Here is a 226479-nt window from a genome sequence, read left to right as displayed (position 1 = left end):
CGGTAAGGCTGCCTCGGGAAAGGACCCGGGCCAGGGCTTCCACCACCTCGGGAGCGTAGTCGCCCGCGGTGGCCAGGCGCAGCTCCTCCAGCGCCGTCAAGGCGCCGCCGGGACCCGCGTCCCGCGCCTTCTCCTCGTAGGCGTTCACGACGCGTACGATCCGCGCGGCGACCGGCTGCTCCCGGCAGGGGTCGGCCTGCCGCTCCACCACCACCGCGACCGCCGCGTCGACGCCGGTCTGGCGGACGACGGCTCCGCCGAGCAGCGCGATCCGCCGCTGTTCGGTGACGGGCAGGCCGGCGGTGGCACCCGACGGGACCGGGTCGACCAGGCTCAGCTGGCCGATGTCGTGCATGAGGGCCGCGTACTCCAGCACGGTCAGCTCGGCCCCCGACAGCCCCAGGTCCCGGCCGACGGCCACCCCGAGTCCGGCGACGCGGCGGGCGTGCCCGGCCGGGGTGTACCCGGCGATCTCCGTGGCACGGGCCAGGGAGGCGATGGTCTGCCGGTAGGTGGCCCGGACGGCCGCGTACCGACGGTAGGACAGCTGGGCGAGCAGCAGGGGAACCGAGAAGACGGGCAGCGCCCACAGCCCCGCGACGCTGACCGCGAGCGCCATCACCGCGCCGGTCGCGCACACCGCGGAAGTGATCCCGACCATGCCGCGCAGCTCTTCGCGCAGCAGTGGCCCGAAGGGCCAGCCGGTGCGCGCGTGCGCGGGTGCCGCGGCGAGCACCGCGTCGCACAGCGTGGTCAGGGCGAGCAGCCCGAGCAGCAGCAGCGCGTAGGCGGGGCCGCTCCAGTCGTCGAGGACGCCCTGGTTGGACAGCGGCCGGAAGCACACGGCGGCGAACCCGACGGTGAGCACGCGCCGCGCCAGGTGGTCGAGGACGGGCCCGCTGCCGCGCGCGACGTAGGGCACGCTGCCGAGCAGCGAGGCGGCGAGCACGACGGTGACGGTCTGGGCCACACCGTGGTGCGCGGGCTGCCCGGCGACGTCTCCGAGCAGCGCGTACGCCAGCGCGCCCGCGGCCCCGAGCGGAGCGGCCTCCCGGGCCTCGGCACCGGTCCGCCGGGTCAGCTCGCCGAGGACGACCAGCCCACCGAAGGCCAGGGCGACGGGCCGCTGTGCGGTCCCCGACCCCAGCACGGAGGCGAGACATCCGAGCGCGAGGAGCCCGGCACAGCCGGGTACGAGGAGAACGGCCGCCGGCGGCGGGGACTGGACCGACGGCTGCGAGGGCGTCATGGCGTTCCCCTGCCGACGCTGTCCCGCGCGTCCTCGCCCCGGCCCGGTGCCGGTCCGGCTCCGGCGGGGAGGGCGAGCGGGCCGTCCGCCGTCACGGACGGGCGCCAGCCGTGGCGGCCGAGGGCCTGGACCAGTGCCCGCACCATCCGCGGGTCGAACTGTCCACCGGCACACCGCTGGAGCTCCGCCAGCGCCGTCGCGACGGGCCGGGCCCTGCTGTAGGAGCGCGTGGACGTCATCGCGTCGAAGGCGTCGGCGACGGCCACCACCCGGGCGGACTCGGGGATCCGGTCGCCGGCCAGTCCGTAGGGGTAGCCGCTGCCGTCCAGCCGTTCGTGGTGGTGGAGGACGGCCGCGCGGGCCTCTCCCAGGAAGCGGATGCCGCGCACCATCTCGTGCCCGTACTCGGGGTGCAGTTCGATCACCCGCCGCTCCTCGGGCGTCAGCGGACCGTCCTTGCGCAGCAGCCGGGTGGGCACGCCGAGCTTGCCCACGTCGTGCAGGATCCCGGCGAAGCGGAGGGTCTCGACGCGCTCGTCGTCCATGCCCAGCTCGCGGGCGATCATCATGGAGGCCTGGCCGACGCGTTCGCTGTGGCCGCGCGTGTAGCCGTCCTTGATGTCGACGGCCTGCACCAGGGCGCGGATGGTCGCCTGGTGCGCGGCCCGCTCACGGTGGTACTGGGCGAAGGCCCACCACGCCACGCACATCGGCAGCAGCACGAGCAGCGCGGCCACCGGACCGTACGGGCTGCGCCACAGGACGGCCATCATCAGCCCGGCGAGCCCGTGCACGGCGATCGGCGCGAGCGACCGGGAGAGCAGTCCCCGCCAGGCCCGGCTCGGCGGCACGTGGTCGGCGAGGGTGAGGATCCCGCCGTCCAGCACGGTGAGGACCAGGCAGAAGGCGAGTACGGCCGCCCCGGCCGGCACGAGGGCGTACGGGAAGGCGGGCTCGACGACCGCGTCCCGGCCCCCGAGCCGCCAGTGCACACAGGCCGCGGCCCACACGGCGAGGGTCAGCTGCGCGGCCCGCCACACGCGCCGCAGACCGAAGGGGCGTCGCGGCACCGGGGACAGCAGGGCTCCCGGCAGTGCCACGAGCGCGGCGGCGGGTGGCGGCAGCAGGAAGGCGCCGGCGAGCAGGACCGGGTAGCAGGTCCCGACGAAGCGGGACCGCGCGACCAGTTCGGACCCCGCGTACAGCCCCGCCAGCAGCAGCACCGCCCACCAGGGCGCGTGCACTGCGGGCAGCGGCCGCAGGCAGAGCAGCGCGGCGAGGGCGACGACGGCCACGTACACGCGTGCCCGCGCCGGTACCGCGTCCATGAGCCCCTCCCCCGGCCACGTCTGTCAGGCTCAGGAGCCTAGGACGGCGGCGGGGAGGCCGCGGGCAGATAACCCGCGGATTAGCACGTACGAGTGACTTCTGAACGCGTCGGGACGCTCGGGCCGGCTCAGGACTCCTGCGGAGCCGACGACGGTGCGGCCGTGACGTCGTGCTCGGGCACGGACTGCCCGGACCGGATCAGGTCCAGCCGCCCCATGACCTTGGCCCGCAGGTCACCCGGCACGTCGTCCTGTCCGCAGCACCGCTTGACCAGCTTCTTCACGGCCTGCTCCAGCCCGTACTTCTCCAGGCAGGGCGAGCACTCCTCGAAGTGGTGCTCGAACTTCACGCAGTCCGAGTCCGGCATCTCTTTGTCGAGAAACTCGTAGAGATGATCGAGGATTTCGCTGCAATCCGTCTCGTGCGGCTCTCCGCAGCTCATGACCCCGAGCCTTTCGCTTCGTTCGACTCTCCGGCGCCGGCGGGGACCAGACCGCGGTCGCGGGCGTAGTCCTCCAGCATGCCGCGCAGCTGACGGCGTCCACGGTGCAGCCGGGACATCACCGTACCGATGGGTGTCCCCATGATGTCCGCGATCTCCTTGTAGGCAAAGCCCTCGACGTCCGCCAGATACACGGCGATACGGAATTCCTCGGGGATCGCCTGGAGTGCCTGCTTCACGTCCGAGTCGGGCAGGTGGTCGAGCGCCTGCGACTCCGCGGAGCGCAGACCCGTCGACATGTGCGACTCGGCACGGGCGAGCTGCCAGTCCTCGATCTCCTCGGCCGCGCTGCGCTGGGGTTCGCGCTGCTTCTTGCGGTACGAGTTGATGAAGGTGTTGGTGAGGATGCGGTACAGCCACGCCTTGAGGTTGGTGCCCTCGCGGAACTGGTGGAAGGACGCGTACGCCTTGGCGTAGGTCTCCTGCACCAGGTCCTCGGCGTCGGCCGGATTACGTGTCATGCGCAGCGCGGCCGAGTACATCTGGTCGAGGAACTCCAGCGCGTCCCGCTCGAAGCGCGCGCTGCGCTCCGCGGTCGACTCCGCGCTCGTACCCCGGCCCTCGGGCTGCTCCGCCTGGCCGTGTTCGGTCCCTGCGTCGGTCCCAGTGACCGGACCCACCTCCTCCAGTGATGTCGTGAAACCGAGACCGGTCTCACTCGAATCGGAGGATAGACGACCTGCGGTCGGGGACGCGTGCCGATCCGGTCCGCCCGCCGCCCGAATAGGGGCGGTCTTGGCAGCGTGCAGCACGGTCCAGTCCAGGTCGGCGCGGCTGCTGCGACTCGGGCAGAAGGCTGAACCCATGCGGCGGACTTCCTCTCCTACGGCGTCGGTGCTGATTCCCAGCAACGTACGACCGGCACAACAGTCGCCGCCTCCCGGTCATTCCCGGGCGTTCAGCCGAGTGAGCCGGTCCACTTCAGGACACCGTCGGTGATCAGCTCCAGCGCCTCCTCCTGGCTGATCTCCGCCCGTTTGGGCACGGCGAAGCCGTGGTCGCCGTACGGCACCTCGATCAGGTCGTAGGTCCCCTCGGGCGCCTCGGGGAACTCCTGCGGCCTGCCGAAGGGGTCGTTGCCGCCCTGGACCACGAGGGTGGGCACGCCGGCCCCGAGCAGCTCGTCGGCACGGGACTTCTCCGGCTTGCCCGGCGGGTGCAGGGGGAAGCTGAGGGCGAGGACGGCGTGGGCGCCCAGTTCGCCGGCGGTGCGGCAGGCGACGCGGGCGCCGGCGCTGCGGCCGCCCGAGATCACCGGCAGGCCAGGCGCGGCGAGCGCGGGCCACAGACCCCGCCACCCGGTGTCGAGGGTCTTCGGCGCGGGCGCCAGCTTCCTGCCCGCCACCCGCCAGGGCTGCTCGACGAGGGCGACGCTCACCCCGTGGGCGGGCAGCGCGGCCGCCAGCGCCTTCAGGTCGCGGGCCTCGATGCCGCCGCCGGCGCCGTGGCTCACGGCGAGCACCAGCCGGGGCTGTTTCGCCCGGTGCCAGGTGATGCGGGCGGGGCCCGCCTCCGTCTCGACGACCTCTGTCACATCCGTTGTCGCATCCGTCACATCAGAAGAGTGTGCCCTCTTCCGGTGCCTCCAGCTCCTTGAGCAGCTCCGGTCCGTTGTTGCGGACGTTGCTCACGGCCGTGGAGACGGGGAAGGCCCGCATCAGCCCGGCGGGCGGGGGCGCCAGCAGGGAGGTCAGCTCGTCGGGGTCGGTGCGCGCCGGGTCGAGCCAGTCGTCCCAGCGGTCCGGGGTCAGCATCAGGGGCATCCGGGGGTGGATGTCGGCCAGCGCGTGCGGACCGTCGGCCGGGGCGACCGCCAGCGGCTCGGTCTCGGCCTCGGTGGTGATCACCGAGCACGTCACCCACCAGGCCTGCGGGTGGTCGTCGGGGAGCGTCCGGTCCCGCCAGAACTCGTAGAGCCCGGCCATGGCGAACACGGAGCCGTCGGCGGGGGTCACGAAGTACGGCTGCTTGCGGGGCCGCTTCCTGCGCCCCTCGACCTCCAGGTCCCGCTCCTGCGTGCCGGTGACCCACTCGTAGTAGCCGTCGGCGGGCAGGATGCAGCGCCGGGTGCTGAAGGCGCGGCGGTAGGAGGGCTTCTCGTGGACGGTCTCCGCGCGGGCGTTGATCATCCGGGCGCCGCCCTCGGGCGTCTTGGACCAGGAGGGGACCAGGCCCCACTTCAGCTTGCGCAGCTGGCGAACCGGCTTCGGCTCCTCGACGTCTTTCAGGGGACGGTCCAGGACGGCGTAGACCTCCTTGGTGGGGGCCACGTTGTAGTCGGGTTCCAAGCTCTCCTTGGGCTCCCACTTCTCGATCTCGAAGATTCCCGCGAGATCCTCGGGTCGACGACTCGCCGCATACCGTCCGCACATACGTGCCACACTGCCAGACCCCGCGTAACTACGAGGAGCCCTCCCCGAACATGGACCACCTCGCATCGGCCTCACTCACCTCCCTGTGGGACGAGGTCTCCGGCACCCAGCCCGATCCCGACCTGTGGGTGGTGATCGCGACCCTGGTGGCCGCGCTCGCCGTCGTCGCGACGCGCGGGTCGTGGCGGATAGCGCGCAACGCGATCACCATCGCCCACGAGGGCGGGCACGGCCTGGTGGCCCTGCTGACCGGCCGCACCCTCACCGGGATCACCCTGCACTCGGACACCAGCGGTCTGACGGTGAGCCGGGGCAAGCCGCACGGCGTCGGCATGATCCTCACCGCGGTCGCCGGTTACACCGCTCCCCCGCTGCTCGGCCTCGGCGGCGCCGCGCTGCTGGCGGCGGGGCGCATCACGCTGCTGCTGTGGCTGGCGACGGCGCTGCTCGTGGCCCTGCTGGTGATGGTCCGCAACGCGTACGGGGTGCTGACGGTGGTGGTCACCGGCGCCACGTTCGTCCTGGTGTCGTGGCTGGCCGGGCCCCAGGTGCAGGCGGCGTTCGCGTACGCGGCGGTGTGGTTCCTGCTGCTCGGCGGGGTGCGCCCGGCCTTCGAGCTCCAGGCCAAGCGGTCCCGGGGCGGTGCAGGCGACTCGGACGCCGACCAGCTGGCGCGGTTGACGCACGCGCCGGCGGGAGTGTGGTTCTTCCTCTTCCACGCGGTGTCGCTGTGCTCGCTGATCGGCGGGGCGCGCTGGCTGCTGGAGCTGTGAGACGCCGGGTGCCGTCCGGACGCTCCGCATATATGCACGGCATGTGCACTGTTGCGTTTTCGGTCAGGTTTCGGCGCTTTTGATCAAGATCTCCGATCGTCCTCAGCCATTAAAGTGGGCCCCATGACCGTGAACCCCGCGCACACCGCCCTCTGGCCCGCCCCGCACGCGAGCGGGGCCGTCGACGCGACCGTCCACGTGCCCGGGTCCAAGTCGGTCACCAACCGCGCCCTGGTGCTGGCCGCCCTCGCCTCCGAGCCCGGCTGGCTGCGCCGCCCGCTGCGCTCTCGCGACACCCTGCTGATGGCCGAGGCGCTGCGCACGATGGGCGTCGAGATCGAGGAGGGCGTCGGCCCCGAGGGCACCGGCGAGTTCTGGCGGGTCATCCCGGCCGGTCTGCGCGGCCCGGCCACGGTCGACGTCGGCAACGCCGGCACGGTCATGCGCTTCCTGCCGCCGGTCGCCACGCTGGCCGACGGCGCCGTCCGTTTCGACGGCGACCCACGGTCGTACGAGCGTCCGCTGCACGGCGTGATCGACGCGCTGCGCGTCCTGGGCGCCCGGGTCGACGACGACGGGCGCGGCGCGCTGCCGCTGACCGTGCACGGCGGCGGGGCCCTGGAGGGCGGCCCGGTCGAGATCGACGCGTCCTCCTCCTCGCAGTTCGTCAGCGCCCTGCTGCTGTCCGGGCCGCGCTTCAACCAGGGCGTCGAGGTGCGCCACACCGGTTCCGCGCTGCCCTCCATGCCGCACATCCGCATGACGGTCGACATGCTGCGCGCGGTCGGCGCCCAGGTCGACACCCCCGAGTCCGGCGGCGAGCCGAACGTGTGGCGGGTCACGCCGGGTGCGCTGCTCGGCCGGGACCTGACCATCGAGCCGGACCTGTCGAACGCGCAGCCGTTCCTGGCGGCGGCGCTGGTGACCGGCGGCAAGGTGGTGATCCCCGACTGGCCGTCCCGCACCACCCAGCCCGGCGACCGGCTGCGCGAGATCTTCACCGACATGGGCGGTTCCTGCGAACTGACGGACTTCGGGCTCGTGTTCACCGGATCGGGTGCGATCCACGGCATCGACGTCGACCTGAGCGAGGTCGGCGAGCTGACCCCGGGGATCGCGGCCGTCGCCGCCCTCGCGGACTCCCCCTCCACCCTGCGCGGCGTGGCCCATCTGCGGCTGCACGAGACGGACCGGCTGGCCGCGCTCACCAAGGAGATCAACGAACTCGGCGGTGACGTCACCGAGACCGCCGACGGCCTCCACATCCGCCCGCGCCGTCTGCACGGCGGCGTCTTCCACACCTACGAGGACCACCGCATGGCCACCGCCGGCGCCGTCCTCGGCCTCGCGGTCGAGGGCGTGCAGATCGAGAACGTGGCGACGACCGCCAAGACCCTGCCCGACTTCCCCGACCTGTGGACCGGGATGCTCGGGGCGTAGGGACGGATAGCCATGCGCCGCTACGGCAAGCACACCGACGAGGACGACATCCGCTCCCGCCCCAACCGCAAGGGCAACCGGCCACGCACCCACATCCGCCCCAAGCACGAGGACGCCGCCGAGGGCCTGGTCCTCACCGTGGACCGCGGCCGGCTGACCTGCCTCGTCGACGACCGGATCGTCATGGCGATGAAGGCGCGCGAACTGGGCCGCAAGGCGGCGATCGTCGGTGACCGGGTGGCCCTGGTCGGCGACCTCACCGGCAAGAAGGACACGCTCGCACGCATCGTCCGCATCGAGGAGCGCACCTCGGTCCTGCGCCGCACGGCCGACGACGACGACCCCTACGAGCGGGTGGTCGTCGCCAACGCCGACCAACTCGCCATCGTCACCGCCCTCGCCGACCCCGAGCCGCGCCCCCGCCTCATCGACCGCTGCCTGGTGGCGGCGTTCGACGGCGGCCTCGCCCCGCTGCTGGTGATGACCAAGTCGGACCTGGCACCGCCGGACGAACTCCTGGAGCTGTACGGCGCCTTGGACATCCCGTACGTCGTCACCAGCCGGGAGGAGCTGGAGAACGGCGCCGCCGCCGACCTGGTGCGCGAGCACCTGGACGGGAAGATCACGGCCTTCGTCGGCCACTCGGGCGTCGGCAAGACGACCCTGGTCAACACCCTGGTGCCCGAGGACCGCCGCCGGGTGACGGGTCATGTCAACGCGGTGACGGGCCGCGGCCGGCACACCACAACCTCGGCGCTCGCCCTGCCGCTGTCCTCCGCGGAGGGCGGCTGGGTCGTCGACACCCCGGGCGTACGGTCGTTCGGGCTGGCGCACATCGACCCGTCCCGGGTGATCAACGCCTTCCCCGACCTGGTGCCCGGCACCGAGGGCTGTCCGCGCGCGTGCAGTCACGACGAGCCCGACTGCGCGCTGGACGCCTGGGTCGCCGAGGGGCACGCGGACCCGGCCCGGCTGTACTCGCTGCGCCGGCTGCTGTCGACGCGGGAACGCAAGGAAGGCGACTGACCATCGCGTTGTTTGGCGTGCCGTGCAGCCGGTAAGTGCATAATCGCACCAAGCCGGAACCAAGCCTGAGCAAAGCCGGACGAAGTCGTCGTCAAACGAAGTCGTTGTCGGACGAGGCCACTGACCGGCGTCGACACAGCGGTCGCGGTAGGGACCACGGGAGGACAAGACATGGCGTGGCTGCTGGTCATAGTGGCCGGAGTGCTCGAAACCGGCTTCGCCGTCTGTCTGAAGCTGTCGCACGGTTTCACCCGGCTCTGGCCCACCATCGCCTTCTGCGCCTTCGCGCTGGGCAGCTTCGGCCTGCTGACGATGTCTCTGAAGAAGCTCGACGTCGGCCCCGCGTACGCGGTGTGGACCGGCATCGGCGCGGCGGGCACGGCCATCTACGGCATGATCTTCCTCGGCGACCTGGTCTCGACCCTGAAGATCGTCTCGATCAGCTTCGTCATCATCGGCGTGATCGGGCTGCAGCTGTCGGGCTCGGCGCACTAGGGACCTCCCCTGCGCGCGCCTGCGCCTGCGCGGACGGCCGCTATGCCGTCGGGCGGCGCGGCAGGGCGGTGCGTACGAGGTCCGCCACCCCGCCGTCGGCGGGCGGCGCGGCGACGCAGGAGAGGGCGAGGCGCACGGTCAGTTCGCAGGAACGGGCCAGTTCGGCGGCGTCCGGCGGCGGGAGCGGACCGGCGCCGCCCAGGACGGCCACGGCACGGTCGCGGACGAGGCCCACGAAGTCGCCGGGCGAGGGCAGCGGACCGTCGGCCCGTCGCTGGGCCGGCACGGCGGACGAGGAGGGCACCGCCGTCAGGGCCGGTGCGGGCAGCCGCTCGCTCCAGCACCCCGTGAGCATGGCCCGGACCAGCGCGTTGTCGTGGGCCGCCGACATCATCCACTCGGCGGTGGCGGTGAGTCGTTCACGCGGGTCGCTGGGCCCGGAGAGCGCGCGCTCCACTCCGGCGAGATAGCCGTCGGCCTCCCGCCTCACGAGTGCCCGGGCGAGACCTTCCTTGCTGCCGAACTCGTTGTAGAGGGTCTGCCGGGACACCCCGGCGGAAGCCGCCACGTCCACCATCCGCACGGCGGACCACGGCCGGCGCGCCAGCGCCGTGTACGCGGCATCGAGCAGGGACTCCCGGGCTGCAGGCACCCTCGCCTCCCTCGGGCCGAGCGAACGCTGCCGGACGTGCCGAGCGACTTGCTGCCAGATTTGACGGGTATGGGAGCACTGTCAAGGGTCCTCGCACCCGCCGGGCGGAGCCCCCACAGCGCCTGCCCCGCCCCGCCACGCCCGCCAAACCCCTGGTAGCCCCGCCCCGCCCCCGACAGATAGCGTGACGGCATGCCCGATTACCTCGACGACCTCCGCCTCGCCCACGTACTCGCCGACGCCGCCGACGCCGCGACGATGGACCGCTTCAAGGCCCTCGATCTGAAGGTCGAGACGAAGCCGGACATGACCCCGGTGAGCGAGGCGGACAAGGCCGCCGAGGAACTCATCCGCGGCCACCTCTCCCGCGCCCGCCCCCGCGACTCGGTCCACGGCGAGGAGTTCGGCGTGGCGGGCACCGGCCCGCGGCGCTGGGTCATCGACCCGATCGACGGCACCAAGAACTACGTGCGCGGTGTCCCCGTCTGGGCCACCCTCATCTCCCTGATGGAGGCCAGGGAGGGCGGCTACCAGCCCGTCGTCGGCCTCGTCTCGGCGCCCGCCCTCGGGCGCCGCTGGTGGGCGGTGCAGGACCACGGCGCGTTCACGGGCCGCAGCCTGACCTCCGCCCACCGGCTGCACGTCTCCCAGGTCTCCACGCTCTCCGACGCCTCCTTCGCGTACTCCTCGCTGAGCGGCTGGGAGGAGCAGGGCCGCCTCGACGGCTTCCTCGACCTGACCCGCGAGGTGTGGCGCACGCGCGCGTACGGCGACTTCTGGCCGTACATGATGGTCGCCGAGGGCTCGGTGGACATCTGCGCCGAACCGGAGCTCTCCCTCTGGGACATGGCCGCGAACGCGATCATCGTCACGGAGGCCGGCGGCACCTTCACCGGCCTCGACGGCCGCCCCGGCCCGCACAGTGGAAACGCGGCGGCGTCGAACGGCCGGCTCCACGACGAACTGCTCGGATATCTCAACCAGCGCTACTGAGCGCCCGCCGACTCGCCCTCCGCGCCCCCTTGTTGACCCGTGCTTTACCTGCCACCCTGAGAGTTCCCCCACTTGTGAACTTGTGAATCCATGAACTAACTCATGGATCACCGGCAGGAGGTGGCTCCACCCATGCTCGTCCGCGAAGTCATGAGCACGGTCGTCCTCACCATCGGTCCCGCCCACACACTCCGCCAGGCCGCCGCCCTGATGTCCGCACGCCGCGTCGGCGCGGCGGTGGTGTACGACCCCGACGCCGGCGGCATCGGGATCCTCACCGAACGCGACGTACTCGTCTCCGTGGGCCGGGGCCAGGACCCGGACACCGAGCGCGCCCACGGCCACACCACCACCGACGTCGTCTTCGCCGCCCCGACCTGGACCGTGGAGGAGGCGGCCGGCGCGATGGCTCACGGCGGTTTCCGCCACCTCATCGTCCTGGACGGCGGCGAGCCCGTCGGGATCGTCTCGGTGCGCGACATCATCCGCCGCTGGGCACCGGCACGCGCCCCGCACAACGCCCCGGTGGTGACCGCCTGACGGACCTTGCGAGGTGCGGGCCGGCGCACTGCACCGGCCCGCACAGGCCGTGCCTCTTGGCCAATGCCGCCCCGGTTCCTACAATGGACAGTGTCTAAGTCGAGCAGGACTCCAAAGTCACACCCATTCGGGACCTGGTCCCCCTTGCTGTTAGGCTGATGTGTATGAGTGACCTTTTGGAACGGCTGCGCGGGCGCGGCTGGCGCATGACCGCGCAGCGGCGCGTCGTGGCCGAGGTCCTCGACGGCGAACACGTCCACCTGACGGCCGACGAGGTGCACTCCCGGGCCGTGGACAAGCTCCCCGAGATCTCCCGGGCGACGGTCTACAACACCTTGGGCGAGCTGGTCTCGCTCGGCGAGGTGCTGGAGGTCGCGACGGACAAGCGCGCCAAGCGCTACGACCCGAACGCGCACCGGCCGCACCACCACCTGGTCTGCGCGCGGTGCGGCGCGATCCGCGACGTGCACCCGACCGGCAACCCGCTGGCCGACCTCCCCGACTCGGAGCGCTTCGGCTTCACGGTGTCGGACGTCGAGGTGACGTACCGCGGCACCTGCCCGAACTGCGCGGCGGCGTGAGCAGGGATTTGCCTCTCCTCTCCATGGTGACGTAGTGTTCCATTCATCGACGCGGGGTGGAGCAGCTCGGTAGCTCGCTGGGCTCATAACCCAGAGGTCGCAGGTTCAAATCCTGTCCCCGCTACTGAAGACCTAGGGCCGGAATCCAAAGGATTCCGGCCCTAGGTGCATTCCGAGCCGTAGCTGCGGGCAATCGTGCCGCTGGGGCGGCACGGGTGGGCGCAGCGGCACCCGGCAAGCGCCGGTTTGCGTCGCCCCCGCCAGCCGAACCCGGGGCACTTACAAACCGCACCCGAGCTCAGCGCAGCGTCACGCCGACAGCTCCTGCCGCAACGCGTCCCGCAGCCGAGCCGCCCGCTCCCCCACCTCCCGCGGCCCCAGCGACACCGCCAGGTCCGCCCACCGCTGCCCCTCCGCCAGCTCCCCCCGCCGCGCACAGACCAGCGCCAGCCGCAGCGCCGCCCGCCCGTGCCCGGCGTCGGCCGCCCTGCGCCACCACACGACGGCCTCGGGCTCACTCCCCTCGCGCGCCAGCAGCAGCCCCAGGTTGAACGCACCGTTGCGGGACCCGGCCTCGGCCGCCTCGCGGTACCACCGCGCCGCCTCCACCACGTCGCCCCGCGCCGCGGCGAGCATCCCCACCCGCACCTGCGCCCGCCGGTGCCCCTGGGAGGCCGCCCGCTCGTACCACTCCTCGCACTCGGACTTCTCCTGCGCAGGCTCACCCAGCTCGTGCGCGGGCGCCGGCGGCCGACGCGCGTCCAGCACCGTCGCCAGCCGGTAGGCGGCCTCCGCGCTGCCGCCCCCGGCCGCACAGCGCAGGAACCGCTCCGCCTCGCGCTCGTCCCCACCGCGCAGCCGTGCCATGCCGACCTGGAGCGCAGCCTCGGTGTGCCCGGCGGCAGCGGCCCGCTCGTACCAGCGCAGCGCCGCCCGCTCCTCGCTACGCCCGGCGTGCAGGATGCCGAGGTTGAAGGCGGCGTCGACGCTGCCCGCCTCGGCGGCCTTGGAGAACCACGGCTCGGCGCCGCTCTCGTCCCCGGCGCGCAGCAGCAGGATGGCCAGCGCATTGGAGGCCTCCCGGTGCCCGGCGTACGCGGCCCTGCGGTACCACTGCTCGGCCTGCGTGGTGCGCCCCTGCTCGGCGCAGAGCAGCCCGAGGTTGTACGCGCCGTTGTCGTCGCCCGCGTCCATCGCGGCCCGGTACCAGCGCTCCGCGGTCTGGGTCTCGCCCCGCTCGGCGTGCAGCGCGCCCAGGGCGTTGGCGGCGTTGCCGTCGCCGTCCTGGGCGGCGCGCAGCCACCACACGGCGGCGCTCTCGGTGTCCCCGGCGTCCCGCAGCAGGAAGCCGAGCGCGCAGGCGGCGCGGGCCTCGCCGTCCTTGGCGGACGTGAGGTACCACCGGCCCGCCTCCTTGAGCTCGCCGCGCTTCTCCAGGATCGTCCCCAGGTGCAGCGCGCCCCGCCGGTGACCGCGCGCGGCGGCCTGCCGGTACCACTGCTCGGCCTCGTCGGCCGCGCGGGCGGCGGCTTTGTCGTCGCCGTCCTGCCCGGCCGGCCGGTCCAGCGTCCGCGCCAGCCGGTACGCCGCTTCCCGGTGCCCGCGTTCGGCCGCGGCCCGCATCCACCGCTCGGACCCGGTGTCGTCGCCGCGGTGCTCCAGCAGGTCGGCGAGCGCGTAGGCGCCCAGCACGTGCCCCTGTTCCGCGGACTGGCACAGCCAGTACTCGGCGGCGGGCTCGTCCCCGCGTTCACGGAAGTGCCGGCCCAGCGCGTGCGCGGCGGCGGCGGATCCGGCGACGGCGGCGATGCGCCACCAGCCGGCGGCCTCGTCGGCGTATCCGCGCTGGTGCAGCAGGACGCCCAGGTTGTTGGCGGCGGCCCGGTCGCCGGCCGCGGTCGCGGCACGCAGGTGCGACTCGGCTCCGTCGAAGTCGCCACGGCGCAGCAGCATCGCGCCGAGCACGCTCATCGCCTCGACGTCACCGCCGTCGACGGCGAGCCGCAGCCGCACTTCCTCGGCGGCCTCGTCGGCGACTTCCTGAGCCTCGTCCGTGGCCTCCTCCTGACCGGAAAGCTGACCGGACGGCTGCGCAAAACGCCCTGTCCCGAACAGATTTGCCATGTCCCCCATAACGTTCATCGTCGCACCACCCGCAACCTCGGTACATCCGGTATACCGCAGTCAGTGAGGTCACTTCAGCGTTTTGTCGACATGCCCACAGGGAGACAAGTCAAACACAGATCTGCCCAACTCCCCTTGGCGGCGCGGCCGTCACGTTCACCGGTACATGCGTTCGCACATCACGAAGGCCCGGATTCCTTGGAGGAATCCGGGCCTTCGTGGTCGCTCGCACACAGCTTACGACTTCAGTAGCGGGGACAGGATTTGAACCTGCGACCTCTGGGTTATGAGCCCAGCGAGCTACCGAGCTGCTCCACCCCGCGCCGTTGTGTTCACAACCCTAGCACGGCGCGGGATGGGCTTTGACCAGCTGGAACAACCGGTCCGGCGCGACCGGACGGTCAGCCGGTGTCCGCTCCGCCACCGGCATCACCGGTCGGTGTCGCGTCCGGACCGGCCTTGTCGTCGCCGGCCTTGTCCCCGCTGTTCTTGTCACCGGCGTTCTTGTCATCGCCGTTCTTGCCGCCGGCACCCTGGTCGGCCTTGGCCTGTGCGTCCTCGGCCCGCTGGAGTGCCTCCTCGAGGTCCTTCTGCGCCTCGGCGTACGCGGCCAAGTCCTTCTGCTCCAGGGCCTTCTGCCCGGCGTCGAAGGCCTTCTGCGCATCGCTCAGCGCTTCCCGGACCGTGGGGTTGTCGGACGTCGGCGGCGGCTCGGTCGTGTCGTCGCCCTCGTCCGGTGGCTGCTCGGTCTCGGCGGCCTGCGCTCCGAAGACCTTGTTGAGGGCCGCGTCGAGCGTGTTCTCGAAGGCGGTGTTGCCCCCGTAGCTCACCAGGACCTTGCGCAACAACGGGTACTTGAGGTCGCCGCCGCGCACGTAGACGGGCTCGACGTACAGCAGCCCGCCGTCCAGCGGCACCGTCAGCAGGTTGCCGTACTCCACCTCCGAGTCGCCGCCTCTCAGCAGCCTGATGGACTCGGCGATGTCCTGTTCGGAGTTGAACTGGCTCTGTACCTGTTTGGGTCCGTCGACGGTCGTGCTCGTCGGCAGTTTCAGAATTCTGATCTTGCCGTAGTCGCTGGTGCCCGCCTCGGCGTCGACCGCCATGAACGCGCTGAGGTTGTCACGCCCGTTGGGTGTGAACGTCGTCGTCAGCGAGAAGGCCTGCGCCTTCTGGTCGGGCATCTTCATGCTCAGGTAGTACGGCGGCACCGCGTCGCCCGACTTGTTGGTCGGGTCGTCCGGCACCTGCCACACCTCGCTGCCGCTGAGGAAGGTGTTGGCGTCCTTCACGTGGTAGCGCGTGAGCAGCTCGCGCTGGACCTTGAACAGGTCCTGCGGATAGCGCAGATGCGCCATCAGCTCCTTGGAGATCTCGCCCTTGTCCTGCACCGTGCCCGGGAACGCCTTCTTCCAGGTCTTCAGGACCGGGTCCTCGGTGTCCCACTCGTAGAGCTTCACGTCACCGCTGTACGCGTCGACGGTCGCCTTCACGGAGTTGCGGATGTAGTTGACCTGGTTCTGCTGGGCCACCACCGCGCGCGAGTTGTTGTTCGCGGTCAGCGAGTCCGCGGTGGTGTCGCCGAGCGTGGTCCGGGAGGCGTACGGATAGCCGTTCGTCGTCGTGTAGGCGTCGACGATCCACTGGATACGGCCGTCCACCACCGCCGGATAGGCGTCGCCGTCGATGGTCAGCCAGGGGGCGACCGCCTCGACGCGCTCCTTGGGCGTGCGGTTGTAAAGGATCCGGGAACCCTCGCCGATCGCGCCGGAGTAGAGGATCTGCGGCTCGCTGAACGCGGCCGCGTACGCCGCCCGGTTGATCGGGTTGGACAGGTCGACGCCGCCGTCGCCCTTGTAGCTGAACGTCTTCTCCCCGGTGTCGTCGGAGTAGTCGATCTCCTTCTGGGGACCGCCGACGATCGAGTAGGTGGTGGTCTTCTCGCCGTAGTAGACCCGCTGCTCGTACTTTCCGAGGTCGCCCTCGGACGGCAGGTTGGACTCGGTGAAGACCGGGCGCCCCTCGGAGTCGACCTGGGTACCCTTCGCCGCGACCACGCCGTAGCCGTGGGTGTAGCGGAAGTGGTTGTTGATCCAGTTCTTCTTCGGGATGCCCGCCAGGTTCAGCTCGCGCAGACCGATGACCGTGTCCTGGTCCTTGCCGTCCTTGGCGTAGCGGTCGACGTCCAGGTTGGTCGGGAACGCGTAGTAGTTACGCATCTGCTGGAGCTGCTGGAACGTCGGCGAGATGATGTTCGGGTCCATGATCCGGACGGAGGCCGCGGCGTCCGCGTCGTCACGGAGCTTGGTCTTGTCCTTGGTCTCGCTCTTGCCCGGGTACTCGGCGACCTGGGTGCCCTCGATGCCGTACGCGTCGCGCGTGGCCGCGAGGTTCTTCTCGACGTACGGCGCTTCCTTGGCCTGCTCGTTCGGCTGGACCTGGAACTTCTGGACCAGCGCCGGGTACAGGCCGCCGATGAGGATCGCGGAGAGCACCATCAGGCCGAAGCCGATCACGGGCAGCTGCCAGGTGCGCCGCCACAGGGTGGCGAAGAACAGCAGGGCGCAGATGACCGCGATGCAGAACAGGATCGTCTTGGCCGGCAGGTAGGCGTTGGCGTCGACGTACCTCAGGCCCGTCCAGTTGTCGGTCGCCTTGAAGTCGCTGGACTTCACCGCGAGGCCGTACCGGTCGAGCCAGTAGGCGACCGCCTTGAGGGCGACGAAGACTCCGATGAGCACCGAGAGGTGCCCGGTGGCCGCGGCCGTGGCGCGCGCGCCCGGGCTGGTGACGCGGAGTCCGCCGTACAGGTAGTGGGTGAGCGCGGCGGCGATCACGGAGATGATCACGGCTGCGAAGCCGAAGCCGAGCAGGAACCGGTACCAGGGCAGGTCGAAGGCGTAGAAGGAGACGTCCAGCTTGAACTGGGGGTCCTTCTGCCCGAAGGGCACGCCGTTGACCCACATCAGCCAGGTCCGCCACTGGCCGGACGCCGAGGCGCCGGCGATCAGGCCGACCAGGGCGGTGATGCCGAGCAGCAGCCACTTCTTGTACGGGGCGATGCCCATCCGGTACCGGTCGAGGTTCTGCTGCTCCATCGACATGGCGCTCAGCGGCGGGCGCAGGCGGTGGGCCAACCAGATGTTGAACCCGACGGCGAGCGCCATCAGCAGGCCGAAGACGAAGAAGAGCCCGATCTTGGTCCACAGGGTCGTCGTGAACACCGACGAGTAGTGGACCGACCGGTACCAGAGCCAGTCCGTCCAGAATCCCGCGAACATGGTGAACGCCATGGCGAGCACGGCGAGGACACCAAGTGTCAGCAGCAGGGTTCGGACACGCCGGGACGGGCGGCCCACTCTGATCCGCGGCCCCGTCGGGGGGCCTCCGCCGCGGTCCGGCATCTGGAAAGCCAAGGTGCGCACCTCGAAGTTCGCTGTTGATCCGTCAGGCCCTCGGGTTCGCGGGCCCCCCGTGCGCCCCCGTGATCGCGGGCCCACACTTATGCAACTTACTCATCGTTTACTCGGTTCCCGATTCCGGCCATGAACGAGGCAGGATTGTGACCATGTCCAACACCCCCATGGCAGCGAGCCCCCTCACCCGGGCCGTACTCGAGATCGACGAGTACGTCTCCGGCCTCGGCTGGGACCAGCCCGCACGCCTTTTTGCACTTGTCGACACCGCACGGCTGCGGGCCGACCAGCCCTCGCTCGCGGACCGGCTCGGTCTGCAGGAGGAGCCGGAGACCTCCGGCCTCACCCCGATCGAGCAGGACGAAATTCCAACGGACCAGGCGCTCGACGAGTTCCTGGGCACCATCGCCTGGCCCGACGCCGTGGTCGGCTGCGCGCTCGCCGTGGAGCGCCTGATGCTGCCGCCCTCGGCCGAGGCCCAGGTGCCTTCGGGCCTCAATGAGAAGAAGCTCGCGCAGTGGGTGGCGGAGCACCCGGACCGTCAGGAGGTCCGTATGACGGTCGCGGTCCTGCGCGACGGCAGTCGTGACTCGGCCCTGCGGCTGCGGGAGAAGGACGCGGCCACGGAGGTCCTCACGGGTTCCGACCTGGTGCCGGGTCTGGCCGCGGCGCTGACGGCGACCTTCGAGGAGTAGCCCCACCGGACGCAGGACGGCTGTGCGGGGCTGCGGGGCTACCCCTCCGTGCACTTCGGCAGGTCGGCGGTCTTCCCGGAACGGATGTCCTTGAGCGCGCCGAGGGCGTCGTCGATGGTGTCGACCTTCACGAGGGTGAGCCCGTCGGGGGTGTCCTCGGCGGCCGCCGCGCAGTTGTCCGCGGGCGTCAGGAAGTACTGGGCGCCCTTGTCGTGTGCGCCGATGGTCTTCATGCCGATGCCGCCGATCGGGCCGACCTTGCCGTTGTCGTCGATCGTCCCGGTGCCGGCGACGAACTTGCCGCCGGTGAGGTCACCGGGGGTGAGCTTGTCGTAGATGCCGAGGGCGAACATCAGACCGGCGCTCGGGCCGCCGACGTCGGCCAGCTTGATGTCGATCTCGAACGGGAAGGTGTGGTCGGTTCCGGCGGAGATCCCGACGACGGCGCGCTTCGCTCCCGCGTCCTGGGAGGTCTCGGTCCTGATGGTGACCTTCTGGGTCTTCGTCGCCGTCCGGCCCTCCTTCTCCGCGGCGGCCTGCTCCTTGGCGGGCACGATCGTGAAGACGGTGTCCTGTCCCGGCTCGTGCTTGGTCACCAGCTCCGCGACGTCCGCGGGCTTCTTGACGGTCGTGCCGTCCACGGCCTTGATCACGTCACCGGCGTGCAGTCGGCCCTGCGACGGGGAGTCCTTGACGACGGCGGAGACGACCACCCAGGACTTCACCGGGACGTCGAGCGCCTTCAGGGCGGCGACCTTCGCGCTCTCCTGGGACTGGCTGAACTCCTCCGCGTTCTCCTGGGTGGCCTCTTCCTCGGTCTTGCCGTCCGGGTAGAGGGTCTCGTGCGGCACCACGCTGTTGTCGTGTGCGAGCCAGCCGTAGACGGCCTCCACGAGGTTCATCCGGTACTCGGCACTGGTGACCCGGACGGTGGTCATGTTCAGATGACCGCTCGCCTCGTAGGTCTTGTGACCGGAGATCTGGAGCACCGGCTCGCCGTCGTGGTCCCCGAGAGTGTTCACCGTCGGCCCGGGAGACATCTCCGAGTACGGCACGGGGATGAAAACACCCGCGCACAGGAGCGCGATCAGCATCAGGGTGGAGGCGAGCATCGTCGCGGTGCGGCGTGGCATGGCACGACAGTACGGGACGCGGCTGTCGGAACACCGTCAGGGCGGCCGTCGCCGAACGACCGTCGGGCGGCCGTCAGGCACCCGTGCGGGGCTTCTCCATGGCCTCACGGAACCGGGCGTACCCGTCCAGCTCGGGGCCGTCGCTCCGTGCCCTGCGGGTCCGGTTGGCCCAGCTTCCCCACAGGCCCGCACCGACAGCGGCCACCAGTGGAATCAGCAACCAGGCAAGCGCTCCCATGCCGACCTCCCAACCCCATGAGCGTCCGCGACTGACTGATCAGCAGATTAACCATTCGCAGTGACAACGCTCACGCCGGGGGGCGGGTTACGCAACCGGAGCCGCGCAGGTGACACCCCTGATCAACAGGCCCCGACCCATTCCTCGGTGCCGTCCGAGAACGTCTGGTGCTTCCAGATGGGCACCTCGTGCTTCAGGTCGTCGATGAGCTTCCGGCAGGCGTCGAAGGCCTCCCCCCGGTGCGGACAGGACACGGCGACGACCACCGCGAGGTCCCCGACCTCCAGGTCACCCACACGATGCAGTGCCGCAAGCGCCCGTACGGGGTACTCCGCGACGACCTTCTCGGCGATCCGGCGCATCTCCGCCTCGGCGCTCGGGTGGCACGAGTACCCGAGCCGGTCGACGTCGGTGCCGCCGTCGTGGTTGCGCACGGTCCCCACGAACAGCGCGGTGCCGCCCGACGCGTCGTCCCCGACCGCGCCGAAGACCTCGTCCACGGACAGGGGCGTCTCGCGGATGCCGATCAGCTTGACGGGGTCGGCCGCGGCCAGCTCACCGGGGTGATCGTTCGTGGTTGCCATACCTCCATCGTGCCCCACGCCTCGGACGGTGCGGAATAGCGTGATCGCCCGGCACGCGCGCGTACGGCGTTGGAGCCTCCTCCAGAGGCCGCCGGCCGGGGCCCGTCTCAGATGCGGCGCCGGGCCTTGCGCGCGCGCCGCACCACCGCGGCCGCGCCCAGCAGCGCCACCGTCGCGCCCGCGGCGCCCGCCGCCGTCGCGTCCTTGCGCCCGAGCCGCCGGCCGGCGACCGTGTGCCGGCCCGCGACCTCCTCGAGCAGCTCCGCCAGGACCTCCTCGTTCGTGTGCTTGGGGCGCCATCCGGCATCGTGCAGGCGGCTGCCGCTGACGACCCAGGGGTACATCGTGTACGCCAGGTCCCCGGCCGGGGAGGGCGTCAGGCCGATCCGGTGCAGCCGGGCCGCCGCGCCGAGCGCGACCGCGGAGGGCAGCTCCATGCGCCGGATGCCGCTGAGCTCCTCGACCTCCTCCTGCTCCAGCCAGCCGTCGCACCCGACGGCCAGCTCTCCGTCGGCCTTCTCCAGGACGGCGTACTCCAGGGCACTGCACAGGTCGTCTACGTGGCAGAACTGCCAGGCGGGCCGCGAGCCGGCCACGACCAGCAGCCGGGGTGACTCGAAATACCTGGTCAGCGCGGTGTCCATGCCCCCGACCAGCACGGCGGGCCGCACCACGGTGACGTTCAGGCCGGGGTGGGCCCGGGGCGCGCGCCGGGCGAGCCGCTCGATCTCCAGCAGGTCTCCGACGCCCGTGGCCTCGGCCGTGGCGCGCAGCTCGGCGTCCTCGGACAGCGGCAGCTCGTTGTCCGGGAGTGCGCCGTAGACCATCGCGGAGGTGCACAGCACCACCCGGTGCACGCCGGCCGCCGCGGCGGCGGTCAGGACGGTCTGCGTCCCCCGGACGTTGTAAGCCGTCCTGGCGGCTGCGTCGGTCTCCAGGTCGAGGTCGAGCGCAAGGTGCACCACGACGTCCGCACCACGCAGTTTCTCGGCGATGGCCGGGTCCCGTACGTCCAGGATCTGCCACTCGGCCGCTTCGCACCCGCCGCGCCGCTCGTCGATGGCCACGACCTGTCTGACCTCGTCGGACGCGGCGAGCCGCGCGGTGAGCAGCGCCCCCACCCCGGACGCGGCACCGGTGACCGCGACGACGGGTCCGCGCGCGCCGGGGCGGGCGGAACTGGTTGACTGGTTTCGCGCTGCGCGAACCTGCGGATCTGGGGAACTCACCGGGCGTCTCCAGAGGTTGTCTTCAGTACGAGCGCGAGTGACGCGTGCGTACCAGGTGGCATCCATCCTGCCGCAGGCCGTCAGTCGGCGAAGCACCGAGGCCCGATCGGCTTCGGGTGTCTACGCTGGGTGGTGAAGTCGGGCAGCCGTGCCGCCGGAAAGAACCGGCGGCCCTACCAGCCGAGGAACCCCGTGAGTGACACCCCATTCGGATTCGGCCTTCCGCCGGAGGAGCCGGACGACGGCGACGAGGGCAAGAAGAAGGACCAGCAGAGCGGCGGTGGTCAGGGACCGGCCAACCCGTTCGGGTTCGGGATGTCCGGAGCCGGAGGCCTGGGCGGCCCCGGCGCGGACAACCCGTTCGCTGCCATGTTCGGTTCCATGAACCCCAACGACCTGGGCGCCGCGTTCCAGCAGCTGGGCCAGATGCTCTCCTACGAGGGCGGCCCGGTGAACTGGGACATGGCCAAGCAGATCGCCCGCCAGACGGTCTCCCAGGGCACACCGGACGGCCGCAAGGACGCCAGCGTCGGTCCCGCCGAGCGCAATGCCGTCCAGGAGGCCGTGCGCCTGGCCGACCTGTGGCTGGACGACGCGACGGCCCTGCCGTCCGGCGCCGGTACCGCCGTGGCCTGGAGCCGCGCGGAGTGGGTCGAGGCGACCCTGCCCGCCTGGCGCGAGCTGGTCGACCCGGTCGCCGAGCGCGTCGGCAACGCCATGGGCGACGTGCTGCCGGAGGAGATGCAGGCCATGGCCGGCCCGCTGATCGGCATGATGCGGTCCATGGGCGGCGCCATGTTCGGCACGCAGATCGGGCAGGCCGTCGGCGTGCTCGCCGGCGAGGTCGTCGGCTCGACCGACGTGGGCCTGCCCCTCGGCCCGGCGGGCAAGGCCGCGCTGCTGCCGGCGAACATCGAGTCGTTCGGCAAGGATCTCGGCGTGCCCCAGGAGGAGGTGCGGCTGTACCTGGCGCTGCGCGAGGCCGCCCACCAGCGCCTCTTCGCGCACGTGCCGTGGCTGCGCTCGCACCTGTTCGGCGCCGTCGACGGCTACGCCCGTGGGATCAAGGTCGACACGGCCAAGCTGGAGGACGTGGTCGGGCAGTTCGACCCGCAGAATCCCGAGCAGCTGCAGGAGGCTCTCCAGCAGGGCATGTTCCAGCCGGAGGACACGCCGGAGCAGAAGGCGGCGCTGGCCCGGCTGGAGACCGCTCTGGCGCTCGTCGAGGGCTGGGTGGACGCGGTGGTGCACACCGCGGCGAAGCCGCGCCTGTCCTCCGCCGACGCGCTGCGCGAGACGCTGCGCCGCCGGCGCGCCTCGGGCGGTCCCGCCGAGCAGACCTTCGCCACGCTGATCGGCCTGGAGCTGCGCCCGCGCAGGCTGCGCGACGCCTCCCGCCTGTGGGCGTCCCTGACGGACGCGCACGGTGTCGACGGCCGGGACGGCCTGTGGGCCCACCCGGACATGCTGCCGACCGCGACCGACCTGGACGACCCGGACGGCTTCGTCCACCGTGAGCAGCTGGACTTCTCCGAGCTGGACAAGATGCTCGGCGAGGCGGCGGGCAAGCCCGATCTGAAGAAGAAGGACGAGGGCGACCGGGGCGAGAACCGGTCCGACGACCAGGACAAGCCCAAGGGCGACGACGGCGAGTGAGCCTCCACGACGACGCGGTCCTGGTCCTGAAGGCGTACGAGGGCCAGGACGAGCTGCGACAGGTCTATCTGGACCATCTCGCGACGCACCCCGACGGGATGTGGAAGGCCTGCGCGGACGGGCACGTCACGGCGAGCGCCTTGGTGATCGATCCGTCGCGCGGGCGGGTCCTGCTCACGCTGCACAAGAAGTTGCGCATGTGGCTGCAGATGGGCGGTCACTGTGAGCCGGTCGACGAGACACTCGCCCGGGCGGCCCTGCGCGAGGGCACGGAGGAGTCGGGCATCGCCGGACTGACCCTGCTGTCCGGCGGCCCCGTGCGGCTGGACCGGCACCACACGCCCTGTGCCTGGCACCTGGACGTGCAGTACGCGGCAGTGGCCCCAGAGGGGGCCGTGGAGGCGATCAGCGAGGAGTCCCTCGACCTGCGCTGGTTCCCGTACGCCGAGGTCGCGGACGTGGCCGACGACTCGGTCGTACGCCTGCTGGAGGCGACCCGGGCCCGTCTGTGACCGGTAAGGGGTGACCGCCCTGGCGATCACCCCTTACCGAACTGCGGCCGTGTGTGCGCTCAGCTCCAGACGTTGCCCTGGTTCTGACCGCGGGCCCCGTGCTGCCCCATGCCGTACTGCGCGGCGACGCCCTGCCCGACCTGGGCGTTCTGCGGCGGCAGCAGTTCGCTGGGCTGGACGAGCGCGAAGCCGCTGCCCATGAAGCTCAGCTCCCAGCCCTCGCCGGTGTTGCCGCGGCGCCGCCACACCCCGGAGGAGTGCGTCTGGGCCTGCATCTGCACGCGCAGACCGGTGGACCAGGCGACGATCGCGTCGGCGTCGCAGTTGACGTACTTGTCGGGTGTCACCTGCATGAACAGCGGCGAGCCCGAGGTCATCAGGGCGACCTTGCCCCGGCCGGTGATGTTGAGCTGGTACTTCCCCGAGCCGGAGATGCCGTAGAGGCTGTCCACCGCGATGACCTCGTGGTGCAGGTTCGAGTCCATCGCCAGCACGTAGCTGCTGTCGACGGTGAGGCCGTCCTGGTCGACGTCCACCACGTGCACGCACTGGGCGAGGTTGGAGAAGTAGACGGTGCCCTGCCCGTGGCAGCGCATCAGGTCCAGGCCCTCGCCGGTGTGCGCACGCGCGCGCGACTGGTTGTTGCTCTGGTACTCGGCGTCGAACTCGACGAGGCCCTGGTAGGCGACCATCGTGCCCTTGCGGGCGAGCACGTCGTCGTGGCCCGTGAGGGCGACACGGAGCATGTGCTTGTTCTGCAGGCTCCAGGCTTCCTGGCTCTGCTGGTCGTTGTAGGCGAAAATCGGGCTCTGCATGATGTTCTGGCTCCCCCTCAGCCCCGGACCCGGAGGCGGTCGGTGCTGTCCTCGCTGGGCTGGACGACGACGATGCCCTGACCGGAGAAGGCCATCTGGAAGGCCTCGCCGCTGCCGCGGCCGATCAGCGACTGCGCCTTGAAGCTGCGCTTGCCCTTCACCTTGAGGTTCGGGGACCAGGCCACGAGCGCGTCCGGGTCCACGTAGGTCTCGTCCTCGCCGCCGCCGCAGTCGACCACGATCGGCTTGCCCCGGGAGGTGAGCGCGACCCAGCCCTGCCCGGAGATCTTCGTGTTCCACAGGCCCTGCCCGGCGAACTTCGCCAGGCCCTTGACGCGCTCCACGCCCCACGTCAGGTGGGCGTCGAAGGCGAGCAGGTTGGTGGCGTTGACGGAGATCCCGTCGCCGTTGAGGTTGATCACGACGACGTTGGCACCGTAGTCGGCGAGGTAGAGCAGCCCGTCGCCGGAGCACTTCATCAGGGGCGCGCCCTCCCCGGTCATCCAGTCCTTGGCGATCTGGCGGACGGCCGGCGGGTTCGGCTCGTACTGGACGAAGCCCTCGTAGGCGGTCATCGAGCCCACGCGCGCGAGGAGGTCGTTGCCGGTCTGCATGGCGACCTTCAGCATGTGGTTGCCGTGGTTCTCCATGCGGGCGGCGACGGGTGCGGGAGCGTAGCCCGCGAGCGGCTGGTTCATGTCGGGCTCTCCCTCAGATCTCGTACGGCTGGACGATGACGAAGCTGCCGGGCGCGGCCCGGAACTGCAGGTTGACGCTCTCACCCGTGTCGCCCGCATAGGAGTTGCGGCGCATCCGCACCTGGCTGGAGACGACCACCTGGGCGGCGGCGGACCAGGCGACCACGGCGTTGCAGTCGGCGAACGTCGTGGGCGTGACCGGCAGCACCACGGGCACACCGCGCGTCTTCACGACGATCGTGCCGGTGCCCTGGAACTGCATCGTGAACAGCGCGCCGCCCGGGATGCCGTGTCCCTCGATACGGCGGACCTCGTACTGAAGGCTCTCGTCGAAGGCCAGGACGTTCTCCGCGGAGACGCACACGGCGTCGCCCTGGAGCTCGATGGGGTGCAGCATCGCGGAGTTCTCCGCGAGGAACACCTGCCCCTTCCCGGTGCAGCGCATCAGCTGCATCTCCTGGCCGGTCGCGTTGCCCACGACCCGGCCGGCGAATCCGGCGCCCTTGTAGCTGAAGTCGACCTTGCCCTGGTAGAGCACCATGCTGCCCTGCCGGGCGAGGACGGGCTGGCCCTCCGCGCCGAGGTCGACGCGGACCAGCTTCTTGTTCTGCTGGGTCCAGCGCTGGCCGGCCGGGGTCTCCCGGAACTGCTGGAGCGCCGCGGTCACACCGGCGCCCTGCGGCGCACCCTGGGGCATGCCCTGAGGCATGCCCTGGGGAGGCTGCTGGCCGTAGCCGGGCGGGGGCGCCGGCTGGCCGTAGCCCGCGGGCGGGCCGGGCTGCTGCCCGTAACCGGGAGGCGCGGTCGGCTGCCCGTAGCCGGGTGGCGGGGCCGGGGCCTGGGGGGCCTGCGGCTGGCCGTAGCCGGGAGGCGGCGGGGCGGTCTGGCCGGGGACCTGGCCGTAGGGCGGCTGCTGACCGGGCTGGCCCGGCTGGCCGTACGGCGCGGGCGCCGGGGCGGGAGGCGGCACCGGGGCACCGCCGGGCGGCGTGTTCATGGGCGCGACGATGGTCTGCGCGGCGTGCACGTCCGGCCCGGGCGCCGGGGCGGGAGCCGGTGGCGGCGTCGCGGCGGGCGGCGGGGCGAAGCCCTGCGGGGCGGGCTGCGGCACAGGAGCCGGTGCCGGGGCGGGAGCCGGGGCGGCGGGCGCGCCGAAGGCCGGCGGCGCCGCGGCCTGGGCGGGCGCGGCAAAGCCCGGGGCGGCACCGGCCTGCGGCTGCGGAGCCTGCTGCGGTGCGGGAGCCTCCTCCTCGGCCACCTCGCCGCCGAAGTTCCTCAGCAGCGCGTCGAGACCGCCGTCGAAGCCCTGCCCGACGGCGGCGAACCGCCACACGTCCTTCAGGTAGAAGTCGCCCAGCATCACGGCGCGCTCGGTGGAGAACTCCGAACCGCTGAACGGGTACCGGGCCACCTCCTCGCCGCCCGCGACGATCCGGATGTATCCGGGCCCCACCTGCGACATCTGTCCCGCGCCGTCGATCGTCGCGGTGAAGGACAGCTTCTGGATCTGCTGCGGGATCCTGTCGAGGGTGACCCGGAAGGACTCCGTGTCACCCGCCTGCGCACCCAGGAGCTGGATGGACTCCTCGGGGGTCTTCGGTTGGTTGAAGAACACGAAGTACCGGTCGTCCGACAACCGCTCGTCGGCGTCGAGACCGAAGCAGCTGATGTCGAAGCTCAGCCCGGGGCCGGAGATCTGTACGCCTACGTACAGATCCGTGCCCGAGGTGAGGTCACTGATCCTGGCCTTGTGGCCGCGTTGAAATTCCCTGGCCATGCGTTACGACCGTCCCCCATCCGAATGTGAGTGCGTCGCGACAGGCTAACGGCAAACACCGACACCGGAGGAAGTCGGTACAGACCCGGTACGAAACCCGTGCGCGACCGTGTCGGACCCCCGTCGGGTCCTCGTCGGGCTCGCGCGGGCTACTCGCTGCGGGCTCCGGGCACGTGCGGCAGCCGGTCCGCGGCGACCACACCCTCCAGGTAGCCCCTGGCGCGCTCGGTCCGCGGATACGCCTCCAGGAGCCGCCAGAACCGGGGCCCGTGCCCGGGGACCAGCAGGTGCGCCAGCTCGTGCAGGAGGACGTAGTCGACGACGTACTCGGGCATGCCCTGGAGGCGGTGCGACAGCCGGATGCTTCCCTCGGAAGGGGTGCACGAGCCCCAGCGCGTGTTCTGGTTGGTGACCCAGCGGACCGAGCTGGGCCGGGCCCGGCCCTCGAAGTACTGTCCCGACAGGCGCTCGGCGCGCTCGGCCAGCTCGGCGTCGCCCAGGACGCGCTTGCTCTCCTGGGCGGCCAGCTTGTCCAGCATGACGCTCACCCAGCGTTGCTCCTCGGCCTCGGACATCCGGGCGGGGATCAGCACGACGGTGCGATCGCCCTCCCGGTACGCGGAGACCGTCCGGCGTCGCCGGGTGCTTCTGCGCACCTCGATCGCGCTCGTCCCCGGGCCGCTCGGCAGTGGATTCGTCGGTGTGCGCGGGGGTGCCCCGGCGCGGTGCAGTGGGTCGGCGGACACGCCACGACGTTACCCGCTGCACACGGGGAAGTCCCGGCTCCGGGACGCATCGGTGCCGATCCGCCACTCGTCCTGGGAGACGGGCGGCTGATTCGTACGACGAATACCCACCGCCTGTGGACAACTTTCGACGCCTCTTCGCACATCCGGGCATGCTGGCACTCGCCGGCGGATTCGCGACCGAGGGCGGGACCGCACACGGACACTGCGAGACATACGGGGGACCTGGCATGCATCCGATGGTGAAGCCCGCGCTCAGGCGCGGCTGGCGCGATCTGAACACCGTGCAGTTCGGAATGACACCGGCGCACGCGCTGACACTGGCACCGGTGGACACGGCGACGGGCAGCTTCCTCGAACTGCTCAACGGCACCCGTGGGCCGGCACTCCTTCGCGAGGCGGGGCACCGCATGGACCTGCCGGACGGGCACGTCGACCGGGTCGTGCAGCGACTGGCGCAGGCCGGTCTGCTCGACGACTCCCGGGGCGGCGGGCCGGCCGCCGACGAGCTGCGGGCGAAGAAGGAGGTCCTCGACCGACTCCGCCCCGATCTGGCCTCGCTGTCCCTGACGACCTCGGAACCGGGCGACGCGATCAGACACCTGGCCGCCCGACGCGCCCTGCGGGTGGGTGTGAGGGGTGCGGGACGGGTGGGCGCGGTGCTGGCCGGCCTGCTGTCGGGCGCGGGCGTCGGCGATATCGACGTGCGCGACGGGGGACGCGTCGAGCCGTGGGACGTCACTCCGGGCGGCCTGCCCGCCGAGTCGGTCGGCGACCGCCGGGACGAGACGGCCCGCCGCCTCGTGCGCCGGGCCGCCCCCGACCGGCCTCCCCGCCGGGGCCCGACGACGCCGCCCGAGGAAAGCGCCCCGGGCCTCTCCCTGGTGATCGTCGCCCCGCGCGACGACGTCGCGGTGCACACGCCCGACCCCACCGCCGCGGAATCCCTGATGGCCTCCGGCACACCCCACCTCTACGCCGGTGTCGTGGAGGGAACCGGTGTCGTCGGCCCCCTGGTCCTGCCCGGCGAGACGGGGTGCGCCGGCTGCCTGCACGCGGACCGCACGGACCGGGACCCCGCCTGGCCGCGACTGGTGGCTCAGTGGCGCTCCGGCCGGCAGCGCCGGGTACCGCCGCCGTGCGACCTCGCCCTCGCGACGACCGTCGCCGGGTTCGCGGCGGCTCAGGCGCTCGCCTTCCTGGACGGCCGGACGCCCTCCGGCACCGGAGCGCGCTGGGAGGTCTCGCTGCCCGGCCTGCGCTGGCACCTGCGGCCGGTCCGGCCACACCCCGAGTGCGCCTGCGGGGCGGCCCGGAAAGGTAAGCAGGAACACATCCCCAAGGACGGGGGGTGGCGCGCGACAATGGCTGGGCAAGGGCCGTCAGCGGAAGTACGCCACGAGGCGGAACCGGAACGGCCGGCTGGGACTTGGAGGGCGCATGTCTGATCTTCCGCGCAAGGCGGTCACCCGGACCGCCAAGCTCGCCGCGCTCCCGCTCGGCTTCGCCGGGCGGGCCACCTGGGGGCTGGGCAAGCGAATCGTCGGCGAGTCCGCGGAGATCGTCGGCCAGCAGTTGCAGCAGCGCACCGCGGAGCAGATGTTCAAGGTGCTGGGCGAGCTCAAGGGCGGGGCGATGAAGTTCGGGCAGGCCCTGTCCGTCTTCGAGTCGGCACTGCCCGAGGAGGTCGCCGGCCCCTATCGCGCGGCGCTGACCAAGCTGCAGGAGGCGGCGCCGCCGATGCCGACGCGCACCGTGCACTCCGTGCTGGCGGAGCGGCTCGGCGAGGACTGGCAGGACCTGTTCCTGGAGTTCGAGGACAAGCCCGCCGCGGCCGCCTCGATCGGTCAGGTGCACCGGGGGGTGTGGCACGACGGCCGCGAGGTGGCGGTCAAGGTGCAGTACCCGGGCGCAGGCGAGGCACTGCTGTCCGACCTGAACCAGCTCAGCCGCTTCGCCCGCCTGCTCGGCCCGCTGGTCCCCGGCATGGACATCAAGCCGCTGATCACAGAGCTGAAGGACCGGGTCTCTGAGGAGCTGGACTACGACCTGGAGGCGCAGGCCCAGCGGACGCATGCCGAGGTCTTCGACGACGACCCGGACATCGTGGTTCCGGACGTCGTGCACCAGTGCGAGCAGGTGCTGATCACCGAGTGGATCGACGGCATCCCGATGTCGGAGATCATCTCGAACGGCACGCAGGAGCAGCGCGACCGGGCAGGTCAGTTGCTGGCCCACTTCCTGTTCTCCGGTCCCGCGCGCACCGGGCTCCTGCACGCCGACCCGCATCCCGGCAACTTCCGGCTGCTGCCCGGCGGGCCCGAGGGCGAGGACGACTGGCGCCTGGGGGTCCTGGACTTCGGCACGGTCGACCGCCTTCCGGGCGGTCTGCCCGAACCCATCGGCGAGGCCCTGCGCATGACGCTGGACGGCGAGGCGGAGGCCGTCTACGAGATGCTCTGCACGGAGGGCTTCGTCAAGGAGTCGATAGAGCTGGACCCCGACGCCGTTCTCGACTACCTGCTTCCGATCATCGAGCCGGCCAGGGTCGACGCGTTCACCTTCACCCGCGGCTGGATGCGGAGCCAGGCCGCCCGCATCGGTGACCCCCGCTCCCCCGCGTACCAGCTGGCCAAGCAGCTCAACCTGCCGCCGGCGTATCTCCTGATCCACCGCGTGACCCTGAGTACCATCGGCGTGCTCTGCCAGCTGGGGGCCACGGTCCGGCTGCGCGACGAGCTGGAGGAGTGGCTGGTCGGGTTCGTCGCCGAGGACGAGGCCGAGGCGCAAGAGGCCGAAGAGGCCGAAGGAGAGGACGAGGGCGTGTACGAGGTGGAGGGGACGGCCGCGGAGGCCTGATCCACCGATCCACTGATCCACCGGAGCCGAACGCGCCGTGGGGGCCGGTCCGTTCGGACGGACCGGCCCCCACGGGCGGAGCTTCGTCTCCCGTCGGGAGACCACTGCTTCAGGTGTGTCGGTTACTGCATGACCGCCATGGCCAGCGCACGCCGGGCGCGCATCGAGGCGCGCTCCGCCCGGCGCTGCATCCGGCGAGCGGTCGCCAGGCGCAGTGCCCGGCGTTCCTGCTCGGCCTCATGCAGGCGGTCGTGCATATGCGCACGTGCCAGGGCTTCTGGGATGAGTTGCATTTCACGGGTCCTGTTCTGACGCGAGTCCTTCGCGCCACTGGTGGTGAAGTCTTCAGGCGTGGTGCCTGCGATGTCGTGGGTGGACGGCTTCATCGGGGCCTGCTTCTGGGGGTCGTACGTCAGGGGGCGGTCGATCGTTCCTGCGGTGTTCATGCCGAAACCGGGTTCTTGCGCGGGCGACCACGCGGCCGCTTCCGGGCGACGACGACACCCTGGACGAACAGCTCGCCACCCCAGACACCCCAGGGCTCACGCCGCTCCTTGGCACCGGCGAGGCAGGCCTCGATCAGCGGGCAGGTGCGGCAGAGGGACTTGGCGTACTCCACGTCCGCCGGGGACTCGGCGAAGAAGACCTCCGGGTCGTAGGAGCGGCAGGGAACGGGTACGCCGAGGTTCTCGATGGCGTCGTCGAGCGCGGTGAGCGCGGTGAGCGGGGTCAAGGTGGAGTCCTCCGTGGAACAGGGCTTGGGGATCGTGTCGGAAGGCGGTACGGACGGGGCGTGCGCTTCGAGTTGCACGGGTGGTCTTCCTCGTCTGTTCGTTCCGGCCGGTTGACCGGGTGGCGGCTTGGTACCGGGTTCTTTTCTTGTCCCGAGGCTCCTTCGTGCTGTCGCCCCCGTTCGGGGACAAACAGAAGGGCCGCGGATCCCGGGTGGGGTTCCGCGGCCCTGAAGGCGCCGGCCTGATCGGCGATCAGGCTGGATCACTCCAGGGTTCTGGCCCACGGAAGGCCCACATCAGGTGGTGCTGCGTCGTCTGCTTCCGGAATCCGGCACCGGTCGCGGTAAAGGCATAGGCCTGCGCCTGTGCCGCTACTGCTGCTTCCAGTGCCTTGGTCGGTCGCTCATTGCGCTCCCGGACGGGAAGGCCCGCGGGAGCAGCGGCGGCGGCAGCCGGACGCACGGCACGAATGCCGGACAGACCGGTGCCAGAGTGAGAAGCGCCGAGCGTGCACAGGGAGACGGCCGAGCGATCGGTCATTTTGGCGGTGGAGCTGACGATGAAGCTGCTGTTGATGCTGATCACTGGACTCGCCTCCTCTCGGCGTCTCGGGGGACTGGGACGAACCAGTCCGCGGATATGCAAGTACAACACGGATTCAGGGCCTCCGGGAAGGCCGCTGTTCCCGTGACCAAGAACCTATGGGGATTCCCGGGGCATGCGCAAACTATTTTTTCGACGAGTTTGTATCAGTCGTCCTCGTCAAGCCCCACACCTTCCTGGCCTGCGCAGATGGCCAGGACGTCGGTCCCGTAGCGATGGAGCTTGCGCATCCCGACCCCCGGGATCCGGGCCAGCTCCCGCTCGTCCTCCGGGACGGACTCGGCGATCGCCATCAGCGTCTTGTCGGTGAAGACGCAGAACGCGGGCTGTCCGCTGCGTCCCGCCTGCACCGCGCGCCACTCGCGCAACCGCTCGTAGACGCCCTCGTCCATGTCTGACGGGCACCCCTCGCAGCGCATCAGCTTCATCTCACCGGCGTCGGTGAGCGTGCGTCCGCAGACCCGGCAGCGGGCCGGCGTCCGCTGGGTCCGTCTCGGCGCGGCGGCCGCGCCACCACCACCGCCGCCGCCTCGGACCCCGCGCTCCACACCCCCGGCACCCCCGGCGGCCGCCTGCCCGCCCGCCGTGCCCGAACCGGGCCTCAGCCCCTTCAGAAAGCGGCTGGGCCTGCGGCTCGGCCGGCCACCGGGCGACCGGGCCAGTGCCCAGGACAGGTGCAGGCGTTCACGCGCGCGGGTGACACCGACGTAGAGCAGGCGGCGCTCCTCCTCGATCTGCTCGTCGGTCTTTGCGTAGGTGATCGGCATCATGCCCTCGGCGACGCCGACAAGGAACACGACGTCCCACTCCAGGCCCTTGGCCGAGTGCAGGGAGGCGAGGGTGACGCCCTGCACCGTCGGGGCGTGCTGGGCGCCCGCACGCTCGTCGAGCTCCACGACGAGGTCGCTCAGCGTGGCTCCCGCTCTGGCGGCGGCGAAGTCCTGGGCCAGTCCGACCAGGGCGGCCAGCGACTCCCACCGCTCCCGGACGGCGCCCGACCCGGCCGGGGGTTCGGTCGTCCAGCCCTCTCCGGACAGCACCGCGCGCACCTGCGAGGGCAGGTCGACGGCGTCGTCGAGGAGGGAGTCGTTGCCGCCGAAGCGTGCGGCGGCCCGCAGGGCACTGCCGGCCTTGCGCACCTCGGGCCGGTCGAAGAAGCGCTCCGCACCCCGCAACTGGTACGGGACCCCGGCGTCGGCGAGCGCCTGCTCATAGGTCTCCGACTGGGAGTTGGTCCGGAAGAGGACCGCGATCTCGGCGGCCGGAACGCCCGAGTCGATGAGCTCGCGGATGCGTCGGGCGGCGCCCTCGGCCTCGGCCGGTTCGTCGGTGTACTCGGCGTAGACGGGCTCGGAGCCGGCGGGCCGCTGGGAGACCAGCTCCAGGCGGTGATCGGCGGCCCGGCCCCGGGCCTGGGCGAGCAGGCCGTTGGCGAGGTGGACGACCTGGGGGGTGGACCGGTAGTCGCGGACCAGCTTGACGACGGTGGCGCCGGGGTGGCGGCCGCGGAAGTCGAGCAGATGGTCGGGGGTTGCTCCCGTGAACGAATAGATCGTCTGACTGGCGTCGCCGACCACGCACAGGTCGTCGCGGTCCCCGAGCCACAGCTCCAGCAGACGCTGCTGGAGGGGGCTGACGTCCTGGTACTCGTCGACCACGAAGTGCTGGTACTGGGCGCGGACCTGCTCGGCGACATCGTGCCGGTCCTGGAGGACGGCCACCGTCAGCAGCAGCACGTCCTCGAAGTCGATGACGGAGCGCGCGCGCTTGAGGTCCTCGTAGGCGGCGTACAGCTGCGCGATCTCCGCCGGGTCGCGGGGCACCTCACGACCGGCCTTGGCAGCCGCCGGGGCGTAGTCGGCGGGCACCGTCTGGGTCACCTTGGACCACTCGATCTCCCCGGTGACGTCGCGCAGCTCGCCCCGGTCGAGGCGGATGCGGCAGGCGGCGGCCGCGTCGGCGACGAGCTGGATCTTGCGGTCGACGAGCCTGGGCAGGGAGCCGCCGATCGCTTTCGGCCAGAAGTACTGGAGCTGCCGCAACGCCGCCGAGTGGAAGGTGCGGGCCTGCACACCGGAGGCGCCGAGCTGGCGCAGCCGACCGCGCATCTCGCCGGCCGCACGGTTGGTGAAGGTCACGGCGAGCACGCTGGAGGGCTGGAGGATCCCGGCGCGCACCCCGTAGGCGATGCGGTGGGTGATCGCCCGGGTCTTGCCCGTACCGGCTCCCGCCAGCACGCACACCGGGCCGCGCAGGGCGGTCGCCACCTCGCGCTGCTCGGGGTCGAGCCCTTCGAGCACCGCGTCGGCCGATTCCGGTACCTGCGGGAAGAGGGTGGAGTGCGTTGCTGCTGTCACACCGCCATGCTGCCAGGTCTCGCGAGACGGGTGAGTCGGTTGTCCACAGGCACGCACCGACAGTCGTATCAATGCGACAGGCATCACGTAGTGGGAATGTGCGACGGGAATGGCCGTGCCGCCGCGGACGTTCACCTCCTGCGACCTCATCCCCGAGCCGCCGCTTTCCGAGTCGCCGAAGGAGCACGAGAGACATGTCGGGCACTGTGACGATGTACAGCACCACGTGGTGCGGCTACTGCCGTCGGCTGAAGAGCCAGATGGACCGCGAGGGCATCGCGTACACCGAGGTCAACATCGAGCAGAACCCGGAGTCCGCCGCGTTCGTGGAGAAGGCGAATGGCGGAAACCAGACGGTGCCCACCGTGCTCTTCCCCGACGGCTCCACTCTGACGAACCCGTCGCTGGCGCAGGTGAAGCAGAAGATCGGCGCGTAGCCGGTCGGCCGGACGGCACGAGGAGCCGGACGGCACGACGAGAGGGGCGGCCCTCCCCCGACGGGGAGGGCCGCCCCTCTCGTAGCGTCTGTGGCGTCCGGCCTCAGAAGGCGCTGCGCGTCGGCAGCGGCCTGCCGTACCAGAGCTCGATGAGGCGGGCCGCGATCGAGATGCCGTAGGGCGGCAGGACGTCGCCGGACTCGAAGGCGGCGCCCAGCTCCTCGCGGGAGAACCAGCGGGCCTCGTGGATCTCGTCGCCGTCGACGTTGATCTCGGTCGAGGTGGCGTGGGCCATGAAGCCGAGCATGAGGCTGGACGGGAAGGGCCACGGCTGGCTCGCGACGTACTCGACCGGGCCGACGCTGACGCCGACCTCCTCCTGGACCTCGCGGCGCACCGACTGCTCGATGGACTCGCCGGGCTCCACGAAACCGGCGAGGGTCGAGAAGCGGCCCTCGGGCCAGTGCACCTGGCGGCCGAGCAGGATGCGGTCCTCGCCGTCCGTGACCGCCATGATCACCGCGGGGTCGGTGCGCGGGTAGTGCTCGGCGCCGCAGGCGGGGCAACGCCGGATGTGGCCGGCCGCGGCGATGACGGTGCGTTCTCCGCAGCGGGAGCAGAACCGGTGCAGGCGCTGCCAGTTCTCCAGGGCGACCGCGTGGGCCATCAGTCCGGCGTCGCGGGGGGAGAGGAGCAGGCCGGCCTCTCGCAGGCCCGCCGGGCGCGCGGACTGGTCCATGCGTCCGGGCAGGGAGTCCTTCTGGAGGGCGAAGTAGCTGGTCCCGTCCTCGTCGGTGCCCAGGAAGTAGCGGTGTGCCTCGGTGAGCGGGGCCTCGAAGGAGGGGGTCATGACGAGTTCGGTGGCCCCGTCGGGTGTCTCGTCGATGAGGACCTGGCCGCCGGAGACCACGAAGCAGCGCGTCGAGGGGTGACTCCACGCCGCCGCGAGCCAGGCCTCGTCGAGGCGGTGGTGGGCGGCGCGGTCGATGCCGCTGGGGGCGGTGAGCGAGATGGGACGGTCGGCGGTGTGGTCGGTCCAGGTGGTCACGGGTGCTTCCAACTCCCCCGGTGAGCGGTTCGGTTCGGCAGGCGGTTTCAGCGGTTCGTACGGCGGGTGGTGACCGGGTCCGGGAGGGCTCGGCGGTGCGTGGCGGCGTTTCCAGTGTGCCGCGCGCGACGCCGGTCGGGTCCCGGACCGTACACGGCGCTCAGGGCGCGTGACGCCAGTGCTCCCCCAGGTCGCCCCAGAGGTGGGCGGAGGTTTCGACGCCCTTGAGGAGCAGGTCCAGTTCCACCTTCTCGTCGGGGGCGTGCCAGCCGTCGGACGGGACGGAGATGCCCAGGAAGAGCACCGGGGCGCCGAGAACCTCCTGGAGGTCGGCGGCCGGTCCTGAGCCGCCCTCGCGGGTGAAGCGGACCGGTGTGTCGAAGGCCCGTCCCATCGCGCGGACCACGGACTGCAGAGCCGGGTGGTCCAGCGGCGCCAGGCACGGGCGGGTGGCGGAGCCGAAGACGACCTCGCAGCGGATGCCCGCGGGCACCTGCTCGTCGGCCCAGGCGCGGACGGCCTTCTCCACATGGTCCGGATCCTGGCCCGCGACGAGGCGGAAGGAGAGCTTCACCATGGCGGACGACGGGATGATGGTCTTGCTGCCGGGGCCCTGGTAGCCGCCGCCGATGCCGTTGACCTCGGCGGTGGGACGGGCCCAGATGCGCTCCAGGGTGGTGTGTCCGGCTTCGCCGTGGGCGGCGTACGACTTGGCCGTGCGCAGCCACTGCCGCTCGTCGAAGGGCAGCTCGGCGAAGAGCTCGCGCTCCCGGTCGGTGAGGTCGGCCACTCCGTCGTAGAAGCCGGGTATCGCCACGCGCGCGTGCTCGTCGTGCAGGGCGGCCACGAGGCGCGCGACCGCGGTGGCCGGGTTGGGGACCGCGCCGCCGAAGGACCCCGAGTGGATGTCCTGGTCGGGGCCGTGCAGCCGGATCTCGCACTCGGCGAGGCCCCGCATGCCGGTGCAGACGGTGGGGGTGTCCTCGGACCACATGCCCGTGTCGGAGACGACGACCGCGTCGGCGGTGAGCCGCCCGGCGCGCTCCTCGACGAGGGCACGGAAGTGCGGGGAGCCTGATTCCTCCTCGCCCTCGATGAGCAGTTTGAGGTTCACCGCGGGAGCCGTACGGCCGGTGGCGGCGAGATGGGCGCGGACACCGAGTGTGTGGAAGAACACCTGCCCCTTGTCGTCGGCCGCCCCGCGCGCGTAGAGGCGGTTCTCGCGGACGACGGGATCGAAGGGCTCGCTGCTCCAGCCGTCCTCGCGGGCGGCGGGCTGTACGTCGTGGTGGCCGTAGACGAGGACCGTCGGTGCCTGCGGGTCCCCGGAGGGCCACTCGGCGAACACGGCGGGGGCGCCCCGCGTCGGCCAGACCTCCGCGGTCGGGAAGCCGGTCTCCTTCAGCTTGGCGGCGAGCCAGTCGGCGCTGCGGCGCACATCGGTCGCGTGGTCGGGCTGGGCCGACACGGACGGGATGCGCAGCCATTCGACGAGGTCGTCGAGGAAGGCGGCGCGGTGCTGCTCGATGTACGTGCGGACAGCGCTGACAGCATTGTCAACGGGGTGGCTCATACTGACGAGCCTATCGGCCCGCGCGGACACCCCGGTCGTGCGGTTCGTCACCGACCGGCTCGGCCAGCAGCAGCTTCTCGAGCGCCGCGCGGTCCGGCAGCCCCTCGGGCCGTACGACCTCGCCGGTGCGTACGTACAGGAAGGCGGCCGTCACCGAGGCGGGTGGTACGTGCTGCTGTTCGGCCCAGGCGATGCGGTAGAGCGCGAGCTGGAGCGGGTCGGCGGTGGCGGCGCGGTTGGTCTTCCAGTCGACGATCTCGTACGTCGCGGTGTCGCCGTCGCCCTCCTTGTAGACGGCGTCGATGCGGCCGCGTACGACCCGCCCGGCGAGCGAGAGCTGGAACGGCGCCTCGACACGGAACGGTGTGCGGCGGGCGTACTCGGTGCGCTCGAAGGCGTCCTTCAGGAACTCCAGGTCGTGGTCGTCGGCGATCTCGGCGTCGCCGCCGGGCAGCTCCTCCGGTTCGAGCAGGGGCAGGGTCAAGGGTTCGAACCGGGCCTCCACCCAGGCGTGGAATCGGGTGCCGCGGCGGGCGGCGGGCTGGGGCGGGCGGGGCATGGGCCGGGCCAGCTCCTGTGCGAACCCGTCCGGGTCGGCGGCCAGGCTCAGCAGCTGGGAGGCGGTCAGCGACGCCGGAAGGGGCACTTCGGTGACGCTCTCGCGGGCGCGCAGGAGCTCTCCGGTGAGCGCGTCGAGGTCGCGGTCCCAGGAGGCGACGGTGCGGGCCTCTTCCGGGGTGAGGCGAGCGGGAGCGGGGACGGGTGCGGCGCCCCGAGGCTGTTCGGGGGGCGGCGCCTGGTGCGGGACGGTGGGCCTGTCCTGCGGGGCGGCGGGGCTCGCCGGCGCGGTGGGGGCCACCCGCGCGGCGGCGGGGCGGTCCCTGGTCCAGGTGTCCCAGTCGGCGGGGTCCCCGGCCCAGTCGGGCTCCGCTGCCTCCGGGAGTTCCTCGACGTCCTCCGGAGGCGGCGGCCAGTCCGGGTCCTCGTAGGTGGCGGGGACGGAGGGGAGACCGCCTTCCTGGGCGGCGAGCCCGTCCAGGTGGGCCAGGACCGTCTCGGCGGCGGCCCGGCGCCGGGCGAGTGCCGCGTCGTCCAGGGGCAGGGGCCAGACCTCGTCGGCGGTCGCCCGGTGCAGGGCGGGGTTCTCCTCGTCCTGCGCCGGTTCGTCCGCCCAGACCTCGATCTCGCCGTGTCCGGCCGCGCAGTGCTCGTACAGGGCCGCGAGGAAGTCGGACGGTCCGCGGGGCTTCTTCTGGCTGGGCCCCCACCAGTGGCCGGAGCCGAGGAGCAGGGAGCGGGGGCGGGTGAAGGTGACGTAGCCGAGGCGGAGCTCCTCGGTGTGCTGGTGGTCCTTCATGGCCTCGTGGAAGGCCTTCAGGCCTCGGGAGTCCCAGGCTTCGACGTCGGGCAGGGTGTCGGCGTCGCCGCGCAGGCCGTGCGGCAGCACCTTGCCCTGGGCGGTCCACTTCTCCCGGCCCTGACCGCTGGGGAAGGTGCCGGTGACGAGGCCGGGCACGGCGACGACGTCCCACTCGAGGCCCTTGGACTTGTGCGCGGTGAGCACCTTGACGGTGTTCTCCCCGCCGGGCAGGGCGTTGTCCAGGCCCTTCTCGTACTGCGCGGCGGTGCGCAGGAAGCCGAGGAAGGCGAGCAGGGTGGCCTCGTTGTCGCTCGCGGCGAAGGAGGCGGCGACGTCGAGGAAGTTCGACAGGGTCTCGCGGCGGCGGGCCGCCAGGGCGTGCGGGGACGCCGACAGCTCGACCTCCAGGCCGGTGACGGCGAGGACGCGGTACAGGACGTCCATGAGCGGGTCGGACAGGGCTCGGCGCAGCTCGCGCAGTTCGGTGGCGAGCCGGGCGAACCGCACGCGCGCGTCCGCCGAGAAGGGCAGCCCGTCATCGTCCCCGGTGCCGTCCAGGGGCGTCTCCAGGAAGGTGTCGAGGGCGTCCGCGAGCGATATCACCTCGGACGGGTCGACCCCCTCGACGGCCTCGGCAAGCCTCCGGTCGGGGTCGTCGTCGCCCTCTACGCGCGCGTGGCTCACCAGCAGCCGGGCGCGTCGGCCCAGGAGGGCGAGGTCGCGCGGGCCGATGCGCCAGCGCGGGCCGGAGAGCAGCCGGACCAGGGAGGCGTTGGCGCCCGGGTCCTGGAGGACTTCGCAGACGGCGACCAGGTCGGCCACCTCGGGCAGGTGCAGCAGCCCGGAGAGGCCGACGACCTCCACGGGGACGTCACGGGCCACCAGCGCGCCCTGGATCTCGGCGAAGTCCGTCGCCGTGCGGCACAGGACGGCGATCTCACCGGGCGCCTTGCCGGTGCGCACGAGGTGGGCGACGGAGTCGGCGATCCAGTCGATCTCCTCGGCGTGGGTGCGCAGCAGGGCGCAGCGGACCGTGCCGTCGCGTTCGGCGCCCGGGGCGGGTCGCAGGGCCTCCACGCCCGCGTGCATGGCGCGCAGGGGCTCGGCGAGGCCGTTGGCGAGATCGAGGAGGCGGCCGCCGCTGCGGCGGTTCTCGCTGAGCGCCTGACGGACGGCGTGGCGTCCGTCCGCATGGGCGAAGTGTTCGGGGAAGTCGTCGAGGTTGGCGACGGAGGCGCCGCGCCAGCCGTAGATCGCCTGGCAGGGGTCGCCCACGGCGGTCACGGGATGGCCGGTGCCGCCGCCGAACAGGCCCGCCAGGAGGATGCGCTGGGCCACGGAGGTGTCCTGGTACTCGTCCAGCAGCACGACCCGGTAGTCGTCGCGCAGGATGCGGCCCACCTCGGGGAGTCCGGCGAGTTGCGCGGACAGGGCGATCTGGTCACCGAAGTCGAGCAGGTCCTGCCGGCGTTTGGCGGCCCGGTAGCGGATCACCAGGTCGGCCAGTTCGCGGCGGGCGGCGGCGGCCTCCGGGACCTTGCGCAGGTCGGCGTTGCTGAGCCGGACGCCCTCCAGGGTGTCCAGGAGGCCGGCGTCCCAGGTGCGCAGGTCCTCGGGGCGTACGAGGTGCTCGGCGAGTTCGGCGTCGAGGGCGAGGAGGTCGCTGACCAGGTCCGCGAAGGACCGGGTGAGCGCCGGGTAGGGCCCGGGGGCCTCGCGCAGGACCCTCGCGGCGAGCTGGTAGCGGGTGGCGTCGGCGAGCAGGCGGGAGGTCGGCTCAAGGCCGAGGCGCAGACCGTGGTCGGTCAGGAGGCGGCCCGCGAAGGCGTGGTACGTCGAGATCGCGGGCTCGCCCGGCGGGTGGTCCGGGTCGATCACGTCCGGGTCGGTCACGCCCGCTCTGATCAGGGCCGTACGGACGCGTTCGGCGAGTTCGCCGGCCGCCTTGTTGGTGAAGGTGAGCCCGAGGACCTGCTCCGGGGCGACCTGGCCGGTGCCGACCAGCCACACCACGCGTGCCGCCATCACCGTCGTCTTGCCGGACCCGGCTCCGGCCACGATCACCTGCGGCGCGGGCGGCGCGACGATGCAGGCCGTCTGCTCGGGGGTGAAGGGGATGCCGAGGAGCTCCTTGAGCTGCTCGGGATCGGTGATGTGGGCGGGCACGTCAGAGAGGCTAGCGGCGGCCACTGACAGCGGGTGCCGGATGTCCTCCCGGGCCGAGGGGAAGCGCAGGTCAGCCGTGTGGTGCGACGTGTCACACCTACCGCTCGGCCCCGGCACCCGTCGCTCACTCCACGACGTGCCGCCCCTCGGGGCGAGCGCTGCACGACGCGCGGAACGAACAGTGGGTGCAGTGCTGGCCCGCGGTCGGGGTGAACCGTTCGTCGAGGACCTTGCCGGCGGCCGTGGCCAGCAGGTCGCCGACCCACTCGCCCTCCGGCCCCGCCTGCGACTCCTGTGCCTGCACCTTGGGCAGGCTCTCGCCGCCGTCCCGCTTGGGCGCGCCCTGGCGCAGATGGACGAGCTCGGCGCCGCCCGGTTCCGGGCGCACGCCGTCGAAGGCCTCGTCGACGGCGCCCTCGCGGACGGCGAGCTGGTACACGGCGAGCTGGGGGTGGTGGGCCACCTCCGACGAGGTGGGCGCCTGTTTGCCGGTCTTGAAGTCCACGACGTAGGCGCGGCCGTCGCCGTCGGCCTCCACGCGGTCCATCTGGCCGCGGATGCGCACCTCGTAGTCACCCGCCTCCAGGGTCACGTCGAAGTCGTGCTCGCTCGCCACCGGGGTGCGCCCGGCGCGGTCCATGACGTGCCACTTCAGGAAGCGTTCCAGTGCCACGCGCGCGTTGGCCTTCTCCTGGGCCGACTTCCACGGCGCGTCGAAGGCGAGCGCGTTCCACACGGAGTCCAGACGCTCCATGAGGACGGCGAGGTCGGCCGGGGTGTGTCCGGAGGCCACCTCGTCGGCGAGCACGTGCACCACGTTGCCGAATCCCTGGGCGGTCGTCGCGGGCGCGTCGGCCTTCACCTCACGGCCCAGGAACCACTGCAGGGCGCAGGTGTTGGCCAGCTGGTCCAGGGCGCTGCCGGAGAGCGTGACGGGCTGGTCGCGGTCGCGCAGGGGCACCTTGCTCTCGGTCGGGTCCCACATGCCCCACCAGCGGTAGGGGTGGGCGGACGGCACCAGGGGACGGCCGTCCTCGTCGGTCAGGGCGGCGAGGCGGGCCAGACGGCGCGCGGCTGCCTCTCTCAGCGGCTCGGAGACGCGGGGGTCGACGGTGGTGGCGCGCAGTTCCGCGACGAGCGCCGCCACGGCGAGGGGCCGGCGCGGGCGGCCCGTGACATCGGCGGGTTCGACGCCGAGTTCGGTCAGGAAGCGGGACGGCTGGTCCCCGTCGTCGGCCGGTGCGTTCACCGCAGTCACGACGAGCCGTTCGCGCGCGCGCGTGGCGGCCACGTAGAACAGGCGGCGCTCCTCGGCGAGCAGGGCTCCGGGGGTGAGGGGTTCGGCGAGTCCGTCGCGGCCGATCCGGTCCGCCTCCAGGAGGGAACCGCGGCGGCGCAGGTCCGGCCACAGACCCTCCTGGACACCGGCCACGACGACGAGCCGCCACTCCAGGCCCTTGGAGCGGTGCGCGGTCATCAGGCGGACGGCGTCGGGGCGTACCGCACGCCGCGCGAGCGTGTCGGCGGCGATGTCCTCGGCGTCGATCTCCTCCAGGAAGTTCAGGGCGCCCCGGCCACCGGTGCGCTCCTCCGCGCGGGCGGCGGTCGCGAACAGGGCGCACACGGCGTCCAGGTCGCGGTCGGCGTTGCGTCCGGCGGCGCCGCCGCGCCGGGCGGAGCGTTCCAGGCGGCTGGGCCAGGGAGTGCCGTCCCACAGGTCCCACAGCGCCTCCTCGGCGCTGCCGCCTCCCGCCAGGCGCTCGCGTGCCCTGCGGAGCAGCGCGCCGAGCCGCTGGGCGCCGCGCGCGTAGGCGGGGTCGTGCACGGCGAGCCGCTCCGGCTCGGCCAGCGCCCGCGCGAGCAGTTCGTCCGAGGGCGGCGGCAGCGGGTTGCCCGCGGCGCGCTGCTCGTCGCGCAGGGCGCGGCCGAGGCGGCGCAGGTCTGCGGCGTCCATCCCGGCGAGGGGAGAGGTGAGCAGGGTCAGAGCGGTCTCGGTGGACAGCCAGCACGGCTCGTCCGCGTGGTGCGCGCGGTCACCGCGCGGGGGCTTCGTTCCCGCGTCTCCGCCCTCGTCTACGTCCGCGTCGGCGTCTACGTCCGCGTCTACGTCCACGTCGGCGTCGGCGTCGGCGTCGGCGTCGGCGTCGGCGTCGGCGTCGGCGTCGGGATCGTCACCGGCGTCGGCACGCGGGTCGGCGTCGGCCTCGGGCCCGACCGCCCCGGGCTGCTCCCCCGCCCGGGCCCCCGTGTCCGCCTCCGCCTCCGCCACGGCTCGCAGCGCCATCAGCAGGGGCGCCACCGCGGGCTCGTGGCGCAGGGGGAGGTCGTCGCCGTCGATGTCCAGGGGGACGCCGGCCGCGGTGAGGGCACGGCGGAGCGTGGGGATGGTGCGCGAGCCGGCGCGTACCAGGACGGCCATGTCGCGCCACGGGACGCCGTCCTCCAGGTGCGCCCGGCGCAGGATGTCGGCGATGTTGTCCAGTTCGGCGCCGGAGGTCGGATACGTGTACGCCTCGACCCGCCCGCCGTCCCGCACCGGTGTCGGCCCACGGTGGGCGCGCACCTTGTCGGCGGGGAGGCGGGTCAGTGGCATGCGCTGGGTCAGCAGCCGGGTGGCGGCCAGCAGGCCGGCCCCGGACCGGCGTGCGGTCCGCAGTACCCCGACCGGCGCCGGACGGCCGTCCGCTCGCGGGAAGGCGGTCGGGAAGTCCAGGATGCCGTTCACGTCCGCGCCCCGGAAGGCGTAGATCGACTGGTCGGGGTCGCCGAAGGCGACGAGGGTGCGCCCACCGTCGGCCAGCGCGTGCAGCAGCCGTACCTGGGCCGGGTCGGTGTCCTGGTACTCGTCGACGTACACCGCGTCGTACTGGGCGGTCAGGTGTGCGGCGACCTCGGGGCGGCGGGCGAGGAGCACCGCGCGGTGGACCAGTTCGGCGTAGTCGAGCACGCCCTGGAGGTCGAGCACGTCGAGATACTCGGCGAGGAAGACGGCGGCGGCGCGCCAGTCGGGGCGGCCGATACGGCGGGCGAAGGCCGCGAGCGCGTCCGGGCCGAGTCCCAGTTCGCGGCTGCGGGCGAGCACCGCGCGGACCTCGTCTGCGAAGCCGCGGGTGGTCAGGCAGGCCCGCAGCTCGTCGGGCCAGCGCACATGGGCGAGTCCGAGCTGCTCCAGGTCCACCTGCCCGGCGAGCAGCTCGCGCACCGTCACGTCCTGCTCCGGGCCGGACAGCAGGCGCAGCGGCTCCACGAACAGGTCGCTGTCCTGGTGGGCGCGGACCAGGGCGTAGCCGAAGGAGTGAAAGGTCGTCGCCCGGGGCGCACGCGCGGCGCCGATGCGCAGCGCCATCCGGTCGCGCAGCTCGACGGCCGCCTTGCGGCTGAAGGTGAGCACCAGGATGCGCTCGGGGTCGCCGCCCCTGGCGATCCGGTCCGCCACCGACTCGACCAGGGTGGTGGTCTTCCCGGTGCCCGGCCCCGCCAGGACGAGCAGCGGCCCGGACCGGTGGTCAACCACGGCGCGCTGTGCGGCGTCCAGACGAGGGGGGTCCGTGCGAGCCGGCGGGGTACGCACCAGTCGGTAAGCGCCACGGCTCCCCCGTCGCACCTGGGGGTGCGGCGGGTGTCCGGTGGAGGAAGAGGAGCTCACGTGGTTCGCCGGTCCTGGTGGGTGTGCTGGTGGGCCGTCCGCGCCGTGGGCGGGGCGGTGGCCACGGGATGAGGGGCACGCGTGCGGCCGACGCTACGCCGGGGGACGAGGCGGAAGCGGTGCTTCCTCTTCTTCCCTCGGGTCACTCGTGGCACGAGCACCCCCTGCCCCACGAACGTACGTCATGCCACGGACATGCCCGAAGTGCGTGGTTTACCTCATACGGATCACACGTCGCACATCGGCCGGTCCCATGGCGGAAGCTGTCAGGTGTGACCCTGTGCGCGTCCGCCGTGCCCCTGTGGGCGTCCGTCGCCGTCCCACCGCGCCCGCTTCAGGTCGAGGCGCGGCAGGTGGCCCTCTGCGGCCCTGCTCGCCTCCTTCAGGGGCGTGCCCTCCTCCCGGTAGCGGTCGAGCGCCTCCAGCTCGTGCCCCGCGAGCAGGACCCCGTCCGCGCGGACGATCCGCCACCAGGGGACGCCTCCCCCGTAGAGGGACATCACCCGGCCGACCTGACGGGGTCCCCCCTCCTCCAGGTACTCGGCCACGTCTCCGTAGGTCATGACGCGGCCCGGCGGGATCAGTTCGGTCATGTCGAGGACCCGCTCGGCGTACTCGGGCAGCGCGTCCACGTTCTCCGGACGGACGCCGTCCGGGAGGCTCTGCTCGCTCATCCGACCCATCCTGCCGCACCCGGCCGACAACGCGACGCACTCCCGAGGGCCCGCGTCCCTCGCCCACGAGCGGCGCTTCGGGCAGACTGTGCGGCCCGCACGGGCACCCTGATGCCTGCCGAGGCCGACGCGGCATGCCACCATCGTGCGGGCGGTGACCAGTGATACGAGAGCAAGAAGAGGCGATGAAGCAGCAGGGTGTGCACCCCGAGGACGCCGAGGGCACCTCTGACGCTTCGTCGCGCCCGGACACCGCGCACGGGGGCGACGGAGAGGCCGGCGAGCGCGTGACCGAAGGCCCGTCGGCGACGGCCGCCGATCCCGACGACGTGGCGCACATCGACGAGGTCGAGGGCGACGAACCACTGCTCCCCGCGCGCGTGCACCGCCCTTCCGACCTGGTGCGCCTCCTGGTGGGCGTACTCGCCGTCGCCGTACTCCTCGCCATCGCCGCCTTCGCGCACGGCACCACGTCCGGTCTCGAACAGGACATCAACAAGGGCACCGGGCAGGCCCCCGACCTGCTCATCAAGATCGCCGGGCTGGCCTCCAGCATCGCGATCCTCCTGGTGCCCGTCGCGTTCGCGATCGAGCGGCTGATCAAACGGGACGGCCTGCGGATCGCCGACGGCGTGCTGGCGGCGGTCCTCGCGCACGGAGTGACCCTCGCCACCGACCTGTGGGTCGCCAAGGCCGCTCCCGGCTCCATCCAGGAGGCGCTCACCCAGCCGTCCCCGGGTGACATCCACGCGCTGACCGACCCCGTGCACGGCTACCTCGCTCCGGTCATCGCGTACATGACGGCCGTCGGCATGTCCCGCAGACCCCGCTGGCGGGCGGTGCTGTGGATCGTGCTGCTCCTCGACGCCTTCTCGATGCTCGTCACGGGCTACACGACGCCGTTCTCGATCATCCTGACCGTCCTCATCGGCTGGACCGTCGCCTACGGCACCCTTTACGCCGTCGGCTCCCCCAACGTGCGACCCACCGGTCGGACGCTGATGGCGGGCCTGCGGCACGTCGGCTTCCGGCCGGTGACCGCCGCCCGGCAGGAAGCGGCGTCCGACAACGTCGAGACCGGTGACCGCGGACGCCGCTATTTCGTCACGCTGGAGGACGGCCGGCCGCTCGACGTGACGGTGGTGGACCGCGAGCAGCAGGCGCAGGGCTTCTTCTACCGAGCGTGGCGCAATCTGACGCTGCGCGGCTTCGCCACCCGCAGCAGCCTCCCTTCGCTCCGGCAGGCGCTGGAGCAGGAGGCGCTGCTCGCCTACGCGGCCATCGCGGCCGGCGCCAACGCGCCCAAGCTGATCGCGACGTCGGAGCTGGGTCCCGACGCCGTGATGCTCGTCTACGAGCACACCGGCGGGCGCTCCCTGGACTCGCTGGCGGACGAGGAGATCACCGACGACCTGCTGCGCGGGACCTGGGAGCAGGTACGGGCCCTGCAGTCCCGGCGCATCGCGCACCGCAGGCTGGTGGGTGACGCGATCCTGGTGGATCGTTCCGGCACGGTGATCCTCACCGACCTGCGCATCGGCGAGATCGCCGCCGGCGACCTGCTGCTGCGCATGGACATCTCCCAGCTCCTGGTGACGCTCGGGCTGCGGGTCGGTGCCGAACGCGCGGTCGCGTCGGCGGTGGGGGTCCTCGGCCCCGACACGGTGGCGGACTGCCTGCCCATGCTCCAGCCCATCGCGCTCAGCCGTTCCACCCGCGCGACCCTGCGCAGGCTGGCGCGGGAACGGGCCCAGCGCGAGCGCGAGGCGGTGCTGGAGTCGTCCCGGCAGGCCAAGCTGGCCCGCGCGGAGGCAGCCGGTCACGAGGCCACGAGCCACCCGGCGGAGCAGACCGACAAATCCACCCAGACGGACAGAGCGGACAAGAAGGCCGTACGTGCCGAGCAGCGGGCCGAGAAGCGCGCCGTGGACGAGGCCATCGAGGAGGCCCGCGAGGAGGACCTGCTCACCCAGATCCGCCACGCGGTGCTGCGCATCAGGCCGCAGGCCCCCGTCGAGCCGGCCCGGCTGGAGCGGGTGCGGCCGCGCACGCTGATCAGCTTCATCGCCGGCGCGATCGGCGCCTACTTCCTGCTCACCCAGCTCACCCACATCGAGTTCGGCCCGCTGATCTCGAACGCCCAGTGGGGCTGGGTGGCCGCGGCCGTGCTGTTCTCGGCGGCGAGCTATGTCGCGGCGGCGATGGCCCTGCTGGGTTTCGTGCCCGAACGAGTGCCGTTCCTGCGGACCGTGGCCGCGCAGGTCGCCGGGTCGTTCGTGAAGATCGTCGCCCCCGCCGCGGTCGGCGGCGTCGCCCTGAACACCCGCTTTCTGCAACGGGCTGGCGTGCGCCCCGGGCTCGCGGTGGCGAGTGTCGGCGCGTCCCAGCTGTTCGGGCTCGGCTGCCACATCCTGATGCTGCTGTCCTTCGGCTATCTGACCGGCACCGAGAAGACACCGTCGCTGTCGCCGTCCAGGACCGTCATCGCGGGTCTGCTGACCGTGGCGGTGCTGGTGCTCGTGGTGACGTCGGTGCCGTTCCTGCGCAAATTCGTCGTCACGCGCGTGCGGTCGCTTTTCGCCGGGGTCGTGCCGCGCATGCTGGACGTGCTGCAAAGGCCGCAGAAACTGATCACCGGTATCGGCGGCATGCTGCTGCTCACCGCCTGTTTCGTGATGTGCCTGGACGCCTCGATCCGCGCCTTCGGCGACGAGTCCTCGTCGATCAGCCTGGCGAGTGTCGCGGTCGTCTTCCTCGCGGGCAACGCGCTCGGGTCCGCCGCGCCGACGCCCGGCGGTGTGGGCGCGGTGGAGGCGACGCTGACGGTGGGTCTGATCGCCGTCGGCCTCCCCAAGGAGGTCGCCGCGCCCGCGGTGCTGCTCTACCGGCTGCTCACCCTGTGGCTGCCGGTACTGCCGGGCTGGCTGATGTTCAACCACCTCACGCGCAAAGAGGCGCTGTAGCGGGATACGAGAGGGGCGCTCCGTACCTCGTACGGCCCTGGCCCCGCGCGGGTGCTCGCGCGCGACCGCACGATGGACGCATGCCGAATCCCTCCCGGCTGCGCGCCGCCGCCCTGACCGCCACCGCCGCCGCGCTGTCCGTCCTGCTGGCGGGCTGCGGGGGCGGGTCGCAGGAGGACGACGAGGACCTGACGGGCCAGAAGCTGCACTGGAAGGACTGTCCGGCACCGTCCGAGGCCGAGGGCGGCGGCGCCGCCCCCTCCCCGCTGCCGGACGGCGACGAGTGGCAGTGCGCCACCATGAAGGCGCCGCTCGACTGGGACGACCCCGAGGGCGACACGATCGGCCTCGCACTGATCCGGGCCGAGGCCGACGGCGCGGCGGACCGGCGGATCGGATCGCTCGTCTTCAACTTCGGCGGTCCGGGCGGATCGGGCGTCACCACCCTGCCGGCGTTCGGCCAGGACTACGCGAAACTGCGCACCCGCTACGACCTGGTCAGCTTCGATCCGCGCGGCGTCGGCCGCAGCGACCCCGTCGAGTGCCTGGACGACAAACAGCTCGACACCTATTTCCAGCAGGACGCCACGCCCGACGACCGGGCCGAGCGCACCGAGTTCGTGGACAACACGGAGGAGTTCAACGCGGCCTGCGAGAAGCACTCGAAGAAGATCCTTCCGCACGTCCGCACGACCGACGCCGCCCGCGACATGGACCTGATGCGTCAGGTACTCGGCGACCAGAAGCTGCACTACTTCGGCATCTCCTACGGAACCGAACTGGGCGGTGTCTACGCCCACCTCTTCCCCCGGCGCGTGGGCCGCGCCGTCTTCGACGCGGTCGTCGACCCGACGCAGACCGCGGAACAGGGCTCGCTGGGCCAGGCCAAGGGTTTCCAGCTGGCGCTCGACAACTTCGCCGAGGACTGTGTGTCCAAGGTCGAGGACTGCCCCATCGGTGACACGGCCGAGGACGTCGAGGCGCGCATCGCCCGCCTGTTGAAGGACCTCGACCGCAAGCCGATCCCGGGGGTCTTCCCCCGCGAACTCACCGAGACCGCCGCGACCGGCGGCATCGCGCAGGCGCTGTACTCGAAGGACTTCTGGGAGTACCTCACCGAGGGCCTGGAGCAGGCGTACGACGGGGATGGGCGGGTCCTCATGGCGCTGTCGGACGCGCTGAACGGGCGCAACGAGGACGGCGAGTACAGCAACATCACCGCCGCCAACGTCGCCATCAACTGCGCCGACGACAAACCGCGGTACGACCCTGCGTACGTGGAGGACAAGCTCCCCGAGTTCCGGGACGCCTCCCCGCTGTTCGGCGACTACCTCGCCTGGTCCATGCTCAGCTGCACCGACTGGCCGGTCGCCGGAGCCGCCGGCCATCCGGACGTCCACGCGCCGGGCGCGGCTCCGATCCTGGTGATCGGCAACACCGGCGACCCCGCGACGCCCTACGAGGGCGCCGGGAGGATGGCGGACGCGCTCGGCAAGGGCGTCGGCGTCGAACTGACCTACAAGGGCCAGGGGCACGGTGCCTACGACAGCAAGAACAAGTGCGTGCAGGACGCGGTGCACGGCTACCTGCTCGACGGAAAGGTACCGGCGGCCAACACCGTGTGCTCCTGACCGCGGACGCCGCGACAGATTGACCGAAGCGGCAGGTCAGAGCGTTATCCACAGCCATCGGCGGGCGCTGCCCGCGCCACCTACCATGGCAGGAACGCCATCCGCCGCACGGCGCGGACGGCTTGCCAGGGGGGAGAGGACATGGCGCGTCTCGTCCGGTGGACGGCTCTGACGGCCGCCGCCGCACTGCTGACGGCGGGCTGCAGCAGCGGCTCGTCCGACGAGGACAAGGACGACGGGGGCAGGAGCAGCGCGGGACCTTCGGCGGCGGCCCCGTCCGGAGTGCCGGAGGCACTGGCGTCCCAGACGCTGGACTGGGCCCGTTGCGAGGGCACCGACGATGCCCCGGCACCGGACGGCGACTGGCGGTGCGCCACGCTCAAGGCCCCCCTGGACTGGTCCGACCCGGACGGCGACACGATCGATCTCGCGCTGATCCGGTCCCGGGCGAGCGGGGACGACCGCATCGGCTCCCTGCTGTTCAACTTCGGCGGGCCGGGCGGCTCCGGCGTCTCCATGATGCCGTCCTACGCCGACACCGTCTCCTCCCTGCACGAGCGGTACGACCTGGTGAGCTGGGACCCGCGCGGGGTGGCGGCCAGCGAGGGCGTCCGCTGCCGCACCGACGAGGCGATCGAGGCCGCAGAGTCGGTGGACTCCACACCGGACACCCCGGCCGAGGAGCAGGCCTATCTGAAGGACGCCGCCGACTTCGGCAAGGGCTGCGAGAAGACCGCCGGCAAGCTCATGGAACACGTCTCGACCACGGACACCGCCCGCGACATGGACCTGATGCGGCACGTCCTGGGCGACGAGAGGATGCACTACTTCGGCATCTCCTACGGCACCGAACTCGGCGGCGTCTACGCCCACCTGTTCCCCAAGCACGTGGGACGCGTCATCCTCGACGCCGTGGTGGACCCGGGCGCCGACACGATGGGCCACGCCGAGAACCAGGCCAGGGGTTTCCAGCGCGCGCTGGACGACTACCTGAAGTCGACCGGGCAGGAACCGGAGCAGGGGTCGCAAAAGATCGCCGACCTGCTGGAGCGGCTGGACGCCGAGCCGCTGCCCACGTCCTCGCCGGGGCGGGAGCTGACGCAGACCCTCGCGCTCACCGGCATCGTGCTGCCGCTGTACAGCGAGAGCGGCTGGCCGGCCCTGACCAGTGCGCTGAAGGCGGCCGAGGAGGGCGACGGCTCGGAGTTGCTGGCCCTCGCCGACGGCTACAACGAGCGTGATCCTTCGGGGCGCTACGGCACGACGACCCACTCGCAAAGGGTCATATCGTGCCTGGACGACAAGCAGCGGCCGACCGCGGAGGAGACGAAGAAGCTGCTGCCGAGGTTCGAGAAGGTCTCTCCCGTCTTCGGCGCCTTCCTCGGCTGGGACACGGCCGGGTGGTGCCACGACTGGCCGGTGGCCGGTCAGCACGAGACCCCGGAGGTGAGCGCGCCCGGCGCGGCCCCGATCCTGGTGGTCGGCAACACCGGCGACCCGGCCACGCCCTACGAGGGCGCCCGCAGGATGGCGGACGAGCTGGGCAAGGACGTCGGCGTGGTGCTGACCTGGAAGGGCGAGGGGCACGGTGCCTACGGGAGCGGGAGCGACTGTGTCGACTCCGCGGTGGACGCCTACCTGTTGAAGGAGACGGTGCCGAAGGACGGCAAGGTCTGCTCATGACGGCGGCGGGGGCTTCGGGCACCTGCGGTGCGCGAAACCCCCGCCGTCCGGGAAGCGGGTCCGGGAGCCGGTCAGTAGACGGGCTTCTCCGGCTCGATCTGGTTGACCCAGCCGATCACGCCGCCGCCGACGTGGACGGCGTCCGAGAAGCCGGCGGACTTGAGGACCGCGAGGACTTCCGCACTGCGGACACCCGTCTTGCAGTTCAAGACGATCTTCTTGTCCTGCGGGAGGTTCTCGAGGGCCGAGCCCATGAGGAACTCGTTCTTCGGGATCAGCCGGGCGCCCGGGATGGAGACGATCTCGAACTCGTTCGGCTCGCGGACGTCGATGAGCTCGATGTTCTCGCCGTCGTCGATCCACTCCTTGAGCTGCTTGGGAGTGATCGTGGAGTCGGCGGCGGCCGCCTGGGCCTCCTCGGACACGACGCCGCAGAAGGCCTCGTAGTCGATGAGCTCGGTGACGGTCGGGTTCTCGCCGCAGACCGCGCAGTCGGGGTCCTTGCGGACCTTGACCTGACGGTAGGTCATCTCCAGGGCGTCGTAGATCATCAGGCGGCCGACCAGCGGCTCGCCGATGCCCTGGAGGAGCTTGATGGCCTCGTTGGTCTGGATGGAGCCGATGGACGCGCACAGCACGCCCAGGACGCCGCCCTCGGCGCAGGAGGGGACCATGCCGGGGGGCGGGGGCTCCGGGTAGAGGCAGCGGTAGCAGGGTCCGTGCTCGGACCAGAAGACGGAGGCCTGGCCGTCGAAGCGGTAGATCGAACCCCAGACGTAGGGCTTGTTCAGCAGCACGCAGGCGTCGTTGACCAGGTAGCGGGTCGCGAAGTTGTCCGTGCCGTCGACGATCAGGTCGTACTGGCTGAAGATGTCCATCACGTTGTCGGCCTCGAGCCGCTCCTGGTGAAGGACCACGTCCACCAGCGGGTTGATGCCCTTGATGGTGTCACGGGCGGACTCGGCCTTGGGCCGGCCGATGTCGGCCTGGCTGTGGATGACCTGCCGCTGCAGGTTCGACTCGTCGACCTCGTCGAACTCGATGATGCCGAGCGTGCCGACACCGGCTGCCGCCAGGTACATCAGGGTCGGCGAACCGAGGCCGCCCGCGCCCACGGCGAGCACCTTGGCGTTCTTCAGCCGCTTCTGCCCGTCCATCCCCACATCGGGGATGATCAGGTGGCGGGAGTACCTGCGGACCTCGTCTACGGTGAGCTCGGCGGCCGGCTCGACCAGGGGTGGCAGCGACACGGGGACTCCGTTGGTCGGTCAGTAATTACGGTTGTTCTCCAAGTAACACTGCCATGGCCTTTTTCATTCCGAGACACCCGTCCCGACCCGCGAGACGATTTCGTCCCAGTAGCCGGGCATCGTCTCCCAGGGGTCGGCCCGGCCGCCGCGATCCGTGCGGTCGGTGAAGCAGATCGTCGCGGCCCCCTGCCAGCGGGCGATGCGCAGCGCTTCCTCCAGGTGCCCGCGCGGCAGGCCGTGTACGAAGTGGCAGAAGCGCTCGGGCGGATAGTCGGCGCTCCACTCGGCCGCCTGGGACCAGCGGTAGTCGGCCCAGGTGCCCGAGAAGGTGACGAGCTGGTCGGCGTTCTCGGCGTAGCCCGGGTACGGGTGGGTGCCGTGGCCGAGGACGATGTGGGCATCGTCGCGGATCGCCCGCAGCGTGGTGACCGTGCGGCGGACCTCGGGGAGGGCGGCCCGGTCGGAGGGGCAGCGGGCGAGGAGGAACCCGTCGACCTGGTACCAGTCGAGGTATCGGTGGCCGTCGGAGATCTGCTCTCCGAGGCTGCGGGCTCCGTACGCGGCGTCGAGATGGCCGAGGACGTGGATGCCCGCGTTGCGCAGGCGGCCGGCGGCCTCCAGGCATCGCGGGTCGGGGTGCGCGCCGGGTCCGTCGGCGATGTTGAGGACGACCCAGTGCAACGGGGTGCCGGGGCGGGTGAGGCCGGCCCACTCGTCGGGGGCGACGAGGGGGTGGGCCAGCCCTGGGACACCGAGGCCGGTGCGGACGCCGGTGCTCGCGACGCCTGTTCTGGTGCTGGTCAGATACGACATGCCGCCTCCATCCAGATGTCGGCCAGGGACTCTTCGAGGGCGATCCGGGGCCGCCAGCCGAGCCGGTCGCGTGCGGTGCGCACATCGGCCTGCTGCCAGCTGCCGCAGCCGTCGGGGTACGGGTGCGGGGCCGGGGCCGTGTGCTCGGGGTCGGTGCGCTCGCCGCGGCTTTGGAGGGGGTCCGGGCGGTGATGGCCGAGGACGTCGCTCCGGTGGTGACCGAGGGCGTCGACACGGTGGCCGAGGGACTCGGTACGGGGGTGGCCGATCGTGGGCCGCAGGGCGCCGGGGGGTCCGTCGAGTTCGTGCAGGGCCCCGCCGTAGCCGGCGACCCGGGCGAGGGTGGCGGCGGCGTCGCGCAGCCGGACGGCGCGGCCGGAGCCGATGTTGATGACGCCCTGCGCGGCGGAGAGCGAGGCGGCGTGCACCGCTCGTGCGACGTCGCGGACGTCGACGAAATCCCGCTGGGCGCCGAGGCCGCCGAGCCGGAGTTCACCGTCGCCGGACTGCATCGCGCGGCGCATGGCCTCGGCGAGCCGGCCCAGCGGGGAGCCGGCGGGCGTACCGGGCCCCGCGGGCGAGAAGACCCGCAGGACGACGGCGTCCAGACCGGAGCCGAGGACGAGTTCGGTCGCGGCGAGTTTGCTGACGCCGTAGGGACCGCCGGGGCGGGGCACGGCGTCCTCCGCGGTCGAGGAACCGGGCTGGCTGGGTCCGTACTCCGCGCTGCAGCCGACCTGCACCAGGCGGGCACCGCAGCCGCTGCGGCGCAGGGCCTCGCAGACGGTCGCGACGGCGACGGTGTTGTGCCGGGTGAGTTCGCGGGCGCCGCCCCGGGTGGCGCCCGCGCAGTTGACGACCACTCCGGGATGGACCGCGTCCAGGAAGCGGGTGAGGGCGCCCGGGCTTCCGGTGGCGAGGTCGAAGCGGACGTCGGCGTCGTCACCGCGGCCGAGGGCGGTGAGCTGGACGGCGGGGTCGGCGAGCAGACGGTCGGCGACGAAGCGGCCGATGTAGCCGTTGGCTCCGATCAGCAGGACTCTCATCGGGCGGCTCCCGGTGCCGAGGCGTCGGGTCGGGAGGTGGTCATCTGGGGGCTCCTTCAAGGGGTGATGCGGGGGTGTTGCGGACGGTTGAGGGGCTGTCCGTGCGCGCGCTCACCGCGTTCCCTCCGTCGAGGCGTGGGCCGAGGCCCTGGTCAGGCGACGGCACGCGTGGACGAGGAGGGTGAGGGCACCGACGCCGCAGGCGGCCGTCGGGACACCGGCCGGGCCGCAGGCGGCGACCAGGGCCTCCACGGGGGCGGAGAGGAAGCCGCAGCCGGGGAGGCGCCCGGCGAAGACCGTGGCCAGGGCGGCCGCCTGCGCGGCTGCCGTGGCGGTGAGGACGAGCGGGCCGGCGTGGGTGTGACCGTGCACGCCGAGCAGCCGGGCGAGCAGCAACAGGGCGCCCAGAGTGAGTCCCTGGAGCCAGTCGGCGGGTTCGCCGAGCACGGCGCCGGTCAGGGTGAGCAGAGCCGCCAGGGTTCCCAGGTACAGGCCGAACGCGCCGAGCAGCAGGGGGCGCACGGAGGCGGAGAAGTCGGTGAGACCCCGGCTGGACGGCAGTTTGCGGCGGGCGCCCGCGGCGAAGAGGTGGGCGCAGCCGGCCGCGGGCGCGCAGGACAGCGTGAGCGCCAGGACGGGGGCGACGGTGACGGGCCACGCCCCGTCGGCGGTGCCCTCCGGGAGACCGTCGGGGCCGCCGCTGACCGCGGTCTGCAGGAGCCCGTCGCCGAGGAGGGCGTAGCCGAGCAGCCAGCAGGTCCAGGTGCTGGTGGTGCGCGTCGCCGCCCTCAGCGGCCCGCGGCGCAGTGCCGCGCCCAGGGCCAGGGTCACCGCGAGGACTCCGACGGCGGCCACGGTCAGGCGCGCCCGGCCGTCGGTCAGGCGCAGTCCGGCCACGGCGGCGGCGCACAGCACGCCGGGCAGCAGGGCGAGGACGAACCCGGCGGCGCGGGGCCCGCCCGGCCGGGGCTTCGGCCCGCCCTCGGGGCGTGCGGGGGTGTCGCCGTCGCGCGGGACACGGGCGTACATCTCTTCCGCGAGGGAGAAGACGTCCCGGTGGCGGAAGCGTGCGGCGGTCCGGTCGGTGACGCCGTGCGCCTCCAGGCCCGCCGCGATCTCCAGCGGGTCCACGGCGCGTTCGCACAGTTCGCGGTGCCGGTGCAGCAGCCCCTTCACGGGGTCCGCGGCGGAGCGGCGGACGGCGGACGCGGGCGGCGACTGCCTGCCGTCGCGGCCCGCCCGGCCGGTGTCTTCAGCACCGGCGTCTTCGCGAGGGCCCGGGCCGCGCGGGGTCCCGGGCCGGTCCAGTTCGCCGAGGCCGCTCATCGGGACGCTCCCTCGGCCGCCGAAACCGGTGCCGTGGCCCGGCCGCCGTCCGTCGCCCAGCCGGGCCCGTTCCGGACCGCGCCGGGACCGCCCCCGGCCGCGACGCGGGCCGTTGCATCGCTCCAGCGACCGGGGAGGTGGGCCTCGGCGGGGACGCCGAAGGGCAGGGGTTCGCCGGTGTCGTCGAGTACGACGCGGCGTACCGGTGTACGCGAGAGGATCTCCAGGTAAATGCCGTGAAATGCCGTGATGTTCTGCTCGACGGTGAACAGCTCCAGTGCGCGGGCGCGCGCGGCGGCGCCCAGGCGTTCACGGCGCTCGGGATCGCGCAACAGCGCGACGCACGCCTCGGCGAGCGCCCGCGGATTGCGCGGGGGCACGACGAGTCCGGTGCCGCCGATCGCCTCCACCACCGCGCCGACGTCCGTGGACACCGTCGCCCGGCCGCAGAACATGGCCTCGACGAGCCCGGTCGGGAACCCTTCGACGACGCTGGAGAGCACCACCAGGGCCCCCGAGGCGTACGCGTCGGCGCGGGAGGGCAGTTCGGGTCCGCCGGTCTCCTCGAAGGAGACCGGGTTGCGGCCGACGGCGTGCGGACCGTCGGCCTCGTCCGGGAAGAGCTGCGCCGCCAGTCCCTTGCAGTGGGCCAGGTAGGCGACGCCCTCGGGACCGCAGGGGGCACCGACGATCCTGAGCCGCGCGCCGGGCTCCGCCCTGCGGACCTCCGCGAAGGCGTGCAGCAGCGAGACCAGATCCTTGACCGGTTCGACGCGGCCGACCCAGACGAGGGTCTGCGGGTCGGCGCACTCCGGGGACTCCCCCGCCTCCGCGAAGGGGGCCGCGTCCATGCCCGGGTGGACCGTGCGCAGCTTGGCCCGGTCGGCGCCACAGCGCTCCTGCCAGCGACGGGCATGGGTGTTGCCCGGGGTGACCACGGCCGCGCGCCGGTAGGTCTCGGCGGCCAGCCGACCGTGGAAGCCGGCGAGCAGCGACCGTATCGCGGGCGAGGAATCGGGTTCCGTGAGGTAGTGCGTCCGCAGCCGCACGCCGTACTCGGTGACGAGCAGCGGCACGTCGCAGAAGTGCCGGGCGAGCAGGCCCGGCAGGGCGCCCGTGCCTCCGGAGGTCGCGTGGCACAGATCCACCGAACCGAGGTCGTCGTCCTCGTACCAGTCCAGGGACAGGGGGCGCAGGGCGCGTTCGAGGCGCGCGGCGACGGCCAGCAGATCGGGAACGCGCGCCTCGCGCGCGGAGCGGTGGGCGCCGGGCGCGCGACAGGCGCGTTCCAGGGCGCGTACGGCGGTCTCCGAGCGGAGCGCGGTGGGCAGTCCGCCCTCGTCGCGGGCGAGTTCGGCGAGGCCGTACAGGGCACTGGCGAAACGGTCCGCCTCAAGGGCCGACTGCCCTTCCGGCTCCTCCTCCGAGCTCCTGGCCGGATCTCCGGGGGCGGCGCTGCACAGGGCCGTGGCCAACTCGCCGTAGCACTCGGCGAAGCGCCGGCGCGCGCGCCGTCCGTGGACGATTCCGTCGTCCACGGTTTCCCACAGCGGGGCGGTGCGCACCCGGCCGACCTGCGGCGGCAGCGGCACCCAGCCCTCGTCCTCCTCGCGCTCGCTGCGGCTGAGCGCGTAGATGTCGAACTCGTGGTGCTCCAGGCCGCGCACGAGCCGGTCGCACCAGAGCCCGGCCTCACCGCTCACATACGGATAGCCACCCTCCGTAAGCAGTCCGATGCGCACGCGCGCACCCCCGATCTCCCGTTTGGGGAGCCGCCGTTGGCCCGGCGGCTCGCAGCGGGACGAACGTATGCGGACAAGGAGGTGGCGCGATGGACGGTTGTCCATCGCGCCACCAAAAGGGGTGAACGGTCGTAACTTTCCCGTGCGAGGCGCGTTCGGTCGCGCTAAGAGATCAAGCAGTCACCACACGTGAGGCGCGGGCCCGAACTGCCCGTCAGCCGTTCGGGTAGGCCCAGGCGTTGGGGCGGCAGTCGATTCCGTCGTGGTCGACGAATTTCGTCTGCTGCTGCATGACCGGGGCGAGTTCGCCGTCCTTGTCGCAGGTGACGTGGTTGTAGCCGATGCGGTGACCGACCTCGTGATTGATCAGCATCTGCCGGTAGGCGTAGATCGCGTCGCCGTACGGTGCGGCGCCCTGGGCCCAGCGGTAGGCGTTGATCATCACGCGCTGGGTGGCGGCCGAGTCGCAGGAGACGTTGTCCTCGGTGGTGTCCAGGCCCGACTTGGCGCACCACTCGGCGGTGGTGCCGGGGCTGGCCAGCGTGATGACGAAGTCCGGCCGGCCCGATTCGACGCGCTCGAAGGTGCGGGCGCCGTTGTGGGCCCAGCTCCGGTCGTCGTTGAGGGTCTTCTGCACGGCCTCGGCGAAGAGTTCGCCGTCGAGGCCGAGCCCCTGCTCCACGTCGATGCGGTAGGTGTACTTCTGCCCCTTCCCGGTCCCCTTGGCGATGCCGGGGATCGCGTCGAACTTCCCCGAGGCCTTGAGGGTGGCGCCGAGCGGGTACCTCTTGCCCATCTTCTGCTCGTACGTCAGCGGTTTCGCGGACGCGGACGCGGAGGGCGTCGGCCGTTCGTCGTCCCGGGACGCCGGGTCGTGGGCACCGCGGGCCTGGTCGGTGGCGGACTGCGCGCGCATGTCGCCCCCGTCCGACCCGTCGGCGACCTGACCGGCCACGACGACGGCCAGCACGGTGGTGACGGCGGCCGCCGCGATACCGGTGAAGGTCCGGCCCTTGGCCCCCTTGACCGGTGCGGGTTCACCCGTGGGCGGCTCGTCGTCGGCGTCCGCCTCGGCACCGACGGGGGTGCCGCCGCCTCCGGAGGCGCCCCCGTCCGCGGCGCTCCAGTCGGTGACGGAGGCGTACGGGTCGGCGGGCCGGGCCGCACCGGGGGTACGACCGCGGGGGCGGACCGCGAAGACGTCCTCGTCCGCGCCGAAGGCGTCCAGGTAGTCCTGCCGCGGCCCCTCCGCCGGCGCCTGCCGCTGCCTCGGGAAGGGCGAGGCCGGTGCGGCCGGCGAGGGCGACGCGAAGGACGCTGAGGACGCGGGGGCCCCGGAGCGCGGTCCCCCCGCCGGTCCGTACCCGGCACCGGGCCGCCCGGCCGGCTCGCCCCAGCCTCCGCCGGGTTCCCGCTGCTCGGGGTGACCGCCCCGGACCCGCGGCACGCCGTGTGCCGGGGTGCCGTCGGGGTACCTGGGGACGCCACGGGCCGGCGTGCCGTCGGGGAACCTCGGGACGCCCTGCGCGGGCGTACCGTCCGCCGTCCGCGGAAAACCGTGGGCCGGCGTCTCGTCCGGGAATCGTGCGCCCGGGCTTCGCCCAGGGCCGGGACCGGGGCCCGCGTACCCCTGGCGGGCACCCGGGACGTCGCCCGGAGCCGCCCCGCGTGGCGCCGCCCCCTCGACCCCCTGTGACTGGTGGGGCCACTGCGGCTGATGGGACCCTTGTGCCCCCTGTGACTGGTACGGCCCCCGTGGTCGGTACGGCCCTTGTGGCTCCTGCGACGGCCCGTTCGTCCGGCGCGGGTCGGGCCGACCGGCCCGGTTCTCACGTGTTGCGGCGGTGTCCGCGGCGTCTGCCTTGGGGGCGGGCCCGCGGCGGCTGTGGCGTCCCACGTCGCGCCTCAGCCTCCTGATGTCTGGTTGGCGGGCTCGCCGTCGACGGCCCCGTCGGTCCTCTCGCCACCCGCCGGCTTCCCGGTGCCCACCGTGTCCGCGGTGCCCACCGTGTCCGAGGGAGCCGCGGTGTCCGCGAGGAGTTCGCGGAACGCCGTGGCCACGGCCTCCGGATACTCCATCATCGCCACGTGTCCCGCGTCCGGCAGGGTCAGCAGCCGGGAGTCACGGAAGGCGCGCGCGGCCCGCTGGGCCATGCGGTGGCCGACGAGTTGGTCCCGTCCACCGTAGACCAGGAGCGTGGGTGCGAGAACCCGCTCGGCCTGTCGCCACAGTCCGTACTGCCCGCCCACCGTGTACGCGTTGACGAGTCCCCGGGTGGAACGCGCCATCGCGTCCCAGAAGTACGGCAGCCGCAGCCGCCGCTCCATCTCGTCCACCGCGTCGCGCAAGCCTTCCGGCGTCACCCGCCCCGGATCTCCGTAGCAGAGCGCCGTCACGCCACGGACCCGCTGCTCCGCGGTCCACTCCCGGGTGAGCCGGTTGAACAGCGGAACCACCCCCGGCAGCGCCAGCAGCCCCGTCGGTACGGCGCTGCGCTGCACGCGGATCTCCGGCAGCGCGGGCGACACGAGGGTCAGCGTCCGCACGAGGTCGGGACGGACTGCGGCGACGCGGGTGACGACGGCGCCGCCGAGCGAGTTCCCGAACAGGTGCACGGGACCGCGCCCGGACGCGTCGAGGTGGCGGACGACCGCGCGCGCGTGGCTCGTGATCGAGTAGCCGCCGTCGTCCGGCGGCGGGGAGTCGCCGAAGCCGGGCAGGTCGAGGGCCTCGCTGTGGACCACGTCGTCCAGCAGCGGCATGAGCGCCGACCAGTTCAGCGAGGAGCCGCCGAGACCGTGGACGTAGAGGGCGGGCGGCAGTCCCTCGCGGGCGGGCCGTCTCGACCGCACCGTCAGGGTGATGCCGGGGAAGTGGACCGACCTGAGCCGCTCCCCGTCCGCGACCCGGACGGCCGCGACCTTCGGCAGCACGTTGGCGGGCGGCACGGACGGCGGCTCGGTCGAAGGCATGCGGCAATATTACGAGATGATCACGCAGTGGCTCATGTGTTCGCCGTCACAAGCGGTGCTGCGGCGGCGCGTCGGCGGGGTACGGATGCCGTCGACCCCGGCACCGGAACCGGGCACGCAAGACCGGGACCGGCGACGCATGGCGTCCGGATCGGGTGTCTCCTAGGCTCGTGAAGTGGGCACCCGCGTGTGACCCCTGCACCCCGGGGACGTCCGTAGGAAGGGAGCCCAGCATGACCGTCGATCCGACCGACCCCGACACCTTCGACGACGAGGCGCAGGCACCGGATCCGGAGGACCGCGACGTCGAGGCGCCCGACGCCGACACCGCCGAGCAGCGGGCGGACGTCGGGCAGGAGCGCGACGAACCGCTGACCGACGTCGAGCCGGACCGCGCCAACGAGGCCGACCTGGCCGAGCAGGCCCGGGTCGTCTCGCACGACGAGGACGACTACCGCTGAATCCCCGGAAGGGAGGCCGATCTTTGCCCGGTCTGACCCCTTTTGAAACCTGTTGTGCGGCTTTCGTCACCGTCCGGTCCGTGAAATTCTGCGCTCGCAGCACACACACCACGGTTACCGAAAAGTACGATGTCGACGCGGCGCACACCGCACGAGGACGACTATGGGAGGCGGCGTGACAGCCATCGAGCAGACAGAGGCGGTACGCCCGCGGGGCACACGCCTTCCCCGCCGAGCCCGACGCAACCAGCTGCTGGGCGCCGCACAGGAAGTGTTCGTGGCCCAGGGCTATCACGCGGCCGCGATGGACGACATCGCCGAGCGCGCCGGTGTCAGCAAGCCGGTGCTCTACCAGCACTTCCCCGGCAAGCTCGACCTCTACCTCGCCCTGCTGGACCAGCACTGCGAGGCGCTGATCCAGTCCGTGCGCAGCGCGCTCGCGTCGACCTCCGACAACAAGCAGCGCGTCCGGGCGACGATGGACGCGTACTTCGCCTACGTCGAGGACGACGGCGGCGCCTTCCGCCTGGTCTTCGAGTCGGACCTGACCAACGAGCCCGCCGTGCGCGAGCGCGTGGACAAGGTGACGAACGAGTGCGCGGAGGCGATCTGCGACGTCATCGCCGAGGACACCGGCCTCTCGCGCGCGGAGTCGATGCTGCTGGCCTCGGGGCTGGGCGGTCTCGCGCAGGTGGTGGCGCGGTCCTGGCTGCACAGTGACCGCAGCGTGCCCCGCGACCAGGCGGTGCAGTTGCTGACCTCGCTGGCCTGGCGGGGCATCGCCGGCTTCCCGCTGCACGGCACCGAGCAGCACTGAGGGCCGCGGCGCCGGTTCTGTTCCCGCCGGCTGTTCGCTCCTGGCGTTCTCCGACGCTGCGTGTACGTCCCCTCACCGGGCTAATGTGTGCTGGTACGGCGCGGAAGATCGCGCACTTACTGACCGTCGGAGGGACATAGCCGTGGAGGTCAAGATCGGCGTGCAGCACGCGCCCCGCGAGATCGTTCTGGAGAGCGGTCAGAGCGCCGACGAGGTCGAGCGCGTGGTGGGCGAGGCACTGGCCGGCAAGTCGCAGCTGCTGAGCCTCGTGGACGAACACGGCCGCAAGGTCCTGGTGCCGGCCGACCGGCTCGCCTACGTCGAGATCGGCGAGTCGGCCCCGCGCAAGGTGGGCTTCGGCACGCTGTAGCCGCCGGACGCGGGACGACGGACGTAGAACGGGCGGGGCCCGGCGGTAACACACCGCCGGGCCCCACCCGTCTTCCCGTTCTCGGACCCGGCCGCCCCCACTCCCGTTCACGGGCGGAGCACAGTTCACCCACAGGGGGAGGATTGCATTCCGCAGGTCAGGGGTAAGTCGGCTGTGACCGTTTGGGGCAGGCCGGCCATGTGGGAGGGACCCAGACATGATCTTGGAAGCGCTCAGCGCCGCACTCCTAGGCCTAGCTCTGGCATGGGCCGCCGCGCACCGTCTGCCCCACCGCCTGCCCGCCCCGCTCCTCGTCCTGCCGACCGGCATCGCCGCGGCCCTCTTCGGAGCGTTCGTCACGCACACCGCGCTGGGCGCCGGAGGGCTCGTGCCGGTGCTGCTGGGTTCGGCGGCGGTCTCCGCGGCCTCGCTGTCGCTGCTGCTGCGCCCCGCGGGCAGACTCCGTCGCAGTTCGGCGACCGCCTGACCGGCAGGCCGCCGTACCGCGTCGGGCCCGGGTGACGCGTCAGGACCGGACAACGGCGCCCGGCCCGGGACGGCGTCAGGCCGCCAGCCCCAGCGCCGCCATCCGCTTGGTGTGCGCCTCGGTGATCCGGGAGAACATCTTGCCGACCTCGGCGAGGTCGAAGCCGTCCGCGACCCCGCCCACGAGCATGGTCGACAGCGCGTCCCGGTCGGCCACCACCCGCTGGGACTGCGAGAGCGCCTCCCCCATCAGCCGCCGCGCCCACAGCGCGAGCCGCCCGCCCACGCGCGGATCGGCGTCGATCGCCGCGCGCACCTTCTCCACGGCGAAACCGGCGTGCCCGGTGTCGTCGAGCACGGCGAGGACCAGTTCGCGGGTGTCCGTGTCGAGGCGGGCGGCGACCTCGCGGTAGAAGTCGCTGGCGATGGAGTCGCCGACGTAGGCCTTGACGAGACCCTCCAGCCAGTCCGAGGGGTCCGTCTGCTTGTGGAAGCCGTCGTAGGCGGCCACGAACGGCTCCATGGCCCCCGTCGGCTCCTCACCGATCTCGGCCAGCCGGTCGCGCAGCCGCTCGAAGTGGTGGAACTCCGCCGACGCCATCTTCGCCAGCTCCGCCTTGTCCGCCAGCGTGGGCGCCAGCTTGGCGTCCTCCGCGAGCCGCTCGAACGCCGCCAGCTCGCCGTACGCGAGCGCGCCGAGCAGGTCCACGACCGCGGCGCGGTACTGCGGGTCGGCCGCGGCCGTCGCCCAGTCGCGGGCGGCGACGGGGGTGGCTGCGGCGGTACCGGCGGTTCCAGCGGTCTCGGCGGGGGCGTCTGCGGCGGTGCCAGGCTTGTCAGAGCTCGTCATGCAGCGCACAATAGCCCGCTCTTCGGCGGTGGTAAGGCCCTGGTCAGTCAGTGTGACGACGACTACGTGAGCAAATCGGCCATCGCATGTGCGCGAATCCGGGGTATGGTGGTAATGCGCCTGCCGAGTATGTGACGTACGGGTACGTGACATCGTCGTCGGGCCGCACGCATGAGGATGCCCGGTCGGTGGCCCGATCGGCTCCGACCCGACAGCCCTCCCTGCCGTCCGCCACACTGCGTACGGAATCCGGAGGGGGACCCTCAGTGGTACGAGCGCTGGAGCGTCGACAGAGGTCCCGTGTCCTACGGCTCGATCCGTAAGGCAGCCGACGTCCCCGACACGGTCCGGCACGACCCGCGCGCTCGCCTCGCACCACGTACACAGAAGAGGCAGCACCCTGACTACGACGTTCCGATCCCTCGGGATCCTCCCCGAGACCGCCGAAGCCCTCGAAGCCGTCGGCATCACCGCTCCCTTTCCGATCCAGGAACTGACGCTCCCCGTGGCCCTCTCGGGCACGGACGTGATCGGCCAGGCCAAGACCGGCACCGGCAAGACGCTGGGCTTCGGCCTTCCGCTCCTCGAGCGCGTCACCGTCCCCGCCGACGTCGAGGCGGGGCGCGCGGCGCCCGAGTCCCTCACCGACGCGCCGCAGGCCCTCGTCGTCGTCCCGACCCGCGAGCTGTGCCAGCAGGTCACCAACGACCTCCTGACCGCCGGCAAGGTCCGCAACGTACGCGTCCTCGCGATCTACGGCGGCCGTGCCTACGAGCCGCAGGTGGAGGCCCTGAAGCAGGGCGTCGACGTGATCGTCGGCACCCCGGGCCGCCTGCTGGATCTGGCGGGCCAGAAGAAGCTGAGCCTGAAGCACGTCAAGTGCCTGGTCCTCGACGAAGCCGACGAGATGCTCGACCTGGGCTTCCTGCCCGACGTCGAGAAGATCATCAACATGCTGCCGGCCCGGCGCCAGACCATGCTGTTCTCGGCCACCATGCCGGGCGCGGTCATCGGGCTGGCCCGGCGCTACATGTCGCAGCCCACGCACATCCGCGCCACCTCGCCGGACGACGAGGGCGCGACGGTCGCGAACACGAAGCAGTTCATCTACCGCGCGCACAACATGGACAAGCCCGAGATGGTGGCGCGCATACTGCAGGCCGAGGGCCGTGGACTGGCCATGGTCTTCTGCCGCACCAAGCGCACGGCGGCCGACCTGGCCGACCAGCTCAAGCAGCGCGGCTTCGCCTCCGGCGCGGTCCACGGCGACCTCGGCCAGGGCGCCCGCGAGCAGGCCCTGCGTGCCTTCCGCAACGGCAAGGTGGACGTGCTCGTCTGCACCGACGTGGCCGCGCGCGGCATCGACGTCGAGGGCGTGACGCACGTCATCAACTACCAGTCGCCGGAAGAGGAGAAGACGTACCTGCACCGCATCGGCCGCACCGGCCGCGCGGGCGCGAAGGGTACGGCGATCACGCTGGTCGACTGGGACGACATCCCGCGCTGGCAGCTGATCAACAAGGCGCTGGACCTGGGCTTCAACGACCCGCCGGAGACGTACTCCACCTCCCCGCACCTGTACACCGACCTCGGCATCGCCGAGGGCACCAAGGGCGTCCTGCCCCGCTCGGAGCGCACCCGCGCCGGGCTGGACGCGGAGGAGCTCGAGGACCTGGGCGAGCCGGGCGGCCGCGGTGGCCGCGGGCGTGGCGACCGGGGTGGCCGGGGTGGGCGCGACGACTCGCGTTCCGGCGACCGCGAGCGCGAGCGCGACCGTTCGTCCCGTACGACGCCGCGTCGCCGCCGTCGGATGCGCGGCGGTGCGCCGGTGGACGCGGAGGCCTCTGTGGCCCCCGCGGCCGAGGCCGTGACCGGTGGTGCGGACAGCGCCGCCGACGCGGGCACCGACAGCGTCACGGGTCCCCGCACGCTGCGCCGCCGGCGCCGTACGCGCAACGGTGAGCCGTCGCGCCGCCCGGAGACCGCCGCGACGCCCGACGCCCCCGTGACACGGGCCGCCGAGGACACCGCGCTCGCGCCTTCCGGGGCGACGGTCGTCGAGACGGTGGAGACCACGGAGGTCGCACCGGCTCCGGAGGCCGCGGAGGCCCCGGCGAAGCCGCGCCGCCGCCGCACCCGCAAGTCGGCCGAGGCCCCGGCCGCCCCGCTGGAGACCGCTCCGACGGCGACGGCCACCGAGGAGTCGATCGTGGCTCCGGCCGTCGTCGAGGCCCCGGCTGTCGAGGCTCCCGCCGAGAAGCCGCGCCGCCGCACCCGCAAGGCCACGGCCGCCGAGGCGACGGTCGACACGGCCGAGGGAGCGGCCGAGCCCGCGTCCGAGCCGGCCGAGGCCAAGCCGCGCCGCCGGACCCGCAAGGCGGCCGAGCCTGTCGTAGAGGCTCCGGACGCCGAGGCCGAGGCCAAGCCCCGCCGCACCCGCAAGACGGCCGCCACCAAGACGGCCGCCGCCAAGGCAGAGGCCGCGGCCGACACCGCCGAGGCCGCGGAGGCGAAGCCCAAGGCCCGCCGCACCCGCAAGGCCGCCGAACCGACCGAGGTCACCGAGGCCGCGGCCGGCATTCCGGCGCAGCCGGAACAGGCTCCGGAAGCGGCCGAGGCCAAGCCCCGCCGCACCCGGAAGACGGCCGCCACCAAGACGGCCACTGCCAAGGCGGAAGCCGCGGCCGACACCGCCGAGGCCGCGGAGGCAAAGCCCAAGGCCCGCCGCACCCGCAAGGCCGCCGAGCCTGTCGTAGAGGCTCCGGACGCCGAGACCGAGGCCAAGCCGCGACGCACCCGCAAGACGGCCGCCGCCAAGGCGGAAGCCGCCGCGGACACCGCCGAGGCCGCGGAGGCGAAGCCCAAGGCCCGCCGCACCCGCAAGACGGCCGCGGCCGTCGAGGCCGCCGCCGAGATTCCGGCTCAGGCCTCGCAGGAGCCGGAGGCTGCGCCGCGGCGCCGGACCCGTAAGGCCGCGGCTGCCGTCGAGGCACCCGCGACGGAAGCCGACACGGCGGAGGCGAAGCCGAAGGCGCGCCGCACCCGCAAGACGGCCGCCGCCGCGCAGCCCGCGGACGCCGGCGAGAGCTGATCCGCGCCGCTCGTCCCACACCGTCGGCCCGGTCCCGCGACCCACGCGGGACCGGGCCGACGGCGTTGGGCGTCGTCACTGCCGTGCGCATCGCCCGATAGCCTCTGCCCGTGAGCAGGAACGCCGCCTTCAGCCCGCCCCCGGACGCCCGCGCGTACCGGCTGCGTACCGCGCGCGGCGAGTTCGCCGTCGTCGACTCGCCCGTGGCCGCCGGGGTCGCGCCGAGGGGTGTGGTGATGATGCTGCCCGGCTTCACGGGGAGCAAGGAGGACTTCACGCTGCTGCACCGGCCGCTCGGGGCGCGCGGCTACCGCACGGTCGCCGTGGACGGACGGGGGCAGTACGAGTCGGACGGTCCCGAGCACGACGAGGCCGGGTACGCGCGGGCCGAACTGGCCCGGGACGTGCTCGCGCAGGCCGCCGCCCTCGGGACGCGCGTGCACCTCGTCGGGCACTCCCTGGGCGGCCAGATCGCCCGGGCCGCCGTCCTGCTCGACCCCGCCCCGTTCCTGTCCCTCACCCTGATGTCCTCGGGCCCGGCGCGGATCTCCGAGTCGCAGCGGCAGCGGGTGAAGCTGCTGCGGGACGCGCTGGACACGATGACGATGGCGGAGGTCTGGAAGGTGATGCAGGCCATGGGACCGCCGGAGGAGGTGGGCGCCCCGGCCCCCGCCCACGGCCCGGAGGATCCGGAACGGCTGCGTGAGCGCTGGCTGGGCACCAGGCCGGCGCAACTGCTCGCCACGGGACGCCAGTTGTGCACCGAGCCGGACCGTGTCGCCGAGCTGGCCGCCGTGCCGCTGCCGTTCCACGTGCTGTCGGGCGCCTACGACGACACCTGGCCGGTGCCCCTCCTGGACGAGATGGCCCTGCGGCTGGACGCGCGCCGGACGGTCGTCGCGGGCGCCGAGCACTCCCCCAACACCGACCAGCCGCTGCCGACCGCCCGCGCCCTCGCCGACTTCTGGGACGACCACCCCGTGCCACCCCGGCCGTACGTGCGCTGAGGCCGCGGTGGCTCTCCTGCGACCCGCCCCGCCGGACAGGCCCTAGTACTGCGCCCGCAGGTGCTCCCAGAAGCCGTCCCGCAGCGCCCGGCGCAGGTCGGCCTGGCCGCGCAGCGAGTACTGCAGCAGTCCCTCGGCCTCCACCAGCAGGTCCTGGTCCACGGAGCCGGGGAGGTAGGGGTGGCCGGGGAGCAGCTCGACCAGGGACTCGCGGCCGCGGGCCGCCAGCCATTTCGCCGCGATCTGCGCGCCCACGAAGCGGACGTCCTCCCGGGCGGGGCGGGTGAGGCCCGTCGCCTCGACGGCGGCGGCCGTGCGCCGGGAGACGTACGGCTTGAAGAAGTCGAGGTCGAGGGTGCGCTGGCTGTCGACCTCCCAGAGCAGCGGCTCGGCCTGGTTGCGGCCCTCGGGGGACTCGATGCCCCACAGGTGGACGCGGGCGCCGTACCCCTGGGCGGCCTCGACCGCCGACACGAGGTCCTCGTCGCCGCCGAGCAGGGCCGCGTCGCTGATGGCGCGGTGCCGGGCGAGGGACTCCAGGTCGGTGCGGATGAGGGAGTCGACGCCCTTCTGCTGGTTGTTGGCGTTGAGGTTGCCCAGGCGCACCTTGACGTCCGGCAGCTCGGCGACGGTCTGCTGCTCGGCGGTGTGGATGCGGCGGCGGGCGCCGTCGTACCAGTACACGCGCAGCAGGCGGCTGTCCGCGAAGATGGTGCGGGCCTTGTCGATGAGGGCCTCGATGAGCCCCTCGGCGTCCAGGTCGAAGGCCCGGCGGTCCTCGGTCCCGGCCACCAGTCGCCCCGCCGCCGCGTACAGGTAGCCGGCGTCGACGAAGATCGCGTGGGTGGAGGGGGTCTTCGCCACCTCGGCGAGCATGCGCTGGAGCAGCTCGTTCGTGCGATCGATACGAGCGTTCAGGGGCGCGAGGTCGTCGTTCATCGCCTCCATTGTCCCGGCGGTCACGCTACGAACACAACCGGTCCCGGTCAGTCTTGTACGAGACACCTATCGCGCGGTAACAAGCGACTTACTTGTCAGTAATTAGTCGTGCGAAAAATTTCCTTAGCGTAGGGAATGTTTGCAGAGGGCATCCCGTTGACCACTACGGAAGCCCGGGCACCGACGACCCAGGAGCCACACCAGTAGTTCTCCTCAGGAGGATGACCAGATCAAGGGAGAGGCCATGCGCTTTGAAGTCATGCGACTCGACGACGTCGACGGGACCCCCGTGGACACGACTGTCGTGGACGCCGCCTCCGTGAACCGCATCGTTCAGCAGGCCGCCGCCATCGGGCAGCGCCTGTGGATCCGCCCCGCCGACACCTCGGCCTTGTAACGCGGACCGTTTGCACATGCTCAGGGCCCCCGTACGGAACACCGTGCGGGGGCCCTGTCGCTGTGCGCTCACGCGCCCTGGATCACCTGGGTGACGCCGTTGATGATCTGCTGCACGGCGATCGCGGAGAGCATCATGCCGGCGAGGCGGGTCACCAGGACCACACCGCCGTCCTTGATGACCCGGATGATCAGCAGCGAGTACCGCATCACCAGCCACAGCACCACGTGGATGGCGAGGATCGCCGCCCACACCGAGACCTGCGTGGTCACGCTGTCCGCCTTCTGCACGGCCAGGATGACCGACACGATCGCGCCGGGCCCGGCGAGCAGCGGCATGCCCAGCGGTACGAGGGCGACGTTGACGTCCTTGGTCTGCTTGGGCTCGTCCGTCTTGCCGGTGAGCAGGTCGAGGGCGATCAGCAGGAGCAGCAGCCCGCCCGCGATCATCAGGGCGGGCACGGAGACGTGCAGGTAGTCGAGGATCTGGTGCCCGAGCAGACCGAACACCGTGATCACACCACCGGCGACGCAGACCGCCTGGAGGGCCATCCGCTTCTGCACCTTGCCGGGGCGACCGGAGGTGAGCGCGAGGAAGATCGGGGTGATCCCGGGGGGATCCATGATGACAAAAAGGGTCAGGAAGAGGGAGCCGAAGACGGCGACGTCGAACATGGGTGAGCTACTGGCCTTGCGGAGGAGTGGGAAGGGTGGAAGGGGGTCGTGCGGGAGGTGAGGCTCAGGCCCCGCCGGCCCCCGGCACGGGAAACGCCCCGAACGCACGTCGCGTGATCTCCCCGTACACCTCGGGGTCGGTCGTGTACTCGCCGAGCACGCAGGTCTTCCGGCTGCCGTGGTAGTCGCTGGAGCCGGTCACCAGGAGCCCCAGCTCCTTCGCCGTCCCGCGCAGCCGTGCCCGCGTCGGCGCGTCGTGGTCCATGTGGTCGACCTCGATGCCGTCGAGTCCGGCGGCCGCCAGGTCGGCGATCGCGGCCTCGGACACCGTGCGGCCGCGCTTGGCGGCGGCCGGGTGGGCGAACACGGCGACCCCGCCCGCCCCCTTGATCAGCCGGAGCGCCTCGAAGGGGTCGGTCTCGTGCTTCTCCACGTGGGCCCGGCCGCCGTCGGCCAGCCAGTCCTGGGTGAAGGCGTCGTTCACGGTCGGGACGACGCCCAGTTCCACGAGGGCGGTGGCCACGTGCGGCCGGCCGACCGAGCCGCCACCGGCGATCTTGGCGACCTGCTCCCAGGTGACGGGCACGCCCAGTTCGCTCAGCTTGGCGACCATGGCCCGGGCCCGCGGCACCCGGTCGTCCCGGACCAGCTCGCGCTCGGCGAGCAGGGCGGGCTCCTCGGGGTCGAAGAGGTAGGCCAGCATGTGCATGCTGACGCCGTCGAGGCGGCAGGAGAGCTCGGCGCCGGTGACGAGGGTGAGCCCGTCGGGCAGCGCGGCGACGGCCTCGGCGTGGCCGCGGGTGGTGTCGTGGTCGGTCAGCGCGACGACGTCGAGTCCGGTCGCGGCGGCCTTGCGCACCAGCTGGGCCGGGGTGTCCGTGCCGTCGGACGCGGTGGAGTGGGTGTGCAGATCGATGCGCACGACGCTGACTCCAAGCGGTGACGGGACGGAAGGGGACGCTCAAGGATAACCGGAACTCGGCCCCCGGCCGTCACACCCGCAGCGCCCCTGCGCCCCCTACGCTCCCCCAGCTCCTACGCGCGCTCCACGCCCCCTCTACCCGCCCTGCGCGCCCACGAGTACGGCCCGCCGCCCCGCCCGCCCCCCGGCGGCGCTACGGCGCCGTCGGCTCGATCAGCCGCGGCGACAGCGCCCCGCACGGCACCAGGTCCACCTCGGCACCGGCGTCCCGCAGGTCGGTCAGCACCAGCTCCTCGTACATCAGCAGCCCGGACCGCTCGGGCCACACCACGGCCCACAGCCACATGCCGAGGGCCTCCCCGGCGAAGACGGCGCGGTCGACGGGACCCCCGGAGACGTGCCAGAGGGGGGTGGGGCGGCCCGCGGCCAGGACCTTGACCTGGGGCGGCTTCTCGACGTCCAGGTACGGTCCGGGGTCCGGGCCGTCGAGGCCCGCGTACCGCGCGCCGAGGCCGACGCCGAGTTCCTCGGCGACCAGGATCAGCTCACCGATGCCCCCGAGCGGGCCCGGCCCGGAACAGGCGACGGCGGTCGCGCGGCCCCCGGTGCGGTCGTCGCCCGCGCAGGCCACGCCGGTGAAGAGCCAGCCGACCGGCAGCGGCCAGGGCATCCACAACGGCACCTGCGTGCGGTGCACCACGACGCCGAGCGCCTCGACGCTGGGCGGTATCACGGGCTGGACCGGGTGCACGGTGCCGTGCAGGTCGCACTGCCAGGAATCGGCGAAGAGGCCGGGAGCCCTGACCCGGCCACCACACTTCGGGCAACTGGGTTCGCCCCTCATAGAGCCCCACGGTCCTACCCTCGCTCCCCCACGTCAAGGACGATCACCCATCCGCAGAACTAGGTGCATGTTGCATTAATTAGCAGAGCTAACTTACTATGTGTATACACCAACCATTCGGCATCGTCTCGTCGGCATTGGAGAGCAAGCATGGATCCCTTCGACGCGGGTGCGGGCGGCATCCTGCGGCAGCCCAAGGCCGTGTGGGCGACCGCGGGCGCGTCCGTCGTGGCCTTCATGGGCATCGGGCTCGTGGACCCGATCCTCCCGTCCATCGCCAAGGGCCTGGACGCGAGCGCCGGGCAGGTCTCGCTCCTGTTCACCTCGTACTTCCTCATCACCGCCCTGGCCATGCTGGTCACCGGCTTCGTCTCCAGCCGCATCGGCGGCCGCAAGACCCTGCTGCTCGGCCTGGCCTTCGTCGTGGTCTTCGCGGGCCTCGCCGGCACCTCCGACACCGTCGGCCAGCTCGTCGGCTACCGGGCCGGCTGGGGCCTGGGCAACGCGCTCTTCGTCTCGACGGCCCTCGCGGTGATCGTCGGCGCGGCGGCCGGCGGCAGCGCCGCCGCGATCCTGCTCTACGAGTCCGCCCTCGGCCTGGGCATGGCCTGCGGCCCGCTGCTGGGCGCACTGCTCGGCGACGCCAGCTGGCGCTACCCGTTCTTCGGCACGGCCTTCCTGATGGCGATCGGCTTCCTGTGCATCACGGTGTTCCTGAAGGAGCAGCCGAAGCCGGCCCGCAAGACCTCGCTGCTCGACCCGATCAGGGCGCTGGGCCACGGCGGCCTCGCCTCCGCCGCGGTCTCGGCGTTCTTCTACAACTACACGTTCTTCACCGTGCTGGCCTTCACGCCCTTCGTGCTGAACATGACGCCGTACAAGTCCGGCGCCGTGTTCTTCGCGTGGGGCGTGCTGCTCGCCGTCTTCTCGGTCCTGGTGGCGCCGGGCATGCAGCGGCGCTTCGGCTCGCTCAAGGTGCTCGGCGGCTCGCTGGTCCTGCTCGCGGTTGACGTCCTGGTCCTGGGGTACGGCAACCACACCGCGGCGATCGTCTGCACGATCCTGTCCGGCGCGTTCATCGGCGTGAACAACACCGTCTACACCGAGCTGGCCCTCGGGGTCTCGGACGCGCCGCGTCCGGTGGCGAGCGCGGGCTACAACTTCGTGCGCTGGTTCGCCGCGGCGGCCGCGCCCTTCTTCGCGCCGAAGATCGAGGAGTGGACCGACGTCCACATCCCGTTCGTGGTGGCGGCGGTGACCGCCCTGCTCGGCGCGGTCGTGGTCTTCGTACGGCGCCGGGCGCTCACGCACGAGGCCGAGGAGCTGGAGCCGAAGCACGCGGCCGAGGACTCGGTCGCGGTGTTCGCCGACTGACCGGCCTCGCCAACGGGCGGGACGCTCCGGTGAGTTACGTCACCCGGTCGGGTCAGTCCAGGGGAACGGACCTGCGCGAAGGATCACGCAGGTCCGTTCCGTGGTTCAGCCAGCGCTCCTGGAGGGCGGGCGCTCCGTGCACGCGCTTCCAGGCGGCCTCGTTCGGCGTCATCGGCAGCAGCGGCAGGAACCGCACGGGGTCCAGCGGGGCGTCCAGCTCCAGGTCCTCGACCAGGCCCCCCGGCTCGGCGACCAGGACCGAGGTGAACGGGGCCCCGGGCCACAGCGGCTCACCGACGTCCAGCGATGCGCCGGGCGCCACGATCACGCCCTCGACCTGCGGGGACGCGGCCAGTACGGCGAGCGGGCGCAGCACCTTGTCGGTGTCGGCCGGCCCGGAGCGCACGGAGAGCACCAGCTCGGCCCGGGGGCCCTTGACCGGGTCGGCGAGCGCGGCCGTGGGGTCCGCCATGGGCTGGGCCGACATGCCGAGGGTGGCGTAGCGGACGACGTCGCCCTCCTGGCCGGCGGCGGGGAAACGCAGCACCTCGATGCGGTCGGTGCCGAGGAAGGTGACCGCCGCGCGCGCGTCCGGCTCACCCAGCGCGCTGTGCAACCGGGCCTCGACCAGAGGAAGAACATCAGCCATGCGGCGAGCATAGAACTCGTCGTGAAGAGGCAAAGCGGCGCCTTGACACGTCGGGTGACTGGTACTCTGGCCCAGCGGTTCGGGGCAGCACGCAGAGCGTCGCGATCAAGTCCCCGACTCTGTGAACACTCCCCTACGGGGAACCCCTCCAAACAAGGGGAATGGATCGTCCCTCACGAGGGACCGGCCGGAGGAGGTGGGGCTGGCATGGACCGAAGTCGACCGTGCAGTACCACCCGCTCTTCCGGCCGCTGACGCAGCCGCACCGGCTTTCTTCCCGTCGCCGCTGTCCGTACGCGCGCCCTCGCAAGGAAGAGCACTTCGTCTCGTTTTGCCTGACCCGGCCGTCGGTCCGGATCAGCAGCTGAATCTGCAGCGAAGTCGGCCACCGCGACGGTGCGGTGCCCCCCGCTTTGTGGACGCGCCGAGCACGCGTGGTCTGGACGTCCTCATTCCGGGTGGTTCCACCCGTCTCCGGCCTCGTTCGCTGCCCGCCGCGAAGGAGCCTGCCATGTCGATGATCCGTGACCTGCGCGCCGCGGTCCGCCCGTCCCGCGTCTCTCTGCGCAAGGACGGCGGCGCCTACGACACCACCCGTGACCCGGCGACGGCCTCCGCCGTCGTCGACTGCGCCGTCTACCGCAACGGCACCCGCGTCGAGACGGACGTGCCGCTGACCCCGCACACGGCGATGCGCCAGGTGCGCCGCGACGGCGGGTTCGTGTGGATCGGCCTGCACGAGCCCACCGAGGACGAGTTCGCCGGTATCGCCCGGGAGTTCGGGCTGCACCCGCTGGCCGTGGAGGACGCGGTCCAGGCCCACCAGCGGCCCAAGCTGGAGCGCTACGACGACTCCCTGTTCACGGTCTTCAAGACCGTCCACTACGTCGACCACGACCAGCTCACCGCCAACAGCGAGGTCGTCGAGACCGGCGAGGTCATGTGCTTCACCGGGCGGGACTTCTTCATCACCGTCCGGCACGGCGGGCAGGGCTCGCTGCGTGCGCTGCGCCGCCGCCTCCAGGAGGACCCGGAGCTGCTGCTCAAGGGCCCCTCGGCGGTGCTGCACGCCATCGCCGACCACGTCGTCGACGGCTACATCGCGGTCGCCGACGCGGTGCAGGACGACATCGACGAGGTCGAGACGGAGGTGTTCTCGCCGGGCCGCAAGGGCTCCCCGCGCGGTACGGACGCCGGACGGATCTACCAGCTCAAGCGCGAGGTGCTGGAGTTCAAGCGGGCGGTGGCGCCGCTGCTGCGTCCCATGCAGCTGCTCAGCGAGCGGCCGATGCGGCTGATCGACCCGGAGATCCAGAAGTACTTCCGGGACGTCGCCGACCACGTGGCCCGGGTGCAGGAGCAGGTGATCGGCTTCGACGAACTGCTGAACTCCATCCTCCAGGCCAACCTGGCCCAGGCGTCCGTCGCGCAGAACGAGGACATGCGCAAGATCACCTCGTGGGCCGCGATCATCGCCGTACCGACGATGGTGTGCGGCGTGTACGGCATGAACTTCGACTACATGCCGGAGACGCACTGGAAGTTCGGCTACCCGCTGGTCCTGTCCGTCACGGTCGCGCTCTGTCTGGGCATCCACCGCACCCTCAAGCGCAACGGCTGGCTCTGAACCCGCCCGGGGCCCCTGGATAGGCTGACCGCATGACAAGCGAGCTGCTCGACCAGGCCCTCGTCGAGGAGGCCACCAAGAAGTCCGGCCTCGTCTGGGTCAAGGGCCCCGGGGTGCCCGCCCGGGCGCTGTGGCACGTCTGGCACGAGGGCGCGGCCTGCGTCGTCGGCGACGGGCCGGGCGAGCAGCCGCTGCCGGGTCTTGCCGACGGGGTCGCGGCCGAGGTGACGGTGCGCAGCAAGGACAAGGGCGGCCGGCTGGTCTCCTGGGCCGCGCGTGTCGTCGAGTTGCCGTCCGGTTCCGAGGCGTGGCAGGCGGCGGTCGGCGACCTCAAGGGCAAGCGGCTGAACGCCCCGGACGGCGAGGCCATGACCGACCGCTGGGCCCGTGAGTGCCGGGTGCTGCGCCTGGAGCCGACGGGGAGCACGGCGCCGCTGCCCGACGCCTCGCTGGCCGAGGCACCGCTGCCGAGCCCGGCGACGACCCGGCAGCCGGTGCCGGCGGGGCTGCCGCGTCTGCTGCTGAAGCGCCGCAAACGGCGCTGACGTGCGCTGACGGCCCCGGGACGCCTCCCTCAGGAGGACGGCAGCTGTTTGCCGTAGTCCAGGGTGTCGTCCTTCGCCGGCTGCTCCAGCGCGAAGTCCTTGTTCCAGTCCGAGAAGCCGATCGTGCCCGCGCTGCCCGCCCGCACCAGGCGCAGCGGGTACGGGGTGCCCTCCAGGGAGACGTCCAGCGAGCCGCCCGCGCCGTCGTCGCCGGTGATCCGGATGGTGCGCACGCCGGCCTGCTCGTGGCGGCCGTCCGTCTTCACCGTGCCGTGCAGGGTCAGCAGACCGCCGAGGAGGACGTCCTTGTCCGTGAAGCCGCTGAACTTCTTGTACACGGGGTCGCTCTGCGGCACCTTCACGTACTTGCCGGCGAGCTTGTCGGCCGCCTTGGCGTCACCGTCGTCGTGGCTCCAGAACCCGGCGTCCGCCTTGAGGAAGAGCTGCTCGCCGACGCGCAGCAGTCCGAACGTGGTCCCCTCGGCGGCGACCGACCCGGTCCCTCCGTCGGCCTTCAGCCGCATGTCGAGGGTGTACGTGTTACCACCGGCGTCCACCGTGCCGTGCAGACGCACCGTGTCGGCGGTCTTGGCGGCCGTACCGGCCTTCGCCTGGATCTTGTCGGCCGGGAGCTTCCCGAGGCCGTTGGTGCCCGCGTCGGGGTCCTCGCTGCTGCATCCCGTCAGCCCGGCTCCCGTCACTGCCAGGGCGCACACCGCGCCCAGCCAGGCGGCCCTGCGGATTCGGCGCCGGGGAGTCACAGACACAGGTGGGACTGCCTTTCTGACAGGGCTGACACGGGGCCGACGGACGTCGGCATCGCGCCGACCGGGCCAGGCCGCAGCGTACCGGGGCCGTGCGGACCGAACGGAGCCAGTCCGTCCGGACCGGCCGCCAGGGCGAGGCCGATCGGGACGGGCTAGCCTGAAGCGCGTGCGAGCGGGCAATTCGGAAAAGAGACACCGTACGAATCAGCTTTCACGCACTCTCACTCGACCTTCACGCACACTCGCCCGGCTCTGCGAAGCGTGAGGAAAGGAGCCGCGGCCATGGCAGCGGGCGCCCCCCGGATCTTCGTCTCCCACCTCTCCGGCATCGCCGTCTTCGACCCGGCCGGTGACCAGGTGGGGCGCGTCCGCGATCTGGTCGTCATGCTCCGTGTCGGCCGCAAACCTCCGCGCGTCCTCGGACTGGTCGTCGAACTCACCACCCGCCGCCGGATCTTCCTGCCCATGACCCGGGTCACCGGCATCGAGTCCGGCCAGGTGATCACCACCGGCGTCCTCAACGTCCGGCGGTTCGAGCAGCGGCCCACCGAACGCCTCGTCTTCGGCGAGCTGCTCGACCGGCGGGTCACGCTCACCGAGACGGGCGAGGAGGTCACGGTCCTCGACCTGTCGGTGCAGCAGTTGCCCGCCCGCCGGGACTGGGAGATCGACAAGGTCTTCGTCCGCAAGGGCCGGAAGGGCGGCGCCTTCCGCCGCAACAAGGGCGAGACGCTGACCGTGGAGTGGTCCGGCGTCTCCGGCTTCTCCGTCGAGGAGCAGGGGCAGGGCGCCGAGAACCTGCTGGCCACCTTCGAGCAGCTGCGCCCCGCCGACCTCGCCAACGTCCTGCACCACCTGTCCGCCAAGCGCCGCGCCGAGGTCGCCGCCGCCCTCGACGACGACCGCCTGGCCGACGTGCTGGAGGAGCTGCCGGAGGACGACCAGATCGAGATCCTCGGCAAGCTCAAGGAGGAGCGCGCCGCGGACGTCCTGGAGGCGATGGACCCCGACGACGCCGCCGACCTGCTCGGCGAGCTGCCCGAGGCGGACAAGGAACGGCTGCTGAGCCTGATGCAGCCCGACGACGCGGCCGACATGCGGCGCCTGATGGCGTACGAGGAGCACACGGCCGGCGGTCTGATGACGACCGAGCCGATCGTGCTGCGGCCGGACGCGACCGTCGCCGACGCCCTGGCCCGCATCCGCAACCCCGACCTGTCCCCGGCGCACGCCGCCCAGGTCTACGTCTGCCGCCCGCCGGAGGAGACCCCGACCGGCAAGTACCTGGGCACCGTGCACTTCCAGCGCCTGCTGCGCGACCCCCCGTACACGCTGGTCGGCTCGATCCTCGACGACGACCTGCAACCGCTGGAGCCGGACGCCGCGCTGCCCGTGGTCGCCGGGTTCTTCGCCGCGTACGACATGGTCGCGGCGCCCGTCGTCGACGACTCGGGGGCGCTGCTCGGCGCGGTCACCGTGGACGACGTACTGGACCACATGCTGCCCGACGACTGGCGGGAGACCGAGTACCACCTGGAGGAGACGACGGGGACGACGGCGGGGGAGGTGGGCGCCGATGGTGCCTGAGCGCGAGACGACGACCCGGGAGCGCGCGGCGTCGGGGGCCACCGCGTCCTCCCGGGCCCGGGCCCGTCTCGACCAGCCGCGTCCGCCGCGCCGCAGGCTGCTGCCCGAGTGGGACCCGGAGTCCTTCGGCCGGCTGTCGGAGCGCGTCGCGCGCTTCCTGGGCACCGGGCGGTTCATCGTCTGGATGACGGTCGTCATCATCCTGTGGGTGGTGTGGAACGTGTCCGCGCCGAGCGGCCTGCGCTTCGACGAGTACCCCTTCATCTTCCTGACGCTGATGCTGTCGCTCCAGGCTTCCTACGCCGCCCCGCTGATCCTGCTCGCGCAGAACCGGCAGGACGACCGGGACCGGGTCAACCTGGAGCAGGACCGCAAGCAGAACGAGCGGTCGATCGCCGACACCGAGTACCTGACCCGGGAGATCGCCGCCCTGCGCATCGGCCTCGGCGAGGTCGCCACGCGGGACTGGATCCGCTCCGAGCTCCAGGACCTCGTCAGGGACCTGGAGGAGCGGCAGAACGGCCACCACCCCGACCGTGGGGTATTCCCGGCGGATCGGTCGCCGGGGCGTGACGTACACGACCGCTGACGGGGCTTTCCGTGCCCCGTGGGCGGCGCCGTACCATCGACCCTATGGCTACGGAAGACGCGGTGCGCGAAGCACTGGCGACGGTGAACGACCCCGAGATCAACCGGCCCATCACCGAGCTGGGGATGGTCAAGTCGGTGGACATCGGCGCGGACGGAGCGGTCGCGGTCGCCGTGTACCTGACGGTCTCCGGCTGCCCCATGCGGGACACCATCACGCAGCGCGTGACGGACGCGGTGGCGGCGGTCGAGGGTGTCACGCGCGTCGACGTCGAGCTGGACGTGATGAGCGACGAGCAGCGCAAGGAGCTGGCCACCGCCCTGCGCGGCGGGCAGACCGAGCGCGAGGTGCCCTTCGCCAAGCCCGGCAGCCTGACCCGGGTGTACGCGGTCGCGTCCGGCAAGGGCGGCGTCGGCAAGTCCTCGGTGACGGTGAACCTGGCGGCCTCGATGGCGGCCGACGGTCTGAAGGTCGGTGTCGTCGACGCCGACATCTACGGCCACTCGGTGCCGCGCATGCTGGGCGCCGACGGGCGTCCCACCCAGGTCGAGAACATGATCATGCCGCCTTCGGCCAACGGCGTGAAGGTCATCTCGATCGGCATGTTCACCCCGGGCAACGCGCCGGTGGTCTGGCGCGGCCCGATGCTGCACCGCGCGCTCCAGCAGTTCCTGGCGGACGTGTACTGGGGCGACCTGGACGTCCTGCTGCTCGACCTGCCGCCCGGCACCGGCGACATCGCGATCTCGGTGGCGCAGCTGGTGCCGAACGCCGAGATCCTGGTCGTGACGACCCCTCAGCAGGCCGCCGCCGAGGTGGCGGAGCGGGCCGGCGCCATCGCCGTGCAGACCCACCAGAAGATCGTCGGCGTGGTGGAGAACATGTCCGGGCTGCCCTGCCCGCACTGCGGCGAGATGGTCGACGTCTTCGGCACCGGCGGCGGGCAGTCGGTCGCCGACGGCCTGACCCGTACGACCGGTGCGTCGGTGCCGGTCCTCGGCGCCATCCCGATCGACGTCCGGCTGCGCGAGGGCGGCGACGAGGGCAAGCCCGTCGTCCTGTCCGACCCGGACTCCCCGGCCGGCGCGGCCCTGCGCTCGATCGCGGGCAAGCTCGGAGGGCGGCAGCGGGGCCTTTCCGGGCTGTCGCTGGGGATCACGCCGAAGAACAAGTTCTGACGTTCCGTACGGGATACGCGTACGGAAGCAGGGGCGCTGTCCGTCGGACGGCGCCCCTCGTCGTACGCACGGCTGCGGGAGGGCCCCCGGCTAGGCGTACGCGGCGATGTCCTTGACCACGGCGAAGGCCAGCCCGTAGGCGCTCATGCCCCGCCCGTACGCGCCGAGGTGCACGCCCTGCTCGGTCGAACCGGCCAGCACCCAGCCGAACTCGGACTCCCGGTAGTGGAAGGGCGTCGGTACGCCGTCCACCGGCAGGGACAGCGTCGTCCAGTCCTCGCCGTCGAGGTCGTCCGCGAGGACCCACGCGGTCTCCGTCTGCTGTTCCAGCCAGTCGTCGCGCAGCGAGTGGTCCATCTGGCCGGGCCAGGTGAAGGACAGCAGCCCCACTCCGGCCAGCCAGGCCGCCGAGGACACCGAGGTGGCCTCCAGCAGGCCGGTGCCGTCGGCGCTGCGCCGGTCGGGGTTGGCCGCGACGGTCACGACGACCGCGAACTTCTCCTTGGCGTCCTGCTCGTCGCCCGCCACATGCTCGTTGCGCACCGACGGTTCGTCGCCGTGCCCGATCGAGCCGTGTTCCACGGCCCCGTCGGCCGCCGTACCGATCTGCATCAGTCGGCGCCGCCCCGTGAAGGCCTCGTCGAGGCCGTACCACGGGAAGGGCGCACGCAGGTAGCCGTCGACCGTACGCCGGCCGGAGGGGGACTGTGGTCCGCCCTCCGCGGCCGGCGTCTGCGCGACTGCCCGACTCGTCGTCTCCATGTGCCCGGACGCCTCCTCGCTCTCGTCGGACCGGAACGGCCCGCCCCCCTTCGGGCGCACTCGTCCGGTCCGCACAACAACTCGGGCAGCATAGCCACCCCACTGGCGGCAGCCGGGAAATCGCCCGGCGCGTGAGCCGCGCGGGCGTCGCCTTCGGGGCCTGTGCGCCCCGTCCGGAGTATGAGACACGTCACGTTCCCGGCCCGCGGGCCGGGCGCGTGGTGGGCCAGGGTCAGGTGGCGTCCATGTCGAACGGCGGGCGGTCGTCGGCGGCGGGCTTGTCGGTCTTCCCGGGCTGCTCGGGCTTCTTCGACATGTCGACGCGGCCGCTGCCGGACGCGGCGGACGACGACCCCGAGGACGACGATCCGGAGGACGACGGCTCCGGGTCGCGGCCGTGGACCGCGTCGGTGACCTCGGCCATCTCCTTCTTCAGGTCGAAGCCGTTGCGGAGCTCCTTGAGCCCCAGCTCGTCGTTGTCCAACTGCTTGCGGATGAACGTCTTGGGGTTGAGGTCCTCGAACTCGAAGTCCTTGAACTCGGGGCCCAGCTCCTGACGGATGTCCTGCTTGGCGCTGTCCGAGAACTCCCGGATCTTCCGGATGGTGCGCGTCACGTCCTGGATGACCTTGGGGAGCTTGTCCGGACCGAAGACGAGCACGGCGAGGACGACGAGCGTCACCAGCTCTAGTGCGCCTATGTCATTGAACACCTGAAGCTCCTTGGGATGTCCGGGCCGCCACCACGGTACCCGCCGACCCCGTCCGACCGGTACCGTCCCGTGAGCCCCGAGTGGGTGTACGTGAGCGCTTTCCGAATTGTTTGCCTTCCTGGCGCCTTGTCGGGACCTTCCGGCGGTCAGTCGCCGCCGGAGGAGCCGAGCACCAGTGAGACCTTCGTCTCCTTGCCGTCGCGTTCCAGGGTCAGTTCCAGGCGGTCGCCGGGGCGGTGGGCGCGGGTCTTGACGATGAGTTCCTCGCCGGAGTGCACGCGCTGTCCGTCGACCGCGGTGATCACGTCCCCGGGCTTGATGCCCGCCTTCGCGCCGGGGCCGCCGGTGGTGACCGCGGGTCCGCCGTCGCTGCCCTTGGCACTCACGCGGGCGCCGTCACCCGTGTAGTTCATGTCGAGGGTGATGCCGATGACCGGGTGGGCGGCCTTGCCGGTGTTGATCAGTTCCTCGGCGACGCGCTTGCCCTGGTTGATGGGGATGGCGAAACCGAGGCCTATCGAACCGGACTGCGCGTCGTCCGACTCGGCGCTGCCGCTGTCGGCGGAGCGGATGGCGGAGTTGATGCCGATGGCCCGGCCTCGCGCGTCCAGGAGGGGGCCGCCGGAGTTGCCGGGGTTGATGGGCGCGTCGGTCTGCAGGGCGTCGACGTACGAGATGTCGCTGCCGTCGCCCTCCTCGCCGCCCGCGGTGATGGGCCGTTCCTTGGCGCTGATGATGCCGGAGGTGACCGTGCCGGCCAGGTCGAAGGGGGCGCCGATGGCGACGACGGGGTCGCCGACGCGGACGTTGTCGGAGTTGCCGAGGGGCAGGGGGGTGAGGCCGCTGACGCCCTTGACCTTCACCACGGCGAGGTCGTACCCGCTGTCCCGGCCGACGACCTCGGCCTCGGCGGTGTCGCCGCTGTTGAAGGTCACGGTGATCTCGCCGCCGGAGCCGGCGGGCTCCACGACGTGGTTGTTGGTCAGGATGTGGCCGCGGTCGTCGAGTACGAACCCGGTGCCGGTGCCCGCCGCCTCGCTGCCGCTCACGTGCAGGGTCACCACGCTGGGCAGGGCACGCGCGGCGATGCCCGCGACGCTGTCCGGGTCCCGCTCGGCCGCCTCGGGTCCGGCCTGGGGCAGCTCGACGGTCCCCACGCCGCCGTTCCGTTCCAGGTACGCGCCCACGCCGCCGCCGATGCCGCCGGAGACCAGGGCGATGAGCAGCGCCCCGCCGACGAGTGCCTTCGTGCGCGGCCCGCGTCGCCGCTTCGGCGCTCGGTCGGCCGCGTCGTGGTGCTGGGCGGAGGCGGCCCAGGGGTCGTAACGCCCCCACGGATCGGCGGCCGCTTCGGCGCCGGGCGGCGGGGCCGTCGGGCCCGCCCAGGGGTCGGGCGCCGTCGTCGGCGACGGGGCGGAGGGCGGGGCGGGCGCGGCCGCGGGCGGGGCCGCGTCGTGGGGCGCCGTGTCGTACGCCGGGGCGGCCGCCGCCGGATGCTGCTCCTGTGCCGTCCGCGGCACCGGAGGCGGGGCATCCGCGAACGCGGGGTCGGGCACCGCGCCCGGAGGCGGAGACACCGACGACGCGCTCGGGTGCGGCACCTGGGCGTGCGGGCCCTCCGTCGCGGGCGGGACGGGGGCGTGCGGCGCCGTCGCCGTCACCGTGCCGTGCGCCGGGGTGGCCGCGGGGTGCTGGACCGGCGGTGCGGGGGCCCAGGGGCCGGGCTCACCGTACGGCGGGGTGCTGTACGGGTCGGGTTCGTGCAGCGGCTTGGGCCGCTCGGCGTCGGGCGTGCCGTCGCCGGCCGGAGCGGAACCGGTCCCCGCGTGGGACCGCGACCCCGCGTCCACCACCGGGGCGCCCTGCCGGTCCTCCTGCCGGGGCAGACCGGCATCCGTCGGCGGACCGGCAGGAAGCCCGTCCTGCCGTGGTCCGCCGGCCTCCGCCGGCTCGGAGGCGTCGGCGCCCGGCTGCCGGTGTGCGCCCGGAGGCAGGTCCAGCTCGTAGTCGCCCGCGTCGGTCGCGCGGGGGGTCGCCGCCGCCGGGCGGGCCAGCTCGAAGTCGCCCCCGTCGGTCGCCCGGTCGTCGGTGGCCGTGCCCGTGCCCGTGGTGGGGGCCGGGCGAGGGCGTTCCAGTTCGAAGTCGCCGTCGGGTGCGTCCTCGGACGAGCGGGGACGACTCCACCACTTGGCCTTCGTGGGCTTCCCCTCGTTCATGTTCTCCCCTGCAGCTGGCCGCAGATCGTCGGCTCCCAGGTCCTGTCGTCCCCTTCCCGTCGTCCCCCCGAAGGGCGGGCCCGGCGGAGTCAGGTGCGTGGCTCTCGGTGCAGCGAGAGTACGTGCATGGCGTCGCCGGGCAGGCGGGAACGTGACGACAGGGCCTGGGGCTCTGGCGCCACTCCGGATTCAATCAGGTTCCCGGACCGGCGCGCAGATCCCGTCAGCGAACCGGAGGGTAGGAGGCGGCCGGGGAAGCCGCCGGGTAGGGGGACGGGGCGGGGTCGGGGGCGGCGAGCAGGCCGGGCGGCCTGACCTCGGGCGCCGCCGACCAGGAGCTCAGGGAGAGCGGCGGAACGGCTTCCAGCGGACGTATCAGCGGGGACATGGCGGCGGCACCGGCCGTCACCGGAGTGGTCAGCGCCCGGACCGCCTGCTGCCGTGCGTCACCCCCGGCGGGGGACGGCATCCCGGGCAGCAGTGGCGCCGAGGCCGTGGTGGAGGCGACGGGGAGGTCACCGAGCCCGCGCTGCCCCTGCCCGAGCAGCGGACCGCCGGTGCGGCGGCGCTGGCTCTCGGAACCGGTGGCCGCGGCCGAGCCCGGGGTGCGCAGCGGCGTCACATTGCTGCCGCTGCCCGAGCCGCGTGCCTCGGTGGTGGTGTCCGGGGTGCCGAGGGTGACGCCGCCCAGCGCGATCGCGGCCAGCGACACCGCTCCGGCGGCGGCGAAGGCGAACCGCAGGCTGCGCGAGGCCGAACGGTCGGACTCCGGCCTGCCCACCTCGTGGATGCGGAAGCCGCGCCCCGACGTGGCGGACGGCAGCACCGGGGCGTGCGACCCGGCGGGGACGTAGTCGAACTCGAACCGCTCGCCCCGCCCCGGGCCGAGGACACCGGAGGCCGCGGACGCGCCGAAGCCTCCGGGCAGCCCGCTGAACGGCGAACCGCCACCGTCGGAGTCACCGCCGCCGGGAAGCCCCTGGAGGCGGGCCAGGAAGCTCTCGGACGGCGCCGGGGGGGCCGCTTCCGCGAAGACGTTCTTCAACCGGCGCTGGGCGTCGACCTCCGCCTTGCACTTCGGGCAGGTCGCCACATGCGCCAGCACGCGCTCACGCGCGTCATGACCGAGCTCTCCGTCCACCAGGGCGGAGAGTCGGTCTCCCAGGTGCTGCTCTGCGAGGTGTCCCTCGGACTCAGGCCGTGACCCACTCACGCGCTCGTGCCCCCTCCTCCCAGTGCGGGCACACCGGCCGCGAACGAGCGACGGTCGGCCCGCGCCTTCGGGGACCGGTGCGCGAGGGCCTTGCGCAGCTGCGAACGGCCGCGGTGGATGCGGGAGCGCACGGTGCCCAGCTTGACGCCGAGGGTCGCGGCGATCTCCTCGTACGACAGCCCTTCGATGTCGCACAGGACGACGGCGGCGCGGAACTCGGGCGCGAGAGTGTCCAACGCCTGCTGGACGTCCGCGTCGAAGTGGGCGTCGTGGAAGAGCTGCTGCGGGGTGGGCTCCCTGCTGGGCAGCCGCTCGGCCGCGTCGTCGCCCAGCGCGTCGAACCGGATGCGCTGCTTGCGGCGGACCATGTCCAGGAAGAGATTGGTCGTGATGCGGTGCAGCCAGCCCTCGAAGGTGCCCGGCGTGTAGGTCGACAGGGAGCGGAAGACACGGACGAAGACCTCTTGGGTGAGGTCCTCGGCATCGTGCTGGTTGCCCGTGAGGCGGTAGGCGAGGCGGTAGACCCGGCCGCTGTGGGTGCTGACGATCTCCTCCCAGGTGGGCGGAGTCCACGCCTGCCCGTCCGCGTCGCTGGAGAAGGTCGCGGTCTGGGCGTGTCCCGTGGTGGGACCGTCGGCGTGGCTGTGGTCAGCAGCGGTGTCGTTCACGGATTTCGGCCTGCCTGCCGATCCGAGGAAGCGCCTCAGCACTCCACCCCGATCCGCGGGTGCGGCCGCACCTCCCCTGTCGGCTCTGGTGGTGTCCAGTGGAGCCCCTACCATAGCCACCTCGCCCGTTAGCTCCGGATAAGCGGTTTTACGAGAATTTGATCTGCGCCGGTACGGCTCGTCCCCGGCCCGCTCGATCGCCTCTTCGGCACCGCCTCTTTGCTTCCCCCTTTAAACGACTGGTCCCATCTGCGGGTTCCCGACGCCAACGGATACAGTCACGCCGAGGCAACGACGGGGACAGGAGAGGGCCATTACCGGCAACCGGCAGACGAGCTGGGCGTTCGCCGACGCCTATGTCGCCGAGGACGACGCGCTGCTCTGGGCACGCGACCGGGCCCGCGAGGCGGGCCTGCGCTCGGTGACCCCGGGCACGGGATCCGCCCTGGGGTTGCTCGCCGCCGCCGTGGACGCCAAGGCCGTCGCGGAGATCGGCACCGGCTGCGGCGTCTCCGGTATCCATCTGCTGCACGGCATGCGGCCGGACGGGGTACTGACCACCGTCGACCCGGAGCCGGAGCACCAGCAGTTCGCCCGCCAGGCCTTCCGGGCCGCGGGCTTCGCCAGCAACCGGGCCCGGTTCATTCCCGGGCGCGCCCTGGACGTGCTGCCCCGGCTCGCGGACGCCGGATACGACCTGGTCTTCTGCGACGGCGACCGTCTGGAGTACCTGGACTACCTCGCTGAATCGTTGCGCCTGCTGCGCCCCGGGGGTCTCGTCGCCTTCGAGGGCGTCTTCGGCGCCGGGCGCACGATCGACTCGGGACCGCAGCCCACCGAGGTGCTGCGGGTGCGGGAACTGCTGCGCGCGGTGCGGGAGAGCCAGGAACTGGTGCCGTCACTGCTCCCGGTGGGCGACGGACTGCTGTGCGCCGTGAAGCGCTGACCCCGGGAGAACAATCACCCCGGCACCGCGAACGGTACCGGGGCGACTGAACGGGTATGGTCGCTCGCGCGTCAGCCGACGACCTTCTTGAGTGCGTCGCCGAGCGCGTCGGCCTCATCGGGGGTCAGCTCGACGACGAGCCGCCCGCCGCCTTCGAGCGGAACGCGCATGACGATGCCCCGCCCCTCCTTGGTCACCTCGAGCGGGCCATCGCCCGTCCGCGGCTTCATGGCCGCCATGCTCGTTCCCCTTCCTGATACCAGCTCACCGTCACCGCCGACGGCCCGTGAGGGCACGCGCAGTCCGGCATGGACGCGCGACACCGGCATCGAACACATTGCTTCCCAGCCATTATCCCGCATCCCAGGACCCGATGACCAACATCGGTCGGCATCGCTTGGGCAACGCGCGCGATCAAAACCACTCAATTCGGCGATGTGACTGCGATACTGCGCGCCCTCACCCACTTCCACCGAATGGATACGGACCGGATTTCTTTGACGCAGGTCACACCTCACGAGCGATCCGTTCCCGGTGATCTCCGTCATGCTGTCTCCCGGACACATGCCACTGCATGCCACGACGCGGAGGGGATCTCCATGGCCGACACCGTGCTCTACGAAGTGAGCGACGGGCTCGCGACGATCACGCTGAACCGCCCCGAGGCGATGAACGCGCTGAACATCGAGACCAAGGTCGCCCTCCGGGACGCGGTGCGCTCCGCGGCGGCGGACGACGCCGTACGGGCGGTGCTGCTGACCGCGGCCGGGGACCGGGCGTTCTGTGTCGGCCAGGACCTCAAGGAGCACATCGGGCTGCTGGCCGCCGACCGGGAGACCGGCTCGGGGCAGACGATGAGCACGGTGCGCGAGCACTACAACCCGATCGTCCGGGCGCTCGCCGGCGCCGAGAAGCCGGTGGTCGCCGCGGTGAACGGCGTGGCGGCCGGAGCGGGGCTCGGTTTCGCGCTCGCCGCGGACTACCGGATCGTCGCGGACACGGCGGCGTTCAACACGTCCTTCGCGGGCGTGGCGCTCACCGCGGACTCCGGCATCTCCTGGACGCTGCCGCGCGTCGTCGGCCCCGGCCGCGCCGCCGACCTGCTGCTCTTCCCGCGCAGCATCCGCGCGCAGGAGGCGTACGAGCTGGGCATCGCGACCCGGGTCGTCCCCGCCGCCGATCTGCGCGCCGAGGCCGAGAAGACGGCGCGGGCGCTCGCCGAGGGGCCGACGGTGGCGTACGCGGCGATGAAGGAGGCGATGGCGTACGGGCTGACGCACTCGCTGTCCGAGACGCTGGACAAGGAGGACGAGCTGCAGTCGCGGGCGGGCGCCTCCGAGGACCACGCGATCGCGGTGCGGGCGTTCGTCGAGAAGGAGAAGCCGAAGTACCTGGGCCGGTAGACGAACACCGGCAGGCATGCGCCGCCGTCCGCCGCCTGGCGACCGGTGACAGGCCGCGGGCGGCCGGTGACGTCGACAAGCGTCCCGCCGGCACACGGCTGACGGCCGAGGACGGGCGGCAAGCAGCCCGGCAGCTGACAGCGGGCCGCCGGTGAGGCCGCCCGTGACCGGTGACGACGACAGACGGTCCGGTGACAGGCCACCCACGGCGGCTGGCAGGCGGGCGGGTGACAGGGCGTCGGTGGCAGGCGGCTGGGCGGCGGGTGGTCGGTGCGAGGGGGTCGGCGGCTCAGGGTCTGCGGGCCACGCACGCTGCCAGGTGGTCGTCGACCAGTCCGCACGCCTGCATCATCGCGTACGCCGTCGTCGGGCCGACGAAGCGCAGGCCCCGCTTCTTCAGGGCCTTGGACAGCGCCGTGGACTCCGGGGTCACGGCCGGGACCTCGGTGAGGGTCTTCGGAGCCGGTCGTCCGGCCGGGTCCGGGGCGTGCGACCAGATCAGCTCGTCCAGGTCGCCGGGGGTCCACTCGGCCAGCACGCGCGCGTTGGCGAGGGTCGCGTCGATCTTGGCGCGGTTGCGGATGATGCCGGTGTCGGCGAGCAGGCGCTCGCGGTCGGTGTCGGTGAAGGCCGCGACCTTGGCGATCTCGAAGCCGGCGAAGGCGCCGCGGAAGCCGGTGCGGCGGCGCAGGATGGTGATCCAGGACAGGCCGGACTGGAAGGCCTCCAGGCTGAGCCGCTCGTACAGCGCGTCGTCGCCGTGGACCGGGCGGCCCCACTCGTCGTCGTGGTACGTGACGTAGTCCGCGGTGGACAGCGCCCAGGGGCAGCGCAGCGCGCCGTCCGGGCCCGCGACGGCCTCCCCGGCGCTCACTGCTGCTCCCCCTGGGCCGGCTTGTCCATGACGACGTGGCGGTGGGCCGCCGCGGCCCGGGCGCCCGCCAGCGCGGACTCCAGGTCGGCGATCCGGGCCTCGCGCTCGGCCAGCTCGGCGCCGAGGCGGCTGAGGGCGTCGTCGACGTCGGCCATGCGGTAGCCGCGGACCACGAGCGGGAAGCGCAGCCGCTCCACGTCCCCGCGGCCCACTGGACGGTCCGGAGGCAGCGCGTCCCTCACCCGTTCGGGTGCGGCGTCGGGCAGCGGCCCGCTCTCGCCGCCGCCCACCACGGCGAGCGTCACCGCGGCCACGACGACGGCCAGCGCGATGACGAGGAACAGGAACATGACCATCGCTGGGCCCCCATGGTCGGGTCGGCGTCGGTTGTGCCGGAGTCGGTTGTGTCGGGTCCGATCGTGCCATGCGAGTCTGACAGCCGGGGCCGCGGTGGTCGAAGGGCCGCCCGCCCGGGGTCGAGAGCGGCACGAGAGAACGGTGTGGACGAGGAGATGTCACAGGGGATGCTCAGGCTGGGCAGGCGCGAATTCGCGGCGCACGAGCCGGTGATCATGGCGATCGTGAACCGGACCCCGGACTCCTTCTACGACCGGGGGGCGACCTTCGGCGACGAGCCCGCCCTCGCGCGCGTGGAGCAGGCCGTGGCCGAGGGCGCCGCGATCATCGACGTCGGCGGGGTGAAGGCCGGTCCGGGGGACGAGGTGTCGGCCGCGGAGGAGGCACGGCGGACGGTGGGGTTCGTCGCGGAGGTACGGCGGCGGTTCCCGGACGTCGTGATCAGCGTGGACACCTGGCGGCACGAGGTCGGCGAGGCCGTGTGCGAGGCCGGGGCGGACCTGCTGAACGACGCGTGGGGCGGCGTCGACCCGAAGCTCGCGGAGGTCGCGGCCCGGTACGGGGTGGGGCTGGTGTGCACGCACGCGGGCGGCGCCGAGCCGCGGACGCGGCCGCACCGGGTGACGTACGAGGACGTCATGGCGGACATCCTCCAGGTGACCCTGGGGCTGGCCGAGCGGGCGGTGGGGCTGGGGGTGCCGCGGGAGTCGGTGCTGATCGACCCCGGGCACGACTTCGGGAAGAACACCCGGCACAGCCTGGAGGCGACGCGGCGGCTCGGGGAGATGGTGGAGACGGGATGGCCGGTGCTGGTGTCCCTGTCCAACAAGGACTTCGTCGGGGAGACGCTGGACCGGCCGGTGAAGGAACGGCTGATCGGCACGCTGGCGACGACCGCGGTCTCGGCGTGGCTGGGGGCCCAGGTCTACCGGGTGCACGAGGTGGCGGAGACCCGGCAGGTGCTGGACATGGTGGCGGCGATCGCCGGGCACCGGGAGCCGGCGGTGGCCCGGCGGGGGCTGGCCTAGGGCTTCGGCGGGGGTCGGCCCGGGGCTCGCCCCCCGCTCGTGACCGGCCGCGTTACCGGCCCGCCTCCTTGGAGACCAGGGCGACCGCCTCGTCCACGTCGTCGGTGACGTGGAAGAGCATGAGGTCCTTCTCCGCGGCCTTGCCCTGGGCCACCAGGGTGCCGCGGAGCCAGTCCACCAGGCCGCCCCAGTACTCCGAGCCGAACAGGACGATGGGGAAGCGGGTCACCTTCTGGGTCTGCACCAGGGTGAGGGCCTCGAAGAGTTCGTCCAGGGTGCCGAGGCCGCCGGGCAGCACGACGAAGCCCTGCGCGTACTTCACGAACATCATCTTGCGGACGAAGAAGTAGCGGAAGTTCAGGCCGATGTCGACGTAGGGGTTGAGCCCCTGCTCGAAGGGCAGCTCGATGCCCAGGCCGACCGACGTGCCCTTCGCCTCCAGGGCGCCCTTGTTGGCCGCCTCCATGGCGCCGGGGCCACCGCCGGTGATGACGGCGAAGCCCGCCTCCACCAGGCCGCGGCCCAGCCGCACGCCCGCCTCGTACTCCGGTGAGTCCACGGCCGTCCGGGCGGAGCCGAAGACGCTGATGGCAGGCGGCAGTTCGGCCAGCGTGCCGAAGCCCTCGATGAACTCCGACTGGATGCGCAGGACGCGCCAGGGGTCGGTGTGGACCCAGTCCGTCGGAGCACGCTCGTCCAGCAGGCGCTGGTCCGTGGTGCTCTCCTGGACCTGGTCCCGTCGCCGGAGGACGGGGCCCAGGCGCTGCTCCTCCGGTGGCCGCTTCTTGCCCTCGGGGTTGCCGGTAGCCATGCGCGCTCCCTCCAATTGCGGGTTCTTCCACCTCAGCGTAGATCTACGCGGGTTACGTACGAGGGACCTCAGCATGTCCGCCACGCAGCGGCACAAACCCGCCGCGGCCGCCGTGGATCACGCCGTCAGCCAGGAGCGCAGGCGCTCCTCCCCCGCGAGGATCTTCGCCACCTCGACCCGCTCGTCGCGCTTGTGCGCCAAGTGCGGGTTGCCGGGGCCGTAGTTGACCGCCGGGACGCCGAGCGCCGAGAAGCGGGACACGTCCGTCCAGCCGTACTTCGGCTGCGGGGTGCCGCCCACCGCCTCGATGAAGGCCGCCGCGGCCGGGTGGGACAGGCCGGGCAGGGCCGCGCCGCTGTGGTCGTCGACCACGAAGTCCGTCACCCCGCAGCCGTCGAAGACCTCGCGCACGTGGGCGAGGGCCTCCTCGGGACTGCGGTCCGGGGCGTAGCGGAAGTTGACGGTGACCACGCACTCGTCGGGGATGACGTTGCCGGCCACCCCGCCCGTGATGCCGACCGCGTTGAGGCCCTCGCGGTACTCCAGGCCGTCGATGACCGGGTAGCGGGGCTCGTACGCCGCGAGGCGCGCGAGGATCGGGGCGGCGGCGTGGATGGCGTTGGAGCCCATCCAGGAACGCGCCGAGTGCGCCCGCTCCCCCGCCGTCTTCAGCAGCACCCGCAGGGTGCCCTGGCAGCCGCCCTCCACCTGGCCGTCGGACGGTTCGAGGAGCACCGCGAAGTCGCCCTCCAGCCACTCGGGGTGGGCCTCGGCGACGTGCTTCAGGCCGTTCAGCTCGGCGGCGACCTCCTCGTTGTCGTAGAAGACGAAGGTCAGGTCGCGGTTGGGGGCGGGGACGGTGGCCGCGATGCGCAGCTGGACCGCGACGCCCGCCTTCATGTCGCAGGTGCCGCAGCCCCACAGGACGCCGTCCTCGTCCAGGCGGGAGGGGACGTTGTCCGCGATCGGCACGGTGTCGATGTGGCCGGCCAGGATCACGCGCTCCGGCCGGCCCAGGTCCGTGCGGGCCACGACGTTGTTGCCGTACCGCTCGACCGACAGGTGGGGCAGGGACCGCAGGGCGCCCTCGACCGCGTCCGCCAGGGGCTTCTCGGTGCCGCTCTCGGACGGGAAGTCGACGAGCCGCGCGGTAAGCTCCGCGGCGTCCAGCGTGAGGTCAAGCGGGGTATCGGCCATGGCCCCGACCCTAGCGCCCTGCCCTTTCGGGCAAGGTTCGTACCCGGCGGACACCGGACCCTACCCTCCAGTACCTTGTACGCGTGCTCCAGCCGTCCCCACCTCGCAAACGCCGTGGCCGCCTCGCCCGTTCGGGCGCCGCCTCCATGGTCCTGCTCGCGGTCGCCGGTTATCTGGCCGTGCAGTACGTCACCGGAGGTGCGGGCGCTCCGGGCTGCAAGGTGGCCTCCGGCAAGGACGGCCGGACGACCTACGAGTTCACCCCGGAGCAGGCGGTGAACGCGGCCACGATCACCGCCGTGGGCACCGCGCGCAAGCTGCCCGAGCGGGCCGTGACGATCGCGCTGGCGACCGCGCTGCAGGAGTCGGCGCTGCGCAACCTGGACCACGGCGACAAGGACTCGCTCGGCCTGTTCCAGCAGCGGCCCTCGCAGGGCTGGGGCAAGCCCGCGGAGATCATGGACCCGGCGTACTCGGCGGGCCTGTTCTACGACCACTTGGTCGAGGTGCCCGGCTACCTCGACCTTCCACTGACCGACGCCGCCCAGCGGGTGCAGCGCAGCGCCTTCCCGTACGCCTACGCCAAGCACGAACCGGACGCCGAGCTGCTCGCCGCCGCGCTCACCGGACGGTCGGCGGCCACGCTGACCTGCGACGGGCGCCCCGGGGCGACCCCGGAGAAGGGGCCGGACGCGGTCCGCGCGGCGCTGGTGCGGGACTTCGGGCACGACGTGCTGCGACCGGCCGGCGCGGAGGTGGGCGGCGACGCCGCGTCCCCGCGGCCCGCGACCGGTTCCGACGAGCGGACCGTGACGCTGCCGGTGACCGGCGGCACCGGTTCCGGCTCGGCCCGGGAGCACGGGCGGCGCGGCTGGCAGTTGGCGCACTGGGCGGTGGCCAACGCCTCCTCGCTGCACATCCAACGGGTCACCTACGCGGGCCGGGAGTGGACGGCGGGCAACACCGACAGCAAGTGGTACCCGACGGGCACCGAGGGCGCGGGGGGCGCGGAGCGGACGGCGGGAGCGGTGCGGATCACGTCCGCCCGGTAGCGCGCCCGTACGAAGTGTCATCTCTGCGAGTGACCCGCGTCGGCACGAAGTCGACGCGGAGCACGGGTTTTCGCACCCTCACCCGCGAAGGCGTCGGAACCCGGGAAATTCAAGGGCCGTAAGGATTCAGCAGACTTTCCGACCGGCGTCCTTTTGCCCGTTTTTCTGTGCACCTGATAATGCGACGCATTACCAACTCTTTACGTTGGGCCGCCGCAACCTTCGTGGCTCTCGAGCGGTAGTCACTGCGTCCGAGCCCGGTCGATCGCTCTCCGGTCGCCCTCCGGGCCCGGTCGGATTTCCCACCGTTGTTGTCGACTTACGCCCAAGGAGCATCATGTCCCTCCCCCTGACCCGCCGGATCGCCCGTGCCGCGCTGCTCGTCGCTGCGGGAGCGGCTGCCGGGGTCGGTGCGGCCGGCTCCGCCAGCGCGGCTCCCGAACTGCCGGCCACCCCGAACCTCGGGGGACTGACCGCCCTGGACGGGGCGAACGTCGGCAACACCGCCGCCTCCGCGGCCCAGAACGTCACCGAGACCGCGGGCGACACCGGCGGCAAGGCCGTCAAGAAGGCCGTGCCGACGGCCGGCAAGACCGGTGGTTCGGTCGTCAAGAAGGCCACGCCGGCCGCGCAGAACGCGGCCGGGGACGCGGCGGGCTCCGCCGGGGACATCGTGGGTGACACGGCGGCGACCGCCACGAAGGGTGGGCTGCCGACGGACGCGCTGGGCAAGGGTGGGCTGCCGGTTCAGGGGCTTCCGATCGGCTAGCGCCGGGCTCGTACGGCGCCGGGTCCTGGGGTTCCCAGGGCCCGGCGTTTTGCTTGCCTACGTGGGTGTCGTGGGCGTGGGTTGAGCCGTGCCCGGCGTTGGGGGCTGTGCCTACCCTCCCCCATTGCCTGAAGGGCATGGGAGGTACCCCCTTCGCCCTGCGGAACGATTGCCCACAGCCGGGCCAAGGCCCTCAGCCCCTCAAGCGCTCCACCGCTGTCTGGACGCGGTCGTCTGTCGCTGTCAGGGCTACGCGGACGAAGGTTTCGCCCGCTGGGCCGTAGAAGTCGCCCGGGGCCACCAGGATGCCGCGTTCGGCCAGGTGGGCGACCGTGGTCCAGCAGGACTCGTCGCGGGTGGCCCAGAGGTACAGGCTGGCCTCGCTGTGTTCGATGCGGAAGCCGGCGCCCAGTAGCGCCTCGCGCAGGACGGAGCGGCGGGCGGCGTAGCGCTCACGCTGGACGCGGACGTGTTCGTCGTCGCCGAGGGCCGCCACCACGGCCGCCTGGGTCGGCGCCGAGGTCATCATGCCGCCGTGCTTGCGGATCTCCAGGAGCGGGCCCAGGACCGCCGGGTCACCGGCCAGGAAGGCCGCGCGGTAGCCCGCGAGGTTGGAGCGCTTGGAGAGGGAGTGGACGGCGACCAGGCCGTCGTAGGAGCCGCCGTTCACGTCCGGGTGCAGGACCGAGACCGGGTCGGCCTCCCAGCCCAGCTCCAGGTAGCACTCGTCAGAGACGACGAGGACACCGTGCTCGCGGGCCCAGGCGACGATCCGGGTCAGGTCGGCCTTGGACAGGACCTTCCCGGTCGGGTTGGACGGGGAGTTGAGCCACAGGAGCTTCAGGCCCGCCGGGTCCAGCTCGGTGGGGTCCTCGTACGCCTCGTACTCCGCGCGGGCCAGGCGGGCGCCGACCTCGTACGTCGGGTAGGCCAGGCGCGGGAAGGCCACCTTGTCGCCGGGGCCGAGGCCCAGCTGGGTCGGGAGCCAGGCGACGAGTTCCTTGGAGCCGACGATGGGGAGCACGTGGCGGTGGGTGACGTCGCGGGCGCCGAGGCGGCGTTCCACCCAGCCGGTGATCGCGTCGCGCAGCGCCGGCGTGCCCCAGACGGTCGGGTAGCCCGGGGAGTCCGCCGCGTCGACCAGGGCCTTCTGGATCAGCTCGGGGACCGGGTCGACCGGGGTGCCGACCGAGAGGTCGACGATGCCGCCGGGGTGCGCTGCGGCCGTCTTCTTGTACGGCTCCAGCTTGTCCCAGGGGAAGGTGGGAAGTCGGTCGGAGACTGCGGACACGGTGGGTGGCTCCCTTTCCTCGTCGGCGCCGGTACGGCAAACGCCTCGGTCCCGTGCGGCGCCGATCGGGGTGATCAGGCCGTACGGGACCGAGGCGGCGCGTGTGCGGGCCGCTCTTACTGGTTCTGCGGCGGCAGCGCGGCGACGAAGGGGTGGTCGCGCTCGATCAGCCCCAGCTTGCTGGCGCCGCCGGGCGAGCCGAGCTCGTCGAAGAACTCGACGTTCGCCTTGTAGTAGTCCTTCCACTCCTCGGGAGTGTCGTCTTCGTAGAAGATCGCCTCGACCGGGCAGACCGGCTCACAGGCACCACAGTCGACGCATTCGTCCGGGTGGATGTACAAGGACCGCTGGCCCTCGTAGATGCAGTCGACCGGGCACTCCTCGATGCACGCCTTGTCCTTCACGTCGACACAAGGCTGCGCGATGACGTAGGTCACGCTGTCGTTCCTCCTCGATAGGGCGCTGGCGGGCCTCCGTAGGCTCCGCCGCCTGGCGCGCGGGAGCGCGGCGTCGTCGATGCCCGCCCCTAGTATCTCCGTTCTTGGGCATGATCCGAACAGGAGGGGTGGACAGACCCGTGGAATTCTCTGCCGCCGGGCGTCTTGAGGTCCGTATCACCACTGCTGACGTGGGCAAACGAGTCTCCGTACGGCGCTTGAGCGAAGCTGGTGTCGCAGGTGAGAAGTTCACCGACACGGTCGGCGTTCTCACATCATGGACCGATGGTGTGCTGCTGATCACACGAAAGAGTGGCGAGTCCGTCCGTTTCGCGGAGTCGGCTCTGGTCGCCGGAAAGGTCGTGCCGCCCGCGCCCGCCCGCCGTCGCGGTCCCGTTGCTTCCTACGAGGAGCTGGCGCGCGTAGCCGCGCGGTCCTGGCGTCCGGTGGAGAGCGAGCGGCTCGGCGAGTGGGAGCTGCGGGCCGCCGGGGGCTTCACCCGGCGGGCCAACTCCGTGCTGCCGCTCGGCGATCCGGGGCTGCCGCTGGACGAGGCGCTGACGGCCGTACGCCGCTGGTACGGCGGGCGCGGGCTGCCCGCGTACGTCCAGACCGCCACCGGCGCCGCCGGCACGCAGGAGTCGCTGTGCGCGGAGCTGGAGCGGCGGGGCTGGGTCCGGGAGGTGACGGCCGAGGTGTGGACCGGGCCACTGGCGCCGGTCGCCGACCTGGCCGAAGGCACCGGTGTGGTCCTGTCCCGGGAGGCGGACGAAGCCTGGCTGGCCCGGTACCAGCGCAAGGGGGTGAGCGAAGTGGCGCTGCGGGTCCTGGAGTCGGGGCCGTCGGTGTGGTTCGCCACGGTGCCCGGCGCGGACGGCGCGAACGGCCCGGGGGACGTGGCGGCGATCGGACGGTGTGTCGTGGACGGGCGCTGGGCCTCCTTCGCGGCCGTCGAGGTCGATCCCGCGCAGCGGCGCCGGGGCCTCGCGACCGCCGTGCTGGCAGCGCTCGCCCGGCGGGCGCTGGACGAGGGGGCGTCGGCGGCGTGGCTCCAGGTGGAGACCGACAACGCCGGGGCCCGGGCGCTGTACGCCGGGATGGGCTTCGCGCCGCACCACGCCTACCACCACTACCGGGAGCCCGAGGCCGCCGGGGCCGACCGGTAGACCGCCGCCGAGACATCGCTCCGAAAGGGCACGAGCCTGCCATGCGTCCTCCTCATCCTCCTCTCCCCCCGTCGCCGGAGCGGTCGGCCGAACTGCGGCGGCGGTTCGCGGCAGAGGCGCGGTCCGAGCGCCCCGACCTGGCCACGCTGTGCCTGCTGGTGGGCGCGGAGGCGGACGGCGCGCTGGACGAGGCGGGGCTGGACGCCGTGCAGGTGGAACTGGACCGGCTGGCCGGAGAGCTGCCGTTCCGGCCGGGTACGCCGCGGGCCTGGGCGGTGGCGCTGCGGGACCTGCTCGGCGAGCGGTACGGGTTCCACGGGGTCGCCGCGGACTACCAGCGGCTGGAGTCGTCGTTGCTGCACGAGGTGGTGCGGCGGCGGCGCGGGCTGCCGATCCTGCTGTCGGTGGTGTGGCTGGAGGTGGCCCGGCGGGCGGGGGCGCCGGTGTACGGGGTCGCGTTGCCGGGGCACTTCGTGGTCGGGTTCGGTGCGGAGTCGGGAGCGGCGTCCGGCCCCGGGTCCGCGGCGCTGGGGGAACGGGTGCTCGTCGATCCGTACGACGGGGGGCGGCTGCTGAGCGGTACGGACGCGGAGGTGCTGGTCGCCGGGGCGACGGGGGCGGAGCTGCGGGCGTCGATGCTGGAGCCGGCGGCGCCGTTGGACGTGGTGGCACGGGTGCTGAACAACATCCGGGCGTGGGCGGCGGCGCGGCCGGAGCAGTCGGCGGTGGGGCTGTGGGCGATCGAGCTGGCGCTGCTGCTGCCGGCGCATGCGGCGCGGTTGCGCTACGAGCGGGCGGTGTTGTTGGTGCAGCGGGGGGAGTTCGCGGCGGGGGCCGGGGAGTTGGAGGCGTACGCGGAAGTGGTGGGGGCGGTGGACGAGGCGGTCGCCGAGGAGGTGCGGGGGGAGGCGCGGACGGCTCGGGCGATGTTGAACTGAGCGTCGGTGGGTGCAGGCCGGGGGTGGGTGCAGGCCGGGGGTGGGGTCGCTTGCCCGCGCTGACGGGGTGCCGCCTGCGCCCACCCGTGCCGCCCCAGCGGCACGACTGCCCGCAGCTGCGGGGGGGGGGAAGGCAGGGCGGCGGTGCGCCGCTGCTTCGGTTCCTCTACAGCCAGCCCTTGTTTCTTGCCACCTGGACTGCCTCCGCGCGGTTTCTCACCGCCAGTTTCTGGATGGCCGTGGAGAGGTAGTTGCGGACCGTGCCCTGGGAGAGGTGGAGGGTGGTGGCGAGTTCCGCGTTGGTGGAGCCGTCGGCGGCGGCGCGGAGGATCTCGCGTTCGCGGTCGGTGAGGGGGTTGGCACCCTCGGCGAGGGCCGCTGCCGCCAGGGTCGGGTCGATGACCCGCTCGCCCGCCAGCACCTTGCGGACCGCTTCGGCGAGTTGGGCGGCCGGGGCGTCCTTGACCAGGAAGGCGTCGGCGCCGGACTCCATGGCGCTGCGCAGGTAGCCGGGGCGGCCGAAGGTGGTGAGGACGACCAGCTTCACGGCCGGCAGTTCCCGGTGGACCAGGGCCGCCGCCTCGATGCCGGTCGCGCCGGGCATCTCGATGTCCAGCAGTGCCACGTCCACGGCGTGGGCGCGGACGGCGTCCAGCACCTCGTCGCCGCGGGCCACCTGGGCGACGACCTCGATGTCCTCCTCCAGGCCGAGCAGGGCGGCCAGTGCCTCGCGGACCATCGCCTGGTCCTCGGCCAGCAGGACCTTGATCGTGCGGCTCATGCCCCGGATCCTACGTCGGTGGCCGCGCCCGCCGGGACGCGGGCGACCAGCCGGAATCCCCGGCGGGACCCGCTCGCCTCCAGTGTGCCGCCCGCCTTCTCCAGACGTTCGGTGAGGCCGGTGAGGCCGTTGCCCGGGGCGTTCTCGGGGGCCGGGCCGCCGGAGCCGTTGTCCTCCACCGACAGCTCCAGCACCGCTCCGTCCAGCGTCTGGCGCTCCAGCAGCTCCACCACGCAGCGCCGGGCGCCGCTGTGCCGTACGACGTTGGTGACCGCCTCGCGCAGCGCCCAGGCGAGGGCCGCCTCGGACTCCTCGGACAGACCGGCGGGGCCGGGTTCGCCGGGGAGTTCGGCGGCCACGCCGGCCGCCGTCAACGCTACTTTCGCGCCTGCCAGTTCGGCCGCCAGGCGGGCCCGGCGGTAGCCGGTGACGGCCTCGCGGACGTCGACGAGCGCCTGGCGGCTGACCTGTTCGATGTCGGCGACCTGCTGGGCGGCCTTGTCGGGGTGGGCGGGGAGCATGCGGCCCGCCAGCTCGCTCTTCAGGGTGATCAGGGAGAGCGAGTGGCCGAGCAGGTCGTGCAGGTCGCGGGCGAGGCGCAGTCGTTCCTCGTTGGCGGCGAGCTGGGCGACGGTGGCGCGGGCCTCGCGCAGCGCGATGGTGGTCCGGACCAGTTCACGCACGCCGGTCATGGCGAAGCCGCCCAGCAGTGCCGGGAGCAGCAGCCCGGCGATGAAGGAGGTCCCGCCGGGCACCGCGAGGGCGATCGCGGTGAGCAGCGCCGAGGCGCCCGGGATGGTCCAGCGGGCCAGGCGCAGCGGCAGGGCGGCACCGGAGGCGATCGCGACGTAGACGAAGAGGACCAGCCACTCGCGGCCCAGGGTGAGGGCGAGGAGCGTGGACTGGGCCGCGAGGACGGCGAGGGAGCCGAGGACCAGCCCGGTCCGCTCGCCGCGGCCGGTGCGGAAGAGCAGCAGCATGTACCAGACCACGAAGGCGACGAGGCCGATCCAGCCGAGGACCTGGACGCCGACGGCGTGACCGCCGTGCAGCAGGTCGCTGACGGGGGCGCCCAGGTAGGCCAGCCAGATGGCCGTCCACATGACCTTGACGGTCTTCTGCCTGCGGTTCTCCGGGCGTTGCCCGATGCCGACGCCGCTCACGCCTTCAGGGTGTCCTTCCGGTACAGCCAGGCCGCGCCGCCCGTGAAGAGCACGAAGTAGACGGCGAGGACGGCGAGGTCCTGTGCGTGTGGGGCGTGACTCTGTTCGATCGACTGCCCGAGGGCAGCGTACGCGTGTGTGGGGAGCCACTCGGCGATGTCCCGCAGCCACTGCGGGAAGGTGGTGGTGGGCATCCACAGGCCGCCGAGCATGGAGAGCCCGAAGTACACGATCATCGTGATCGGGCGGACCGCGTCACCGGTGGCCAGGTACCCGATGGCGACGCCGAGCGCGGCGAAGACCAGGCTGCCGGCCCAGATGACGCCGGTGAGGGCGAGCCACTGCCAGGTGTCCAGGCGTACGTCCTTCACGGCCGCGGCGACGACGAAGACGACGACGATGGAGGGCAGGCTGACGACGGCGGCGCTCGCGGTCTTGGCGAGGACGTAGCCGCGGCCCGGGAGGGTGGTCAGCCGCAGCTGCCGGACCCAGCCGCTCTCGCGCTCCTTGGCGATGCGTTCGCTGTTGCCCATGAGTACGGCGGTCAGGGCGCCGAAGGAGGCCATGGAGACCATGAAGAAGGTGGGCAGGGTCAGTCCGGTGCCGTCGACCTCGCTGGTGGCGTCGGCGCTGCCCGCGATCAGCAGGAACAGGGCCGAGGGGTAGATCACCGAGAAGAACAGGAATTTGCGGTTGCGCAGCGCACGGGTCAGTTCGAGCTTGATCAGGCTGTTCACGGCTGCTTGGCCTCCTCGGCGGCGGTGAGGGCGACGAAGGCCTGCTCCAGTCCGAGGCCGGCGACTTCGAGGTTGCGGGGGCGGAGGCCGAGGCCGTACAGGGCGTACACGGTGGCGTCGGCGTCGGCGGACTGGATGCGCACGGTCCGGCCGGACACGTCGAGGGAGGTCAGGTGGGGCAGCGTGCGCAGCGTCGCCTCGTCGATGGTGCCGTTCCGGCTGCCGTCCGGGCCTCCGTCCAGGTCGCCGTCCAGGTCGCCGTCCAGGTCGAAGGAGATGCGGCGGGTTCCGGCCCTGGCCTTGATCTCGGCGGCCGTGCCGTCGGCCAGCAGCCTGCCCCGGTGCAGGACGAGCACCCGGTCGGCGATGGCGTCGGCCTCCTCCAGGTAGTGCGTGGCGAACAGCACGGTGCGGCCCTGGTCTGCCTGTTCGCGCATGGTGGCCCAGAAGGCCTGGCGGGCGGTGACGTCCATGCCGGTGGTGGGCTCGTCCAGGACGATCAGGTCACTGTCACCGGCGGTCGCGAGTGCGAAGCGAACCCTCTGGGCCTGGCCGCCGGAGAGCTTGTCGACCCTGCGGTCGGCGATCTTCGTGAGTCCGGCGCGGGCCAGCACGTCGGCGGCCGGGTAGGCCCTGGGGTGCAGCGCGCAGGCCAGCCGGACGAGTTCGGCGACCGTGACCTCGTCCATCAGGCCGCCGCTCTGCAGCATGGCACCCACCCGTCCGGCGACGACGGCCTCGCGCGGTTCACCGCCGAAGACGTGAACGGTCCCGGCGTCGGGGCGCCTGAGGCCGAGCAGCAGGTCCAGCGTGGTCGACTTGCCCGCCCCGTTCGGGCCCAGCAGGGCCACGGTCTCGCCGGGGTGCAGGGCCAGCGTCAGCCCGTCGACGGCCCGGACGTCGCCGTACCCCTTGGTCACCCGGTCGAAGCCGACCGCCGTTGTCCTCGTCATGCCCCCATCGTGGCCGCGGGGGGAGGGCGCAAGGCAGTGTCGGCGGTCCCGGGTACCGGATGACAGATGTCATACGGTGCGCGGCGCCCGGTGCGACGTGAGGGGCGCCCGGCGAGTGCCCGCGCGCCCCTCACGTCTGTGCCTGCGTCAGCTGGGATTGGTGTCGATGACGGCCACCCGGTCGGTCTTGCTCTTCAGGGCCTGGCGCATGGCGCCGTAGACGTCCTGGGGGGTGACGGCCGTCTTCTCACCGTTGGCGCGGGTGATGAGCACACCGTCGAACGTCTGGCCGTAGAGCTCCTTGAGGGCGTTCAGGTCGGGCTGGTCGACGAGCTTGCCGTCGACGGCCGTGACCCTGAGGAACTTCCACAGCGACTTCTCGGGACTCAGCGGAATGGAGTGGGCCGGGTCCGTCTGCACGGTCACGCGGTCCGACATCGCCGGCTCCGCGAACTCCTTCAGCATCCGGTCGACCTCGGCCTTGGAGACCGTGGGCTGCTTGGTGGTCGTCGGCACGTTCACCGCGGTGGCGGTGCCGGTCTCCACCTGGGCGCGGTACGCGGCCTGCACGGCCTCGGTCGACTTGGCGACGTCTATGCCCTGGCCGGTCTTGCCGTACACGGGGACGGCCTTGCCGGACTCGAACTTGATCGTGCCCTCGGTCGCCGACCCGGCCCCGCCCGCGGCGTCCTCCAGGGCGGCGTGCAGCTTCTCCTCGTCGACCGGCATGACCGGTTCGACGACCCGCTTCTGGCCGAAGAGCGAGCCGATCACGGACATCGGGTTGTAGTCGCTGGTCGCCGCGGAGCTGGCCGTGGCCTGGGTGTCGAGCTGGAGGCCCGCCTGGTCCGGCTTGAGGGAGACGGTCTCGCCGCCCACGGTGAGCTTGAGCGGTTTGGCCGCGCGGGCACCGAGGGCCTTGTCCAGCTTCTCGACGGCGTCGTCGCGAGTGCCGCCGCCGATGTCGACGCCGAGCACGGTGGTGCCCTTGGGCACGTCGGAGCGGTTCATGAGCAGGCCGGCGCCGTAGGTGACACCGGCGACGACGACCAGGCCGCCGACGAGCAGCGGGAGCTTCCTGCGCCCCTTCTTCTTGGCGGGCTTGGCGGAGCTCGCCGGCGGGGCGGAGACCGGCTCGGGCAGCTTGGGCGGCGTGTGCGGCAGCGGCCCGTCGCCGGACCCGGCGGGGAACGGCGCGGTGCGCTCGCCCGGTACGACGGGGATGCCGCTGGTGACGGTGTTGCCGGAGATGTTGTCCGGGTTGCCCGCGCCGGGCGGGACCGGCCGCTGCGGGGTGAGGATCGCGGTGTCGTCGCTGAGCCCGCCGCCGGGGCCGAGGCGGGCGGCGTCCGGACCCGCGCCGGGACCGGGGCCTGCCGGCCCGCCGGGGCCACCGGGACCTCCCGGGCCGGCGAGGCTCCCCGGGCCGCGCAGGCCGTTCGGTGCGGGCTCGCGCGGCGTACCGGGCGCCGCCGGGCCGCCGGACATGCCGAGGTCGCCCAGGTCGCCGACGGGGGGCGGCGTCAGCCGGCTGTCGCCGGTGGCCGGGCCGCTCGTCGGTCCTGCGGGGCCCTGGGGCCCGTTGCCGTACGGGGACTGCCCGTTCAGGCCGTTCTGCTGCCCGCCGGGGGCGCCGGGTGCCTGGTCGGTCCGGCCCTCCCCCGCGAAGTACGGCAGGTTGTCACGGCGCGGCTCGCCACCGGCGTCGGCGCCCGGCCGGGCGCCGTTGCCGTTGCCGCCCAGCGGACCGGCCGCCAGCGCCTCGGTCACGTCGAAGGAACCGGTGCCGCCACCGTGGCCGGGCGCCACGGGCCCGCCGGTCGCACCGGCGCGGGCGGCGCCGCCCGCGGAGCCGGACCGGGCGCCGCCGGGTGCGTTCATGGAGCCGACGACGCCACCGGGACGGCCACTCCCGCCGCCCGGCCGCGCACCGGCACCCGAAGCACCCGCCGGGCCCGCGGGACCCGCGCCACGCGCCCCCGTCGCACCCGGGGTTGCGGCGGTGGGCGCCGAACCTGCGGGCAGACCGGCGCCGTTGGTGGCGCCGCCACCCTGAGTGCCTTTGCCCGGGCCCGATTTGCGTGGCGCGAACCAGTCGCTCGTCGGCTTCTCGTCGGCGGGCTGGGCGGGCTCGGCGGGAGCCTCGGGAGCGGCGGCCCCGGGCGCGGCGGCGCTCGGCGCCGGCGCGGGCGCGGGCCGCTCGCCCGTCGTCTCCGTGCCGTCGGCGGCGTCCTCGCCGTCCGCGACGGGCTTGCGCACGACGACCGGCGGGATGGGCCGCGACCCGGGGATGTTGATCCGGATCCGGGTCGTCAGCGTCGTCTCGGTCTTGCGCTCCTCCGGTCGCGTGGCCGAACGGCCCGCGTCCGCACCGGCGTCGGAAGCCGTGGGTGTCCCGTAGGGCGGGGTGCCCGACGGGTATGCGGCTCCGCCGCGCCCGTGGGGCCCGGAGGACGAACTGTCAGTTTCACGACTCAAGGCAGGTTCTCCCGGTTGGCTCCGCCGCCCGTCACGCCTTCAGCGGGCGGCTCGGCGGCGCGCACCACCATACTGGCCACTTCTCGCGCGTATCCCGTGACCGCCGTGGAAACCCACACGGGACTCGCACGCCCACGGCACGGCGAAGCGGTACGTCACTTGCGAAGTCGGGCGGGGCCGCCGTCCGGTTGCCGCACCGGCGCGAGGGTGGCGCAGATCACAGCAACGGCGATCCCGCCGAGCAGAAAGAGATAGGAGCCGGCACCGGCGGCGAAGAGGAAGTCGCCCTCCGGACGGCTGGTGGTGAGCAGCACCACGGCGAGCGCCCAGCCGAGGGCGGGCGCGACCGCCCCTCCCCGGCGCCCCACGGCACGGCCCGCGCCGACGCACAGCCCCGCCTCGGCGGCCAGCGCGAGCAGCAGCCCGCCCGGGAACCAGGCCGGCTGGAGCAGCGCGCCCGCCACCCCGAGGACGGCGCCGAGCACGAAGAGTCCGGCGTACAGGGCGGCCCGTCCGAGCGAGGGCGGGCGCAGCGGCTGGGCGAGTGCGGAGCTCGGGGCTTCGTTGCGGCTGTTCACGAGGTCGCCTCCCCGGTCGCGGAGGCCGAGGCGATGCCCGCGAACAGGTCGCTCTCGCGTCCGTCGCCGCCGCCCCGCTCGCCACGCACCAGTTCGTAGTACTCGGTGGTGAGGATCGGCTGGGCCAGGTCGTTGGAGAGGACGAAATACGGTTCGGCGACCGTGATCTGGGTGGCGTGCGCGCGCATCGCGGCGGCCTTGGCGGCGGCGTACGCGGTGCCCTCGCCGCGGATCTCGGTGGTGATCCGCTCGTCGTCGACGACACCCGGCACGTCCTCGACGGCGGCCGCCTTCTCGAACGGCAGGCCCGGCAGGTCGTCCCGGAGCCGGGCGAAGGCGTCCGCCACCCAGGAACGCGGCACACGGTTCCAGTAGACCTTGGCGACGGGGCACCCGGCCTCGGCCGCCAGCTCCACCGCCCGCATGGCGATGCGGTGGGCCTGGATGTGGTCGGGGTGGCCGTAGCCGCCGTTCGGGTCGTAGGTGACGAGCACCTGGGGGCGCACCTCGCGGATCACGTCGACGAGCGTCCCGGCGGCCCGGTCGACGTCGGCCTGCCACAGGCAGCCGGGATCGTCGTTGTCGGCCAGCCCCATCATCCCGGAGTCGGCGAACCGCCCCGGGCCGCCGAGCAGCCGGAAGTCGTCGACGCCGAGTGCGCGCATCGCGTCCGCCAGCTCGCCCCTGCGGTGCCCGCCCAGAGCGGCTCCGGACAGATGGGCGAGCGCGGGCGGGATGACCTCGCCCCGCTCGCCCAGGGTGCAGGTCACCAGCGTCACCTGCGCGCCCTCGGCCGCATAGCGGGCCATGGTGACGCCGTTGTTGATCGACTCGTCGTCCGGGTGCGCGTGCACCAGCAGCAGACGCCGGCCGGGGAGTTCCGTCATGGACTCCACCCTATGAGTACCCGGGACGCCACGGACCGCCTCCCCTCCGCCAGGGGCCGGTTGCGGAGAGCGTGAACACTTCCGGACGAAGCGACCACGTCTCACTCTCCGGGCCGCCGCCGAGCTAGGTCTCTTTTGGATAATCCGCCTCGGATCGAGTTGCTCTACGCTGACGGACATGACCGCCATGACGCCCGCGCGCACCGAACCGGACCTGTCGTTCCTCCTCGACCACACCAGTCACGTCCTGCGGAGCAAGATGTCCGCCGCTCTCGCCGAGATCGGTCTGACCGCCCGCATGCACTGCGTGCTCGTGCACGCTCTGGAGGAGGAGCGCACCCAGATCCAGCTCGCCGAGATCGGCGACATGGACAAGACCACGATGGTGGTGACGGTGGACGCCCTGGAGAAGGCGGGCCTGGCCGAGCGCCGCCCCTCCAGTACGGACCGGCGGGCCCGGGTCGTCGCCGTCACCGACGAGGGCGCCCGCGTCGCCGGGCGGAGCCAGAAGATCGTCGACCGCGTGCATCGCGAGGCCCTGGCCGCACTTCCGGAGCCGGACCGGCAGGCCCTCCTGCGCACACTCAACCACCTGGTCGGCGACGGCCTGGCGACCCCGGTGGAGGCTCCGCGCTCCGCCCGCCGGGCGCGTCAGCCCAAGTAGCCCCGGGAGCAGGGCCACGGTGGGGCAGGCCACAGGGAGCAGCCTACGGAAAGCGAGACCGAAAGCAAGACCGAAAGAAATAGTCTGCAACAAAACTATCTGTTACGGTCTTTCCTGTCGTCCCAACTGACAGGAGAGACCGCATGCTTGCCGCATCCGACTCCGCGCCGCCGCCCGCTGCTCCCACCACTCCGCGCTCACGCCGGCTCGCTCTCGGAGTGCTCGCCACCGGGACGCTGATGGTCATCCTCGACGGCTCCATCGTGACCGTGGCGATGCCGGCCATCCAGAACGACCTGGGCTTCACCCCCGCCGGCCTCAGCTGGGTCGTCAACGCCTACCTCGTCGCGTTCGGCAGCCTGCTCCTGCTGGCCGGCCGGCTCGGCGACCTGCTCGGCCGCAGGCGCATGTTCCTGGCCGGCACCCTCGTCTTCACCGCCGCCTCGCTGCTGGCCGGCGCGGCCACCTCGTCCGCCCTGCTGATCGCCGCCCGTTTCCTCCAGGGCATCGGCAGCGCGATGGCCTCCGCCGTCAGCCTGGGCATCCTCGTGACGCTGTTCACCGAACCCCGGGAGCGCGCCAGGGCCATCGCCGTCTTCAGCTTCACCGGCGCGGCGGGTGCGTCGATCGGCCAGGTCCTCGGCGGTGTACTCACCGACGCGCTCACCTGGCACTGGATCTTCTTCATCAACCTGCCGATCGGCATCGCCGCCCTCGCGGTCGCCGTACGCGTCCTGCCCGGTGACCGCGGACTCGGCCTCGGGGCGGGCGCGGACGTCCTGGGCGCGGTGCTGGTCACCTCCGGTCTGATGCTCGGCATCTACACCGTCGTCAAGGTCGAGGAGTCCGGCTGGACTTCGGTGCGCACCCTCGGCCTCGGCGCTCTCGCCGCCGTACTGCTCGCCGCGTTCCTCGTCCGTCAGGCCACCGCGAAGAACCCGCTCATGCCGCTGCGGACCTTCCGCTCGCGCAGCGTCTCCGGCGCCAACCTGGTCCAGATCCTGATGGTCGCCGCGCTCTTCTCCTTCCAGGTGCTTGTCGCCCTCTACCTCCAGAAGGTGCTCGGGTACGGTGCCGCCGAGACCGGCCTCGCGATGCTCCCCGCAGCCGCCGTCATCGGTGCGGCCTCCCTGGGAGTCTCGGCCCGCCTCAACGCCCGCTTCGGTGAGCGCAACGTCCTGCTGGCGGGCATCGTGCTCCTCATCGGCGTCCTCGCCCTCCTCGCCCGCGTCCCCGTCCGGGCCGGTTACGCCGTCGACCTGCTGCCGGTCATGCTGCTCGCCGCGGGCTTCGGCCTCGCGCTGCCCGCGCTGACCACGCTCGGCATGTCCGGCGCGAGCGAGGAGGACGCCGGCCTCGCGTCCGGCCTGTTCAACACCACCCAGCAGATCGGCATGGCCCTGGGTGTCGCCGTCCTGTCCACCCTGGCCGCCTCCCGCACCGAGAGTCTCGCGGCGGACGGCCGGACGGCGGCCGAGGCGCTGACCGGCGGCTACCGGCTCGCCTTCGCGACGGGCGCGGGGCTTCTGGTCACCGCCTTCGTCGTCGCCTCGGCGATGCTGCGCCGCCCCGAGCGGCGGGCCGCCCAGGAGCCCGCTGACGACACGCCGGTTCCCGCCCGGACCACGGCCGTCTGACCCGCCTCCCGCCCCGTCCGGCCCTGACGCGACGCGTCCCGAGCCTCCCAGCCGGACCCGACCCGACCCGACCGCCGAAAGGCTGACCCATGAGCGAGAAGACCGTCACCGAGACGCCCGCCGGCACCACCGAGAACGACGGGCCGGCCCCCCGGGTGCTCACCGAACAGGAGCTCTCCCAGCTGTTGCACCGCCAGCAGTTCGGCGTACTCGCGAGCGTCAGGAGCACCGGCCACCCTCACCTGTCGACCGTCGTCTACGACTGGAACGCCGAGGAACGCGTCCTGCGCGTCTCCTCCACCGCCGACCGCCTCAAGGTTCGCCAACTGCGCCGCGACCCGCACACCTCACTGCACGTCAGCGGCCCGGACGTCTGGTCGTTCGCCGTGGCGGAGGGCGAGGCGGAGATAGTGGACCCGGCCGACGGGGCGGCCCCCGGCGAGCAGTCGCTGCCGGACCGGCGTGTGGTGATCCTGATCCGGGTCTCCCGGCTGTACGGGACCGCCCTGGACTTCCCGGCCCAGGACTGAACGGGAGTCGGACGGCCAGGTCCGGCCGAGCCGAGGCCGCGACCTCCCGTGGGCAGCCCGCCCTTCCCAGCCCACTCACAGGCAGCACCGAGCCGGGTCATGGACTCCGGTGCCAGGCTGACCCTCGGGTCGGCAGCGGCGCCCCGCTCCCGGGGCTCGACGCGGACCTCGCGGACCTGTCACACCCAGACGGAAGGCGCTCGATGCGCAAGCCGAAAGCCCACCAGACTCCCGACGGCCTCGCCTACCAGGGGCGGCTGCTTCCCCATCCCGAGGAAGAGGTCGTCGACCAGGGACTGAAGTTCGACCTCGGCACACTCGTCTCCCGCCGCCGGGCCCTGTCCTTCCTCGGCGGGATCGGCGGCATGGCGGCGCTCGCCGCGTGCGGCTCGGACTCCGGCGGCGGCACCTCGGGCAAGGCCACGGCCTCCGCCTCGTCGTCCGGCCTGACCGAGATCCCCGACGAGACCAACGGGCCCTACCCCGCCGACGGCACCAACGGGGTCCAGGTCCTGGACCAGGACGGCATCGTCCGGAAGGACATCCGCTCCAGTTTCGGCGACTCGAAGACGACCGCCCCGGGCATCCCGCTCACCTTCGAGTTCACCCTGCTGGACATCGCCAAGGACGGCGTCCCGCTCGCCGGAGCGGCCGTCTACGCCTGGCAGTGCGATCGCGACGGCAACTACTCCCTGTACTCCAGCGGCGTCGAGGACGAGAACTACCTGCGCGGGGTCCAGGTCGCCGACGACGACGGCCGGGTCGAGTTCGTCAGCATCTTCCCCGCCTGCTACCCGGGACGCTGGCCCCACGTGCACTTCGAGGTCTATCCCGACCTCGGTTCCGTCACCGACTACGACAAGCGGCTGTCGACCTCCCAGCTGGCCATCCCCAAGACCGACTGCGACGCGGTCTTCGCCACCGAGGGCTACGAGTCCTCCGTCGGCAACCTGGCCAAGCTCACCCTCAAGACCGACAACGTCTTCGGCGACGACGGCGGGGTCCACCAGCTCGCGACCGTGACCGGCTCGGTGAAGGCCGGCTACGCGGCCAAGCTGACCGTCCCCATCGACACCGGCACCGAGCCCACCGGGGGCAACGCGCCCGGCGGCGGCGGTGGCGGCCCCGAGGGCGGTCAGCCACCCAGCGGCGCCCCGACCGGCCCGCCGCCGAGCGGGGCGCCCTCGGGAGCGCCGGACAACCCTCAGCCGTCACCCTGAGAGCGCGGCAGGCCGGTCGTGGAGATGGTCCACTCCCCGATGGTGACGTCCTCGCCGTAGACGAAGTCCTTGCGCACGGCGTATCGGGGACCGTCCGGGGTGGAGTGCCCATCGGGCATGAGCGTGGAGCCCGTCCAGTCGACCCGTCCCGGCGGCGAGCACGTCCTCTACTTCGGCCACGGCCGCGGCTGGCTGCGGTACCACTTCACACCGCGCGCCACCGACCCGCAGATCATCATCGACGAGTGCTTCTGGCGGTGACGAGGGCCGGGTTCGATTGGAGTGCTTCCCCCCGGGCATGCGCTCACCGCGTGGTGTCCGTGACCTCGGCACGGATCCTCGTACCGATCACGCAGAGCGTGAGGACGGCTCGATGGTCGGGCGCTCGCAGGCTGTTGCCAACGGCCGACCAGCCACCGAGCCCAGGCCCCTCACACCGCGTGAGACAGCCTCATTCATCGAGAGCAGCTACAGCAGCAGCGAAGGCGACTCCTGCGTCGAGATCGCCGCCGAACCCGTCACCGTGCACGTCCGCGACTCGAAGAACCTCGGCGGCCCACAACTCGCCTCCCCCGCCACGTGGGTCGGCTTCCTGCCGTACGCGGTCAAGAGCTGATCCGTCGGGCCGTCAGGCCGTCAGGCCGTCAGGCCGTCACGGCGATCATCGCGCCGATGCCCAGGAAGACCAGGGCCACGGCCAGCACGAAGTACACCGGGCCGGTCATGTGACGGCGCATGAACACGCGGGCCGCCTGCGGGTCTTGGGGCAGATAGATCACGGTGACCTCGCGGCCGGTCGCGAGCCCCATTCCGGATCCGCGCATGCTCGGCGTGAACTCCACGCGGTAGCCGCGCTGGTCGGCGAAGGCGATGATCGGCGCCCACGAGGGACTGCCCTGAGCGCCGCGCACCCGTACGTTGTCGACCACCATGCCGGAGGCGAGAATCCCGTGCCTGCGCAGTCGGCGTACCCGTGCGGCGTCGTGCAGCCCGGCCCACAGGAGCAGCACCCCGACCAGGCCGCACACCAGGATCCCCATCACGGTGTTCGTCATGCCTCGGCGCCTCCGTCTCCCCGGGCTGCTTCGCGCTTCGGGGGCGGAGACGCCGCCGAAGCGCCGGCCGGTTCCGCCGTCAGAAGTTGATGTCTCCGATCATCCCCGCGATGTTCGTCGTCAGCTCGCTGATCGTAGGAGCCATCGTCGACGAGGCCAGGTAGAAGCCGAGGAGCATGCAGACCACCGCATGCCCGGCTTTCAAGCCTGACTTCTTGACCAGCAGGAAGACGATGATCGCCAGCAGCACGACCGCCGAGATCGAGAGTGCCACGGCGGCTCACCTCCAATGGGCCCAGGGACATGGGGGGTCGGTCGCAGTCGGAGCTCGGGGCAGATAAATCCACGGGACGGGCACCTGGTTGGTACCCACTATGCGCTAGTGATCATAACTATCCGTGCGCGCGCATCTCTCGGCGCACGGCCGCACAAGGGGGCGCATGGCCAATATGGTCAAGGCATGACGACCGAGCCCGATTCCTTCCCCAAACGGCACGCCCGCACCCAGCGGTTCACGCTCGGCGCGCCGCGTTCGTTCACCGTGGCACCCGATGGTTCACGGGTCGCCTTCCTGCGCTCCGGCACCGGTACGGACCGGGCCAATTCGCTGTGGATCCTGGACGTCGAGAAGGGCGGGGAGCGCATCGCAGCCGACCCCCGCGCCCTTCTGGGCGGCGCCGAGGAGCGTCTGTCGCCCGAGGAACGGGCCCGGCGCGAGCGCAGCCGCGAGGGCGGCGCCGGGATCGTCGGCTACGCGACCGACTCGACGGTCGAGCTGGCCTCCTTCGCCCTTTCGGGGCGGCTCTTCGCGGCCGAGCTGCGGGCCGGCACCGCGCGCGAACTCCCCACCCCCGGACCGGTGATCGACCCGCGCCCCTCCCCCGACGGCCTGCACATCGCCTACGTCGCCCACGGCGCCCTGCGGGTGGTGGGCGCCGAGGGGGACGGGGACCGGGCGCTGGCCGAGGAGGACGGCGAAGGCGTCACGTACGGGCTGGCCGAGTTCGTCGCGGCCGAGGAGATGTCGCGCAGCCGGGGCTTCTGGTGGAGCCCGGAGTCGGACCGGCTGCTGGTGGCCCGCGTGGACGACACGCCGGTCCAGCGCTGGTGGATCTCCGACCCGGCCCACCCGGAGCGTGATCCACAACACGTGCCGTATCCGGCGGCGGGCACCCCCAACGCCGACGTACGGCTGTTCGCGATCGGCCTGGACGGGGGGCGCACGGAGGTCCTCTGGGACCGGGCGAGGTATCCGTATCTGGCCCGAGTGCACTGGTCAGCGGCGGGTGCACCACTCCTTCTCGTACAGGCGCGCGACCAGCGCAGCCAGCTGTTCCTGGCCGTGGACACCGAGTCGGGGACGACCCGGATGGTGCACGCCGACGAAGATCCAACTTGGCTGGAACTCTTCCCCGGGGTGCCCTGCTGGAGCCCTTCGGGTCAGCTCGTACGGATCGCCGACGAAGGTGGTGCGCGGGTCCTCGCGGTGGGTGAACGGCCGCTCACCGGCGCCCAGTTGCACCTGAGGGCGGTGCTGGACGTCGGGCCCGACGACGTGCTGGTCTCCGCCTCGGCGGGCGAGGAGGCGGCCGAGGCGGAGATCGGCGAGGTGCACGTCTACCGGGTGAACGAACTGGGCGTCGAACGCCTGTCGCAGGAGCCCGGTGTGCACTCGGCGGTACGCGCGGGCGGCGTGACGGTGCTCGTCTCCGCCACCCTCGACCGGCCGGGGGCCCGGGCACAGGTACTGCGGGACGGGAAGACGTCGGCGATCGTAGCCTCGTACGCGGAAGACCCCGGTTTGTCCCCGCGCGTGACCCTCACCCAAGGGGGCGCACGGCGTGTCCCGTGCGCCGTGCTTATGCCAACGGACTACCACGGTGACACCCCCCTCCCCGTGCTCCTGGACCCCTACGGTGGTCCGCACGGTCAACGCGTCGTCGCCGCCCACAACGCCCACCTCACCTCGCAGTGGTTCGCGGACCAGGGGTTCGCGGTGGTCGTCGCCGACGGGCGGGGCACGCCAGGACGGTCCCCCGCCTGGGAGAAGGCCGTCAAGGACGACGTGGCCGCCGTGGTGCTCCAGGACCAGGTGGACGCGCTGCACGCCCTCGCCGCCGACTTCCCGCTGGACCTGAACCGCGTCGCCGTCCGGGGGTGGTCCTTCGGTGGCTACCTGGCCGCGCTCGCGGCGCTGCGCCGGCCGGACGTCTTCCACGCCGCCGTCGTGGGCGCCCCGGTCACCGACCTCCGGCTCTACGACACCCACTACCAGGAGCGGTATCTCGGCGACCCCGGTGAGCAGCCGGACGTCTACCGCCGTAACTCGGTGATCGACGACGCGGGACTGGTCGACGCTGCCGAGCCGCACCGGCCCATGATGGTCATCCACGGCCTCGCGGACGACAACGTGGTGGTCGCCCACTCGCTGCGCCTGTCCTCGGCCCTGCTGGCGGCCGGCCGCCCGCACGAGGTGCTGCCCCTGTCCGGCGTCACCCACATGACCCCGCAGGAGTCGGTCGCCGAGAACCTGCTGCTGCTCCAGGTGGACTTCCTCAAGCGGTCGCTGCCCGCACCGGAGTAGCACCCGTCCGGCAGCGGGCCGGGGGGGGACCTGTCACCCCGGCCCGCTGCCCTCGCCCTCTCCCTCGGGCGGAACCACCTGCTTCTCCTCCGCGAAGTGGCACGCCGAGTCGTGGGCCGCGGGCCCGGAGACCGAGCGGAACTCCGCGGGGACGGCGAGGGCCGGTACCTCCAGCGCGCACCGCTCCCGTGCCTTCCAGCAGCGGGTGCGGAAGCGGCACCCGGAGGGGATGTTGGTCGGGGACGGGACGTCGCCGGCCAGGATGATCCGCTCGCGGTGTTCCCGGGCCTCCGGGTCGGGCACCGGCACGGCGGACAGCAGCGCCTGGGTGTAGGGGTGCGTGGGGTGGTCGTAGATCTCCTCGTCCCGGCCCGTCTCGACGATGCGGCCCAGGTACATCACGCCGACCCGGTCCGAGATGTGCCGGACGATCGACAGGTCGTGGGCGATGAAGATGTAGGAGAGGTCGAACTCGTCCTGGAGCCGGGCCATCAGGTTGATCACCTGGGCCTGGACCGACACGTCGAGGGCCGAGACCGGCTCGTCGGCGACGATGATCTCCGGGCGCAGTGCCAGGCCCCGCGCGATGCCGATGCGCTGGCGCTGGCCGCCGGAGAACTGGTGGGGGTAGCGGTTGATGTACTCCGGGTTCAGGCCGACCACGTCCAGCAGGTCCTGGACCCGCTTGCGGCGGTCGCCCTTCGGGGCCACCTCCGGGTGGATGTCGTAGGCCTCGCCGATGATGTCGCCGACGGTCATGCGGGGGTTGAGGGAGGTGTAGGGGTCCTGGAAGACCATCTGGATGTTCCGGCGTACGGACTTCAGGGCCCTGCCCGACAGGCGGGTGATGTCCTCGCCCTTGTAGCGGATCTCCCCCGCCGTCGGCCGCTCCAGGTTGACCAGCATCTTGGCGACCGTGGACTTGCCGCAGCCGGACTCGCCGACGATGCCGAGGGTCTCGCCGCGGGCCAGCTCGAAGTCCACGCCGTCGACGGCCTTGACCGCGCCGACCTGCTTCTTGAAGAGGATGCCGGAGGTCAGCGGGTAGTGCTTGACCAGGCCGCGGACTTCGAGGATCGGCTCCGTGGTCTCAGCCATGCAGGCACTCCCTCCAGAAGTGGCAGGCGCTGCCCCGCTCGGCGTCGGACTCCGTGACGTCGTAGAGGGGAGGTACGTCGGTGCGGCAGACGTCCTGGGCCATCGGGCAGCGGGGGTGGAAGGCGCAGCCGGGCGGGATGCGGGTGAGGTTGGGCGGCAGGCCCTTGATGGCGTAGAGCTCCTGGCCCTTCTGGTCCAGACGCGGGATCGACTCCAGCAGGCCGCGGGTGTACGGGTGGGCCGGGGCCTTGTAGATGTCGTGGACCGGCGCCGTCTCCACGATCCGCCCCGCGTACATGACGGCGATCTTGTCGGCGACGTCGGCGACCACGCCGAGGTCGTGGGTGATGAGGATCAGGCCCATGTGCAGCTCGCGCTGGAGTTCCGCGAGCAGGTCCATGACCTGGGCCTGGACGGTGACGTCGAGGGCGGTGGTCGGCTCGTCGGCGATGATCAGCTTGGGCTCCAGGGCCATCGCCATCGCGATCATGATGCGCTGGCGCATGCCGCCGGAGAACTGGTGCGGGTACTGCCGGACCCGCTCCTTGGCGGCCGGGATGCGGACCCGGTCCATCAGCTCGATCGCCTTGGCGTGGGCGTCCTTGCGGGACATGCCGCGGTGCACGGTGAACATCTCGGCGAGCTGGGCGCCGACGGTCAGGACCGGGTTCAGCGAGGACAGCGCGTCCTGGAAGATCATCGCCATCTCGGCGCCGCGGACCTTCCGGCGTTCCTCCTCCTTGAGTTTCAGCAGGTCCCGGCCCTCGAAGAGAATCTCCCCCGAGGTGATCCGGCCGGGCGGGATGTCGAGGATGCCCATGATCGCCTGGGCGGTGACGGACTTGCCGGAGCCGGACTCGCCGAGCACCGCGAGGGTCTCGCCCGCGTCCACGCCGTAGTCGACGCCGTTGACGGCCTTGGCGACGCCGTCGCGGGTGTGGAACTCCACGTGCAGGTCGCGCACTTCGAGCAGCATGCGGTCGCTCACCTCAGCTTCGGGTCGAGGGCGTCGCGCACCGCGTCGCCGAGCATGATGAACGCGAGGACGGTGATGGCGAGCGCCCCTGACGGCCACAGCAGCGCGTGCGGGGCGTTGCGCACGTAGGGGGCGGCGGAGGAGATGTCGATGCCCCAGGAGACGCTGGGCGGCTTCAGGCCGACGCCGAGGAAGGACAGGGTTGCCTCCAGGGAGATGTAGGTGCCGAGCGCGATGGTCGCCACGACGATGACCGGCGCGACGGCGTTGGGCGCGATGTGGCGGAGCAGGAGCCGGGAGTTGGAGGCGCCCAGCGCGCGGGCCGCCTGCACGTAGTCGTTCTGCTTGGCGGTGATGACGGAGCCGCGGGCGATGCGGGAGATCTGCGGCCAGCCGAGCAGCACGATGAAGCCGATGACGGGCCAGATGGTGTTGCTGGTGATGACGGAGAGCAGGACGAGGCCGCCCAGGACGACCGGGATGGCGAAGAAGATGTCGGTGATCCGGGACAGGACCGCGTCCCCGCCGCCGCCGAAGAACCCGGCGAGGCCGCCGAGGACGCTGCCGAGGATCGCGACGCCGAGCGTGGCCAGGATGCCGACCGCGACCGAGGTGCGGGCGCCGTAGACGGTACGGGTGTAGACGTCGCAGCCCTGGCCGTTGAAACCGAAGGGATGGCCGGACTGGGAGCCCTCCTGGGCCTTGGACAGGTCGCACTTGAGGGGGCTGCCGGAGGCGATCAGGGACGGCCACAGGGAGATGACGATCAGGAAGAGGATCACCAGGGCGGAGATGATGAAGACGGGGTTGCGGCGCAGGTCGTGCCACGCGTCGGACCACAGGCTGCGCGGCTTTTCCCGGGGGTCGGCCCCGTCCGGGCCCGGCGGCTGCTCCAGCGTGACCGCCTCGCTCGCGCCCAGGTCCATCGTGCCGCCCATGCCGGTGCCGGCGATGGCGCGTTCGGGCTCGTAGGGCTCCTGTTCAGGCATAGCGGATCCTCGGGTCGAGTACGGCGTACAGGAGGTCGACGACGAGGTTGGCGACGAGGAAGACGAGGACCAGGACGGTGACGAAGCCGACCACGGTCTGCGTGTTCTGGCGCAGGATGCCCTGGTAGAGCTGGTAGCCGACGCCGTGGATGTTGAAGATCCGCTCGGTGACGATGGCGCCGCCCATCAGCGCGCCGATGTCGGTGCCGATGAAGGTGACGACGGGGATGAGGGAGTTGCGCAGCAGGTGCCGGGTGATGACCCGGTGGCGGGGCAGTCCCTTGGCGATGGCGGTGCGGACGTAGTCGGAGCGCCGGTTCTCGGCGATGGAGGTACGGGTCAGCCGGGTGACGTAGGCCAGCGAGACCGAGGCGAGGACCAGGCCGGGGACGATCAGCTCGCCGAAGGCCGCCTCGGAGGAGACGGCCGGGTCGATCCAGCCCCACTTGACGCCGAGCAGCAGCTGGAGCAGCAGGCCGGTGACGAAGGTGGGCACGGAGATGACGACGAGGGTCAGGAGCAGCACCCCGGTGTCGACGGGGCGGCCGCGGCGCAGGCCGGTGACGACACCGAGGATGATCCCCACGATGATCTCGAAGAGGATCGCGACGATGGTGAGCCGGATGGTGACCGGGAACGCCGTCCCCATCAGCTCGGTGACCGGCTGGCCGTTGAAGGCGGTGCCGAAGTCGCCGGTGAAGACGTTGCCCATGTAGGTGACGTACTGCTGCCACACGGGCTGGTCGAGGCCGAACTCGTGCCGCAGCTGCGCGGCCGTCGCCGGGTCGCACTCCCGGTCGCCGCACAGGCCCGCGATGGGGTCGCCCATCACGTTGACCATCAGGAAGATCAGCAGCGTGGCCCCGATGAAGACCGGGATCATCTGGAGCAGCCGCCGGACGACGTAGCGTCCCATGGAGACCGCCTCCTCAGCCGACCTTGATCTCGTTGTAGACCGGGACGCTGAAGGGGTTGAGCTTCACGTTGGAGAGCCGGTCGGAGTATCCGGCGCTGCCGTTCTGGTACCAGAGCGGGATGGCCCCCATGTCGTCCCTGAGAACCTCCTCGGCCTGCTGGAAGAGGCCGACGGCCTTGGCGGTGTCGGTCTCGGCGTTGGCCTGGTCGACGAGGTCGTCGAACTTCTGGTTGGACCACTTGCCGTCGTTGGAGGAGGCGTTGGTGTAGTAGAGCGGCTGGAGGAAGTTCTGGATGAGCGGGTAGTCCATCTGCCAGCCCGCGCGGAAGGGGCCGCTCATCTTCTGGTCGGTGATCTGGTTGCGGAAGTCGGCGAAGGTGCCGACCGGGTTGCCGGCGCAGGCGCGGTCGTTGTCCAGGGCGTTGTTGATGGAGTTGCAGACCGCGTCGACCCACTGCTTGTGGGAGCCGGTGTCCGCGTTGTACGTGATCTTGACCTGGCCACCGGGGAGTCCGCCGCCCTCCTTGACCAGCTTCTTCGCCTCGTCGGCGTTGTACTCGCAGGCGTCGCCGCACAGGCCCGGCTTGTAGCCGCCCTCCTTGCCGAGGACCGGTGAGGTCCAGTCGGTGGCCGGGGTGCGGGTGTTCTGGAAGATCGTGTCGGTGATCTGCTTGCGGTCGATCGCCATGGACAGGCCCTTGCGGACCTTCTCCGAGCCGGGCTTGCTCCAGTCGTTGTCGTAGAACGGGAAGGCGAGGGTCTGGATGATGCCCGCCGGGGTGTTGATGTACCGGTCGCCGAGGTCGTTCTTGACGTTCTTGAGCTGGGAGGCCGGGACGTCGTCGACGAGGTCGAGGTTGCCCGCGATCAGGTCGGTGTAGGCGGTGTTGTTGTCGGTGTAGACCTTGAGGTCCACGCCGCCGTTCTGCGCCTTGTCCGGGCCGGGGTAGTCGTCCCACTTGCGCAGGGACATCTGGGAGCCGCGGGTGTAGTTGTCGACCTGGTAGGGGCCGTTGCCGACGGGCTTCTTCAGCCAGGCGTCGTGGTCGTCGAAGAACGCCTTGGGCAGCGGCGCGAAGGCCGGGTAGCCGAGGGTGTCGGGGAACGTGGAGAACTTCTGGCTGAGCCTGATCGTGAAGGTGAGGGGGCCGGTCACCTTCAGCCCGGAGAGGGTGTCCGCGCTCTGCTTGCCGCCGTCCTCGGGGTGCGCCTTGTCGTAGCCGTCGATGTAGGCGAAGAAGTACGCGTTGCGCTGGTTGTTCTTGAGGCTCGCGCCGTAGTTCCAGGCGTCCACGAAGGACTGCGCGGTGACCTTCTCGCCGTTGCTGAAGGTCCAGCCGTCCTTGACGGTGACGGTGAAGTTCTGCGAGTCGGAGGTGTCGATCTTCTCGGCGAGCATGTTCTGCGCCTCGCCGGTCTCGGGGTCGTACTTCTTCAGCCCCCGGAAGATCATGTCGAGGACCTTGCCGCCCTGCACCTCGTTGGTGTTGGCCGGCTCCAACGGGTTCTGGGGGTCGCCCCAGGAGGAGCTGAGCACGCCGCCGCTGCCCCCGCCGCTGCCTCCGTCCCCGCCCCCGCCGCCGCAGGCCGTCGCCGCGAGGACTACCGCCGCCGCGCAAGCGGCCCATTTGGCGTGCGTGGCTCCGCGCATGGAGTGCCTCCTCGTGCCCTGACTCGTCCGCTGGTCCGTTCCGGTCCAGCTTCGAAGGGCGTACTCGGGGGCGCACACCCGTCCGGTCCATACGGGTTGCCGGTGTCCTCCGGACGGGTGCAGGAGGTCCCGCGGCACGCGGCAGGGCGGCGGCATGCGGAAGGGCGGCGGCGGGAGTCCCGCTCCCGCCGCCGCCCTTTCCCGGCTGCCTTCGTGTGCCGGTCAGCCCTTGGAGACCGCCGCGCCGCCGTCGGCGTCGTCCTCCATCGCCTTCAGGCCCGGGTCCATGACGATGTCCTCGGCCCTGGCCTCCGTCGAGCCCTCCTCCGGGAAGTGGCAGGCCGTCAGGTGGCCCTCCCGGTTCCCGGAGAGCTGCACCAGCGGCGGCTCCTCGGTGGCGCACTTGTCCTGCGCCTTCCAGCACCGGGTGCGGAACCGGCAGCCGGAGGGCGGCGAGATCGGCGAGGGCACGTCGCCCTCCAGCCGGATCCGCTCGCGCTTGTCGGCGTCGAGGTCCGCCTCGGGCACGGCCGACAACAGGGCGTGCGTGTACGGGTGCCGGGGGCGGTTGTAGAGCGAGTCGCGGTCCGCGATCTCCACGATCTTGCCCAGGTACATCACCGCGACGCGCTGCGAGAAGTGCCGCACGATCGCCAGGTCGTGGGCGATGAAGACGAACGCGATGCCCATCTCCCGCTGCACTTCCTGCAGCAGGTTCACCACCTGGGCCTGGATCGACACGTCGAGGGCCGAGACCGGCTCGTCGGCGACGATGAGCTTCGGCTGCAGCGCGACGGCACGCGCCACCCCGATGCGCTGGCGCTGACCGCCGGAGAACTCGTGCGGGAAGCGGTTGTAGTGCTCCGGGTTGAGACCGACGATCTCCAGGAGCTCGCGGACGCGCTTCTCCCGGCCGCCGGGCGGGTTGATCCCGTTGATCTCCATCGGGCCCGAGATGATCGTGCCGACGGTCTGCCGCGGGTTCAGGGAGGCGTACGGGTCCTGGAAGATCATCTGGATCTCGGACCGGACCGGCGCCAGTTGTCGCCGGTTGGCCCGGGTGATGTCCTTGCCCCGGTACTCGATGCTGCCCTGCGTCGGCTCGTACAGCCGGGTCAGCAGCCGGCCGGTGGTCGACTTGCCGCAGCCGGACTCGCCGACGAGGCCGAGGCTCTCGCCCGGGTAGACCTCGAAGTCGACGCCGTCGACGGCCTTGACGTGGCCGACGGTGCGCTTGATCGGGAAGCCGCCCTTGATCGGGAAGTGCTTCGAGAGGCCGCTGACCTTGAGAAGCGGCGCGGTGTCGCCGTCCCGCTGCTGCGGGAAGTCGTCGGCCACCGCTGTGGTCGTCTTGCTGTTGTCGCTCATGGTGATGCCCCAGTCGCCGGTTTCCGCTCAGCCCAGCCGGGGCTGAATCTTCTCGATGAACACCTGCTGCCGCTGGTCGCCCGTCAGGTGACAGGCGGCGGCGCGGCCGTTCGGGAGCGTCGGACGCTCGCCCGAGCAGCGCTCGCCGGAGACCAGGTCGGTGAAGCCGCACCGCGGGTGGAACGCGCACCCGGAGGGCGGGTTCATCAGCGAGGGCGGCGACCCCGGGATGGGCATCAGCGGCTCGTCGACGTCGGAGGTGAGGTTCGGCATCGAGCTCAGCAGACCCCAGGTGTACGGGTGCTGCGGGGACTTGAGCACCTCGCGCACCGTGCCGCGCTCGACGGCCCGGCCCGCGTACATGACCATGATGTCGTCGGCCATGTTGCCGACGACGCCCAGGTCGTGGGTGATCATGATGATCGCGGAGCCGAACTCCTGCTGCAGGTCCTTGAGCAGGTCGAGGATCTGCGCCTGGACGGTCACGTCGAGCGCCGTGGTGGGCTCGTCCGCGATCAGCAGGTCCGGGTTGCAGGACAGGGCCATGGCGATCATGGCGCGCTGGCGCATACCGCCGGAGAACTGGTGCGGGTAGTCGTCGACCCGCTTGTGCGGGTGCGGGATGCCGACCTTCTGCAGCAGGTCGATGGCGCGCACCCGGGCGTCCTTCTTGGACGCGCCGTTGTGCTTCATGAACGGCTCCGCGATCTGCCGGCCGACCGTGTAGTACGGCGACAGCGCGGTCAGCGCGTCCTGGAAGATCATCGCCATCTTCTTGCCGCGCAGCTTCTCCAGCTGCTTCTCACTGGCGTCGGTCAGTTCCTGGCCGTCCAGGGTGATCGAGCCGTCGACCGCGGTCTTGCGGCGGTCGTGCAGTCCGAGGACGGCCAGGTTGGTCACCGACTTGCCGGAGCCGGACTCGCCGACGATGCCGAGCGTCTTGCCCCGCTCCAGGTCGAAGGAGAGACCGTCCACCGCCTTGACGACGCCGCCCTCGGTGGAGAAGTGGACCTTGAGGTCGCGCACCGAGAGAAACGCGTCCCCCGCGGCGGCGGCCGGGGCCGCTTCGGGCTTGGTCTGAGTGGTCACGGTGGTTCTCCTAGGACAGGCGCACGCGCGGGTCGATGACTGCGTACATGGCGTCCACGATCAGGTTGAAGAAGATGATGAGCGCGGCGCTGACCAGCATGACGCCCATCAGCATCGGCAGGTCCTTGTTGGTGACGGAGTCCAGCGCGAGCCGGCCGACACCGGCCAGGCCGAACGTCAGCTCGGTCACCATGCCGCCGCCCATGAGCGAGGACAGGTCGATGCCGAGGATGGTGACGATGGGGACGAGGGAGCCGCGCCAGGCGTAGCGGAAGAAGGTGTAGTTGCCCGACATGCCCTTGGCGCGGGCCGCCTTCACATGCTCTTCCTGGAGTTGCTCGATCATCGACGAGCGGCCCATACGGGTGTACTGGGCGGTGAAGATGGTCGCCATGACCAGCCATGGGATCAGCAGACCCATGAACCAGCCGCCCAGGTCCTCGGAGAACGGCACGTACTTCGGCTTCTCGAGCCAGCCCGTGTTGTACACGAGCAGGAGCAGCACCAGCGGGCCGAGGAAGTAGATCTGCAGGGAGCTGATGACCAGCGAACCCGAGGTGAAGACCTTGTCGACCCAGGAGCCACGGTACTTGGCGGCCAGCAGGCCGGCGCCGAGACCGACGACGAGGAAGACGATCAGGCTGCCGACGGTCAGCGAGACGGTCAGCGGGAAGCGGTCCAGGATCGTGTCCCAGACGTTCTGGTTGTTCGCGAAGGAGACGCCGAAGCAGGGGGCGTCGCAGTGGCCGACCGCGAAGTCGCGCCCCGTGAAGATGCCGGCCAGGAAGTGCCAGTACTGGACGGTGACCGGCTGGTCGAGGCCCAGGTTCTTGTGGATGATCTCCAGCGCGTCCGGAGTGCAGTTCTTGCCACAGGCCAGCAAGGCCGGGTCCTGCGGGATCGCGAAGAACATGAAGAAGGTGAAGGCACTGATCAACACCAGGATCAGCACCGCGCCGAAGGACCGGCGAATGAGGAATTGAAGCATGGCAGACAGCTGCTCTCAGGACTGCGGCAGTCGGATGGGGAGGTGTGGACCGGATCCGGGCCCGGTGGGGGCGCTCCGCCGCGCGCCCACCACCGGATTCCCTACCGTGCGGACTACTTCTTGAGGAAGATCCGGGTCACGTCCACGTAGCTCGAGTCCGAGCTGTAGCGGATGCCGCCGATGTTCGAACCGAAGATCTGGAAGACCTTGGTGTAGTAGATCGGGGCGGCCGGGTTGACCTCCTTGGAGATGTACTCGTTCAGCTCGGCCCACGCCTTGGTGGCCTCGGCCGTGTCCGTGATCTGCTGGATGCGCTGGATCTCCGAGTTGACGTGGTCGTCGTTGATGTGCGAGTAGTTCGACGCGCCGTCCTGGATCTGCTTGCCGTCGTACACCGGCGGGATGACCGTGGAGGCGGACGGCCAGTCCTGGCCCCAGCCGGTCATGTACAGGTCGTAGCCGTTCTTGACCTTGCCGACCTGCTCGTACCAGGTGGCGGAGTCGATCTCCTTCTTCTGGATGTCCAGACCGATCTTCTCCAGGGCGTCGGCGATCAGGACGGCCTGCTGCTGACGGGTCGGCGTGTTGCCGTAGGCGTAGACGAGGCTCTTGCCCTCGAAGCCGCCCTCCTTGATCAGCTTCTTGGCGGCCTCGATGTCGCCGTTCGGCTTCTTGGCACGGTTGAACGGGTCGAACGACTCGTCGTAGCCCGGGGTGGTGGGCGACATCAGCGAGTTGGCGACCTCACCGCCGTAGGCACCGCCGTCGGCCTTGAAGACGGCCTGGGACGGCAGGGCCAGGGTGATCGCGTCACGGAGCTTCTTGTCCTTGACGCGGTCCAGGTTGAAGTTGAGCTGCCACACGTACGGGGCGTAGCCCTGGATCGTGCGGTTCTTCATCGCCTCCTTGTCGCCGACGACCTTCTGCAGCTGCGTCGTGGCGACCTGGCCGGTGAACATCATGGCGTTCTTGGCGCCACCCTGGTCGGCGAGGAGGGTCTTGGTCTGGTCCTCGTCGTCGTGGTTCATCTCGATGTTGAAACCGTCGACGTACTGGTGGCGCACCGAGTCGGACTTGGGGTCCCACTGGGTGTTCTTGACCAGCTTCATGGACTTGCCCGGCTTGAAGTCGGCGATCTTGTACGGACCGACGGCGACGGGCGCGGAGTCGTACTTCTCCTTGGTGTCCGTCTCCTCCGGGACGACGCTGTAACCGGGCATGGTCAGCATCTGCGGGAGGTCGGGCCGCGCGGTCTTGAAGTGGAAGACGATCGTCTTGTCGTCCGGCGTCTCCAGGACGTTGTCGGGCAGGTGCTTGCCCTTGTCCGGACCGGCGTAGGCGTCGCGGTAGGTGGTGCCCTCGCCGGACAGCCACTGCTGCAGGTACGTGGGACCGTCGGTGATGTAGTTCGAGTACAGGCGCTCGACCGTGTTGCGGATGTCCGCCGAGTTGATCGGGTTCCCGTTCGCGTCCTTCAGGTTGTCCTTCAGGGTGTACGTCCAGGTCTTGCCGCCGTCGGACTGCTTGCCCGCGTCGGTGGCGAGGTCGCCCACGACGGTCAGGTTGCCGTTCTCGTCCTCGTCGTACTGGGTCAGACCGCGGAAGATGAGGCGGCCGAGCAGCTTGCCGTCCGAGACGTAGATCTGGCCCGGGTCCAGGTGCGAGAAGTCCGCCTCCTGGTAGACGGTCGCGGTACCGCCGGGCTTGGCGCCGGGGACCTCGGGGGCCGGGCCGGTGGACGCCTGCGCGTCGCCGATCTGGACCGGCTTCGACTGCGACTTGGCGTCTTCCTTCTTCTTGCTGTTGTCCTTGGCGGAGCTGTCGCTGTCGCCACCACCGCAGGCGGTGAGGGTCAGGGCGCCGGCTGCGACCGCGACTATGGCGGCCGTGGCGGTGCGGTTACGGAGAATGCTCATGAGGACGAATCCACCTGCCTGTGAGTAGTGAGCACTGCTGGTACGTGGCCGGAGCCGGGCTGAGCGGCGCCGAACCGGCCGGGCGAGGATGTGGGGGGTCCCCCTTGGCCTCAGCGGTTTCCCTTGGGATCGAAGGCGTCCCGCACCGAGTCACCGAGGAGGTTGAAGGCCACAATGAAGATCACCATGGCCACACCGGGGAAGAGCATGTAGTACGGATCCTGCTCGACGATGTTGGCGCCGATGGAGAACATCCGTCCCCAGTCCGGGGTGGGCTCGACGTACCCCACGCCCACGAAGGACAGGAACGCGATGTTGAGGATGGTGCTCGGCAGCGTGAGCGTCGCCTGTACCAGCGTCGGAGTGACGATGTTGGGCAGCAGTTCCTTGCGGATGATGCGCCAGGGCGAGGCCCCGGAGATGCGCGCCGCCTCGATGAACTCCCGGTCGCGCAGGGACATCGTGGCGCCCCGGACGATCCGGGACATGCTCATCCAGCCCAGGAAGGCCAGCACGATGATGATCGCCGAGGCTCGCACATAGGTCGGCGTCTCCTTGTCCGGAGCGACGAACACCGTGGTGATGACGGGCATCGCGGCGACGAAGAACAGCTGGCTGGGCAGGGCCATGAAGAAGTCGGTGACCCGGCCGAGCCAGTAGTCGATCTTGCCGCCGAAGTAGCCGCCGGCGAGGCCGATCAGGACGCCCAGCACCGTCATGATGATGGTCGCCGCCAGCGCGGTGGCCATCGAGTTGCGCATGCCGTACAGCAGCTGGGTGAACACGTCGCGGCCCAGGCCCGGTTCGATGCCGAACCAGAAGTCGCCGTCGATGCCGCCGAACGGCGCGGCGGGCATGGTGAACATGTCCAGGAGGTCCGGGTTCTCCTGCCCGTACAGCGTGTACGGGTCCTTGCCGTAGACCTTCGAGATCAGCGGCGCCGCGGCCGCGATCACGAAGAAGAACAGGACGACGCAGGCAGAGATCACACCGGCCCGGTCGCGCTTGAAGCGCGCCCACATCAACTGGCCGGGCTTGCGCCCTTCCGGCTCCTTGGGCTTCGGGGCGTCGCCCTGCGGCGCGCTCTCTTTGTCCAAGACGGAAGAGGCTTCAGCACCCTCAATCTCGATTGGACTCGTCATGATTCGTCCATTTCACAGGTAGGAGGTCGTCGGGAGTGCACGCGGCCGACGGCCTTCGCACGGCGTACGTCTTCCGCAGCGCGCGAGGGGAACAACGACGGAGGGGCGACACCGCCCCCGGGAGAACCCTGGCTCGCGGTCGGCGGCTACCGACCGACGGCACACGACGTCAAGGAAGTTCGCGACGCCGGGCCGCTGCCGTATCAACCGTGACGGCACTGAACGCACCCGCGGGGCCTACACCTGCCATCGGGGACGACGCGACCCATATGGCGCTTGTGGCACCTCGCATGGGTTCCTCCTCATGAATCCGCTGGTTCACCGCAAAGAGGAGCACGCGTCACGTTCCAGCCATCGGCCGGTGATGAGATCGCTGTGCACCCTCACGCTCGCGAGCCTGCGCCCCGTCAGCGCGTGACCCGTTTATCCGAGCTCTACGCGCCTAACTATCTGCCATCCTCCGGGGAACGAACCACAGGTTCGAGGTCTCGGTTCGATCACAGATAGGGGCCAGATCTTTCAAAATCCGGACAAAGGGTTTGGTACGAGATCGCTGCGAAACGGACTTGTTACACATCTAACGGTGGTGACCGTCCGTATAACGGACGTCCGCGCGACAGAAATTGATTGCGCGTAACGTGCACGGGGTGCAAGCTGACCCGCAGGTATGTCCCGCGCCCGGCCCGTCCGTCGGCGCCGGCCGCCCGGCTCCCGGACGGGGCTGCCCGCCGGCGCTCCGGGCGGAGTGCTTCCGCGCAGGTTAGTGCGGCTCTGCCCGCCCTGAGCCGCCCCGCCGTGAAATCGAGGGTTTTCCCTACCCCCGCGTCCCGCCCGCGTCGGCATCACGCCAAACGGCACCGGACCCCACGTGAGCCGTGGTGTCCGGTGCCGTCGGTCGTGCGGTGGGGTCAGCCGTGCTTGGCCCGGCTGGCGGCGCGGGCGCGCTCGCGGGCGTCCAGGTTCACCTTGCGGATCCGGACGGCCTCCGGGGTCACCTCGACGCACTCGTCGTCGCGGCAGAACTCCAGGGACTGCTCCAGGGAGAGCTTGCGCGGCGGGACGATCGCCTCGAACGAGTCGGCCGAGGACGACCGCATGTTGGTGAGCTTCTTCTCCTTGGTGATGTTCACGTCCATGTCGTCGGCGCGGGAGTTCTCGCCGACGATCATGCCCTCGTACACCTCGGTGCCGGGGTCCGTGAAGAGCACGCCGCGCTCCTGGAGGTTGGTCATCGCGAACGCGGTGACGGCGCCCGAGCGGTCGGCGACCAGCGAGCCGTTGTTACGGGTCGTGAGGGTGCCGAACCAGGGCTCGTGGCCCTCGTGGATGGAGTGCGCGATGCCGGTGCCGCGGGTCTGGGTGAGGAACTCCGTCCGGAATCCGATCAGGCCGCGGGAGGGGACCACGAACTCCATGCGGACCCAGCCCGAGCCGTGGTTGGACATGTTGTCCATCCGGCCCTTGCGCACGCCCATCAGCTGCGTGACCGCGCCCATGTGCTCCTCGGGCACGTCGATCGTCATCCGCTCGACGGGCTCGTACGTCTTGCCCTCGACGTCCTTGGTGACGACCTGCGGCTTGCCGATGGTCAGCTCGAAGCCCTCCCGGCGCATCTGCTCGACCAGGATGGCCAGCGCCAGCTCGCCGCGGCCCTGCACCTCCCAGGCGTCCGGGCGCTCGGTGTCCAGGACGCGGAGCGAGACGTTGCCGATCAGCTCGCGGTCCAGACGGTCCTTGACCTGGCGGGCGGTGACCTTGCGGTCCTTGACGACGGCCTTGTTGTCGGCGCCCTTGCCGGTGGCGCCGCGGCCGACCAGCGGGGAGGTGTTGGTGCCGATGGTCATGGAGATCGCGGGCTCGTCCACCGTGATCAGCGGCAGCGGGACCGGGTTCTCCACGTCGGCCAGGGTCTCGCCGATCATGATGTCCGGGATGCCGGCGACCGCGCAGATGTCACCGGGGCCGGCCTTCTCGGCGGGCTTGCGGGTGAGCGCCTCGGTCATCATCAGCTCGGAGATCCGCACGTTCTGCACGGACCCGTCGCGCTTCATCCAGGCGACGGTCTGGCCCTTCTTCAGCTCGCCCTGGTGCACGCGCAGCAGCGCGATACGGCCGAGGAAGTTGTCGGCGTCCAGGTTGGTGACGTGGGCCTGGAGCGGGGCGTCCTCGTCGTAGGTCGGCGCCGGGATGTAGTCCAGGATCGTCGAGAAGAACGGCTCCAGGCTGGTGGAGTCGGAGGGGACCGTGCCGTCGTCGGGCTTGGTGAGGGAGGCGATGCCGTCCCGGCCGCAGGCGTAGACGATCGGGAACTCGATCTGCTCCTCGTCGGCGTCCAGGTCGAGGAAGAGGTCGTAGGTCTCGTTGACCACCTCGTCGATGCGGGCGTCCGGACGGTCCGTCTTGTTGATGCACAGGATGATCGGCAGTCGCTGGCTGAGCGCCTTGCGCAGCACGAACCGGGTCTGCGGCAGCGGGCCCTCGGAGGCGTCCACGAGCAGCACCACACCGTCGACCATCGACAGACCGCGCTCGACCTCGCCGCCGAAGTCGGCGTGGCCGGGGGTGTCGATGATGTTGATGGTGATGACGTCGCCGCCATCCTTCGGGTGGTACTTCACCGCCGTGTTCTTGGCGAGGATCGTGATGCCCTTCTCACGCTCCAGGTCGTTCGAGTCCATCATGCGGTCGTCGACGCCTTCGAGCTGGTGCGCGGCGAAGGCACCGGCCTGCTTGAGCATTCCGTCGACGATCGTGGTCTTGCCGTGGTCGACGTGGGCAACGATGGCGACGTTGCGGATGTCGTGACGCGTTGTAGACGCGGTCATGTGAGGCGTACTCCCGGAGCGTGTGAGGACGGCCCTCGCGGACGTCCGTGTCACGCGGGCCTGCCGGGCGGTACATGCCACGGCCTCACCCAATGGTACGGGGCTCCGGAGACTGCGGCTTGCCGGGAGGGTTCAGGACGACGGAGAGGAGGGGGGAGCGGAGGTGGCCGGGGCGGTGGGCCGGGAGCCCTGGGCGCCCTTCTTGAGGAAGCCCATGTCCTCGTAGACCGGTGTCCCGAAACCGAAGGCGCCCGCGTTGGCGAGGTTCTTGCGGGCCGCCAGCAGCTGGGGGCGCTGGTAGAGGGGGACGGAGCCGGCCGCCGCCCAGATCCGCGAGTCGGCCTTGCGCAGCAGCTCCCGGGCCTCCTTCTGGTCCAGGGTGGCCAGGGCCCGGTCGAAGAGCTGGTCGACCTGGTCGGTGCCGACCCGGGTGTAGTTCTGGGCGACGTTCAGGGAACCGTCGGCGGCGGGGACGGGCTTGGCGTAGATGGGGCGGGCGTCGGTGGCGGGGAACGCGGAGGCGGGCCAGGAGTAGAGCGCCAGGTCGTACTCGCCGGCGGCGATGTGGTCCTTGAAGTAGCTCTCGTCCGGCACCTTGGTGATCTTGGTGCCGATGCCGATCTCCTTCAGCATGTCCGTGATCCGGTCGGCCACCGTGCGCAGGGTCCCGGAGCCGGGCCCCGAGGGGAGCACGAAGCGGAGCGTGAGCGCCTTGCCGTCCTTGGCGAGCGGGGCAGCCGCCGCGCCGGCCGGGGCCGCGGTGCCCTTGGGGGCGTAGGCGCCGGGGGCGCCGCCCTGCGCGGTGTTCTTGCCGCTGCTGTGCTTCTCGCCGCTCTCCCGGTCGGCGCCGTCCTTGGCGTCGTCACCGTCGTCGTTCCTGCCGTCGTCGTTCCTGCCGTCGTCGTTCCTGCCGTCGTCGTGCGTGCTGTCCTTGCTCTTGTTGTCCTCGCCGACGATGTACGTGCCGTCGTCGTCGCCCTCGGACTTCTTCTCGTCCTTCTTGTCCTCGTCCTTCTTGTCCTTCTCGGCGCCGGCCGCCTCCTCGCCGTCCTTCTTCTTCACCGGGCCGCCGGGGACCCATCCGGCGTCCGCGAGCAGGGCCCGGGCCTCCTTGGCGTTCTGCTCGCCGAGGGCGCCGCTGCCGTCGGCGTAGGCGGGCTGGCCGGACAGCGCGAGGTGGCTGCCCACGGGGTCGGCGGGCAGGCCGAGCGGCTTGAGCACCGCCTCGGCCAGTTCCTCGCGGTCCAGGGCGCGGGCCACGGCCCTGCGGACGCGTTCGTCGGCGAGAGGGCCCTCGGCGCCGTTGAGGGCGAGCTGGGTGTAGGCGGGCTCCAGGGACTTGCGGAGCTCGAAGCCGCTCAGGGCCTGCTGCCGGCGCCGGGCCTTCGCCTCGGCCTCGCCGCGCTCCTCGCGGGCGAGGACCTCCTCCTCGGCGGCCTCCTCGTCGGAGCCGTTGGCGATGGCCCAGGAGCGCAGCGCCTCGGCGGCGGACCTGCCCTGCGGGCCCGCGGCCGGGGTGCCCCCCGGTCCCATGAGCGGGGTGCCGGTGGCGGGGTCCCGGGGACCGGCGGCCAGGGTGACCTCGTCGGCGGTCTCCGGGTCGATCTCGGCGAGGTCGAGCTTGCCGGCGACCAGTTCGGAGACCCGCTCGTCGCGGGGGACGGCGCGCAGCACGATCTCGTCCAGCTTCGCCGGCTCGCCCCACCAGCGCGGATTGCCGGTGAGGACCACCTGGTCGCCCTTGGTGTCGACCTTCTTGACGGCGAAGGGCCCGGCACTGACCTTGAGGGTCCGCCGCGCGCCGTCGTTGAAGGCGTCCGGGGTACCCGTGACGTCCTTCGGATACAGGGGCGTGAACAGGGCTTTCCAGTCGGCGTAGGGCCGGCTGAAGGTGACCTTGACCTCCAGGTCGTTCGCACCGCGCTCGACCTTCTCGATGCGGTCGTACCCCGCGTTGCGGGCGGTCCAGTAGGCGCTGTCCTTGCCGGACAGGGCGCGCCACTGGGCGGCGAAGTCCGCGGCGCCGATCTCCCGGCCGTCGCTCCAGACGGCCTGCTGGTTCAGCTTGTAGACGACGACCTGCTTGGGCTCGGTGTCGACGACCTCGGCCGACTCCAGGTAGTCGGGGTTGCGCACCGGGCTGCCGGTCTCGTCCATGCGGTACAGGGAGGGCAGCACGGCCTGCGCGACGCGGGTCGTCGTGGCGTCGGCGTCCGACTGGAAGGCGTTCAGCGTGTCCGGTACGGAGTCCACGGCCCAGCGCAGGGTGCCGCCGTCGGAGATCCTGGCACGGGCCGCGGCGGCGACGTCCTGTTCGGCGAGCGGCTTGCCCGCCGGGTCCTCGGAGGTGCAGCCGGCCAGCGCCGGAACCGCGAGGACGCCCGCGGTGAGGAAGGCGACCGAACGCATGACCGCGCGCGGTCCGACGCCTACGTGGGACATCTCTGCTACCTCCGGAAGGCCGCGTTCGCTACGTTGTGCCGCATTTGCCGTATGTGCGGTATTCAAGTTGATCATTTGTATCCGGACGGGGATGCGGCCACTGAAGGGGAAACGGTTCCGCCACGCTCGGAGACACGGCGACGACGGTGCGTAAGGTCACCCGTGCGGCGCAATGGCGCCCGCGGTGCACCGACGCGCCCCGGCCAATCGCTGCACATCCCTTCCCAGCGACTGGTGTGACGCGCGACACTCTCAGGCGCATGAACGTAGCCCCCCAAGGCCGGCGGCCCACTGCCGTGTCCGACGGAAGCGAGGTCACGTCTTGTCCGTGCACGACGATCTGTCATCGGTGCAGCGCAGCCTGGACGAGCTGTCCAGGACGGTGACCCGGCTGGAACAGCAGCTGGGCAGCGGCGACCTGGAAGTCCGCCGGGTCCGTACCGACGCCGACCACCTGCGCGAGAGCGTCGCGCTGCTGCGGGCGGCGGCAGCCGCGCCGGAGGCGCCCAGGCGTCCGGACCTCGTCCCGATCCCCGACACGCCGTACGACGGCTCCCTGTGGACGGACTCGGACGACGAGGGTCTCGGCGCCCGCGACCGCCGCGCCCCCTAGGGCCTGCACCGGGGACTCGAGAAAGGCCCGCAAACCCGACCCGACCGACCGGAGCCGCCCAGTGGCCACTGGTACCGAACCGCCAGCCACCGAAGACCGTCCCCCGGGCGGTGGCGTCCACACCGCGACGCGCGCCGCCATCCGCGCCCCGCACCTGCGCACCGACCGCTGGTGGCTGGCACCGGCCGCCACCGCCGCGGGCCTGCTGGCCTTCGTCGTCTACTCGACCTGGCGGGCTTTCGCGAACGCCGACTACTACGCGGCCCCCTACGTCTCGCCCTTCTACTCCCCCTGTCTGGCGGAGAACTGCGAGCCGATGCGCTCGGGACCCAACTGGGAACTCTTCGGCACCTGGTGGGGCATCTCCCCCGCGATCATCATCCTGATCTTCCCGCTCGGCTTCCGCCTGACCTGCTACTACTACCGCAAGGCCTACTACCGGGGCTTCTGGGCGTCCCCGCCGGCCTGCGCGGTGGCCGAGCCGCACCAGAAGTACACCGGCGAGACCCGCTTCCCGCTGATCCTGCAGAACGTCCACCGGTACTTCTTCTACGCGGCCCTCCTGGTCGCGCTGATCCTCACCTACGACACCGTGCTCGCCTTCCGCGACGAGCACTACGCGTGGGGCCACATGGGCCTCGGCACCCTGGTGCTCCTCGCCAACATCGCGCTGATCTGGGCGTACACCCTGTCCTGCCACTCCTGCCGGCACATCGTCGGCGGCAAGCTCAAGCACTTCTCCCGGCATCCCGTGCGCTACCGGATGTGGCAGTGGGTCGGGAAGCTCAACGCCCGCCACATGCAGCTCGCCTGGGCGTCGCTGGTGAGCGTGGCGCTCGCCGACTTCTACGTGTACCTGGTCGCGTCCGGTGTCTTCGACGATCCGCGCTTCTTCTGATGAGTGAGGCTTTCTGATGTCCGTGGTCGACCGGCAGGAATGGGACGTCGTCGTGGTGGGCGCGGGCGGTGCCGGGCTGCGCGCCGCCGTCGAGGCCCGCGAGCGCGGCGCCCGTACGGCCGTGATCTGCAAGTCGCTGTTCGGCAAGGCGCACACCGTGATGGCGGAGGGCGGGATCGCCGCCTCCATGGGCAACGTCAACTCCGGCGACAACTGGCAGGTCCACTTCCGGGACACCATGCGCGGCGGCAAGTTCCTCAACCAGTGGCGGATGGCCGAGCTGCACGCCCAGGAGGCCCCGCAGCGGGTGTGGGAGCTGGAGACCTGGGGCGCGCTGTTCGACCGGACGAAGGACGGCCGGATCTCGCAGCGCAACTTCGGCGGCCACGAGTACCCGCGGCTCGCCCACGTCGGCGACCGCACGGGCCTGGAGCTGATCCGCACCCTCCAGCAGAAGATCGTCTCGCTCCAGCAGGAGGACTTCCGCGAGACCGGGGACCACGAGTCCCGGCTGAAGGTCTTCCAGGAGTGCACGGTCACCCGCGTGCTCCAGGAGGACCGGAAGGTCTCGGGCGTCTTCGGCTACGAGCGCGAGAGCGGCCGCTTCTTCGTCCTTCAGGCACCCTCGGTGGTGATCGCCACCGGCGGCATCGGCAAGTCGTTCAAGGTGACCTCGAACTCGTGGGAGTACACCGGCGACGGCCACGCCCTGGCGCTGCTGGCCGGGGCACCGCTGCTGAACATGGAGTTCGTGCAGTTCCACCCGACGGGCATGGTCTGGCCGCCGTCGGTGAAGGGCATCCTGGTCACCGAGTCGGTACGCGGCGACGGCGGGGTGCTGCGCAACTCCGAGGGCAAGCGGTTCATGTTCGACTACGTCCCGGACGTCTTCAAGGAGAAGTACGCCGAGTCGGAGGCGGAGGGCGACCGCTGGTACGACGACCCGGACCACAACCGGCGTCCGCCCGAGCTGCTCCCCCGCGACGAGGTCGCCCGCGCGATCAACGCCGAGGTGAAGGAGGGCCGGGGCTCACCGCACGGCGGCGTCTTCCTCGACGTGTCGACCCGGATGTCCGCCGAGGTGATCCGGCGCCGGCTGCCCTCGATGTACCACCAGTTCAAGGAGCTGGCGGACGTCGACATCACGGCGGAGGCGATGGAGGTCGGGCCCACCTGCCACTACGTGATGGGCGGCATCGCCGTCGACTCCGACACCGCCGCCGCCCGCGGGGTGCCCGGGCTGTTCGCGGCCGGTGAGGTGGCCGGCGGCATGCACGGCTCCAACCGGCTGGGCGGCAACTCGCTGTCCGACCTGCTGGTGTTCGGCCGCCGGGCGGGCCGGTACGCGGCCGAGTACGCGGCGGGGCGGACGGACGAAGGCGCCCGCGCCCGGGTCGACGACGCCCAGGTCGACGCGGCCGCCGCGGAGGCCTTGCGGCCGTTCTCCGCCGAGGCGCAGGAGCCCGACGCGGGCCCGCCGGAGAACCCGTACACCCTCCACCAGGAACTCCAGCAGACCATGAACGACCTGGTGGGGATCATCCGCCGGGAGGCGGAGATGAAGCAGGCCCTGGAGAAGCTGGCGGAGCTGCGGGTGCGCGCCCGCCGGGCCGGGGTGGAGGGGCACCGCCAGTTCAACCCGGGCTGGCACCTCGCCCTGGACCTGCGCAACATGCTGCTGGTCAGCGAGTGCGTGGCACGGGCCGCGCTGGAGCGCACCGAGTCGCGCGGCGGGCACACCCGCGAGGACCATCCGTCGATGGACCGGCGCTGGCGCCCGGCCAACCTGATCTGCTCGCTGGCCGACCCGGCGGGCGACCTCGCGGCGACGGACCCGGAGCGCGGCCGGATCGCCCTGGAGCGGCAGACCACCGAGCCCATCCGGCCCGACCTGCTCGCCCTCTTCGACAAGGAGGAGCTGGTGAAGTACCTCGCCGACGAGGAACTGGAGGGCCGGTCCGAATGAGCGGCTACAAGGCCCGCTTCAAGGTGTGGCGCGGTGACGTCGAGGGCGGCGGGCTGGAGGACTTCGAGGTCGAGGTGAACGACGGCGAGGTGGTCCTCGACATCATCCACCGCCTCCAGGCCACCCAGGCCCCCGACCTCGCGGTGCGCTGGAACTGCAAGGCGGGCAAGTGCGGTTCGTGCTCGGCGGAGATCAACGGGCGGCCGCGGCTGCTGTGCATGACCCGCATGTCCGTGTTCACCCGCGAGGAGACGATCACCGTCACGCCGTTGCGCGCCTTCCCGGTGATCCGGGACCTGGTGACGGACGTCGGCTTCAACTACACCAAGGCCCGCGAGGTCCCGGCCTTCGTCCCGCCCGCCGACCTGGGGCCGGGCGAGTACCGGATGATGCAGGAGGACGTGGACCGCTCGCAGGAGTTCCGCAAGTGCATCGAGTGCTTCCTGTGCCAGGACACCTGCCACGTGGTCCGCGACCACGAGGAGAACAAGCCCGCCTTCGCGGGCCCGCGCTTCCTCATGCGCGTCGCCGAGCTGGACATGCACCCGCTGGACGCCGCCGGTGACACCGGCCTGGACCGGTCACGCGCCGCCCAGGACGAGCACGGCCTCGGCTACTGCAACATCACCAAGTGCTGCACGGAGGTCTGCCCGGAGGGCATCAAGATCACGGACAACGCGCTGATCCCGCTGAAGGAACGGGCCGTGGACCGCAAGTATGACCCGCTGGTGTGGCTGGGGTCGAAGATCGGGCGCCGGTCCCGGGACCGGTCCTAGGTCCGACACGGCCTAGCGGACCCAGCCGTCCCGGTATTCCTTCCAGTTCGTGTCCGTCGCCGCGAAGTCGATGTACGGGGCGACGCCGAAGAGCTCGCGGTCGGCGTCCGTCCGGGACAGGCCGAGGCGGACGCCGCGTACGGCGGCGGCGACGGTCTCGGCGTGGCCCCAGTGGTCGAAGTTGCTCTCGTGGTAGAAGGGCAGGCCCATCAGCAGGTGGGTCGTGGGCGGGGTGACCTCGAGGGCGAGGGAGGTCTGCTGGGCCACGTAGCCGCCGTAGGTGCTCTCCAGCGGCTGCGCGGTGTCGTAGGACATCACGGCGATCTGGTCGACGCGGCGGGCGACCTGGCCGAAGAACTCCTGCGACCACCACTTGGGGTGCTGGGTGAAGAGGCCGAAGACAGAGTGCAGGGCGGGCAGCGGGTCGATCTGGTGGGCGGCGACGGAGAGCTGCGCGTCCCGGGCGCGGGTGACGGCGCGTACGTCGTCCAGGAGCGAGAGGTAGTTCCGGTCGTCCGAGTGCAGCGGTTCCAGGTCCAGGTGGACTCCGTCGTAGCCCACGTCCAGGACCTGGCGGGCGGAGTCGACGACGGCGGCGCGGGTGGCGGCCTTCTCCAGGCGCATGCCGTCGGGGCCCTCGGTGGCGAGGACGTCGCCGAGGAAGGCCTGGACGCGGACGCCGGGGAGTTCCCGGTGCACGGCGTCGATCAGCCAGCGGGCCTTGGGGTAGAGGGACTCGGGCAGCGTGCCGTCGTGTTCCATCGGGCCGGTGTGGACGTACAGGTCGCGGATTCCGGTGGTCTTGAGGCTGCGGGCCAGGGCGGTGAGGTCCGCGTCCTTCTTCCGGCCGTCGACCCAGGCGTGGCCGAGCCAGATCGCGTCGCGGTTCCTGGTGTAGGTGCCGTCGGCGGGGTCGCCCATGTAGTTGATGCGGAGGGCAGTCTCGGCGGTGAGGAGGGGGAGGAGCAGGACGAGGAGCACGGCGAGGGTGATGCGGCGGGTGCGGCGGAGCCGCTTCTTCTTTTTTGTGTTCCCACCCGCACCACCCGTGCTGCTTTCGTCGTCGGGTGCGGGTGGCCCCTGTGGGGGCTGATCGCCGTCGGCGGCTGCCGGTCCGGCCGTCGATTCGGCCGTCGATTCGGCCGTCGATTCGACTGTCGGAGCAGCTTTCGGCTCGGTGTTTCTCGGCTCCGTGTCCTCCACGGTGTCCCCTCCCTGTGGCCCGTTTCCGGTCGCGGTGGCCGGATTCCGTGCGTACGCTCCTCGCGTGTTGCCAGCGGGGACGACTCGAACCGGTGTTCCGGTTGCGGTCGGGGGTGCGTGGCGGTGATCTCCGCCGATCTGGTGCCGCCCCTGGTCACGGCCGGGGCAGCCCTGCTGCTGGCCGGGTACGGGCATGTGCGCCGCACCCGGCGGGCCCGGACCCGTACGACACCCGGCCGGGTCAGAACAGGCTCAGCAAGGCCTCCGCGGGGTCCGTGAGCTGGGTGTCGGCGCCCGGCAGGGGCAGTTCGAACCAGACCGTCTTGCCGCGCGGCGTACGGCGTGAGCCCCAGGCCGCGCTGAGCAGGCCGACCAGTTGCAGGCCGCGGCCGCCCTCGTCGGTGTCCCGGGCCCGGCGCCGGCGCGGCTGGACCAGGCCGGAGTCCCAGACCTCGCAGACCAGGGTGCGGTCGAGGAGGAGGCGGAGCCTGATCTCGCCCTCGCCGTACCTGAGCGCGTTGGTGACCAGCTCGCTGACGAGCAGTTCCGTGGTGTCGACCAGCGGCTCCATGTCCCAGGCCAGCAGCTGGGCGCGGGCGTACTCGCGGGCCCGGCCGACGCTGCGCGGCTCGCGCGGCAGGGTCCAGTCGCCGACGCTGTCGCCGGGCAGGCCCTGGACGCGGGCCATCAGCAGCGCGATGTCGTCCTCGCCGTGATGGCTGTCGAGGGTGTTGAGGACCTGGTCGCAGACGTCCTCCAGGGGCTGGGTGGGGTCCGTGAGGGCGCCCACGAAGGCCTGGAGGCCCTCGTCGAGGGGGTGGTCGCGGCTCTCGACCAGACCGTCGGTGTAGAGGGCGAGCAGGGCGCCCTCGGGCAGTTCGACCTCCACCTCCTCGAAGGGCTCCCCGCCGACGCCGAGCGGCAGACCGGGCGGCACGTCCAGCATCAGCGCGGACTCGCCGGGCTCGACCAGGACGGGCGGCAGGTGGCCCGCGTTGGCGAAGGTGCAGCGCCTGGTCACCGAGTCGTAGACGGCGTACACGCAGGTCGCCAGGTAGACCTCGGACAGGTCGGCCTCGCGGGGGCGGCGGGCGGCCCGGGTGGCCTGCTGGACGCCACCGGGAGCGCCGAGGCCGCGCGCGATCTCGTCCAGCTGGGAGAGGACCTCGGCCGGTTCGATGTCGAGCTGGGCCAGGGTGCGTACGGCGGTGCGCAGTTCGCCCATCGCGACGGCGGCGCGCAGACCGCGGCCCATGACGTCGCCGACGACCAGCGCGGTGCGGTGCCCGGGGAGTTCGATCACGTCGAACCAGTCGCCGCCGACCTCGCTGGCCCGGCCGGTGGCCGCCTCGCCGGGCAGGTAGCGGCAGGCGATGTCGAGTCCGGAGGCCTCCGGGTCGCCGGGCGGGAGCAGGGAGCGTTGCAGTATCAGCGCGCGTTCGTGCTCGCGCCGGTAGAGCCGGGCGTTGTCGATGCAGACGGCGGCGCGCGCGGCCAGTTCCACGGCAAGGTCGCGGTCGCGGTCGCCGAACGGTTCGCTGCCCTTGGTGCGGGCGAACTGGACGAGGCCGACGACCGTGTCGTGGGCGACCATCGGCACGGCGAGCGTGGACTGCACGAGCCCCCCGTCCTCGGCGGGGACGCTGCGCGGCCGGGCGGTGCGCAGGGCGTCGGCGCAGGGCGAGTTGAACGGGTAATGGTGGACGGCGCCGAGCTTGACCCGCTCGCCGGTGCCGAGGAAGGGGGCGTCGGAGACGGCGCTGGAGAAGGCGACGCGGCGCAGTTCCGCGCTGCCGTCGGCGAGCCCCGGCGGGGTCTCGTCGCCGACCAGCAGGCCCTGGTAGAGGTCGACGGTGGCCAGGTCGCAGAAGCCGGGGACGACGACGTCGAGGAGTTCGCGGGCGGTGGTCTCCAGGTCGAGGGAGTTGCCGATGCGGGCGCCCGCGTCGTTGAGGAGGGCGAGGTTGCGCCGGGCGTTGGCGGCCTCGCGGGCGGCCTGGCGGCGGGCGGTGATGTCGGTGCCCAGCCAGGCCACACCGATCGGCCGGCCGGAACCGCTGTGCACGCGGTAGAGGTTGACGGACCAGTGGCGGCGCTCCTCCGAGCCCGGCACGAAGCCCGTGACGTGCATGTCCGTGATGGAGTCGCCGGTCTCCAGGACCCGGCGCAGGGTCGCGGAGACCCGGTCGGCCTCGGCGCGCGGCAGGTAGTCGTGGACGCCCTTGCCGCGGTGGTCGTCGGGGGTGCCGCCGAAGATGGAGGCGAACCGCTGATTGGCGCGGCGCACCGTCAGATCGGGGTCGATGAGCAGGAACCCGAACGGAGACTGGCCGAATATGGCCTGCGACGCGGCGAGATCGGTCTCGATGCTGCGCAGGACGCGGACGTCGACGACGATGCAGACGGCGGCCTTCTCCCCGTCCTCCGTGCGCGTCGGCATGACGTACACCTCGGCGAGTCCGCGCCTGTCGTGCCGGCCGCCGGTGTGCCGGCCGCTCGCGTGCCGCGCCGTCCCGTCGGCCTCGTCCGGTGCCCGGAAGGGGACCACTCCGGTCCATTCCCGGCCGTCGAGGATCTCGGTCATCTTGCGCTGGCCGCGCTCCCGCAGGTCGGGGTCGATGAAGGCCTCGATGGGGTCGGTGCCCACGGCGTCCTCGGCCCGGATGCCGAGCAGTTGCTCCGCACGCAGGCTCCACTGGTCGACGAGTCCGTCGGGGCCGATGGAGAAGGAGGCGACCTTGATGTAGTCGTAGATGGAGCCGGGCGGGCTGCTCTGCCACACCGCGTCACCGAGTGGCGCGTCTGCCGACGGGCCCTCGGACTCCGTGGACTCCGTGGGCTCCTTGGCCCTCGCTGGTATCTCGCTCACGCGAACCGTCCCCTCCAGCTCACCGCATCCGGCACCGGTCACCGGAGGCGGCTGCCCGCAGTATCCAGCACTACGGCGCCGCACGACACGGTGTTCACGATCACAGCACGGTCCCGATGGTTTTCGGTCCGGACCGCGACAACACTTCCAGTCTTCTAACCAGCGGACACGGCATCGAATCACGCAGTTCCACAACTGCCACTGGCCTGAACCTGTGGGCGACCCGGACCAGGGACGATACGAGGACATTTCGAGCACCGGCCGTCGCGTTGGCGACGGTGCGTCACGAGGCCGTCGCGCTAGCGCGGCAGGGCGAGTTCGAACCACACGGTCTTTCCCGCCTCCCCGGGACGGGTGCCCCAGCGCCGCGCGGCGGAGGCCACCAACTGCAGACCCCGGCCGTCCTCGTCGTCGGGACGGGCGACGCGCTCGCGGGGCGGGTCCGGCAGCGGGTCGGAGACCTCCACCAGCAGGACCCCGTCGACTCCGGCGGCTCCGGCGGCTCCGGCGGGGCTGCGCACCAGGCGGACGCCGATGGGGCCGGTGGCGTGCCGCAAGGCGTTGGTGACCAGCTCACTGACCAGCAGGGCGGCGATGTCCCCGACGCTGTCGAGCCGCCACTCTCCCAGGGTGCGGCGGACCAGGGAGCGGGCGGTGCGCACGGCGTCCGGCGCCGCGGGAAAGACCCACTCGGCACAGTCGCCCTCACCGTCACTCACGCCGATCACTTCCTCGGCCGACGACCCCACTACTGTCCGGTTTCGTGGGGTTAATGGGCACATACCCTTTATCCGGGCTCGATACCGTTCCTCGCGGTGCCCGCCTCGAGTCCCAGGTGTGCCAGCACCCGCTCGACGGCCGGTACGTCCTGGTCCAGCCAGGGCACGTCCCAGATCTGGCCGGGGGTCAGCCAGCGCAGCTCGTCGTGGTCCTCCAGGGGTGCGGGGGCCGCGGAGCCGGGGCGCAGGCGGGCGGTCCACACCTGGAGGACGAAGGGGGCCCGCAGGGGCCACTGCCCCGGGACGCGCTCACCGGCCTCGGCCGCCACCCCGAGTTCCTCGCGCAGTTCGCGCACGAGCGCCGCCTCGGGCGTCTCGCCCGCCTCGATCTTGCCGCCGGGCAGCTCCCACCGCCCGGCCAGTTCGGCGGGTGCGCTGCGGCGCGCGGCGAGCAGGCGCCCGCCGCCGAGCAGGGCGGCGCCCACCACGATCCGTTCCGTCATGCGCCGGAGCCTACGGCCTGCCCGGCCGGGCCGGTCCGCGGTGGACGGGTCCGCGGTGGGTCAGTCCGCCGCGCCCGCGCCGGGCGCGGCGAGCTTCTCGACCCAGTAGAGCTGCTTGTGTCCGCGACCGTCGAGGGTGTCCGCGATCTGCTGGGCCTCCGCCCGCGTCGCGTACCTGCCCACGCGGTAGCGATTGCCGTTGTCGTCCTGCCGGAAGACCAGCCAGGGAAGAGTGACCGTGCTGTCGTTCATCGCGCCCCTCCACTTCCCGTTCCCGTCGCCCGCGGCACCCGCCGCGCCCCGCCCGCCAAGGAAACCGCAATCCGCATATGCCCGAGCCTACGCCCAACCTTCACGGAGCGAACACGGCTTTGCACAAAGAGGTACGCAACCAGCCAGAACGCAGGGGGCGCACGATGCGGAACGCGCCGTCTCCGCACACCGATGCCTCCGGTCACAGGCATGACGGGACCGGGGGAGGCGACCTGGGGGAACGACCGGATTCCGGCGCCGGGCGAACGGGGCCGCGGGCCCCGGCGGATGCGTGAGCGGGGGAAGGGGACGCGGGAGGCGCACGACAGGCGTGCGCCATCTCACACCGCCATCCCACACCCCGGGCTCGCACCGCCATCTCGCACCGCCGGCTCGCACCGCGGCAGGGCGCGCGAACCCTCCCGGCCACGGCCCTACTTGAGGGGCTGTCTGACGGGCTACCTGACAGGCAGGTGGTACGCCACCCGGTAACGGTCGGCCGGGACGACCACGTCGGCGGTCTCCACGGCGCGCCCCGAGGCGTAGAACGTGCGCTGCACGACCAGCACCACGTGCCCCGGAACGCCGCCCAGGGCGAGCAACTCCTCGGCGAGACCGGGGCGGGCGCCGACCTCCTCGGTGACGTTGTCGACGACGACGTCGATGGCGGCCATCCGCTCGACGACGCCCATGCCGCCCAGAGGCCCCTCCTCGGGCAGCATCACCGGGGTGCGGCCGGTCAGGTCCAGCGGCTCCCAGGAGGTGGAGAGCATGACCGCCTCACCGGCCTCCCGGAAGACGTACCGCGTGCACATCACCCGGTCACCGGGCTTGATCCCGAGCCGCTCGGCCACGGCACCGCTCGCCTCGGCCTGCTCGCTGCGCGACTCCCAGGTGCCGCGCGCGTCCCCGTCGGCCTGCTCCTGGCGGAAGGGTGTGGCCCCGCCGGCCGGCCGGTATCCGGAGCGGGCGACGCGCCGCGGCACGGGCCGCTCGCGCACGTAGGTGCCGGAGCCGGAGCGGCCCTCGACCAGACCCTCGGCCATCAGCACCTTGCGGGCCTCCAGGGCGACGGTGTCCGAGACGCCGTACTCCTCGCGGATCCGCGCCTGGGACGGGAGGCGGGTGTGGGGCGGCAGCAGGCCGTCGGCGATCTTCTTGCGGAGATCACCCGCGACACGCAGATACGCCGGCTGCTCACCGAATGTCACTGGCCGCTCCCATCAGGTTGTACAGACAGCAACAGCGTGGCAACCGTAGGTTGGCCCAGGCAAGCAAAGGCCAAAGAATCACTCGATGTGATGACTTGTGGCGCCCGAGGGCTTTACGCAGGCACTTTCTCCCCGCTATGGCCGCTCTCACACCTCCACGCCGGGGTCGTCTCCCCCGCCGTCGCCGCCCTCGTACTCCGGCGGCGTGGCGGCCAGGCCCAGAGCCTTGCGGGCGGTGACCGTGCTGTCGGCGACGACGAGGTCGTAGCCCTTGCCGTAGTGCTCGTAGTACGCGTCGAGGTCGGCGGCCTTCGCCGCCAGGCCCCACTCCTCCTGCGCCAACCGCAGGTCGTCGGTCAACGCGGCGACCGGGCGCTCGGCGCCGGCGGGCCAGTCGTGCCCGTCCAGCATCGCGACCTCGCCCCTGAGCGCCTCCGAGACCCGCCCGGCCCAGATCCGGTAGCCCGCGAGGTCGTCCTCGACCGCCTCCGCCGCGGGCACCTCGTCCATGGCCCGGTTCAGGTAGCCCTCCGCGAGCAGGTACGTGTGCTGGTCCGGGTCGAGCCGCGCGCCGTCGTTGCGCAGTGAGCCGGTCAGCGTGCCCCGCTCGTCCGTGTTGCCGAACAGGCAGGTGATCTCGCGGTCGCCGGTCCGCCAGCTCGCGGAGGTCGGGGTCAGGTAGTACACGTCGACGTCGGCCGGCAGCGCCCACCGGTCCATCGCGTAGGCGTCCTGGAGGGCGTAGCACCGGTCGTCGGCGGCCCGCGTGATCTCCCCGTCGCCCGGGTAGGAACCGTCCGGCAGGTCGAAGGCGGCGAAGACCTCGCCGTCGTGCTCCCGCGTGCAGGGCACCTCGTCGACGTCGTACGTCACCCCCTGGAGGGAGCCGCTGGGGGTGGTGAAGCACTGGCCCTTCTCCAGGGAGTAGGCGGTTCCCTCGCCGCGCGCGGCGTCCCGGAAGCCGTCCCAGAAGTCGCCGGCGGCGCCCGTGGACAGCGTCAGCACCCACAGGGCCAGCCCCACGGAGGACAGCACGCAGCCGGCCACCGCGAACCCCTTGCCGCGTTGGCCCCGCTTGCGGATCCGGGCCAGCGCGACCAGCCCGAGGACCAGTCCGACCGCCGGCACGAAGCACAGGACGCCGAGGACGAACGCGGCGATGGCGAGCCCGCTCACGGGAGCCTGCCGCGGGTACGGCGCGAGGGGGTGCCCCCACTGCGGAGCGTACGGACCCTGGGGGTACTGCCCTTGGGGCCCCGGCGGTGGCGGTATCGACACGGGTACCGTGCTCCTGTTCGCGAGGGTGGTGCGGCGACGGTGCGGCCTCGCGCATCGTAAGCGCGGTCCGCGCGGGAGGCGGTGCGCGGGTCGCGGGCGCGCCGGGCATCACTGCTTCCACAGCCGTCTGAACGCCGCGTTGACCAGGTAGACGCCGGCGAAGAATGCCGCCCACCAAGGTCTCCCGGCGGCGGCCAGGGCGGCCGCACCCGCGCCGAACCACAGCACCTCCAGGACGACCCGCCCGCCGCCGCGCGCCGGGTGGCGGGCGCGCGGCGATCCGAACAGCGCCCACGCCGTCATCATCACGACCGGCGCGCCCACCCCCAGGGCCACCTCGGCCGGCCACGCGTCGCCGACGGCCACCCCCCAGAGCACGACCGCGGCGTACACCGCGAGTTCCAGCAGGAACATCACCAGCAGGTTGACGGCCTTCAGGGACGAGAGCATGACGGACTCCTGGTTCGGCATGGGCACGGTCGGGCGCGGTCGGGCGCGGTCGGGCGCGGTCGGGTGCGGGAACCAAAGGTGCCGGCAACGACTGTCCGGAGCGCCTCAGTTGTCGAACGCGGTGGCCCTGGTCCGCTTCTCCCAGGCCTCGACCTCCTCGCGGACCTGGTCGAGGTGGCCGAGGACCGCGGTGACGCCGTCGTCGCCCAGCGGCAGATGCAGCGGGGTGTGCTCGGCCGCGAGGGCCGCACGGATGACCGCGGCCGCCTTGGCGGGGTCGCCGGGCTGACTGCCGTCGCCCGCGGCGATCATCCCGCGGGTCTCGCCGACCTTGGCGTAGACGCCGCTGTCCGCGCTGATCCCGGCGTTGCCGGCGCCGAACAGGCCGGTGCGGAAGGAGCCCGGCTCGACGATCAGCACCTTGATGCCGAAGTCCCGGACCTCGTCCGCGAGCCCCTCGGACATGCCCTCCAGGGCGAACTTCGTGCCGCTGTACGCCGAGAAGCCCGCGAAGGACATCTGCCCGCCCATGCTGCTCATCTGCACGATCGCGCCCGAACGCCGCTCCCGCATGGACGGCAGCACCGCGCGCGTCAGCGCGGCCGGGCCGAAGACGTGCACGTCGAACAGCGCGCGCAGTTCGTCCTCGCCGGTCTCCTCGAGGGCGCCGACGTGGGTGCGGCCCGCGTTGTTGACCAGTACGTCCACCCTGCCGTGCCGCGCCAGCACGTCCCGTACGGCGTCCCCGGCGGCGGCCGTGTCGGCGACGTCCAGACGCAGTGCCTCCATCTGGTCCGGGTGCGCGGCCACGAGGTCGTCCAGCGCCTCGGGGCGCCGGGCCGCGCCGACCACGACGTCGCCGTCGGCCAGGGCCGCCTCGGCGATCGCCCGCCCGAAGCCGCTGCTCGCCCCGGTGATCAGCCACACCTTGTTCATCCCGACTCCCTCGGTTCCCTCAGTTTCTTGTTCCGACGCCAACCACCCTCACCCACCGGCCGGTTGCCGGTCCAAGACCCGCGGTGATAACCCATGGGCATGACGACGGACGTACATGTGCGGGAGCTGCGCTACTTCGCGACGGTGGCCGAGGAGCTGCACTTCACGCGGGCGGCCGAGCTTCTGTACGTGTCACAGCCCGCGCTGAGCAAGCAGATCCGGGCCCTGGAACGGCAGCTGGGTACCGAGCTGTTCCACCGCGGTCCGCGGGGCGTGACCCTCACCGATGCGGGCACGGCCCTGCTGCCGCACGCCCGGCGGATGCTGGCCGACTGGACCGAGGGCGCGGCGGCGGTGGAGGCGACCCGTGCGGCCCGGCGCGGCACCCTGGTCGTCGGCATGAGCACCAGCCCCGGCCGCGGCGGTCTGCTCCCGGCGATCCGCTCCCGCTTCACCGCGGCCCACCCGGAGGCGGTCCTGCGGCTGCGGCAGATGAGCTGGGAGGACCCGACCGCGGGCCTGGCCGACGGCACGGCCGACGTCGCGTACGTCTGGCTGCCGCTGCCCGACGCCGACCGCTACGCCTGGACGGTGGTCGCCGAGGAGCCCCGCCTGGTCGCCCTCCCCGACAGCCACCCCCTCGCCGCCCGGGAGGAGATCGACTTCGCCGACCTGGCCGACGAGCCGTTCCTCGCCCTGCCTCCGGAGGCGGGCGTCCTGCGCGACTTCTGGCTGGCGCTGGACGAACGGCGCGCCCTCGACGGCCCCGCCGCCCGCCCGCCGCGCGTCGGCGCCGAGATCTCCGGCACCGAGGAGACGTACGAGGCCCTGGTCGCCGGGCTCGGCATCTGCCTGGTGGCCACGGGCAACGCCCCGCTGATCACCCTGGGCGGCGTCACCACTCGCCCGGTCCGCGGCCTGTCCCCCAGCCGCTACGCCCTGGCCCGGCGCCGCGAGGACGAGGGGCGGGCACTGGTGCGCGGGTACGTGGAGGCCTGCCGCCGGGTGACGGACCGGGCGTGACACCCCCTCAGGGATGCTGCGCGGGCCGTTCGTCGCCCAGTCCGAGCCGGGCCTGTTCCTCCTCGACGACCCGGCGGGCCAGGTCGGGGTCCAGGACGTCCACGGCGTCCGGCGTCGCCTCGGCCACCGCGCTGCGCCGGGCGTAGGCGTCGAAGAGCCGGGCCTTTCTGTCCAGCATCCGCACCAGTCGCTCGTCCACTCCGCCGGTGGTCAGCAGCCGGTGCACCCGGACCGGCCGGACCTGGCCCATGCGGTGGGCCCGGGCGACGGCCTGGTGCTCGACGGTGGGTTTGGTCTGGGGCTCGCACAGGACCACCACGGAGGCGGCCTGGAGGTTGAGGCCGATCCCCGCCGCCTGGATCTGCGCCAGCAGCACCGCCGGTCCGGACACGGCCGTGAAGGCGTCGGCGACCCGCTGGCGCCCCGCGGGCGGCACGCTGCCGGTCAGGGGCCCGAACACCGGGCCGTACGGGGACCGCGGGCCGGGTGCCTCGGCGCGCAGGGCGCCCTCGACCGTGCTCAGCACGTCCCGGAAGGCGGTGAAGACGACGACCTTGAGTCCGTTCTCCCCGGCCTCGCGCACGATCTCGCGCAGGCGGCCGAGCTTGGCGGACGCCGCCGGACGCGCGTACGCGGCCCTGCGCATGGCCATGAAGTTTCCCTCGGCCACGGCCTCGCGGTAGGCCCGCTCGTCCTCGGCGCTCGGCTCCTCCCACTCGTCGGTGTGCTGGAGGCTGGGCAGTTCGGTCAGGACGTCCTTCTGGTTGCGGCGCAGGTAGACGGGGGCGACGGCCTGGCGGAAGGCCACCGAGTCGAGCGGTCCCGCACCGTCCGCCAGCCGGTCGGCCACCTCGGGGTCGAGCATCCGGACCAGGTTGCGGAACTCGGCGACCCGGTTCTCCATCGGCGTACCCGTCATGAACAGGACGTGCTCGCACCGGGCGGCCCACCGGGCGACCGCGTGCGCCCGCAGGGTCTGCGGGTTCTTCACGGCGTGCGCCTCGTCGACCACCAGCATCCCGGGTTGCACCAGCGTTCCGGGTTCCACCAGCGTCCCGGGTTCCACCAGCGTCCCGGCTTCGTCCGCTTCCGGAACGGGGAGGTGGCGCAGGGAGTCGAAGGTGGTCACCGCGACCCCGCCCCGCTCCCGCCAGTCGGCGAAGGCGTCGTGCCGGTCCGGGCCGTGCAGCGCGGAGACCCGCAGGGTGCTGCGGGAGGCGACCTCGCGCGTCCAGTTGACCAGGACGCTCGCCGGGCACACCACCAGGAAGTGGGTGCGGCCGCCGGCGGCCAGGTGGGCCAGCACCGCGATGGCCTGGACGGTCTTGCCGAGACCCATCTCGTCGCCCAGGATCACCCGGCGCCGCGCGAGGGCGAACCGGGCCCCGAACGCCTGGTACCCGCGCAGCGACACCCGGCGGTGGGTGTCGTCCAGGCGCAGGTCCCGCACCCGCTCGGCGATGTCGTCGGGCAGGAAGCCCTCGGCGGCCCCGGTGTCGGGAGCACGCGTGACGATCTCGCCGAGCAGCGCGTAGTACTCGGCGGCGCGCAGTTCGAAGTCGGTCCAGGCCGCGAGGTCGCCCGCCGGTCCGCGCAGCAGGTCCACCGACGCCTGGGCGAACCGTTCGGGGGTGCCGGTCCGCTCCGCCTCGTCGACGAGGGCCCCGATCGCCGCGACCGCCGCCCTCGCCCGCTCCCTCCGCGCCCGTCCGGCCAGCAGCAGTCCGCCCCGCCGGGCGGCCGGGCGGGCGTCGGCCAGCAGCGGTTCGAGCCGGCCCGCCGAGGCGGTGGCCTCGTCGACCGCGCGCCGCCCTTCCGGGCCCGCCTGCGCCAGTACGTGGAGGGCCACCACCAGCGCGGTCGTGCCGGGCTCGGGCCGGTCCACGTCCAGGTGGACGGCGGCCGCCTCCCCGGCCGCCTCGGCCAACTGCCGTGCGGCGGCCAGGATCTGGTCGACGGTGCGCTGACCGACCCCCGGTATCTGCCGCAGCCGGTAGGGACCGGCGTCGAGTACGGCGGTGACCGTGCCGAAGCCGGCGCGCTCGACGGCCCCCAGGCGCAGCCGCCCCTCGGTTGGCTCCTGCAGCCGCGTCACCGGGATGGCGTCGAGGGCCTCCCGGGCCGCGGCCTCGTGCAGCGGCTCCAGCGCGGCCCGGACGGCCTCGACGGCCCGCTCGTGGTCACCGGTCAGGGCACGTGCCGCCTCCTGGAGCCGCTTCGCGCGGGCGACCGTCTCCCGCTCAGCGCGTCCCATCGCGCACCGCGTCTCCTCCCGGCTCCACGTCTCCCGGCCCCGTCGAACGGCCCTCAGCCGCTGTGCACATGGGCCCGCACCCCCTGAAGTCCGAACAGGACGAGGAGTTCGACCGCGCCGCCGTCGGCGCTGCCCAGCCAGTGCGGCAAGGACGTGTCGAACTCTGCCGCCTCACCGGGCGACAGCGTCAGGTCGCGCTCGCCGACCAGCAACCGCAGACGGCCACTGAGCACGTACAGCCACTCGGAGCCCTCGTGGGTCTGCGGGGTCGGTTCGAGCGGCGCCGGGCGGCTCGGGATGATCATCTTGAACGCCTGGGTACCGCCCGGCCGCCGGGACAGCGGCACGAAGACCATCCCGAAGCGCTTGACCGGCTTCAGGTGGATGCGCGGGTCGCCCGTGCGCGGGGCGCCGACGAGGTCGTCCAGGGGGACGTCGTAGATCCGGGCGAGCGGCAGCAGCAGCTCCAGGGTCGCGCGGCGCTGCCCGCTCTCCAGCCGGGACAGGGTGCTCTCCGACACGCCGGTCGCCGCCGAGAGGTGGGCGAGGGTGATGCCGCGCTCGCGGCGCAGCGTGCGCAGGCGGGGGCCCACGGCGTCGAGTACGTCGTCGTCCGTTCCGGCGTCCATCGGGCCACCTTGCCACAACCGCAAGTTTTCGTGCCGCTTCGGGCGAGGGGTGCCGAGACTGGTCGCATCGACGGCTCGCGGTGCGTTGCCCGCGCTTGGCTGCCCGCCGCCGACCGAACCGACTGAAGGAGTTCCGATGAGCGCCACCGACGCGGTCACGTTCTGGGACGGCGTGTACGCCGCCCGCCCGGCGCCCGACGCGCCACGCCCGAACGTCCGCCTGGTCGAGACGGTCACCGGCCTGCCGCCGGGCGACGCGCTGGACCTGGGGTGCGGCAGCGGCGGCGACGCGCTGTGGCTCGCCCGGCGGGGCTGGCGGGTCACGGCCGTGGACATCTCCGGTGTCGCGGCCGAGCGGCTCGCGGGGCACGCCCGGACCCACGGCCTCGGCGACCGGGTCGACGCCGTACGGCACGACCTGCGCGGGTCCTTCCCCGGGGGCCGGTTCGACCTGGTCTGCGCGCACTACCTCCACACGCCCTTCGACCTGGACCGCGCGTCGGTCCTGCGCGGGGCCGCGCACGCGCTGCGCCCGGGCGGGCGGCTGCTGGTCGTCGACCACGGCTCGACCGCGCCGTGGTCGTGGGACCAGGACCCCGACGCGCGCTATCCGGCCCCGCAGGAGGTCGCGGCGGACCTCGCCCTGGACCCGGCGACGTGGCGGGTCGAACGGGCCGAGGCCCCGCGCCGGACCGCGACCGGCCCGGGCGGGCGCACCGCCGAGGTCGTCGACCACGTCCTGCTCGTCCGCCGCGCGGGCTGACGGGCCCCGTGCCCGCGGCCCGCCCGCCCCACACCCTCCGGAGGCAGGTCACCATGCCCACCACCCCCCGCTCCCACCGCCGGGACACCCCGCCGCCCCGAACCGGCAGCGGTGAGGCCGAGACCCTGCGCGGGTTCCTCGACTATCTGCGGACCTCGATCGCCGGCAAGGTCGAGGGCGCCCCCGAACCGCAGGTCCGTACGGCAGCGGTGCCGTCCGGCACCAACCTGCTCGGGCTGCTCAACCACCTCACCCACGTCGAGCGCGCGGTCTTCCTCGGGGAGGAGGTGCGGAACTGGCCGGCGACGTTCCGGGCCGCACCGCAGGACGGCGTCGCGGAGGTCGTCGCCCGTTACCGGGAGGCCGTCGAACGCGCGAACCGTGTGCTCGACACCTGCACCGACCTCGGCGCACCGCTCCCCCGGCCGCGACCGGGCCGCCCCGCGCCCAGTGTCCGCTGGGCCCTCACCCACATGGTCGAGGAGACCGGCCGCCACGCCGGCCACGCGGACATCCTCCGCGAGCTGATCGACGGCGCCACGGGCCGCTGACGGCGTTCCCGACCGACCTCGGCCGACGTGCCGCGGACACGCGCTCGTGGACCGTGCACCCGACGACCGCGTGGTCCTCGCGCAGCACGCTCACCTCAGTTCGCCGCCGCCTCGCATGCACCCTCCCTTTCGCGCCAACCTCGCCACCCCCGGCTCGGCGGGCGGCATCGGACATTGACAGCGGTGATCCGGTGAACGAACGCTGACAGGGGCCACGACGCGCCTCGCCCACCACGGGCGCCACAGGCACGGTCGGAAGGAGACGGTATGGCGAAACGGCGGAGCCAGACCGGACACGCCCGTTGAACCGATACCCCACGGTCGCGGAGGTCACCGAGTCGGCGCGGCGGCTGGTCTCCCGGTTCCCGGGGACGGGCCGCCTGCGCCGTATCGGCACGTCCCGGGCGGGCCGGCCGATCCTGATGCTGTCGGTGGGCCACGGGCCGCGCCACGTCCTGGTGGTGGCCCGGCCGCACCCGGACGAGCCGGTGGGCGGCGCGACGGCACTGGCGCTGGCGGAGCGGGTCGCAGGCGGTGACCGGCGCTCCCCGGCGACCGACCCCGACGCCGTCACCTGGGACATCGTCCTGTGCCTCGACCCGGACGGCGCCGCGCTGAGCGAGGGCATCGAGACGGCGACGGCCGGCCCCGCCCCGACCCTGGCGCCGTACTACCGCGCCGCCTTCCGCCCGGTCGCCGCGGAGCAGCCGGAGTGGGCACCGATCGTCGGCCGGCAACTCCCCGAGAGCCGTGCCCTGTTCGACGTGATCGACGACCTGCGCCCCGTCCTCCAGTGCTCCCTGCACAACGTCGACGCGGGCGGCACCTGGGCCCAGCTGACCCGCGACCTCCCCGACCTCGCCGCCCCCTTCGCGGCGTCCGCGGCCGACCTGGGCGTCCCGGTCCAGCACGGCACGTACGACGCCCTGTACTGGGAGAACCCGGCCCCCGGCATCCATGTCCTGCCGCCGCCGGGCAGCACCGCGCGGCTGGCGGCCGGGTCCGAGAACATCGGCCTGTCCACCTGGTGCGCACCCCAGCGGTACGGCGGTGCCACGGCGATCGTCGAAGTACCGCTGTGGGCCACCGCCCCGGCGGACGACCGGACCCCGCACGCGGCCCCCGCCCGGGCCCTGCGCGAGCTGTCCGGGCTGGTGCGCGAGGGCGGCCGGCAGGTGACCGCCGTGTTCGAGAAGGCCCGCGGCTTCCTGCCGGCACCCGGGGACAGCCCACCCGTACGCGTACTGGAGTGGATGGCCGACGACCTGTACGACCTGGTGGCCGACTCCTGGGAACCCCTGGCCCGGCAGGCGGAGGCGGGGCCGCGCACCGACGGCTCCCCCTCGTTGACGACAGCCGGGATCGGCGCCCTGGAGGTCGTCGCGCGCCGCCAGCCGCTCCGCGCGGCGGGACTCCTGCTGCGGCTCCTGTGCGCGGCCGACGACCCGGCGGCCGCCGCGCTCCACCACGAGCTGGACGCACTCTTCACCACCTGGTGCACGGAGTTCGAGACGTCCCTGCGGCTGAGATGGGTACCCGTGTCCGCCCAGGTGCAGCTCCAGACGCGCACGGTCGTGGCGGCGGCGGAGTGCGCGCTGACGCGCTGACGCCCTGACGCTGTGACTAGGGAAGCCGCAGGTCGATGACGTACTTGCCGCGGACACCGCCGGCTTCGAGCCGGTGATGGACCGCTGCGATGTCCCGCATGGGAAAGACCGTGTCGATCACCGGCCGGACCGTGCCCGCCTCTGCGGCCCGGGTGAGTTCGGCGATCCGGTCGGCCGAGGGGTTGTTGCTGAACATCTTGACGCGCCGGGGAGTGGCGGCCGCGCGCAGGGCGGTGCCGAGCATGGAGGAAACGACGCGCTCCGAGTCGAAGGAGAGGGCGACCAGACGCCCCCCGCGGGCCAGCCGCGCCCGGTAGGCACCGAGGTCGGTGCCGACGACGTCGACGATCACGTCGAACCGGTCGAGGTCTTCGGGCCGGGTCGTGCGGTAGTCCACGGCCTCGTCCGCCCCGAGCCGGGTGATCCAGTCCAGGTTGCGGGCGGCGGCGAGCGCGGTGACGTGCGCGCCCAGCGCCTTGCCCAGCTGCACGGCGACGCTGCCGACGCCGCCGGTGGCGCCGCGGACCAGGAGCCGTTCCCCGGGCTGGAGTCGTGCCTTGCCGGTCAGGGCCGTCGTCGCGGTGGTGCCCACCACCGGCAGGGCGGCGGCTTCGAGCAGGTCCAGGTTCTCCGGAGCACGGGCCAGCCGCTGTTCGGGCACGGCGACGTAGTCGGCGATCGCCCCGAAGGTGAGGTGCGGCATCAGCCCCCACACCGCGTCTCCCACGCTCCAGGCGCGTACGCCGCTGCCGAGGGCCGCGACCCGGCCGGCGAAGTCGCTGCCCAGGCCGCGGGGGAAGCGGACACGGGTCACCCGGCGCATCCTGCCCGCCCGGAAGGCGGTCTCACCGGCGTCCACGCTCGCGGCGTACACCTCGACGAGGACCTCTCCCGGTCCGGGCCTGGGCGTGGGGACGTCGTTGACGCGCAGAACCTCGGGCGGGCCAAAACGGTCGAACTGTACGGCGCGCATGCCTTCGTCTCCTGTGCCGTGAGCCAGAAGTGGGGTTCCCCTCCACTTTTCTCGAATATGGGGCCACCCCCCACTTCCTGTCAAACGGCGCAGACCTACGGCGGTGCAAGAATGGGGTGTCACCCCGCTTTGCCGGCGGGAAAGGAGATCACGAGCGTGACCAGGGAGAACCCGGGCCCGCCCAAGCGCGCGGACGCACGCCGCAACTACGACCGGATCCTCGAGGCCGCCGCGGCCGAAGTCGCCCGGCACGGAGCCGACGCCTCCCTGGAGGAGATCGCACGGCGGGCCGGCGTCGGCTCGGCCACGCTGCACCGCCACTTCCCGTCCCGGTGGGGTCTGCTCCAGGCCGTCTTCCAGGAGCGCGTGGCGCGGCTCTGCGACGAGGCCCGGAGCCTGGCGGGCGAGTACCCGCCCGCGACGGCTCTGACGAGATGGCTGATGTCCCTGGCGGTCTTCGGCGCCGCGACGAGCGGCGCCGCCCGTGCCCTGCTCCGGGCAACGGGCACGACCGCCTCGTCCGCACCGGATTCGGGCTGCGAGCAGCTGCTGGCGGAAGCGGGCGGCGACCTCCTGGCCCGCGCCCAGGACGACGGAACCGTCCGCGACGACGTGACCGTCCTCGAACTGCTCTCCCTCGCCAACGCGGTGTCCCTCGCGGCCGAACACGCCCCCGACGCCGCGCACCACGCCACTCGGCTCATGGGGATCGCCCTCGAGGGCCTGGGCGCGCCCGGACACCGCCCCCAGGGGTGACCCGCGGTCAGCTCCACACCTGTCTCTCCGGGCTGCGGGGGTCGTCGACCTGGCTCCACTCAGTGTCGATGCGCATGGTGGCCCGGCGGTCGGTGTCGTACGGGTCCCAGCCGGGGTCGCCGGTCCGGGCGAACCGGATCCAGGTCGCGTGGACGCGGGCGGCGAGGTCCGCGGGGGCCTTGTCGGGGCCGAGCAGGGCGGCGGGGCCGTTGAGTTCGGGCCGGTCCGCGAGGTCGAAGACGAAGGGCAGTTCGACCGCGTGGGTGGCGCCGAGTTCTCCGTCCAGGGCGCGGGACCGCCAGGCGAACTCGTAGGCGTAGGTGGCGGACCCCGGACGGGCGGCGCGGTCCACGTGAGCGGCATGGGCGGCATGGGCGGCATGGGCCGCATGCGCGCTCGCCAGCGCACGGCTGCCCGCGCCGAACAGGGCGTCGGCCATGACGGCGGAGCGCAGCTGCCCGAAGGACGCCCCGGGGCGTGACACACGGTAGGTCTCGACGAGCCGCGCCGGATCGGGGTGCGAGCGTGCGGCGGCCTCGTCGACGTCGGCGGCGGTCGAGGTGGCGTACTTGCCCACCGGGACCAGGTAGAGGTTGCCCTCCTCGGTGTTGGTGCCGACGAGCAAGTCGACGTCGGCGCCGAGACCGGCGGCCACGGACGCGGCGGGCTGGGTGTCCAGGACCAGGCTGAAGGGGCTGAGGCCGATCAGCGGGTCGCCGTGGGTCTCGGTCCGCAGGTCGATGCCCGCCAGCCCGGATGCCACCTCGACGAGCCGCTCGTCGGGGATGCCGGCGAACGCGTCGACGTGCGGCTCGATGCCCAGGGCCAGGGCCGCGGCCCCGGTGACGCGGGCGGCCTGCTCGGGCGTGAACGCGCCCAGGCCGCTGCCGCTCTGCACGATCGCGCGGCGGAACAGCCCGACGGCCTCGCGGGTGGCGAGGACGCCGCCGACGACGGTCGCCCCGGCCGACTGGCCGAAGAGGGTGACGTTGTGCGGGTCCCCGCCGAAGGCGGAGACGTTCTCCCGCACCCAGCGCAGCGCGGCGACGACGTCGAGCAGGCCGCGGTTGGCGGGCGCCCCGGGGATGTCGAGGAACCCGGCGATCCCGAGCCGGTAGTTGAGGGTGACCAGAACGACGCCGTCGCGGGCGAACGCGGAGCCGTCGTACAGGGTGGCCCGGGTCGATCCGGCGACGAAACCGCCGCCGTGGACGAACACCATGACCGGCAGCTCACCGCCACCGGCGGCGGGCGTGAAGACGTTGAGGGTGAGGTAGTCCTCGCCGCGGCTCCAGCCGGTGCCGAAGTAGGGGGTCATGTCGACGTCGCCGAGACTGCGTTGGGACTGTGGGGCGTTGGGTCCCGGCACGGTGGCGTCCCGTACGCCGTCCCACGGCTCGTGCGGCCGCGGCGGGGCGAACCGGCCTACGCCGCGGGGCGGAGCGGCGTACGGGATGTTCAGGAAGGTGCGGGTGTCGCCCCGGCGCAGGCCGCGGACGGCGCCCTGTGCGGTGGGCACGACGGGTTCGGGGTGGTGGTTCATCTCTCGTGTCCTTCCGCGGGCCTCAGGCCGACTCGGTGTACCTGGCGAAGGGCGCCCAGCCCTTGACGGCGAACTTGCCGCCCTCGCGCACGACTTCGGCGGCGCCGTGGCCACCGAGGTGCGCGGGGAAGACGAGGGCGTTGCTGTCGACCGCCGAGCCCAGGAGCCGGTGGCGGGTGGCACGCGCTTCGGCGGGGTCCTCGCAGAAGCAGCTGTTGGCGTCGGGCTCGTGGATCTGGATCGGGCTGTGCATCAGGTCGCCGACGAACAGCGCCCGGTCGGACCCGGACTCCAGCCGCAGCACCGAGGAGCCGGGGGTGTGGCCGGGTGCGAGGTCGAGACGCAGATTGGCGTCGATCCGGTGGCTGTCCTCCCACAGCAGGGTGAGACCGGCCGCGTGCACGGGGGCGACGCTGTCCTCGAAGACGTTCTGGTTGCCGCGGCCGAGCAGGGTCTTGATCTCGTTGGCCGGGTTCCAGTAGTCGAAGTCCGCCTTGGCCATGAGGTAGGTGGCGTTGGGGAACGTCGGTACCCAGGTCCGGCCGTCGAGGTAGGTGTTCCAGCCGACGTGGTCGACGTGCAGGTGGGTGTTGATCACGATGTCGACGTCCTCGGGCCGGACCCCGGCGCGGGCGAGATTGCCCAGGAAGTCGGTGTCCAGGCGGCTCCACACCGGCGCGTACGGCCGGTCCTTGTGGTTGCCGACGCCGGTGTCGACCAGGATGGTCCGGCCCTCGCTGCGCAGGACCCAGGTCTGGATCGCGGTGTTGACGATGCGGGTCTCGGCGTCCAGGAAGTCCGGAACCAGCCAGGAACGGTGCGTGTCCCACGCCTGGGCCGGGCTGTCCGGGACGAACGCCTCGGGCGTCATGCCGACGGGGCCGTAGTACTCCCGGACCCGGGTCACGGTGACATCGCCCAGGGTGATGGTGTCCACGGTGTGCTCCAGTTCAGAAGGTCTTCACAAGGTCGGGGCGTGAACGCCCCTGTTCCGCAAGACTGCGTCGCGGGGGGCGGGCGGCGGTATGCGTCACGTGACTGCACCTCGGCAGGAATACGGCCGCGGCACTGCCACGTTGCCGTCAGGGCTGTCTCAGTTCCTGGAGCGTCCGTGAAGAATGGTGAACGCGCTCGAGCGGGCCACGGCTCGCCCGTGGGCCCCGGTCCGACCGTGGGCCCCGGTCCGACCGTGGTGGGCCGGGAAACCGAGATCGCGGAGATCAGAGGTCGCATCGCCGCCGGCCGGTCCCACGGCTCGGTACTGATCGTCGAAGGCGACCCCGGCGCCGGCAAGAGCGTCCTGCTCGACCTCGCCGTGCGGCGGACACGCGATGCCGGCCATCGGGTACTGAGGGCGGTGGGCAGCGAGTCCGAGGCGCCCCTCGCGTTCGCCGGTCTGCACCAACTGCTCCGCCCGGTGCTCGGCGACCTGGACGGCCTCCCGGCCCGCCAGCGCTCCGCGCTCCGGACAGCCCTGGGACTGACCGAAGACGCCGAACGCGCTGATACCGCCGACACCCTGCTCGTCGGCCTGGCGGTCCTGACCCTGTTCTCGGACCTGTCAGACCTGTCAGACCTGTCAGACCTGTCGGATTCGTCGGACCCGTCGGAACCGGCACCGCTGCTCGTGGTGGTCGACGACGCCCAGTGGATCGACCGCGCGTCGCTGGACGTCCTCTCCTTCCTGGCCCGGCGCATGGACAGCGAGCCCGTGACACTGCTGATGGGCGTGCGTGCCGCGGCCCTGCTGCCCGGGTTCGACAAGGGCTACGAACGCCTGGAGATCGGGCCGTTGAGCGGTGACGCGGCGAACCGGCTGCTCGACGGTCAGCCGAAGCGGCCCACCGGCCGTACCCGGGTCCGGATCCTGCAGGAGGCGGCGGGCAATCCGCTGGCCCTGGTCGAACTCGCCCGCGCCGCGGCGAACAGACAACCGCAGGGCAGCGCAGTGGAGGGCCCGCTGCCCGTCACCGACCGGCTGGAAGGGATCTTCGCGGGCCACATGCGGCGCCTGCCGGAAGCCACCCGCCGCGCCCTGCTGTCGCTCGCCGCCACCGACGCGGCGGACACCCCGGTGGCCGCACGGGGCCTGCCCGAGGCCGACGACCCGGTGTGGATGCCCGCCGAACAGGCCGGTCTCGTACGGCGGGACGGCGCCGGGGTCTCCTTCCGCCACCCGCTCGTCCGCTCGGCGGTCTACCACGCCGCGCCCTTCGAGCAGCGCAGGCGTGCCCACCTCGCTCTCGCCCAGCTGCTGGGCGAGGAGCCCGACCGCCGCGCCTGGCACCTCGCCGCCGCGGCCGTACGGCCCGACGAGCAGGTGTCGGCGGCCTTGCGGGAAACAGCGGGCCGGGCCGGGCGCCGGGGCGGCCACGCGGCCGCCGCCGCCGCTCTGGAGCGCGCCGCGGAACTCAGCCCGCACCGCGCGGACCAGGCGCGGCTGCTGGCCGACGCCGCGGAGACGGCCGTCTTCACGGGTCAGCTCGGCTGGGTGGAACGCCTGGCCGCCGGGGTCCGGGAGCGCAGTGACGACCCGGCGCTGATCGGCCGGGCCGCGCTGGCGACCGGACAGCTCATGACCATGGGTTCGCACCACACGGCCGCCTTCGCGCTGCTGTCGCGCGTCGCCGACGAGGCGGCGGCCACCCGGTCGCCCCACCTGCTGGACGCGCTCGCCGCGGCGGCGGTGGTCCGCTACTACTCGGGCGAGGAGTCCCAGCGGCAGCGCATCGAGAACCTGCTCTCCGAGGTGCCGGACTCTCCCGCAGGCGGTGCGCTGCGCGCCTGGACGCTGGCCGTCTCCGATCCCGCCGGCGCGGGAGCGTCCCTCGCCCCGGCGCTGCCCCGGCTGATCGCCGCGGCCAGGGACGAGGCCGGATCACTGACGGCGCTCGCCGTCGTGGCCTGGCTCCTCGACCGGACCCCGCTCGCCGCCAGGACCTTCGACGAGGCGTTCGGCCGTTGGCAGGCCCAAGGCCCACTGCCGGCCGGTCTGGCCTGCGCCGCCGGCTGGGCCTATCTGGAGCAGGGCCGCTGGGCCGAGGCCCGCTCGGTGGCCGCCGAGATCGCGGAGGTGGCCTCGCAGGCCGGACTGGATCACGCCGAGGCGTGCGCACGCACCCTCGACGCGACCGTGCTGGCGTTGCTCGGCGAACCGGCCGAGGCACGCGGCAACGCCGAGCGGGCGCTGGCCCTCGTCGATCCCCTGGAGAGCCGTTCCGTCGCGGTCTTCGCCCGCCGTGCCCTGGGGCTGGCGGCGGTGGCCGAGGGCGACTACGACAGCGCGTACGCGCAGTTCCGCGCCGCCTTCACCGAGGACGGAGACCCGGTCCACTACCACGTCTCGCCCACCGTCCTGGCCGAACTCGCCGCGGCGGCCGTCCGCCGAGGACAGCGCCAACACGCCGCGAAACTGCTGGAGCGTTCGGCGGGGCGCCTGGGCACAGGGGTGTCGGCCCGGGTCTTCTCCCTGGTCGAGCGAGGCCGCGCCCTGCTCGCCGAACCGGAGCATGCCGAACGCCACTTCCGGGCGGCGCTGGCGGGTGAGGCGGGCGAGCAGTGGCCCTTCGAGCGGGCACAGACCCGGCTGGACTACGGAGAGTGGCTGCGCCGGCAGCGTCGTGTGGCGGCGGCCCGCCCGCTGCTGACCGGAGCGCTCGACACGTTCCGTCGGCTCGGCGCCCGGCCGTGGATCGACCGCACGAAGGCAGAACTGCGAGCCGCCGGCATCGAGGCGAACACCGCCGCCCCCGGTGCCCTCACCGAACTCAGCCCTCAGCAGCAGCAGATCGTCCAGCTCGCGGCCCACGGCCTGACGAACCGCGAGATCGGGGAGAAGCTGTACCTCTCCCCCCGCACGGTCGGCTCACACCTCTACCGCGTCTTCCCCAAACTGGGCATCACCGCCCGCGCCCAACTGCGCGACCTCCTCGCGGGCACCATGCCGGGCACCGGGTCGACGCAGCGGCAACAGCTCACCGACTAGACGGTATACCGGAACGCCCACCGCAACGCTCCCATCTGCGAAAACGTGTCTTCTGGGGATCCGATCCAGCACAGATCCAGCACGGTAGTGAGGCATCCAGCACGCCCTCGAGCGGCCTGCCGTTGTGTACACATGCGACACCCGGTACCTTTGGGCGCATGACACAGTCGCTGCCCATAGAGTCAATCCGCGATGTCCGGGCACACCTGGCCGAGGTTGTGGAGCGGGCCGACCGCGACGACGTACCCACGGTGATCACGCGCCGAGGCAAGGAGGTGGCTGCCGTGGTGTCCATCGACGTGCTCCGGAAGTACCAGGAGTGGGAAGAACGTGAGATCAACCGGATCATCGACGAGCGCATGGCCAATCCGGCATCCGGCATCCCGATCGAGGACATCATGAGGGAGACGCTGGCACGCGGTGAGTGAGTACCGCACCGTCTTCCGCCCCGAGGCTCAGGCCGAGCTCCGCAAGGTCCCGCGAGACATGGCTCTCCGCATTCTGGCCAAGCTGACGGAGCTGGAGAGCGACCCACTGGGGTTCAACACCACGGCCCTCGTCTCCCAGCCTGACCGGCGCCGCCTACGGGTAGGCGACTACCGCGTGATCTACACGATCGACAACGGCGAGCTGGTGGTCTGGGTCGTACACGTCGGGCATCGCTCCACCGTCTACGACACCTGAGCACTCCTGACATCGGGTCAGAGAATCCAGCACCGATCCAGCACGGGATCGACGAAGGGGCCGGGCTTGTGAGAGCCCGGCCCCTTCTGATCTGCATGTTTGCCGGATCAGCGACGTGGTGTTATTTCATCCACTCACACGTTGAACCGGAACTCCACCACATCCCCGTCCCGCATCACGTACTCCTTGCCCTCCATGCGGGCCTTGCCCTTCGCGCGGGCCTCTGCGACCGAGCCCGTTTCGACCAGGTCGTCGAAGGAGATGACCTCCGCCTTGATGAAGCCCTTCTGGAAGTCGGTGTGGATGACACCGGCGGCCTCGGGGGCGGTGGCGCCCTTCTTGATGGTCCAGGCGCGGGATTCCTTGGGGCCGGCCGTCAGGTAGGTCTGGAGGCCGAGGGTGCGGAAGCCGACGTGGGCGAGGGTGGCGAGGCCGGGCTCGTCCTGGCCGACGGACTGGAGGAGTTCGAGGGCCTCGTCCTCGTCCAGCTCGGCGAGGTCCGCCTCCAGCTTGGCGTTGAGGAAGATCGCCTCGGCGGGGGCGACCAGGTCGCGCTGCTCGTTCTTGAAGTCGTCGTCGGTCAGCTCGTCCTCGTCGACGTTGAAGACGTAGAGGAAGGGCTTCGTGGTGAGGAGGTGGAGGTCGTGGAGGAGCTCCGCGCGCTCGCTGCCCTGGAGGATGCCCTGGGAGAAGAGGGTGTCGCCCTTCTCCAGGATGTCCTTGGCCTCCTCGACCGCCTTGACCTTGGGAGCGACGTCCTTCTTGATGCGCGACTCCTTCTGGAGGCGCGGGAGGACCTTCTCGATGGTCTGGAGGTCGGCGAGGATCAGCTCGGTGTTGATCGTCTCGATGTCGTCCTTCGGCGAGACCTTGCCGTCGACGTGCACGACGTTCTCGTCCTTGAAGGCGCGGATGACCTGGCAGATCGCGTCGGACTCGCGGATGTTGGCCAGGAACTTGTTGCCCAGGCCCTCGCCCTCGCTCGCGCCGCGCACGATGCCCGCGATGTCGACGAAGTCGACCGTGGCCGGGAGGATCTTCTCGGAGGAGAAGATCTCGGCCAGCTTCGTCAGGCGGGGGTCGGGGACGCCCACGACGCCGACGTTGGGCTCGATCGTGGCGAACGGGTAGTTGGCCGCGAGCACGTCGTTCTTGGTCAGGGCGTTGAACAGGGTCGACTTGCCGACATTCGGCAGACCGACGATTCCGATCGTGAGCGACACGTTGCGACTTCCCGTACGTGAGATGCGGAGGGCGGGTGGGATGCGGCGGGCCAGGCAGCGCCGATCCACCAGTCTACGGGGTGTGCCGAGCCGGACCCGCTCGGAGTCGAACGCTTGGCCAAGGCGCGCCCGACGGCGTGTCTGTCGGCCTATTCGGCACATAAACCGACCTAAGTTGGTCCAGTGGAGCAACACAGGACGCGACCTGCCCAGTACGGACCGCGACGAAGCCGGGCGCCGCTGCCCTCGCAGGGGCGGGGTGGCGCCGCCGCGCGGCCGCCTGCGGGACGGGTCGGGCGGCCGGTGGGACAGCGCACGGAACCGGTGCGGCCGGCCGCACAAGCGGGTTCGCCGGTGGCGAGGGCGGTGCGTGCCCTGCGCGGGATGCCCAATCCGCGGTTGACGGGGCTGGGCAGCGGCCTGTTCTGCGCGGCCGTGATGACCCTGCTGGGCTTCCTCGACGAGCTGCTGTTCGGCGCTTCCCTCACCGCGTACGGGGTGCTGTTCGTGCCGGTGAGTCTGCTCACCGCGCTCTGGGTGCGCCGGGGCGACCTGCTGACCGCCCCCGTCGTCGTGCCGATCGCCTTCGCCGTGGGCCTGGTGCCCGTGGCGGAGGGCGGGGACGGCGGTCTCGGCGGACGGCTGATGGGGATCGTGACCGCGTTGGCCACCGAGGCCGGGTGGCTGTACGGCGGGACGCTGGTCGCCGGGTCGACCGTGATCGTCCGCCGGATCCGGCTGATGCGGCGACGGGCCGCCGCCGCCCGGAACCGGCCCCCCGCGTGACCGCTCCCGCTCAGCCCGCCGCGCGCATCGCCGCGCCCACGATCCCCGCGTTGTTCTGCAACTGGGCGGGGACGATCTCCGCCCGGATGCCCTCGATGTGGGGCAGGAACTTCTGGGACTTGCGGCTGACGCCGCCGCCGATGATGAAGAGCTCCGGCGAGAACAGCATCTCGACGTGCGCGAGGTACTTCTGGACGCGGTGGGCCCAGTGCTCCCACGACATGTCGTGGTCGTCCTTGACCTTGCTGGAGGCGCGCTTCTCCGCGTCGTGACCGTCCAGCTCCAGGTGGCCCAGCTCGGTGTTGGGGACCAGGAGGCCGTCGGTGAACACCGCGCTGCCGATGCCGGTGCCGAAGGTGAGCAGGACGACCGTGCCCTTGCGGCCGCGGCCGGCTCCGAAGTGCATCTCCGCGACACCCGCCGCGTCCGCGTCGTTGACGACCGTCACCTCGAGCCCGCCCAGCCGCTCGCCGAACAGCGCCCGCGCGTCGGTGTCCACCCAGCTCTTGTCGACGTTGGCCGCGGTGCGCACCGTCGCGCCGCCCGTCACCACGCCCGGGAAGGTGAGGCCGACCCGTCCGGTCCAGCCGAAGTGCTCGACGACCTGCTTGACCCCGTCGGCCACGCCGTCGGGGGTGGCCGGGTGCGGGGTCAGCACCTTGCAGCGCTCCTGGACCAGGTCACCCCTGTCGAGGTCCACAGGGGCGCCCTTGATCCCGGATCCGCCGATGTCCACGCCGAAGATCTGCATGGCCCTACGTTACGACGGACGACTGACGGTCACCCAGGCGGTCGCCCGGCCGGTCAGGCCCCCGCCGTCCCGGAGCCGCCCCGCTCCGCCACCAGGGACGCCGCCTCCTCGCGCAGATCGCGGCGCAGCTCCTTGGGCAGCGAGAAGATGATCGACTCCTCGGCGGCCTTGACGATCTCCACGTCCTCGAAGCCGCGCTGCGACAGCCATTCCAGGACCTGCTCGACCAGCACGTCGGGGACGGAGGCGCCGGAGGTGACGCCGACCGTGGTGACGCCGTCCAGCCAGGACTCGTCGATCTCGTCGGCGAAGTCCACCAGGTACGCCGCGCGGGAGCCGGCCTGCACGGCGACCTCGACCAGGCGCTTGGAGTTGGAGGAGTTGCGGGAGCCGACGACGATCACCAGCTCGGCCTCGGCACCCATCTGCTTCACCGCGAGCTGACGGTTCTGCGTGGCGTAGCAGATGTCGTCGCTCGGCGGGGAGATGAGCTGCGGGAACTTGTCCTTGAGGGCGTCGACCGTCTCCATGGTCTCGTCGACGGAGAGGGTGGTCTGGGAGAGCCAGACCACCTTCGACGGGTCGCGGACCTCCACCTTCGCGGCGTCTTCGGGCCCGTCGACGAGCTGGATGTGGTCGGGGGCCTCGCCGGAGGTGCCGATGACCTCCTCGTGGCCCTCGTGGCCGATCAGCAGGATGTCGTAGTCGTCGCTCGCGAAGCGGACGGCTTCCTTGTGGACCTTGGTGACGAGCGGGCAGGTGGCGTCGATGGTGGCCAGGCGGCCGCGCTCGGCCTCCTCGTGGACCACGGGCGCCACACCGTGCGCGGAGAACATCACGATGTTCCCCTCGGGGACCTCCTCCGTCCGCTCGACGAAGATCGCGCCCTTCTTCTCCAGGGTCTGGACGACGTACTTGTTGTGGACGATCTCGTGCCGGACGTACACCGGAGCGCCGTACTGCTCCAGGGCTTTCTCGACGGCGATCACGGCGCGGTCCACACCCGCGCAGTAGCCACGGGGGGCGGCGAGCAGGACACGGCGGCCAGGCGAAGCAGTCATGGCACCCATCGTAAGGCCGCGTTCGGCGGGTCAAAGATCGCGTGGGTGCGGCGTTGCCGGGGAGACTGGCGGGAACGTTCCGAGGCGGAGCCCCGAAGCGGAAGCGCGAAGCGGAAACCGGGGCGGAGACCGAGGCACTGGCGGAGGCACCATGGCGCAGAGCGGTACGACGGCCCCGGGGGCCGGTGAGGAACAGCAGCTGAGGCGCAGCCTGGGCTTCAGGGACCTGGTCGTCTACGGGCTGCTGTTCATCGCGCCCATGGCGCCGGTCGGCGTGTTCGGCACGCTGGACGCCAAGTCGCACGGTGCGGTCGCCCTCGTCTACCTCGTCGCCACGGTCGCGATGGCGTTCACCGCATTCAGCTACGCGCAGATGGTGCGGGTGGTCCCGCAGGCGGGGTCGGTGTTCGCCTACGCGCGCGCGGGGCTCGGCAAGGGCGCCGGGTTCATCGCCGGGTGGATGGCGATGCTGGACTACATCCTCATCCCCGCGGTGGCGTACCTGTTCTCCGGCATCGCGATGGAGGCGCTGGTCCCCGAGGTGTCGCGGTGGGTGTGGACGGCGATCGCGGTGGTCGTCACGACGCTGCTGAACCTGTGGGGGGTGCGGACGGCGGCCCGGGTGGGGTTCCTGGTGCTCGTCATGGAGATCGTCGTACTGATCGTCTTCGTGGCGACGGCGATCGTGGTCCTGGCGCAGGACGGGGCCGAGCGCGACTGGCTGTCGCCGCTGTCGGGGGACGGCACGCAGGGGGCGTTCGCACTGTCGGCGGTGGTCGGGGCGGTGTCGGTGGCGGTGCTGTCGTACCTGGGCTTCGACGCGATCGCCACGTTCGCCGAGGAGGTCACGGGCGGGTCGGCGAAGGTCGCGCGGGCGCTGTTGTTCTGCCTGGCGCTGGCGGGTGTGCTGTTCGTGGCGCAGACGTACCTGGTGGCGCTGCTGGAGCCGGTGTCGTCGGCGCAGCTGGCGGCGGAGCCGGAGCGGCAGGGGTCGGCGTTCTACGACGCCGTGGACGCGTCGGTGGGCACGTGGCTGCACGACCTGGTGGCGGTGAGCAAGGCGATCGGTGCGGCGTTCGCGGCGCTGGCCGGGCAGGCGGCCGCCGGGCGGCTGCTGTTCGCGATGGGCCGCGACCGGCGGCTGCCGGGGGCCTTGTCGCGGACGGATGCCGGGGTGCCGCGCGTGGCGCTGCTGGTGTCGGCGGTGATCACGATGGCGGCGGCGGTGTGGGCGGCCCGCCGGGACGACGGTCTCGACCACCTGGTCTCGGTGGTCGACGTCGGCGCGCTGACCGCGTTCACGCTGTTGCACGCGAGCGTGGTGGGCTGGTTCGTGGTGCGGCGCGGCGGGGGCCGGGTGAGCTGGTGGCGGCATCTGCTGGTGCCGGTGCTCGGCGCGGCGATCACGATCGCGGTGATCGTGGAGGCGTCGGGGACGGCCCAGGTGGTCGGGGTGATCTGGCTGGCGGTGGGTCTGGTGGTGCTGGCGGTGCAGTGGAGGGGGCGGCGGGACGCGGAGACGGCGGGAGCGTGAGGCGGGGGCCGCGCGTGCACACCGGCTCGGCGCGACTGAGACGCCGGGCCCGCACGGACACGGGCTCGGCGCGGCGCACGGGCGGGGCCCGAAGGACCGACGGACGCCGGGACACAGGCGCGGCGCGAGCTGAGAGGCCAGGGCCCCAGGCCCCACAGACACGGCGACACGAGCGCGGCGCGAGCTGAAGGGCCAGGGGCCGCAGGAACGGCGGGGCAGGGAGGTCGCGGCGGGCAGGGGTCGCTTGGGCGGTCGGTCGGCGGATGAGGGGGACGGGCTCGCAGGGGCCGGATTGTCGGACCCGGCCGTTACGCTCGGGCGCATGGCTGCCAACTCGACCCCCGAAAGTCCGCTGCCCGTGGGCGAGGTGTCCCGGCTGATCGGGGGCTGGATCGACCGGCTCGGCGCGGTCTGGGTCGAGGGACAGATCACCCAGTTGTCGCGGCGGCCGGGCGCCGGTGTGGTGTTCCTGACGCTGCGCGACCCGTCGTACGACATCTCCGTGAGCGTGACCTGTTACCGGCAGGTGTTCGACGCCGTGGCGGACGTGGTCGGCGAGGGCGCCCGGGTGGTCGTGCACGCCAAGCCGGAGTGGTACGCGCCGCGGGGGCAGCTGTCGCTGCGGGCCGCCGAGATCAAGCCGGTGGGCGTCGGTGAGCTGCTGGCGCGGCTGGAGCAGCTGAAGAAGACGCTCGCGCGCGAGGGGCTGTTCGCGGCCGAGCGGAAGAAGCCGCTGCCGTTTCTGCCGCAGCTGATCGGCCTGGTGTGCGGGCGGGCGTCCGCGGCCGAGCGGGACGTCCTGGAGAACGCCCGGCACCGCTGGCCCGCCGTCCGCTTCGAGGTGCGCAACGTCCCGGTGCAGGGCGTGCACGCGGTGCCGCAGGTGGTGCAGGCGGTGAAGGAGCTGGACGCGCTGGACGACGTGGACGTGATCGTCGTCGCGCGAGGCGGCGGCAGTGTGGAGGACCTGCTGCCGTTCTCCGACGAGCAGCTGGTGCGGGCGGTCGCCGCCTGTCGCACGCCGGTCGTCTCGGCGATCGGCCACGAGCCGGACAGCCCGCTGCTCGACCTGGTGGCCGACCTGCGCGCCTCCACGCCGACCGACGCCGCGAAGAAGGTCGTGCCGGACGTCGGCGAGGAGTACGAGCGGGTACGGCTGCTGCGGGACCGCGCCCGACGGTGTGTGGCGGCGTTCGTCGACCGCGAGGAGCGCGGGCTGGCCCACGCGCTGGCCCGGCCGTCGATACAGGATCCGCACCGGATGATCGAGGAGCGGGCCGAGCAGGTGACGGCGCTGCTGGACCGGGGGCGCCGTTCGCTGCGGCACCACCTCGACCGGGCCGACTCCGAGCTGACGCACACGCACGCGCGCGTGGTGGCCCTCTCCCCCGCCGCGACCCTCAAGCGTGGGTACGCGGTGCTCCAGCGGGCCGACGGCCACGCGGTCCGCGACCCCGGCGAGGTGGAGCCGGGCGAGACGCTGCGCGCCCGGGTCTCCGAGGGCGATTTCTCCGTACGAGTCGACGCATAGGGTGGGTGGATGACCAGCGAGGTGGAGCAGCCGACGGCGATGTCCGAGGCGCTCGGGTACGAGCAGGCGCGGGACGAGCTGATCGAGGTCGTCCGGCGGCTGGAGGCCGGCGGTACGACGCTGGAGGAGTCCCTCGCCCTGTGGGAGCGGGGCGAGGAGCTGGCGAAGGTGTGCCGCCGCCGGCTGGACGGCGCCCGGGCCCGCCTGGACGCGGCACTGGCCGAGGAGACGGACCCGGAGGACGGAACCTCCGGCGAGGGCGGCGGGGCCTCCTAGGGCCTGCTGGCCTGCCCTACCCCTTCGCCGTGTCCTCGGCCAGCGTGTGTGCGACGAGCGCGTTGGCGTGTCCGTGGCCCAGGCCGTGCTCGGTCTTGAGCCAGGCGACGAGTTCCATGTGCTTGGTGAGCGGCGAGGAGCGGATGAGGTCCTTCCACTCCGCGACCGGGCGGCCGTACTTCTTCTCGATGGACGGGAAGTAGCTGGCGGGACCCTTCACGGTGGCGGTCATGTCGATGCGCTCCCTGTGTACGAGGTACGAGTACTAGATACGAGGTACGAGGTACGAGTGGTGATGTGTCTGCAGGACCGCGGTCGGCGAGGGAAATGATCGCCGACCTCCTATGATTCACCTCACTCGACCCTCAGCGAGGTGAAGCGGGGCCACCCCTGTTCCGGCCTCTCGTTGCGCGCGCTGAGCGAGAAGCCTCCCGACCCCTCCGCCGCCCGCCACCGGCCGGCGCGGACCGCGGTGCAGGGCGCGCCGTCGATACTCACCCGCACCTGCCGGGGTGTCACCGACACGGTGATCCGGTGCTTGGCGGCGGGGCCGAGCCGGCAGGTCCGCCGGTCGCCGGTGCCCTTGGGCCCGCTCGTGGTGAGGCTCGCCGTGTGGTGGCCGACGGAGAGCGCCACCGGGTGCTCGCTGCCCACGCGTACGGTGATGCCGACGCCGTTGGAGGTGCCGTGCAGCCCGTCGGCGGTGGCGCGCAGCCGGTAGGTGTTCCAGTCGGCGGTGGCCAGCGGGCGGTAGGCGGCCGAGACGTAGTCCGTGCCGTCCGGGGGGCGGCCGTCGCCGGTGAGCGCCCCCGGCCCGGTCCGCCCGGTGTCGCCGGTCGTCTGCCAGTGCTCCGGGTGGGACAGCGGCCGGTCGGCGTCGGACGGGGCCACCGGCGTCCAGCGGGCCAGTTCGCGCAGGAGTCCGGCCGGGGTGGTGTCCCTGGTGACCTCCAGCCGTTGCACCTGTCCGGCCGCGGCCGCGCGCGGTCCGGCCGGCAAGGGCCGCGCCGAGCTGTTGGTGAGGGTGGCCGTGAAGCGCGCGCGCAGCATGGAACGCAGGGTCTCGGCACCGTGCGCGCCCAGATTGGATGCGGCCAGCCGTTCCGAGAACGGGTAGGCGAACAGCCGGGGCCGGGGCAGGTCGTGTGCCACGAGGTCGCGGACCGACCGGTCCAGGTCCGCCGCGATCCGGCGCCGGTACTCGTCGGGGGTCTCGACGCGCGCTTCGTCCGCCAGCCACAGCCGGTTGGTGAACGCCGAGCGCTCGTGTCCGGCGGCGTCCACCGCGGCGCGTTCGTGGCTGAGGTGGGTGTGGGCCTGGAAGTCCCAGCGCCCGGACCGGGCCATCCGTGCGATCTCGGCCCAGGAGAGGTAGTACGGCCGGTGGGTGCCCACCTGTCCGGTGATCAGGTAGGCCGCCGCCTTCATGCCGTGTCTGGCCAGGACCGGGTCGGCGTGCGTCCACAGTCCGTGCGTGCCGTCGTCGAAGGTGAGGTAGACGGTGCGCGGGCCGGGGAGGCGGTCGCCGTGCAGGAAGCCGGTGAACTCCCGGGTGGACAGGGTGCGGTAGCCGGCCTCGCGCAGGGCACGCAGCTGGGCGTCGAAGCGCTCCGGGGAGACGGTGTAGCGGCTGCGGCCGTCGGGGCCGACGTCGTGGTAGGCGAGGACGACCGGCGCGCCCCCGGCGGGCGTCGCCTCGGCGCCGGCCCAGGCACCGGCGGCACCGGACGCGGGCGGGGCGGCCTGTTCGGCGACCGCGCGCCGGGCGGCGTCGTAGTGCCAGGCCACGGTGAACGGCAGCGCCACGACGGCCGCCGTGAGCAGTCCGAGGGCGGCGCGCAGCAGGGGCCGCCGGAGCCGGTTTCCCGGGGAACCGTCGCGCGTCACGTCCACCGTCCCCGGGTGATGACGAACAGGTAGACCAGGGCGATGACGGCGAACGTGAGGCCGACGGCGAGCGAGCGGCCCAGCCCGCGCAGCAGGATCCTCATGCGGCGCTCCTCGCCCAGACGTTCCGGCGCAGCGTGAGCAGGGCGTACGGCAGCAGCCAGGCCAGTACGCAGCAGGACAGCAGGCTCATCACGGGGCGGCAGCGCCAGGCGCGGTCGCCCGGGTGGTCGAGGCGGTAGGCGAGGCCCCAGACGCACCCCTTGAGGACGACCCCGCCCAGGTAGAGCAGGGTCAGCAGGCCGGCCAGGTGCAGCGGGGCCCACACCAGGTGCCGTACGACCAGGGCCGGTGCCGCGATCACCCACAGGGCGTGCCCGTAGTACAGCGCGGCGGCGGCCGGGCCCCGGCGCCACATGAAGCGCCCGGTGAAGAACAGGTTCCTGATGAAGCTCTTCTTCCACCGGATCTGCTGGCGCAGGAAGGAGGAGGGCCGGGACGGCACCCGGGTCCAGACCCGGGCGGAGCGGGTGTAGCCGACCTCCCAGCGCAGCTCGGGGTAGTCCTGCTCACGGACGAAGGGGGAGTCGGCGTGCCGCTCCTTGAGCGCGCGGCCGTGCCAGGCCTGGCCCAGGACGTAGCCGGTGAGCTGGCGGTCGGTGGCGAAGCGGAAGGGGGCGCCGAGGAAGCGGTCCTCGGCCCAGGCGGGCAGGTAGTTGTAGACCGCCTCGCGGCGGAAGGCGGCGAGCGGTCCGGAGACGCAGGTCACCGAGCCGACGGCGGCCTCGGCGGCCTTGCTGATCCGGAACTGCCCCTCGTACCAGATGTCCTGGATACGGGCCAGCAGTCCGGCGTCGGTGTTGAGCGCCCGGCAGTGTCCGCCGACCGCGCCCAGGTGCGGGTGCCGGACCAGGGCGGTGACGCAGTGCCGTACGGCGTCCGGTGCGACGACGCAGTCGGAGTCGGTGAACAGCAGGACGTCCCCGTCGGCGACGGCGCAGGCGCGGACCAGCGCCCCCTTCTTGCCGAGGTTCTCCTCCAGCCTGATGAGGGTGAGCGGCAGCTCCTGGGCGAGGCGTTCCAGGACGTCCGGCGTGCCGTCGTCGGAGGCGTCGTCGACCACGACGAGTTGCAGGTCCGGGTAGTCGACGGCGGCCATGGAGCGCACGCAGGCCTCGATGTGCGCGCGTTCGTTGCGCACGGCCATCAGGAAGCTCACCCGGGGCCGCGCGGGGAGCGCCGGGAAGGCCTCGGCGTGGCGCGGGCGGCCGCGCAGGGGGCGTAGGGCCGGGTCGTCGTAGCGGCTGTAGGCGAAGTGGAGCAGGCAGACGGTGCCGGCCAGCACGGTCATGCCGTAGAGCGTGAGCGGGTCGAAGGCGTGCGGCAGGCGGACAGCGCTGCGGGCCAGCAGCAGGAGGAGGGGCAGCAGGGCGAGCAGGGTGAGCAGCCGTACGACGTCGCGGCGGACGCCGGCCTCCAGGGCGTCGAGGCGGCCGCCCACCCGGTGGCGGACGCCGGTGCGGACCGGGGTGCCCGGGCCGGGTCCGGGGCGCAGGACGGTCATGCGGTGACCTCGGCGGCGGGAGGGACGCCGGTCCCGGCCCGCTCCGCCGCCCCGGCGAGGCGGCCGCGCTGCCGGGTGTCCAGGACGGGCGGGGCTTCGGCGGCGCACAGCCAGGTCAGGTCGTGCACGGGATGGACGGTGTGCAGGACGACCAGGTCCCAGGGGCGGGTGTGCGGGTCCGGTACGTGGTGCAGCGTGTCCGCGCCGACGCGGAGGGAGGGCACCAGGGGGTCGCAGTAGGCGACGCCCGCGCCGGCTCGGGCGAGCCCGGCGAGGATCTCCAGAGCGGGGCTCTCGCGGACGTCCGCCACGCCCTCCTTGTAGGCGACGCCGATCAGCAGGACACGGGCGTCCCGCGGTGGGACGGCGGCTTTCGCCAGCAGGTCCAGAGCACGCTCGGTGATCCGCGTGGGGCGGCCGCTGTTGGCCGCGAGCGCGGTGGCGACCAACGGCGCCTGCTGCCGGGCCTTGCCCAGCTGCCACAGCAGGTAGTGCGGGTCGCAGGGGATGCAGTGACCGCCGACGCCGGGACCGGGGTAGAAGGGCATGAAGCCGTACGGCTTGGTCGCCGCGGCCTCGATCACGGGGGCCGGTGCCAGGCCGAGCGAGTGGCAGGCGTCCGCGAGTTCGTTGGCCAGGGCGATGTTGACGGCACGGTAGGTGTTCTCCCAGAGCTTGGCCATCTCGGCGGTCTCGGGGTCGGGGACCGTCCGGACGACGGAGGCCGTCGGGGCCAGCAGGGTCGCGGCCGCGCGGCTGCTGTGCGGTCCCGCGCCGCCGACCAGGCGTGGGGTGCGTTCGGGGGTGTGGTCTTCGTTGCCGGGGTCGATGCGCTCGGGGGCGAAGGCCACGTACACGTCCTCGTCGGCGGTGAGCCCCCGGGCCCGCAGCGGTTCGACCAGGAGGTCCCGGGTGGTGCCCACGTAGCTGGTGGAGGTGAGCACGATCAGCTGACCGGCCACGGCGTGCTCCACCACCGAGGCGCAGGCGGCGGACAAGGCGGTCAGGTCGGGCTCGCGCCGGGCGTCGACCGGGGTCGGCACACAGATGACCACGGCGTCCGCGGCGCGCACGGCCGTGGCGTCGGAGGTGAGACGGAAGCCGTCGCCGGCCGAGGCGCAGGCCAGCTGGGCATGGTGCAGCGGGAGCAGGTCCACGGCTCCGCGGGCGATGTCCCGCAGCCGGTCCGGGCTGCTGTCGATGCCGATGACGGTGGCGCCCGCGTCGCGGAGGGCGAGTGCGGTGGGGAGTCCGACGTAGCCGAGTCCCACGACCGCGACGGTTGGTCCGGATACATCATTCTTCGGAAGATCTGGCTCGAATTTCACATCGTCATATAGGCGCACCCCACGGAAGCCCCACTCCCCCGACACACGTGCCGCAGCACACGCCAGGGGCCCTTCACTCGTGCGGCTGTGTGAAGCGGATCACCGCAATCCTCTTTTGGTTGAAGCTTGAACTTCTTTGCCGTAGTGTCGTCGTCGTCAACGGCTCCCGGTCCCCACGGCCGCGCGGAGCCGACGCATCCCCCCGGAGAAAGTTCACGCATGTCTCTCGTTCTTGACCCCGCCGCCCAGGACCTGCTGTTCCGCGAGGCCCGCACCGCGAACACCTTCACCGACGAGCCCGTGACCGACGAGCAGGTGCAGGCCATCTACGACCTGGTCAAGTACGGCCCGACCGCCTTCAACCAGTCGCCGCTGCGCATCACGCTGGTCCGCTCCCCCGAGGCCCGCGAGCGCCTGGTGCAGCACATGGCCGAGGGCAACCAGCCCAAGACCGCCACCGCCCCGCTGGTCGCGATCCTGTCGGCGGACAACGAGTTCCACGAGGAGCTCCCCGAACTCTTCCCGCACTTCCCGGCCGCGAAGGACGCCTTCTTCAGCGAGCGCCCGGTCCGCGAGGGCGCGGCCACGCTGAACGCCGCTCTTCAGGCCGCGTACTTCATCGTCGGCGTCCGCGCCGCGGGTCTGGCCGCCGGGCCGATGACCGGTCTCGACTTCGAGGGCGTGCGCAAGGAGTTCCTGGACGACGACCACACCCCGCTGATGGTCGTCAACATCGGCCGTCCGGGCCCGGACGCCTGGTTCCCGCGCTCCCCGCGGCTGGCCTACGACCAGGTCGTCACCACGGTCTGAGGCGCACGGCACCGCACCACGACGAAGCCCCCGGCGAGCTGCCGGGGGCTTCGTCGTGGTGCGTCGTGGTGCGTCGTGGTGTGCGGGCCGGGCCGCGCGGCCGGTGGTCGGTGGCCGGTCAGGCCAGCTTCAGGGCCGCCGCCATCTTGCCGAGCTGCTCGAACGACCCGGTGCCGGCCACGACCGTCGTCGCGCCCTTCATGTCGCCGGTGCCGTCCAGCACCAGGGCGTCGTACCGGCCGCCCGTGTACCGCGTCCAGGTCCGGCCGCCGATCTCCTCGGTCCGCTCGGTCGCCTGCCCGCCCTCGCTGGCGTCGTGGATGAACGTGGACGGCTTCTTCGTGGACTGCTCGACCGCCACGTACTCGCCGTCCGGGGCCCGGAACCCCAGGTGCCAGGCGTCGGAGTCGTCGCCGCGGAAGCGGACGGAGGTCGGCTTCCAGTCCTCGGACAGCCCCTCGGGCGCCGCCACCGGGTACGACGCGGCGCGCTGCGCGGTCAGCAGCTCGACCCGGTAGTCGACCCGCTTGACGTCCGGTTCACCGTCGTCGTGCGGGATGAAGATCCAGATCACGCCCGCCGCGAGGACGATGACCCCGAGGGACAGAATCATGTCCCGGGCCGACTTCTGCTTGCCTTTCATACCTGCCACGCCCCCTATCGTCGCAGGTGCCCGCTCCGCTCAAACGTGGGGTCCCCTGCTCATTTTGTCGGACTGACGATAGAGTCGTGGCCATACCCTCATCCGGCCGTCGTCGTATCAGAAAGGTGCGTTCCGATGACCGAGCATCATCTCCCGTCCGAGCTGGACGTCCCCTCGGAGGCCCCCGACCGCAACCTCGCCATGGAGCTCGTGCGGGTCACCGAGGCCGCGGCGATGGCCGCGGGCCGCTGGGTCGGGCGCGGTGACAAGAACGGCGCCGACGGTGCCGCGGTGCGCGCCATGCGGACCCTCGTCCACACCGTCTCGATGAACGGCGTCGTCGTCATCGGCGAGGGCGAGAAGGACGAGGCCCCGATGCTCTTCAACGGGGAGCGGGTCGGCGACGGCACCGGGGCCGAGGTCGACATCGCCGTCGACCCGATCGACGGCACCACGCTGACCGCCAACGGCATGACCAACGCGATCGCGGTGCTGGCCGCGGCCGAGCGCGGCTCCATGTTCGACCCGTCCGCGGTCTTCTACATGGACAAGCTGGTCACGGGCCCCGAGGCCGCCGACTTCGTCGACATCAACGCGCCCGTCGCCGTGAACATCCGCCGGATCGCCAAGGCCAAGCGGCGCACGCCGGAAGACGTCACGGTCGTCATCCTCGACCGGCCGCGGCACCAGGGCCTCATCAAGGAGGTCCGGGAGACCGGCGCCCGGATCAAGCTGATCTCCGACGGCGACGTGGCCGGCTCCATCCTCGCCCTGCGCGAGGGCACCGGCATCGACCTGCTGCTCGGCATCGGCGGCACGCCGGAGGGCATCATCTCGGCGTGCGCCGTGAAGTGCCTGGGCGGCACCATCCAGGGCAAGCTGTGGCCCAAGGACGACGAGGAGCGGCAGCGCGCGGTCGACGCCGGGCACGACCTGGAGCGGGTGCTGACCACCGACGACCTGGTCTCCGGGGACAACGTCTTCTTCGTCGCGACCGGCATCACCGACGGCGAGTTGCTGCGCGGGGTGCGGTACCGGTCGGAGACGGCGACGACCGACTCGATCGTGATGCGGTCCAAGTCGGGGACGGTGCGGCGGATCGACTCCGAGCACCGGCTGAGCAAGCTGCGGGCGTACAGCGCGGTGGATTTCGACCGGGCGAAGTGACTCCGTCGGTTTCGCGGGGCGCCCATTGAGTTGGGGGTGCCTGTTGTGTGGCGGCTGCGGCGCCGTCGTGGCTGGTCGCGCAGTTCCCCGCGCCCCTGGGTTGGCTGCGGCTCCCGGCATCGGCAGGCGCCGTCGGTCGCGCCCCCGCGGCGGAGCCGTAGATCGGGCACCCTCTGTGCGGAGAGGGTGCCCTTTCGTGTGTCTGGGTTCTAGCCGGCCGCCGCTATGCGGCCCGTTGTGCGGGCGGCGTTCTTGAGTTCCACGTCGCGGCGGCGGCGTCGGGCGAGGACCACCCGGCGTTCGGCGGCGGTGAGGCCGCCCCAGACGCCGTAGGGCTCGGGCTGGAGGAGGGCGTGCTCGCGGCACTCGACCATGACCGGACAGCGCGCGCAGACGCGCTTGGCGGCCTCTTCGCGGGAGAGCCGGGCGGCGGTCGGTTCCTTGGAGGGGGCGAAGAACAGTCCGGCCTCGTCGCGCCGGCACACCGCCTCGGTGTGCCAGGGAGCGTCTTGGTCCCTGTCCCGCACGGGCACCCGCTGGGCCGGAACGGCAGCTACCTGCAGGGACGAATGCGGCGGTTGCAGCACGGGTCTACTCCTGACGACGGCTTCGCTAGCGAGAGACGATGCGTCAAGGCTTACCCGTTGTACGCGCGCCTATGCACTGGGTTCGCAACCGCTGCCGGTGCCGCGCTACAGGTGCTTGCGCAAACCCTTCTCGACCCGCCGGTGCACCCGGTCGAGGATGTCGGCGACGACCTTGCCGCGCTTGGGTCGGGCCTCCACGCTGCCCAGCACGGCCCAGCCGTCTATGTAGATGACGGGGGCCTCGGCCTCGCTGGAGTCGAGGGTGTGGACCTCGAAGCTGCCGAGCACGCTGCCGCCCGCGCCACGCACCGACACGTTCTCCGGGACGCGCACATCGACGCTGCCGAAGACCGAGAACGCCTTGATGACGACCTGCTGGTACTCGAAGACCGCCTCGCTGAGGTCGATCTCGACGCTGCCGAAAACCGCGTAGGCGTGGATGCGGCGGTTCGCCCGCCAGCGGCCCTTGCGGACGGCGCTGCTGAAGACCGCCACCACGTTCTCGTCGGGTTCCGCCGGGATGGCGCCGGCGGTGGGGTGGTGGGGAGCCGGGGCGGCGGCCTCCCGGGCGCGGTGGGCGGCGGGCAGGTCCCGCACGAAGACGTCCAGCTCGCCCACGGTCTTGGCGGCGAGCACGCCCTCGACGCGCTCGGCGTGCTCGTCGGCGGTGAGCCGCCCCTCGGCCAGGGCCTCGCGCAGCATGTCGGCGACGCGGTCGCGGTCGGCGTCCGAGGCGCGCAGCTCGGAGGTGCGCGGGGCGGCTGGGGCGTGCTTCTGAAGGTCCACGGCAGTAGCGTACCGAAACGCGATAGATCGCGACTACCCCTGTGGACAACCTCGTCGCGAACCCGGAGCGGCCAACTGAGTCTTACCTCACCCGCTCGGCGTCACGGGCAGGTTTTACGCTGGTTGGCGCTGCCAATGGAGGCCAGCCGTCGTTGCTGAGGAATCCAGCCGCGCGTGATGTCGAGTGAGGAATGGGCGAGATGCCTGAGTTCGCGTACACCGATCTGCTCCCCCAGGGCGAGGACACCACTCCGTACCGGCTGGTGACCGCCGAGGGTGTCGCCACCTTCGAGGCCGACGGGCGGACGTTCCTCAAGGTGGAGCCGGAGGCCCTGCGCAAGCTGGCCGAGGAGGCCATCCACGACATCCAGCACTACCTGCGCCCGGCGCACCTGGCGCAGCTGCGCCGCATCATCGACGACCCGGAGGCGTCCGGCAACGACAAGTTCGTCGCCCTGGACCTGCTGAAGAACGCGAACATCGCGGCGGCCGGCGTGCTGCCCATGTGCCAGGACACCGGCACGGCGATCGTCATGGGCAAGCGCGGCCAGAACGTGCTCACCGCGGGCGGCGACGAGGAGGCCCTGAGCCGGGGCATCTACGACGCGTACAAGAACCTGAACCTGCGTTACTCGCAGATGGCTCCGCTCACCATGTGGGAGGAGAAGAACACCGGCTCCAACCTCCCGGCCCAGATCGAGCTGTACGCGACCGACGGCGGCGCCTACAAGTTCCTGTTCATGGCGAAGGGCGGCGGTTCGGCCAACAAGTCCTTCCTCTATCAGGAGACGAAGGCCGTCCTGAACGAGTCCTCCATGATGAAGTTCCTGGAGGAGAAGATCCGCTCGCTGGGCACGGCCGCCTGTCCGCCGTACCACCTGGCGATCGTGGTCGGCGGCACGTCGGCCGAGTACGCGCTGAAGACCGCGAAGTACGCCTCCGCGCACTACCTGGACGAGATCCCGGCCGAGGGCTCGGCGCTCGGGCACGGCTTCCGGGACAAGGAGCTGGAGGAGAAGGTCTTCGAGCTGACCCAGAAGATCGGCATCGGCGCGCAGTTCGGCGGCAAGTACTTCTGCCACGACGTGCGCGTGGTGCGGCTGCCCCGGCACGGGGCGTCCTGCCCGGTCGCCATCGCCGTGTCCTGCTCGGCCGACCGGCAGGCGGTCGCGAAGATCACCGCCGAGGGCGTCTTCCTGGAGCAGCTGGAGACCGACCCGGCGCGGTTCCTGCCGGAGACCACGGACGAGCACCTGGACGAGGCCTCAGACGTCGTCAAGGTCGACCTCAACCAGCCCATGGACGACATCCTGGCCGAGCTGACCAAGCACCCGGTCAAGACCCGGCTGTCGCTGACCGGTCCGCTGGTCGTGGCCCGCGACATCGCGCACGCCAAGATCAAGGAACGGCTGGACGCGGGCGAGGAGATGCCGCAGTACCTGAAGGACCACCCGGTGTACTACGCGGGCCCCGCGAAGACGCCGGAGGGGTACGCGTCCGGGTCCTTCGGTCCGACCACCGCCGGGCGCATGGACTCCTACGTCGAGCAGTTCCAGGCGGCGGGCGGCTCCAGGGTGATGCTGGCCAAGGGCAACCGGAGCAAGCAGGTCACCGACGCGTGCGACGCGCACGGCGGCTTCTACCTGGGCTCGATCGGCGGTCCCGCGGCGCGGCTCGCGCAGGACTGCATCAAGAAGGTCGAGGTCGTCGAGTACGAGGAGCTCGGCATGGAGGCGGTCTGGAAGATCGAGGTCGAGGACTTCCCGGCGTTCATCGTGGTGGACGACAAGGGCAACGACTTCTTCCAGGACCCGGCGCCCGCGCCGACGTTCACGACGATTCCGGTGCGGGGGCCGGGGCTGGCGTAACCCGCCGCGCTCCTCCGCTCAGCAGCAGGCCGGTCCGGCTCCGCCCGGGCCGGCCTTTCGTCTCTTCCTCTCTGCCTTTTCCCCTCTGCCTCTTCGCCTCTGCCTCTTCGCCTCTGCCTCTTCCTCACTGTCCGAATAACGAACACACGGTTCTTCTTTCGGACAACCTGCCGTCCCGGGCGTCCGTTCCATTGACTGCCCCCGCTCCCACTGTGAGTCTTTCGCCGCTCCGACATGTACACGCCATGCGATGCGTGCATGCCCTGCGTGGCCACCCCTCAGCCACTTCTGGAGGACCAAGGTGAAACGAAGATTCGCCCTGGCGAGCCTGTCCCTCGCCGTCGTGCTCGGCCTCGGCACACTCCCCGCCGTCGCCGCGGACACCGCGCCCACCGCCCAGTCGCCCGACGTCGACGTGACGAAGGTGAAGGCGCACCTGACCGAACTGCACTCCATAGCCGGACGCAACGGCGGCACCCGCCGCTCGACCGGCCAGGGATACCGCGACTCCGTCGCCTACGTGAAGGGCAAGCTGCAGGCGGCCGGTTACACCGTCACCGAGCAGCCGTGCACCTCCGGTTGCAGCAGCGGCGCCGGACCCAACCTGATCGCCGAGTGGCCGCACGGCGACGCGGGCAATGTGTACATGTTCGGCGCCCACCTCGACAGCGTCTCGGCGGGCCCCGGAATGAACGACAACGGCTCCGGCTCGGCGGCCCTCCTGGAGAACGCCCTGACCCTGGCGCAGCAGAACCCGACGATGAGGAGCCGGGTCCGCTTCGCCTGGTGGACCGACGAGGAACAGGGCCTCAACGGCTCCGACTTCTACGTCCGTTCGCTCTCCTCGGCGCAGCGGTCCGCGATCACGGCGTACTACAACTTCGACATGGTCGCCTCCACCAACGGCGGCTACTTCGTCAACCACGTCACCTCGGCCGCCGCCGCGCCGATGAAGGCGTACTGGGACTCGCTGGGCCTGGCGCCCGAGGAGAACACCGAGGGCGCCGGGCGCAGCGACGACTACTCCTTCGAGCAGTACGGCATCCCGACCTCCGGCTACGCGATGGGCGCCGGTGCCCGCAAGACCTCCGCGCAGGCCGCCAAGTGGGGCGGCACCGCCGGGTCCTCCTACGACCCGTGCTACCACCGGTCGTGCGACGACCTCGACAACATCAACACCACCGGCCTGAACCGTGCGTCGGACGGCATCGCCTACACCATCTGGCAGCGCGCCGTGGACACCGGCGGCGACGGCGGCGGCTGCGAGACCGACCCCGTCGCCAACGGCGGCTTCGAGAGCGGCAGCTCGCCGTGGACCGGGGACACCGGCACCATCGGCGCCCACTCGGGCCAGTCCGCGCACACCGGGACCCGCTTCGCGTGGCTCGCCGGTTACGGCTCCACGCACACCGAGTCGGTCGGCCAGACGGTGACCGTGCCGGCCGGATGCACCCGGCTGACGTACTGGCTGCACATCGACACCGACGAGTCGGGGACGACGGCGTACGACACCTTCACGGTGAAGGCCGACGGCACCACGCTCGCCACCCTGTCCAACGTGGACGCACAGAGCGGCTATGTGGAGCGCACCGTCGATCTCGGCGCCCACGCCGGCCGCCAGGTGGCCCTGAGCTTCACCGGCAGCGAGGACGGCAGCCTGCAGACCGGCTTCGTCCTGGACGACGTGAGCCTGCGGGAAGGCTGACCCGTCGGGCGGGTGCCGGGCCACGGCGTGACCCGGCACCCGTTCGGCCCGGCCCCGGAACATCCGCGTCGCCCGGCACGCTGTACCCGGTATGAGCGAATACCGCATCGAGCACGACTCCATGGGCGAGGTCCGCGTCCCCGCCGACGCCAAGTGGCGCGCCCAGACGCAGCGCGCCGTCGAGAACTTCCCCGTCTCCGGGCAGCGCATCGAGCGCGCGCACATCGAGGCGCTCGCGCGGATCAAGGGCGCGGCGGCGAAGGTCAACGCCGAGCTGGGGGTGCTCGACGAGGACCTCGCCGGCGCGATCCAGGAGGCGGCCGGTGAGGTGGCCGAGGGGAAGTGGGACGAGCACTTCCCCGTCGACGTGTTCCAGACCGGGTCCGGGACCTCGTCCAACATGAACACCAACGAGGTCCTCGCGACCCTGGCCACCGAGCGGCTCGGCCGGGACGTGCATCCCAACGACCACGTCAACGCCTCCCAGTCGTCCAACGACGTCTTCCCGTCCTCGATCCACATCGCCGCCACCGCCGCCGTCACCCGCGACCTGGTCCCCGCCCTCGACCACCTCGCCGGCGCCCTGGAGCGCAAGGCGGAGGAGTTCGCCGACGTGGTGAAGTCCGGGCGTACGCACCTCATGGACGCCACGCCCGTCACCCTGGGGCAGGAGTTCGGCGGGTACGCGGCCCAGGTGCGGTACGGCATCGAGCGGCTGGAGGCGTCGCTCCCCCGGCTCGCCGAGCTGCCGCTGGGCGGCACCGCGGTCGGCACCGGCATCAACACCCCGCCCGGCTTCTCCGCCGCCGTCATCGAGGAGGTGGCCCGCGCGACGGGGCTGCCGCTGACCGAGGCGCGCGACCACTTCGAGGCGCAGGGCGCCCGGGACGGCATCGTCGAGACCAGCGGGCAGCTGCGGACCATCGGCGTCGGACTGACGAAGATCGCCAACGACCTGCGCTGGATGGCGTCCGGACCGCGCACCGGGCTCGCGGAGATCTCGCTGCCCGACCTCCAGCCCGGGTCGTCCATCATGCCCGGCAAGGTCAACCCGGTGATCCCCGAGGCGGTCCTCATGGTCGCCGCCCAGGTCACGGGCAACGACGCGACGGTCGCCGCGGCGGGCGCGGCCGGCAACTTCGAGCTGAACGTGATGCTGCCGGTCATCGCCAAGAACGTGCTGGAGTCGGTGCGGCTGCTCGCCAACGTCTCCCGGCTGCTCGCCGACCGCACCGTGGACGGGATCGTGGCGCACCCCGAGCGGGCCCGCGAGTACGCCGAGTCCTCGCCCTCCGTGGTCACGCCGCTCAACAAGTACATCGGGTACGAGGAGGCCGCCAAGGTCGCCAAGAAGGCGCTGGCCGAGCGGAAGACGATCCGTCAGGTCGTGCTGGAGGGCGGGTACGTCGAGCGCGGTGACCTCACGAAGGAGCAGCTGGACGAGGCCCTGGACGTGCTGCGGATGACCCGCCCGTGAGGGGTGCGGGCGATCACGGGGGCGTACGCCGGCGCACGCTCTCGCGATCTTCGGCGCGTCGATTGGCCATGGCACCTAATATCTCTCCATGACAGACGGAGAAGCGGTGAGCGCGGCGGCGGGGCCGGGAGCGGAGGGCCCGCCGGGCCCGGTGGAACACTGGGCGCCCGGCAGCCGCATCCTGTGGCGGTACCGGGAGAACGGCGGCCCGCACGTCCACATCGCACGCCCCGTCACCGTCGTACGGGACGACGCCGACCTGCTCGCCGTGTGGCTGGCGCCCGGCACCGAGTGCGTGAAGCCGGTCCTGGCCGACGGCACCCCCGTGCACCTGGAACCGCTGGCCACGCGCTACACCAAGCCGCGCACCGTGCAGCGCGACCGGTGGTTCGGCACGGGCGTGCTGAAGCTGGCGCGGCCCGGCGAGGCCTGGTCGGTGTGGCTGTTCTGGGATCCGGGCTGGCGGTTCAAGAACTGGTACGTGAACCTGGAGCGGCCGCTGACCCGTTGGGAGGGCGGGGTCGACTCCGAGGACCATTTCCTGGACATCTCCGTCCACCCGGACCGCACCTGGCACTGGCGGGACGAGGACGAGTTCGCGCAGGCCCTGCGGGACGGCCTGATGGACCCCGCGTCGGCCGAGCGGGTGCGCAGGGCGGGGCGGTCCGCGGTGGCGGAGATCCGCGCCTGGGGGTCCCCGTTCGCCGACGGCTGGGAGCACTGGCGGCCCGATCCGGCCTGGCCGGTACCGTCGCTGCCGGGGGACTGGGATCGCACGCCCGCGCACGTCTCCTCATGAGACCCTTGATGTGCCCCCCGGCAAGAAACGTAGGATCGTCCTCCGCAATGAGCGCGGCAGCGGCAACCGGCGGAGCGTGCGCTGTGCTTGACCGATCGTCACCGAGGGGCGGCAGGACGTGAGCGAGGGGTACGAGGGCAACACGCGGGCGGGCCGCAGACGGCCCGCCGGTGACACAGGAACAGCCTCTGACCACGCGGGAACCCCGTTCCTTGGGCACGGATTGCGGGTATCGGGATTTCTGCGGGACGAACTGCACGCGCCGCGCGCAGTCCCGGACGGATGGATTCGACACGCGTGACGGAGCACCCGACCTCCTTCGACCGCCCCTCGACGGGCGCCGACCCCACGGATCCCCGCGGGGCGCTCCTGCCTGGCCCCGTGCCGCCGCGCGCCTCCGGGTCCGCGTTACCGGCCCAGGGGCGCACCGGGGAGACGCCGCCCACCGCGGGCGCGGACTCCCCGGGGGCCTTCGAGCACTCCCAGCCGGGCGCCGAGCAGGCGGCGGAGCCCGACACGCACCGTTCCCGGCCCGGGTCCGAGAGCGTCCCCGTACAGCCGGACGGCGGGCAGCCGGACGGCGCGCCCTCGGACGGCGTGTCCGGCGGCGGGCAGGCCGCTCTGGTGCGGCCGGGTTCCGGGGGACAGGGCGGCGCCACGGACCGTCGCGGCGCCCCGGCGGAGCCGGACCGGCGTACCGGGCAGCTCACCGCGCCCGGACAGCCGACGCCGATGCGGCGGGACGGGGACCGGCTGCGCTTCGTCGGCGCCGCGACCCGGCGGATCGCCCGGGGCATGGACCTGGACGAGATCGTGATGGGGCTGTGCCGGGCCACCGTGCCCACGTTCGCGGACGCCATCCTCGTCTATCTGCGCGAGCCGCTGCCGGTCGGCGACGAGCGGCCCACCGGCCCCCTGGTCCTGCGGCTGCGGCGCACCGACCGCATACCGGCCGAGCGGGACACCGAGGGCGGCTTCGCACCCGCGGCCCAGCCGGAGCCCTCCGAGCTGGAGACGGTGGGCGCCGAGCTGTGCGAGGTGCGGCCGGGCAGCGCGCTGGCCGAGGTGCTGCGCGGGGTGCGCCCGGTCTTCACGGACACCCCGGCCGCCCGCGCCGCGCTGCCCGAACTGCTCGGCGACGAACGCGACTTCGCCCTGCCGGACGGCCGCAGGGCGATCCTCGCGCCGCTGCGCGGCCGCCGCCGGGTGATCGGCGCCGCGCTGTTCCTGCGCGGCCCGGAGCGCGTCGCCTTCGAGGCCGACGACCTGCTGGTGGCCGCGCAGCTCGCCACGCACAGCGCGCTGGGCATCGACAAGGCGGTGCTGTACGGGCGGGAGGCGTACATCGCCGACGAGCTCCAGCGCACGATGCTCCCGGAGAACCTGCCGCGCTGCACCGGCGTACGGCTGGCCTCCCGCTACCTCCCGGCCGCCGAGACCGCGCGGGTGGGCGGCGACTGGTACGACGCCATCCCGCTGCCGGGCAGCCGGGTCGCGCTGGTCGTCGGGGACGTGATGGGCCACTCCATGACGTCGGCGGCCATCATGGGCCAGCTGCGGACCACGGCGCAGACCCTGGCCGGGCTCGACCTGCCGCCGCAGGAGGTGCTCCACCACCTGGACGAGCAGGCCCAGCGGCTCGGCAGCGACCGGATGGCGACCTGCCTGTACGCGGTGTACGACCCGGTCTCGCACCGCATCACCGTCGCCAACGCCGGCCATCCGCCGCCCGTGCTGCTGCACCTGGGCGGCCACGCCGAGGTGCTGCGGGTGCCGGCCGGTGCCCCGATCGGTGTGGGCGGCGTGGACTTCGAGGCCGTGGAGCTGGACGCCCCGGCCGGTGCGACCCTGCTCCTCTACACCGACGGGCTGGTCGAGTCCCGGCTGCGGGACGTCTGGACCGGCATAGAGCAGCTGCGGGAGCGCCTGGCGGCGACCGCGCAGCTGACCGGGCCCGACCATCCGCCGCCCCTGGAAGCCCTGTGCGACGAGGTGCTCGACATGCTCGGCCCGGGCGACCGGGACGACGACATCGCGCTGCTCGCCGCCCGCTTCGACGGCATCGCGCCCAGCGACGTGGCGTACTGGTTCCTGGAGCCCGAGGACGCCGCCCCCGGCCGTGCCCGGCGCCTGGCCCGGCGGGCGCTCGCCCGCTGGGGCATGGAGGACCTCACGGACGCCGTGGAGCTGCTCGTCAGCGAGGTCGTGACCAACGCGGTGCGGTACGCCTCCAAGCCGGTCACCCTGCGGCTGCTGCGCACGGACGTGCTGCGCTGCGAGGTCGGCGACGACGTGCCGCAGCTGCCCCGGCTGCGGCAGGCGCGGGCGACCGACGAGGGCGGTCGCGGGCTGTACCTGGTGAACCGGCTGGCCCGGCGCTGGGGCGCGACGCGGCTGAGCACCGGCAAGGTGGTGTGGTTCGAGCTGAACCGCGGCTGAACCGCGGCTGTACCGCGGCCGGCCCGCGGCTGGGAAGCGGTGTCACGCGAAGGGGCGCCCGGTGAGCACCGGGCGCCCCTTCGCGCGTGTCCGCGACCGCGGACGGTCTACTGCCCCCAGTCCACGCCGGGGAACTCCGGGTCCCCCGACTCGGTGGACCCGCCGCCGTCCGGCGGCGGTTCGGTCGACGGGCTGTTCGACGGCGAGTTCGTCGGCGACTCCGGCGGTTCCTCGGTCGTCGGGTCGTTGGACGGCGGCGCCTCGGTCGTCGGGTCGTTGGACGGCGGCGGTGCCTCGGACGTCTCCTCATGGGTCGGCGACCGGGTCGGCGACTCGGGGGCCGTCGGCGACTTGCTCGGCTGCACCGCGGCGCCCTGCTTGGTCTCCAGGTCGAACTCGGTGACCTCGTCCATGACGCCGAAGGTGTACGCGGCCCAGATCTCCGCCGGCGGGCCACCACCGTTGACGCGGTAGTCGACGCCGGCCGCCTTGTACATCGGGACCTGCGCGTGCGGCGGCTTGTCGTCCTCGCCGAACAGGCCGACGGAGGTGACGAGGCCGGGGGTGAAGCCGGTGAACCAGGCGGACTTGTTGTTGTCGGACGTACCGGTCTTGCCGGCCACCTTCTGGCCGTCGCGCAGCGGGTTCTCCCGCACGGAGGTCTTGGCCGTACCGTCGTTGACCACGCCGGTGAGCACCGAGGTCACCGTGTCGGCGGCCTCCCGGCTGATGATCTCGTCGCCGATGGGGTCGGGCATCTCGATCGTGCGGTCCTTGTGCTCGACCGACTTCACGATCGCCGGGGTGACCTTCTTGCCGTGGTTGTCGAAGGTGGCGTAGACGCCGGCCATCTCCAGCGGGCTGGCGCCCATACTGCCCAGGGTCTGCGCGGGCACGGCCTGCTCGCCCTCGGTGTCCATCCCGAGGTCGGCGGCGACCTTCATGACCTCGGGCATGCCGACGTCGATGCCCATCTGCGCGAAGACGGAGTTGACGGACTTGTTCATCGCCTCCTGGACGTCGATCTCGCCGTAGTCGTGGTCGTCCTCGTTGGGCGGTGCGAAGCCGACCTCCTTGTCGCCGTCCATCACGGGGCGCTCGCTGTCGCCGTCGTAGAGGGTGTTGGCCGTGATCGGCACGCCGTCCTGGGTCTCGGCGTCGTGGTCCACGGCGGCGGCGAGGATCACCGGCTTGAAGGTGGAGGCGGGCTGGTAGTCGTCGCGGGTGGCGTTGTTGGTGAAGTGCTTCAGGTAGTTCACGCCGCCGTACATCGCCACGACGGAGCCCGTCTTCGGGTCGACGGAGACGGCTCCGGCCTGGACGTCGGCGTCGACCTTGCGCTCGTCGGGGTCCAGCTTGCTGGTGAGCTGCTTCTTGACCGCCTCCTCCAGCGCGGCCTGCTTCTTCTTGTCGATGTTGAGGGTGACGGTGTAGCCGCCGAGGTCCACCAGGGCCTTGGCCTGCTCCATGTCCTCGGCGGCCCCCTGGGCGACGAGTTGCTTCTTGAGCGCGAAGTCGGCCGCGTCCACCAGGTAGCCGACCTGGCCCTCCTTGCCGGCGGCGGCCTTGGGCTCCTTGGGCTCCGGGAACTTCATGCCCTGGCGGTCGCCCGCGCTCAGCCACTTCTGCTCGACCATGTTGTCCAGGACGTAGTTCCAGCGCTGCTGGACGAGCTTCTTGCCGGTCTCGCTGGCGATCGCCCAGTCGTACTGGTTCGGCGCCTGGAGCAACGCGGAGAGGTACGCGCCCTGTTCGACCGTCAGGTCCTCGGCGTCGACGCGGTAGTAGGCCTGTGCGGCGGCCTGGATGCCGTAGGCGCCCCGGCCGTAGTAGCTGGTGTTGATGTAGCCGGCGAGGATGTAGTCCTTGGACTTCTCCCGGTCCAGCTTGAGGGAGATGACCAGTTCCTTCAGCTTGCGCGAGACCGTCTGTTCCTGGGTCAGGTAGTAGTTCTTGACGTACTGCTGGGTGATCGTCGAACCGCCCTGCGCGCCCTTGCCGGAGAGGGTGTTGAGCACGCCGCGCGCGGTGCCCTTGAGGTCGACGCCGGCGTCGTTGTAGAAGGTCTTGTTCTCGGCGGCGACGAAGGTGCGCTGGACGTCCTTGGGGATCTTGGCGAGGTCGACGATCTCGCGGTTGCGGTCCCCGGTGCGGGCCATGACGCTGCCGTCGCTGTACTTGTAGACGTTGCTCTGCAGTTCGGCCTCGGGGTTGCCCTCGGGGATGTCGATCATCATGTACAGCACGATGAAGGCGCCCATGCCGAGCAGGCAGAGGCCGAAGAACGTGCCGAGGATCTTCTTCCAGGTGAACAGCCGGCGTATCCGGCTCTTCCCGCCCGCGGCGCCGCCCGAGGCCGCGCCCGCGCCCGACGAACGGCGGCGTTTCGGCGCCGCGCGGCGTCCACCGCGCTGTCGCGCTTTTCTCTCTTCCGCTCGTCCCATGGGTCCGATCCGCTCCGCTTCGGTCATCTGTGGTCACGTCTCGCTCACGCGTCACACAGGTTCGTCGCTCAGGTCAGCTCAGAAAGCTAACACCGGGAGATGTGACAAACGGCAACCGATCCAGCCTTGTACGGACGTGAGAATCAGCACCCGTTCCACAGGAACCGACGTACGAGAGGGGTGCAGGGTTGTCATTTGCGGGTAAAGTGATATCACTTAGCAAGCAAAGAGAGAACGGGGGACCACCCATGTCCACGCACGATGCCCCACAGGTCACCGCCGATGTGCCCGAGATGCCGGCGCCGCGGGTGCGCGAGAACCAGGCACACAGCATCGGCGGCGGTTTCGCACTGCTGCTCGGACTGGTCGGGCTGCTCGTCGGCGCCGGTCTGATCGCCGGCGCCACGGCGGTCGACTCGACCGGGGGCAAGGCCGTACTGATCATCGGCGGCATCCTGATCGCCCTGGCCGCCTTCCTCGCGATGTGCGGCCTGAACATGGTGGCGCCGGGCGAGGCCCGCGTGGTGCAGCTCTTCGGGCGGTACCGGGGCACCATCCGCCAGGACGGCCTGCGCTGGGTCAACCCCTTCACCTCCCGCACCAAGATCTCGACGCGGGTGCGCAACCACGAGACGGCCGTCCTGAAGGTCAACGACGCCTACGGCAACCCGATCGAGCTGGCGGCGGTCGTGGTGTGGCGGGTGGAGGACACCGCGCAGGCCACCTTCGAGGTGGACGACTACATCGAGTTCGTCTCCACCCAGACCGAGGCGGCCGTGCGGCACATCGCCATCGAGTACCCCTACGACGCCCACGACGAGGACGGCCTCTCACTGCGCGGCAACGCCGAGGAGATCACCGAGAAGCTCGCCGTCGAGCTGCACGCGCGCGTGGAGGCGGCCGGCGTGCAGATCATCGAGTCTCGCTTCACACACCTCGCGTACGCGCCGGAGATCGCCTCGGCGATGCTCCAGCGGCAGCAGGCCGGTGCGGTGGTCGCCGCGCGGCGGCAGATCGTGGACGGCGCGGTCGGCATGGTCGAGGCCGCGCTCGCCCGGATCAGCGAGCAGGACATCGTGGAACTGGACGACGAGCGCAAGGCGGCGATGGTGTCCAACCTGATGGTCGTGCTCTGCGGGGACCGCGCCGCCCAGCCGGTCCTGAACACGGGGACGCTCTACCAGTGACGAACCCGCCCGAGGATTCCGGGGCTCCCGAGGGCCCGGCTCCGCGGCGCCGGCCGCAGCAGCGCAAGCAGGTGCTGCTGCGGCTCGACCCGCAGGTGTACGAGGCGCTGGCCCGCTGGGCGGGCGACGAACTGCGCTCGGCCAACGCCCAGATCGAGTTCCTGCTCCGCAGGGCACTGGCCGAGGCCGGCCGGCTGCCCGGCGACACCGGGCCGCTGCCACGCCGGGGCCGTCCGCCCGGGGGCGGCCGCCCGGGGGCCGCGCCACCGTCCTGACCGTCCGGGACGGAGGCGGGCCCTCCGCTGTGGCGGAACCGTGACAATCGGCTCCGACCTGCGCTCCCACGGCCGTCCCGTACCCGCCGCCACGATCTCTGCACCGTGCGTATACATGGTGCGTATACACCGTGTGTAGAGTGCTCCGCATGTCCATCGGTCACACCCTCCTGGGGCTCCTGGAGTCCGGGCCGCGCCACGGTTACGACCTCAAGCGCGCCTTCGACGAGAAGTTCGGTCACGACCGGCCGCTGCACTACGGCCAGGTCTACTCGACGATGTCCCGCCTGCTGAAGAACGGCCTCGTCGTGGTCGACGGCATCGAGGCGGGCGGCGGTCCCGAGCGCAAGCGGTACGCGATCACCGACGAGGGGATCACCGACGTACAGCGGTGGCTCGCCACGCCGGAGAAGCCCGAGCCGTACCTCCAGTCGACGCTCTACACCAAGGTCGTCCTCGCGCTGCTCACCCACCGGGACGCCGCCGACATCCTCGACACCCAGCGTTCGGAACACCTGCGCAGCATGCGCATCCTCACCGACCGCAAGCGCAAGGGCGATCTCGCGGACCAGCTGATCTGCGACCACGCCCTCTTCCACCTCGAGGCCGACCTGCGCTGGCTGGAACTGACCGCCGCGCGCCTCGACAAGCTCCGTGAGGCGGTAGCCCGATGACTCCCCCCGCAGGTTCCCTGCTCTCCGCGGACCAGCTCCGCAAGGCCTACGGCCCCACCCTCGCCCTCGACGGCGCCGAGTTCTCCATCCACCCCGGCGAGGTCGTCGCCGTCATGGGCCCCTCCGGGTCCGGCAAGTCGACGCTGCTGCACTGCCTCGCCGGCATCGTGCCGCCCGACTCGGGGACGATCACGTACAACGGGCGGGAGCTGTCGGCGATGTCCGACGCCCAGCGCAGTGCGCTGCGCCGCTCGGACTTCGGCTTCGTGTTCCAGTTCGGTCAGCTGGTGCCGGAGCTGACCTGTGTCGAGAACGTCGCCCTTCCGCTGCGGCTGAACGGCACCTCGCGCAAGGAGGCCGAGCGGGCCGCGCTGAGCTGGATGGAGCGGCTGGAGGTCGACGACCTCAGGAAGAAGCGGCCCGGCGAGGTATCGGGCGGCCAGGGGCAGCGGGTCGCGGTGGCGCGCTCGCTGGTCACCAACCCGCGGGTGCTCTTCGCGGACGAGCCGACCGGCGCGCTGGACTCCCTCAACGGCGAGCGCGTGATGGAACTCCTCACGGACGCCGCCCGCTCCACCAACGCCGCGGTCGTGCTGGTCACGCACGAGGCGCGGGTGGCCGCCTACTCCGACCGCGAGATCGTCGTACGCGACGGCAAGTCCCGGGACATGGAGCGGGTCGTATGAACGTGCGCCAGTGGGCCGCGGACCTGATGCTGGGCGTCCGCTTCGCCTTCACCGGCGGCCGCGAGGGCTGGACCCGGGCCGTGCTGACGGCCGTCGGCGTCGGGCTCGGCGTGGCGCTGCTGCTGCTGACGACGGCCCTGCCGAACGCGCTCACCGTCCGGCACGACCGGGAGGCGGCGCGCTCCGACATCACCTTCGCCATCGACTCGATGCCGAAGGCGAACGACACCCTCGTGATCGCCGACGTCGACGAGGACTTCCGCGACAAGAACGTCCGGGGCCGGGCCCTGGAGCCCGAGGGGCCGCGGGCTCCGCTGCCGCCGGGGGTGGAGAAGTTCCCGGCGGAGGGCGAGATGGTGGTCTCCCCCGCGTTGAAGGAGCTGCTGAACTCGGACTCCGGCGCGCTGCTGCGCGAGCGGCTGCCGGACCGGGTGGTCGGCACGATCGCCGAGGAGGGGCTGATCGGCTCGGCCGAACTCGCCTACTACCGGGGCGCGGAGGGCCTCGCGGAACACATCACCGCGGGCCGGGTCGAGCGTATCGACCGGTTCGGAGACCCGGACCCGGGGGAGGAGCAGTCCGACCCGGTGCTGATCCTGCTGATCCTCGTCGTCTTCGTGGTGCTGCTGATGCCGGTCGCGGTGTTCATCGCCGCCGCCGTGCGGTTCGGCGGCGAGCGGCGGGACCGGCGGCTCGCGGCGCTGCGTCTGGTGGGCTCCGACAGCCGTATGACCCGGCGCATCGCCGCCGGTGAGGCCATGGCCGGCGCGTTCCTCGGGCTGGTCTTCGGCGCCGGGTTCTTCATGGTCGGACGGCAACTGGCCGGCAGCGCCGAGGTGTTCGACATCAGCGTGTTCCCCAGCTATCTCAACCCCTCGCCACTGCTGGCCCTGCTGGTGGCGGTGGCGGTGCCGGCGGCGGCGGTACTGGTGACGCTGTTCGCGCTGCGCGGGGTGGTCATCGAACCGCTCGGCGTGGTGCGCGCGGGCCGGCCGGCCCGGCGCCGGCTGTGGTGGCGGCTGATACTGCCGCTGGCCGGACTGGCGATGCTCTATCCGATGATCGGCAACGGCCGGGAGAACGGCGACTTCAACCAGTACCTGGTGACCGGCGGTGTCGTCCTGCTCCTGGTCGGCGTGACCGCGCTCCTGCCGTGGGTCGTGGAGAGTGTCGTCGCCCGGCTCGGCTCCGGCGGCGTCGCCTGGCAGCTGGCCGTGCGCAGGCTGCAGCTGAGCAGCGGTACGGCGGCCCGGATGGTCAACGGCATCGCGGTGGCCGTCGCCGGGGCGATCGCCCTCCAGATGCTGTTCGCCGGCGTGGACGACGACTACACCAAGTCCACCGGACAGGACGTGTCGCGGGCGCAGATGGAGGCGATCCTCCCGAGCGGGGTCGCCATGGACCGGGCGGCCGAGGAGTTCCGCGACACGAAGGGCGTGCAGGCGGTCTTCGGCTTCTCCGAGGGCTGGCTGGGCGACCGCCCCCAGGACCCGGACCACGGCACGACGCTGACCGTGGGCGACTGCGCCTCGCTGCGGGAGATCGCCGGCCTGCCCTCGTGCGCCGACGGGGACGTGTTCGCCGTCCACGGCGCCGAGTGGGACGCCGAGGAGGACGTGTCGAAGCTGGCCGCGCCGGGTCACAAGCTCTACGTGGACCCGTCCTACGAGGGCGGCCCCAGGAGTCACGAGGTTCCCTGGACGGTGCCGGAGGGCGTCAAGACCGCGAAGCCGCGTACCGGTCTGCTGGCCGGGACCGACCGGGGCGGCTTCCTGATCACTCCGAAGGCGATGCCGGACGCGTTCGCGCCGGCGCTGGACGGGCACGCCTATCTCCAGCTGGACGAGTCGGTGCCGGACGTGCACGACCTGGTACGGAACACCACGGCGGCCGTCGACCCGCTGGCGGACGCCGTGACCTGGGCGGCGACCGAGCGGACCGACCGGTTCGACGCCATCCGCACCGGCCTGTTCGTGGGGGCGGCGTGTGTGCTGGCGCTGATCGGCGCCAGTCTGCTGGTCTCGCAGCTGGAGCAGTTGCGCGAGCGCAAGAAGCTGCTGTCGGCCCTGGTCGCCTTCGGCACCCGGCGCCGCACGCTCAGCCTCTCGGTGCTCTGGCAGACGGCGATTCCCATCGTGCTCGGCCTGCTGCTCGCCTCGGTGGTGGGCCTGACCCTGGGCACGGTGCTGCTGAAGATGACGAACACCCCGGTCGGCGTCGACTGGATCGGCGTCCTGTCCATGACCGGCATCGGCGCCGCGGTCGTCCTGGTGGTGACGCTGTGCAGCCTGCCGCCGCTGTGGCGGCTGATGCGGCCGGAGGGGCTGCGCACGGAGTAGCTCGACCGGCGCGAGACCGACCGGGTCACTGAGCGACCGCCCCGCCGGGCGGTCGCTCAGTCGTGCACCGTCCGCACCGGCAGGTCCGCCATTGCCTCCCGCAGGGCCGCCGCCAGCTCCTCGTACTCCGCCGAGCGGGCCGCGCCCGTGCGCATGGCGAGGGCGACGCGGCGGGTGGGGGCCGGGTCGGTGAAGGAGGCGGTGAGGAGCTGGCTGGAGCGGGAGGTCTCCACGCGGAGCGCGGTGCGCGGCAGCAGCGTCACCCCGAGGCCGCCCGCCACCAGCTGCACCAGCGTGGACAGTCCGGCGGCCGTGGTCGTCGCCGGGACACCCGCGCGGCCCGCCTCCCGGCAGATGTCGAGCGCCTGGTCGCGCAGGCAGTGCCCCTCGTCGAGCAGCAGCAGCTTCAGCTCGCGCAGCACCGAGCGTTCGAGGCCCTCCCGGCCGCCGAGCCGGTGGTCGAGCGGGGTGACCAGGACGAAGTCCTCGTCGAAGAGCGGGAGTTCGGTGACGCCGGGGACGCCGAGGGGGACCGCGAGCAGAAGCAGGTCGAGGCGGCCGGTGGTGAGCCCGTCCAGGAGGCTGGCGGTCTGCTCCTCGTGGACCTGGAGGTCGAGGTCGGGGTAGCGGTCGTGCACCAGCCGCAGCACCGTGGGCAGCAGGTACGGCGCGACGGTGGGGATGACGCCGAGCCGCAGCGCGCCGGTGAAGGGCGCCCGTACCGCTTCCGCCTCCTCGATGAGCGCGCCGACCTCCGCCAGTACCGCCTTGGTCCGCACCGCGAGCCGTTCGCCGGCCGGGGAGAGCAGCACCTTGCGCGTCGTACGCTCCAAAAGGGTGACACCCAGTGCCTCCTCCAGGGCGGAAACGGCGCCCGAGAGTGCCGGCTGGCTCATACCGATCGCGGCGGCGGCGTCGCGGAAATGCAGGTGCTCGGCGACCGCGTCGAAAGCCCGCAGCTGAGCGAGGCTGGGCTGTCTCTTCTTACTGGACACTAATAGCTACCTCCGATCAACTCGACCGAGTGTAGCTATTTCACTAATCAATGCACCCTGTGCCAACATCACTAACGTCCAACCCATGGGAAACACTCGCAAAATGGGTGTTTCTTCGCTGCGCTTTTGGAGAGCACGTGCTCACTGTCGGTGACAAGTTCCCCGAGTTCGACCTGACCGCCTGTGTCTCGCTGGAGAAGGGCAAGGAGTTCCAGCAGATCAACCACAAGACCTACGAGGGTCAGTGGAAGGTCGTCTTCGCCTGGCCCAAGGACTTCACCTTCGTGTGCCCGACCGAGATCGCCGCCTTCGGCAAGCTGAACGACGAGTTCGCCGACCGTGACGCCCAGGTCCTCGGCTTCTCCGGCGACTCCGAGTTCGTGCACCACGCCTGGCGCAAGGACCACCCGGACCTGACCGACCTGCCCTTCCCGATGCTGGCCGACTCGAAGCACGAGCTCATGCGTGACCTCGGCATCGAGGGCGAGGACGGCTTCGCGCAGCGCGCGGTCTTCATCGTGGACCAGAACAACGAGATCCAGTTCACCATGGTCACCGCCGGCTCCGTGGGCCGTAACCCCAAGGAGGTCCTGCGGGTCCTCGACGCCCTGCAGACCGACGAGCTCTGCCCGTGCAACTGGAGCAAGGGCGACGAGACCCTGGACCCGGTCGCGCTGCTCTCGGGAGAGTGATCTGACATGTCCCTCGACTCCCTGAAGTCCGCCGTCCCGGACTACGCCAAGGACCTGAAGCTCAACCTGGGTTCGGTCATCGGCAACTCCGGCCTCCCGGCGCAGCAGCTGTGGGGCACCGTGCTGGCGACCGCCATCGCCTCGCGCTCCCCGATCGTGCTGCGCGAGCTGGAGCCGGAGGCGAAGGCCAACCTCACGCCCGAGGCGTACACGGCCGCCAAGTCGGCCGCCGCCGTGATGGCGATGAACAACGTCTTCTACCGCACCCGGCACCTGCTGTCGGACCACGAGTACGGCACGCTGCGCGCCGGTCTGCGGATGAACGTCATCGGCAACCCGGGCGTCGACAAGGTCGACTTCGAGCTGTGGTCCTTCGCGGTGTCCGCCATCAACGGCTGCGGCATGTGCCTGGACTCGCACGAGCAGGTGCTCCGCAAGGCCGGGGTGGACCGCGAGACGATCCAGGAGGCGTTCAAGATCGCCGCCGTGGTCGAGGCCGTCGGCGTCACACTGGACGCCGAGGCGGTCCTCGCCGCCGAGTAGCTCTCGGCACGCACGGCACGGGCCCCGCTCACCGAGAGGTGGGCGGGGCCCGTTCGCGTGCCGGTGCCCGGGCGGCGGCGCGCCGCTACGCCGGGGACGTGTCCGACGGCGGACCGTCCGCCGGGGGTCCCGGGGTCTTCGGCGGCCCCGGGACCCGGTCGACGGCCGGGGCGGCGTCGGTCGAGGTGGCTCCGTGCGGTCTCGGCGTCTGCCGCAGGGCGGCCTCGCGGGAGTACGCCCGCAGGTAGCCCACGACGGTGTTGGTCACCGCCACCAGCGGCACGGCGACCACGGCGCCGCCGATGCCGGCCACCATGCCGCCGGCGGCCACCGAGAGCACCACCGCGAGCGGATGGACCCGCACCGCGCGTCCGAGGATGAACGGCTGCAGGATGTGCCCCTCGATCTGCTGCACCGCCAGCACCACGACGAGCGTCATGACCGCCGCGAACACGCCCTGCGTCACCAGCGCCACCACGACCGCGAGCGCACCCGACACCACCGCGCCGACCAGCGGGATGAAGGCGAACAGGAAGATGAACACGGCCAGCGGGACGGCCATCGGCACGTCCAGGAAGTAGATGCCGAGGCCGATGAAGATGGCGTCGATCAGCGCGACTATCACCGTGCCGCGCACGTAGGCGGTCAGCGTCCGCCAGGCACGCGGTCCGGCCCCGGCCACGCCCGGCCGGGCTGCGGCGGGCACCAGCTTCAGCGACCACTGCCAGATGCGCTTGCCGTCGTAGAGCAGGAACAGCGTCGAGAAGGCGGCCAGCAGGATGCCGGTGAGCGCCTCGACGACGACGGTGACGCCTTCGAGTCCGGCCGACGTGATCTGGTCGGTGTTGGCGCCCACCGCGTCGCGCAGGTTCTTCGCGATCTCGTTGATCTGCTTGTCGGTGACGTGGAACGGGCTGTTCAGCAGCCAGTTGCGCAGCTCGTCGATGCCGTCCTGGACCTGGTCGGAGAGGTTGTCGATGTTCTCCATGACCTGCCAGGTGACGAACCAGCCGATCAGTCCCATCACCACGAACCCGAGGATCGCGGTCAGGGCGGTGGCCGGCCCCCGCGGCACCCCGTGCCGGCGCAGCCAGGCCACGGCCGGCTGGAGCAGCGCGGTGATCAGCAGCGCGGCCACGAACGCCAGCACCACCAGCTGTACGGCGCTGATGACCCGCATCAGCACCCACACGGTGCCCGCGAGCACCAGCAGCCGCCACCCCGCCTCCGCGGCCACCCGTACTCCCCAGGGCACGGCCTGAGCCGGATCGGGGCGGTGGGCGAGCGCGACCGGGCGGTGGGCGGCGGGGTGTTCGCCGGCGGAGTCCCCGGCCGCGTCCTGCGCCGTGTCGTCAGCCGAGTCGTCAGCCGTGTCGTGCAGGGGGCGCCGCGCGTGGTCGGAGGCCGGCCCGGGTCCGTCGTCGGTGTCGTCCCGCCCCGCTTCCTCGCGGCGCTGCTCCAACCGCTCGCTCGCCCGCGTCAGTCCGGCGCCGAGCCGGCCGAGCCACCCTGGCACTCGTGACATGATCCGTCCTCTTCCCCCGTCCTTCCCCACCACTCCCCCCTGGAGTCGTTCCGGTCCGACCGTACATGGCGGGAGCGCGAAAGCCCCTCACCATAAGACGGTGAGGGGCTGCGCGAGGTTGAGCGTGGACCGCGGCGCCGGGGAAGGCGCTCGGACTGCGGGCTCAGTACCAGTGGTTGGCCTGCCAGAAGGCCCAGGCGTCGCACGGGCTGCCGTAGCGGTTGTCCATGTAGCTGAGGCCCCACTTGATCTGGGTGGCCGGGTTGGTCCGCCAGTCGGCGCCCGCGGAGGCGTACTTGCCCGCCGGGAGGGCCTGGAAGAGGCCGTAGGCGCCGGAGGAGGCGTTGACGGCCTGGTAGTTCCAGCTGGACTCGTGGTTCACGATGTTGCTGAAGCACTGGAACTGGCCGCTGGGCACCATCTGGCGCGCCATCGCCTGGATCTGGCCGGTGCTGTAGGAACTCTGGACGGCGAAGCTGGTGGACTCGCGCTGCGCGTCGCGGCTGGCCGCTTCCTTCTCCGCCTCGCGCTCCTTGGCCTCCGCGGCCGCCTTCTTGGCCTTCTCCTGCTTGGCCACGGCGGTTTCGGCGGCTGCCTTGCGGGCCGCCTCCTCGGCGCCCTTCTTGGCGCTCGCGTCCGCGGCGATGGCCTGCACGTCGGCCTGCTGCGTCAGGGACGCGGTCTGCACCTGCGCCTGCTCACCCATGGGGATGTCGGCAAGCAGGGTCGTGCCTGCTGCCGTCGCCTCCGCGTCGTCGTTGTTCTGCGCGACGCTGCCCGAGGCAACTCCGACGACGCTTCCGACGGCGGTGACCGCCGTGGCCGAGGCCACTGCGAATCCCCGGACCGAGATCCGGCTCACACGGTTTCCTTCCAGCATCGCCCGCTTCGGTGACCCTCGCGGACGCAATCGTGCCCCTGGCGCTGGCCTCCCCAACTACGGGTCACGGGAGGCACGGGCCCGGTGGACAACTCCCTCGGCGGGAGCGCCGCGTGGTGCTCGGGCGGCATACGACTCTGCTATGGAGTTGGATCTGGTGCTTCTGGGGCGCCGTACCGCTGGGGGTACAGCTGTGTCGTATGCGGGGCCTGACAGGAGTGAGACTCTGCCGTAACCCGGCGGGGTGAGGCAATTCTGTGTTGCGTGTGAAAGCTCACATCTCGTTTGGCCCAGGGGATTCACGGAAATCCGCACACGCCGAGGCGCCGCCCGGCTAGGCTCTGGGCCTTTCCGGACGGCGCCGAACTGACGGGTAACCGGCCCGAGTCGGGTCGGAGTTCTCGGACGGGTCAGATGTGACCGTCCTCCAGCATTTCGGTGACAAGTGCCGCGATCTGGGACCTCTCGGAGCGCGTCAGGGTGACGTGCGCGAAGAGTGGATGCCCCTTCAGTTTCTCGATGACGGCGACGACTCCGTCGTATCGGCCCACCCGCAGATTGTCCCGTTGTGCCACGTCATGGGTGAGTACGACCCGTGAGTTGGCCCCGATCCGGGACAGCACGGTCAGCAGGACGTTCCGCTCCAGCGACTGCGCCTCGTCCACGATCACGAACGCGTCGTGCAGCGAGCGCCCCCGGATGTGGGTGAGCGGCAGCACCTCCAGCATCCCGCGCGCGGTCACCTCCTCGATGACCTCGCGGCTGGTGACGGCCGACAGCGTGTCGAAGACCGCCTGCGCCCAGGGGCTCATCTTCTCGGCCTCGGAGCCGGGCAGATAGCCGAGCTCCTGCCCGCCCACCGCGTACAGCGGACGGAAGACCATCACCTTCTGGTGCTGCCGGCGCTCCAGGACCGCTTCGAGGCCCGCGCACAGGGCGAGCGCCGACTTGCCGGTACCGGCCCGGCCGCCCATCGACACGATGCCGACGTCCGGATCGAGGAGCAGGTCGAGCGCGATCCGCTGCTCGGCGCTGCGCCCCTTGATGCCGAACGCCTCCCGGTCGCCGCGCACCAGCCGGACGCTGCCGTCGGGCGTGACCCGGCCGAGGGCCTTGCCGCGCTCCGACTGGATGGTCAGACCGGTGTGCACGGGCAGGTCGGCCGCCTCGGGGACGTAGACCCGGCCCTCCTCGAAGAGCACGTCCACCTGCTCGCCCGGCAGGGTGAGTTCGGACATTCCGGTCCAGCCGGAGGCGTCCGTGATGGCCAGCTCGGCGCGGTACTCCTCGGCCAGGAGTCCGACGGAGGACGCCTTGATCCTGAGCGGGAGGTCCTTCGAGACGACGGTGACGTCGAATCCCTCCGCCTGGAGGTTGCGGGCGACCGCGAGGATGCGGGAGTCGTTGTCTCCCAGGCGGTAGCCGGTGGGCAACACGCTGGGGTCCGAGTGGTTGAGCTCGACGCGGACGGTGCCGCCGAGGTCCCCGATCGGGATGGGGGCGTCGAGGCGACCGTGCCGCACCCGGAACTCGTCGAGCAGGCGCAGGGCCTGCCGGGCGAAGTAGCCGAGTTCGGGATGGTGCCGTTTGGCCTCCAACTCCGTCACCACGACGATGGGGAGCACGACCTCGTGCTCGTCGAAGCGGTTCAGGGCGTTCGGGTCGGCCAGCAGGACGCTGGTGTCGAGAACGTAGGTGCGCCTATCTGGCTTGTGGCGCTTTGTGCTGGTCACCACGGAAGGACGTACCCCCTCGGAAGAGGTCGGGGAGCGACGGAGTGGACGCAGGGCCGGGAGGGCGGGAACGAACCGCGCCGGGAGGGCGGGAACGAGCCGACCAGTCGCTGGGCTGCCGGACGGTCGTCGTCAGGCAGGTCCCTGGGGCCGCCCTGCACTGGCGCGGACCGGGGACCGGTCCGCCGCCGCGTCTTCCGTGCCGTGACCGCACGGTGGGGCTGGTGCAAAGGGCCTCCCGGGCGGACGGCTCCGTGCCGTCCGCTGAGATCCGACACCCGTGGTTCGGGCGTCGACCTGCTTGGCTTATGCCCTCGAACAAGCGCCGCCATGCCACGACACAGGACGGCGCACCGGTGAACTCCTCGTTACGGGCGTACCGCTCGCAGGCGCCGCCCGGACGGGCAGAAAAAACGGGCCGGTCCGTGGGGGGGGGATACGGACCGGCCCGAGGGGGGGTTTCCACCATAACCCTTCGTAAGTGATGCTGCGTGCATCGGCGTGCCACAACTACTCTCCGGAGTTGCCCGGCGACGCCCGGATGGCCACGGAAGCCCTTATTCCGGCCTGAACGGTGGCCAAATCACCGCGTACCTCCGGGCGGGCGGTGATGCGCGTGAGACTGGCGTGGCGCGGCGGGGCGACGACCGCTGCGATGGCGCGGACGTCCGCTTCCCCCCGACCGGGTGACGCGACCGGCGCGGCCGGCTTGACCTGGACCGGTCGGACGGTCGGCCCGGAGACCTGTCCGGCGACCGGTCCGGCGGTTGATCCGGCACCGCGCAGCCCCCTCCACTGCGCGGTGCCACGCGCGCAGCTTTGCTCACGCGAATTACCTGGCTCCGAACTTACGCGACGAGGCGGGTCGTTTTCGACTCGAAGACGACATCGATGAATAACGATGTGGAAACCCTGTGAGGATCGAAGGGTGATTGCGCGCCCTGCCTCCGCGCACGCGGATATTTGCGAAGGTGTGCCCCTTTGGCCCGGAAGATCCGTCCTCGGACCACCGAGGACGACCGAGGGCGACCGCGGGAGGCCGCGGGAGGCCAGGGCGGCACGAGGACGGTATCCGTCCTACTTCTCCCCTAACGTCGCCTCATGACGAAGACGACGGGGATCACTTGGGCCGCGGCGAGCGCACGACGCCTGCAACGGCAGTTCCTGGCCAGGCGCGCCCGAACGGGCACACCCGTCGCCGACGTGGCCGCCGCGATGCTCGGCGTCCACGCCCAGGTACTGTCCGCGGCCGAGCTGTCGGTCGGCCTGCGGGCCGACGGCGTGACCCGCACGGACGTACGCGACGCCCTGTGGCCCACCGCTCCGCTCGCGCCACCCGCGCCGGCGCCCGCGCCGGCGCTGGTGAAGACGCACGGCCCGCGCGGGACGGTGCATCTGCTCCCGGCCCGCGACCTGCCGATGTGGTGCGCCGCGCTCCCCGCCATCCCGGCCGGCACGGCCGCCTTCCCCACCGACGTACGCCTCACCGGGGAGCAGGCCGGGCAGGTCGTGGCCGCGATCGCCGACGCGCTCGACGGCGCCTTCCTGACCATCGACGAACTCGGCGAGGAGGTCGTCGCCCGCACCGGCCCGTGGGCCGGCGACCTGGTCATGCCCGCCTTCCAGACCATGTGGCCCCGCTGGCGCCAGGTCCTGCACCGGGCCGGCCAGTGCGGCGCCCTGTCCTTCGGCCCGAACCGCGGCCGCAGGGTGACGTACACCCGGCCGCCCCACTTCACCCCGCTGTCGCCCGAGGAGGCGTCACGGCTCCTCGTACGCCGATACCTGTACGCGTACGGACCGGCGACGCCCCAGCACTTCGCCCGCTGGCTGGCCGCACCACCCGGCTGGGCGAGGGCCCGCTACGCCGAGCTGGCCGCCGCGGGCGAGATCGAGGAGGTCCGCTTCGAGGGCGCCCCGGCGTGGGTGGCGGCGGGCGACACCGACTTCCCCGACGCCCCGGAACGGGACGGACTGCTGCGCGGGGTGCGGTTACTGCCGTACTTCGACGCGTACGTCGTCGCCGCGCAGCCGCGGGAACTGCTCTTCCCGGGGGCCGCCTACCGGCGGGCGCTGGCGGGCGGCCAGGCGGGCAACTTCCCCGTGCTCCTGGTCGACGGGGTCGCGGCGGGCGTCTGGCACCAGCGCCGCCGGGGCCGCCGTACGACGCTCACGGTCGAACCGCTGGCCCGCCTGACGGCACGGCAGGAACGCGAGCTGGCGGACTGCGCGGAACGGGTGGGGGCCGTACTGGAGGCGGCGGCGGAGCTGGTGATCGGGGAGGTGACGGTCGGGGCGCACGCGTGAGGACGCGGGCCCGGTCCCGGGTCCAGGACCGTCAGGTGGGTGTCAGGGCTGTGTGCCGGGTCGGCTCGTGGCATCCGGCCTGCGCGCGTCGAAGAGATGACGGGAGCTGTGGGCGACGAAGGGCCCGTCGGACTCGATGCGTTCGTGCAGGTCGCGCAGCCGGTCCCGGTACGCCTCGACGGTGAACCCGGGGACCATCCACACCACCTTGCGCAGGAAGTGGACCACGGCACCGATGTCGAGGAACTCCATCCGCAGCCGCTCCGCCCGGAGCCCGACGACCTCCAGCCCGGCCGCCTCGGCGTCGGCGCGCTCACGCTCGGGGTCACGGTGCCGGCGGCTGTCCTCGGGCAACGGCCCGAGGAAGTACTCGATGAGTTCGAAGACGCTGGCAGGCCCGACGTGCTGCGCGAAGTAGGTGCCGCCGGGCATGAGCACGCGGGCCACCTCGTCCCAGTGCGGCTCGACGGGATGCCGGCTCACGACCAGGTCGAAGGCGCCGTCCGCGAAGGGCAGGGGGGCGTCGTCGGCCGAGGCGACCACCGGGACTCCGCGCGGTCGCAGCAGCCGGGTGGCCTTGGCGACGTTGGGCGCCCAGCCCTCGGTGGCAGCCACGAGCGGGGCCCGGCCGGGTCCGGCGGCTTCGAGGGCGAAGTCCAGCACCTCCCCTCCCCCGGTCTGCACGTCCAGTACGGCGGTGGCCCCGGCCAGCCGCCCGGCCATGGACCGCGCGTACCCCCAGGAGGGCCGTGCCTCGGTGGCCCGCCCTTCGAACCAGGAGAAGTCCCACCCTTCGGTGGGGACGGCGGCGCCTTCGGCCACGAGGCGGTCGAAGGTGCTGGGGCGGGGAGGGGACGTCATGAAGAAGGCTCCGCTCAATAGCTCTGGGTAGCGGTGATTTCTTGGTCTGATCGTTCGGCGGACCGTTCCGCGGAACCGTCCGCGGATTGCTCCGCTGCCTGTTCTTCGGCCAGTTCCATACAGCGCAGGCGGGCCGGGGAGAAGTCGTAGGGCATCCTGCCGATGGCTGCGACGACGCTCATGGACTCAGCATCGCCGTCACCGTCGGTGGCAGGGTGCAAGGTGTCCCAGGCGTCGAAGAGGGCATCGTCGTCCGCACCCAGGCCGGACTCCTCGATGGCGGCCTCCAGGGCGCGTTCGAAGTCACGCCGCTCGGCGGCCACTTGAGCCACCCGTGGATCATCGACGGCGACACTGTCGTCGAGTGCCTCCTCGGCGTCGTCGATGCGGTCGGACTCCTCCCGCAGGGTGGGATGCGTGGCCAGGACGATGAAGCGGGTGGCCTGGACGGCCGCGCCGAGCGCGCCGAAGATCCGCTCGGTGACCAGCAGACTGTCGAGGTCCGCCTGCCGTAGCGAGCCGTCGGGGAGGCTCTTGAGGCGTTCGGTGACGAAGTCGGAGAGCAGGCCCATCCGACTGCCCTCGGCACGCATCCGCCGCACGGCGGCCTGCTGCCGCCGCAATTCCGCCTCCCGCTCGGCGAGGGTTTCCTCCAACCGCTCCAGGATGCCCGCGACACCGTCTCCGCTGTCCACACCGTCCGCACCGGTGGAAGCCGTGTCGGTGGCGAAGGCGTCACGGATGTCGTCCAGGGCGATCCCGGCGTCGGCCATCTTGCGGATCCACAGCAGGCGGATCATGTCCTCGTACCCGTAGCGGCGGCGGTCGTCGCCGCCCCGCTCGGGCTCGGGGAGCAGGCCGATCTCGTGGTAGTGGCGAATCGCTCGTGGCGTGCTGCCGACGAAGGCCGCCGCGTCACCGATCTTGACCCGGCGGGGTGGCATGAAAGACGAACGCATGAGCAGGGACCCTTCCTCACGATGTCGGGACGCACGTCCACCGGACCACATGCCGCTACGGAAGGTGCAACCCGTACTCACCGCTCCGGAAACCGGTCGCCCCGGCCCGGTGCCGCGTGAGACGTCTGATCCCCCAGTCGACCGCGTGCCGTGCGGTGCGGTGCGGTGCCGTCCCAGCGGTCGAAGGGCCACCGCTGGTCACGCCGGTCACCGATGACCACCGTTAGTCCACCAACGGCCGGACCCGCTCGGCGGCGAACCGGACGAACCCCTCCGGATCGGGCTCGTCCCCGGTCGGCTGGAGGATCACGGTGTCGGCCCCGGCCTCGGCCAACCGCCGCACGGCGTCGGCAACGGCCTCCGCGTCTCCGGCGGCCCCGAGATCCGGCACCGCCCCGACGCCTTCGGCGACCAGTTCGGCCCGAAGCCGGTCACGGGCGCCGGCTCCGGTGGCGGCGAGGAGATACACGACGACCCGGTGCGCGTCCGTCCGCCCGTTCGCCGACCGCCCTTCGTCGATGAGCCGCCGGGCGCGGCGCACCCCGTCGGGCGGAGTGTTCGCGGTGAGCACGGTGCCGTCGGCGGCCTCACCGGCCAGCCGCAGCGAGCGCGGCCCGGTGGCGCCGGCGAGCACCTCGACGGGCTGCTCCGGCGGCCAGTCCAACGCGACGTCGTCAAGACGGACGTAGCGCCCCGTCGAGGTCACCCGCCCTCCCGCCAACAACGCCCGCAGCGCCACGAGATGCTCCCGCAGCAGCGTCAGGGGCGACTCGACCCGCGCCCCGACCTGCCCCATCCAGTCCTGCACCCCGTGTCCCACGCCGAGGACGGGGCGGCCGGGGAACATCCGGTGCAGCGTGGCGGCCTCCATCGCGGTGACGGCCACGTTCCGCAACGGCACGGGCAACAGCCCGACCCCGACCCGCACCCGCTCGGTCCACGCGAGGGCGGCGGCGGCCGTGGAGATCCCGCCCTCCCGGAAACAGTCCTCCCACAGCCACAACTCTTCGAGCCCCACCTCATCGGCGACGCGAGCCACGGCACGGAGCCGCTCGGGGGCGAGCTGGGGGCGGAACACGGCACCGAGTCCAGTCATGCGGCCTTCCTACCCTCGGCCGAGGCCCCCGTTCAACACCATTACGAGTCCGGCCACCTCACCGCCGCCGGACCGGCCAACCCGGTACCGAGGATGCGGATCTCCGGGTGGGCGAGCTCGGCGAGGACTTTCGGGGTGTCGGCGTTCTCCTTGCCCGCGGGTGGCCACGACAACGCTCACACCCCTCAGTGGCCTACTCATGGCTGGCAGTCTTTACTCCCCCGGTTTGACGCGATGTCGGTCGTCTGCCAAACGCCTTCAGCGTTCTCCGTAAGCTTTGCCTTGTAAAGGACGTAGCTGTCCGCCGTTGTCGGCGTATCCTCGACCTTCCCTGTCTTCTTGTCCTTGATGAACGACTTACTCTCGTCCGAGCAGTAAGTGACGTATGCCTCGTGATCTCCGGAGAGGCTGACCTTGTAGTCAAAGTACCGAGTCTCACCCACCCACGTGTGCTTCTCGTTGATGTACCCCAACGCATACGTGATCGAGTCACTCAAAGCTGACTCGGTGTTGTAGAAGCCGAGAGCCCTGGTGTCGGTGCTCCCCTCGAAAATGGCCTCATCGACGGAGTTGACGCTCAGCGTGCTGTCCGCAAGAGCCGTGTCCTTCGCGGCGTTTCCGGTCTTCTCGTACTCGAAAACGTTCTTCGCGTCGGAAGGGAACGTGATTTCCGGTCGGCCTTCGGTACCCGTCGAGCTCGGGCTCGGGGCGGCTGACGTCTCACTACCCGTGTCGGCACCCGCGATCTTGTCGTTGCCTTTTGCGGGACCGTCGTCGTCGCTTCCGCACGCGGACAGCGTCAGGGCCGCGGCGGCGGTCAGCGTGAGCGCTGCGAGCAGGGTGGGGCGGCGGCGATTCACGGTCAGCTCCGGGGTGGGACGAGGCTTCTGTTGAGCAAAGCAACTCTATCCACCGGGGTCGAGCGGCACCGCCGCCGCGCGTGGCAGGTCATGCACGTGCCCGGTCTGCTGCAGATCGAGGAGTACGCGCGTGCCGCCTTTTACCGCCGAGCTGCCCGCTCTCCTACTTGGCCTGCGTGCATGGGTGTAGTCCGTGAGCTCTGAGCAACTGCCGCCCGCGGAACTGGCGAACCCGCTCAGCGATTGACGGCTTGGATCTCCTGGACGACGACGTCCTGCTCTCCTCCGAAGTCACCGTCGGGCAGCGGCTGCTCCCCTGCCACACCGGTGCCGGTCCAGTGGATCTTCCAGGTGACTGTGGCCCTCAGCTGGTACGAACCGTCGCCTGACGAACGCAGGTACTTGACTCCACAGGGCGGCGTCTCGTCCGCCTTCCCCTTGGCGTAGGGCTCACCGATGCGGCCGTTCACGACCTCGCACACCCCGGATGCAGGGTAGGCCTGAGCGTCCGCCGTACCCGGATCGATCTTCACCGACACCGGCTCAGCCGTGGTCGTCGCCTCGACGTGCAGCAGGGGCACGGAAGCCGTCACCGACACCGGTTTGAAGTCCGTCGCGTCCAGCCATGCCCAGGTCGGAAGGTTCACCTTCGTCGCCCCCGCGGGCCTCAGCTCCACCTCGGTGGTGGGGACGCGGATCTCCGCGTAGGCCAGCTGGGCGAGGACCTCCGGCGTGATCGCCTGCGGGATGTCCGCCGGCGGGTCGTCACCGGTGTCCACCCAGAAGGTCTCCTCCTTGCAGTCGAGCGCCCCTGGGTCACCCTCCCGGCCGGGCGTGACGTAGGAGTCCCACCAGTAGCCCTCGCCGGCCTTCTCCTTGTTGAAGTCCTTGTACGGCTTCCCGTTCACATACCTGTCGCGCTGGTCGGCATCCCACTGATAGCCCGTCGACTCGGCCTCCCAGACGGGCTCCTTTACCTTCTGGAGCTGCTCCGGGGTGTACTTCGGGGCGTAGTAGCAAGCAGGCGGTGTCCAGTTCGTCGCAGCGGCCACCGGCCCCACGGACGCCCCGGAGCCGTTCTTGGAACGCTGGAAGACAACCGCACCGGCGGTCGCCGAGACCGACTGATCCCCTTTGTCCCCGTCCACTTGAGTCTCAGACCCCGTACCCTCCCCACCTGGCACTATGTCGGCCCAAGCTGCAGGGCTCGAGGCCAGCACGGTCGTACCTGCCAGCACCATCGCGCACACCGACACCCTCACTACGGCTGGCACTGGGCCGCCCCCCTCGTAGAAATGATCTGCGACGTCTGCCAGACACCCTCGTCATTCTTGTCGAGCCTGGTGTTGTACTGGACGTAGCTGTTCTTGGTGACGGGCGTCTTGGCGACCTTGCCGGTCTTCTTGTCCTTGCTGAAGCCCTTGCTCTCGTCCGCGCAGAACGTGAGGGCAGCTGAGGTCTTGCCCCTAAGTTCGACCTTCCGATCGAAGTACCGAACCTGACCTGTCACAGTGGCGTTGGCCTTTTCGAACTGTCCGACCCACGACACGGCTGCTTCCAGGGCTTTCCCCGTGTTGTAGAAACCGAGCGCCTTGGCCTCGGGGTCCGTTCCGGCGATCGCGGCGTCGACGGCGCGCATTCGCTCCGCGTTGTCGGCAAGTACCGCGTCCTTTGCCGGGTCTCCGGTCTTTGCGCCCTCGAAGGTCAATTTCAGGTCCGGCGGAAGCTCCACCTCGGGTCGGCCGGCGGCCGCAGTGGACGAGGAGGACGGGCTCGGCGGGGCAGACGGCTTGCCCCCTGTGTCCGCCCCCGCGATCTTGTCCTCCCCCTTGTCCGGACTGTCGTCGTCGCTTCCGCACGCGGACAGCGTCAAGGCCGCTGTGACGGTCAGCGTGAGCGCTGCGAGGAGGGTGGGGCGGCGGCGATTCACTGTCGACTCCTGGGTGGGGCGAGGCTTCTCTTCAGCGAAGCAACGCTATCCATCGGGGACAGGCGGCACCAGAGCAATGGCTCGTGGCAGCACGTCGACAAGCCACTGGCCACACCCCTCCCCCACATCCGGGCGGCAGGAGGCAAGCAGCTGTCCGCCACCACCCGATGTCTCATCAAGCGCGCTTTTGCCGCACCGTCTCACGTTGTAACTTCACCTGTGCGATCGAGGCGCTGGTGCGACGCGTGAGCCGACGGGGGTTGCGGGATGGTGGGCCACAGGCCGAGTGACTGGCATGTGCTGGACCTGGACAAGGACCCGACCCCGGGGGATCCGCAGCGGGTGCGGACGCTCGCGAAGACGTTGCACGATTTCGCCGACGACGTCTCGGAGGCGTTGCGTCTGGTGAAGGGGATGGCGGGGGAGTCGACGCTCGCGGAGTGGGCGGGCAAGTCGGCGACGGTCTTCAAGGAGGAGTTCTCGGGCGTTCCGAAGAACCTCAGGAAGCTGGAGAAGTCGTACGGGATGTGCGGCGATGCGCTCGCGGACTTCTGGCCGAAGCTGGAGCGGGCGCAGGCGCTGGCGGACCGGGCGCTGGTCAAGGCGCGGGAGGCCCGTCAGGACCTGGCGTCGGCGCAGTCGAAGTTGTCCTCGGCGGATTCGTGGGTGACGCGGGCGTCGAAGGAGGCGGACAAGTACAAGGACGACCCGACGGGCAGCAAGTCGGACGCGGACAAGCCGGACGAGGCGAAGGTGCGTGCCGCCACCCGTGACGCGCAGCACGCCAGGACCGCGCAGACCAACGCGCAGTCGGCGGTCGACTCGGCGCAGGGTGCACTGGACGCGGCGAAGAAGATGGCCGAGGACGCGCGCAAGATGCGTGAGGACGCGGCGCGGGAGGCCAAGGGCAAGATCGACGAGGCGTCCGACGCCGGTATCCAGAACCGGTCGTGGTGGGAGGACGTCGGCGACTGGTTCTCCGACAACTGGGACTCGATCGTCGCGGTCTGCAAGGTGGTCGTCGCGGTCGTCGGCATCGTCGCGATGATCATCGGCGGGCCGATCCTCGGCGCGATCGTCCTGGTCGCCGCCCTCGTCGTCCTCGCGGACACGCTCTACAAATACAGCAAGGGCCAGGCATCCCTGTGGGACGTCGGGTTCGCGGCCCTGGACTGCATACCCGGCATGAAGGGGCTCACCACCCTCGGCGGACTCGCCAAGGGCGCGAAGGCACTGGGCAAGGTCGGCCTGAAGGCCATGGCCAAGGGGCTGGGCAAGAAAGGCCTGCGCAGGGAGGCAGACAACGCCCTGGCGGCGGGCAAGCCGGGCAAGAGCCGCTGTCTGAACGGCGACCCCATTGACATGGTCTCCGGCGAGATGTATATGACCGAGACCGACGTCGAACTCCCGGGTCTGCTCCCCCTGGCTCTGAGACGTACCCACCTGTCGTCCTACCGATCGGGGCGCTCCTTCGGGCCGTCCTGGGCCTCCACACTCGACGAACGCCTCGTCCTGGACGACGAGGGCGTTGCCTTCGCCGCCGAAGACGGCATGATCCTTCTGTACCCGGTCCCGTCCCCGGGGACATCCGTTATGCCGGCAGAGGGGCCACGCCTCCCCCTCGACTGGGACGGCACACCCGGAACGCCCCTCCACATCACCGACCCGCTCACCGGGGTCACCCGCTGCTTCGCGCCGCCACGGCAACCAACGCCGGGCGAGGGGGCGTTCACTCTTCTCCTCGTAGCTCTGACAGACCGCAACGGCTATCGGGTCGACATCGACCGCGAAGCCGACGGAACTCCGATTGCGGTACGCGACGCTGGTGGCCGGTACGTCCGCGTGGATACCGATGACGGACGCGTCACCGCCCTGCGCCTGCGCGATGGTGCCGGGGGCACTCTCGGCACCGTCGTCAGAAGGTTCGACTACAGCCCCGACGGCGACCTCGTAGCGGTCCGCGACTCCAGCGGTCTGCCTCTGCGATTCGAGTACGACGACCGCCGGCGCATCACCTCTTGGACTGACCGCAACGGCTACGGATACCGCTTCACGTATGACGACCAGGACCGCTGCGTCGCCGGAGAGGGCAGCGACGGCCTGCTGCGCTGCAGCATCGCGTACGACAGCGATGGTCACGAGACGCATTACACGGACGCTCTCGGCAACACCACGACCTACCAGTGGAACGAGCTGTACCAGGTCATCGCCCTCACTGACCCGCTCGGTCACACCACGCGCTCTACCTGGGACCGGTACGACCGCCTGCTCAGTCGAACGGACGCACGGGGCCGGACAACCCGCTACTCCTACGACCCCCTGGGTGCCCCCACTTGCGTCGTCCGGCCCGACGGCCTGCGGGAAACGGCTGTAAACAACGCGTGGGGACTCCCCGTCACGGTCGTCCAGGCCGATGGCCACACCTGGCGCACGGAGTACGACAGCCGAGGCAATCTGACCGCCGAGACCGACCCCACTGGAGCCCGAGTCGAGTACCGGTACCGGGACGACGGCGCCCTCGTCGCCGTCACCGACGCACTCGGACGCACCGCTCTGCTGGAGCCCGACGCGGCGGGCCTCCCGCTCGTGGCCACCGACGCCGAGGGTGGAGTCACCCGCTACGCGCGGGATGCCGTCGGCAGGATCGTCGCGCACACGAACCCCGAAGGGCAGGTCGCCCGGCTTAGCTGGAGTGCGGAAGGTCGTCGGCTCGGGCTCGATCTGCCGGACGGGACCAGTGAACGGTGGCGGTACGACCCCGAGGGCAATCTCGTCGAGTACGCGGACGCAGAGAACCGGGTGACCCGCTTCGACTACGGTGGCTTCGACCTGCTCGTGTCACGCACCGACCCCGATGGCTCGCGCCTCAGGTTCGCCTACGACAGCCAATTGCGCGTTACCTCGGTGACCAACCAGCGGGGCGCCGCCTGGGAGTACTTCTACGACACGGCCGGCCGCATGGTCCGGGAGCGGGACTTCTCCGGACGCGTACAGAGATACCGCTTCGACGCGATCGGTCACCTCGTCGGCCAGACCAACGGTGCGAACGAGAGTACCGAGTACGTTCGCGACGACTTCGGACGGATCACGGAGCAGCGGGGCCCCGAAGGCGTCACCCACTACGAGTACGACCCCCTCGGCCAGGTCCGCCAGGTGACCGGTCCCGGTGTGAAGTTGGTCTACGAGCGCGACGCTCGCGGCCGTATCCTCGCCGAGACCTGCAACGGAGCCACTGTCCGATCGACCTACGACATCCTGGGCAGGCGCATAGGCCGCCTAACGCCCTCCGCCGCGGAAAGCGTCTGGGAGTACGACGGACACGACCACCCCGTGCTGCTACGGACGGCTGGCAGGACGCTGACTTTCGCCTACGACCAGGCGGGGCGCGAGACCGAACGGCGCGTCGGCGGTGTGGCTCTCACTCAGACGTGGGACACAGCCGGTCGGCTCGGCACACAGACTCTGACCGCGACCGACCCGGGCTCCGGGCCGAACCGCGAGGACACACCGCAACTTCTCCAGCACCGCTCCTACAACTACCGACCGGACGGCACGGTCGCCTCGATCAACGACCTCTTGCGGGGCGACCGCGTCATCAACGTCGACCGCCAGGGACGAGTCACAGGGGTACAGGCATCCACCTGGTCCGAGCGGTACGCGTACGACGCGGCGGGCAATGTCACCGAGGGCGAGTGGCGGCTCACGACGCCCGCTGGTCGTGCACCGAACGACGGACATTCGCCGGTGCGTCGCGCAGCAGAGATCGCATACGAGTACGACGATCAGGGCCGCGTCACAGTGCGGCGCAAGAAACGGCTGTCCCGGAAACCCGACGTATGGCGCTACACCTGGGACAGCCAGGACCGACTGATCGGGGTCACCACCCCGGACGGCACGATGTGGACGTACGCCTACGACCCGTTCGGACGTCGGATCGCCAAACGGCGACTGGGCCCGGACGGAACAACCGTGGTAGAGGAAACCACGTTCGTCTGGGACGGATTCGTCCTGGCCGAACAGATGACCCGTGCTCTCGGGGAGACGCCCAGGTGCACGGTCTGGGAGTGGGAGCGGGATCGCTTCAGCCCCCTCACACAGACCGAACGGGTGGCGTCGCCGGACGTGCCCCAGGAATGGGTCGACGACCGGTTTTACTCCATCGTCACGGACCTGGTCGGGACACCGACAGAACTCGTCACTGAGCCAGGGGTCGTGGCCTGGCAATCCCGAACCGCGGTGTGGGGCGCCCCTCTGCCTGCTCCTGGCCAGGACGACGCCTACTGCCCGCTACGCTTCCCGGGGCAGTACGCGGACCCGGAGACGGCACTCCACTACAACTACCAGCGACACTACGACCCGGAGACTGGCCAATACGCTTCCCTGGACCCGTTGGGCCTCTCTCCTGGGCCGAACCCACGCACGTACGTACCCAACCCCTTCACAGCCGTCGATCCCTTCGGGCTGGCACCCTCGTGCGAGGAGGCAGCCCGCGCCGCTGCAGCCAAGCGGGCCGACGCGGAACAGGCGACGCCGGGGGCAAACAAGAACACCAGACCGACCAGCGCGGCCGGGTTGTCGGTACCGGGGCACCAGCAACCCTTCGACGGCGCCAGCATCAAGGGCGGAGGCAACCACGATCTCCATCCCGATGTGCAGGCTGCCTATGATCGGGTTCCGGACCACATCAAGGAGGAGGTCCGTGGAGCTCACTCGAAGTGCGGTGAGGCCGAAGCTCTGTCGAAGGCCATGAGAGCCGGGGTGGATCCCAGGGGCGGCGTGATGGCGGCGGTGAACGTACGTGCGGCGGGCAATCCCGTACACGGCACACCGAAAGCGGCCTGCTCCTCCTGTCAGGATGTTCTTGAGCAACTGGGTGTGACGTGGGTGATGTGAGTGAGTGAGGACCGGAACCGCGAATGGTCACCGGGGACCGAGGCCGTGCTACGCCGGGCCGGCTGGCAACCGCGTCGCAGGGTACCCACAGAGACCTGGGAGGCAATCCTGCGCGAGCGTGGACCCTACGAGACACACGACGCGGCTCGTAGTTTCCTCGCCGAGTTCGGGGGGCTGACGACCTACGGCTGGCCTGCCGACTCCGTCACCACCTCCTCAGCCATCCGCTTTGACCCCCTGCGGGCCGCCTGGCAGGACGAACGGTTCGCGAGAGCGGGCCTGCAGACGGGAGTGCCCCTGTGTCCCGTGGGCACGGCGGACCAGGGTGCCAGCCTGCTGGGTCTCGGCGAGGACGGGGCCCTGTACCTGATCAGGGACGGTGCGGAGCGGTTGAGTGGGCTGGACGGCCTGGTGCAGGCGCAGCGTACTCGGTCTGATCTGTGGACACCGACGGAAGCGACCCACGAGAACGGCTTCTGGCAGCGACTCCGCGGTCTGGAGGGAGGCTCCGACACCGACCGGGTTCTGCGTGCGGGTGGCTGGCTCCCCGGCCGGTCGGTACCCACCGGGACTTGGGAGGCGGTGCTGATGCAGACTGGCGAGTTCGAGATGCACGAGGCGGCCCGACGCTTCCTGGCCGAGTTCGGCGCACTGGGAGTACCCGCAGTGCCCCACTCCGAGCCGAGTGGCTCGGCGCCGTGGATGGAGTTCTCTCTGGACCCATTGCTCGCGATCTGGGACGCCGAGATCATCGATGCCCTGGCCGAGCGAGCAGGCGTCGACCTCTACCCACTTGGGATGCGTGACCGGGGTAACCAGTACCTGGCCATGGCGGATGACGGCGCGGTGTACGCCGGGATGGACGACGTCTGGCTACTGGCCCCCACTCCGGAAGAGGCTCTGGCCCGTCTCATCACCCGGCTCTGAACGACAGGTCCCTGCGGAATGAGGGCCGCCCCCGTCTGTCCCGGGGGACAGCGACGGGACACTGTCACGACGAGCGTGACTCCCGTGTATGTAAACGGGGGCAGCGTCCCCAGCCACGTGATCATCGCAGCCTGAGAAGAAAGGAACTGATCGCGGTCCGACACGAATTGGGCGACCATGGGTTTCATGCCAATGATCTCGTGCAATGGGGAGTTACCGACAACTCCGACATGCTTGCCCGGATCACTCGCGGGAAGCCGGAGGAGTGGCCGACCGCGATCACCCAGGCGAGGCAGTTGCGCGCCGTTGTCTCCCCTCGCACTTCGACGGCTACGATCCTCGACCTGCTCACCCGGTCAACGGTCGTTCCGTTCAGGAGATCAGCCCGAGTTCGCCACGAACCCCTACGCGTGTGACAGGCCCTCGACTCCCGACCCACTCGGCTTGGCGACCTCCGCCCGGCCCGGAGGCGAGCGCCCCCGTGGGCCATCCCTGCTCAGCGGTTGACGGCCTGGATCTCCTGCACGACGACGTCCTGGGTGGCGCCGAACGTACCGTCGGGAAGGTCTCCGCCCGCCCCACCGCTGCCGGTCCAGTGGATCTCCCACGTGACCGTCGCCTGAAGCGGGAACGTCCCGTCGCCCGAGGAACGCAGGTACTTCACCCCGCACGGCGGTGCGTCGTTCGCCTTGCCCTTCTCGTACGGAGCGCCGATACGCCCGTCCTTGATCGCGCAGACTCCTGACGCCGGGTAGGTCTCGGCGTCCGGGGTGCCCGGCTTGATCTGCAACGAGACCGGCTCGGCCATGGCAGTCGCCTCGATGCCGATCTCCTCCACGGACGCGGTGACCGACACCGGCTTGAATTCGGCGCCGTCCAGCCACGCCCACGTCGGAAGGTTCACCTTCGTCGCCGCGGCGGGCGCCAGCGTCACCTCGGTGCCGGGGACCCGGATCTCCGCGTAGGCGAGCTCGGCGAGGACTTCCGGGGTGACGGCGTTCTCCTTGTCCGCGGGAGGCGGGTCGCCCGTGTCCACCCAGAAGTAGTCCGTGTCGCACTTGTCCCAGCCGGGCGGGAAGCTCTCATTCACATACGAACCCCACCAGAAACCCTTGCCGGTCTTGTCCTTGTTGAAGCCCTTCTTCTCATCCTTGGCGTTGTACTTCTCCCGCTGCTTGGCATCCCACTCGTATCCCGTGGACTCGGCCTCCCAGATGGGTTCCAGGTAATCCTGCAACTCCTCAGGCGTGTACTTCGGGGCATACCAGCACGCCGGCGGGCTCCAGGACGTGGACGACGTCACCGCACCGACCGAATCACCGCTCCCGTTCTTCGAACGATCGAAGACGACTCCGCCTACGGTGACGGAAACGGTCCCGTCGTTGCCGGTGTCGGCGTGCTGCTCCGTCTGCCCATCCGTTGCACCGCCGAATCCCTTCTCCGCATGGGCTGGACCAGCGGTAGCGAGGAGTAGGGCGGCAAGCCCCACAGGCAGTATCAAGGCATTTCGACGATTCAAGGCTGGCACTTCGCACTCCCCCGTTCCGAAACCAGTCGCTCCGTCACCCAGACGCCCTTGCTGTTCTTGCGCAGCGTGCTCGCATACAGGACGTAGCTGTCCTTCGTCACCGACGTGACGTCAGCCTTCCCCGTCTTGAGGAACTTGTTGAACGACTTGCTCTGGTCCTCGCAGTACACCAGGGCGGCGGTACCGTCGTCCTTGGCGTTCACGCTCTCGTTGTAGTAGCGGGTCACGCCCGTCGTACGAGCCTCGTGGTCCACAAAGTCCTGAATGTACTTCTCGCTCCCCGCGGCCGCCTCGCCTTCGGAGTAGAAGCGATACGCCTTGTGCAGTGGGTCCTGCTCGGCAATGGCCATGTCCACGGCCCGGATGCGCTGTTCGGCATCGTGCAGCACGGCGTCCTTAACCGGGTCACCGGTGCTGTCCCACTCGAACTTGTACGTCACGTCGGCGGGCAATGCGATCTCCGGCCGCTCCGGCTGGGCCGCAGCCGTTTCGCTCGGTGACGTCGACGGCTCACTGCTCGTGTCAGCCCCCGCGATCTGGTCCTCCCCCTTGCCGGGGCTGTCGTCGTCGCTTCCGCACGCGGACAGCGTCAAGGCCGCTGTGGCGGTCAGCGTGAGCGCTGCGAGGAGGGTGGGGCGGCGGCGATTCACTGTCGACTCCTGGGTGGGGCGAGGCTTCTCTTCAGCGAAGCAACGCTATCCACCGGGGACGGGCGGCACCAGGGTGACGCCTGTCTCCCCCGGCCACCCGGGAGTTCAAACCCACAGCACTTGCGGCTTCTTGGGCCATAACGGTTCCGCAACGCACCGGAAGCAGCAAAGGGGCCCGGCGGTCATCCACTCCGCGGCGGATACCTTCAGCGGGGGCGACGGGGCCGTAGGGAGGGCATCTGCATGGGACGGCGGCGGTGGCGGGACGGGGTGGGGGTCTTGGCCGTGGCGGGGTCGGACGGCGAGGAGGTTCGGGTTCCGCTGGAGATCGCGAGCTCTTACCGTGCGCGGACCAAGGGGCTGTTGGGGCGCGACTCGGTCGACGGGGCGATGCTCCTGAGCCCGGCCAACAGTGTGCACACGTTCCGGATGCGGATGGCCATCGACGTGGCCTACCTCGACCGGCGGCTCAACGTCATCGCCGTGCGCACGATGCGGCCGGGCAGGCTGGGGCTGCCCCGGTTGCGGGCGCGGCATGTACTGGAGGCGGAGGCCGGGGCGATGGGTGCGTGGGGGGTGCGGATCGGGGCGCGGGTGGAGATCGTGCAGGGCCGGGCAGATTCGGCCGGCGGAACTGGTCGGCGGGGCTAGTCGTCTGTGACATCGACGGCCTGGTCGCCGCATCCCTCGAAGTCCTTCTCCTTCCACTGCACGGCGAGGACCGTCCAGATGACGATGAGGACGACGACCACGATGGATGGCACGCTCCGCGTCGTGTGCCATGAGCTGTCACCGTGCGCCGTGCGGGGGTCGCCGGGTCCGCCCTGCGGTGGTCCGCTTCGGGCCGGTGAACGTTCCCAGGAGCGTCTGCCCTCGGGCGCCCCCGTGCCGTTCGGTGTCATCTCTTGGGCTTCTCCCCCGCTCGGTGCAGTTTCGCCGGCTGTTTGTCGTGGAGTGCAGTTCGGGCTTCGGTCGGGGAGATGCCGTATGCCTCGCGGAAGGTGCGGCTGAAGGCGGCGGGGTGGCGGAAACCCCATCGGGCGGCTGTCTCGCCGATCGTGCGGTGTCGTAGGCGGGGGTCGCCGAGGTCGGTCCGGGTGCGTTCGAGTCTGCGGCGGCGGATCGTGGCGCTGACCGTTTCCGGCTCCTCCTCGAAGAGGGCGTGCAGCAGGCGTATCGAGATGTGGTGGTGGGCGGCCGTCGTCGCCGGGCCCAGGTCCGGATCGTGCAGGTTGTGGTCGATGTAGGCGTTTATACGGGCGAGGAGCACCCGCCTGCGGCTCTCGACCGGTAACGCCGGAGGAGTGTCGAGGCGGGCGGCGAGGAAGGTGACCGCGAGTTCGAGGGCCATGGTTCCCAGGCGGCGCAGCTCCGTCGGACCGCAGTGCGCGGCATTCTCCCGCAGTCCGGCCAGGTAGGCGGTGAGCAGCGCGCCCGAACCGGTGCGGGCGGGCAGCGGCGTGGCCACCAGGCGGTCCGTTCTGTCACCGGGCAACGGCAGGGCGGCTCGGGGCAGCCGCAGCACGCTCACCCGCGAGGGGCGGCCCTGATCCTGGAAATCGCAGGCCAGCGGCTGTGAGGTGTCGAAGAGGGCCACGTCTCCCGCGCGGAGGAGGGCGTTGTTGCGGCGCTGCTCCAGGCCGATCGGGCTGCCGTGGACGAGGAAGAGGTAGTAGTTCTCCGGGTCGGACGCGCGGATGTGGTCCGGGGTCCGGCGCGCCGACATCGGGGAGAAGGAGAAGGCCGAGAAGTCGGTGTCCACCAGTTCCAGCATGGTGACCTCGCCCTTGAAGCGGTCGGCGTGTTCGCTGGCCATCGACACCGGCATCACCGCCCTGCTGACCATGTCGCCCCACCAGCCGAACCCCTCCGGGCCGCTGACGCTGTCCGTGGAGAGGAACACCGACGCCTCCCCCGTTCCGGTCTGCTCCACCGCTGTCCCCCGCCGCAGTCGCTCGTCTCCCGGCATTGTCCGCCGGTTTCCGGCCCCGCGGGAGCGCTCGGCCAGTCAGTTCCGGCGGTCGTGCGCCGATCGTCAAGGAAGTCTGCGCGCTCGGCCGAGGACAGGGGGTGCGGGTGTACCGGACGGTAGTGAGCCCGATCGGTGACAGAGAGGCTCGGTAGGAGATTTGAGCGGTTCGGGTGGCGGCGCCTCGCCAGGGCGGCGGATGGGGGAGGTGGCGGCCGTGGTCTCGGCGATCACGGCCGTCGCGGGGCTCCTCCTGGCGGTCTTCGGGATACCTCTGATCGGGAACTCTTCGCCGATCGGCCGGAGCGTGGCGAACTCCGGCTCGTCGTCCGATGCAGCGCCAGCCGCGGCGCCTTCGGCTTCGGATACGGCATCGGATACGGCTTCCTCTACGGCGCCCTCTTCGACCGCGCCTTCGGCCTCGTCCTGCTCGTCGTCTCTTCCCAAGGGGTGGCGGCGGGTCGAGGTCCCCGCCCTGACCGTCTGCTTCGGTCGACCGGACGGATGGGGCGAGAAGCCCGCCAGCGAGCTGCAGAGCTCTTGGGGCTCCCCGGACGGCGGCTACGACCTGACCGTCAAGCGGGACACGACGTACGGCTCAACCGCTCGGGCGGCCTCCGCCGGGCAGCTGGACTGGTATCGCGACACCTCCGAGTCGTCGATGGCCGACGTGGAGGTCACCACGCACAAGACGCGCCAGAACGGTCGGGACGCCATCTGGCTGGAGATCGACTACCACTGGGAGAAGCAGAGCGAACCGCGCAAGCGTCTGGAGGTCTTCGTCGCCGGGAAGGCCGGCTACGTGTACCAACTGCTGGTCGACACCGAGGCGACCTCGCAGCGGCTGGCCGAGCAGACGCGCCTGTTCGCGACCGCACGGAAGAACCTACTGATCGACGTCACCACGGGGTGACGTACGCGAGGGGGACTTCCTCAGGGCGAGACGATGTGGAGGAGTGCCGTGCCGTCCGTGCCCGTCGTCGCCTGGATCACCACGGCGTCGGGCCGCGGGCTCGGGCCGGCGCTGTCGAGGCTGCCGCAGGAGTTGCCGCTGCCGCGGTCACGGAGGTAGGTGAGGCAGCCTTGGCCCGGGCCGCTCGCGCCGCCCTTGGACCGGGTGTTGCCGGACGTCACCTCGTACTCGATCTCGTTCGGGCCGACGGTCGTCACCGAGAGCGTTGCCCGGCCGTCGTCGCCCGGTCCCCGGAAGTGGATGGTCACGGGCTCGGTCACCGCGATCTCGCAGTTGCCGTCGGTGCAGGCGCTGACGTCGGTGCCGTCCGCCGGCGACGCGGAGGGGGGCTCCGGTGCGGGGCGGGATGTCGTGGGGCTCGCCCGGGGCGTTCGGGGTGGCTCGTCGTCCGCTTCGTGGGTGCTGCCGCACGCGGTCGCCGTGAGGGCCGTCAGCGCCGCGAGGGCCATCAGGGCGGTGCGGGTGGGACGTGGGCGGGGGCGCATTGGGTACCTCATGGTCCGTCAGGGCTCCGTGCGGGGGAAAGAGACCTCGACCCTGCGGTTCTTCTTGCGACCGGCCTCCGACGAGTTGTCGGCGATGGGGTACTGCTCACCGTAGCCGCGGACCTCGTAGGTGATGCCGGCGTCGTTGAGGGACTGGGACAGGACGTCGTGTACGGCGTTGGCTCGGCGTTTGGAGAGTACGTCGCCGTGGGCGGAGGAGCCGAGGTCGTCGGTGAAGCCGAAGACGCGGACTCTTGTGGCGTTCTGGGTCCTGATCTCGTCGGCGATGCCTCTGATGCGGGACTTCGCCTCCGCGCCGAGCTTCGAGCTGTCCTTGCCGAACAGCACCTCGGCCTGGAGCGCGAGTGTCACGCTGGTGTTGGTGTCCTCGCGGCGTTCGTCGCCGCTCTGCTCCTCCACCACCGACTTGATGTCCAGCACCTTCGCCTGCGCGAGCGTGGCGCCGTCCGGGAGCTTCAGGTCGGGGTCGTTGGGGTCCACCTCGACGGGGGCGGTGGCGGAGGGTTCCGTGCCCGGGGGGTCGTCAGCTGCGTAGGACTGGCTCACGCCAACGCTTGCGGCCGTCAGTACGGACGTCGTGAGGAGCACTGTGACACGGCTGTACTGCATCGTTCGCTTCATCCCGAGATCTCAATGGGCGCAGAGGCGAAAGTGGGGAGTTGGAAGGTGACCTTGACCGTGTCGGTCGGGGGCGCCGGAAACTGTATGAAGACGGGGATGGACGCTCCTGGCTTGATCCGAGGCATGTCTGTGGTCGTCAAGGGTCGGCCGTCGGTGTCGCGCAGCACGTAGTAGCGCTTCTTCTTCGCCGGGTCCACAAGAGTTGCGCCGCCGAGTGATACACCGTGGCGCATGATCTCCGTCTCGTCGCCCCTGGTCTGAATCGGGACGCGCGCCGCCTCAGCACCGTCGTTCTTGATCTCGCCGCTCACTGTCACGAAACCCCCCGCGTCGCGTTCGGCGGTATCGATAGTCAGCAGCAGGCCGTCCTCGCCTTTGAGTTCGGCCAGCGGAGAGTCGGTGCCCTCCTGCGCCGTGGGGTCCGACCGCTCCCCTGCTGTGGCGGATGCCGATGCCTCCGCCTTGTTGTCGTCACCGCCCCCACCGCTGCAACCGACCACGCAGAGGGTCAACCCGACCGCGAAAGTCAAGGCGGTCGCTCCGTTGCGGACCTTCACGGCGAACCGGATGCCCATGGCTCCGCTCCCTTCGTCACTCGTCGTCCCGATCAACTGTCGGCCAGATGAACGTCGAACAGGTCCTGGGGCTTCGGCAACTCTGGGAGATCCTCCGGATCCAGTTCCCAGTCCTGATCATTGCAGGTGATCTTGGGAAGTACGTCGTCCTTCCCGTCCCCGCCGGGCAGCTCGAATTCACAATTGGGTTCGATCACGGCGGCGGCAGATGCTTGCGCGTGCTTGTCCTCCGTACCGGGAACAATCGACTCCCCGACCGAATCATCTGCCGTAACCGCGACCCTGTATCGGAGCGGCCCATCCGGCTCACAACTATCGACCTGGGCGTCGTTCTGCGCCGCGAGTTGAGCGGCACGCCAACATGAGTCGCTGGGCCCCGTTCCCAAGCCATCGAAGATGCGCTCCCACGAGGCGGGGTCCGACACGTTGTCCACCCACTCCCCCGCAAGCTGATCGCGGGTTTCCTGCGCTGCGGCGAGGGCGGCCGCATCAGCTGCCGTCTGCGCTCCGTTGCGGTTAGTCGCGGCCTGGCCGACCGCGAAATACGCGAGCGCGAGGAAGAGCAGGCCTGCCACTACCGTGATGTAGACGGGGAAGGCCTGCCCTGAATCCCATTGGCTGCGATGCCGCGTCAGTCGATGACCTCGTCGATCTTGTCCGTGATCGCGTTGTAGATCGTCTCGCCAATGTCCGTCCCCGTGATCGCCAGCACGATCGCCACCACGACCGCGATGATTCCCAGGTACTCCACCGCCGTCTGGCCCTTGTCGTGTCGGGGGGCGGTGCGGGCGTGCAGGTATGCGGCGGCGGTGTGAAGCCAGTTGGTCATGGTGTTCCCCTCCAGGGTGGGCGAAGCCGCGTTCCTCGTGCGGAACGTGCGGGTGGGCGGCGGTGATCTGCTGGCTGGTCGTGCCGGACGTCAGGGCGTCCACGATCTCCACCTCCCTTGCGCTCGGTTGGGACCTCGACCTGTCGGGAGTACCAGGTAACGACTGTCCCACAATGGATTGCAAATGCGAAAGGTATTGCGGCGAAGTGAGGCCAATGGGTCATTGGGTGCCGGTAGTTGTCGTCTCCTGTTCATGTGCAGTCGCACTCCCCTACTCGCCCGTGATCGTTCCGAAGTCCGTCCCCGAACCCAGGATCAGGCCGGCGCCGAGGAGGATCATCGTGGCCGGGACCATGAAGGTCGTGATCATCAGCGTGGCCTTGGGGACCGCGCGGGCGGCCTTGCGGCGGGCGTTCTGGGCGTCCGTGCGGCGCATGTCCTTGGCCAGGGAGACCAGGGTGTCGACGATGGGGGCGCCCAGTTCCTCGCCCTGCTGGAGTGCCGTCACGAACATGGCCACCTGCTCGGAGTCGTTGCGCCGGCGCAGCTCCGTGAAGGCCTCCCGGCGGCTCATGCCGAGGTCCATCTGGCGGAGCGTGATGCGCAGTTCGTCGGCCCAGGGACCCTCGTAGCGCGTGGACACCCGGTCCAGGGCCTGGCGGAAGCCCAGGCCCGCGCTGACCACGACCGCGAGGACGTCCAGGAAGTCGGGGAGCGTGCGCTCGATGACGTCCTTGCGGATGCGGATCGCGGACCAGATGCCCACCTCCGTCCAGAAGGCGCCGAAGGCCAGCAGGAGGAGGGCGACCAGGTACTGGCCGCGGAGGAGGAAGACCAGGAAGCCGAGCGCGCCCAGAAAGCCGTAGACCGCGCGGCGGGCGGCGTAGCGGTCGATGGTGAGGCCGCCGGGGTTGCCGGCCAGGTCGATCCTGCGGCGGTACCTGGCGACCAGGGCCGGGCCCATCAGACGCAGTACGGCGGGGGCGTAGCGCATGCCCATGCGGTCGATGAGGGAGTGCGCCGCGCCGGTGCGGGTGGCGCCGACCTCCAGGGCGAGGGCGAGGTCGTCGGGGAGTTTCGCCTCCGCCCGGTACATGCGGATACCGGCGAAGACGCCCCAGACGGCCAGGGCCATGAGGAGGGCGAGGAGTATGCCGGGCAGTTCCAGACCCATGTCGTTGTCTCCCCCTCTCAGACGTCGATGCGGGACAGGCGGCGGATGAGGACGAAGCCGACGGCGTAGAGCGCGAAGGCGGTGATCACCGCGGCCTGGCCGGCCGGGGAGCCCGTCATGCGTTCCAGGGCGCCGTCCTTGACCCCGTTCATCAGGAGCAACGAGCCGACGCCCAGGACGGGGACGGCGTACGACGTCATCGTGACCTGGGAGAGCTGGGTGCGGACCTCGCGCCGGGTCTCCTTGCGTTCCTCCAGGGTCTCCGTCAGGTTGCGCAGCGCGCCCACCACCTGGCCGCCGGCGCGGTTGGAGAGCACGAGGGTGGTGACCAGGACCACCAGTTCGCGGGAGGGGAGGCGGCCGGCCAGTTCGCCGAGGGCGTCGTCCATCGAGGCGCCGATGGCGAGTTGGTCGGCCACCTTGCCCAGTTCCTCGCCGGCCGGGGCCTCCAGTTCCTCCGCGGCCATGCCGATGGCGGTGCGCAGGGCGAGTCCGGCCTGGGTGGCGTTGGCGAGGATGCGGGCGAGTTCGGGGAGTTGGTTGATGAACTTCTCGATGCGTTTCTGGCGTTGCCAGTTGAGGAACTGGATCGCTACGCCGATGCCGAGGAGGCCCGCCAGAGGGCCGAAGAAGGGGGCCAGGGCCGCCTGGCCGATCAGCCACAGGCCGGCGACCGTCGCCAGCATGTACGCGAAGAACTCGCCGGGGGTCACGTCCAGGCCGGTCGCCGACAGGCGCCGTTCCAGGTTCCGGCCGAGCCCGGTGCGGCGCAGGCGGCGGTCCAGGGTCGGGAAGCGGCGTCGGCGTCCGGCCGCCGGTGCCTGGCCGGTCGCGGTGAGGCGGTCGACCAGGGCCGCGCGCTGGGCCTTCCCGGCGGCGTAGGAGTGCAGGCCGACGACCGCCAGGACGCAGGTCAGCAGCGTGATGCCGGTGGTGAGCGTGACGAGCGTGTCGAGTTCCGGTTCCATCGGGCGGTCCTACCTGGCTTCTCGGATGGTGAGCTGGTCCGGTGTGTGGGCCACGCCGAAGACCTGCGGGATGGGCTGGCCCGCCATGTAGAGGCGTTCGGCGGTGCGGTGCGGGAGCGGGTGGTACTCGTACGCGCCGAGGACGCGGCCGTCGCCGGTCATCGGGCGGGCGTTGAAGCGGGCGACCGTGGCCAGCCGGTACGGCTCGCCGCCGTGGCTGGCCAGCAGGGCGATCTCGGTGATGCGGCGGGCGCCGTCGGCGAAGCGGGTGAGCTGGATCAGGACGTCGACGGAGCTGTTGATCTGGTCGTGCAGGGCGACGAAGGGAATCTCCACGTCCGACATCGAGGCCAGGGTCTGCAGCCGCATCAGGGCGTCCTCGGCGCTGTTGGCGTGGACGGTGGCCAGCGAGCCGTCGTGGCCCGTGGACATGGCCTGGAGCATGTCCAGGGACTCACCGCCGCGCACCTCGCCGACAACGATGCGGTCGGGGCGCATGCGCAGCGAGTTGCGGACCAGGTCGCGGATGGTGATGCGGCCCTGGCCCTCGACGTTGGGCGGGCGGGACTCCAGGCGGATGACGTGCGCCTGCTGGAGCTGGAGTTCGGCCGAGTCCTCGATGGTGATGATGCGGTCGGACTCGGGGATGAGGCCGGAGAGGGCGTTGAGGAGGGTGGTCTTCCCGGTGCCCGTCGCGCCCGAGACGATGATGTTGAAGCGGGCCTGCACGAGACCGGCCAGCAGGTAGAGCATGTTCTCGTCGAGCGAGCCGAGGCCGATCAGCTCCTGGAGGGTGAAGGAGCGGGGGAAGCGGCGGATGGTGAGGGTGGCGCCGGTGAGGGAGAGCGGCGGGATGATGACGTTCACGCGCTCGCCGGAGGGGAGGCGGGCATCGACCATGGGGTTCGACTCGTCCACACGGCGGTTGACCGTCGAGACGATGCGCTCGATGGTCTGCATCAGCTGGTCGTGGGAGGCGAAGCGGATCGGCAACTTCTCGACGCGGCCCGCGCGTTCGACGAAGATCGCGTCGGGGCCGTTGACCATGATCTCCGTGATCGACGCGTCCTCCAGGAGCGGTTCCAGGATGCCGAGGCCGAGCGCCTCGTCGACGACCCGGCGGATCAGCTGGGAGCGTTCGACCGTCGAGAGGACCGGGCCCTCGCGGCTGATGATGTGCCCGAGGACCCGCTCCAGGCGGGCCCGGCGCTCGGCCGTCGCCAGCGAGCTCATCTCGGCGAGGTCGATCTCCTCCAGGAGCTTGGCCCGGTAGGAGGCGACCAGGTGTCCGTCCTCGCCCCGGCTGCCGTGCTCCTCGGGGGAGTGGATGCGTGCGCGCAGGCTCATGCGTCCGTCGCTCCTCGGTCAGTGGTCCAGCGGCATGGTGGCGGTCCGGGTGGCGGGGTCGAAGTCCCAGCCGGGGACGATCGAGGGGATGTCGACGGTCGCGGTGACCGTCACCTCGTCGCCGCCGTACGACGCCGGGCAGCGGGTGCCGTCCGCCAGCCAGCTGCTGACGGCCGACGCGCACGCCGTCTCCGCGCTCTCCCGGAGCGAGGCGCTGCGGGCCCCCGCGCGGGCCGCCGTACCGGCCTGCTGGGCGGTGTACGCGATCAGGCCGAGCTGTACGACGGCCATGCCGACGAGGACCAGGATCGGGAGGAAGCCGAGGTACTCGATGGCCGCCTGGCCCCGGTCCCTCGCCCGTTGCTCGCGGGAGTACGGCATCTCAGTCGTCCTCCTCTTCCACGGCCCCCGCGTGGCCGTGCACGGTGAACGGGAGACCGAGGGTGCCCGGGAAGAGGAGGGGGACCTCGATGCGCACGTCGGCGGTGACGTAACCGCCCGCGGTGCCGCAGTCCACACCGGCACCTCCCTCCCACGCACCCGGCAGCTTGTCCAGGCCCGCCTCCTGGCAGGCGCCCTGCCGCGCCCCGCGCTCGGCCGCGGTCGCCGCCCGTACCGCCTCGTCCGCAGCATTCCCCGCGAGCGTGTACGTGTATCCCACGAGCACGAGCTGCCACAGCACCACCAGCGTCGCGATGATCACCGGCGTCATGCCGAGGAACTCGATGGTGACCTGACCGCCGTCCCGGGCGCGGTCCCGCCCGCGTAACCCGCTCACCCGGCACCGTCCTTCCGGCGACGGAAGCCGCCCGCGCCCCGGTCGCCCCGGTCCCCGCGGTCGCCCCGGTCCCCGCGGAAGCGGCCGTGTCCCTTCCGGCCCCCGTCGGACACGCCGGCCAGGCCCAGTTCGCCCGCGAGGGTCCACAGGGCCTGCTTCACGGTGCTCCTGCCGTCCAGTTCGTGGACCCGGCCGGCGTCCACGGCACCCTGGAGCTCCTTGAAGTTGGCGGGGACCGTGGTGGCGGCTATCGCCGTGCCGGTGATCTTCTGAATCAGCGCGGGCTGGATCTCCGTACCCCGCGTGTGCCGGTTGACGACCACGGTCGTCTCCTGCGCCTTGCGGATCTGCAGCCGCTCCCACATCCGCACCGCCCGCTTGGCGCCCCGTACGGCGACCACGTCCGGGGTGGTGACCAGCAGCGCCGTGTCGGCGCTCTCCACGGCGGCCGCGCCCGCCCCGCCGAGCTGGGCGCCGCAGTCGACGACGACGACCTCGTACCGGGAGCGCAGGGCGCCCACGATCTGGCGGGCGGCGCGGTCGGTGACCTCCTCGCCGCGTTCGCCCTCGCCGGGGGCGAGCAGCAGGGCCAGGCCGCTGTCGTGGCGGAAGACGGCGTCGGCCAGGACGCGCGGCGAGAGGTCGGTGATGGCGGCCAGGTCGGCCACGGAGCGGCGGAACTGGACGTCCAGGTAGGAGGCGACGTCGCCGGTCTGGAGGTCCATGTCGAGCAGGGCGGTGGACCGGCCGGACGCCTGGGCGGCCAGGGCGAGCTGGACCGCGGTCAGGGTGGCGCCCACGCCGCCCTTGGCGCCGCTGACGGTGACGACGGTGCCGCCGGTTCCGGTGAACACGTCGACGGTGCTGCCGAGGTGCCGGCGTACGCCCGCCGACCACTGGGCCACCGCCTGGACGCGGCTGGCGAGTTCCTCGTAGCCGAGCGGGAGGGCGACCAGGCCGCGGGCGCCGTGGTCCATGGCGGCCTGGAAGAGGCCGGGGCCGGGGTCGGAGGTGACGAGGATGACGCCCACGGCCGGGAAGCGGAGGGCGACCTCGCGGATCAGCTCAAGGGCCGGGACAGGTCCGATGCGCTCGTGGACGACGACGACCTCGGGCAGTTCGTCGACCGACTCGGCGGCGAGGCGGGCGAGGGTGTCGACGAGCTGGGTGGAGTCGGTGACCGGGGCGACCGGTTCGGCGTCCGGCAGCTGGCTGAGCAGGGTCGTGAGGGACCGTACGGCGTCCGGGTCGCCGACTGCCGGGAGGATCCTCGTGGCCATACGGCTCTCACTTGTCCTTCGCGAGTTCGTACGTACGGTCCTTGTCGGGGACCGCGGTGTCGCTGCCGGGGGCCACCAGCGCGAGCCGGACGCGCCGGGCGAACGACTCGGCGTAGGTGATGCGCTGCGCGTCGATGGTGGACAGGGCGAAGGTGATGGGGACGGCGTCGGTGGGCTCGCGGTCGCGGCTGTCCTCGTCGGGTTCGAGCGAGGTGAGTTCGCCGACGTCGATGACCTTGGCGCCGGTCACGATGATCTTCGACTGGTCGGGGTCGCCCTCGCGCGGGCCCTCGAAGGTGGCGTACACGTTGACGGTGGAACCCGGGGTGATCTTCCCGGCGACGCCGGTCGCCGCGTCGATCATGATGGCGACCTCCTGCTGCCCGGGCCGCAGGGCGGGCGTCTCCACGATCATGTCGGTCTGGAGCAGCGAGCCCGCCTCGAGCGTGGTCACGGCTATCTTTCCGCGGACCTGGGACAGGTCGGTGACGGCGTTCTCGGACAGCCAGCGCTCGGGCATCTCGACCTTCTCGAACTGCGTCGCGCCGAGCTCCGTGTAGGGCTCGATGTCGGACTTCACCCGGTACGCGGTCACCTCGGGGCCGACCTTGGACTTCACGTCGTTGATGACGGACAGCACGCCGGCGAAGGCGCCGAGGGCGCAGAGGACCGACAGGATCAGCAGGATGATGCCGCGGCGCTGACGGGAGTTCATGGGCCGTGCAACCTCATTGGGGGGTTCGGACGCCCGGACGGACGGGGGCGATACAGGACGGGGGCGATACGGGACGGGACGGGGCGGGGCGGGTGGACGCGGACGGGGCGCTAGGGGCCTACCCAGTCAGGGCTCGTCTCTCACGACGGCGGCCGAGGGCGGGATCACGGCGGTGGCCGAGCGCCCGGTCCCGGCGGCCGCCGTCGGCGCCGCCCTCGTCGTAGACCGGTGGTGTCGCGGAGCAGAACACGCAGCGGTCGCCGATGACGTCGATGCCGCACCAGTGGCAGGTGCTCCGCCGTACGGACGTGACGAGTTGGTAGAGGACCGAGAGGTCGGGGAGGTACGCGCAGAACTCGGTCAGCCGCCCCGTCCCCCACCAGGTGGCGGACTCGGCGGGCAGGGCCGTCTCGCGCAGCCCCTGGACGTGCCAGGACGGGGCGAGGGTGCCGGTGACCCAGTCGGACGGGTGCTGCCCCTTGGCGACCAGCAGCCAGGTGCCGAACTCGGGTCCGGCGAGGGCGGCTTCGGCGCCGACCTTCACCAGTTGCGGCACCGGGTGGGCCACCACGCCGAACTGGCTGCCGGGCACCCAGGACCTGGCGTGCGCCTTCAGGCCCACGGGGACGTGGTCGAGCCGGGCGACGGAGCCGAGCAGGGCACCGGCGTGGATGTAGTGGGTGAGCAGCCGGCCGGCGGAGGCGAGGACGCCCGGGCTGAGGTCGCAGGAGGCCAGCTGGCGCAACTGACGGGCCAGCACCGCGATGCCGAGCGGCGGCAGGGGCGGCCGGAACAGGGCGATGCGGTCGGTCTCCAGGAGGGCGCGGACGGTGTGCAGGCGGCGCTCCACGCTCGCGGGGACGGCCCCGGAGCACACGACGATCACGTGCCCGCACTGGTCGACCAGCGTCTGCAGCTCGGCCAGGACGTGCTCCAGGGGGCGCCGGTCGACGTCCTGGAGCACGGCCGCGGGCAGGGTGCGTTCGTCCTGTGGCGGCAGTGCCAGGTCGGCACTGGTCACGGCAATGGCAGTTGGCACGCGCGGCTCCCCGTCTCCCATGCCCGTCGGCCCGCCGGTGTTACTCCGGCACACCCGGATGACTTCACTGCGTGACTACCTGAGCACTGTATCCACGCGTCTGTGACCGGAGAACAGCGTTTCTCCAGCCTGTGGAACAACTTGTGTTGCACAAGATGCGTCAAATCAGGGCAGGTTGAGCATTTTCGAGGGCGAGCCACCGCTTTCCGGACGGTGCGACCCGGCGGCCAACTTGGTCCGTACCTACCTCTTGACACCTTCAATTGGTCTGGACCACCTTGTACGTCAGCGGTGGCCACCGTCCCCCATTCCGCCCCACCCCACCCCCGGAGGCAGCAGTGGACCCCGTACGCAGACGCGGCCGCGGAAGACGTCTCGGCTCCTTGACGGGCGCCGTCACCGCCGCCCTGGCACTCGCGTTCACGGCCGTCGGCCCGGCCTCGGCCGCCGACGTCAACAACGCCAAGAACGCCGGTTTCGAGTCGGGTCTGAGCAACTGGACCTGCTCGGCGAACAGCGGCACGACGGTCGCCTCCCCGGCGCACGCGGGTTCCGCCGCGCTGAAGGCCACCCCGGCGGGGCAGGACAACGCCCGCTGTTCGCAGAGCGTCGCGGTGAAGCCCAACTCGACGTACACGCTGAGCGCCTGGGTGCAGGGCGGTTACTCCTACCTGGGCGTGACGGGCACGGGCACGACGGACGTGTCGACCTGGACCCCCGACTCGACGGCGTGGAAGCAGCTGAAGACCACCTTCAGCACCGGCTCCTCGACGACCTCCGTGTCCGTGTACACGCACGGCTGGTACGGGCAGGCGGCGTACTACGTCGACGACCTGTCCGTCTTCGGCCCCGACGGCGGTGGCGGCGACGGGGACCCCGACCCCACGGTCCCGTCGGCCCCGGCCGGCCTGAGCGTC

General features: G+C 71.7%; 205 protein-coding genes, 2 tRNA genes and 1 pseudogene (2 of these 208 running past the window's edge). 81 read left to right on the top strand and 127 right to left on the bottom strand.

All coding sequences use genetic code 11. From position 1 onward, the window contains the following. The 6 genes from ACZ7MF_RS05670 to ACZ7MF_RS05645 form a co-directional block, all read right to left on the bottom strand. On the bottom strand, positions 1–1249 hold the 5' portion of the coding sequence (locus tag ACZ7MF_RS05670; protein WP_471474686.1) for an HD-GYP domain-containing protein. 17 nt of this gene lie to the left of the window's left edge; 1249 of the gene's 1266 nt are visible here — the first part of the coding sequence; it begins with the start codon at positions 1247–1249; its stop codon lies off the left edge, out of view. Beyond that, on the bottom strand, positions 1246–2577 hold the full coding sequence (locus ACZ7MF_RS05665) for an HD-GYP domain-containing protein (RefSeq protein WP_471474685.1): 1332 nt from the start codon (positions 2575–2577) through the stop codon (positions 1246–1248). Before ACZ7MF_RS05665 ends, ACZ7MF_RS05670 begins: the two co-directional genes overlap by 4 nt. Positions 2578–2705: 128 nt before the next feature. Then, complete coding sequence (rsrA, locus tag ACZ7MF_RS05660) at positions 2706–3020, bottom strand: mycothiol system anti-sigma-R factor (RefSeq protein ID WP_059300663.1); 315 nt, start codon at positions 3018–3020, stop codon at positions 2706–2708. Beyond that, on the bottom strand, positions 3017–3700 hold the full coding sequence (sigR, locus tag ACZ7MF_RS05655) for an RNA polymerase sigma factor SigR (RefSeq protein ID WP_234955406.1): 684 nt from the start codon (positions 3698–3700) through the stop codon (positions 3017–3019). The genes rsrA and sigR overlap by 4 nt, the downstream gene beginning before the upstream one ends. A gap of 278 nt (positions 3701–3978) precedes the next feature. After that, the gene (locus ACZ7MF_RS05650; protein WP_471475198.1) at positions 3979–4614 is read right to left on the bottom strand and encodes an alpha/beta hydrolase family protein; all 636 of its coding nucleotides are present in this window, start codon (positions 4612–4614) and stop codon (positions 3979–3981) included. 22 nt (positions 4615–4636) lie between these two features. Beyond that, the gene (locus ACZ7MF_RS05645; protein ID WP_471474683.1) at positions 4637–5452 is read right to left on the bottom strand and encodes an SOS response-associated peptidase; all 816 of its coding nucleotides are present in this window, start codon (positions 5450–5452) and stop codon (positions 4637–4639) included. A 50-nt stretch (positions 5453–5502) separates the two neighbouring features. Here ACZ7MF_RS05645 and ACZ7MF_RS05640 point away from each other — a divergent pair, with 50 nt between their 5' ends. The 4 genes from ACZ7MF_RS05640 (at position 5503) to ACZ7MF_RS05625 (ending at position 9186) form a co-directional block, all read left to right on the top strand. Next, entirely contained in the window at positions 5503–6225 is a 723-nt protein-coding gene (locus ACZ7MF_RS05640; protein WP_471474682.1) for a M50 family metallopeptidase, read from the top strand. 123 nt (positions 6226–6348) lie between these two features. Beyond that, positions 6349–7665: a 3-phosphoshikimate 1-carboxyvinyltransferase gene (gene aroA, locus ACZ7MF_RS05635; protein ID WP_361004120.1), complete on the top strand. Its 1317-nt coding sequence runs from the start codon at positions 6349–6351 to the stop codon at positions 7663–7665. 12 nt (positions 7666–7677) lie between these two features. Further along, on the top strand, positions 7678–8691 hold the full coding sequence (gene rsgA / locus ACZ7MF_RS05630) for a ribosome small subunit-dependent GTPase A (protein ID WP_471474680.1): 1014 nt from the start codon (positions 7678–7680) through the stop codon (positions 8689–8691). A 171-nt stretch (positions 8692–8862) separates the two neighbouring features. Then, a complete protein-coding gene (locus tag ACZ7MF_RS05625; protein WP_003973762.1) occupies positions 8863–9186 on the top strand; it encodes a DMT family transporter in 324 nt (107 codons plus the stop codon). A gap of 40 nt (positions 9187–9226) precedes the next feature. Here ACZ7MF_RS05625 and ACZ7MF_RS05620 read toward each other — a convergent pair whose 3' ends face one another. Next, positions 9227–9838, bottom strand: a complete 612-nt coding sequence (locus ACZ7MF_RS05620; protein WP_471474679.1) for a TetR/AcrR family transcriptional regulator — start codon at positions 9836–9838, stop codon at positions 9227–9229. A gap of 192 nt (positions 9839–10030) precedes the next feature. Between ACZ7MF_RS05620 and hisN the strand changes: the two genes are divergently transcribed. The 4 genes from hisN to ACZ7MF_RS05600 all read left to right on the top strand — a co-directional run bounded on the left by hisN (position 10031) and on the right by ACZ7MF_RS05600 (position 12076). Beyond that, entirely contained in the window at positions 10031–10831 is an 801-nt protein-coding gene (gene hisN, locus ACZ7MF_RS05615; RefSeq protein ID WP_115744112.1) for a histidinol-phosphatase, read from the top strand. A 132-nt stretch (positions 10832–10963) separates the two neighbouring features. After that, complete coding sequence (locus ACZ7MF_RS05610; RefSeq protein ID WP_356856624.1) at positions 10964–11371, top strand: CBS domain-containing protein; 408 nt, start codon at positions 10964–10966, stop codon at positions 11369–11371. A 164-nt stretch (positions 11372–11535) separates the two neighbouring features. Continuing rightward, positions 11536–11952 carry a Fur family transcriptional regulator gene (locus ACZ7MF_RS05605; protein WP_003973766.1) on the top strand — a complete coding sequence of 139 codons (417 nt, stop codon included), beginning with the start codon at positions 11536–11538 and terminating at the stop codon, positions 11950–11952. A 50-nt stretch (positions 11953–12002) separates the two neighbouring features. Beyond that, positions 12003–12076: transfer RNA gene (locus ACZ7MF_RS05600), tRNA-Met, on the top strand. A 185-nt stretch (positions 12077–12261) separates the two neighbouring features. Here the strand turns inward: ACZ7MF_RS05600 and ACZ7MF_RS05595 are convergent. The 3 genes from ACZ7MF_RS05595 to ACZ7MF_RS05585 form a co-directional block, all read right to left on the bottom strand. After that, on the bottom strand, positions 12262–14094 hold the full coding sequence (locus ACZ7MF_RS05595; protein WP_471474677.1) for a tetratricopeptide repeat protein: 1833 nt from the start codon (positions 14092–14094) through the stop codon (positions 12262–12264). Positions 14095–14325: 231 nt separating this feature from the next. Continuing rightward, a tRNA-Met gene (locus ACZ7MF_RS05590) sits at positions 14326–14399 on the bottom strand. A gap of 78 nt (positions 14400–14477) precedes the next feature. Then, on the bottom strand, positions 14478–17480 hold the full coding sequence (locus tag ACZ7MF_RS05585; protein WP_471475197.1) for a UPF0182 family membrane protein: 3003 nt from the start codon (positions 17478–17480) through the stop codon (positions 14478–14480). A 164-nt stretch (positions 17481–17644) separates the two neighbouring features. Here ACZ7MF_RS05585 and ACZ7MF_RS05580 point away from each other — a divergent pair, with 164 nt between their 5' ends. Further along, complete coding sequence (locus ACZ7MF_RS05580) at positions 17645–18187, top strand: PPA1309 family protein (RefSeq protein ID WP_361004101.1); 543 nt, start codon at positions 17645–17647, stop codon at positions 18185–18187. A 38-nt stretch (positions 18188–18225) separates the two neighbouring features. On the opposite strand, the gene ACZ7MF_RS05575 is transcribed toward ACZ7MF_RS05580, so the two are convergent. The 4 genes from ACZ7MF_RS05575 to ACZ7MF_RS05560 all read right to left on the bottom strand — a co-directional run bounded on the left by ACZ7MF_RS05575 (position 18226) and on the right by ACZ7MF_RS05560 (position 21371). After that, entirely contained in the window at positions 18226–19320 is a 1095-nt protein-coding gene (locus ACZ7MF_RS05575) for a YlbL family protein (protein ID WP_471474675.1), read from the bottom strand. A gap of 73 nt (positions 19321–19393) precedes the next feature. Continuing rightward, a complete protein-coding gene (locus ACZ7MF_RS05570) occupies positions 19394–19558 on the bottom strand; it encodes a hypothetical protein (RefSeq protein ID WP_003973774.1) in 165 nt (54 codons plus the stop codon). A 122-nt stretch (positions 19559–19680) separates the two neighbouring features. Then, positions 19681–20142, bottom strand: a complete 462-nt coding sequence (locus ACZ7MF_RS05565) for a molybdenum cofactor biosynthesis protein MoaE (RefSeq protein ID WP_471474674.1) — start codon at positions 20140–20142, stop codon at positions 19681–19683. Positions 20143–20249: 107 nt separating this feature from the next. Continuing rightward, the gene (locus tag ACZ7MF_RS05560) at positions 20250–21371 is read right to left on the bottom strand and encodes an SDR family oxidoreductase (RefSeq protein ID WP_471474672.1); all 1122 of its coding nucleotides are present in this window, start codon (positions 21369–21371) and stop codon (positions 20250–20252) included. Positions 21372–21563: 192 nt separating this feature from the next. On the opposite strand from ACZ7MF_RS05560, the gene ACZ7MF_RS05555 reads away from it, so the two are divergent. Next, positions 21564–23027, top strand: coding sequence for a zinc-dependent metalloprotease (locus ACZ7MF_RS05555; RefSeq protein ID WP_356856613.1), 1464 nt, complete (start codon positions 21564–21566; stop codon positions 23025–23027). Then, positions 23024–23539 (top strand): NUDIX hydrolase, encoded by a 516-nt coding sequence (locus tag ACZ7MF_RS05550; protein ID WP_471474671.1) that lies wholly within the window; start codon positions 23024–23026, stop codon positions 23537–23539. The genes ACZ7MF_RS05555 and ACZ7MF_RS05550 overlap by 4 nt, the downstream gene beginning before the upstream one ends. Before the next feature lie 59 nt (positions 23540–23598). Here the strand turns inward: ACZ7MF_RS05550 and ACZ7MF_RS05545 are convergent, their stop codons facing one another. From ACZ7MF_RS05545 to ACZ7MF_RS05530, 4 genes are all read right to left on the bottom strand, one after another. Next, a complete protein-coding gene (locus tag ACZ7MF_RS05545) occupies positions 23599–24354 on the bottom strand; it encodes an AIM24 family protein (RefSeq protein ID WP_471474669.1) in 756 nt (251 codons plus the stop codon). Positions 24355–24371: 17 nt separating this feature from the next. After that, positions 24372–25052 carry an AIM24 family protein gene (locus tag ACZ7MF_RS05540; protein WP_007444540.1) on the bottom strand — a complete coding sequence of 227 codons (681 nt, stop codon included), beginning with the start codon at positions 25050–25052 and terminating at the stop codon, positions 24372–24374. A gap of 13 nt (positions 25053–25065) precedes the next feature. Next, complete coding sequence (locus ACZ7MF_RS05535) at positions 25066–26829, bottom strand: TerD family protein (RefSeq protein ID WP_471474668.1); 1764 nt, start codon at positions 26827–26829, stop codon at positions 25066–25068. A gap of 149 nt (positions 26830–26978) precedes the next feature. Beyond that, a complete protein-coding gene (locus ACZ7MF_RS05530) occupies positions 26979–27575 on the bottom strand; it encodes a M48 metallopeptidase family protein (protein WP_356856605.1) in 597 nt (198 codons plus the stop codon). 230 nt (positions 27576–27805) lie between these two features. On the opposite strand from ACZ7MF_RS05530, the gene ACZ7MF_RS05525 reads away from it, so the two are divergent. Both ACZ7MF_RS05525 and ACZ7MF_RS05520 read left to right on the top strand, forming a co-directional pair. After that, entirely contained in the window at positions 27806–29023 is a 1218-nt protein-coding gene (locus tag ACZ7MF_RS05525; protein WP_471474667.1) for a TOMM precursor leader peptide-binding protein, read from the top strand. Next, complete coding sequence (locus ACZ7MF_RS05520; RefSeq protein ID WP_471474665.1) at positions 29016–30434, top strand: ABC1 kinase family protein; 1419 nt, start codon at positions 29016–29018, stop codon at positions 30432–30434. The genes ACZ7MF_RS05525 and ACZ7MF_RS05520 overlap by 8 nt, the downstream gene beginning before the upstream one ends. A gap of 122 nt (positions 30435–30556) precedes the next feature. Here ACZ7MF_RS05520 and ACZ7MF_RS05515 read toward each other — a convergent pair whose 3' ends face one another. The 4 genes from ACZ7MF_RS05515 to ACZ7MF_RS05500 all read right to left on the bottom strand — a co-directional run bounded on the left by ACZ7MF_RS05515 (position 30557) and on the right by ACZ7MF_RS05500 (position 34212). After that, positions 30557–30880 carry a hypothetical protein gene (locus ACZ7MF_RS05515; RefSeq protein ID WP_356856599.1) on the bottom strand — a complete coding sequence of 108 codons (324 nt, stop codon included), beginning with the start codon at positions 30878–30880 and terminating at the stop codon, positions 30557–30559. Further along, positions 30877–31245 carry a WhiB family transcriptional regulator gene (locus ACZ7MF_RS05510; RefSeq protein WP_003973786.1) on the bottom strand — a complete coding sequence of 123 codons (369 nt, stop codon included), beginning with the start codon at positions 31243–31245 and terminating at the stop codon, positions 30877–30879. Before ACZ7MF_RS05510 ends, ACZ7MF_RS05515 begins: the two co-directional genes overlap by 4 nt. Positions 31246–31420: 175 nt before the next feature. Next, positions 31421–31753 (bottom strand): hypothetical protein, encoded by a 333-nt coding sequence (locus ACZ7MF_RS05505; RefSeq protein ID WP_193782951.1) that lies wholly within the window; start codon positions 31751–31753, stop codon positions 31421–31423. Between the two features lie 164 nt (positions 31754–31917). Then, complete coding sequence (locus ACZ7MF_RS05500) at positions 31918–34212, bottom strand: ATP-dependent DNA helicase UvrD2 (protein ID WP_471474663.1); 2295 nt, start codon at positions 34210–34212, stop codon at positions 31918–31920. 110 nt (positions 34213–34322) lie between these two features. Here ACZ7MF_RS05500 and ACZ7MF_RS05495 point away from each other — a divergent pair, with 110 nt between their 5' ends. Beyond that, positions 34323–34565, top strand: a complete 243-nt coding sequence (locus ACZ7MF_RS05495; RefSeq protein WP_471474662.1) for a mycoredoxin — start codon at positions 34323–34325, stop codon at positions 34563–34565. Between the two features lie 103 nt (positions 34566–34668). On the opposite strand, the gene nudC is transcribed toward ACZ7MF_RS05495, so the two are convergent. The 5 genes from nudC to ACZ7MF_RS05470 all read right to left on the bottom strand — a co-directional run bounded on the left by nudC (position 34669) and on the right by ACZ7MF_RS05470 (position 45032). Further along, positions 34669–35613, bottom strand: a complete 945-nt coding sequence (gene nudC, locus ACZ7MF_RS05490) for an NAD(+) diphosphatase (RefSeq protein WP_471474661.1) — start codon at positions 35611–35613, stop codon at positions 34669–34671. A 160-nt stretch (positions 35614–35773) separates the two neighbouring features. Further along, positions 35774–37186 carry a dipeptidase gene (locus tag ACZ7MF_RS05485; RefSeq protein ID WP_471474659.1) on the bottom strand — a complete coding sequence of 471 codons (1413 nt, stop codon included), beginning with the start codon at positions 37184–37186 and terminating at the stop codon, positions 35774–35776. A gap of 10 nt (positions 37187–37196) precedes the next feature. Continuing rightward, on the bottom strand, positions 37197–40712 hold the full coding sequence (locus ACZ7MF_RS05480) for a UvrD-helicase domain-containing protein (RefSeq protein WP_471474658.1): 3516 nt from the start codon (positions 40710–40712) through the stop codon (positions 37197–37199). Positions 40713–40836: 124 nt separating this feature from the next. Then, the gene (locus tag ACZ7MF_RS05475; RefSeq protein WP_471474657.1) at positions 40837–44358 is read right to left on the bottom strand and encodes an ATP-dependent helicase; all 3522 of its coding nucleotides are present in this window, start codon (positions 44356–44358) and stop codon (positions 40837–40839) included. A 266-nt stretch (positions 44359–44624) separates the two neighbouring features. Next, positions 44625–45032 carry an MGMT family protein gene (locus ACZ7MF_RS05470; protein WP_356856585.1) on the bottom strand — a complete coding sequence of 136 codons (408 nt, stop codon included), beginning with the start codon at positions 45030–45032 and terminating at the stop codon, positions 44625–44627. Between the two features lie 185 nt (positions 45033–45217). On the opposite strand from ACZ7MF_RS05470, the gene ACZ7MF_RS05465 reads away from it, so the two are divergent. The 3 genes from ACZ7MF_RS05465 to ACZ7MF_RS05455 all read left to right on the top strand — a co-directional run bounded on the left by ACZ7MF_RS05465 (position 45218) and on the right by ACZ7MF_RS05455 (position 51309). Then, positions 45218–47995 (top strand): lysylphosphatidylglycerol synthase domain-containing protein, encoded by a 2778-nt coding sequence (locus tag ACZ7MF_RS05465; protein ID WP_471474655.1) that lies wholly within the window; start codon positions 45218–45220, stop codon positions 47993–47995. 80 nt (positions 47996–48075) lie between these two features. Further along, positions 48076–49626, top strand: coding sequence for an alpha/beta fold hydrolase (locus ACZ7MF_RS05460; RefSeq protein WP_471474654.1), 1551 nt, complete (start codon positions 48076–48078; stop codon positions 49624–49626). A 141-nt stretch (positions 49627–49767) separates the two neighbouring features. Beyond that, positions 49768–51309 carry an alpha/beta hydrolase gene (locus ACZ7MF_RS05455; protein WP_471474652.1) on the top strand — a complete coding sequence of 514 codons (1542 nt, stop codon included), beginning with the start codon at positions 49768–49770 and terminating at the stop codon, positions 51307–51309. A gap of 71 nt (positions 51310–51380) precedes the next feature. On the opposite strand, the gene moeZ is transcribed toward ACZ7MF_RS05455, so the two are convergent. The 7 genes from moeZ to ACZ7MF_RS05420 form a co-directional block, all read right to left on the bottom strand. Further along, positions 51381–52559, bottom strand: a complete 1179-nt coding sequence (gene moeZ / locus ACZ7MF_RS05450; protein ID WP_356856577.1) for an adenylyltransferase/sulfurtransferase MoeZ — start codon at positions 52557–52559, stop codon at positions 51381–51383. A 63-nt stretch (positions 52560–52622) separates the two neighbouring features. Next, positions 52623–53372 carry a spherulation-specific family 4 protein gene (locus tag ACZ7MF_RS05445; RefSeq protein ID WP_471474651.1) on the bottom strand — a complete coding sequence of 250 codons (750 nt, stop codon included), beginning with the start codon at positions 53370–53372 and terminating at the stop codon, positions 52623–52625. After that, positions 53360–54418, bottom strand: a complete 1059-nt coding sequence (locus ACZ7MF_RS05440) for an NAD-dependent epimerase/dehydratase family protein (protein ID WP_471474649.1) — start codon at positions 54416–54418, stop codon at positions 53360–53362. The genes ACZ7MF_RS05445 and ACZ7MF_RS05440 overlap by 13 nt, the downstream gene beginning before the upstream one ends. A 111-nt stretch (positions 54419–54529) precedes the next feature. Next, a complete protein-coding gene (locus tag ACZ7MF_RS05435; RefSeq protein ID WP_471474648.1) occupies positions 54530–55744 on the bottom strand; it encodes a hypothetical protein in 1215 nt (404 codons plus the stop codon). Continuing rightward, on the bottom strand, positions 55741–57486 hold the full coding sequence (locus ACZ7MF_RS05430) for a glycosyltransferase (protein ID WP_471474646.1): 1746 nt from the start codon (positions 57484–57486) through the stop codon (positions 55741–55743). The genes ACZ7MF_RS05435 and ACZ7MF_RS05430 overlap by 4 nt, the downstream gene beginning before the upstream one ends. A gap of 214 nt (positions 57487–57700) precedes the next feature. Beyond that, on the bottom strand, positions 57701–59383 hold the full coding sequence (locus tag ACZ7MF_RS05425; RefSeq protein WP_471474645.1) for a DUF3152 domain-containing protein: 1683 nt from the start codon (positions 59381–59383) through the stop codon (positions 57701–57703). An 8-nt stretch (positions 59384–59391) separates the two neighbouring features. Continuing rightward, on the bottom strand, positions 59392–60459 hold the full coding sequence (locus ACZ7MF_RS05420) for an alpha/beta fold hydrolase (RefSeq protein WP_471474643.1): 1068 nt from the start codon (positions 60457–60459) through the stop codon (positions 59392–59394). Positions 60460–60692: 233 nt separating this feature from the next. Here ACZ7MF_RS05420 and ACZ7MF_RS05415 point away from each other — a divergent pair, with 233 nt between their 5' ends. The 4 genes from ACZ7MF_RS05415 to ACZ7MF_RS05400 all read left to right on the top strand — a co-directional run bounded on the left by ACZ7MF_RS05415 (position 60693) and on the right by ACZ7MF_RS05400 (position 62594). Next, complete coding sequence (locus tag ACZ7MF_RS05415) at positions 60693–60920, top strand: hypothetical protein (RefSeq protein WP_471474642.1); 228 nt, start codon at positions 60693–60695, stop codon at positions 60918–60920. 175 nt (positions 60921–61095) lie between these two features. Continuing rightward, positions 61096–61737, top strand: coding sequence for a TetR/AcrR family transcriptional regulator (locus tag ACZ7MF_RS05410; protein WP_030400709.1), 642 nt, complete (start codon positions 61096–61098; stop codon positions 61735–61737). Positions 61738–61879: 142 nt separating this feature from the next. Next, a complete protein-coding gene (locus tag ACZ7MF_RS05405) occupies positions 61880–62107 on the top strand; it encodes a DUF3107 domain-containing protein (protein WP_016327219.1) in 228 nt (75 codons plus the stop codon). 217 nt (positions 62108–62324) lie between these two features. Next, complete coding sequence (locus tag ACZ7MF_RS05400; RefSeq protein WP_471474640.1) at positions 62325–62594, top strand: hypothetical protein; 270 nt, start codon at positions 62325–62327, stop codon at positions 62592–62594. Between the two features lie 75 nt (positions 62595–62669). On the opposite strand, the gene ACZ7MF_RS05395 is transcribed toward ACZ7MF_RS05400, so the two are convergent. Then, a complete protein-coding gene (locus ACZ7MF_RS05395) occupies positions 62670–63443 on the bottom strand; it encodes a ferritin-like domain-containing protein (protein WP_356856559.1) in 774 nt (257 codons plus the stop codon). 505 nt (positions 63444–63948) lie between these two features. Between ACZ7MF_RS05395 and ACZ7MF_RS05390 the strand changes: the two genes are divergently transcribed. Together ACZ7MF_RS05390 and ACZ7MF_RS05385 are read left to right on the top strand one after the other, a co-directional pair. Further along, positions 63949–66534: a DEAD/DEAH box helicase gene (locus ACZ7MF_RS05390; protein ID WP_471474639.1), complete on the top strand. Its 2586-nt coding sequence runs from the start codon at positions 63949–63951 to the stop codon at positions 66532–66534. A 110-nt stretch (positions 66535–66644) separates the two neighbouring features. Beyond that, positions 66645–67541, top strand: coding sequence for an alpha/beta fold hydrolase (locus ACZ7MF_RS05385; RefSeq protein ID WP_471474638.1), 897 nt, complete (start codon positions 66645–66647; stop codon positions 67539–67541). Positions 67542–67583: 42 nt separating this feature from the next. On the opposite strand, the gene ACZ7MF_RS05380 is transcribed toward ACZ7MF_RS05385, so the two are convergent. Continuing rightward, entirely contained in the window at positions 67584–68480 is an 897-nt protein-coding gene (locus tag ACZ7MF_RS05380; RefSeq protein WP_471474636.1) for an NYN domain-containing protein, read from the bottom strand. 244 nt (positions 68481–68724) lie between these two features. Between ACZ7MF_RS05380 and ACZ7MF_RS05375 the strand changes: the two genes are divergently transcribed. Further along, positions 68725–68877: a hypothetical protein gene (locus ACZ7MF_RS05375; protein ID WP_007444413.1), complete on the top strand. Its 153-nt coding sequence runs from the start codon at positions 68725–68727 to the stop codon at positions 68875–68877. A 68-nt stretch (positions 68878–68945) separates the two neighbouring features. On the opposite strand, the gene ACZ7MF_RS05370 is transcribed toward ACZ7MF_RS05375, so the two are convergent. From ACZ7MF_RS05370 to ACZ7MF_RS05360, 3 genes are all read right to left on the bottom strand, one after another. Then, a complete protein-coding gene (locus ACZ7MF_RS05370; RefSeq protein WP_003973815.1) occupies positions 68946–69551 on the bottom strand; it encodes a MarC family protein in 606 nt (201 codons plus the stop codon). A 64-nt stretch (positions 69552–69615) separates the two neighbouring features. Further along, positions 69616–70473 carry a PHP domain-containing protein gene (locus ACZ7MF_RS05365; RefSeq protein ID WP_471474635.1) on the bottom strand — a complete coding sequence of 286 codons (858 nt, stop codon included), beginning with the start codon at positions 70471–70473 and terminating at the stop codon, positions 69616–69618. 193 nt (positions 70474–70666) lie between these two features. Beyond that, positions 70667–71317 (bottom strand): DUF6758 family protein, encoded by a 651-nt coding sequence (locus tag ACZ7MF_RS05360; protein ID WP_471474634.1) that lies wholly within the window; start codon positions 71315–71317, stop codon positions 70667–70669. Positions 71318–71467: 150 nt separating this feature from the next. Between ACZ7MF_RS05360 and ACZ7MF_RS05355 the strand changes: the two genes are divergently transcribed. Further along, complete coding sequence (locus tag ACZ7MF_RS05355; RefSeq protein WP_471474632.1) at positions 71468–72691, top strand: MFS transporter; 1224 nt, start codon at positions 71468–71470, stop codon at positions 72689–72691. A gap of 52 nt (positions 72692–72743) precedes the next feature. On the opposite strand, the gene ACZ7MF_RS05350 is transcribed toward ACZ7MF_RS05355, so the two are convergent. After that, positions 72744–73340, bottom strand: coding sequence for a suppressor of fused domain protein (locus ACZ7MF_RS05350; RefSeq protein ID WP_471474631.1), 597 nt, complete (start codon positions 73338–73340; stop codon positions 72744–72746). 511 nt (positions 73341–73851) lie between these two features. On the opposite strand from ACZ7MF_RS05350, the gene ACZ7MF_RS05345 reads away from it, so the two are divergent. Further along, complete coding sequence (locus ACZ7MF_RS05345) at positions 73852–74967, top strand: magnesium and cobalt transport protein CorA (RefSeq protein ID WP_471474629.1); 1116 nt, start codon at positions 73852–73854, stop codon at positions 74965–74967. Between the two features lie 32 nt (positions 74968–74999). Next, positions 75000–75512: a hypothetical protein gene (locus tag ACZ7MF_RS05340; RefSeq protein ID WP_471474628.1), complete on the top strand. Its 513-nt coding sequence runs from the start codon at positions 75000–75002 to the stop codon at positions 75510–75512. A 29-nt stretch (positions 75513–75541) separates the two neighbouring features. Here ACZ7MF_RS05340 and ACZ7MF_RS05335 read toward each other — a convergent pair whose 3' ends face one another. After that, positions 75542–76279, bottom strand: a complete 738-nt coding sequence (locus tag ACZ7MF_RS05335; protein WP_471474627.1) for a hypothetical protein — start codon at positions 76277–76279, stop codon at positions 75542–75544. Positions 76280–76561: 282 nt separating this feature from the next. Between ACZ7MF_RS05335 and ACZ7MF_RS05330 the strand changes: the two genes are divergently transcribed. Genes ACZ7MF_RS05330 through ACZ7MF_RS05320 form a run of 3 tightly spaced genes read left to right on the top strand, consistent with a single transcriptional unit; the run spans position 76562 to position 79633 of the window. Then, positions 76562–77866 carry a magnesium transporter MgtE N-terminal domain-containing protein gene (locus ACZ7MF_RS05330; RefSeq protein ID WP_356856537.1) on the top strand — a complete coding sequence of 435 codons (1305 nt, stop codon included), beginning with the start codon at positions 76562–76564 and terminating at the stop codon, positions 77864–77866. Next, positions 77856–78455: a DUF1003 domain-containing protein gene (locus tag ACZ7MF_RS05325; protein ID WP_471474626.1), complete on the top strand. Its 600-nt coding sequence runs from the start codon at positions 77856–77858 to the stop codon at positions 78453–78455. The genes ACZ7MF_RS05330 and ACZ7MF_RS05325 overlap by 11 nt, the downstream gene beginning before the upstream one ends. Positions 78456–78499: 44 nt before the next feature. Continuing rightward, positions 78500–79633: an Mrp/NBP35 family ATP-binding protein gene (locus ACZ7MF_RS05320; RefSeq protein WP_471474624.1), complete on the top strand. Its 1134-nt coding sequence runs from the start codon at positions 78500–78502 to the stop codon at positions 79631–79633. Between the two features lie 90 nt (positions 79634–79723). On the opposite strand, the gene ACZ7MF_RS05315 is transcribed toward ACZ7MF_RS05320, so the two are convergent. From ACZ7MF_RS05315 to sigE, 5 genes are all read right to left on the bottom strand, one after another. Beyond that, the gene (locus tag ACZ7MF_RS05315; RefSeq protein ID WP_356856531.1) at positions 79724–80395 is read right to left on the bottom strand and encodes a hypothetical protein; all 672 of its coding nucleotides are present in this window, start codon (positions 80393–80395) and stop codon (positions 79724–79726) included. Between the two features lie 232 nt (positions 80396–80627). Then, positions 80628–81107, bottom strand: coding sequence for a sec-independent translocase (locus tag ACZ7MF_RS05310; protein WP_471474623.1), 480 nt, complete (start codon positions 81105–81107; stop codon positions 80628–80630). A 146-nt stretch (positions 81108–81253) separates the two neighbouring features. After that, positions 81254–83323, bottom strand: coding sequence for a S1C family serine protease (locus ACZ7MF_RS05305; RefSeq protein ID WP_471474622.1), 2070 nt, complete (start codon positions 83321–83323; stop codon positions 81254–81256). A 223-nt stretch (positions 83324–83546) separates the two neighbouring features. Beyond that, complete coding sequence (locus ACZ7MF_RS05300; protein ID WP_471474621.1) at positions 83547–84536, bottom strand: anti-sigma factor family protein; 990 nt, start codon at positions 84534–84536, stop codon at positions 83547–83549. Next, positions 84533–85204: an RNA polymerase sigma factor SigE gene (gene sigE, locus ACZ7MF_RS05295; RefSeq protein WP_115744061.1), complete on the bottom strand. Its 672-nt coding sequence runs from the start codon at positions 85202–85204 to the stop codon at positions 84533–84535. Before sigE ends, ACZ7MF_RS05300 begins: the two co-directional genes overlap by 4 nt. 247 nt (positions 85205–85451) lie before the next feature. Here sigE and ACZ7MF_RS05290 point away from each other — a divergent pair, with 247 nt between their 5' ends. Further along, positions 85452–86150, top strand: coding sequence for an O-methyltransferase (locus tag ACZ7MF_RS05290; RefSeq protein WP_161337139.1), 699 nt, complete (start codon positions 85452–85454; stop codon positions 86148–86150). 71 nt (positions 86151–86221) lie between these two features. Here the strand turns inward: ACZ7MF_RS05290 and ACZ7MF_RS05285 are convergent, their stop codons facing one another. Then, on the bottom strand, positions 86222–86389 hold the full coding sequence (locus tag ACZ7MF_RS05285; RefSeq protein ID WP_003966491.1) for a DUF3117 domain-containing protein: 168 nt from the start codon (positions 86387–86389) through the stop codon (positions 86222–86224). 354 nt (positions 86390–86743) lie between these two features. Between ACZ7MF_RS05285 and chcB the strand changes: the two genes are divergently transcribed. Next, the gene (gene chcB / locus ACZ7MF_RS05280; RefSeq protein ID WP_471475195.1) at positions 86744–87553 is read left to right on the top strand and encodes a 2-cyclohexenylcarbonyl CoA isomerase; all 810 of its coding nucleotides are present in this window, start codon (positions 86744–86746) and stop codon (positions 87551–87553) included. Positions 87554–87842: 289 nt separating this feature from the next. Here chcB and ACZ7MF_RS05275 read toward each other — a convergent pair whose 3' ends face one another. Both ACZ7MF_RS05275 and ACZ7MF_RS05270 read right to left on the bottom strand, forming a co-directional pair. Beyond that, entirely contained in the window at positions 87843–88427 is a 585-nt protein-coding gene (locus tag ACZ7MF_RS05275; RefSeq protein ID WP_471474620.1) for a DNA-3-methyladenine glycosylase I, read from the bottom strand. Continuing rightward, positions 88424–88783: a DivIVA domain-containing protein gene (locus tag ACZ7MF_RS05270; protein ID WP_471474619.1), complete on the bottom strand. Its 360-nt coding sequence runs from the start codon at positions 88781–88783 to the stop codon at positions 88424–88426. The genes ACZ7MF_RS05275 and ACZ7MF_RS05270 overlap by 4 nt, the downstream gene beginning before the upstream one ends. A gap of 168 nt (positions 88784–88951) precedes the next feature. On the opposite strand from ACZ7MF_RS05270, the gene folP reads away from it, so the two are divergent. Continuing rightward, positions 88952–89812, top strand: coding sequence for a dihydropteroate synthase (gene folP, locus ACZ7MF_RS05265; RefSeq protein ID WP_471474617.1), 861 nt, complete (start codon positions 88952–88954; stop codon positions 89810–89812). 52 nt (positions 89813–89864) lie between these two features. Here the strand turns inward: folP and ACZ7MF_RS05260 are convergent, their stop codons facing one another. Then, on the bottom strand, positions 89865–90623 hold the full coding sequence (locus ACZ7MF_RS05260) for an LOG family protein (protein WP_356856515.1): 759 nt from the start codon (positions 90621–90623) through the stop codon (positions 89865–89867). Positions 90624–90740: 117 nt separating this feature from the next. Continuing rightward, complete coding sequence (gene dapE / locus ACZ7MF_RS05255) at positions 90741–91820, bottom strand: succinyl-diaminopimelate desuccinylase (RefSeq protein ID WP_471474616.1); 1080 nt, start codon at positions 91818–91820, stop codon at positions 90741–90743. Positions 91821–91903: 83 nt separating this feature from the next. On the opposite strand from dapE, the gene ACZ7MF_RS05250 reads away from it, so the two are divergent. Both ACZ7MF_RS05250 and ACZ7MF_RS05245 read left to right on the top strand, forming a co-directional pair. Continuing rightward, entirely contained in the window at positions 91904–92872 is a 969-nt protein-coding gene (locus ACZ7MF_RS05250) for a heavy metal transporter (protein ID WP_471474614.1), read from the top strand. Positions 92873–93209: 337 nt separating this feature from the next. Next, positions 93210–93641, top strand: a complete 432-nt coding sequence (locus tag ACZ7MF_RS05245) for an ATP-binding protein (RefSeq protein WP_471474613.1) — start codon at positions 93210–93212, stop codon at positions 93639–93641. 193 nt (positions 93642–93834) lie between these two features. On the opposite strand, the gene ACZ7MF_RS05240 is transcribed toward ACZ7MF_RS05245, so the two are convergent. After that, positions 93835–94932: a bifunctional succinyldiaminopimelate transaminase/glutamate-prephenate aminotransferase gene (locus ACZ7MF_RS05240; RefSeq protein ID WP_471474612.1), complete on the bottom strand. Its 1098-nt coding sequence runs from the start codon at positions 94930–94932 to the stop codon at positions 93835–93837. A gap of 116 nt (positions 94933–95048) precedes the next feature. Next, the gene (gene fdxA / locus ACZ7MF_RS05235; protein WP_003973842.1) at positions 95049–95369 is read right to left on the bottom strand and encodes a ferredoxin; all 321 of its coding nucleotides are present in this window, start codon (positions 95367–95369) and stop codon (positions 95049–95051) included. A 140-nt stretch (positions 95370–95509) separates the two neighbouring features. Between fdxA and ACZ7MF_RS05230 the strand changes: the two genes are divergently transcribed. After that, positions 95510–96535 (top strand): GNAT family N-acetyltransferase, encoded by a 1026-nt coding sequence (locus tag ACZ7MF_RS05230; protein ID WP_471474610.1) that lies wholly within the window; start codon positions 95510–95512, stop codon positions 96533–96535. Between the two features lie 41 nt (positions 96536–96576). Beyond that, a complete protein-coding gene (locus ACZ7MF_RS05225) occupies positions 96577–97473 on the top strand; it encodes a transglutaminase-like domain-containing protein (protein ID WP_471474609.1) in 897 nt (298 codons plus the stop codon). Between the two features lie 166 nt (positions 97474–97639). Here ACZ7MF_RS05225 and ACZ7MF_RS05220 read toward each other — a convergent pair whose 3' ends face one another. The 7 genes from ACZ7MF_RS05220 to mshB form a co-directional block, all read right to left on the bottom strand. Further along, on the bottom strand, positions 97640–98254 hold the full coding sequence (locus ACZ7MF_RS05220; protein ID WP_471474608.1) for a response regulator: 615 nt from the start codon (positions 98252–98254) through the stop codon (positions 97640–97642). Next, positions 98251–99417 carry a sensor histidine kinase gene (locus tag ACZ7MF_RS05215; protein ID WP_471474606.1) on the bottom strand — a complete coding sequence of 389 codons (1167 nt, stop codon included), beginning with the start codon at positions 99415–99417 and terminating at the stop codon, positions 98251–98253. The genes ACZ7MF_RS05220 and ACZ7MF_RS05215 overlap by 4 nt, the downstream gene beginning before the upstream one ends. Further along, entirely contained in the window at positions 99414–100154 is a 741-nt protein-coding gene (locus ACZ7MF_RS05210; protein WP_471474605.1) for an ABC transporter permease, read from the bottom strand. The genes ACZ7MF_RS05215 and ACZ7MF_RS05210 overlap by 4 nt, the downstream gene beginning before the upstream one ends. Continuing rightward, on the bottom strand, positions 100151–101107 hold the full coding sequence (locus ACZ7MF_RS05205) for an ABC transporter ATP-binding protein (RefSeq protein ID WP_471474604.1): 957 nt from the start codon (positions 101105–101107) through the stop codon (positions 100151–100153). The genes ACZ7MF_RS05210 and ACZ7MF_RS05205 overlap by 4 nt, the downstream gene beginning before the upstream one ends. Positions 101108–101254: 147 nt before the next feature. Further along, positions 101255–103585, bottom strand: a complete 2331-nt coding sequence (locus ACZ7MF_RS05200; RefSeq protein WP_471474602.1) for a hypothetical protein — start codon at positions 103583–103585, stop codon at positions 101255–101257. A 155-nt stretch (positions 103586–103740) separates the two neighbouring features. Then, positions 103741–104163 carry a DUF6113 family protein gene (locus ACZ7MF_RS05195; RefSeq protein WP_471474601.1) on the bottom strand — a complete coding sequence of 141 codons (423 nt, stop codon included), beginning with the start codon at positions 104161–104163 and terminating at the stop codon, positions 103741–103743. Beyond that, complete coding sequence (mshB, locus tag ACZ7MF_RS05190; RefSeq protein ID WP_471474600.1) at positions 104160–105050, bottom strand: N-acetyl-1-D-myo-inositol-2-amino-2-deoxy-alpha-D-glucopyranoside deacetylase; 891 nt, start codon at positions 105048–105050, stop codon at positions 104160–104162. Before mshB ends, ACZ7MF_RS05195 begins: the two co-directional genes overlap by 4 nt. 178 nt (positions 105051–105228) lie before the next feature. On the opposite strand from mshB, the gene ACZ7MF_RS05185 reads away from it, so the two are divergent. From ACZ7MF_RS05185 to ACZ7MF_RS05170, 4 genes are all read left to right on the top strand, one after another. Further along, positions 105229–105714: a MarR family winged helix-turn-helix transcriptional regulator gene (locus ACZ7MF_RS05185; RefSeq protein ID WP_471474598.1), complete on the top strand. Its 486-nt coding sequence runs from the start codon at positions 105229–105231 to the stop codon at positions 105712–105714. Positions 105715–105857: 143 nt separating this feature from the next. Next, positions 105858–107351 (top strand): DHA2 family efflux MFS transporter permease subunit, encoded by a 1494-nt coding sequence (locus tag ACZ7MF_RS05180; protein WP_471474597.1) that lies wholly within the window; start codon positions 105858–105860, stop codon positions 107349–107351. Between the two features lie 89 nt (positions 107352–107440). Beyond that, complete coding sequence (locus ACZ7MF_RS05175; protein WP_471474596.1) at positions 107441–107881, top strand: pyridoxamine 5'-phosphate oxidase family protein; 441 nt, start codon at positions 107441–107443, stop codon at positions 107879–107881. Positions 107882–108084: 203 nt separating this feature from the next. Then, entirely contained in the window at positions 108085–109101 is a 1017-nt protein-coding gene (locus tag ACZ7MF_RS05170) for an intradiol ring-cleavage dioxygenase (RefSeq protein ID WP_471474595.1), read from the top strand. Here ACZ7MF_RS05170 and ACZ7MF_RS05165 read toward each other — a convergent pair. Next, positions 109086–109214 (bottom strand): annotated as a pseudogene (locus tag ACZ7MF_RS05165) (Uma2 family endonuclease); the annotation flags it as partial. The gene ACZ7MF_RS05170 and the pseudogene ACZ7MF_RS05165 overlap by 16 nt on opposite strands. A gap of 4 nt (positions 109215–109218) precedes the next feature. On the opposite strand from ACZ7MF_RS05165, the gene ACZ7MF_RS05160 reads away from it, so the two are divergent. Together ACZ7MF_RS05160 and ACZ7MF_RS05155 are read left to right on the top strand one after the other, a co-directional pair. After that, positions 109219–109362 carry a hypothetical protein gene (locus ACZ7MF_RS05160; protein ID WP_471474594.1) on the top strand — a complete coding sequence of 48 codons (144 nt, stop codon included), beginning with the start codon at positions 109219–109221 and terminating at the stop codon, positions 109360–109362. A 112-nt stretch (positions 109363–109474) separates the two neighbouring features. Further along, a complete protein-coding gene (locus tag ACZ7MF_RS05155; protein ID WP_471474593.1) occupies positions 109475–109717 on the top strand; it encodes a DUF397 domain-containing protein in 243 nt (80 codons plus the stop codon). A gap of 28 nt (positions 109718–109745) precedes the next feature. Here the strand turns inward: ACZ7MF_RS05155 and ACZ7MF_RS05150 are convergent, their stop codons facing one another. Both ACZ7MF_RS05150 and ACZ7MF_RS05145 read right to left on the bottom strand, forming a co-directional pair. After that, positions 109746–110156, bottom strand: a complete 411-nt coding sequence (locus ACZ7MF_RS05150) for a DUF3592 domain-containing protein (RefSeq protein WP_471474591.1) — start codon at positions 110154–110156, stop codon at positions 109746–109748. 79 nt (positions 110157–110235) lie between these two features. Next, positions 110236–110430, bottom strand: coding sequence for a hypothetical protein (locus ACZ7MF_RS05145; protein ID WP_115744041.1), 195 nt, complete (start codon positions 110428–110430; stop codon positions 110236–110238). Positions 110431–110616: 186 nt separating this feature from the next. On the opposite strand from ACZ7MF_RS05145, the gene ACZ7MF_RS05140 reads away from it, so the two are divergent. After that, positions 110617–112740, top strand: coding sequence for a S9 family peptidase (locus ACZ7MF_RS05140; RefSeq protein ID WP_471474590.1), 2124 nt, complete (start codon positions 110617–110619; stop codon positions 112738–112740). A 33-nt stretch (positions 112741–112773) separates the two neighbouring features. Here ACZ7MF_RS05140 and ACZ7MF_RS05135 read toward each other — a convergent pair whose 3' ends face one another. From ACZ7MF_RS05135 to ACZ7MF_RS05080, 12 genes are all read right to left on the bottom strand, one after another. Continuing rightward, positions 112774–113838 carry an ABC transporter ATP-binding protein gene (locus ACZ7MF_RS05135; protein ID WP_471474589.1) on the bottom strand — a complete coding sequence of 355 codons (1065 nt, stop codon included), beginning with the start codon at positions 113836–113838 and terminating at the stop codon, positions 112774–112776. Then, positions 113831–114814: an ABC transporter ATP-binding protein gene (locus ACZ7MF_RS05130; protein ID WP_471474587.1), complete on the bottom strand. Its 984-nt coding sequence runs from the start codon at positions 114812–114814 to the stop codon at positions 113831–113833. The genes ACZ7MF_RS05135 and ACZ7MF_RS05130 overlap by 8 nt, the downstream gene beginning before the upstream one ends. An 8-nt stretch (positions 114815–114822) precedes the next feature. Next, positions 114823–115803: an ABC transporter permease gene (locus tag ACZ7MF_RS05125; protein WP_471474586.1), complete on the bottom strand. Its 981-nt coding sequence runs from the start codon at positions 115801–115803 to the stop codon at positions 114823–114825. Further along, entirely contained in the window at positions 115796–116719 is a 924-nt protein-coding gene (locus tag ACZ7MF_RS05120) for an ABC transporter permease (RefSeq protein ID WP_356856474.1), read from the bottom strand. The genes ACZ7MF_RS05125 and ACZ7MF_RS05120 overlap by 8 nt, the downstream gene beginning before the upstream one ends. Positions 116720–116732: 13 nt before the next feature. Beyond that, complete coding sequence (locus ACZ7MF_RS05115) at positions 116733–118370, bottom strand: peptide ABC transporter substrate-binding protein (RefSeq protein ID WP_471474585.1); 1638 nt, start codon at positions 118368–118370, stop codon at positions 116733–116735. A gap of 222 nt (positions 118371–118592) precedes the next feature. Continuing rightward, on the bottom strand, positions 118593–119738 hold the full coding sequence (locus ACZ7MF_RS05110; RefSeq protein ID WP_471474584.1) for an ABC transporter ATP-binding protein: 1146 nt from the start codon (positions 119736–119738) through the stop codon (positions 118593–118595). Positions 119739–119765: 27 nt separating this feature from the next. Then, positions 119766–120827, bottom strand: coding sequence for an ABC transporter ATP-binding protein (locus ACZ7MF_RS05105; RefSeq protein ID WP_398324239.1), 1062 nt, complete (start codon positions 120825–120827; stop codon positions 119766–119768). Positions 120828–120837: 10 nt separating this feature from the next. Then, a complete protein-coding gene (locus ACZ7MF_RS05100; protein WP_471474582.1) occupies positions 120838–121815 on the bottom strand; it encodes an ABC transporter permease in 978 nt (325 codons plus the stop codon). 113 nt (positions 121816–121928) lie between these two features. Continuing rightward, complete coding sequence (locus tag ACZ7MF_RS05095) at positions 121929–123731, bottom strand: ABC transporter substrate-binding protein (protein WP_471474581.1); 1803 nt, start codon at positions 123729–123731, stop codon at positions 121929–121931. Between the two features lie 110 nt (positions 123732–123841). Then, the gene (locus ACZ7MF_RS05090; protein ID WP_471474579.1) at positions 123842–124873 is read right to left on the bottom strand and encodes an ABC transporter permease; all 1032 of its coding nucleotides are present in this window, start codon (positions 124871–124873) and stop codon (positions 123842–123844) included. 908 nt (positions 124874–125781) lie between these two features. Then, the gene (gene typA, locus ACZ7MF_RS05085) at positions 125782–127698 is read right to left on the bottom strand and encodes a translational GTPase TypA (protein WP_471474578.1); all 1917 of its coding nucleotides are present in this window, start codon (positions 127696–127698) and stop codon (positions 125782–125784) included. 132 nt (positions 127699–127830) lie between these two features. Beyond that, the gene (locus ACZ7MF_RS05080) at positions 127831–130140 is read right to left on the bottom strand and encodes an ABC transporter family substrate-binding protein (RefSeq protein WP_471474577.1); all 2310 of its coding nucleotides are present in this window, start codon (positions 130138–130140) and stop codon (positions 127831–127833) included. Between the two features lie 322 nt (positions 130141–130462). Between ACZ7MF_RS05080 and ACZ7MF_RS05075 the strand changes: the two genes are divergently transcribed. The 4 genes from ACZ7MF_RS05075 to ACZ7MF_RS05060 all read left to right on the top strand — a co-directional run bounded on the left by ACZ7MF_RS05075 (position 130463) and on the right by ACZ7MF_RS05060 (position 134393). Beyond that, a complete protein-coding gene (locus ACZ7MF_RS05075; protein WP_162833293.1) occupies positions 130463–130753 on the top strand; it encodes a hypothetical protein in 291 nt (96 codons plus the stop codon). Between the two features lie 61 nt (positions 130754–130814). Beyond that, positions 130815–131651: a hypothetical protein gene (locus ACZ7MF_RS05070; RefSeq protein ID WP_471474575.1), complete on the top strand. Its 837-nt coding sequence runs from the start codon at positions 130815–130817 to the stop codon at positions 131649–131651. 16 nt (positions 131652–131667) lie between these two features. Continuing rightward, complete coding sequence (locus tag ACZ7MF_RS05065) at positions 131668–133617, top strand: fumarate reductase/succinate dehydrogenase flavoprotein subunit (protein ID WP_471474574.1); 1950 nt, start codon at positions 131668–131670, stop codon at positions 133615–133617. Then, positions 133614–134393 carry a succinate dehydrogenase/fumarate reductase iron-sulfur subunit gene (locus tag ACZ7MF_RS05060; RefSeq protein ID WP_356856452.1) on the top strand — a complete coding sequence of 260 codons (780 nt, stop codon included), beginning with the start codon at positions 133614–133616 and terminating at the stop codon, positions 134391–134393. The genes ACZ7MF_RS05065 and ACZ7MF_RS05060 overlap by 4 nt, the downstream gene beginning before the upstream one ends. A gap of 12 nt (positions 134394–134405) precedes the next feature. On the opposite strand, the gene ACZ7MF_RS05055 is transcribed toward ACZ7MF_RS05060, so the two are convergent. The 9 genes from ACZ7MF_RS05055 to ACZ7MF_RS05015 all read right to left on the bottom strand — a co-directional run bounded on the left by ACZ7MF_RS05055 (position 134406) and on the right by ACZ7MF_RS05015 (position 143814). Beyond that, complete coding sequence (locus ACZ7MF_RS05055) at positions 134406–135596, bottom strand: glycosyl hydrolase family 18 protein (protein WP_471474573.1); 1191 nt, start codon at positions 135594–135596, stop codon at positions 134406–134408. Positions 135597–135837: 241 nt separating this feature from the next. Continuing rightward, a complete protein-coding gene (locus ACZ7MF_RS05050; protein WP_471474571.1) occupies positions 135838–138465 on the bottom strand; it encodes a SpoIIE family protein phosphatase in 2628 nt (875 codons plus the stop codon). Positions 138466–138764: 299 nt separating this feature from the next. Further along, the gene (locus ACZ7MF_RS05045) at positions 138765–139214 is read right to left on the bottom strand and encodes an ATP-binding protein (RefSeq protein WP_471474570.1); all 450 of its coding nucleotides are present in this window, start codon (positions 139212–139214) and stop codon (positions 138765–138767) included. Between the two features lie 38 nt (positions 139215–139252). Next, positions 139253–139687 (bottom strand): (deoxy)nucleoside triphosphate pyrophosphohydrolase, encoded by a 435-nt coding sequence (locus ACZ7MF_RS05040; protein ID WP_471474569.1) that lies wholly within the window; start codon positions 139685–139687, stop codon positions 139253–139255. Between the two features lie 60 nt (positions 139688–139747). Next, positions 139748–139939 carry an SPOR domain-containing protein gene (locus ACZ7MF_RS05035; protein ID WP_356856442.1) on the bottom strand — a complete coding sequence of 64 codons (192 nt, stop codon included), beginning with the start codon at positions 139937–139939 and terminating at the stop codon, positions 139748–139750. Between the two features lie 458 nt (positions 139940–140397). Next, the gene (locus ACZ7MF_RS05030) at positions 140398–141150 is read right to left on the bottom strand and encodes a GntR family transcriptional regulator (protein WP_003973878.1); all 753 of its coding nucleotides are present in this window, start codon (positions 141148–141150) and stop codon (positions 140398–140400) included. Between the two features lie 147 nt (positions 141151–141297). After that, a complete protein-coding gene (locus ACZ7MF_RS05025; RefSeq protein ID WP_471474567.1) occupies positions 141298–142428 on the bottom strand; it encodes a DUF4190 domain-containing protein in 1131 nt (376 codons plus the stop codon). A gap of 108 nt (positions 142429–142536) precedes the next feature. Continuing rightward, the gene (locus ACZ7MF_RS05020; protein WP_471474566.1) at positions 142537–142878 is read right to left on the bottom strand and encodes a YrdB family protein; all 342 of its coding nucleotides are present in this window, start codon (positions 142876–142878) and stop codon (positions 142537–142539) included. A gap of 105 nt (positions 142879–142983) precedes the next feature. Further along, positions 142984–143814 (bottom strand): oxidoreductase, encoded by an 831-nt coding sequence (locus tag ACZ7MF_RS05015; protein ID WP_471474564.1) that lies wholly within the window; start codon positions 143812–143814, stop codon positions 142984–142986. 93 nt (positions 143815–143907) lie between these two features. Here ACZ7MF_RS05015 and ACZ7MF_RS05010 point away from each other — a divergent pair, with 93 nt between their 5' ends. Continuing rightward, on the top strand, positions 143908–144837 hold the full coding sequence (locus tag ACZ7MF_RS05010) for a LysR family transcriptional regulator (protein WP_471474563.1): 930 nt from the start codon (positions 143908–143910) through the stop codon (positions 144835–144837). A gap of 7 nt (positions 144838–144844) precedes the next feature. Here the strand turns inward: ACZ7MF_RS05010 and ACZ7MF_RS05005 are convergent, their stop codons facing one another. After that, positions 144845–147091, bottom strand: a complete 2247-nt coding sequence (locus ACZ7MF_RS05005; protein WP_471474561.1) for a DEAD/DEAH box helicase — start codon at positions 147089–147091, stop codon at positions 144845–144847. A gap of 53 nt (positions 147092–147144) precedes the next feature. Then, positions 147145–147720 carry a helix-turn-helix domain-containing protein gene (locus tag ACZ7MF_RS05000; RefSeq protein WP_361003837.1) on the bottom strand — a complete coding sequence of 192 codons (576 nt, stop codon included), beginning with the start codon at positions 147718–147720 and terminating at the stop codon, positions 147145–147147. 136 nt (positions 147721–147856) lie between these two features. Here ACZ7MF_RS05000 and ACZ7MF_RS04995 point away from each other — a divergent pair, with 136 nt between their 5' ends. The 3 genes from ACZ7MF_RS04995 (at position 147857) to ACZ7MF_RS04985 (ending at position 150641) form a co-directional block, all read left to right on the top strand. Continuing rightward, positions 147857–148483 (top strand): class I SAM-dependent methyltransferase, encoded by a 627-nt coding sequence (locus ACZ7MF_RS04995; protein ID WP_471474560.1) that lies wholly within the window; start codon positions 147857–147859, stop codon positions 148481–148483. 53 nt (positions 148484–148536) lie between these two features. Then, on the top strand, positions 148537–149034 hold the full coding sequence (locus ACZ7MF_RS04990; RefSeq protein ID WP_471474558.1) for a DinB family protein: 498 nt from the start codon (positions 148537–148539) through the stop codon (positions 149032–149034). Positions 149035–149336: 302 nt separating this feature from the next. Continuing rightward, positions 149337–150641 (top strand): M14 family zinc carboxypeptidase, encoded by a 1305-nt coding sequence (locus tag ACZ7MF_RS04985; protein WP_471474557.1) that lies wholly within the window; start codon positions 149337–149339, stop codon positions 150639–150641. Positions 150642–150657: 16 nt separating this feature from the next. On the opposite strand, the gene ACZ7MF_RS04980 is transcribed toward ACZ7MF_RS04985, so the two are convergent. Beyond that, positions 150658–151614, bottom strand: coding sequence for an NAD(P)-dependent alcohol dehydrogenase (locus tag ACZ7MF_RS04980; RefSeq protein WP_471474556.1), 957 nt, complete (start codon positions 151612–151614; stop codon positions 150658–150660). A 156-nt stretch (positions 151615–151770) separates the two neighbouring features. Here ACZ7MF_RS04980 and ACZ7MF_RS04975 point away from each other — a divergent pair, with 156 nt between their 5' ends. Beyond that, a complete protein-coding gene (locus tag ACZ7MF_RS04975; protein ID WP_471474554.1) occupies positions 151771–152370 on the top strand; it encodes a TetR/AcrR family transcriptional regulator in 600 nt (199 codons plus the stop codon). 7 nt (positions 152371–152377) lie between these two features. On the opposite strand, the gene ACZ7MF_RS04970 is transcribed toward ACZ7MF_RS04975, so the two are convergent. Both ACZ7MF_RS04970 and ACZ7MF_RS04965 read right to left on the bottom strand, forming a co-directional pair. Continuing rightward, positions 152378–153913: a carboxylesterase/lipase family protein gene (locus ACZ7MF_RS04970; RefSeq protein WP_471474553.1), complete on the bottom strand. Its 1536-nt coding sequence runs from the start codon at positions 153911–153913 to the stop codon at positions 152378–152380. 22 nt (positions 153914–153935) lie between these two features. Further along, entirely contained in the window at positions 153936–154850 is a 915-nt protein-coding gene (locus ACZ7MF_RS04965) for an MBL fold metallo-hydrolase (RefSeq protein WP_471474552.1), read from the bottom strand. Between the two features lie 174 nt (positions 154851–155024). Between ACZ7MF_RS04965 and ACZ7MF_RS04960 the strand changes: the two genes are divergently transcribed. From ACZ7MF_RS04960 to ACZ7MF_RS04950, 3 genes are all read left to right on the top strand, one after another. Continuing rightward, positions 155025–157898 carry a helix-turn-helix transcriptional regulator gene (locus ACZ7MF_RS04960; protein WP_471474550.1) on the top strand — a complete coding sequence of 958 codons (2874 nt, stop codon included), beginning with the start codon at positions 155025–155027 and terminating at the stop codon, positions 157896–157898. Positions 157899–158056: 158 nt separating this feature from the next. Then, positions 158057–158326, top strand: a complete 270-nt coding sequence (locus tag ACZ7MF_RS04955; protein ID WP_471474549.1) for a type II toxin-antitoxin system Phd/YefM family antitoxin — start codon at positions 158057–158059, stop codon at positions 158324–158326. Then, positions 158319–158582, top strand: coding sequence for a type II toxin-antitoxin system RelE family toxin (locus ACZ7MF_RS04950; protein ID WP_032763468.1), 264 nt, complete (start codon positions 158319–158321; stop codon positions 158580–158582). Before ACZ7MF_RS04955 ends, ACZ7MF_RS04950 begins: the two co-directional genes overlap by 8 nt. A gap of 134 nt (positions 158583–158716) precedes the next feature. On the opposite strand, the gene ychF is transcribed toward ACZ7MF_RS04950, so the two are convergent. Further along, the gene (gene ychF, locus ACZ7MF_RS04945) at positions 158717–159805 is read right to left on the bottom strand and encodes a redox-regulated ATPase YchF (protein WP_471474548.1); all 1089 of its coding nucleotides are present in this window, start codon (positions 159803–159805) and stop codon (positions 158717–158719) included. A 183-nt stretch (positions 159806–159988) separates the two neighbouring features. Here ychF and ACZ7MF_RS04940 point away from each other — a divergent pair, with 183 nt between their 5' ends. Beyond that, a complete protein-coding gene (locus ACZ7MF_RS04940; protein WP_471474547.1) occupies positions 159989–160591 on the top strand; it encodes a DUF6542 domain-containing protein in 603 nt (200 codons plus the stop codon). A 10-nt stretch (positions 160592–160601) separates the two neighbouring features. On the opposite strand, the gene ppgK is transcribed toward ACZ7MF_RS04940, so the two are convergent. Further along, a complete protein-coding gene (gene ppgK, locus ACZ7MF_RS04935; protein WP_471474546.1) occupies positions 160602–161342 on the bottom strand; it encodes a polyphosphate--glucose phosphotransferase in 741 nt (246 codons plus the stop codon). A gap of 53 nt (positions 161343–161395) precedes the next feature. After that, positions 161396–162412: a 4-hydroxy-3-methylbut-2-enyl diphosphate reductase gene (locus ACZ7MF_RS04930; protein ID WP_471474545.1), complete on the bottom strand. Its 1017-nt coding sequence runs from the start codon at positions 162410–162412 to the stop codon at positions 161396–161398. Between the two features lie 142 nt (positions 162413–162554). On the opposite strand from ACZ7MF_RS04930, the gene ACZ7MF_RS04925 reads away from it, so the two are divergent. From ACZ7MF_RS04925 to ACZ7MF_RS04915, 3 genes are all read left to right on the top strand, one after another. Then, entirely contained in the window at positions 162555–163937 is a 1383-nt protein-coding gene (locus ACZ7MF_RS04925; RefSeq protein WP_471474544.1) for an APC family permease, read from the top strand. A 322-nt stretch (positions 163938–164259) separates the two neighbouring features. Further along, positions 164260–165468, top strand: a complete 1209-nt coding sequence (xseA, locus tag ACZ7MF_RS04920; protein WP_471474542.1) for an exodeoxyribonuclease VII large subunit — start codon at positions 164260–164262, stop codon at positions 165466–165468. 9 nt (positions 165469–165477) lie between these two features. Further along, the gene (locus ACZ7MF_RS04915) at positions 165478–165744 is read left to right on the top strand and encodes an exodeoxyribonuclease VII small subunit (RefSeq protein ID WP_471474541.1); all 267 of its coding nucleotides are present in this window, start codon (positions 165478–165480) and stop codon (positions 165742–165744) included. A gap of 16 nt (positions 165745–165760) precedes the next feature. Here ACZ7MF_RS04915 and ACZ7MF_RS04910 read toward each other — a convergent pair whose 3' ends face one another. The 4 genes from ACZ7MF_RS04910 to ACZ7MF_RS04895 all read right to left on the bottom strand — a co-directional run bounded on the left by ACZ7MF_RS04910 (position 165761) and on the right by ACZ7MF_RS04895 (position 170466). Continuing rightward, positions 165761–165976, bottom strand: coding sequence for a DUF4287 domain-containing protein (locus ACZ7MF_RS04910; RefSeq protein WP_471474540.1), 216 nt, complete (start codon positions 165974–165976; stop codon positions 165761–165763). 122 nt (positions 165977–166098) lie between these two features. Then, entirely contained in the window at positions 166099–167631 is a 1533-nt protein-coding gene (locus tag ACZ7MF_RS04905; protein WP_471474538.1) for a polysaccharide deacetylase family protein, read from the bottom strand. 100 nt (positions 167632–167731) lie between these two features. After that, positions 167732–169195: a glycosyltransferase family 2 protein gene (locus ACZ7MF_RS04900; RefSeq protein ID WP_471474537.1), complete on the bottom strand. Its 1464-nt coding sequence runs from the start codon at positions 169193–169195 to the stop codon at positions 167732–167734. After that, positions 169192–170466: a nucleotide sugar dehydrogenase gene (locus ACZ7MF_RS04895; protein ID WP_471474536.1), complete on the bottom strand. Its 1275-nt coding sequence runs from the start codon at positions 170464–170466 to the stop codon at positions 169192–169194. The genes ACZ7MF_RS04900 and ACZ7MF_RS04895 overlap by 4 nt, the downstream gene beginning before the upstream one ends. A gap of 276 nt (positions 170467–170742) precedes the next feature. Here ACZ7MF_RS04895 and ACZ7MF_RS04890 point away from each other — a divergent pair, with 276 nt between their 5' ends. Beyond that, entirely contained in the window at positions 170743–171333 is a 591-nt protein-coding gene (locus ACZ7MF_RS04890; RefSeq protein ID WP_471474535.1) for a malonic semialdehyde reductase, read from the top strand. Positions 171334–171451: 118 nt separating this feature from the next. Here ACZ7MF_RS04890 and ACZ7MF_RS04885 read toward each other — a convergent pair whose 3' ends face one another. Continuing rightward, positions 171452–171976, bottom strand: coding sequence for a DUF4245 domain-containing protein (locus ACZ7MF_RS04885; RefSeq protein ID WP_471475194.1), 525 nt, complete (start codon positions 171974–171976; stop codon positions 171452–171454). A 135-nt stretch (positions 171977–172111) separates the two neighbouring features. On the opposite strand from ACZ7MF_RS04885, the gene glpX reads away from it, so the two are divergent. After that, on the top strand, positions 172112–173143 hold the full coding sequence (gene glpX, locus ACZ7MF_RS04880) for a class II fructose-bisphosphatase (RefSeq protein WP_471474534.1): 1032 nt from the start codon (positions 172112–172114) through the stop codon (positions 173141–173143). 209 nt (positions 173144–173352) lie between these two features. Here glpX and ACZ7MF_RS04875 read toward each other — a convergent pair whose 3' ends face one another. Then, complete coding sequence (locus ACZ7MF_RS04875; protein WP_003973931.1) at positions 173353–173730, bottom strand: WhiB family transcriptional regulator; 378 nt, start codon at positions 173728–173730, stop codon at positions 173353–173355. 105 nt (positions 173731–173835) lie between these two features. Beyond that, on the bottom strand, positions 173836–174516 hold the full coding sequence (locus tag ACZ7MF_RS04870) for a DUF1707 SHOCT-like domain-containing protein (protein WP_471474532.1): 681 nt from the start codon (positions 174514–174516) through the stop codon (positions 173836–173838). Positions 174517–174716: 200 nt separating this feature from the next. On the opposite strand from ACZ7MF_RS04870, the gene ACZ7MF_RS04865 reads away from it, so the two are divergent. From ACZ7MF_RS04865 to ACZ7MF_RS04845, 5 genes are all read left to right on the top strand, one after another. Then, entirely contained in the window at positions 174717–176384 is a 1668-nt protein-coding gene (locus tag ACZ7MF_RS04865; RefSeq protein WP_471474531.1) for a fumarate hydratase, read from the top strand. A gap of 250 nt (positions 176385–176634) precedes the next feature. Further along, positions 176635–178089 carry a M28 family peptidase gene (locus ACZ7MF_RS04860; RefSeq protein WP_471474529.1) on the top strand — a complete coding sequence of 485 codons (1455 nt, stop codon included), beginning with the start codon at positions 176635–176637 and terminating at the stop codon, positions 178087–178089. A gap of 91 nt (positions 178090–178180) precedes the next feature. Continuing rightward, complete coding sequence (locus ACZ7MF_RS04855; protein WP_471474528.1) at positions 178181–179566, top strand: class II fumarate hydratase; 1386 nt, start codon at positions 178181–178183, stop codon at positions 179564–179566. Between the two features lie 88 nt (positions 179567–179654). Beyond that, positions 179655–180365 carry a cytidylyl-2-hydroxypropylphosphonate hydrolase gene (gene fomD / locus ACZ7MF_RS04850; RefSeq protein WP_471474527.1) on the top strand — a complete coding sequence of 237 codons (711 nt, stop codon included), beginning with the start codon at positions 179655–179657 and terminating at the stop codon, positions 180363–180365. Between the two features lie 282 nt (positions 180366–180647). Further along, complete coding sequence (locus ACZ7MF_RS04845) at positions 180648–182804, top strand: SpoIIE family protein phosphatase (protein WP_471474525.1); 2157 nt, start codon at positions 180648–180650, stop codon at positions 182802–182804. Between the two features lie 107 nt (positions 182805–182911). On the opposite strand, the gene ACZ7MF_RS04840 is transcribed toward ACZ7MF_RS04845, so the two are convergent. Continuing rightward, positions 182912–185248 (bottom strand): transglycosylase domain-containing protein, encoded by a 2337-nt coding sequence (locus ACZ7MF_RS04840; RefSeq protein ID WP_471474524.1) that lies wholly within the window; start codon positions 185246–185248, stop codon positions 182912–182914. 248 nt (positions 185249–185496) lie between these two features. Between ACZ7MF_RS04840 and ACZ7MF_RS04835 the strand changes: the two genes are divergently transcribed. From ACZ7MF_RS04835 to ACZ7MF_RS04815, 5 genes are all read left to right on the top strand, one after another. Beyond that, positions 185497–186435: an SPFH domain-containing protein gene (locus tag ACZ7MF_RS04835; RefSeq protein WP_356856350.1), complete on the top strand. Its 939-nt coding sequence runs from the start codon at positions 185497–185499 to the stop codon at positions 186433–186435. Further along, positions 186432–186710, top strand: a complete 279-nt coding sequence (locus ACZ7MF_RS04830; RefSeq protein WP_356856348.1) for a type II toxin-antitoxin system antitoxin — start codon at positions 186432–186434, stop codon at positions 186708–186710. The genes ACZ7MF_RS04835 and ACZ7MF_RS04830 overlap by 4 nt, the downstream gene beginning before the upstream one ends. A 149-nt stretch (positions 186711–186859) precedes the next feature. Next, positions 186860–187384 (top strand): PadR family transcriptional regulator, encoded by a 525-nt coding sequence (locus ACZ7MF_RS04825; protein ID WP_373902669.1) that lies wholly within the window; start codon positions 186860–186862, stop codon positions 187382–187384. Continuing rightward, complete coding sequence (locus tag ACZ7MF_RS04820) at positions 187381–188070, top strand: ABC transporter ATP-binding protein (protein ID WP_007444369.1); 690 nt, start codon at positions 187381–187383, stop codon at positions 188068–188070. The genes ACZ7MF_RS04825 and ACZ7MF_RS04820 overlap by 4 nt, the downstream gene beginning before the upstream one ends. Further along, positions 188067–190409 carry an ABC transporter permease gene (locus ACZ7MF_RS04815; RefSeq protein WP_471474522.1) on the top strand — a complete coding sequence of 781 codons (2343 nt, stop codon included), beginning with the start codon at positions 188067–188069 and terminating at the stop codon, positions 190407–190409. Before ACZ7MF_RS04820 ends, ACZ7MF_RS04815 begins: the two co-directional genes overlap by 4 nt. Before the next feature lie 56 nt (positions 190410–190465). Here ACZ7MF_RS04815 and ACZ7MF_RS04810 read toward each other — a convergent pair whose 3' ends face one another. Next, positions 190466–191404 (bottom strand): LysR substrate-binding domain-containing protein, encoded by a 939-nt coding sequence (locus tag ACZ7MF_RS04810; protein ID WP_471474521.1) that lies wholly within the window; start codon positions 191402–191404, stop codon positions 190466–190468. A gap of 137 nt (positions 191405–191541) precedes the next feature. Here ACZ7MF_RS04810 and ACZ7MF_RS04805 point away from each other — a divergent pair, with 137 nt between their 5' ends. Next, on the top strand, positions 191542–192096 hold the full coding sequence (locus tag ACZ7MF_RS04805; protein WP_007444367.1) for a peroxiredoxin: 555 nt from the start codon (positions 191542–191544) through the stop codon (positions 192094–192096). Positions 192097–192102: 6 nt separating this feature from the next. Next, a complete protein-coding gene (locus tag ACZ7MF_RS04800; RefSeq protein WP_115743982.1) occupies positions 192103–192639 on the top strand; it encodes an alkyl hydroperoxide reductase in 537 nt (178 codons plus the stop codon). A gap of 85 nt (positions 192640–192724) precedes the next feature. On the opposite strand, the gene ACZ7MF_RS04795 is transcribed toward ACZ7MF_RS04800, so the two are convergent. The 3 genes from ACZ7MF_RS04795 to ACZ7MF_RS04785 all read right to left on the bottom strand — a co-directional run bounded on the left by ACZ7MF_RS04795 (position 192725) and on the right by ACZ7MF_RS04785 (position 196780). Beyond that, positions 192725–194164, bottom strand: a complete 1440-nt coding sequence (locus tag ACZ7MF_RS04795; protein WP_471474519.1) for an AI-2E family transporter — start codon at positions 194162–194164, stop codon at positions 192725–192727. Positions 194165–194327: 163 nt separating this feature from the next. Beyond that, a complete protein-coding gene (locus tag ACZ7MF_RS04790) occupies positions 194328–195026 on the bottom strand; it encodes an aggregation-promoting factor C-terminal-like domain-containing protein (RefSeq protein WP_471474518.1) in 699 nt (232 codons plus the stop codon). Between the two features lie 428 nt (positions 195027–195454). Then, complete coding sequence (locus ACZ7MF_RS04785; protein WP_471474516.1) at positions 195455–196780, bottom strand: PhoH family protein; 1326 nt, start codon at positions 196778–196780, stop codon at positions 195455–195457. Between the two features lie 1098 nt (positions 196781–197878). Here ACZ7MF_RS04785 and ACZ7MF_RS04780 point away from each other — a divergent pair. After that, positions 197879–199084 carry a winged helix DNA-binding domain-containing protein gene (locus ACZ7MF_RS04780; protein WP_471474515.1) on the top strand — a complete coding sequence of 402 codons (1206 nt, stop codon included), beginning with the start codon at positions 197879–197881 and terminating at the stop codon, positions 199082–199084. A gap of 42 nt (positions 199085–199126) precedes the next feature. Here the strand turns inward: ACZ7MF_RS04780 and ACZ7MF_RS04775 are convergent, their stop codons facing one another. The 5 genes from ACZ7MF_RS04775 to ACZ7MF_RS04755 form a co-directional block, all read right to left on the bottom strand. Continuing rightward, positions 199127–199945 carry a class I SAM-dependent methyltransferase gene (locus ACZ7MF_RS04775; RefSeq protein ID WP_471474513.1) on the bottom strand — a complete coding sequence of 273 codons (819 nt, stop codon included), beginning with the start codon at positions 199943–199945 and terminating at the stop codon, positions 199127–199129. A 14-nt stretch (positions 199946–199959) separates the two neighbouring features. Next, positions 199960–200904, bottom strand: coding sequence for a MerR family transcriptional regulator (locus ACZ7MF_RS04770; protein ID WP_471474512.1), 945 nt, complete (start codon positions 200902–200904; stop codon positions 199960–199962). 223 nt (positions 200905–201127) lie between these two features. After that, positions 201128–202000, bottom strand: a complete 873-nt coding sequence (locus ACZ7MF_RS04765; RefSeq protein WP_471474510.1) for an LLM class flavin-dependent oxidoreductase — start codon at positions 201998–202000, stop codon at positions 201128–201130. A 41-nt stretch (positions 202001–202041) separates the two neighbouring features. Then, positions 202042–202173, bottom strand: a complete 132-nt coding sequence (locus tag ACZ7MF_RS04760; RefSeq protein WP_471474509.1) for a hypothetical protein — start codon at positions 202171–202173, stop codon at positions 202042–202044. 24 nt (positions 202174–202197) lie between these two features. Beyond that, positions 202198–202860, bottom strand: coding sequence for a hypothetical protein (locus tag ACZ7MF_RS04755; RefSeq protein WP_471474508.1), 663 nt, complete (start codon positions 202858–202860; stop codon positions 202198–202200). 30 nt (positions 202861–202890) lie between these two features. Between ACZ7MF_RS04755 and ACZ7MF_RS04750 the strand changes: the two genes are divergently transcribed. Next, entirely contained in the window at positions 202891–203064 is a 174-nt protein-coding gene (locus ACZ7MF_RS04750; RefSeq protein WP_471474506.1) for a Scr1 family TA system antitoxin-like transcriptional regulator, read from the top strand. Between the two features lie 32 nt (positions 203065–203096). On the opposite strand, the gene ACZ7MF_RS04745 is transcribed toward ACZ7MF_RS04750, so the two are convergent. Together ACZ7MF_RS04745 and ACZ7MF_RS04740 are read right to left on the bottom strand one after the other, a co-directional pair. Further along, on the bottom strand, positions 203097–204134 hold the full coding sequence (locus ACZ7MF_RS04745; RefSeq protein WP_471474505.1) for a hypothetical protein: 1038 nt from the start codon (positions 204132–204134) through the stop codon (positions 203097–203099). Further along, positions 204122–204790 (bottom strand): hypothetical protein, encoded by a 669-nt coding sequence (locus ACZ7MF_RS04740; protein ID WP_471474503.1) that lies wholly within the window; start codon positions 204788–204790, stop codon positions 204122–204124. Before ACZ7MF_RS04740 ends, ACZ7MF_RS04745 begins: the two co-directional genes overlap by 13 nt. 297 nt (positions 204791–205087) lie before the next feature. On the opposite strand from ACZ7MF_RS04740, the gene ACZ7MF_RS04735 reads away from it, so the two are divergent. Both ACZ7MF_RS04735 and ACZ7MF_RS04730 read left to right on the top strand, forming a co-directional pair. Further along, positions 205088–209683, top strand: a complete 4596-nt coding sequence (locus tag ACZ7MF_RS04735; protein WP_471474502.1) for a DUF6531 domain-containing protein — start codon at positions 205088–205090, stop codon at positions 209681–209683. Further along, positions 209684–210610 carry an SUKH-3 domain-containing protein gene (locus ACZ7MF_RS04730; RefSeq protein ID WP_471474501.1) on the top strand — a complete coding sequence of 309 codons (927 nt, stop codon included), beginning with the start codon at positions 209684–209686 and terminating at the stop codon, positions 210608–210610. It begins immediately after the preceding gene. Positions 210611–211106: 496 nt separating this feature from the next. Here the strand turns inward: ACZ7MF_RS04730 and ACZ7MF_RS04725 are convergent, their stop codons facing one another. Next, the gene (locus ACZ7MF_RS04725; protein ID WP_471474500.1) at positions 211107–212138 is read right to left on the bottom strand and encodes a hypothetical protein; all 1032 of its coding nucleotides are present in this window, start codon (positions 212136–212138) and stop codon (positions 211107–211109) included. Next, positions 212126–212788 (bottom strand): hypothetical protein, encoded by a 663-nt coding sequence (locus ACZ7MF_RS04720; RefSeq protein WP_471474499.1) that lies wholly within the window; start codon positions 212786–212788, stop codon positions 212126–212128. Before ACZ7MF_RS04720 ends, ACZ7MF_RS04725 begins: the two co-directional genes overlap by 13 nt. Positions 212789–213031: 243 nt before the next feature. Between ACZ7MF_RS04720 and ACZ7MF_RS04715 the strand changes: the two genes are divergently transcribed. Next, the gene (locus tag ACZ7MF_RS04715) at positions 213032–213439 is read left to right on the top strand and encodes a DUF192 domain-containing protein (protein WP_471474498.1); all 408 of its coding nucleotides are present in this window, start codon (positions 213032–213034) and stop codon (positions 213437–213439) included. A 247-nt stretch (positions 213440–213686) separates the two neighbouring features. Here ACZ7MF_RS04715 and ACZ7MF_RS04710 read toward each other — a convergent pair whose 3' ends face one another. Continuing rightward, positions 213687–214721 carry an AraC-like ligand-binding domain-containing protein gene (locus tag ACZ7MF_RS04710; RefSeq protein ID WP_471474496.1) on the bottom strand — a complete coding sequence of 345 codons (1035 nt, stop codon included), beginning with the start codon at positions 214719–214721 and terminating at the stop codon, positions 213687–213689. Positions 214722–214974: 253 nt separating this feature from the next. On the opposite strand from ACZ7MF_RS04710, the gene ACZ7MF_RS04705 reads away from it, so the two are divergent. Next, complete coding sequence (locus ACZ7MF_RS04705) at positions 214975–215670, top strand: hypothetical protein (protein WP_471474495.1); 696 nt, start codon at positions 214975–214977, stop codon at positions 215668–215670. A 20-nt stretch (positions 215671–215690) separates the two neighbouring features. Here ACZ7MF_RS04705 and ACZ7MF_RS04700 read toward each other — a convergent pair whose 3' ends face one another. The 13 genes from ACZ7MF_RS04700 to ACZ7MF_RS04640 form a co-directional block, all read right to left on the bottom strand. After that, on the bottom strand, positions 215691–216227 hold the full coding sequence (locus tag ACZ7MF_RS04700) for a hypothetical protein (RefSeq protein ID WP_471474494.1): 537 nt from the start codon (positions 216225–216227) through the stop codon (positions 215691–215693). Positions 216228–216233: 6 nt separating this feature from the next. Beyond that, positions 216234–216845 (bottom strand): OmpA family protein, encoded by a 612-nt coding sequence (locus ACZ7MF_RS04695; protein ID WP_471474492.1) that lies wholly within the window; start codon positions 216843–216845, stop codon positions 216234–216236. 8 nt (positions 216846–216853) lie between these two features. Further along, the gene (locus ACZ7MF_RS04690) at positions 216854–217432 is read right to left on the bottom strand and encodes a hypothetical protein (RefSeq protein WP_471474491.1); all 579 of its coding nucleotides are present in this window, start codon (positions 217430–217432) and stop codon (positions 216854–216856) included. A gap of 32 nt (positions 217433–217464) precedes the next feature. Next, positions 217465–218067: a pilus assembly protein TadG-related protein gene (locus tag ACZ7MF_RS04685; protein WP_471475192.1), complete on the bottom strand. Its 603-nt coding sequence runs from the start codon at positions 218065–218067 to the stop codon at positions 217465–217467. Further along, positions 218064–218261: a hypothetical protein gene (locus ACZ7MF_RS04680; RefSeq protein WP_471474490.1), complete on the bottom strand. Its 198-nt coding sequence runs from the start codon at positions 218259–218261 to the stop codon at positions 218064–218066. The genes ACZ7MF_RS04685 and ACZ7MF_RS04680 overlap by 4 nt, the downstream gene beginning before the upstream one ends. A gap of 271 nt (positions 218262–218532) precedes the next feature. Beyond that, a complete protein-coding gene (locus ACZ7MF_RS04675; RefSeq protein WP_356860473.1) occupies positions 218533–219435 on the bottom strand; it encodes a DUF5936 domain-containing protein in 903 nt (300 codons plus the stop codon). Positions 219436–219452: 17 nt separating this feature from the next. After that, positions 219453–220403, bottom strand: coding sequence for a type II secretion system F family protein (locus ACZ7MF_RS04670; RefSeq protein ID WP_471474488.1), 951 nt, complete (start codon positions 220401–220403; stop codon positions 219453–219455). A gap of 9 nt (positions 220404–220412) precedes the next feature. Then, a complete protein-coding gene (locus tag ACZ7MF_RS04665) occupies positions 220413–221750 on the bottom strand; it encodes a CpaF family protein (protein ID WP_471474487.1) in 1338 nt (445 codons plus the stop codon). Between the two features lie 18 nt (positions 221751–221768). After that, entirely contained in the window at positions 221769–222131 is a 363-nt protein-coding gene (locus ACZ7MF_RS04660; protein ID WP_471474485.1) for a TadE/TadG family type IV pilus assembly protein, read from the bottom strand. A gap of 1 nt (position 222132) precedes the next feature. Further along, complete coding sequence (locus tag ACZ7MF_RS04655; RefSeq protein ID WP_471474484.1) at positions 222133–222528, bottom strand: TadE/TadG family type IV pilus assembly protein; 396 nt, start codon at positions 222526–222528, stop codon at positions 222133–222135. Continuing rightward, positions 222525–223808: an AAA family ATPase gene (locus tag ACZ7MF_RS04650; RefSeq protein ID WP_471474483.1), complete on the bottom strand. Its 1284-nt coding sequence runs from the start codon at positions 223806–223808 to the stop codon at positions 222525–222527. Before ACZ7MF_RS04650 ends, ACZ7MF_RS04655 begins: the two co-directional genes overlap by 4 nt. Before the next feature lie 7 nt (positions 223809–223815). Further along, positions 223816–224523: a Flp pilus assembly protein CpaB gene (gene cpaB, locus ACZ7MF_RS04645; RefSeq protein ID WP_115743954.1), complete on the bottom strand. Its 708-nt coding sequence runs from the start codon at positions 224521–224523 to the stop codon at positions 223816–223818. Between the two features lie 118 nt (positions 224524–224641). Then, complete coding sequence (locus ACZ7MF_RS04640) at positions 224642–225583, bottom strand: hypothetical protein (protein ID WP_471474481.1); 942 nt, start codon at positions 225581–225583, stop codon at positions 224642–224644. A 317-nt stretch (positions 225584–225900) separates the two neighbouring features. Between ACZ7MF_RS04640 and ACZ7MF_RS04635 the strand changes: the two genes are divergently transcribed. After that, positions 225901–226479, top strand: partial view of a chitinase gene (locus ACZ7MF_RS04635; RefSeq protein WP_471474480.1) — the beginning only. 1137 nt of this gene lie beyond the right edge of the window; the window shows 579 of its 1716 coding nt (coding positions 1–579); it begins with the start codon at positions 225901–225903; the stop codon falls past the right edge of the window.

This window comes from Streptomyces sp. NPDC111628 (assembly GCF_055635195.1).
This window is presented reverse-complemented; position numbering and strand designations above follow the sequence as displayed.

Excerpts from the sequence above, each read along its gene's own strand:
- rsrA (WP_059300663.1), bottom strand. The coding sequence starts at position 3,020 with ATGAGCTGCGGAGAGCCGCACGAGACGGATTGCAGCGAAATCCTCGAT.
- ACZ7MF_RS05370 (WP_003973815.1), bottom strand. The coding sequence starts at position 69,551 with ATGTTCGACGTCGCCGTCTTCGGCTCCCTCTTCCTGACCCTTTTTGTC.
- ACZ7MF_RS05065 (WP_471474574.1), top strand. The coding sequence starts at position 131,668 with ATGTCCGTGGTCGACCGGCAGGAATGGGACGTCGTCGTGGTGGGCGCG.
- ACZ7MF_RS05375 (WP_007444413.1), top strand. The coding sequence starts at position 68,725 with ATGCGCTTTGAAGTCATGCGACTCGACGACGTCGACGGGACCCCCGTG.
- ACZ7MF_RS05150 (WP_471474591.1), bottom strand. The coding sequence starts at position 110,156 with ATGACGAACACCGTGATGGGGATCCTGGTGTGCGGCCTGGTCGGGGTG.
- ACZ7MF_RS04840 (WP_471474524.1), bottom strand. The coding sequence starts at position 185,248 with ATGGGACGAGCGGAAGAGAGAAAAGCGCGACAGCGCGGTGGACGCCGC.
- ACZ7MF_RS04990 (WP_471474558.1), top strand. The coding sequence starts at position 148,537 with ATGCCCACCACCCCCCGCTCCCACCGCCGGGACACCCCGCCGCCCCGA.
- ACZ7MF_RS05440 (WP_471474649.1), bottom strand. The coding sequence starts at position 54,418 with ATGAGAGTCCTGCTGATCGGAGCCAACGGCTACATCGGCCGCTTCGTC.
- ACZ7MF_RS05485 (WP_471474659.1), bottom strand. The coding sequence starts at position 37,186 with ATGAGCCACCCCGTTGACAATGCTGTCAGCGCTGTCCGCACGTACATC.
- ACZ7MF_RS04650 (WP_471474483.1), bottom strand. The coding sequence starts at position 223,808 with ATGGCCACGAGGATCCTCCCGGCAGTCGGCGACCCGGACGCCGTACGG.
- ACZ7MF_RS05585 (WP_471475197.1), bottom strand. The coding sequence starts at position 17,480 with ATGCCGGACCGCGGCGGAGGCCCCCCGACGGGGCCGCGGATCAGAGTG.
- ACZ7MF_RS04660 (WP_471474485.1), bottom strand. The coding sequence starts at position 222,131 with ATGCCGTACTCCCGCGAGCAACGGGCGAGGGACCGGGGCCAGGCGGCC.
- ACZ7MF_RS05260 (WP_356856515.1), bottom strand. The coding sequence starts at position 90,623 with ATGGCTACCGGCAACCCCGAGGGCAAGAAGCGGCCACCGGAGGAGCAG.
- ACZ7MF_RS05625 (WP_003973762.1), top strand. The coding sequence starts at position 8,863 with ATGGCGTGGCTGCTGGTCATAGTGGCCGGAGTGCTCGAAACCGGCTTC.
- ACZ7MF_RS04695 (WP_471474492.1), bottom strand. The coding sequence starts at position 216,845 with ATGCAGTACAGCCGTGTCACAGTGCTCCTCACGACGTCCGTACTGACG.
- ACZ7MF_RS05495 (WP_471474662.1), top strand. The coding sequence starts at position 34,323 with ATGTCGGGCACTGTGACGATGTACAGCACCACGTGGTGCGGCTACTGC.
- ACZ7MF_RS04680 (WP_471474490.1), bottom strand. The coding sequence starts at position 218,261 with ATGACCAACTGGCTTCACACCGCCGCCGCATACCTGCACGCCCGCACC.
- ACZ7MF_RS05285 (WP_003966491.1), bottom strand. The coding sequence starts at position 86,389 with ATGGCGGCCATGAAGCCGCGGACGGGCGATGGCCCGCTCGAGGTGACC.
- ACZ7MF_RS05470 (WP_356856585.1), bottom strand. The coding sequence starts at position 45,032 with ATGAGCGAGCAGAGCCTCCCGGACGGCGTCCGTCCGGAGAACGTGGAC.
- ACZ7MF_RS05220 (WP_471474608.1), bottom strand. The coding sequence starts at position 98,254 with ATGAGCCGCACGATCAAGGTCCTGCTGGCCGAGGACCAGGCGATGGTC.
- ACZ7MF_RS04860 (WP_471474529.1), top strand. The coding sequence starts at position 176,635 with ATGCGTGCATGCCCTGCGTGGCCACCCCTCAGCCACTTCTGGAGGACC.
- ACZ7MF_RS05325 (WP_471474626.1), top strand. The coding sequence starts at position 77,856 with ATGGTGCCTGAGCGCGAGACGACGACCCGGGAGCGCGCGGCGTCGGGG.
- ACZ7MF_RS05665 (WP_471474685.1), bottom strand. The coding sequence starts at position 2,577 with ATGGACGCGGTACCGGCGCGGGCACGCGTGTACGTGGCCGTCGTCGCC.
- ACZ7MF_RS05455 (WP_471474652.1), top strand. The coding sequence starts at position 49,768 with ATGGCGCGTCTCGTCCGGTGGACGGCTCTGACGGCCGCCGCCGCACTG.
- ACZ7MF_RS05380 (WP_471474636.1), bottom strand. The coding sequence starts at position 68,480 with ATGAACGACGACCTCGCGCCCCTGAACGCTCGTATCGATCGCACGAAC.
- ACZ7MF_RS04910 (WP_471474540.1), bottom strand. The coding sequence starts at position 165,976 with ATGACCGCCACCGTGAAGGGTCCCGCCAGCTACTTCCCGTCCATCGAG.
- ACZ7MF_RS05340 (WP_471474628.1), top strand. The coding sequence starts at position 75,000 with ATGACAAGCGAGCTGCTCGACCAGGCCCTCGTCGAGGAGGCCACCAAG.
- ACZ7MF_RS05460 (WP_471474654.1), top strand. The coding sequence starts at position 48,076 with ATGCCGAATCCCTCCCGGCTGCGCGCCGCCGCCCTGACCGCCACCGCC.
- ACZ7MF_RS05415 (WP_471474642.1), top strand. The coding sequence starts at position 60,693 with ATGACCGTCGATCCGACCGACCCCGACACCTTCGACGACGAGGCGCAG.
- ppgK (WP_471474546.1), bottom strand. The coding sequence starts at position 161,342 with ATGCAGATCTTCGGCGTGGACATCGGCGGATCCGGGATCAAGGGCGCC.
- folP (WP_471474617.1), top strand. The coding sequence starts at position 88,952 with ATGCTCAGGCTGGGCAGGCGCGAATTCGCGGCGCACGAGCCGGTGATC.
- ACZ7MF_RS04800 (WP_115743982.1), top strand. The coding sequence starts at position 192,103 with ATGTCCCTCGACTCCCTGAAGTCCGCCGTCCCGGACTACGCCAAGGAC.
- ACZ7MF_RS05575 (WP_471474675.1), bottom strand. The coding sequence starts at position 19,320 with ATGCCACGCCGCACCGCGACGATGCTCGCCTCCACCCTGATGCTGATC.
- ACZ7MF_RS05360 (WP_471474634.1), bottom strand. The coding sequence starts at position 71,317 with ATGAGGGGCGAACCCAGTTGCCCGAAGTGTGGTGGCCGGGTCAGGGCT.
- ACZ7MF_RS05060 (WP_356856452.1), top strand. The coding sequence starts at position 133,614 with ATGAGCGGCTACAAGGCCCGCTTCAAGGTGTGGCGCGGTGACGTCGAG.
- ACZ7MF_RS04855 (WP_471474528.1), top strand. The coding sequence starts at position 178,181 with ATGAGCGAATACCGCATCGAGCACGACTCCATGGGCGAGGTCCGCGTC.
- ACZ7MF_RS05500 (WP_471474663.1), bottom strand. The coding sequence starts at position 34,212 with ATGCCTGTCGCATTGATACGACTGTCGGTGCGTGCCTGTGGACAACCG.
- ACZ7MF_RS04865 (WP_471474531.1), top strand. The coding sequence starts at position 174,717 with ATGCCTGAGTTCGCGTACACCGATCTGCTCCCCCAGGGCGAGGACACC.
- ACZ7MF_RS05100 (WP_471474582.1), bottom strand. The coding sequence starts at position 121,815 with ATGCTTCAATTCCTCATTCGCCGGTCCTTCGGCGCGGTGCTGATCCTG.
- ACZ7MF_RS04700 (WP_471474494.1), bottom strand. The coding sequence starts at position 216,227 with ATGAGGTACCCAATGCGCCCCCGCCCACGTCCCACCCGCACCGCCCTG.
- ACZ7MF_RS05225 (WP_471474609.1), top strand. The coding sequence starts at position 96,577 with ATGCGTCCTCCTCATCCTCCTCTCCCCCCGTCGCCGGAGCGGTCGGCC.
- ACZ7MF_RS05015 (WP_471474564.1), bottom strand. The coding sequence starts at position 143,814 with ATGAACAAGGTGTGGCTGATCACCGGGGCGAGCAGCGGCTTCGGGCGG.
- ACZ7MF_RS05125 (WP_471474586.1), bottom strand. The coding sequence starts at position 115,803 with ATGCCTGAACAGGAGCCCTACGAGCCCGAACGCGCCATCGCCGGCACC.
- ACZ7MF_RS05185 (WP_471474598.1), top strand. The coding sequence starts at position 105,229 with ATGACCGCCATGACGCCCGCGCGCACCGAACCGGACCTGTCGTTCCTC.
- ACZ7MF_RS04970 (WP_471474553.1), bottom strand. The coding sequence starts at position 153,913 with ATGAACCACCACCCCGAACCCGTCGTGCCCACCGCACAGGGCGCCGTC.
- typA (WP_471474578.1), bottom strand. The coding sequence starts at position 127,698 with ATGACCGCGTCTACAACGCGTCACGACATCCGCAACGTCGCCATCGTT.
- ACZ7MF_RS05565 (WP_471474674.1), bottom strand. The coding sequence starts at position 20,142 with ATGGCAACCACGAACGATCACCCCGGTGAGCTGGCCGCGGCCGACCCC.
- ACZ7MF_RS05580 (WP_361004101.1), top strand. The coding sequence starts at position 17,645 with ATGTCCAACACCCCCATGGCAGCGAGCCCCCTCACCCGGGCCGTACTC.
- ACZ7MF_RS04925 (WP_471474544.1), top strand. The coding sequence starts at position 162,555 with ATGGCGCAGAGCGGTACGACGGCCCCGGGGGCCGGTGAGGAACAGCAG.
- ACZ7MF_RS05080 (WP_471474577.1), bottom strand. The coding sequence starts at position 130,140 with ATGTCCCACGTAGGCGTCGGACCGCGCGCGGTCATGCGTTCGGTCGCC.
- ACZ7MF_RS05400 (WP_471474640.1), top strand. The coding sequence starts at position 62,325 with ATGATCTTGGAAGCGCTCAGCGCCGCACTCCTAGGCCTAGCTCTGGCA.
- ACZ7MF_RS05435 (WP_471474648.1), bottom strand. The coding sequence starts at position 55,744 with ATGAGCGGCCTCGGCGAACTGGACCGGCCCGGGACCCCGCGCGGCCCG.
- ACZ7MF_RS05035 (WP_356856442.1), bottom strand. The coding sequence starts at position 139,939 with ATGAACGACAGCACGGTCACTCTTCCCTGGCTGGTCTTCCGGCAGGAC.
- ACZ7MF_RS05515 (WP_356856599.1), bottom strand. The coding sequence starts at position 30,880 with ATGAACACCGCAGGAACGATCGACCGCCCCCTGACGTACGACCCCCAG.
- aroA (WP_361004120.1), top strand. The coding sequence starts at position 6,349 with ATGACCGTGAACCCCGCGCACACCGCCCTCTGGCCCGCCCCGCACGCG.
- ACZ7MF_RS05010 (WP_471474563.1), top strand. The coding sequence starts at position 143,908 with ATGGGCATGACGACGGACGTACATGTGCGGGAGCTGCGCTACTTCGCG.
- ACZ7MF_RS05350 (WP_471474631.1), bottom strand. The coding sequence starts at position 73,340 with ATGGCTGATGTTCTTCCTCTGGTCGAGGCCCGGTTGCACAGCGCGCTG.
- ACZ7MF_RS05175 (WP_471474596.1), top strand. The coding sequence starts at position 107,441 with ATGAGCGAGAAGACCGTCACCGAGACGCCCGCCGGCACCACCGAGAAC.
- glpX (WP_471474534.1), top strand. The coding sequence starts at position 172,112 with ATGACCGAGCATCATCTCCCGTCCGAGCTGGACGTCCCCTCGGAGGCC.
- ACZ7MF_RS05180 (WP_471474597.1), top strand. The coding sequence starts at position 105,858 with ATGCTTGCCGCATCCGACTCCGCGCCGCCGCCCGCTGCTCCCACCACT.
- ACZ7MF_RS05160 (WP_471474594.1), top strand. The coding sequence starts at position 109,219 with ATGAGCGTGGAGCCCGTCCAGTCGACCCGTCCCGGCGGCGAGCACGTC.
- ACZ7MF_RS04885 (WP_471475194.1), bottom strand. The coding sequence starts at position 171,976 with ATGAAAGGCAAGCAGAAGTCGGCCCGGGACATGATTCTGTCCCTCGGG.
- ACZ7MF_RS05445 (WP_471474651.1), bottom strand. The coding sequence starts at position 53,372 with ATGTCGTATCTGACCAGCACCAGAACAGGCGTCGCGAGCACCGGCGTC.
- ACZ7MF_RS05595 (WP_471474677.1), bottom strand. The coding sequence starts at position 14,094 with ATGAACGTTATGGGGGACATGGCAAATCTGTTCGGGACAGGGCGTTTT.
- ACZ7MF_RS05535 (WP_471474668.1), bottom strand. The coding sequence starts at position 26,829 with ATGGCCAGGGAATTTCAACGCGGCCACAAGGCCAGGATCAGTGACCTC.
- ACZ7MF_RS05140 (WP_471474590.1), top strand. The coding sequence starts at position 110,617 with ATGACGACCGAGCCCGATTCCTTCCCCAAACGGCACGCCCGCACCCAG.
- ACZ7MF_RS05605 (WP_003973766.1), top strand. The coding sequence starts at position 11,536 with ATGAGTGACCTTTTGGAACGGCTGCGCGGGCGCGGCTGGCGCATGACC.
- fomD (WP_471474527.1), top strand. The coding sequence starts at position 179,655 with ATGACAGACGGAGAAGCGGTGAGCGCGGCGGCGGGGCCGGGAGCGGAG.
- ACZ7MF_RS05005 (WP_471474561.1), bottom strand. The coding sequence starts at position 147,091 with ATGGGACGCGCTGAGCGGGAGACGGTCGCCCGCGCGAAGCGGCTCCAG.
- ACZ7MF_RS05130 (WP_471474587.1), bottom strand. The coding sequence starts at position 114,814 with ATGCTGCTCGAAGTGCGCGACCTGCACGTGGAGTTCCACACCCGCGAC.
- ACZ7MF_RS05270 (WP_471474619.1), bottom strand. The coding sequence starts at position 88,783 with ATGGTCATGTTCCTGTTCCTCGTCATCGCGCTGGCCGTCGTCGTGGCC.
- ACZ7MF_RS04900 (WP_471474537.1), bottom strand. The coding sequence starts at position 169,195 with ATGACCGTCCTGCGCCCCGGACCCGGCCCGGGCACCCCGGTCCGCACC.
- ACZ7MF_RS05545 (WP_471474669.1), bottom strand. The coding sequence starts at position 24,354 with ATGCAGAGCCCGATTTTCGCCTACAACGACCAGCAGAGCCAGGAAGCC.
- ACZ7MF_RS04715 (WP_471474498.1), top strand. The coding sequence starts at position 213,032 with ATGGGACGGCGGCGGTGGCGGGACGGGGTGGGGGTCTTGGCCGTGGCG.
- ACZ7MF_RS05540 (WP_007444540.1), bottom strand. The coding sequence starts at position 25,052 with ATGAACCAGCCGCTCGCGGGCTACGCTCCCGCACCCGTCGCCGCCCGC.
- ACZ7MF_RS05040 (WP_471474569.1), bottom strand. The coding sequence starts at position 139,687 with ATGACGGAACGGATCGTGGTGGGCGCCGCCCTGCTCGGCGGCGGGCGC.
- ACZ7MF_RS04820 (WP_007444369.1), top strand. The coding sequence starts at position 187,381 with ATGACTCCCCCCGCAGGTTCCCTGCTCTCCGCGGACCAGCTCCGCAAG.
- ACZ7MF_RS04775 (WP_471474513.1), bottom strand. The coding sequence starts at position 199,945 with ATGACGTCCCCTCCCCGCCCCAGCACCTTCGACCGCCTCGTGGCCGAA.
- ACZ7MF_RS05330 (WP_356856537.1), top strand. The coding sequence starts at position 76,562 with ATGGCAGCGGGCGCCCCCCGGATCTTCGTCTCCCACCTCTCCGGCATC.
- xseA (WP_471474542.1), top strand. The coding sequence starts at position 164,260 with ATGGCTGCCAACTCGACCCCCGAAAGTCCGCTGCCCGTGGGCGAGGTG.
- ACZ7MF_RS05170 (WP_471474595.1), top strand. The coding sequence starts at position 108,085 with ATGCGCAAGCCGAAAGCCCACCAGACTCCCGACGGCCTCGCCTACCAG.
- rsgA (WP_471474680.1), top strand. The coding sequence starts at position 7,678 with ATGCGCCGCTACGGCAAGCACACCGACGAGGACGACATCCGCTCCCGC.
- ACZ7MF_RS05090 (WP_471474579.1), bottom strand. The coding sequence starts at position 124,873 with ATGACGAGTCCAATCGAGATTGAGGGTGCTGAAGCCTCTTCCGTCTTG.
- ACZ7MF_RS05315 (WP_356856531.1), bottom strand. The coding sequence starts at position 80,395 with ATGGAGACGACGAGTCGGGCAGTCGCGCAGACGCCGGCCGCGGAGGGC.
- ACZ7MF_RS04995 (WP_471474560.1), top strand. The coding sequence starts at position 147,857 with ATGAGCGCCACCGACGCGGTCACGTTCTGGGACGGCGTGTACGCCGCC.
- ACZ7MF_RS05520 (WP_471474665.1), top strand. The coding sequence starts at position 29,016 with ATGTCTGATCTTCCGCGCAAGGCGGTCACCCGGACCGCCAAGCTCGCC.
- dapE (WP_471474616.1), bottom strand. The coding sequence starts at position 91,820 with ATGGCCGATACCCCGCTTGACCTCACGCTGGACGCCGCGGAGCTTACC.
- ACZ7MF_RS05645 (WP_471474683.1), bottom strand. The coding sequence starts at position 5,452 with ATGTGCGGACGGTATGCGGCGAGTCGTCGACCCGAGGATCTCGCGGGA.
- ACZ7MF_RS04665 (WP_471474487.1), bottom strand. The coding sequence starts at position 221,750 with ATGAGCCTGCGCGCACGCATCCACTCCCCCGAGGAGCACGGCAGCCGG.
- ACZ7MF_RS04640 (WP_471474481.1), bottom strand. The coding sequence starts at position 225,583 with ATGGGAGACGGGGAGCCGCGCGTGCCAACTGCCATTGCCGTGACCAGT.
- hisN (WP_115744112.1), top strand. The coding sequence starts at position 10,031 with ATGCCCGATTACCTCGACGACCTCCGCCTCGCCCACGTACTCGCCGAC.
- ACZ7MF_RS05610 (WP_356856624.1), top strand. The coding sequence starts at position 10,964 with ATGCTCGTCCGCGAAGTCATGAGCACGGTCGTCCTCACCATCGGTCCC.
- ACZ7MF_RS05345 (WP_471474629.1), top strand. The coding sequence starts at position 73,852 with ATGTCGATGATCCGTGACCTGCGCGCCGCGGTCCGCCCGTCCCGCGTC.
- ACZ7MF_RS04670 (WP_471474488.1), bottom strand. The coding sequence starts at position 220,403 with ATGGAACCGGAACTCGACACGCTCGTCACGCTCACCACCGGCATCACG.
- ACZ7MF_RS05120 (WP_356856474.1), bottom strand. The coding sequence starts at position 116,719 with ATGGGACGCTACGTCGTCCGGCGGCTGCTCCAGATGATCCCGGTCTTC.
- ACZ7MF_RS05525 (WP_471474667.1), top strand. The coding sequence starts at position 27,806 with ATGCATCCGATGGTGAAGCCCGCGCTCAGGCGCGGCTGGCGCGATCTG.
- ACZ7MF_RS05095 (WP_471474581.1), bottom strand. The coding sequence starts at position 123,731 with ATGAGCATTCTCCGTAACCGCACCGCCACGGCCGCCATAGTCGCGGTC.
- ACZ7MF_RS04815 (WP_471474522.1), top strand. The coding sequence starts at position 188,067 with ATGAACGTGCGCCAGTGGGCCGCGGACCTGATGCTGGGCGTCCGCTTC.
- ACZ7MF_RS05320 (WP_471474624.1), top strand. The coding sequence starts at position 78,500 with ATGGCTACGGAAGACGCGGTGCGCGAAGCACTGGCGACGGTGAACGAC.
- ACZ7MF_RS05155 (WP_471474593.1), top strand. The coding sequence starts at position 109,475 with ATGGTCGGGCGCTCGCAGGCTGTTGCCAACGGCCGACCAGCCACCGAG.
- cpaB (WP_115743954.1), bottom strand. The coding sequence starts at position 224,523 with ATGAACTCCCGTCAGCGCCGCGGCATCATCCTGCTGATCCTGTCGGTC.
- ACZ7MF_RS05355 (WP_471474632.1), top strand. The coding sequence starts at position 71,468 with ATGGATCCCTTCGACGCGGGTGCGGGCGGCATCCTGCGGCAGCCCAAG.
- ACZ7MF_RS04690 (WP_471474491.1), bottom strand. The coding sequence starts at position 217,432 with ATGGGCATCCGGTTCGCCGTGAAGGTCCGCAACGGAGCGACCGCCTTG.
- ACZ7MF_RS05395 (WP_356856559.1), bottom strand. The coding sequence starts at position 63,443 with ATGACGAGCTCTGACAAGCCTGGCACCGCCGCAGACGCCCCCGCCGAG.
- ACZ7MF_RS04930 (WP_471474545.1), bottom strand. The coding sequence starts at position 162,412 with ATGGGTGCCATGACTGCTTCGCCTGGCCGCCGTGTCCTGCTCGCCGCC.
- ACZ7MF_RS05420 (WP_471474643.1), bottom strand. The coding sequence starts at position 60,459 with ATGCCTTCGACCGAGCCGCCGTCCGTGCCGCCCGCCAACGTGCTGCCG.
- ACZ7MF_RS04890 (WP_471474535.1), top strand. The coding sequence starts at position 170,743 with ATGTCTCTCGTTCTTGACCCCGCCGCCCAGGACCTGCTGTTCCGCGAG.
- ACZ7MF_RS04955 (WP_471474549.1), top strand. The coding sequence starts at position 158,057 with ATGACACAGTCGCTGCCCATAGAGTCAATCCGCGATGTCCGGGCACAC.
- ACZ7MF_RS05245 (WP_471474613.1), top strand. The coding sequence starts at position 93,210 with ATGTCCCTCCCCCTGACCCGCCGGATCGCCCGTGCCGCGCTGCTCGTC.
- ACZ7MF_RS04980 (WP_471474556.1), bottom strand. The coding sequence starts at position 151,614 with ATGCGCGCCGTACAGTTCGACCGTTTTGGCCCGCCCGAGGTTCTGCGC.
- ACZ7MF_RS04915 (WP_471474541.1), top strand. The coding sequence starts at position 165,478 with ATGACCAGCGAGGTGGAGCAGCCGACGGCGATGTCCGAGGCGCTCGGG.
- mshB (WP_471474600.1), bottom strand. The coding sequence starts at position 105,050 with ATGACGGAACTCCCCGGCCGGCGTCTGCTGCTGGTGCACGCGCACCCG.
- ACZ7MF_RS05570 (WP_003973774.1), bottom strand. The coding sequence starts at position 19,558 with ATGGGAGCGCTTGCCTGGTTGCTGATTCCACTGGTGGCCGCTGTCGGT.
- ACZ7MF_RS05020 (WP_471474566.1), bottom strand. The coding sequence starts at position 142,878 with ATGCTCTCGTCCCTGAAGGCCGTCAACCTGCTGGTGATGTTCCTGCTG.
- ACZ7MF_RS05115 (WP_471474585.1), bottom strand. The coding sequence starts at position 118,370 with ATGCGCGGAGCCACGCACGCCAAATGGGCCGCTTGCGCGGCGGCGGTA.
- ACZ7MF_RS04675 (WP_356860473.1), bottom strand. The coding sequence starts at position 219,435 with ATGGGTCTGGAACTGCCCGGCATACTCCTCGCCCTCCTCATGGCCCTG.
- ACZ7MF_RS05000 (WP_361003837.1), bottom strand. The coding sequence starts at position 147,720 with ATGGACGCCGGAACGGACGACGACGTACTCGACGCCGTGGGCCCCCGC.
- ACZ7MF_RS05305 (WP_471474622.1), bottom strand. The coding sequence starts at position 83,323 with ATGAACGAGGGGAAGCCCACGAAGGCCAAGTGGTGGAGTCGTCCCCGC.
- ACZ7MF_RS04795 (WP_471474519.1), bottom strand. The coding sequence starts at position 194,164 with ATGTCACGAGTGCCAGGGTGGCTCGGCCGGCTCGGCGCCGGACTGACG.
- ACZ7MF_RS05205 (WP_471474604.1), bottom strand. The coding sequence starts at position 101,107 with ATGACGAGGACAACGGCGGTCGGCTTCGACCGGGTGACCAAGGGGTAC.
- ACZ7MF_RS05465 (WP_471474655.1), top strand. The coding sequence starts at position 45,218 with ATGAAGCAGCAGGGTGTGCACCCCGAGGACGCCGAGGGCACCTCTGAC.
- ACZ7MF_RS04835 (WP_356856350.1), top strand. The coding sequence starts at position 185,497 with ATGTCCACGCACGATGCCCCACAGGTCACCGCCGATGTGCCCGAGATG.
- ACZ7MF_RS04765 (WP_471474510.1), bottom strand. The coding sequence starts at position 202,000 with ATGACTGGACTCGGTGCCGTGTTCCGCCCCCAGCTCGCCCCCGAGCGG.
- ACZ7MF_RS04780 (WP_471474515.1), top strand. The coding sequence starts at position 197,879 with ATGACGAAGACGACGGGGATCACTTGGGCCGCGGCGAGCGCACGACGC.
- ACZ7MF_RS04845 (WP_471474525.1), top strand. The coding sequence starts at position 180,648 with ATGGATTCGACACGCGTGACGGAGCACCCGACCTCCTTCGACCGCCCC.
- ACZ7MF_RS05110 (WP_471474584.1), bottom strand. The coding sequence starts at position 119,738 with ATGAGCGACAACAGCAAGACGACCACAGCGGTGGCCGACGACTTCCCG.
- ACZ7MF_RS05640 (WP_471474682.1), top strand. The coding sequence starts at position 5,503 with ATGGACCACCTCGCATCGGCCTCACTCACCTCCCTGTGGGACGAGGTC.
- ACZ7MF_RS04825 (WP_373902669.1), top strand. The coding sequence starts at position 186,860 with ATGTCCATCGGTCACACCCTCCTGGGGCTCCTGGAGTCCGGGCCGCGC.
- ACZ7MF_RS05135 (WP_471474589.1), bottom strand. The coding sequence starts at position 113,838 with ATGGCTGAGACCACGGAGCCGATCCTCGAAGTCCGCGGCCTGGTCAAG.
- ACZ7MF_RS04770 (WP_471474512.1), bottom strand. The coding sequence starts at position 200,904 with ATGCGTTCGTCTTTCATGCCACCCCGCCGGGTCAAGATCGGTGACGCG.